Annotated in this window: 200 protein-coding genes, 1 tRNA gene, 1 pseudogene and 1 other annotated feature (2 of these 203 cut by a window edge); of the genes and pseudogenes, 83 read left to right on the forward strand and 119 right to left on the reverse strand. The window is 40.0% G+C overall.

Annotation, left to right across the window (positions count from 1 at the left end):
* From PSF42_RS01930 to PSF42_RS01940, 3 genes are all read right to left on the reverse strand, one after another.
* Positions 1 to 545: the 5' portion of a DUF2169 family type VI secretion system accessory protein gene (locus PSF42_RS01930; protein ID WP_125892727.1), read on the reverse strand. Its footprint begins 514 nt before the window's first position; 545 of the gene's 1,059 nt are visible here — the first part of the coding sequence; it begins with the start codon at positions 543 to 545; its stop codon lies beyond the left edge, outside the window.
* Positions 546 to 555: 10 nt separating this feature from the next.
* A complete protein-coding gene (locus PSF42_RS01935) occupies positions 556 to 2,697 on the reverse strand; it encodes a type VI secretion system Vgr family protein (RefSeq protein ID WP_272679358.1) in 2,142 nt (713 codons plus the stop codon).
* Between the two features lie 84 nt (positions 2,698 to 2,781).
* Positions 2,782 to 3,300, reverse strand: a complete 519-nt coding sequence (locus tag PSF42_RS01940) for an Hcp family type VI secretion system effector (protein ID WP_004250011.1) — start codon at positions 3,298 to 3,300, stop codon at positions 2,782 to 2,784.
* Between the two features lie 806 nt (positions 3,301 to 4,106).
* Here PSF42_RS01940 and PSF42_RS01945 point away from each other — a divergent pair.
* Positions 4,107 to 4,676: a hypothetical protein gene (locus PSF42_RS01945; RefSeq protein ID WP_272679359.1), complete on the forward strand. Its 570-nt coding sequence runs from the start codon at positions 4,107 to 4,109 to the stop codon at positions 4,674 to 4,676.
* Positions 4,677 to 4,684: 8 nt separating this feature from the next.
* Positions 4,685 to 5,116 carry an FUSC family protein gene (locus tag PSF42_RS01950; protein WP_272679424.1) on the forward strand — a complete coding sequence of 144 codons (432 nt, stop codon included), beginning with the start codon at positions 4,685 to 4,687 and terminating at the stop codon, positions 5,114 to 5,116.
* Between the two features lie 401 nt (positions 5,117 to 5,517).
* On the opposite strand, the gene PSF42_RS01955 is transcribed toward PSF42_RS01950, so the two are convergent.
* The 19 genes from PSF42_RS01955 to PSF42_RS02045 form a co-directional block, all read right to left on the reverse strand.
* Entirely contained in the window at positions 5,518 to 5,895 is a 378-nt protein-coding gene (locus tag PSF42_RS01955; RefSeq protein ID WP_248468036.1) for a CrcB family protein, read from the reverse strand.
* A 12-nt stretch (positions 5,896 to 5,907) separates the two neighbouring features.
* Positions 5,908 to 6,288 carry a fluoride efflux transporter CrcB gene (gene crcB / locus PSF42_RS01960; RefSeq protein ID WP_125892717.1) on the reverse strand — a complete coding sequence of 127 codons (381 nt, stop codon included), beginning with the start codon at positions 6,286 to 6,288 and terminating at the stop codon, positions 5,908 to 5,910.
* Positions 6,289 to 6,437: 149 nt separating this feature from the next.
* A complete protein-coding gene (locus PSF42_RS01965; RefSeq protein ID WP_125892715.1) occupies positions 6,438 to 7,037 on the reverse strand; it encodes an ATP-binding cassette domain-containing protein in 600 nt (199 codons plus the stop codon).
* An 18-nt stretch (positions 7,038 to 7,055) separates the two neighbouring features.
* Positions 7,056 to 8,291: an SLC13 family permease gene (locus tag PSF42_RS01970; RefSeq protein ID WP_125892713.1), complete on the reverse strand. Its 1,236-nt coding sequence runs from the start codon at positions 8,289 to 8,291 to the stop codon at positions 7,056 to 7,058.
* A 100-nt stretch (positions 8,292 to 8,391) separates the two neighbouring features.
* Positions 8,392 to 9,567, reverse strand: a complete 1,176-nt coding sequence (locus PSF42_RS01975; protein WP_125892711.1) for an ion channel — start codon at positions 9,565 to 9,567, stop codon at positions 8,392 to 8,394.
* 30 nt (positions 9,568 to 9,597) lie between these two features.
* On the reverse strand, positions 9,598 to 10,587 hold the full coding sequence (yut, locus tag PSF42_RS01980) for an urea transporter (RefSeq protein ID WP_272679360.1): 990 nt from the start codon (positions 10,585 to 10,587) through the stop codon (positions 9,598 to 9,600).
* 170 nt (positions 10,588 to 10,757) lie between these two features.
* Complete coding sequence (locus PSF42_RS01985) at positions 10,758 to 11,723, reverse strand: urease accessory protein UreD (protein ID WP_248468032.1); 966 nt, start codon at positions 11,721 to 11,723, stop codon at positions 10,758 to 10,760.
* Between the two features lie 2 nt (positions 11,724 to 11,725).
* Positions 11,726 to 12,358, reverse strand: coding sequence for an urease accessory protein UreG (gene ureG / locus PSF42_RS01990; protein ID WP_125892750.1), 633 nt, complete (start codon positions 12,356 to 12,358; stop codon positions 11,726 to 11,728).
* Positions 12,359 to 12,387: 29 nt separating this feature from the next.
* On the reverse strand, positions 12,388 to 13,074 hold the full coding sequence (locus PSF42_RS01995; RefSeq protein ID WP_125892707.1) for an urease accessory protein UreF: 687 nt from the start codon (positions 13,072 to 13,074) through the stop codon (positions 12,388 to 12,390).
* 29 nt (positions 13,075 to 13,103) lie between these two features.
* On the reverse strand, positions 13,104 to 13,760 hold the full coding sequence (gene ureE, locus PSF42_RS02000) for an urease accessory protein UreE (RefSeq protein WP_125892705.1): 657 nt from the start codon (positions 13,758 to 13,760) through the stop codon (positions 13,104 to 13,106).
* 62 nt (positions 13,761 to 13,822) lie between these two features.
* Positions 13,823 to 15,541, reverse strand: coding sequence for an urease subunit alpha (locus PSF42_RS02005; protein ID WP_004256069.1), 1,719 nt, complete (start codon positions 15,539 to 15,541; stop codon positions 13,823 to 13,825).
* Between the two features lie 61 nt (positions 15,542 to 15,602).
* Complete coding sequence (locus PSF42_RS02010; protein ID WP_125892701.1) at positions 15,603 to 16,028, reverse strand: urease subunit beta; 426 nt, start codon at positions 16,026 to 16,028, stop codon at positions 15,603 to 15,605.
* An 18-nt stretch (positions 16,029 to 16,046) separates the two neighbouring features.
* Positions 16,047 to 16,349: an urease subunit gamma gene (locus PSF42_RS02015; protein WP_004256079.1), complete on the reverse strand. Its 303-nt coding sequence runs from the start codon at positions 16,347 to 16,349 to the stop codon at positions 16,047 to 16,049.
* Between the two features lie 219 nt (positions 16,350 to 16,568).
* Positions 16,569 to 17,354 (reverse strand): ATP-binding cassette domain-containing protein, encoded by a 786-nt coding sequence (locus PSF42_RS02020; RefSeq protein ID WP_125892699.1) that lies wholly within the window; start codon positions 17,352 to 17,354, stop codon positions 16,569 to 16,571.
* Positions 17,354 to 18,160 (reverse strand): ABC transporter permease, encoded by an 807-nt coding sequence (locus PSF42_RS02025; RefSeq protein WP_004256081.1) that lies wholly within the window; start codon positions 18,158 to 18,160, stop codon positions 17,354 to 17,356. Before PSF42_RS02025 ends, PSF42_RS02020 begins: the two co-directional genes overlap by 1 nt.
* Positions 18,157 to 19,125, reverse strand: coding sequence for an ABC transporter permease (locus tag PSF42_RS02030; RefSeq protein WP_272679361.1), 969 nt, complete (start codon positions 19,123 to 19,125; stop codon positions 18,157 to 18,159). The genes PSF42_RS02025 and PSF42_RS02030 overlap by 4 nt, the downstream gene beginning before the upstream one ends.
* Positions 19,125 to 20,672, reverse strand: a complete 1,548-nt coding sequence (locus PSF42_RS02035) for an ABC transporter substrate-binding protein (protein WP_272679425.1) — start codon at positions 20,670 to 20,672, stop codon at positions 19,125 to 19,127. Before PSF42_RS02035 ends, PSF42_RS02030 begins: the two co-directional genes overlap by 1 nt.
* A gap of 145 nt (positions 20,673 to 20,817) precedes the next feature.
* Positions 20,818 to 22,062: an ammonium transporter gene (locus PSF42_RS02040; RefSeq protein ID WP_125892694.1), complete on the reverse strand. Its 1,245-nt coding sequence runs from the start codon at positions 22,060 to 22,062 to the stop codon at positions 20,818 to 20,820.
* 1,180 nt (positions 22,063 to 23,242) lie between these two features.
* Positions 23,243 to 23,330: transfer RNA gene (locus tag PSF42_RS02045), tRNA-Ser, on the reverse strand.
* A gap of 183 nt (positions 23,331 to 23,513) precedes the next feature.
* On the opposite strand from PSF42_RS02045, the gene PSF42_RS02050 reads away from it, so the two are divergent.
* Entirely contained in the window at positions 23,514 to 23,843 is a 330-nt protein-coding gene (locus PSF42_RS02050) for a TusE/DsrC/DsvC family sulfur relay protein (protein ID WP_125892692.1), read from the forward strand.
* A 7-nt stretch (positions 23,844 to 23,850) separates the two neighbouring features.
* Here PSF42_RS02050 and PSF42_RS02055 read toward each other — a convergent pair whose 3' ends face one another.
* On the reverse strand, positions 23,851 to 24,129 hold the full coding sequence (locus PSF42_RS02055; RefSeq protein ID WP_185746919.1) for an acylphosphatase: 279 nt from the start codon (positions 24,127 to 24,129) through the stop codon (positions 23,851 to 23,853).
* Between the two features lie 219 nt (positions 24,130 to 24,348).
* On the opposite strand from PSF42_RS02055, the gene hspQ reads away from it, so the two are divergent.
* Entirely contained in the window at positions 24,349 to 24,669 is a 321-nt protein-coding gene (gene hspQ / locus PSF42_RS02060) for a heat shock protein HspQ (RefSeq protein ID WP_004256095.1), read from the forward strand.
* Positions 24,670 to 24,752: 83 nt separating this feature from the next.
* Here hspQ and PSF42_RS02065 read toward each other — a convergent pair whose 3' ends face one another.
* Positions 24,753 to 25,166 (reverse strand): CoA-binding protein, encoded by a 414-nt coding sequence (locus PSF42_RS02065; protein WP_125892689.1) that lies wholly within the window; start codon positions 25,164 to 25,166, stop codon positions 24,753 to 24,755.
* 114 nt (positions 25,167 to 25,280) lie between these two features.
* Here PSF42_RS02065 and PSF42_RS02070 point away from each other — a divergent pair, with 114 nt between their 5' ends.
* The gene (locus tag PSF42_RS02070) at positions 25,281 to 25,739 is read left to right on the forward strand and encodes a methylglyoxal synthase (RefSeq protein WP_125892687.1); all 459 of its coding nucleotides are present in this window, start codon (positions 25,281 to 25,283) and stop codon (positions 25,737 to 25,739) included.
* 70 nt (positions 25,740 to 25,809) lie between these two features.
* Here PSF42_RS02070 and helD read toward each other — a convergent pair whose 3' ends face one another.
* Positions 25,810 to 27,864, reverse strand: a complete 2,055-nt coding sequence (gene helD, locus PSF42_RS02075; RefSeq protein ID WP_272679362.1) for a DNA helicase IV — start codon at positions 27,862 to 27,864, stop codon at positions 25,810 to 25,812.
* Positions 27,865 to 27,987: 123 nt separating this feature from the next.
* On the opposite strand from helD, the gene yccS reads away from it, so the two are divergent.
* The gene (gene yccS / locus PSF42_RS02080) at positions 27,988 to 30,138 is read left to right on the forward strand and encodes a YccS family putative transporter (protein ID WP_272679363.1); all 2,151 of its coding nucleotides are present in this window, start codon (positions 27,988 to 27,990) and stop codon (positions 30,136 to 30,138) included.
* Positions 30,139 to 30,240: 102 nt separating this feature from the next.
* On the opposite strand, the gene PSF42_RS02085 is transcribed toward yccS, so the two are convergent.
* Positions 30,241 to 30,855 carry a TfoX/Sxy family DNA transformation protein gene (locus PSF42_RS02085; RefSeq protein WP_125892681.1) on the reverse strand — a complete coding sequence of 205 codons (615 nt, stop codon included), beginning with the start codon at positions 30,853 to 30,855 and terminating at the stop codon, positions 30,241 to 30,243.
* 231 nt (positions 30,856 to 31,086) lie between these two features.
* Here PSF42_RS02085 and sulA point away from each other — a divergent pair, with 231 nt between their 5' ends.
* Positions 31,087 to 31,608: an SOS-induced cell division inhibitor SulA gene (gene sulA, locus PSF42_RS02090; protein ID WP_125892679.1), complete on the forward strand. Its 522-nt coding sequence runs from the start codon at positions 31,087 to 31,089 to the stop codon at positions 31,606 to 31,608.
* 355 nt (positions 31,609 to 31,963) lie between these two features.
* Positions 31,964 to 33,034, forward strand: a complete 1,071-nt coding sequence (gene ompA / locus PSF42_RS02095) for a porin OmpA (RefSeq protein WP_213914471.1) — start codon at positions 31,964 to 31,966, stop codon at positions 33,032 to 33,034.
* 183 nt (positions 33,035 to 33,217) lie between these two features.
* Here the strand turns inward: ompA and matP are convergent, their stop codons facing one another.
* A complete protein-coding gene (gene matP, locus PSF42_RS02100; RefSeq protein ID WP_125892675.1) occupies positions 33,218 to 33,685 on the reverse strand; it encodes a macrodomain Ter protein MatP in 468 nt (155 codons plus the stop codon).
* Positions 33,686 to 33,858: 173 nt separating this feature from the next.
* Between matP and PSF42_RS02105 the strand changes: the two genes are divergently transcribed.
* From PSF42_RS02105 to fabA, 3 genes are all read left to right on the forward strand, one after another.
* Positions 33,859 to 34,035 (forward strand): GhoT/OrtT family toxin, encoded by a 177-nt coding sequence (locus PSF42_RS02105; RefSeq protein WP_004909646.1) that lies wholly within the window; start codon positions 33,859 to 33,861, stop codon positions 34,033 to 34,035.
* A gap of 208 nt (positions 34,036 to 34,243) precedes the next feature.
* Positions 34,244 to 35,980 (forward strand): AAA family ATPase, encoded by a 1,737-nt coding sequence (locus PSF42_RS02110; protein ID WP_213914472.1) that lies wholly within the window; start codon positions 34,244 to 34,246, stop codon positions 35,978 to 35,980.
* Positions 35,981 to 36,076: 96 nt separating this feature from the next.
* Positions 36,077 to 36,595 carry a bifunctional 3-hydroxydecanoyl-ACP dehydratase/trans-2-decenoyl-ACP isomerase gene (gene fabA, locus PSF42_RS02115; RefSeq protein ID WP_004909641.1) on the forward strand — a complete coding sequence of 173 codons (519 nt, stop codon included), beginning with the start codon at positions 36,077 to 36,079 and terminating at the stop codon, positions 36,593 to 36,595.
* Between the two features lie 130 nt (positions 36,596 to 36,725).
* On the opposite strand, the gene rmf is transcribed toward fabA, so the two are convergent.
* From rmf to rlmKL, 6 genes are all read right to left on the reverse strand, one after another.
* Complete coding sequence (rmf, locus tag PSF42_RS02120; RefSeq protein WP_004256131.1) at positions 36,726 to 36,896, reverse strand: ribosome modulation factor; 171 nt, start codon at positions 36,894 to 36,896, stop codon at positions 36,726 to 36,728.
* A gap of 356 nt (positions 36,897 to 37,252) precedes the next feature.
* Positions 37,253 to 37,807, reverse strand: coding sequence for a membrane integrity-associated transporter subunit PqiC (gene pqiC / locus PSF42_RS02125; RefSeq protein ID WP_125892671.1), 555 nt, complete (start codon positions 37,805 to 37,807; stop codon positions 37,253 to 37,255).
* The gene (gene pqiB, locus PSF42_RS02130) at positions 37,807 to 39,456 is read right to left on the reverse strand and encodes an intermembrane transport protein PqiB (RefSeq protein ID WP_125892669.1); all 1,650 of its coding nucleotides are present in this window, start codon (positions 39,454 to 39,456) and stop codon (positions 37,807 to 37,809) included. The genes pqiC and pqiB overlap by 1 nt, the downstream gene beginning before the upstream one ends.
* Entirely contained in the window at positions 39,453 to 40,727 is a 1,275-nt protein-coding gene (gene pqiA / locus PSF42_RS02135) for a membrane integrity-associated transporter subunit PqiA (protein ID WP_125892667.1), read from the reverse strand. The genes pqiB and pqiA overlap by 4 nt, the downstream gene beginning before the upstream one ends.
* Positions 40,728 to 40,754: 27 nt before the next feature.
* Positions 40,755 to 42,665 carry an ABC transporter ATP-binding protein gene (locus PSF42_RS02140; RefSeq protein ID WP_213914474.1) on the reverse strand — a complete coding sequence of 637 codons (1,911 nt, stop codon included), beginning with the start codon at positions 42,663 to 42,665 and terminating at the stop codon, positions 40,755 to 40,757.
* Positions 42,666 to 42,676: 11 nt separating this feature from the next.
* A complete protein-coding gene (gene rlmKL, locus PSF42_RS02145; RefSeq protein ID WP_125892663.1) occupies positions 42,677 to 44,785 on the reverse strand; it encodes a bifunctional 23S rRNA (guanine(2069)-N(7))-methyltransferase RlmK/23S rRNA (guanine(2445)-N(2))-methyltransferase RlmL in 2,109 nt (702 codons plus the stop codon).
* 98 nt (positions 44,786 to 44,883) lie between these two features.
* On the opposite strand from rlmKL, the gene PSF42_RS02150 reads away from it, so the two are divergent.
* The gene (locus PSF42_RS02150) at positions 44,884 to 45,999 is read left to right on the forward strand and encodes a YcbX family protein (protein ID WP_125892661.1); all 1,116 of its coding nucleotides are present in this window, start codon (positions 44,884 to 44,886) and stop codon (positions 45,997 to 45,999) included.
* Between the two features lie 133 nt (positions 46,000 to 46,132).
* Here the strand turns inward: PSF42_RS02150 and PSF42_RS02155 are convergent, their stop codons facing one another.
* From PSF42_RS02155 to pepN, 3 genes are all read right to left on the reverse strand, one after another.
* Entirely contained in the window at positions 46,133 to 46,678 is a 546-nt protein-coding gene (locus PSF42_RS02155) for a cell division protein ZapC (protein ID WP_102138502.1), read from the reverse strand.
* Between the two features lie 265 nt (positions 46,679 to 46,943).
* On the reverse strand, positions 46,944 to 47,954 hold the full coding sequence (gene pyrD / locus PSF42_RS02160; RefSeq protein ID WP_272679426.1) for a quinone-dependent dihydroorotate dehydrogenase: 1,011 nt from the start codon (positions 47,952 to 47,954) through the stop codon (positions 46,944 to 46,946).
* Between the two features lie 329 nt (positions 47,955 to 48,283).
* On the reverse strand, positions 48,284 to 50,902 hold the full coding sequence (gene pepN / locus PSF42_RS02165) for an aminopeptidase N (RefSeq protein ID WP_272679364.1): 2,619 nt from the start codon (positions 50,900 to 50,902) through the stop codon (positions 48,284 to 48,286).
* 557 nt (positions 50,903 to 51,459) lie between these two features.
* Between pepN and pncB the strand changes: the two genes are divergently transcribed.
* From pncB to PSF42_RS02185, 4 genes are all read left to right on the forward strand, one after another.
* A complete protein-coding gene (gene pncB / locus PSF42_RS02170) occupies positions 51,460 to 52,674 on the forward strand; it encodes a nicotinate phosphoribosyltransferase (RefSeq protein ID WP_213914477.1) in 1,215 nt (404 codons plus the stop codon).
* Between the two features lie 490 nt (positions 52,675 to 53,164).
* On the forward strand, positions 53,165 to 54,565 hold the full coding sequence (asnS, locus tag PSF42_RS02175; protein WP_125892655.1) for an asparagine--tRNA ligase: 1,401 nt from the start codon (positions 53,165 to 53,167) through the stop codon (positions 54,563 to 54,565).
* A 567-nt stretch (positions 54,566 to 55,132) separates the two neighbouring features.
* Positions 55,133 to 56,245 carry a porin OmpC gene (gene ompC, locus PSF42_RS02180; RefSeq protein ID WP_272676865.1) on the forward strand — a complete coding sequence of 371 codons (1,113 nt, stop codon included), beginning with the start codon at positions 55,133 to 55,135 and terminating at the stop codon, positions 56,243 to 56,245.
* A gap of 407 nt (positions 56,246 to 56,652) precedes the next feature.
* Positions 56,653 to 57,843: an amino acid aminotransferase gene (locus PSF42_RS02185; RefSeq protein WP_272679365.1), complete on the forward strand. Its 1,191-nt coding sequence runs from the start codon at positions 56,653 to 56,655 to the stop codon at positions 57,841 to 57,843.
* 84 nt (positions 57,844 to 57,927) lie between these two features.
* On the opposite strand, the gene PSF42_RS02190 is transcribed toward PSF42_RS02185, so the two are convergent.
* The 7 genes from PSF42_RS02190 to cmoM form a co-directional block, all read right to left on the reverse strand.
* On the reverse strand, positions 57,928 to 58,575 hold the full coding sequence (locus PSF42_RS02190; RefSeq protein WP_272679366.1) for an MBL fold metallo-hydrolase: 648 nt from the start codon (positions 58,573 to 58,575) through the stop codon (positions 57,928 to 57,930).
* A 39-nt stretch (positions 58,576 to 58,614) separates the two neighbouring features.
* Positions 58,615 to 59,163: a YcbK family protein gene (locus PSF42_RS02195; RefSeq protein ID WP_102138492.1), complete on the reverse strand. Its 549-nt coding sequence runs from the start codon at positions 59,161 to 59,163 to the stop codon at positions 58,615 to 58,617.
* A gap of 389 nt (positions 59,164 to 59,552) precedes the next feature.
* Positions 59,553 to 61,304 carry a L,D-transpeptidase gene (gene ldtD / locus PSF42_RS02200; protein ID WP_272679367.1) on the reverse strand — a complete coding sequence of 584 codons (1,752 nt, stop codon included), beginning with the start codon at positions 61,302 to 61,304 and terminating at the stop codon, positions 59,553 to 59,555.
* Between the two features lie 316 nt (positions 61,305 to 61,620).
* The gene (gene mukB, locus PSF42_RS02205) at positions 61,621 to 66,063 is read right to left on the reverse strand and encodes a chromosome partition protein MukB (protein WP_272679368.1); all 4,443 of its coding nucleotides are present in this window, start codon (positions 66,061 to 66,063) and stop codon (positions 61,621 to 61,623) included.
* On the reverse strand, positions 66,063 to 66,788 hold the full coding sequence (gene mukE / locus PSF42_RS02210) for a chromosome partition protein MukE (protein WP_272679369.1): 726 nt from the start codon (positions 66,786 to 66,788) through the stop codon (positions 66,063 to 66,065). The genes mukB and mukE overlap by 1 nt, the downstream gene beginning before the upstream one ends.
* Complete coding sequence (mukF, locus tag PSF42_RS02215) at positions 66,769 to 68,094, reverse strand: chromosome partition protein MukF (protein WP_125892643.1); 1,326 nt, start codon at positions 68,092 to 68,094, stop codon at positions 66,769 to 66,771. Before mukF ends, mukE begins: the two co-directional genes overlap by 20 nt.
* Positions 68,091 to 68,879: a tRNA uridine 5-oxyacetic acid(34) methyltransferase CmoM gene (cmoM, locus tag PSF42_RS02220; RefSeq protein ID WP_213914615.1), complete on the reverse strand. Its 789-nt coding sequence runs from the start codon at positions 68,877 to 68,879 to the stop codon at positions 68,091 to 68,093. Before cmoM ends, mukF begins: the two co-directional genes overlap by 4 nt.
* Before the next feature lie 356 nt (positions 68,880 to 69,235).
* Here cmoM and elyC point away from each other — a divergent pair, with 356 nt between their 5' ends.
* Positions 69,236 to 70,063: an envelope biogenesis factor ElyC gene (gene elyC, locus PSF42_RS02225; protein WP_272679370.1), complete on the forward strand. Its 828-nt coding sequence runs from the start codon at positions 69,236 to 69,238 to the stop codon at positions 70,061 to 70,063.
* Between the two features lie 86 nt (positions 70,064 to 70,149).
* On the opposite strand, the gene kdsB is transcribed toward elyC, so the two are convergent.
* The 6 genes from kdsB to PSF42_RS02255 form a co-directional block, all read right to left on the reverse strand.
* On the reverse strand, positions 70,150 to 70,896 hold the full coding sequence (kdsB, locus tag PSF42_RS02230; RefSeq protein WP_272679371.1) for a 3-deoxy-manno-octulosonate cytidylyltransferase: 747 nt from the start codon (positions 70,894 to 70,896) through the stop codon (positions 70,150 to 70,152).
* 5 nt (positions 70,897 to 70,901) lie between these two features.
* Complete coding sequence (locus tag PSF42_RS02235; RefSeq protein WP_004256203.1) at positions 70,902 to 71,081, reverse strand: Trm112 family protein; 180 nt, start codon at positions 71,079 to 71,081, stop codon at positions 70,902 to 70,904.
* 139 nt (positions 71,082 to 71,220) lie between these two features.
* Positions 71,221 to 71,436, reverse strand: coding sequence for a cold-shock protein (locus PSF42_RS02240; RefSeq protein WP_125892635.1), 216 nt, complete (start codon positions 71,434 to 71,436; stop codon positions 71,221 to 71,223).
* 402 nt (positions 71,437 to 71,838) lie between these two features.
* Positions 71,839 to 72,837 (reverse strand): tetraacyldisaccharide 4'-kinase, encoded by a 999-nt coding sequence (gene lpxK / locus PSF42_RS02245; protein ID WP_125892633.1) that lies wholly within the window; start codon positions 72,835 to 72,837, stop codon positions 71,839 to 71,841.
* The gene (gene msbA, locus PSF42_RS02250; protein ID WP_125892631.1) at positions 72,834 to 74,579 is read right to left on the reverse strand and encodes a lipid A ABC transporter ATP-binding protein/permease MsbA; all 1,746 of its coding nucleotides are present in this window, start codon (positions 74,577 to 74,579) and stop codon (positions 72,834 to 72,836) included. Before msbA ends, lpxK begins: the two co-directional genes overlap by 4 nt.
* Positions 74,580 to 74,615: 36 nt before the next feature.
* On the reverse strand, positions 74,616 to 77,009 hold the full coding sequence (locus PSF42_RS02255) for a DNA internalization-related competence protein ComEC/Rec2 (RefSeq protein WP_272679372.1): 2,394 nt from the start codon (positions 77,007 to 77,009) through the stop codon (positions 74,616 to 74,618).
* Between the two features lie 150 nt (positions 77,010 to 77,159).
* Between PSF42_RS02255 and PSF42_RS02260 the strand changes: the two genes are divergently transcribed.
* On the forward strand, positions 77,160 to 77,318 hold the full coding sequence (locus PSF42_RS02260) for a hypothetical protein (protein WP_272679373.1): 159 nt from the start codon (positions 77,160 to 77,162) through the stop codon (positions 77,316 to 77,318).
* A gap of 73 nt (positions 77,319 to 77,391) precedes the next feature.
* Here PSF42_RS02260 and ihfB read toward each other — a convergent pair whose 3' ends face one another.
* The 7 genes from ihfB to seqA form a co-directional block, all read right to left on the reverse strand.
* Positions 77,392 to 77,679 (reverse strand): integration host factor subunit beta, encoded by a 288-nt coding sequence (ihfB, locus tag PSF42_RS02265; RefSeq protein ID WP_004256221.1) that lies wholly within the window; start codon positions 77,677 to 77,679, stop codon positions 77,392 to 77,394.
* Between the two features lie 56 nt (positions 77,680 to 77,735).
* The gene (gene rpsA / locus PSF42_RS02270) at positions 77,736 to 79,409 is read right to left on the reverse strand and encodes a 30S ribosomal protein S1 (protein ID WP_004909559.1); all 1,674 of its coding nucleotides are present in this window, start codon (positions 79,407 to 79,409) and stop codon (positions 77,736 to 77,738) included.
* Positions 79,410 to 79,582: 173 nt separating this feature from the next.
* On the reverse strand, positions 79,583 to 80,266 hold the full coding sequence (cmk, locus tag PSF42_RS02275; RefSeq protein ID WP_272679374.1) for a (d)CMP kinase: 684 nt from the start codon (positions 80,264 to 80,266) through the stop codon (positions 79,583 to 79,585).
* A 186-nt stretch (positions 80,267 to 80,452) separates the two neighbouring features.
* Entirely contained in the window at positions 80,453 to 81,730 is a 1,278-nt protein-coding gene (aroA, locus tag PSF42_RS02280) for a 3-phosphoshikimate 1-carboxyvinyltransferase (RefSeq protein WP_125892625.1), read from the reverse strand.
* 123 nt (positions 81,731 to 81,853) lie between these two features.
* On the reverse strand, positions 81,854 to 82,942 hold the full coding sequence (gene serC / locus PSF42_RS02285) for a 3-phosphoserine/phosphohydroxythreonine transaminase (RefSeq protein WP_125892623.1): 1,089 nt from the start codon (positions 82,940 to 82,942) through the stop codon (positions 81,854 to 81,856).
* A gap of 287 nt (positions 82,943 to 83,229) precedes the next feature.
* The gene (gene pgm, locus PSF42_RS02290) at positions 83,230 to 84,864 is read right to left on the reverse strand and encodes a phosphoglucomutase (alpha-D-glucose-1,6-bisphosphate-dependent) (RefSeq protein ID WP_125892621.1); all 1,635 of its coding nucleotides are present in this window, start codon (positions 84,862 to 84,864) and stop codon (positions 83,230 to 83,232) included.
* Positions 84,865 to 84,919: 55 nt separating this feature from the next.
* Positions 84,920 to 85,465, reverse strand: a complete 546-nt coding sequence (gene seqA, locus PSF42_RS02295; protein ID WP_125892619.1) for a replication initiation negative regulator SeqA — start codon at positions 85,463 to 85,465, stop codon at positions 84,920 to 84,922.
* A gap of 325 nt (positions 85,466 to 85,790) precedes the next feature.
* On the opposite strand from seqA, the gene ybfF reads away from it, so the two are divergent.
* From ybfF to PSF42_RS02335, 8 genes are all read left to right on the forward strand, one after another.
* A complete protein-coding gene (gene ybfF, locus PSF42_RS02300; protein WP_125892617.1) occupies positions 85,791 to 86,567 on the forward strand; it encodes an esterase in 777 nt (258 codons plus the stop codon).
* Positions 86,568 to 86,809: 242 nt separating this feature from the next.
* Positions 86,810 to 88,915, forward strand: a complete 2,106-nt coding sequence (locus PSF42_RS02305) for a peptidase domain-containing ABC transporter (protein ID WP_272679375.1) — start codon at positions 86,810 to 86,812, stop codon at positions 88,913 to 88,915.
* Positions 88,912 to 90,240 (forward strand): HlyD family type I secretion periplasmic adaptor subunit, encoded by a 1,329-nt coding sequence (locus PSF42_RS02310; protein WP_125892614.1) that lies wholly within the window; start codon positions 88,912 to 88,914, stop codon positions 90,238 to 90,240. Before PSF42_RS02305 ends, PSF42_RS02310 begins: the two co-directional genes overlap by 4 nt.
* A 3-nt stretch (positions 90,241 to 90,243) precedes the next feature.
* The gene (locus PSF42_RS02315; RefSeq protein WP_272679376.1) at positions 90,244 to 92,343 is read left to right on the forward strand and encodes a type I secretion system permease/ATPase; all 2,100 of its coding nucleotides are present in this window, start codon (positions 90,244 to 90,246) and stop codon (positions 92,341 to 92,343) included.
* 169 nt (positions 92,344 to 92,512) lie between these two features.
* On the forward strand, positions 92,513 to 92,806 hold the full coding sequence (ybfE, locus tag PSF42_RS02320; protein WP_102138471.1) for a LexA regulated protein: 294 nt from the start codon (positions 92,513 to 92,515) through the stop codon (positions 92,804 to 92,806).
* 154 nt (positions 92,807 to 92,960) lie between these two features.
* Entirely contained in the window at positions 92,961 to 93,488 is a 528-nt protein-coding gene (fldA, locus tag PSF42_RS02325; protein ID WP_004256261.1) for a flavodoxin FldA, read from the forward strand.
* Positions 93,489 to 93,758: 270 nt separating this feature from the next.
* Positions 93,759 to 94,208, forward strand: a complete 450-nt coding sequence (gene fur, locus PSF42_RS02330; protein ID WP_004256285.1) for a ferric iron uptake transcriptional regulator — start codon at positions 93,759 to 93,761, stop codon at positions 94,206 to 94,208.
* A 635-nt stretch (positions 94,209 to 94,843) separates the two neighbouring features.
* The gene (locus tag PSF42_RS02335; RefSeq protein WP_248467887.1) at positions 94,844 to 95,377 is read left to right on the forward strand and encodes a bactofilin family protein; all 534 of its coding nucleotides are present in this window, start codon (positions 94,844 to 94,846) and stop codon (positions 95,375 to 95,377) included.
* Between the two features lie 166 nt (positions 95,378 to 95,543).
* On the opposite strand, the gene chiP is transcribed toward PSF42_RS02335, so the two are convergent.
* Entirely contained in the window at positions 95,544 to 96,941 is a 1,398-nt protein-coding gene (gene chiP / locus PSF42_RS02340; protein WP_125892486.1) for a chitoporin ChiP, read from the reverse strand.
* A gap of 564 nt (positions 96,942 to 97,505) precedes the next feature.
* Here chiP and PSF42_RS02345 point away from each other — a divergent pair.
* Positions 97,506 to 98,300 (forward strand): SDR family NAD(P)-dependent oxidoreductase, encoded by a 795-nt coding sequence (locus PSF42_RS02345; RefSeq protein WP_125892484.1) that lies wholly within the window; start codon positions 97,506 to 97,508, stop codon positions 98,298 to 98,300.
* Positions 98,301 to 98,397: 97 nt separating this feature from the next.
* Here PSF42_RS02345 and ansB read toward each other — a convergent pair whose 3' ends face one another.
* Positions 98,398 to 99,441, reverse strand: coding sequence for an L-asparaginase 2 (ansB, locus tag PSF42_RS02350; protein ID WP_248467886.1), 1,044 nt, complete (start codon positions 99,439 to 99,441; stop codon positions 98,398 to 98,400).
* Positions 99,442 to 99,637: 196 nt separating this feature from the next.
* Here ansB and ycaO point away from each other — a divergent pair, with 196 nt between their 5' ends.
* The gene (gene ycaO, locus PSF42_RS02355; RefSeq protein WP_125892740.1) at positions 99,638 to 101,392 is read left to right on the forward strand and encodes a 30S ribosomal protein S12 methylthiotransferase accessory factor YcaO; all 1,755 of its coding nucleotides are present in this window, start codon (positions 99,638 to 99,640) and stop codon (positions 101,390 to 101,392) included.
* Between the two features lie 67 nt (positions 101,393 to 101,459).
* Here the strand turns inward: ycaO and PSF42_RS20760 are convergent.
* A pseudogene (locus PSF42_RS20760) lies at positions 101,460 to 101,731 on the reverse strand (altronate dehydratase); the annotation flags it as partial.
* Between the two features lie 439 nt (positions 101,732 to 102,170).
* On the opposite strand from PSF42_RS20760, the gene focA reads away from it, so the two are divergent.
* The 4 genes from focA to PSF42_RS02380 all read left to right on the forward strand — a co-directional run bounded on the left by focA (position 102,171) and on the right by PSF42_RS02380 (position 107,496).
* Positions 102,171 to 103,028 (forward strand): formate transporter FocA, encoded by an 858-nt coding sequence (focA, locus tag PSF42_RS02365; protein WP_004256299.1) that lies wholly within the window; start codon positions 102,171 to 102,173, stop codon positions 103,026 to 103,028.
* Between the two features lie 70 nt (positions 103,029 to 103,098).
* On the forward strand, positions 103,099 to 105,381 hold the full coding sequence (gene pflB / locus PSF42_RS02370) for a formate C-acetyltransferase (protein WP_125892480.1): 2,283 nt from the start codon (positions 103,099 to 103,101) through the stop codon (positions 105,379 to 105,381).
* Between the two features lie 122 nt (positions 105,382 to 105,503).
* Positions 105,504 to 106,292, forward strand: coding sequence for a pyruvate formate lyase 1-activating protein (pflA, locus tag PSF42_RS02375; protein WP_213914554.1), 789 nt, complete (start codon positions 105,504 to 105,506; stop codon positions 106,290 to 106,292).
* Between the two features lie 397 nt (positions 106,293 to 106,689).
* Positions 106,690 to 107,496 (forward strand): BPSS1780 family membrane protein, encoded by an 807-nt coding sequence (locus PSF42_RS02380; protein ID WP_272679377.1) that lies wholly within the window; start codon positions 106,690 to 106,692, stop codon positions 107,494 to 107,496.
* 133 nt (positions 107,497 to 107,629) lie between these two features.
* On the opposite strand, the gene serS is transcribed toward PSF42_RS02380, so the two are convergent.
* The 5 genes from serS to lrp form a co-directional block, all read right to left on the reverse strand.
* On the reverse strand, positions 107,630 to 108,922 hold the full coding sequence (gene serS / locus PSF42_RS02385; protein ID WP_004256329.1) for a serine--tRNA ligase: 1,293 nt from the start codon (positions 108,920 to 108,922) through the stop codon (positions 107,630 to 107,632).
* A gap of 108 nt (positions 108,923 to 109,030) precedes the next feature.
* Entirely contained in the window at positions 109,031 to 110,374 is a 1,344-nt protein-coding gene (locus PSF42_RS02390; RefSeq protein ID WP_125892474.1) for a replication-associated recombination protein A, read from the reverse strand.
* A gap of 86 nt (positions 110,375 to 110,460) precedes the next feature.
* Positions 110,461 to 111,081 (reverse strand): outer membrane lipoprotein chaperone LolA, encoded by a 621-nt coding sequence (gene lolA, locus PSF42_RS02395; RefSeq protein ID WP_125892472.1) that lies wholly within the window; start codon positions 111,079 to 111,081, stop codon positions 110,461 to 110,463.
* Positions 111,082 to 111,170: 89 nt separating this feature from the next.
* Complete coding sequence (locus PSF42_RS02400; protein ID WP_272679378.1) at positions 111,171 to 114,806, reverse strand: DNA translocase FtsK 4TM domain-containing protein; 3,636 nt, start codon at positions 114,804 to 114,806, stop codon at positions 111,171 to 111,173.
* A 425-nt stretch (positions 114,807 to 115,231) separates the two neighbouring features.
* Positions 115,232 to 115,726 (reverse strand): leucine-responsive transcriptional regulator Lrp, encoded by a 495-nt coding sequence (gene lrp / locus PSF42_RS02405; RefSeq protein ID WP_004256338.1) that lies wholly within the window; start codon positions 115,724 to 115,726, stop codon positions 115,232 to 115,234.
* A gap of 526 nt (positions 115,727 to 116,252) precedes the next feature.
* Here lrp and trxB point away from each other — a divergent pair.
* The 5 genes from trxB to infA all read left to right on the forward strand — a co-directional run bounded on the left by trxB (position 116,253) and on the right by infA (position 122,602).
* Positions 116,253 to 117,212, forward strand: coding sequence for a thioredoxin-disulfide reductase (gene trxB, locus PSF42_RS02410; RefSeq protein WP_125893222.1), 960 nt, complete (start codon positions 116,253 to 116,255; stop codon positions 117,210 to 117,212).
* 809 nt (positions 117,213 to 118,021) lie between these two features.
* Entirely contained in the window at positions 118,022 to 119,788 is a 1,767-nt protein-coding gene (cydD, locus tag PSF42_RS02415; protein ID WP_272679379.1) for a heme ABC transporter permease/ATP-binding protein CydD, read from the forward strand.
* A 2-nt stretch (positions 119,789 to 119,790) separates the two neighbouring features.
* Positions 119,791 to 121,533 (forward strand): heme ABC transporter ATP-binding protein/permease CydC, encoded by a 1,743-nt coding sequence (gene cydC / locus PSF42_RS02420; RefSeq protein WP_272679380.1) that lies wholly within the window; start codon positions 119,791 to 119,793, stop codon positions 121,531 to 121,533.
* 7 nt (positions 121,534 to 121,540) lie between these two features.
* The gene (aat, locus tag PSF42_RS02425; protein WP_125893228.1) at positions 121,541 to 122,242 is read left to right on the forward strand and encodes a leucyl/phenylalanyl-tRNA--protein transferase; all 702 of its coding nucleotides are present in this window, start codon (positions 121,541 to 121,543) and stop codon (positions 122,240 to 122,242) included.
* Positions 122,243 to 122,383: 141 nt separating this feature from the next.
* On the forward strand, positions 122,384 to 122,602 hold the full coding sequence (infA, locus tag PSF42_RS02430; protein WP_004244560.1) for a translation initiation factor IF-1: 219 nt from the start codon (positions 122,384 to 122,386) through the stop codon (positions 122,600 to 122,602).
* 60 nt (positions 122,603 to 122,662) lie between these two features.
* Here the strand turns inward: infA and clpA are convergent, their stop codons facing one another.
* Both clpA and clpS read right to left on the reverse strand, forming a co-directional pair.
* Positions 122,663 to 124,945 (reverse strand): ATP-dependent Clp protease ATP-binding subunit ClpA, encoded by a 2,283-nt coding sequence (gene clpA / locus PSF42_RS02435; protein WP_125893230.1) that lies wholly within the window; start codon positions 124,943 to 124,945, stop codon positions 122,663 to 122,665.
* Positions 124,946 to 124,976: 31 nt separating this feature from the next.
* Complete coding sequence (clpS, locus tag PSF42_RS02440) at positions 124,977 to 125,297, reverse strand: ATP-dependent Clp protease adapter ClpS (protein ID WP_125893232.1); 321 nt, start codon at positions 125,295 to 125,297, stop codon at positions 124,977 to 124,979.
* Positions 125,298 to 125,727: 430 nt separating this feature from the next.
* Here clpS and cspD point away from each other — a divergent pair, with 430 nt between their 5' ends.
* The gene (gene cspD / locus PSF42_RS02445; RefSeq protein ID WP_125893234.1) at positions 125,728 to 125,970 is read left to right on the forward strand and encodes a cold shock domain-containing protein CspD; all 243 of its coding nucleotides are present in this window, start codon (positions 125,728 to 125,730) and stop codon (positions 125,968 to 125,970) included.
* Positions 125,971 to 126,052: 82 nt separating this feature from the next.
* On the opposite strand, the gene PSF42_RS02450 is transcribed toward cspD, so the two are convergent.
* The 5 genes from PSF42_RS02450 to PSF42_RS02470 form a co-directional block, all read right to left on the reverse strand.
* Positions 126,053 to 126,991: a DUF1177 domain-containing protein gene (locus PSF42_RS02450; protein WP_272679381.1), complete on the reverse strand. Its 939-nt coding sequence runs from the start codon at positions 126,989 to 126,991 to the stop codon at positions 126,053 to 126,055.
* Between the two features lie 236 nt (positions 126,992 to 127,227).
* Positions 127,228 to 127,986 (reverse strand): IclR family transcriptional regulator, encoded by a 759-nt coding sequence (locus PSF42_RS02455; protein WP_125893237.1) that lies wholly within the window; start codon positions 127,984 to 127,986, stop codon positions 127,228 to 127,230.
* Positions 127,983 to 128,816, reverse strand: coding sequence for a nitrilase-related carbon-nitrogen hydrolase (locus PSF42_RS02460; RefSeq protein WP_213913497.1), 834 nt, complete (start codon positions 128,814 to 128,816; stop codon positions 127,983 to 127,985). The genes PSF42_RS02455 and PSF42_RS02460 overlap by 4 nt, the downstream gene beginning before the upstream one ends.
* 10 nt (positions 128,817 to 128,826) lie before the next feature.
* Entirely contained in the window at positions 128,827 to 130,173 is a 1,347-nt protein-coding gene (locus PSF42_RS02465; protein ID WP_213913496.1) for a purine-cytosine permease family protein, read from the reverse strand.
* Between the two features lie 437 nt (positions 130,174 to 130,610).
* Positions 130,611 to 131,306 (reverse strand): FadR/GntR family transcriptional regulator, encoded by a 696-nt coding sequence (locus tag PSF42_RS02470; RefSeq protein ID WP_125893240.1) that lies wholly within the window; start codon positions 131,304 to 131,306, stop codon positions 130,611 to 130,613.
* Positions 131,307 to 131,507: 201 nt separating this feature from the next.
* On the opposite strand from PSF42_RS02470, the gene PSF42_RS02475 reads away from it, so the two are divergent.
* The 3 genes from PSF42_RS02475 (at position 131,508) to PSF42_RS02485 (ending at position 134,616) form a co-directional block, all read left to right on the forward strand.
* Positions 131,508 to 132,191 carry an RraA family protein gene (locus PSF42_RS02475; RefSeq protein ID WP_272679382.1) on the forward strand — a complete coding sequence of 228 codons (684 nt, stop codon included), beginning with the start codon at positions 131,508 to 131,510 and terminating at the stop codon, positions 132,189 to 132,191.
* 67 nt (positions 132,192 to 132,258) lie between these two features.
* Positions 132,259 to 133,521, forward strand: coding sequence for an MFS transporter (locus PSF42_RS02480; RefSeq protein WP_125893244.1), 1,263 nt, complete (start codon positions 132,259 to 132,261; stop codon positions 133,519 to 133,521).
* Between the two features lie 30 nt (positions 133,522 to 133,551).
* On the forward strand, positions 133,552 to 134,616 hold the full coding sequence (locus PSF42_RS02485) for a mannonate dehydratase (protein WP_125893246.1): 1,065 nt from the start codon (positions 133,552 to 133,554) through the stop codon (positions 134,614 to 134,616).
* Between the two features lie 63 nt (positions 134,617 to 134,679).
* Here PSF42_RS02485 and macB read toward each other — a convergent pair whose 3' ends face one another.
* The 3 genes from macB to PSF42_RS02500 all read right to left on the reverse strand — a co-directional run bounded on the left by macB (position 134,680) and on the right by PSF42_RS02500 (position 139,599).
* The gene (gene macB, locus PSF42_RS02490) at positions 134,680 to 136,623 is read right to left on the reverse strand and encodes a macrolide ABC transporter ATP-binding protein/permease MacB (protein ID WP_248467879.1); all 1,944 of its coding nucleotides are present in this window, start codon (positions 136,621 to 136,623) and stop codon (positions 134,680 to 134,682) included.
* Positions 136,624 to 136,625: 2 nt separating this feature from the next.
* Positions 136,626 to 137,732 (reverse strand): macrolide transporter subunit MacA, encoded by a 1,107-nt coding sequence (macA, locus tag PSF42_RS02495; protein ID WP_272679383.1) that lies wholly within the window; start codon positions 137,730 to 137,732, stop codon positions 136,626 to 136,628.
* A 202-nt stretch (positions 137,733 to 137,934) separates the two neighbouring features.
* Entirely contained in the window at positions 137,935 to 139,599 is a 1,665-nt protein-coding gene (locus PSF42_RS02500; RefSeq protein ID WP_213913494.1) for a DUF2813 domain-containing protein, read from the reverse strand.
* A 405-nt stretch (positions 139,600 to 140,004) separates the two neighbouring features.
* Between PSF42_RS02500 and PSF42_RS02505 the strand changes: the two genes are divergently transcribed.
* The 6 genes from PSF42_RS02505 to artM all read left to right on the forward strand — a co-directional run bounded on the left by PSF42_RS02505 (position 140,005) and on the right by artM (position 145,444).
* Positions 140,005 to 140,904, forward strand: a complete 900-nt coding sequence (locus tag PSF42_RS02505) for a lysine exporter LysO family protein (RefSeq protein WP_213913493.1) — start codon at positions 140,005 to 140,007, stop codon at positions 140,902 to 140,904.
* Between the two features lie 51 nt (positions 140,905 to 140,955).
* On the forward strand, positions 140,956 to 142,437 hold the full coding sequence (locus PSF42_RS02510) for a DUF2867 domain-containing protein (protein WP_248467877.1): 1,482 nt from the start codon (positions 140,956 to 140,958) through the stop codon (positions 142,435 to 142,437).
* Between the two features lie 98 nt (positions 142,438 to 142,535).
* Positions 142,536 to 143,264, forward strand: coding sequence for an arginine ABC transporter ATP-binding protein ArtP (gene artP, locus PSF42_RS02515; protein ID WP_125893258.1), 729 nt, complete (start codon positions 142,536 to 142,538; stop codon positions 143,262 to 143,264).
* An 18-nt stretch (positions 143,265 to 143,282) separates the two neighbouring features.
* Positions 143,283 to 144,026 carry an arginine ABC transporter substrate-binding protein gene (artJ, locus tag PSF42_RS02520; protein ID WP_102138435.1) on the forward strand — a complete coding sequence of 248 codons (744 nt, stop codon included), beginning with the start codon at positions 143,283 to 143,285 and terminating at the stop codon, positions 144,024 to 144,026.
* Between the two features lie 12 nt (positions 144,027 to 144,038).
* On the forward strand, positions 144,039 to 144,779 hold the full coding sequence (artQ, locus tag PSF42_RS02525; protein WP_213913491.1) for an arginine ABC transporter permease ArtQ: 741 nt from the start codon (positions 144,039 to 144,041) through the stop codon (positions 144,777 to 144,779).
* Positions 144,776 to 145,444, forward strand: a complete 669-nt coding sequence (gene artM, locus PSF42_RS02530) for an arginine ABC transporter permease ArtM (protein ID WP_125893262.1) — start codon at positions 144,776 to 144,778, stop codon at positions 145,442 to 145,444. The genes artQ and artM overlap by 4 nt, the downstream gene beginning before the upstream one ends.
* Before the next feature lie 62 nt (positions 145,445 to 145,506).
* On the opposite strand, the gene rlmC is transcribed toward artM, so the two are convergent.
* The 3 genes from rlmC to PSF42_RS02545 form a co-directional block, all read right to left on the reverse strand.
* Positions 145,507 to 146,640, reverse strand: coding sequence for a 23S rRNA (uracil(747)-C(5))-methyltransferase RlmC (gene rlmC / locus PSF42_RS02535; protein ID WP_248467876.1), 1,134 nt, complete (start codon positions 146,638 to 146,640; stop codon positions 145,507 to 145,509).
* A gap of 8 nt (positions 146,641 to 146,648) precedes the next feature.
* Positions 146,649 to 147,164, reverse strand: a complete 516-nt coding sequence (locus tag PSF42_RS02540) for a YbjN domain-containing protein (protein ID WP_125893266.1) — start codon at positions 147,162 to 147,164, stop codon at positions 146,649 to 146,651.
* Positions 147,165 to 147,303: 139 nt separating this feature from the next.
* Positions 147,304 to 147,630: a YbjC family protein gene (locus PSF42_RS02545; protein ID WP_125893268.1), complete on the reverse strand. Its 327-nt coding sequence runs from the start codon at positions 147,628 to 147,630 to the stop codon at positions 147,304 to 147,306.
* A 160-nt stretch (positions 147,631 to 147,790) separates the two neighbouring features.
* Here PSF42_RS02545 and PSF42_RS02550 point away from each other — a divergent pair, with 160 nt between their 5' ends.
* Positions 147,791 to 148,054: a GrxA family glutaredoxin gene (locus PSF42_RS02550; RefSeq protein ID WP_004256424.1), complete on the forward strand. Its 264-nt coding sequence runs from the start codon at positions 147,791 to 147,793 to the stop codon at positions 148,052 to 148,054.
* Positions 148,055 to 148,300: 246 nt separating this feature from the next.
* Here the strand turns inward: PSF42_RS02550 and PSF42_RS02555 are convergent, their stop codons facing one another.
* Positions 148,301 to 148,729, reverse strand: coding sequence for a secondary thiamine-phosphate synthase enzyme YjbQ (locus tag PSF42_RS02555; RefSeq protein ID WP_125893438.1), 429 nt, complete (start codon positions 148,727 to 148,729; stop codon positions 148,301 to 148,303).
* A gap of 196 nt (positions 148,730 to 148,925) precedes the next feature.
* Between PSF42_RS02555 and ybjG the strand changes: the two genes are divergently transcribed.
* From ybjG to PSF42_RS02570, 3 genes are all read left to right on the forward strand, one after another.
* The gene (ybjG, locus tag PSF42_RS02560) at positions 148,926 to 149,534 is read left to right on the forward strand and encodes an undecaprenyl-diphosphate phosphatase (protein WP_272679384.1); all 609 of its coding nucleotides are present in this window, start codon (positions 148,926 to 148,928) and stop codon (positions 149,532 to 149,534) included.
* Between the two features lie 853 nt (positions 149,535 to 150,387).
* Positions 150,388 to 151,704 (forward strand): serine/threonine transporter, encoded by a 1,317-nt coding sequence (locus PSF42_RS02565; RefSeq protein ID WP_004909352.1) that lies wholly within the window; start codon positions 150,388 to 150,390, stop codon positions 151,702 to 151,704.
* Between the two features lie 75 nt (positions 151,705 to 151,779).
* A complete protein-coding gene (locus PSF42_RS02570) occupies positions 151,780 to 153,147 on the forward strand; it encodes an L-serine ammonia-lyase (RefSeq protein WP_248467875.1) in 1,368 nt (455 codons plus the stop codon).
* A gap of 82 nt (positions 153,148 to 153,229) precedes the next feature.
* On the opposite strand, the gene PSF42_RS02575 is transcribed toward PSF42_RS02570, so the two are convergent.
* Positions 153,230 to 154,435: a serine hydrolase gene (locus tag PSF42_RS02575; protein WP_125893276.1), complete on the reverse strand. Its 1,206-nt coding sequence runs from the start codon at positions 154,433 to 154,435 to the stop codon at positions 153,230 to 153,232.
* Between the two features lie 218 nt (positions 154,436 to 154,653).
* Between PSF42_RS02575 and PSF42_RS02580 the strand changes: the two genes are divergently transcribed.
* Positions 154,654 to 155,277 (forward strand): glutathione S-transferase family protein, encoded by a 624-nt coding sequence (locus tag PSF42_RS02580; protein WP_272679385.1) that lies wholly within the window; start codon positions 154,654 to 154,656, stop codon positions 155,275 to 155,277.
* On the opposite strand, the gene PSF42_RS02585 is transcribed toward PSF42_RS02580, so the two are convergent.
* Entirely contained in the window at positions 155,278 to 156,105 is an 828-nt protein-coding gene (locus PSF42_RS02585) for an SDR family oxidoreductase (protein WP_272679386.1), read from the reverse strand.
* Positions 156,106 to 156,373: 268 nt separating this feature from the next.
* Positions 156,374 to 156,501, forward strand: a sequence feature (His leader region).
* 53 nt (positions 156,502 to 156,554) lie between these two features.
* Between PSF42_RS02585 and hisG the strand changes: the two genes are divergently transcribed.
* Genes hisG through hisIE form a run of 8 tightly spaced genes read left to right on the forward strand, consistent with a single transcriptional unit; the run spans position 156,555 to position 163,631 of the window.
* Positions 156,555 to 157,454 (forward strand): ATP phosphoribosyltransferase, encoded by a 900-nt coding sequence (gene hisG / locus PSF42_RS02590; protein WP_004256451.1) that lies wholly within the window; start codon positions 156,555 to 156,557, stop codon positions 157,452 to 157,454.
* A 6-nt stretch (positions 157,455 to 157,460) separates the two neighbouring features.
* Complete coding sequence (gene hisD / locus PSF42_RS02595; RefSeq protein WP_272679387.1) at positions 157,461 to 158,777, forward strand: histidinol dehydrogenase; 1,317 nt, start codon at positions 157,461 to 157,463, stop codon at positions 158,775 to 158,777.
* A gap of 3 nt (positions 158,778 to 158,780) precedes the next feature.
* On the forward strand, positions 158,781 to 159,851 hold the full coding sequence (hisC, locus tag PSF42_RS02600) for a histidinol-phosphate transaminase (RefSeq protein ID WP_213913484.1): 1,071 nt from the start codon (positions 158,781 to 158,783) through the stop codon (positions 159,849 to 159,851).
* 13 nt (positions 159,852 to 159,864) lie between these two features.
* Complete coding sequence (gene hisB, locus PSF42_RS02605) at positions 159,865 to 160,932, forward strand: bifunctional histidinol-phosphatase/imidazoleglycerol-phosphate dehydratase HisB (RefSeq protein WP_125893286.1); 1,068 nt, start codon at positions 159,865 to 159,867, stop codon at positions 160,930 to 160,932.
* Complete coding sequence (gene hisH, locus PSF42_RS02610) at positions 160,932 to 161,525, forward strand: imidazole glycerol phosphate synthase subunit HisH (RefSeq protein WP_125893288.1); 594 nt, start codon at positions 160,932 to 160,934, stop codon at positions 161,523 to 161,525. The genes hisB and hisH overlap by 1 nt, the downstream gene beginning before the upstream one ends.
* A gap of 5 nt (positions 161,526 to 161,530) precedes the next feature.
* A complete protein-coding gene (gene hisA / locus PSF42_RS02615) occupies positions 161,531 to 162,268 on the forward strand; it encodes a 1-(5-phosphoribosyl)-5-[(5-phosphoribosylamino)methylideneamino]imidazole-4-carboxamide isomerase (protein WP_125893290.1) in 738 nt (245 codons plus the stop codon).
* Positions 162,250 to 163,026 (forward strand): imidazole glycerol phosphate synthase subunit HisF, encoded by a 777-nt coding sequence (gene hisF / locus PSF42_RS02620; protein ID WP_125893292.1) that lies wholly within the window; start codon positions 162,250 to 162,252, stop codon positions 163,024 to 163,026. The genes hisA and hisF overlap by 19 nt, the downstream gene beginning before the upstream one ends.
* Complete coding sequence (hisIE, locus tag PSF42_RS02625) at positions 163,020 to 163,631, forward strand: bifunctional phosphoribosyl-AMP cyclohydrolase/phosphoribosyl-ATP diphosphatase HisIE (protein WP_272679388.1); 612 nt, start codon at positions 163,020 to 163,022, stop codon at positions 163,629 to 163,631. The genes hisF and hisIE overlap by 7 nt, the downstream gene beginning before the upstream one ends.
* A gap of 33 nt (positions 163,632 to 163,664) precedes the next feature.
* Here the strand turns inward: hisIE and PSF42_RS02630 are convergent, their stop codons facing one another.
* Together PSF42_RS02630 and PSF42_RS02635 are read right to left on the reverse strand one after the other, a co-directional pair.
* Positions 163,665 to 164,651, reverse strand: coding sequence for an ABC transporter substrate-binding protein (locus PSF42_RS02630; RefSeq protein WP_125893296.1), 987 nt, complete (start codon positions 164,649 to 164,651; stop codon positions 163,665 to 163,667).
* Between the two features lie 62 nt (positions 164,652 to 164,713).
* Positions 164,714 to 166,891 carry a TonB-dependent receptor gene (locus PSF42_RS02635; protein WP_272679389.1) on the reverse strand — a complete coding sequence of 726 codons (2,178 nt, stop codon included), beginning with the start codon at positions 166,889 to 166,891 and terminating at the stop codon, positions 164,714 to 164,716.
* Positions 166,892 to 167,223: 332 nt separating this feature from the next.
* Here PSF42_RS02635 and PSF42_RS02640 point away from each other — a divergent pair, with 332 nt between their 5' ends.
* Positions 167,224 to 167,721 (forward strand): YbaK/prolyl-tRNA synthetase associated domain-containing protein, encoded by a 498-nt coding sequence (locus PSF42_RS02640; RefSeq protein WP_125893300.1) that lies wholly within the window; start codon positions 167,224 to 167,226, stop codon positions 167,719 to 167,721.
* A gap of 58 nt (positions 167,722 to 167,779) precedes the next feature.
* Here the strand turns inward: PSF42_RS02640 and PSF42_RS02645 are convergent, their stop codons facing one another.
* Positions 167,780 to 168,409: a CatB-related O-acetyltransferase gene (locus PSF42_RS02645; RefSeq protein ID WP_272679390.1), complete on the reverse strand. Its 630-nt coding sequence runs from the start codon at positions 168,407 to 168,409 to the stop codon at positions 167,780 to 167,782.
* A 297-nt stretch (positions 168,410 to 168,706) separates the two neighbouring features.
* Between PSF42_RS02645 and PSF42_RS02650 the strand changes: the two genes are divergently transcribed.
* Entirely contained in the window at positions 168,707 to 171,850 is a 3,144-nt protein-coding gene (locus tag PSF42_RS02650) for a M66 family metalloprotease (protein WP_272679391.1), read from the forward strand.
* Positions 171,851 to 171,938: 88 nt separating this feature from the next.
* Here the strand turns inward: PSF42_RS02650 and PSF42_RS02655 are convergent, their stop codons facing one another.
* Together PSF42_RS02655 and gndA are read right to left on the reverse strand one after the other, a co-directional pair.
* Positions 171,939 to 173,120: a multidrug effflux MFS transporter gene (locus PSF42_RS02655; protein WP_272679392.1), complete on the reverse strand. Its 1,182-nt coding sequence runs from the start codon at positions 173,118 to 173,120 to the stop codon at positions 171,939 to 171,941.
* Between the two features lie 190 nt (positions 173,121 to 173,310).
* Positions 173,311 to 174,717, reverse strand: a complete 1,407-nt coding sequence (gene gndA, locus PSF42_RS02660; protein ID WP_125893308.1) for an NADP-dependent phosphogluconate dehydrogenase — start codon at positions 174,715 to 174,717, stop codon at positions 173,311 to 173,313.
* Between the two features lie 242 nt (positions 174,718 to 174,959).
* Between gndA and PSF42_RS02665 the strand changes: the two genes are divergently transcribed.
* On the forward strand, positions 174,960 to 176,543 hold the full coding sequence (locus tag PSF42_RS02665) for a TerC family protein (protein WP_213913475.1): 1,584 nt from the start codon (positions 174,960 to 174,962) through the stop codon (positions 176,541 to 176,543).
* A gap of 182 nt (positions 176,544 to 176,725) precedes the next feature.
* On the forward strand, positions 176,726 to 177,268 hold the full coding sequence (locus tag PSF42_RS02670; protein WP_272679393.1) for a hypothetical protein: 543 nt from the start codon (positions 176,726 to 176,728) through the stop codon (positions 177,266 to 177,268).
* Positions 177,269 to 177,339: 71 nt separating this feature from the next.
* On the opposite strand, the gene asmA is transcribed toward PSF42_RS02670, so the two are convergent.
* The 6 genes from asmA to apbC all read right to left on the reverse strand — a co-directional run bounded on the left by asmA (position 177,340) and on the right by apbC (position 183,687).
* Positions 177,340 to 179,178: an outer membrane assembly protein AsmA gene (gene asmA / locus PSF42_RS02675; RefSeq protein WP_248467864.1), complete on the reverse strand. Its 1,839-nt coding sequence runs from the start codon at positions 179,176 to 179,178 to the stop codon at positions 177,340 to 177,342.
* Between the two features lie 126 nt (positions 179,179 to 179,304).
* A complete protein-coding gene (dcd, locus tag PSF42_RS02680) occupies positions 179,305 to 179,886 on the reverse strand; it encodes a dCTP deaminase (RefSeq protein ID WP_004909269.1) in 582 nt (193 codons plus the stop codon).
* A gap of 38 nt (positions 179,887 to 179,924) precedes the next feature.
* The gene (gene udk, locus PSF42_RS02685) at positions 179,925 to 180,569 is read right to left on the reverse strand and encodes a uridine kinase (protein ID WP_125893316.1); all 645 of its coding nucleotides are present in this window, start codon (positions 180,567 to 180,569) and stop codon (positions 179,925 to 179,927) included.
* 178 nt (positions 180,570 to 180,747) lie between these two features.
* Complete coding sequence (htpX, locus tag PSF42_RS02690; protein WP_272679394.1) at positions 180,748 to 181,704, reverse strand: zinc metalloprotease HtpX; 957 nt, start codon at positions 181,702 to 181,704, stop codon at positions 180,748 to 180,750.
* Between the two features lie 86 nt (positions 181,705 to 181,790).
* On the reverse strand, positions 181,791 to 182,351 hold the full coding sequence (locus tag PSF42_RS02695; RefSeq protein WP_272679395.1) for a LemA family protein: 561 nt from the start codon (positions 182,349 to 182,351) through the stop codon (positions 181,791 to 181,793).
* 223 nt (positions 182,352 to 182,574) lie between these two features.
* On the reverse strand, positions 182,575 to 183,687 hold the full coding sequence (gene apbC, locus PSF42_RS02700; protein ID WP_102138401.1) for an iron-sulfur cluster carrier protein ApbC: 1,113 nt from the start codon (positions 183,685 to 183,687) through the stop codon (positions 182,575 to 182,577).
* A 259-nt stretch (positions 183,688 to 183,946) separates the two neighbouring features.
* Between apbC and metG the strand changes: the two genes are divergently transcribed.
* The 4 genes from metG to cdd all read left to right on the forward strand — a co-directional run bounded on the left by metG (position 183,947) and on the right by cdd (position 188,374).
* Positions 183,947 to 185,974: a methionine--tRNA ligase gene (gene metG / locus PSF42_RS02705; RefSeq protein WP_272679396.1), complete on the forward strand. Its 2,028-nt coding sequence runs from the start codon at positions 183,947 to 183,949 to the stop codon at positions 185,972 to 185,974.
* A 144-nt stretch (positions 185,975 to 186,118) separates the two neighbouring features.
* Positions 186,119 to 186,586 (forward strand): CidA/LrgA family protein, encoded by a 468-nt coding sequence (locus PSF42_RS02710; RefSeq protein ID WP_125893324.1) that lies wholly within the window; start codon positions 186,119 to 186,121, stop codon positions 186,584 to 186,586.
* Complete coding sequence (locus PSF42_RS02715) at positions 186,586 to 187,281, forward strand: CidB/LrgB family autolysis modulator (protein ID WP_102138398.1); 696 nt, start codon at positions 186,586 to 186,588, stop codon at positions 187,279 to 187,281. The genes PSF42_RS02710 and PSF42_RS02715 overlap by 1 nt, the downstream gene beginning before the upstream one ends.
* A 205-nt stretch (positions 187,282 to 187,486) precedes the next feature.
* Positions 187,487 to 188,374, forward strand: a complete 888-nt coding sequence (gene cdd, locus PSF42_RS02720; protein ID WP_125893326.1) for a cytidine deaminase — start codon at positions 187,487 to 187,489, stop codon at positions 188,372 to 188,374.
* 157 nt (positions 188,375 to 188,531) lie between these two features.
* Here cdd and PSF42_RS02725 read toward each other — a convergent pair whose 3' ends face one another.
* The 9 genes from PSF42_RS02725 to PSF42_RS02765 all read right to left on the reverse strand — a co-directional run bounded on the left by PSF42_RS02725 (position 188,532) and on the right by PSF42_RS02765 (position 196,136).
* Positions 188,532 to 189,179 carry a hypothetical protein gene (locus PSF42_RS02725; RefSeq protein WP_272661730.1) on the reverse strand — a complete coding sequence of 216 codons (648 nt, stop codon included), beginning with the start codon at positions 189,177 to 189,179 and terminating at the stop codon, positions 188,532 to 188,534.
* On the reverse strand, positions 189,166 to 189,834 hold the full coding sequence (locus PSF42_RS02730; protein WP_272679397.1) for a hypothetical protein: 669 nt from the start codon (positions 189,832 to 189,834) through the stop codon (positions 189,166 to 189,168). Before PSF42_RS02730 ends, PSF42_RS02725 begins: the two co-directional genes overlap by 14 nt.
* Before the next feature lie 150 nt (positions 189,835 to 189,984).
* Positions 189,985 to 192,099 carry a hypothetical protein gene (locus tag PSF42_RS02735; protein WP_272679398.1) on the reverse strand — a complete coding sequence of 705 codons (2,115 nt, stop codon included), beginning with the start codon at positions 192,097 to 192,099 and terminating at the stop codon, positions 189,985 to 189,987.
* A gap of 13 nt (positions 192,100 to 192,112) precedes the next feature.
* Positions 192,113 to 192,829: a hypothetical protein gene (locus tag PSF42_RS02740; protein ID WP_272679399.1), complete on the reverse strand. Its 717-nt coding sequence runs from the start codon at positions 192,827 to 192,829 to the stop codon at positions 192,113 to 192,115.
* A gap of 142 nt (positions 192,830 to 192,971) precedes the next feature.
* Complete coding sequence (locus tag PSF42_RS02745; RefSeq protein ID WP_210852897.1) at positions 192,972 to 193,694, reverse strand: hypothetical protein; 723 nt, start codon at positions 193,692 to 193,694, stop codon at positions 192,972 to 192,974.
* A gap of 31 nt (positions 193,695 to 193,725) precedes the next feature.
* A complete protein-coding gene (locus PSF42_RS02750) occupies positions 193,726 to 193,869 on the reverse strand; it encodes a hypothetical protein (RefSeq protein ID WP_213913466.1) in 144 nt (47 codons plus the stop codon).
* Positions 193,862 to 194,611, reverse strand: a complete 750-nt coding sequence (locus tag PSF42_RS02755) for a hypothetical protein (protein ID WP_272679400.1) — start codon at positions 194,609 to 194,611, stop codon at positions 193,862 to 193,864. Before PSF42_RS02755 ends, PSF42_RS02750 begins: the two co-directional genes overlap by 8 nt.
* A 143-nt stretch (positions 194,612 to 194,754) precedes the next feature.
* Positions 194,755 to 195,453: a hypothetical protein gene (locus PSF42_RS02760; protein ID WP_272679401.1), complete on the reverse strand. Its 699-nt coding sequence runs from the start codon at positions 195,451 to 195,453 to the stop codon at positions 194,755 to 194,757.
* A 59-nt stretch (positions 195,454 to 195,512) separates the two neighbouring features.
* A complete protein-coding gene (locus tag PSF42_RS02765; protein WP_272679402.1) occupies positions 195,513 to 196,136 on the reverse strand; it encodes a hypothetical protein in 624 nt (207 codons plus the stop codon).
* Positions 196,137 to 196,564: 428 nt separating this feature from the next.
* On the opposite strand from PSF42_RS02765, the gene PSF42_RS02770 reads away from it, so the two are divergent.
* Both PSF42_RS02770 and PSF42_RS02775 read left to right on the forward strand, forming a co-directional pair.
* Entirely contained in the window at positions 196,565 to 198,262 is a 1,698-nt protein-coding gene (locus tag PSF42_RS02770; RefSeq protein WP_248467851.1) for an NAD-dependent malic enzyme, read from the forward strand.
* A 162-nt stretch (positions 198,263 to 198,424) separates the two neighbouring features.
* A complete protein-coding gene (locus PSF42_RS02775; RefSeq protein WP_102138391.1) occupies positions 198,425 to 199,306 on the forward strand; it encodes a rhomboid family intramembrane serine protease in 882 nt (293 codons plus the stop codon).
* A 66-nt stretch (positions 199,307 to 199,372) separates the two neighbouring features.
* Here PSF42_RS02775 and PSF42_RS02780 read toward each other — a convergent pair whose 3' ends face one another.
* The 5 genes from PSF42_RS02780 to PSF42_RS02800 form a co-directional block, all read right to left on the reverse strand.
* On the reverse strand, positions 199,373 to 200,155 hold the full coding sequence (locus PSF42_RS02780; protein ID WP_213913460.1) for a sulfite exporter TauE/SafE family protein: 783 nt from the start codon (positions 200,153 to 200,155) through the stop codon (positions 199,373 to 199,375).
* On the reverse strand, positions 200,155 to 201,000 hold the full coding sequence (locus tag PSF42_RS02785) for a MurR/RpiR family transcriptional regulator (RefSeq protein WP_125893346.1): 846 nt from the start codon (positions 200,998 to 201,000) through the stop codon (positions 200,155 to 200,157). The genes PSF42_RS02780 and PSF42_RS02785 overlap by 1 nt, the downstream gene beginning before the upstream one ends.
* A 128-nt stretch (positions 201,001 to 201,128) precedes the next feature.
* Complete coding sequence (locus PSF42_RS02790) at positions 201,129 to 202,367, reverse strand: PTS transporter subunit EIIC (protein ID WP_272679404.1); 1,239 nt, start codon at positions 202,365 to 202,367, stop codon at positions 201,129 to 201,131.
* 56 nt (positions 202,368 to 202,423) lie between these two features.
* Positions 202,424 to 203,344 carry an N-acetylmuramic acid 6-phosphate etherase gene (murQ, locus tag PSF42_RS02795; protein WP_272679405.1) on the reverse strand — a complete coding sequence of 307 codons (921 nt, stop codon included), beginning with the start codon at positions 203,342 to 203,344 and terminating at the stop codon, positions 202,424 to 202,426.
* Between the two features lie 166 nt (positions 203,345 to 203,510).
* The gene (locus tag PSF42_RS02800; protein ID WP_213913456.1) at positions 203,511 to 204,206 is read right to left on the reverse strand and encodes a carbohydrate-binding family 9-like protein; all 696 of its coding nucleotides are present in this window, start codon (positions 204,204 to 204,206) and stop codon (positions 203,511 to 203,513) included.
* A gap of 367 nt (positions 204,207 to 204,573) precedes the next feature.
* On the opposite strand from PSF42_RS02800, the gene sanA reads away from it, so the two are divergent.
* A complete protein-coding gene (gene sanA / locus PSF42_RS02805; RefSeq protein WP_125893354.1) occupies positions 204,574 to 205,278 on the forward strand; it encodes an outer membrane permeability protein SanA in 705 nt (234 codons plus the stop codon).
* A gap of 20 nt (positions 205,279 to 205,298) precedes the next feature.
* On the opposite strand, the gene yeiB is transcribed toward sanA, so the two are convergent.
* The gene (yeiB, locus tag PSF42_RS02810) at positions 205,299 to 206,444 is read right to left on the reverse strand and encodes a DUF418 domain-containing protein YeiB (RefSeq protein WP_272679406.1); all 1,146 of its coding nucleotides are present in this window, start codon (positions 206,442 to 206,444) and stop codon (positions 205,299 to 205,301) included.
* Positions 206,445 to 206,447: 3 nt separating this feature from the next.
* Positions 206,448 to 207,107, reverse strand: a complete 660-nt coding sequence (folE, locus tag PSF42_RS02815; protein ID WP_272679407.1) for a GTP cyclohydrolase I FolE — start codon at positions 207,105 to 207,107, stop codon at positions 206,448 to 206,450.
* Between the two features lie 449 nt (positions 207,108 to 207,556).
* On the opposite strand from folE, the gene moeA reads away from it, so the two are divergent.
* The 3 genes from moeA (at position 207,557) to PSF42_RS02830 (ending at position 210,099) form a co-directional block, all read left to right on the forward strand.
* Positions 207,557 to 208,798, forward strand: a complete 1,242-nt coding sequence (moeA, locus tag PSF42_RS02820; RefSeq protein WP_125893358.1) for a molybdopterin molybdotransferase MoeA — start codon at positions 207,557 to 207,559, stop codon at positions 208,796 to 208,798.
* 5 nt (positions 208,799 to 208,803) lie between these two features.
* Positions 208,804 to 209,556, forward strand: a complete 753-nt coding sequence (moeB, locus tag PSF42_RS02825) for a molybdopterin-synthase adenylyltransferase MoeB (RefSeq protein ID WP_213913454.1) — start codon at positions 208,804 to 208,806, stop codon at positions 209,554 to 209,556.
* A 207-nt stretch (positions 209,557 to 209,763) separates the two neighbouring features.
* Entirely contained in the window at positions 209,764 to 210,099 is a 336-nt protein-coding gene (locus PSF42_RS02830; RefSeq protein WP_004909208.1) for a zinc ribbon domain-containing protein YjdM, read from the forward strand.
* Positions 210,100 to 210,165: 66 nt separating this feature from the next.
* Here PSF42_RS02830 and PSF42_RS02835 read toward each other — a convergent pair whose 3' ends face one another.
* The 3 genes from PSF42_RS02835 to PSF42_RS02845 form a co-directional block, all read right to left on the reverse strand.
* On the reverse strand, positions 210,166 to 211,764 hold the full coding sequence (locus PSF42_RS02835; protein WP_125893362.1) for an ABC-F family ATPase: 1,599 nt from the start codon (positions 211,762 to 211,764) through the stop codon (positions 210,166 to 210,168).
* Positions 211,765 to 211,998: 234 nt separating this feature from the next.
* Entirely contained in the window at positions 211,999 to 212,457 is a 459-nt protein-coding gene (locus tag PSF42_RS02840; RefSeq protein ID WP_272679428.1) for a GNAT family N-acetyltransferase, read from the reverse strand.
* Positions 212,458 to 212,490: 33 nt separating this feature from the next.
* On the reverse strand, positions 212,491 to 213,066 hold the full coding sequence (locus PSF42_RS02845; RefSeq protein WP_125893364.1) for a TIGR00730 family Rossman fold protein: 576 nt from the start codon (positions 213,064 to 213,066) through the stop codon (positions 212,491 to 212,493).
* A gap of 323 nt (positions 213,067 to 213,389) precedes the next feature.
* Between PSF42_RS02845 and rhtA the strand changes: the two genes are divergently transcribed.
* Both rhtA and dps read left to right on the forward strand, forming a co-directional pair.
* Positions 213,390 to 214,277 (forward strand): threonine/homoserine exporter RhtA, encoded by an 888-nt coding sequence (rhtA, locus tag PSF42_RS02850; RefSeq protein WP_125893366.1) that lies wholly within the window; start codon positions 213,390 to 213,392, stop codon positions 214,275 to 214,277.
* Between the two features lie 324 nt (positions 214,278 to 214,601).
* On the forward strand, positions 214,602 to 215,105 hold the full coding sequence (dps, locus tag PSF42_RS02855) for a DNA starvation/stationary phase protection protein Dps (protein ID WP_125893368.1): 504 nt from the start codon (positions 214,602 to 214,604) through the stop codon (positions 215,103 to 215,105).
* A 140-nt stretch (positions 215,106 to 215,245) separates the two neighbouring features.
* On the opposite strand, the gene dinG is transcribed toward dps, so the two are convergent.
* Positions 215,246 to 217,354, reverse strand: coding sequence for an ATP-dependent DNA helicase DinG (gene dinG, locus PSF42_RS02860; RefSeq protein ID WP_272679408.1), 2,109 nt, complete (start codon positions 217,352 to 217,354; stop codon positions 215,246 to 215,248).
* A 257-nt stretch (positions 217,355 to 217,611) separates the two neighbouring features.
* On the opposite strand from dinG, the gene PSF42_RS02865 reads away from it, so the two are divergent.
* Together PSF42_RS02865 and sseA are read left to right on the forward strand one after the other, a co-directional pair.
* Positions 217,612 to 217,773 carry a hypothetical protein gene (locus tag PSF42_RS02865; protein WP_004256593.1) on the forward strand — a complete coding sequence of 54 codons (162 nt, stop codon included), beginning with the start codon at positions 217,612 to 217,614 and terminating at the stop codon, positions 217,771 to 217,773.
* A gap of 38 nt (positions 217,774 to 217,811) precedes the next feature.
* Positions 217,812 to 218,651, forward strand: a complete 840-nt coding sequence (gene sseA / locus PSF42_RS02870; RefSeq protein WP_213913452.1) for a 3-mercaptopyruvate sulfurtransferase — start codon at positions 217,812 to 217,814, stop codon at positions 218,649 to 218,651.
* Between the two features lie 80 nt (positions 218,652 to 218,731).
* Here sseA and PSF42_RS02875 read toward each other — a convergent pair whose 3' ends face one another.
* From PSF42_RS02875 to rhlE, 3 genes are all read right to left on the reverse strand, one after another.
* Positions 218,732 to 218,980, reverse strand: a complete 249-nt coding sequence (locus PSF42_RS02875; protein ID WP_125893372.1) for a GlsB/YeaQ/YmgE family stress response membrane protein — start codon at positions 218,978 to 218,980, stop codon at positions 218,732 to 218,734.
* Positions 218,981 to 219,141: 161 nt separating this feature from the next.
* On the reverse strand, positions 219,142 to 220,083 hold the full coding sequence (gene dusC, locus PSF42_RS02880; RefSeq protein ID WP_272679409.1) for a tRNA dihydrouridine(16) synthase DusC: 942 nt from the start codon (positions 220,081 to 220,083) through the stop codon (positions 219,142 to 219,144).
* 167 nt (positions 220,084 to 220,250) lie between these two features.
* The gene (gene rhlE, locus PSF42_RS02885; protein ID WP_125893376.1) at positions 220,251 to 221,591 is read right to left on the reverse strand and encodes an ATP-dependent RNA helicase RhlE; all 1,341 of its coding nucleotides are present in this window, start codon (positions 221,589 to 221,591) and stop codon (positions 220,251 to 220,253) included.
* 282 nt (positions 221,592 to 221,873) lie between these two features.
* On the opposite strand from rhlE, the gene cecR reads away from it, so the two are divergent.
* The 5 genes from cecR to PSF42_RS02910 all read left to right on the forward strand — a co-directional run bounded on the left by cecR (position 221,874) and on the right by PSF42_RS02910 (position 227,721).
* Positions 221,874 to 222,572, forward strand: coding sequence for a transcriptional regulator CecR (gene cecR, locus PSF42_RS02890; RefSeq protein ID WP_125893377.1), 699 nt, complete (start codon positions 221,874 to 221,876; stop codon positions 222,570 to 222,572).
* Positions 222,573 to 222,724: 152 nt separating this feature from the next.
* Positions 222,725 to 223,720, forward strand: coding sequence for a secretion protein HlyD (gene hlyD / locus PSF42_RS02895; RefSeq protein WP_248467839.1), 996 nt, complete (start codon positions 222,725 to 222,727; stop codon positions 223,718 to 223,720).
* A gap of 9 nt (positions 223,721 to 223,729) precedes the next feature.
* The gene (locus PSF42_RS02900; protein WP_272679410.1) at positions 223,730 to 225,469 is read left to right on the forward strand and encodes an ATP-binding cassette domain-containing protein; all 1,740 of its coding nucleotides are present in this window, start codon (positions 223,730 to 223,732) and stop codon (positions 225,467 to 225,469) included.
* Positions 225,466 to 226,605, forward strand: a complete 1,140-nt coding sequence (locus PSF42_RS02905; RefSeq protein WP_272679411.1) for an ABC transporter permease — start codon at positions 225,466 to 225,468, stop codon at positions 226,603 to 226,605. Before PSF42_RS02900 ends, PSF42_RS02905 begins: the two co-directional genes overlap by 4 nt.
* Positions 226,606 to 226,614: 9 nt before the next feature.
* A complete protein-coding gene (locus tag PSF42_RS02910) occupies positions 226,615 to 227,721 on the forward strand; it encodes an ABC transporter permease (RefSeq protein ID WP_125893385.1) in 1,107 nt (368 codons plus the stop codon).
* A 190-nt stretch (positions 227,722 to 227,911) separates the two neighbouring features.
* On the opposite strand, the gene PSF42_RS02915 is transcribed toward PSF42_RS02910, so the two are convergent.
* From PSF42_RS02915 to moaA, 5 genes are all read right to left on the reverse strand, one after another.
* The gene (locus PSF42_RS02915; RefSeq protein ID WP_004256664.1) at positions 227,912 to 228,619 is read right to left on the reverse strand and encodes a Bax inhibitor-1/YccA family protein; all 708 of its coding nucleotides are present in this window, start codon (positions 228,617 to 228,619) and stop codon (positions 227,912 to 227,914) included.
* 133 nt (positions 228,620 to 228,752) lie between these two features.
* Positions 228,753 to 229,205: a molybdopterin synthase catalytic subunit MoaE gene (gene moaE / locus PSF42_RS02920; RefSeq protein ID WP_102138368.1), complete on the reverse strand. Its 453-nt coding sequence runs from the start codon at positions 229,203 to 229,205 to the stop codon at positions 228,753 to 228,755.
* Position 229,206: 1 nt separating this feature from the next.
* A complete protein-coding gene (gene moaD / locus PSF42_RS02925; RefSeq protein WP_102138367.1) occupies positions 229,207 to 229,452 on the reverse strand; it encodes a molybdopterin synthase sulfur carrier subunit in 246 nt (81 codons plus the stop codon).
* Positions 229,452 to 229,928 carry a cyclic pyranopterin monophosphate synthase MoaC gene (gene moaC / locus PSF42_RS02930; protein ID WP_125893387.1) on the reverse strand — a complete coding sequence of 159 codons (477 nt, stop codon included), beginning with the start codon at positions 229,926 to 229,928 and terminating at the stop codon, positions 229,452 to 229,454. Before moaC ends, moaD begins: the two co-directional genes overlap by 1 nt.
* 25 nt (positions 229,929 to 229,953) lie before the next feature.
* A protein-coding gene (moaA, locus tag PSF42_RS02935) for a GTP 3',8-cyclase MoaA (RefSeq protein ID WP_248467834.1) crosses the window boundary here: on the reverse strand, positions 229,954 to 230,686 show its 3' portion. The gene runs 248 nt beyond the window's last position; the window shows 733 of its 981 coding nt (coding positions 249-981); its start codon lies beyond the right edge, outside the window — the gene reads right to left on this strand; it ends in the stop codon at positions 229,954 to 229,956.

A 230,686-nucleotide genomic window follows, 5' to 3' on the forward strand; every position in this document is an offset into this window, starting at 1 on the left:
TATCGCTTAGATTTATCTAATGCGGAAATATCAGGATAGAAACCTATTCCAACCGGATTTGCTGCGTAAGCGTCAGTTTCTCCTTGGGTATTTATCCAACGACCTCCATATGCCATTTCATGACGCAAACTTACTCCGTCAGTCAATAAAGGAGCGGTTAACTGCCAATTATCTTTTTCATGTTGCCAATAGGATGGGCCCGTTAAAGTCCATGTACGAGAAAAATCCTTGACTCTGATTCCCGCTCGCCATTGTTCTGTAGGAATACCATCTTTAGGTTTTGCCACCCCACGAATGTGGATATTGGTACAAGGACGCCCAAGGACTAAATCAGTTTCATCAATAAGGCTGCTGCTTTCCGAAGTATGATAGTAATCATCCGCCATAACGAGTGGAAACTGTGTATTATTTAAATCGGAATAATGCCCCCCAGTTTTAAGTCGAAATGTTTGCCGAAATGCAAGTACATTAAATAACGCACCTTGTTTACCATACTTTTGGTAAAGCAAATGTGGAAATGGCGTATAATTCATCACCTCAAACATCGGTTATTCCTTAATTTATATCCACATCTTTACCCGTAATCTGCACTGGGCCTGATGCATTAAACTTAAATTCCGTTCCATTGATCGTGACATGGCCGCCACTGTCCATACGCAGAACACTTGCGCCACAACGCAGCTCAATCACGTCGCCCACATTGATTGAAAGGGTATTCCCCACCGTGATGCGCTTGTGTTGCCCCACCGTTTCCGTGTTATCTTGATCAATATTTTCAGTTCGATTGCCTTTGACCAACATGGCTTGATTGTTATCAATAACCTCTACATGGTCATGAAGCACATGCGTAGTCCGATTATTCAACACTTTAGTATTCATGTCCTTTTGGGCATGAATAAACACTTCCTGCTTGCCGTTTTCATCCTCAAAGCGCAGTTCGTTAAACCCTTCCCCTTTATGGGTTTTCGTCCGAAACGTGGTGCGGGTTTTATTTTCAGGAAAACTGATTGGAGTCGCATTGCGCCCATCGTAAGTACATCCTGTGATAATCGGCCTATCGATATCACCATTCAGGTAACTGATTTGAACGACCGTCCCAATGCGTGGTACCGCAGAAAAACCATAGCCGCCACCGCTCCAACCCATGGCAACACGCACCCAGCACGAGGCACTGTGGTCAGGCTCTCCACGTCTGTCCCAGTGAAAATGGACTTTCACCGCACCATGTTCATTGACATAGATTTCTTCACCCGGAGGGCCCACGACAGTTGCAACTTCATCCCCATCCGCGGTTGGTTTATAACGATAAGGTGGCCGCCACTCTTGCGTACCAGGGATAAAAGAAACACTGTTCGACAACTGAGTACCTTCTCCGCCACCATTGTCTGCCAGAGGTTGAACGCCATGATGGCTCACGCTGATCACTTGCCAGCTGTCATTCATTGGTAGGTGGGGGTGATTCGATAGCGTAAAAATTTTACCCGGCATTAGGGCAAAGCAGTTTGTTGTGGCATTACCCACTTTGCTCCCATTACGTAGCTGTTCAAAACGAATTTGGGTCAGTGGTTTGCCTTCTTCATCCAATTGGAAGCGGCCGTAACTTTCAAAAACGCTGTGCTGCCCACCTTTTTCCAATTTATTTTCATGTTGAAGTGGGTAAGAAGGACGAATGAAATTATTGTCTTTATGAATGGTTTCATCCACACACAGGTATTCACCGTACTGCCATGTCATAGCGGTGCTATCACTGATATCCGTATCGGCTTGCGGGTTATACGTCAGGTTAATCCCTGCCGTCATCCCCATATGTTCATCACTGTAAAATAATTGGTCCTCTTCAAACCAAAAGTTAATCCCTTCCTCAAAGGCAAGGCGACACCAAAAATCAAACGCAGACTCGCGCTTTTGGGTGGTGTAAATCCGTTGGGGATGTAAATCCTCACGGTAAAATTTGCAGTCCGACTTCACATGCGCTTCATCCAGCAAGGTTTTTAATATCGTCGGGACATTTTGATTTTGAAAAATTCGGCTATCTTGATTAAGGGTCATTACCCACATTTCAGGGCGAATATCAAAGTGATACCACGTCTTTACGCCATCCGTGTTTCCTTGAACGGCCCCCGCTAAAATGCCATTCACTTTACGGATTTGAACACCATCACGCTTGACAGTTAAAGATGAGGCGACTCCAAGGTGTTGCTGAAAATCAATAAACGGTAAGGCACTGACAGCACTAATCGAAAGGGAAAATAACGATGATAGCCCTTCTGTTAAATTAAATTCGGTGACTTGAAAGGTCTCATCCGGTAACCCAGCAATCGAGCAAGTAAACACCAAGCCACTTTCCAGGCTTCCCATACCTAGTGCATCCAATAATGCCCCGTGAGCCGCTTGTAATGCCTGACTTTCTGAATAAGTTTGCCCGCCCCCGAGTTTTAACCCACCACCAAACCCACCGCCGTGAATGAGCGGATTATTGGCTACACTGTTTAATGGGGATGTCGCCTGCGTTGCCATGGATGCTGCTGTTGATACCAAAGCCCCACCTTGCTGTGCCAAGGCCGCCGCTTTTTGTACTTTACTGGACACCCGCTCATTGACTTGAGATTGCACTGTATTTTTAATTTGATTTAAGGCTTCATCTTTTATCATGGAAGCAGGATCAATGGCGGTTTTTTTGGGGTCTTTGCTAAACATCACGAGTCTCCATGACAAAATGGATAAGGAGCGAGGAACGAAATAAAAGCGGTGACGAGCCCAAAAGAGCCCGTCAAAAAGGTATTACGCTTCGAGCGGCGCGCGCCAGTCATCGGCACCCGATGTGCCTGCAACGGTGTGCTCCCAGTCCACTTTACGGTAAGACAGAGACACTTCGATAAGCTGAGTGAAATCCGCTTTCGCTGGGTCTTGGCAGTGAGGCATTTGGCAGTCAATATTGACGATGGTTGCATCGGTCAGTGTGGTGGTGAAGAAATGCTCTTGTTTACCTTCTACTGATGTGCGGTACCATTTCAGTTCCACTTTCGGCAACATTTCACCTGACGCTAACGCGTTATACAGCAGCGGAACGGCTTTGTTTAACGCCACAGTAAAACGGAACGGTTTATGTGCGCGTTGGCCTGAAGGTTGACCAGATTGCGGGTCTGTCGGCACTGTCACAACGTGAGAGAATTCTTGGACTAACATTTGGTCTTCGTGACCTTGTACATAGATGTTGCCCACAGAATCGGCAGTAAATGCGCCCGCGGTGATGTTGCCTTGAGTTTTTCCTTCAATGGAAATATAACATGGAGTTGGCATAGCGATATCCTTTATCTATAATGACAAATTGAGTTAAGTAAATATAATTAACCATTAATTTCCGTCATCTCAGCCTGTGCGCACGGTAAGATTTGCGTTAAGGATAATAAAAGCTTACGGATAGACTGTAAACCTAGCGGCCTTTTTGTATCTCCCTAGGATAAGTGACTTAGCGTAAACTGGTTGAAATATCGCTATATAATTCCAGTAAAACACTAAAAAATGAATCACAACCGAATAATCATCGAACAAAAAATAGACCAAACTGCAATAAGCTCAGTAAGTTCTAATGTACATAGAAATAAACTATGTAACCAAATGTTTCATTCCAAAAAAAATATCATAACTATATGATTTAATACAAATAAAAAAAAAACTCAAATTATCTTCACTACCAATAAAATGACCAGCTTAAACTGGCAGTATAATTATCTGTTAATCTAAAATTAATAGTGATTAGTTTCAATTAAGATATAGCAGATAGTTTTCATCGGTGAGCAGCCAATTTGCAGATGAGGAAAAAGGAATTTTAATCTTATTTATCCTATTCAATATCCTGTGAATTTTATAGCATTCTACTCGCAATCTGTTCTGATTATGAGAAAGATGGCGTTTGATTGTGGCCGGCCCGTCACTTGTTATTCCTCATATTCCTCATATTCCTCAGAGCAAATATTTATAATCTTAAATCCCTGTATTTCATCAAATTCTAAGTATCGTAATATATAAAAAATGCATTAGCCTATGATATAATTCAATTAAAATATGATAAAAAACGACTAAAAAAGACAAAATGAGTGACTTATATGAAAGCTATGAGTAATAAAAATAAATATATCAGTTTTAGAAATAACGGAGTTTTTTTGATTACTGCAATCGTCAATTCAACTGTCTGTTTCTTTTTATTTGGTGTCATTGGTGGAACATTTGGCCTTTTAACAACACTATTTTCTAATATCGTTTATGATACAAAACCTGATAGTAGTAATATTTTTTATGTGTTTTTTTTATTATGCTTGGTCATCGTTGGTGGGGGCATTGGTTTTATACTAAAGCTAACAGTTTATTTTTATATATACTTATTTATCTTATCATATTGCTATTATCTATTTTATAAAAAAGATGATTACTTAGATCGTACATTTCCATTTTTGATTATCTTTTCTTCCATGGGGACAACACTTGGCTCTATTAGCCTTGACCTGCCAATGGCCTATATCTCAGGGATTGCTATTAGTCTAACTATTTTTAGCTTACTAAAACATAAAAACTTTGAAAGTCATGCATTTAAAAATGGATTATTTTCAAAAGAAATATATCATAGTGACGAAAAAATATATATACGCGCTTTTTTGTTCAGTTTTTCCTATTTTTAAGCCTTTCAATACCTGACTACCTAAATTTATATAAACCTTATTGGGCGCCCCTAACATTTATTATGTTACTCCACCCAAAAGAAATGCATATAATAAAGGTTACTTTGCTTAGATTTTTAGGAAGCCTATTGGCGGCTATTTTTGTTATTTCCATGTTTAGCCTAACAAAATCAAAGGAAACTTATATTTACCTAGCAGCTTTAGCTTTTATTGTCTTTTTCATTCCAACACTTTTTCGTTTAAATTATCTACTAAAAACATTTTCTATTACTGTTTTTGTTCTACTTCTTCTTGAAGAAACTCAATTTTTACATGATCCAAGTTACTTACTACCGATATCAAGGGTATACGAGACATTTATCGGTGGTGCTATTGCAATCCTTGCTAGTTTAGTTTTAAACATTTTTAGGGTTATAAAGAAAAAGGAAATTATAGGTTAATAGCAAGGAAAAACAAGGGGCGTCATCTTAATAAACCATGCCCCCTCTTTTTAGACCACAACAAACGCAAGTTATAATAAAAAAGCGAATGTAGTTTTATCAGATTGTCACAAATGCATTATTTATTTTCACGTTTATTACAATACCAATGGCTAAACCAACGTGTAATGTAAATATAAATCAAAATAACTAATGTAACAATAAAAACATCCATATCTAGAGTTTTAGTATCAAATCCAATTATACTTATGAAGATCACGGGTGATAATATTAAAAGTATTATATCAAATAATAATTGTAATCTATAAGGCTTTGAAGTGATCCCATGCCATATTGATTTACCTATTTTCATATCAAAAACCTCTTACTCACTTATAAATTTAAAAATATCAGAATGAGAGCTAACTGTATTGTCTATTACCTACTGAATATCCGATATAAATAGCAACGAATCCAATAACGATACTTAAAACCAAATAACTCATTCCAACCAATAATAACTGCGGAGACTTCATTATTTCTACTACACCGTAAACGAAGCTGGAAAATGTCGATAATCCTCCCATGATCCCCGTAGCCAAAAAGGCATTCATCCCTTGGCTTATTTTATTTCTCATAAGTAAGCCTGCAACAACGCCCAATAATAAGGATGCAACAATATTTGCTACAAATATATCAAGGGGGAAATGATTGTTCATGGTAGGAACAGACACCATCAGTAGTTCTCTGGAAATTGCGCCAATTGCACCACCAATGAAAACTAAGATCATAATATTCATTTTTAGCCCCTGTTAGTTTGCTAACCAAGCACCAATAAATGCCGCAGCTAACCCAAATAAAACCGAAAGTAATAAGTAAAATAGTGCGAGTAATTTTTGTTTAGTTTGAGTCAATTTTAAAGCATCAAGTTGCATACTACTGAATGTCGTATAGCCACCGAGTAGCCCAGTTAAAATAGCTGATTGAAGAAATGTCCCATAACGGTCATCCCAGTCGATCGCAAAATAACGGCTTAAAAAACCAATAACAAATGCGCCAGAAATATTAATAATGAATGTGGATAATGGAAACATCCCATGATAACGTTCTCCCACTAGGCGACCAATCCACCAACGAAGTAGTGAACCAATACCGCCACCTGAGCCAACTAGTAAAATTTCAATAGCTACCATTGCAGCCCTCTTCTATTTAATATCATAAATATAAAAATATCATTTTTAAATAAGTTTAAATTACACACATTAATTGAATATGATTAACCACTAGTCGTTAAATGATAATATTAAATGCCCCGTAATTTTATTTAGCCTTATAAAACGGTTCATTCTGATATGGCTATATTCCAAATCGAGGTACATACCTTTTTCAATAGAAATTTATTATGGCTAAAAACAACCATCGATAATGGTCTTTCTTCAGAAAGTTGAATTAAAAACTGCCATATATCTTTCTGCAAATGCGCATCTAATTGTGCAGTAATTTCATCTGCAATTAAAACTTTTGTTCTTGGGTCTAATGCTCTTAATAAGGCAATTCGAGCAAGTTCCCCCCCTGAAAGTTCACTGGGCCTTCTAACCAACCACTCTGATTTAATAAACAACCGTTCAAGGTAGTATGGATCAGGCTCCCAAGCATCCTTCACGCTGTCACCAACTGTTCGATAAGGGTTAAAACATTTTTCAGGGTGCTGAGGAACTAACTGAATAGGGCAATACCCTTTTTGAGATAATTTTTTTCCATTAAATAGCACATCGCCTTGTGTAGGCATTTGCCATTGGGCTAATACGCGACCTAATGTTGTTTTACCAAAACCACTCGGTGCTGAAATCCCTAGTCGCTCATTGTTATTCAATGAAAATGACACAGAATCCCATAATGTACGGTTATCTTGCTTTATACATAGGTTTTTGACTTCAAGCATACTGAAACTCTCTATAAGCTAATAGATGGATAACCAAACAACAGCAATAAAAATACAAATAGTGGAAATAATACCGCCTGATTTTGTGAACTCTAAAAACGATATTTTAATACCATGAGCTGAGGATTGCTCAACAGCAATAATCCCAGCAATACTGCCAAATATAAATATATTACCTGCAAAACAAGCACCTAAAATTAAAGCGGCACCTAACAAATCAACATTTCCATGGGGGTAAACAAACTGGATTAATAAAATCACCGTGGGTGTTGTCCCTACAAAAATACTCATCACGATGGTGACCAAAAATAACGTAATAGGACTATTTAGATCGATACCTTTACCCAATAAGTAGTGCAATACTTCCTGAGGGATACCTGTATTGGAAAATGCAGTATTAATAATAAATAGGCCCATCATTAGAAGAATTAAGTCACCATTAACATGCTTTAACATGTCACTGGATGCTATTTTTCTGTTTAACAATAAAAAACAGGCTGCCGATAATGCAACAAGCTCACGCGGAAAATCACTAAATAAAAACGCCAAAATAACAGTAAATAAAACCGTAGCAGCTTTTATCGTTTCCCACCAATTGAATTCAATAATCGAAGGCTCAACATGGGGCATTAATGATTTTTTATCTTCAGATAAATACCAATGATTACGATAAAGCAAGGTAATCACACACCATACAATGGGAACTGAAAATAAGACTGGAATGGCTGTAATATTGAGTATTCCAATAAAAGATAAATCCAATCCTTGTGCCACAACCATATTTTTAGGGCTACCAATTAAAGATCCTGCGGCACCGTTATTGGCCGCAAAGCAAAAACCAAGTAAAAATGGAATAGGGTTAAGCCCACGGGATAATGTGATGGAAACCAATAAAGGTGTCATCGCCACCACCACAATATCGTTTGTAAGTACCGAGGCAAGAAGTGCCCCAACAATAATAAAAACGGCCATTAATTTAGGTGGGCTAATGTTTAAGCTTGCCACTTTTTGTGCTGCTTGGTGATAAAAACCTGATACTGTAAATGATGCAGATACTACCATTAAGCCAAATAATAGCCCAATTGCACTATAATCAATTGCATCCCAAGATAATTTTGGTGAGATAATCCCAAACCCTATCATGGCTAATGCACCCGCTACAGATGCACCAGTACGGTCAATTTTAATCCCTGGAAAAGTCCCAAAAGCCATTGCGACATACACTAAAATAAAAATAATAACGGTTAGATCCATAATAAACTCTCTATCTCTTATCTATATTTTTATTTCTTCGTATAAATGATAAAACTGTAGATACTCGAGTAGCAATTTTACCATTGGCCCTCCCAGCATATTACGAATCTAATATGTTGTTTGAAAAAATAATATTCTCCATCACTTGGTTATTAATGTTTTCGCCAAAGATCATTTTAATCAAGACTTCACTTCCTAAAGATGAAAGCGAAATAAGTAAATCTGCATGTAATAGTTGCATATTTTCGTAATTTTTATCATCATTTACAGCAATGACGCTTTTAATATTTCCGCCGACAATTTCTTTCGCAGCTAACATAGAGATGGTGTTTTCCGAATCAGAACCACCAAGAATAAATAAGGCTTTTGCCTGACCTAAGTTAGCACTATTTAATGCATGTTTATTAATTTGTTCCGTGGTAATAACTTGCGCATTATCTGGATAGCTCTTTTTTTGATCTTCATGGCAAAGTACCATAACGTCTAAGTCACGCTTTCTTAATCCGTGGTAGGTGTTTAAAGCTAAGGGGCTTGCGCCAACAATAATATAGTGGTTTTTCATACGGAATAATCTCTTCTTAACAATTTCTTGTGTGCTTTTTGCAAATACCCCTAGAAAATACACAATAGAGGTTGTAAAAATTGTAATACCTAAAATAACAATCGAAATTGTAAACAGTCTTGCCTCAACACTAATCGGAACAATGTCACCAAAGCCTACCGTCGTCATACATACCAAAGCAAAATAGAATGCAGATGAGATGTCAGTAACATGGGGTTGAAATTGCTCGCCTAAATATAAAGTACCAAATACAGAATAACCTAATAGTACGCTTAAGCTCATGAAAGCAACAAAGCCTGCACCAGATAAGCTATGACGATTAAATGCTTTCCAATTTGCAGCGGCAATAATCAATACTATTAGTGAAAAAGTTCCAGTCAGAACATTTTCTCTTGCTAATACCAAGTTAATTAACATGATAATAAACAGCATAAAACAGCTGAATAACCAACCGATGCGTAGACCTAAGTAAATAGGAATAGCTAGAATAATGAGCACAATGCCAATAGCAAATCTTGGAATATCTAATAATTTAACAAGTCCTAATGATTGTAGCCAATCAACAAAACCTAAATGTTGGGGGTATAAATGAAGATCATAAGTTGAGATTATGGGGAGAATAATCAATATCCCATCAGCAAGTATTAATAATGCGAGCACTAAGCGTAGCATTCTCATATTTTGAATATATTTATATATTGCATTTTTTTTCATAATTGAATACCAAAAGTTTTAGTGCAAATATTACTGTCGATGCTTAGGCATAATATCTTGGTTCGGTACTAGAAATAACCATGATGCGAGAACAAATGGCATCGTTAAGGTCGGAATACCAAATGGTTCAAGAATTATGTCGAGTGCCCCTTGAACAAATACGGTAAATATCACACCAACGATGGCATAGACGACCACGCGATAGCTCGGCTTATTAAAGGTAGAACCTAAAGCAATTGCAGTTAATACAGCACTAAACGAATATAACCCAGTATGAATACTCGCAAAGTCACCTTTTAAAAGAGTTGCAACAATAAAGGCAAGAAGAGAACCAAATACAGCAAATATCGCTGCCCATATAGAACTAACCGCTAGGCCAATGACAAAGATGATGCCAACAATCATGCTACTAAGTAAAAAAACTTCAGAAATACCACGGAAAACATCAGCAACCAGATCGCTATGTGGAATTAACCCAATAGGTTCAATAAGTTGTTTAGGTAGTGCAGGAGTCGGTAATGCAACGCCTTCAATACCTAAGAAGTTGTAACTCGCAAGCAAAATAATCCATGATACTAAAACAAAAGGCGCTGTTAGTGCTGCAACTTTCCAATTCTTAAGAAAATCCATTAAAGAGATAGTCGCTATAACCGAAACGATGCTCCCCAATACGATAGTTACCCAAACAAATGGAGCATTCTCTAAGAAAGTCGGTAATACAACCCCCACTAAACAACCATTGTAACCATAAAGCCCCGAGCGCAACGATTCAGTATCTAATTTACTAATATAAGCTGTCAGTGTAGCGACAACCGTACCTAACAAACAGCCTAAAGCGACTTGTGGCATTCCTTCTAAAAACGCACCGATGAAAATCGCAATAAAAAATAGAAGTCCGGTTAGTGCGTTATTTTGAAACATAACTTGAGCACATCCACGCAAGACGACATCAATAAATTGAATCGTCATATTTTCGCTGGCTAACTTATTCCAAGCGTTCTGATTTATTATTTTTTCCATCGTATAATTCCTTAATAGGAATATCAGTAGAGGATTTATAAAAATCACTCTACTGATAATATATTAATAAATTACCTTGATAACCTAGCAGGTTATTTCAGTCATTTTATGACAATCATTACCACGATGTATTAAATGCAATAAAATACATTTAATACATCGAATCATATTTAACGCCATAAAAAAGGCTCTTGTAGCGAAATACCTAATATTTCTTCTCTCGCTATTTGCCAAAAATACCTAACAGCATCCTTTACTTTTGGACTATCAACACCCAATGCTTTAAATATTAATCCACAATCATTCGGTAATTGAGTTGCACCAAAAGCAATTTCATTTTTCGGGTCATATATCGCATCTAGACGTTCTAGAATACGTTCATGGTGAATTTTCGGTGTCAATAAAATCACATTGCCAAAAGTATCGAAGCTATCCATAACAGCAGTAATATTTAGCGGTGATTTTTTTGGCTCTAAAATGTATTTCTCAACAAACAGTTCTTTATTGGACGATGACTCTGCTCGAATATGTGATGAGAAAACATCAAAGCCAAACTGTTCATCAGGATGATGATACTTTCGTCCTGACATCAATATTTCTGAGTAAATCATCGTTGCACTTGGGTGAATATTAATCCGTGTGTCAGTAATAAACCGAGAATTACGGTGAGGAATGATAGGATCGGGTAAATATTCTAAATACCCATCCTCCTCAACAATAATATTTTGGTACTGAGTAGCATAGTTCGCTTCCATCATATGAACTTTGGTCGCAGATTGCGTTGTTACATGAGCACAAGCACCCTTTTCAACTATAATATCAAGAGCTTGTCTATCACCTTGTAATAAGCTACCAGAGGTAGAGATCATAGTGACGCAGGGTAGCTGGGGCATCAATTCATCCCAATACAGCGCTTTTTGCACTAAAGAGGGAACACGACGCTCCATTTCCACCAGCTCACTACGATATTCACCCTGAGCAAACCTTAATTTTAAGTAACCACTTTTACCAACAGCACCACTTTGCATTTGCTTCGGTTCATCTTGATATGCGGCGAGTTCAGGGGCATTGCTACCTAAAATATGAGCTTTAACACGCGCTGGAGTATTTGCTATATCAGCCCTGAAATTCGTCATCTTTACCCCCTTGGAACTTGGTGCGTAAAGAGGAATTTATCCATGATCATATCAACTAGCTCAACAACCCCTTCTCCTGTTTTACAGTTAGTTAGTACGTAAGGACGGTCCCCACGAACGACTTTAGTATCATGCTCCATCACTTCAAGGCTAGCACCAACATACGGCGCTAAGTCAATCTTATTAATAACTAAAATATCAGCTTGTACTAAGCCTGGGCCATTTTTACGTGGAATTTTTTCACCTTCAGCCACATCAATAACATAGATGTAAAAGTCCGCGAGTGCAGGGCTAAAGGTCAATGTTAAATTATCTCCACCGCTTTCAATCATGATCACGTCGCTATCAGGGAAACGTTCTTCCATGTCTTCAACTGCAGCAATGTTCATACTTGGGTCTTCACGTACCGCAGTGTGAGGACATGCCCCAGTTTCAACACCTAAAATTTTCTCTTCATCAAGAATACCTTTCAAGGTGCGTTTTACTTGTTTCGCATCTTCGGTCGTCACAATATCGTTTGTGATGATTAGTGGTTTAATGCCTCTTTCAATAAGGATCGGGGTGATCACCTCAATAATTGCCGTTTTTCCTGAACCAACAGGCCCACCAATTCCAATCCGAGTCATTTTTTTCATCGTTTTTCCCCAAAATTTTTAGTTGTTCGCTAATTCATAAATAAACGAACAAACGATTTAGTGTGTACCGCAGCTAAGACATCAATAACAGGAACATATGAGGACATTTGCTCTATATCACCACAGGCTGCGATGTCACAAAAAGCCTTAATTTCTTCATTTAATTCAAAAAGAATATGCTGTGTTTCATAGTGTGTGATACGCATTAATCGCATCGCAGCACTTAAGATTGTCATGGCAATACCATATTGGTGCATCACAACAACATCTCTTTCGGTGATCCCCTGTACCGCCATAACAATGGCTTGTATGACCGGCTGGGTCCCTGGAACCTCATTGGCTTTAATTTTTGCAAGCCACCCACTCACTTGTGGGTCATCAAAAATATGAACTGAGATTTCAGCGAGTTTTTTTCCCATTCGAGTCGTCATTATTCGCGCTTCTTCATTCAATTTGCGATTATGCACTGCCCAATCAATCTTCGTTAATGCGTCATGATCTTGTGCAAGAATGGCGCGATGTGCCGCCACAATCGCAATGCAATCTGAATGAGCTGCGACCTTCAAAGACGTGTGAACAAAGGATTTCAACGTTTCTTTGTCGTGGACAACACCTTTTTGAATGGCGGATTCAACCCCATTTGAAAATGTGAACGCACCAACTGGTAGCGCTGAATCACCAAATTGCATAATTCTAATTAGGTCAGATGCTTCCATATCACTTTCCTTACTCATGAACACGAACGTTATTTGTGTGTATGAGTGTGGTCATGATGGTGATTATGACTGTGATCGTGCCCATGGCTGTGATCATGACTGTGGTTGTGTCCGTGGATCTGTCCTAACTCCACATGAACATGCGTATCCGTTTCCTCTGCACCACCAAATAATAAGCGTGCTTCAGAGTGGCTCAATTCAGGTAAAATGCTTTCCCCCTTCACAAAGGCAAATGTTTCTTCACCGAACCCATGTGTACGCATCACTGATCCCATCACTTTTTCACTTACCGTTAATGGCACGTAAACAAGATCCCCCTTTAAAACAGCTTTCCAATGTTGGTTTCCTAAAGCATGCCCTAATTCAAAACTAATACGAATATGCTCTTCTGTGCTTAAGTTTTTCAGATGGGATAAATTGACCATCATGACGTCACGTAAAGAGATCTGAACTACCGTCATTGTGTTGGTGGCTTCATCAAATAGCAGAACGTCGCCATCCGATAACAAGACGTTTCTGTCCAGCGCGATACCCAAGTCTTGGCCTTTTTCCGTATTTTTTCGACAGCGGCTTTTCTGTGCTTCTCGTTGATCAAGAATCAACGTATCAACATCGGCATTTTTCTGGCGTGCTTGCCACACTGGGTCTTTTTTAACATTGCCAAGAATATGTTCAATAATGATCATAATATTACCTTTTATGTTAATTCTGCCCACCACTGGCAGGCAGATAATCCAAACATGTACAATTAGCTAAAGAAATAACGTTGATTCATTGCGGCTTCGCTAATCGGCTGGCAAGTTGCATGTTCACCATTCACTTTTACAGCAAAAGTTTCAGGATCAACTTCGATATTTGGTGTTTCACCGTTACGCACTAAATCACGCTTCCCGATTGCTCGGCAGTTATTAACAGCAATCACTTGGCGTTCAAGATCTGCTTTTTCTTTAATGCCATCATCTAATGCGGCTTGTGAAACAAAAGTCACACAAGTGTCATTAACAGTTTTCCCCATCGCACCAAACATTGGGCGATAGAAAACTGGCTGTGGTGTTGGTAAGGAAGCATTTGGGTCACCCATTGCAGCCCAGTTGATCATGCCACCTTTAATAACCAGTTTAGGTTTAGCCCCAAACATACGCGGGTCCCATAATACGAGATCAGCCATTTTCCCAACTTCAATCGAACCTAAGATATGGCTGATACCTTGAGCAATTGCTGGGTTAATAGTGATTTTTGCCACGTAACGTAGAACACGGAAGTTATCATTTCCCGGTGCATCTTCAGGTAGTTTGCCACGAGAAGCTTTCATCGCATTGGCAGTCTGAACAATACGTAACCAGTTTTCACCCACACGTCCCATTGCTTGTGAGTCACTTGAGAACATCGAAATAGCACCCATATCATGTAGTACGTTTTCTGCTGCAATGGTTTCAGGGCGAACACGGCTTTCTGCAAATGAAACATCCGACGGAATATTTGGGTTCAAGTTATGACATACCATAATCATGTCAAATAACTCTGATTGGCTGTTAACACCGAACGGTAATGTTGGGTTTGTTGAGCTTGGTAATACGTTAGGTTGGCTAACAACTTTAATAATATCAGGGGCATGTCCACCACCTGCACCTTCAGTGTGATAAGTGTGGATAGTTCTGCCTTCGAATGCTTCGATGGTATCTTCAACATAACCACCTTCATTCAAACTATCTGTATGCACAGAAATTTGTACATCAAACTCATCAGCAATACGTAGCGCATGGCGGATAGCGTTCCCTGTTGCGCCCCAGTCCTCATGCACTTTCAGACCCGCTGCACCCGCAACCAATTGTTCTATCAATGGTTCGCGCGTATAAGAGTTGCCTTTCCCTAAAATACCCACGTTAATTGGCAAGCCTTCGATTGCACGTAACATAGAACGCATATTCCAAGGACCTGCGGTTACTGTTGTACCGTTAGTTCCATCGGTTGGACCAATACCACCGCCAAAGAAGGTTGTCACACCGTTGGATAACGCCGCATAAGCTTGTTGCGGAGAAATTAAATGGATATGAGTATCAATACCTGCAGCTGTTAAAATTAAGTGTTCACCAGAAATAGCATCTGTTGATACCCCAACAACCATGCCCGGTGTAATGTTATCTTGAATATTTGGGTTACCACTTTTACCAACACCAACGATTTTACCCGCTTTAATCCCCACATCCGCTTTAATCACGCCTAAACGCGCATCAACGATGGTGACATTAGTAATTACTAAATCTAAAACACCATTATCGCTAGTGAAAGTATTATTCGCGCCCATACCATCGCGTAAAGATTTACCACCACCATAAACAGACTCTTCGCCATATCCACGTAAATCTTTTTCGATTTCAATATATAAGTCAGTATCGCCTAAACGAATTTTATCGCCAACTGTTGGCCCGAATAAACCGTTGTATTCTTGTCTAGAAATTTTTGGCATGTTATTTACCTTAATGTGAAGAAGGTGAATTGTTATTTATCATTACTGACATCTAATGCGCTTACTGTTCCTTATGCTTAAAACCACGAGCAATTGCTTTATTTAAGGCGATTGCTTTAGCAGGACGTTCAGTAGCGGCAACGTTATCACCCGCCCAACCATCAACAAGGTTATTAAACCCATATACACTTTGTTTTCCGCCGTAAGGGATCAGTGAAACTTCTACTTCATCACCTGGCTCAAAACGAATTGCCGTTGTAGAGGCAATATTTAAACGCTTACCGTAAGCCGCTGCACGATCGAACTCTAATGCATGGTTAACTTCAAAAAAATGGAAGTGGGAACCAATTTGCACTGGCCTGTCGCCCGTATTACGAACTTTAATTTTTGTTTCAGGTTTACCGACATTGAACTCAATAGGATCATCAGCAAAAATAACACCACCTAAAGGAGTCGGAACTTTAATGTCTACTTTTGAATTACTCATGATTCACCTCTCCTTCATTTATTTAATCGGATTGTGGACTGTCACTAAACGAGTACCATCAGTAAAAATCGCTTCAACCTGCACATTTGGAATTAAGTCTCCTACGCCATCCATTACGTCTTTTTTTGTTAAAACAGTCGCTGCTTCTTTCATTACATCTTCAACAGTTTTACCATCACGAGCCCCTTCAAGGGCAGTGACTGTAATAATGGCAACAGCTTCTGGATAATTTAATTTCACACCACGTGCACGACGTTTTTCAGCCACATCTGCGAGTGTATAAACCATCAATTTTTCAATTTCTCTTGGGGTTAATTGCATAACGCCTCCTCAATTGATAAAACTTAACATTGTTAATATTGATAAATAATCATTTTCCGAGCTAATACTCGCTATATTTATAAAATATAAATTGAATTAAACATCTAATAACGACAAATTTAATAAAACTCTAACCAATCAATATTCCAATTTAATTAATCAAAATAAGACAGGATATATATTGGCTATTCCTAATATTTATTTTTTATTTTTTATTTTTTATTTTTTATTAGTCCAATTCATAAATTGTTGTTCCGGCAAAGAATTCCATAGAGATTGAAACCATTTCCCGCCTCCGCCTTGCTTTAATCTTTCACTACTGAGTACTTCTTCTAAAACACCATTACGTAATAACGCAATGCGATCAGCGAAACGAACAGCCATTGCAAGGTCGTGAGTAACCCACAAAACACCTTTACCATCAAAGCAAAGAGATTTGATATGTCGTAGAAGTTGCATCGCATGTTCATCGTCTAGCCAAGATGAAATTTCATCCGCAAGAATATATTCAGCTTGGGAAAGTGTCGCGCTACAAGCCAGAACTCGTTTTGCCATTCCCCCGGAAAGCTTATTGGGATAACTATGGATTAAATCTGCTTGTAAATTATATTGTTGTAAGTGCAACGCGACGTCATGCATTTGAATATGTTTCCCACTTAAGATAGCGGCACGTTCAAGTTGAGGTCCTATCTTAATGAGAGGGTTTAATGCGCTAACCCCTTGAGGGATATAGCACAATGAATTACCGCGATATTGTTTTTTTGACTTTTCTGTTAACTGACGTCCATTTAGCACAATATCACCACGGCAACGCATATTTTCAGGTAACAAACCTAAACTGCTTTGCAGTAGTAAACTTTTCCCTTCCCCACTTCCTCCTACCAATGCAACCATTTCACCTGGAACCACATCCAATGAAATATCTTGTAAAAGCGGAGACCACTGTTTTTTGCCTAGCCAGCGAAATTTCGCAACATCAATCGTAAGGTTATCAAAACTTAGCATCAATCGCTCCTCAACCATAATTGTTGTACTGCTTTAGCAAATTGATCGAATAACAGCACTAAACCAACTAATGCGATGCCCGGAAACATGGCTAACCACCATGCTCCTGTGCTCAAGTAACGCAATGCATCAGAAAGTAAAATGCCTAACGATGCTTCATGTGGAGACAAACCAAAACCCAAAAAACTCAGTGCTGCACTGTGTAGTATCGCATGTGGGAACATCAATAATGTCCCCACTAACCATTGTGAAAGGATCATCGGTAAATAGTCATATCGGCATCGGTAGAGCGCACTATTTCCAATCCGTTTCGATAACATGATGTAATCTGTCTGCTGCACTCGGAGCAACTCGGAACGTAAAATCAACGTCAACTTTGGCCAGTGTGTCAACGCAACCGCCCAAATTACGCCCACTTTGCCACCACCTAATGTAAAGCAAATCAATATCAGCAATAACAAGTGAGGTAGTGCTAATAACGAATCAATACATCCACGTATAACATAATCCATCGTCTTACTAAATGAGGATAAACTTGCCATCACGAGCGCTATCGCTCCGCTCGATACCGCTGCAATGGTGCCAATTTGTAAGCTGGTCGCTATTCCTTGGAATACTCTGTCCCACAAGTCTCGACCTAAATTATCAGTACCAAATAAATGTATCCACGATGGTGCTTGCCGGCGATCGAGTAAATTCACTTCCACATCAGTTTGGGAAAGCCATGCAGCATAAGCCCCTAAAGCGAATAAGCACAACAAGGAAATAACTAACTTAATTAAAGCCTTATTTGGGTTATAAGTCATGGCTCTCGGAGTACCCCTTTGTTCACGCTCTTGAGCATCATGTCAGAAATGCTGTTACTAAAGAAAATCACTACCGCACATAACATCACGATCCCCATTAATAAAGGGATGTCACCCCGCAAACCCGCATCAATGGTTGCTTGCCCTAAGCCTGGGTAAGCAAACACCTTTTCTGCTAGCAATGCACCACTGAGCAATTCTCCCATTGAAGCGAACTGTAAACATATTGCGGGTGTAATCGCATGCTTTACAACATGAAAGCTAACCATTGGCCACCCTTTATCCCCTTGTGCTTTCGCATAGTGGATAAACTCGCTGTTCATCACCTCAGCAACTTTCGAACGAGTATGCAGAGCTATATTACCAATACCCAACATTCCTAGAGCCACTACAGGTAACACAAGATGATGCACTTTTTGTGACAATGTTGATGTTTGTTCATCTAAGCCTATAGGCCAAGCGCAACAAATTGGCGCCCACTGTAATGAAACGGCAAAAAGTGACAATAAAAGTAAGCCAACCCAAAAAACAGGAATTGAAGCCAATAAATAAGATAGTGTTGAAATGGCTTTATCCGGCCATCTATTTAAATAACGCCCGGCTACCAACCCTAAACCGAAACCCATCACTCCAGAAAATAGCCATGCCGATAATAACAAAGCTAATGAAGGCGCTAACCTATCAGCAATAACTTGTGAAACAGGGGTGTTATAGAGCATGGAGTACCCCATATCACCTTGTAATAACTGAGAAAACCAATGCCAGAACTGCATCCATAATGGCTGATCAAGCCCCCAACGAGCTGCAATCAATGGATATTGCTCGGGGGGAACATGCATTAAATCATTGCCAATGTAGGCTTTAATTGGGTCTATTGGTGAATAGCTTAGGAGAATAAAAACCCCAAATGCCGTCACTAATAATAAACAAATAAACCGCAATAAAAGCCTGATGGTTATCCGCATTATTTACAGGTCCACGCCCAATCATCCACATTATTCAATACTGACCATGAACCATGAATTTCAGGTGCTCCCTTACCTAGCTCAACACAGTTATTCAATAAATAAAGATGTTGTACGTTCATTAACCAAGCCCAAGCGGCGTCACCTTGGATACCTGTTCCTGTTTTGCCATCCCAATCCACTTTCTGCCAAAATGGAATTGCTGCATCTTGGTCTGGCTGACGAAGTGCTTCTTCTATCACCTTATCGACTGCTGGATTTTTGTAGTAACCCGCGTTATAGAACCCCACACCAGCGGCTTTACTGCTGTAGTTATGAACCAGTTCCATCGGGTCAAGACTCCCCCACCCAAACAATGTTGGATTGGCATGCATGTACTTTTCCACGGTTTCCCAGCTGCCTGATTTTAAATCCATCTCAATACCAATTGGCTTTAAGCTAGCCCTTATGGCTTGAGCTAAATCACGACGAGTGCTGTCACCACTGGCGTACCAAAGCGTCAGTTTCGCCACTTTGCCATCTTTTTCTCTTAAGCCGTCTTTATTCAGCTTCCAGCCAGCATCTTCAAGTATCGTTTTCGCTTTTTCGACATCTCCATCTTTGAATGAAGATTGAGGATTATTCCAAGGTAGGCCTTCAACGCCAGTATATGCGGGGATCGCAAAACCTTCTAATACCGCATCTGCTAATAGCTTACGGTCAATGGCGTAGTTGATCGCTTTGCGAATAGCAACATCGGAAGTAATGTCGTTACCAATTGGGTCGCCTGATGCATTTTTTTCTCCCGCAGGTGGAATTGGGAAGGAAATCCCTCGGTTTTCAACACTGTGACGCTCAATCAACCTCATGCTTTTCACATCTTTTGCATTACTCGCCACGGCCGCAGGAATACGAACAATATCTAATTCACCACTTTGAGCGGCAGCAAAAGCACCATCTTCATTCAAGAAAACAAAAACCATTTTATCGAAATCGTTTTTAGGCCCCGCATAAAATGGGTTTCTTTCAACAATTAATTGCTGACCTGGTTGGAAGTTCACTAAGCGATAAGGACCTGCTCCGATAGGATTATGAGCGTATTTTTTCGCATCATATTTATCCGCAGAAACAATCCCTAATGAACCTAATACGTTAATAAAGGTACTTTGTGGAGCAGATAGAGTCATTCTCACAGTAGATGGGTTGATTTCCTCTGCTTTCGCAAAGTTCCCCATATCGACTTTTCCACCACTTTCGGCGGCGTTGTTATAGGTAAAAACAACATCTTTTGCTGTTAATGGGGAGCCATCGGAAAATTTTAGTCCGTCTTTTAATTTTAACGTCCACTCTTTACCGTCATCTGAATGCTCATATTTTTCAAGCATATAGCTGTGCCATGATAAATCAGCTTTTTGTTTTAATAATGGACTATGCAAAAGTAAATAGCTGCCGTGGCTCCAACCTAACATCGGGTCAAACCCTTCAGTTGGCTCAGAGCCAATCGCTAGACGCAAAGTTTGTGGTTGCTGTATATCGGTCGCAGCATTTGCTCCCATCGATAGCCCCATAAAACAAATAGCCTGAATAGCTATTGCTATCTTCTTTTTCATATACCCATCCTAAATTACCAGTTGTATTTAGCTGCTATCCCAATCGATGGTTCAAATAAATCCACCAATTAGGATAAACTGCAAGAAATAATATATTTGATAACTAATCTGCTTTTTCTCGATATGCATCTTCATCAAATTCAACGGTATCTAAATTGTCACCAACAGCACTTTGGTCAACTCTGACTGGCGTAAATTTATTGATTATCCAAAGAATTAAGATTGTAAAGACAAAGGACCAAATACTGGTAAAGACAACGGCCACAGTTTGCTTCACAATTTGCATTCCGTTTCCTTCAATTAACCCTGCTGGCCCTTTCGCATTCCAAACCGTTGATGCAAATACACCGACTAAAATCGAGCCTGTAATACCACCAATACCGTGCACACCGAATACATCTAATGCATCGTCTAAATGGCGTCGGACTAAGAAAACACAGGTATAACAGACGATACTGGCAATAACCCCGATAATTGCCGCAGAACCAATTGAAACATAACCTGAAGCAGGTGTAATCGTGGCTAAACCTGCTACTGCACCTGTTAAAAAGCCGACAAGTTTAGGTTTTCCTGTATGCAAGCGTTCAATAATAAACCAAGTAATTGCTGCAAATGCAGCCGCAATATCGGTAGTAATAAACGCCGAAACGGTTACGGTGTTGACTTGCAGTTCAGATCCAGCGTTAAAACCATACCAACCAAACCACAATAAAGCCGCGCCAAGTGCAATATAAGGAATATTATGAGTACCATCTGACTTAACGACTCTTTTTCCTACATATAACGCTGAAGCTATTGCAGCGAAGCCTGCTGTTGCGTGAACGACAATACCACCCGCAAAATCAACAACTCCCCATTTAGCAAAGATGCCATCAGGGCTCCAAACCATATGAACGAACGGTGCATAGACAAATAATGTCCATAAGGTTAAAAAGATGAGATAAGCAGGGAAATTAACTCTATTTGCGAAAGCTCCTGTAATCAAGGCTGGGGTAATAATCGCAAACATCATTTGATATCCAAAATGAACCAGTATTGGTAAGCCGCCATCATTACCGGTATACATCGTTTGAGGACTTATATTATTCAAGAATGCATAATAAAATGGGTCGCCAACAATCCCATTAATCGAGGGACCGAACGATAATGAATAACCAACCACGAACCAAATAATTGCCACCCACCCCATAGAAAAGAAACTCTGGGACATAATGGTAATAACACTTTTACGAGAAACTAATCCACCATAGAAAAAAGCAAGTCCAGGAGTCATTAGCATAACAAGACTTGTACAAAGCAGCATAAATGCTGTATTTGGGACATCCAATACTGCAAGTATATTATTCATTAATTAATACTCTCCAATGAATGTATTCATATTTAGAATATCGAAATAAGTAATAATTATTTCATATTTATAGCAGTTTAATAATTGTTTTATATATTTAAAGTGAAATTACTTAGTTGTCTATTTTCATAATATAACATTCAGTGAGATAATCAATAGAATTATTAACCATAACAAAAATAATGGGTTATTCATTTTAACGTTTAAATTTTAATATAAGATAGTCAATAATAGATAGTATTAGTAGATTAAACTTTAACACTGACGAAGTGTTAAAGTTTAAATTAGCTATTTAAGACTAAACGTCGTCGAGGTTGAGAGTGGCGCATAGATAAAAATTTTAAACTGGCATATCAAGCAAACACAACGATTTGTTATTAAAGAAAAAATCACCAAAAGAACTCACAACAACCACAGTTTGTCGCTTTATGAAGATCAGCCGCCAAACCGATTACAAACGACAAGATACATCTAATAAAAAGAGAACTCAGAAGATATTATTATCTGTTTAGTGAAATCTAGCACATTTATCATCCTCTATTAAGAGTTCGTAGTTGCACTTTACTTTCAAACAAAACAATTAATTATTGGATATGAACGATTATTTTCTTTATTTAAAAAATATCGATTATTAGTTCCAACTAAACGAAATTATCATATAACAACATTACGTCATCATTATTTTCATCTGCATCCAAATTTAATTAAGCCAGAATTTACTCCCACGCAACCAATACAATCTTGTGTCGCTTATATTACCTATTTATCGACTCATGAAGGCAATATTTATTTAAGTTTAATTACAGATGCTTATTCATAAAAAGTTTGGGATATCATTTAGATGACAACATGAAAATGAAGACGGTGAAGAAATCGTTGCTCTAAGCATTAAAAAAGACATTCAAAAATACCATCGTTCCATCATTACGATCGTTAAAATGAACAGCAGATTCAGTAGAAGATCTAAGCGGCCTCTTTGAGTTCATGATATTTTTTTCTAATGTTAAATAACCAACCTTTGAATGGCATTGATGCCCCCATATGTACCACCTAAAGGGGGTAGTTTTCAATAGACGTTAGTAGACGTTGGAATAATGGGATTTAGTTGAAATACTTGATTGCTTGTTTTTATAACTTTAGGGGATTGGAAGACTTTGGAAGACGTTACTAGAAGTGAAGATGGCGGAGGAGGAGAGATTCGAACTCTCGGATGGTTTCCCATCGGCGGTTTTCAAGACCGCTGCCTTCAGCCGCTCGGCCACCCCTCCGCAATGACGTGCACTATAAACATCCTCTCATTGGATGTAAACCCCTAATTTGGTCGTTCGCTTTAAAAATATACGGCCTTCATACTGTTAGATGAAAATATCGACATTCTAACGACTTTACTTGGGTTACATCCCAATTTTTGCTAAATTTACGTTCTAATTTTATTTGAGTTGAATAAGAGTATGTTGGTTTTTAATAATCAAGAAATAGAAACAGATGCACAAGGCTACCTGCTTGATAGCCAACAATGGAGTGAAGATTTAATCCCTTTACTCGCGCAGCAAGAAGATATTGAAATCACCAATGAACACCTGGAAATTATCCGTTTCGTCAGGAACTTCTACTTGGAATTTAATACCTCACCGGCTATTCGTATGTTGGTTAAAGCAGTTTCTCAACAATTTGGGGAAGAAAAAGGCAATAGCCGCTATTTATACCGGCTATTTCCAAAAGGCCCAGCTAAACAAGCCACTAAACTTGCTGGCCTGCCAAAACCGGTGAAATGTATTTAATTTCTTACTAATAGCGGACACTAAAGTCCGTTATTGGCTCTGCCTTCCAATTTTCGGTGAAAAAATGGTCTATTTTGGCGCCTGGGGGACCACCCGCTTTCAGCCACTCATCAACAAATTCAATATCTTGCTCTGAGCCATAAACGGCTAGCTTAACACTGCCGTCATCCCGGTTACACACAAAGCCTTTTATGCCATTCTGATTAGCCCAATGATAGGTCTGGTAACGAAACCCAACCCCTTGAACACGACCATAAATATAAAAATATCGACCTGATGTAATCATGTGAGCCTCCATTGTCAGAGCATAATGTATTGATACCTTCTTTTAACAGTTGTTTTTTATTCATTGAACAGATAATCTGCTAAATGAGGCACTGCTTTTGATCGTTACGTATAAAGACAGTGTATTGCGTTATTGATAATTGTCTATATCTTAGCTTGAAAACGCGTAGCACTGCCCATATATAGTTTGAAGTATAAGCAAGGCTTTTAGGAGGTCGCTATGATGATCACCAGTAAATATGGAATCGGGCAACAAGTTCGGCACAAACTTCTCGGCTACTTAGGCGTCGTTGTCGATGTAGACGCTGAGTATTCGCTCGAACAACCACATGATGATGATATTGCCGCTAACAGCACACTACGCGATCTACCTTGGTATCATGTTGTTATGGAAGATGACAATGGGGATGCTGTTCATACTTATTTGGCTGAAGCTCAAATTACTTATGAAACCGTAGAAGACCATCCAGAGCAACCCTCAATGGATGAACTAGCGGAATCCATAAGGTCTCAGTTGCAAGCACCTCGCCTTCGCAACTAACCTTCAAATATTGATAGTGTTATTTATGAACGCAACCGTAAAGCAGCTAGCTAGCTGCTTTACTTTTTAGTATTAAAAGCAATTTATTTTTCAAGGCCTAATGCTGGGATTTCTTGTTTTGGACATTTATCCATAACAAACTGTAAACCAGCGCGCAAAGCAATTTGTTGGGCTTCTTCGCTAATCACCCCTTTTTGTAACCACAAAACTTTAGCTTTCACTTCAACTGCTTCTCTGGCTACTCCTACAGCCGCTTCTGCATTACGAAACACATCGACCATATCTATTGGCTCGGGTATATCACTAAGCTTCTCATATACAAGCTGCCCTAATAAGGTTTGACCCGCCAATTTAGGGCTCACAGGAATAACGGTATAGCCTTGATGTAAAAGATATTCCATGACTTCATAACTCGGCCTATTGACCTTATCACTCGCTCCCACTAAAGCAATTGTTCGAACACGCTTTAAAATTTCAGCAATTTCTTGATCTCTCATCAAAATATCTCCCAAAACCTATAAACTATTCATTAGCATTATGATATATGTTGTATATCTTTGCTCATTCAATTTTTAAAGATGTCTATCTCGCATCTTACTTAAGGGAATATAATGGAATCAACAACCCGTAAAATTACAGCCTCAAAAAATATTGCTTTGGTTGCCCATGACCATTGTAAATCTTCACTATTATCTTGGACTAAGACAAATAATGAACGGCTTCAAGCTCACAATTTATACGCAACAGGGACTACAGGCAAATTAATCAGCCAACACACTGGGTTGCCAGTCACGAGTATGCTAAGTGGCCCTATGGGGGGAGACCAGCAAATAGGCTCAATGATCGCTGAACAAAAAATCGACCTCTTGATTTTCTTCTGGGACCCTCTTAATGCTGTACCTCATGACCCTGATGTTAAAGCATTGCTACGTTTGGCTACAGTTTGGAATATTCCTGTCGCAACCAACCCTGCAACTGCTGATTTTTTAATCACGTCACCCTATTTTGATAATACGATAGACGTCGTTATCCCTGATTATCAAAGCTATTTAAATAAACGAACTAACTAATCTATCAATGTGAAGTGCCAGAACGTTCTAGCACTTCATCGCTCCTCATTTCATAGGTCATAATATCGCTTTACGGTTTCTTTTGCTTTGGAACGCCCAATTGTTTCAGTTCATCCGCAAATTCTGACGGTTTTTCTGGGTTATAGAGTAACCAAACTTGCTGCTTAGCCCGTGTTAATGCGACATACAGTAAACGTCTTTCTTCTGCGTGATCAAAATCTTCTGGTTTAGGCAATAAAGCTCGTTCAATGATTGATTCGCGCGCAGGCGCAGGGAAACCATCCTTTCCGCTATTCAGACCACAAATGATGACATGGTCTGCTTGCTGCCCTTTTGAAGCATGAATAGTCATAAACTGAATATTTAATTTTGGCCAACGAGTTTTAGCTTTATCTAAAATATCAGGTTTTAAATAATGATAACGGGCTAGCACTAATACCGTTTCATCATCAAGCACATAGCCGCTCATTTTATCCAATAAACGTTCAAAGGCATCCTCACAAAGAAGAACAACCGATTTTTTATTCCCTTTAGTTAAGCTATTCAATGGCTTATCTAGCTGCATAGGATTTTGTAAAATAAACTGGTTAGCTACCTCACCAATACGTTCATTAAAACGATAAGTGGTATCTAAAGCGCAAAGTTCTCCAATACCAAAGTTATGTTCAAACGATGTTGTTAAGTCTAATTCTGCACCACTAAACCGATAGATAGCCTGCCAATCGTCTCCAACAGCAAATAACGTCGTTTGCTTATTCTGCTGTCGTAGTACCTGTAATAACTTAGCTCTTAGAGGCGAAATATCTTGGAACTCATCGACTAAAATATGTTTCCATGGGCTAATAAAACGCCCTTTTTCTAAAATATTAATGGCCTGATGGATTAATCCAGAAAAATCAATTGCACCTTCATCTTTCAATGCGCTTTTCCACACTTTCAATAACGGCGCCATTAAACGAATACGCTTTTGGAAAAGTCCCCTTATTTCTTCTTCCGCATTGTCAATCATGTCCTTCTGGCTACCCCCATGCATACGCATTAAGCTTAGCCAGCGGTCTAACCTAGTAGCCACTTTATTGCTAATTTTTTCGTCTTTCCAAAACTCACCGTCTGGAATTTCCCACTGCAATTCTTCAGAAAGCCATTCTCGCCAGCCTTTTGCTTGCGCTTTCTTTGCTGAACACTGCTCTCGCCATTCATTTAATAATAGCGTTTGCCGTTTTTGGGTATCAGTTTCTAACTCGCTAATTACTGGCGATTTTTTACTACCCTCACGGATAATGTGTAAAGCAAGCGCATGGAAGGTTTTTGCTTCAATGTCATCTTGTTGTAGTCGTGAATGAATACGCTCATTCATTTCATCTGCCGCTTTGCGACCAAAAGCTAGCAATAGGATTTGTTCTGGCTCTGCCAAGCCTCGCAAGATTAACCAACCAGCCCTAGCCACGAGGACGGATGTTTTACCACTCCCAGCCCCTGCTAGCACTAATACATTATCCTCACCATTAATCACAGATAAGGACTGTGAATAATTGAGTGGTGATGTTTCTACTTGCTGGAAAAAGTCGTGATAACGAACTAAAACAGACTCACACCAGTGATCGTTAATTTGTTTTCGACATTCTTGACCGCTATTCAGCCAATTCAGACACTCGTGATATTGTGCTACACAATTTTCAAATAATGAAAGGCGCGCCAAAGGCATAGGTAGCGATGAGAATTTTTGTGATATTTTATTTTTTATTTCAGTCAATTGGCGCAACGTTAACCAATGGTCGTGTTGCGTCAGTTGTTCAATCGAATGAACTAATTCAGCCAATACGCTAGCACTGACTAGGCTCATTTCAGTGCTCCACTGTTGCCATTTTTCATTTAAATAATGGTAAAAGCGCTGAGTTTGCTTCCATTCAGTACCGTGTAAACGAACAACTTGTTCATTTACTATTTCAAATTCTAACTCCCCCCAAACAATCCCTCTCTTACAACGGATATCAATGAGTTCATTAAATGGGATAAGATATTGGTGGTTTTCACCACTCACTTCAATACCTGCGTTGAGTAAGCGAACCCGATTGTAGGGATGCTGAGCCAGACGCTTTCCAATCTGTGTTGATTTCAGTTCCATACATCCTGCACCTGAGAAAATCAATGACAAAAATACGGTTGGCTTGATTCCAAACGGTTTTTTATTCCTTGCAAACAAGCTATCCTATATAGACTAGGGCTTGTCTTACCTTTGAGGTACTTTGTGTTAACACTGCTTACCAGTTATCGTCGTGTGCTATATAACAGCCATATTTTATATTATATCCGAATCTTTATAGCCCTGACAGGCGCAACCTTAGTGCCATGGTTGTTAAACCAAGAGCCTAAGACCACTATCCCACTTACTTTAGGTGTGGTCGCTGCTGCACTGACTGACTTAGATGATAGGCTAACTGGTAGAATAAAAAATTTAATTATTACACTTTTTTGTTTTTTTATTGCATCCGTTTCAATTGAACTGCTGTTTCCATACCCTTTATTTTTCTTTTTTGGTCTCGCCTTTTCCACATGTGGTTTTATTCTTCTCGGTGCTTTAGGGCAGAGATACGCAACCATCGCATTTGGTGCACTGTTAATTGCTATTTATACCATGCTCGGTGTACCCATATTTGATACTTGGTACCAACAACCTGCATTATTACTCACAGGGGCAATTTGGTATAATATCTTAACTTTGATTGGCCATATTTTATTTCCTGTTAGGCCACTACAAGATGCAATAACCCAATGCTATCAGCAACTTTCAGCTTATTTAGATGCAAAAGCTAACTTATTTGACCCTGACTTAGAAGATGACTACCAACGCTCTGTTTATGATTTAGCGCTAGTAAACAGTCACTTGGTTAGCACCATGAACCAAGCAAAAATTGCATTACTGAGTCGGTTAAAAGGAGACCGAGGACAAAAAGGTACCCGAAATTCACTGCATTATTATTTTGTTGCCCAAGATATTCACGAACGAGCAAGTTCATCTCACATACAATACCAACAACTTAGCCGTACTTTACGTCATTGTGATATTTTATTTCGTTTCCAACGCCTATTAACTATGCAAGCGAGAGCCTGCCAGCAAGTTGCTCAATCTGTTTTATGGCGTAAACAATACCAACATAACCCTCGTTTTGAGCGCACTTTCGCTTACATTGAAAAATCGCTACAGCTTCTAAAGCAGCAATCGCCTGAGCTCCATGAAATTAAAGCGCTGTACAACTTACTTAAAAACTTAAAAGGAATTGATGTTCAACTTAAAGGCCTGAGCCTTGAGCAAAGTGCATGGCAGCAAAATAATAAACAAATAGAACAGTTATCTGACGAATCGTTATCAGGTATTCGTGATATTATTTCACGCGTTAAACACCATTTAACCCCGAAATCTTCTTTATTTCGCCATGCGGTCAGAATGTCAATTCTCCTTTGTACTGGCTATGTCATTATCCAACTATTTGATATGGAAAGAGGATATTGGATATTACTCACTAGCTTATTTGTATGCCAACCTAACTACAGCGCCACTAAACGCCGTTTGGCTCTACGTATAATAGGCACTATTGTTGGTATTCTCATTGGCTTACCTTTGCTGAATTTAATCCCTTCAATGGAAGGCCAGCTCACGCTAATTGTTATTTCTGGTTTACTGTTTTTTATGTTTCGCAGTAGCCAATATGCCCAAGCAACCTTATTTATCACACTACTCGTCTTGTTTTGTTTTAACCTACTCGGAGAAGGGTTTGACGTTGCACTGCCACGGATCATTGACACATTAATTGGTTGTTTTATTGCATTACTTGCCGTCAGCTTTATTTGGCCTGACTGGAAATTCCGCCAACTCCCCCAAGTCATTCAAAAAACTATGGATAGCAATTGCCGTTATTTAGATGCTATTTTACAACAATATTACCAAGGTAAAGACAACCGCCTTGAGTATCGAATTGCACGTAGAGAGGCACATAATAACGATGCTGAATTCGCTTCTATTGTGTCCAATATGGCATCGGATCCGAAGTCTTATCGAATCACTCAAGAACAGGCTTTTCGCCTTCTCTGCTTAAACCACACTTTACTCAGCTATATATCTGCATTAGGCGCGCATCGTGAAAAAATGCAAAATGAAGATAACCTTTCACTACTCAACGATGCTATTTGCTATGTTGAATCCTCGCTACAAATCACCACCATTGACCCGCTCGTCATTGATGAAAAATCAGATAAACTTCGTCACAGTCTATTACAGCGGATAGATAACATTTCAATCAGTGATGACGAAAAAACTTTACTAATCATGGAACAAACTAAATTATTGCTCGAGCTGGTCCCTGAAATAAAACAAATTATGCGAACTATTAGTGCATCATAATTATACCGATGAGCGGGTATTATAATTCTAAATACCCGCTCATTCTTATATTGCATATTATAGTATTAACTATATTAATAATAACCGTGGTTTTGCGCGAGTTTAAGCTGACGTCAATTCAAAACTATTATACCAAGTAATTAGCTCTTGCTTGATATCCTTTGGTAAAACCGCACTATGACACCCTTCTATTGCAGCCGCTAAGCCTATGAGTAACTTAATACTAGGGTTATTCCTACCATGCTTTTTTAGCTTCATAAAACAAGCCTTTGCGCCCATCATACGCAAATCATCAACGTGAGATACACCGATTTTCCCTAGTGCGCGCTCAACTGACATATTCATATTAGGTAAATCTTTTATTCGCATAGTTATTGATTGTTTTTGTTTAAATTCTTCAATGGCTGAACGGTACGCCAACTCAATATATTGGAGAAATAAAGCCTCGTCATGCCAAACTTGTTCCGAAAGTTGATAATAACGCATTTCCAGTGGAATACCCTTTTTACTATAAACTAGCCGGTTAAACCCTAAGGATTCAAAATGGCTTCTCGCAACTAAACAGCCACGCAAATAAAAGCCGCCATCAAGCACTAACCCCACAATTGCATCATCGACTAATAGACAAAACCCACCAAAATGGTTTTTGCGCTTTAATTCGCCAAATTGACTTAACAAACGGGACAAATAAAAAAATTTTTCATCTTTTGACAACATTACTAAACTCCTTTTTAGATATGCTTAATTTTCATCCTTGAGAAAATTAATTTTATAATTTCTTTTTTTACAGATAATTACGCATAACCAATTTTGAGAGCATCCATAAAAAATGCCAAGAAGAATGCAGATAAAAACAACAAAGTTGCGAAGCGCTTTGAAAAAATAGTCTTGATATTGGATGGATATACAGTTACTGTATGTTCATACAGCATTGTAACGAGGTAAATTATGAGCATCTATTCTTGGAACAACTCAACAGAACATTCTCTTAATAATTACGCACAATCAATCCCTGCGACAGGGCTTACTAACAGCTCTATGCAACAAGGTATGGTGAGCGAACTTGTTTACGATGAAAAACACCCTATTATGGATTACATTTTATTACCCATGCTTCGCCAGTTTGGGGTCCAATCACGCTGGTTACTCTGGTTAAGCCCTAATAAAAAACTCAGTAAACACTGGTTAGAACAATCAGGTATACCCACTAATAAAGTTATGCAATTAAATCATATGGAAGATATCACCACGATTGATGCCATGGAAAAAGCCTTAAGAAGTGGGAATTATAGCGTGGTTCTAGGGTGGCTACCGGAAATAAGCGAGCAAGATTTTATTCGTTTGCAATATGCTGCTCAAGAAGGCTGTTCTATTGGCTTAATTATGCGTCCACAGAAAACGTATAATATGGTTAGTACACAAGCAAGACAGCCAAATCACTTAAAAATTCATTCAAATCATTACCACTAGCTAAGATTAAGAATTTTCTTACTAAATTTAACCTTTAGGCATATTTGTCTCTAAAGTTAAATTAAAAGTATTGTAGATCAATCAGATAGATTAAATATAATCATTGTTAAAAATATACATATCTCTCTGATTTATACACTAAAAAAACACTTTTTTTAACGATTTTTGCTCACTCTACTTGTATCTTTTTAAGTTCGTTGTAGACTTTAGCTTGTTCGGCTTATGGCATTATTTTTTTACTTTTCTTATTTTTTTGTAGATAATGTCTGCGAAACCTAGCAAGTAAATTAAACCAATGGCATATAATAAGGCTCAGCGAAGCCAAGCCAATATTGGATGATAACGAGGCGTAAAAATGAAAAAAACAGCTATCGCAGTAGCAGTGGCAGTAGCAGCTTTTGCAACCGTTGCACAAGCAGCTCCAAAAGATAACACTTGGTATACCGGTGCTAAATTAGGTTGGTCTCACTATGAAGACACTAAATTCACTTCACCTGAAACTAATCTTCACGTAGGTAACACTACTGACCGTGATACTCTCGGTGCTGGTGCATTCGCTGGTTACCAATATAACCAATACATGGGCTTCGAGCTTGGTTACGATTGGTTCGGTAAAATGAAATACAAAGGCGCTGGTAACAGCGGTGACCTGAAATCTATGGGTGTTTCATTAACTACTAAATTAAGCTATCCAATCATGGATGACTTAGACGTTTACACTCGTTTAGGTGGTATGGTTTACCGTACAGAAGCTAAAGCTAACCAAACTCAAGGTCGTTTCAAAGAAACTGACACTGGCGTTGCACCTGTATACGCACTGGGTCTTGAGTACGCAATCACTCCAGAGTGGGCTACTCGTTTAGACTACCAATGGGTTAGCAACTTAGGTGATAAAGACAACATCGGTACTCGTCCAGACAACGGCATGCTGAGCGTTGGTGTTGCTTACCGTTTCGGTCAAGCTGATGCTCCAGTTGTTGCGCCAGCTCCAGTTGTTGCTCCAGCTCCAGTTGTTGAAAACAAACGCTTTACTCTGCGTTCAGACGTTCTGTTTAACTTCAACAAAGCAAGCCTGAAACCAGAAGGTCAAGAAGCTCTGAATGAGCTGTACAACGAACTTAGCAGCATCGACCCAACTCAAGGTCGCGTACTGGTAGTTGGTTTCACTGACCGTATCGGTTCACAAAACTACAACTTACCACTGTCACAAAAACGTGCTCAGTCTGTAGTTGACTACTTAGTTGCTAAAGGCGTTCCAGCTAGCGCAATCTCTGCAGAAGGCCGTGGTAAAGAAGATCCAGTAACTGGTAACAAATGTGACGATGTTAAAGGCCGTGCTGCTCTGATCGAGTGTTTAGCGCCAGACCGTCGTGTTGAAATCGAAATCCAAGGTACAACTGAAGTTGTAACTCAACCAGGTGCTTAATTCTTAGCCCTAGTTTGAATTTCGAACTAAACATAAAAAACCCCAATTAATATTGGGGTTTTTTTATCATCAAAAATCACAAAAAATCAGTACAGCTTAAAAATACACTTCAAAAGATTTAATTCTATAATAACGGTATCTTGCTTAGATACTTGCTACAGTGATGATCATCACTGATCTTCTTTAGTTATCCGTTTCCTTTGGTGTCCCAAGGATCGCTTGCAAATCTTGTTTTAATGAGCTCATCTGGCTTTCATATTTATCTTTATGTTCTGCGTCTTCAATTAACTGAATAATAGTTTCAGACAACGTTTTATTACGCTTCACGGCAAGGTTAGACAAACGCTGCCACACCGAAAAGTTTAAATCTATTGATTTCTTACGTGTATGTGGGTGTTCTGCATTAAAATGACGCTTACGCCTCGCCCGAATACTCTGTTTCATTCGGTTATCAAGCTCTGGGTTCATATGCTGAGTGATCCACTTTAGTACATCAACCGGTCTATTTTCCATTTTTAGCAGCAAGTCTATCGCTTCTTTTTCTGCACTTCTTTCTATATAGCGGGTAATTGCTTCGCCACCCCTTGCTTTATTGACGAGGTATTCCCATTTCCAGCCACATTCAAGATTTTCAAGCTGCTGATATTTCATAATTTTTCCTGAAGAAAATTGAACCTATTTTTATATTAGCAAGATTATATACAAAATACTCAAGCAGATATTCGATTTAGTGGAATATTCACTCTTTCAATAAAGAAGATGACCTCCTCTTGTAAAAATAGTGTACAATCCGCCCCTATCTGTTAACAAATTAATAAAACTGCATGTCCACATTTGAATACATACTCGTCATCTATGGGATTGGCGGTGTATGCGCAATGCTATTTACCCTACTCGTAACAAAAGACCCTAACTGCTTTATGCGCTTGCTGAGCGCCATACTTATTGGCTTGACTTGGCCGATGACACTACCCATTGTATTTATGTTTTCGTTATTCTAGTCGATAATTCAACAATTATTGCTGCAAGATTGCCTATCAAAGGCTAATATAGCAAGCTTGCCCATTGGGTAATGAATGAGCCTGAAATTTGTTTATAAAACAAACAATGTTATTTAGCAAATTTATTAAATAAACCTTATTCAGGCATATACGCCCAGCTTATTGGCAGGCATTTTATTTATAACCCTATTAATAGCAGATAATTATAGTGATCAGTCAAGAACTAACATGGCAAGGCCTAATTCCTAACTTATCGTCATTTCAGACGAAATTTGTATCTTCAGAAACGTTGCCCCCTATACTTTTATCAGATATTCAGCCTAGGCTATCTGATGGCATACAACATTTCGTTGATGAATTTGCCCAAACTCGCTTCATGTTTATCAAGTCTGATGACAGTGAGGCGTATCTTAGCCTTTATGCTAATGCAATTACCCCCTTACTGGCAGAGATAAATACCATTGATGGTGATTATCAATTATCTGAAGATAGCCGTCTTTTTCAATGGAAAAGTGGTGTTAAAAGCCGTTTCTCTTCCCATGAAAAAATTGCTTACCGTAGTTGGATAGAACCCGAACAATTATTTGGCTATGTCACCCCTTCATTGAATTTAGTGCCAGGATTACTTCACCAAATTAATGGCGGGATCTTAGTTATCGCAGCTAGCGCATTAATTAGCCAACCTTTAATGTGGGCTCGCCTAAAAAATATGGTTAACCGTCAACAACTTGAATGGTTACCTTATTCTGAGAATCAGCCTTTACCGATTGAAATTGAACCACAACCTTTAGAACTTAAAGTCATTATTGTTGGTGACCGATTAGCTTTAGAAGAGTTTGAATTTACATCACCGGAACTATTTAGCTGCGCAATTTATGGCGAATATGAGCCTATTATGTTCTTCGAAGATGAAGAACAATTGAGCTTATGGATGCGTTATGTTAAATCCATTATTGAATCCAATAAATTACCACATATTTCTGCTGATGGCTGGGTCCCTTTCATCCAACAAGCTGTTCGTTACTGTGAAGATAAATTTAATCTTCCTCTTGATATTCTTTGGTTAGTTCGCTCTCTTGTTGATGCCAGCCACTACCATGTTAACCATTTGCTGACTCAAGAGTCATTTAAGCAAGCAAATGAAAACCGCCAATGGCGCCACAGTTTTCTTGCTGAACGTACTCAGGACGATATTTTGCAAGAACAAATCTTCGTTAAAACTGAAGGCGAAGTTATCGGCCAAGTTAATGGCTTGTCTGTCTTACAATATCCAGGGCACCCTGACGCTATTGGTGAGCCATCCCGTATTACCTGTGTCGCACATTTAGGTGACGGTGAATTCACGGATGTAGAACGTAAAGCAGAGCTGGGTGGGAATATCCACGCCAAAGGCATGATGATCATGCAAGCCTATTTAAATTACGAGCTGAAATTAGAGCAGCCACAGCCTTTCTCCGCCTCTATCGTCTTTGAGCAGTCCTATGGTGAAGTTGATGGTGATAGCGCATCACTCGCAGAGCTGTGCGCTTTAATTAGCGCATTATCACTACAACCTATTGACCAGCAAGTTGCTATCACGGGTGCAGTTGACCAATTTGGCTATGTCCAACCTATTGGCGGGGTGAATGAGAAAATTGAAGGTTTCTTTGATATCTGTGAAAAACGTGGGTTAACTGGCAACCAAGGTGTCATCATCCCGATGGCAAATGTTCGCCATTTATGCACCAAGTCTGCTGTCGTTGAAGCCGTAAAAGAAGGTCAATTCCACATTTGGCCTGTTGAACATGTCGCCCAAGCCATTACTATATTGACTAAGCAACCTTACTTTGAACAACAAGCTGAAGAAGAAAATGTACACCTGTTAGCTTTAATTCAAGAACGGATCAATCAAGCAAACTCACCTGATAAAGCCCGACTTCCTTGGTTCTTAAAATGGATAAGTTAAGTAAAGATTGCGTAAAAAATAGCAGATCGGAGTTGTTCAGCGTACAAGTGTAAGCTATCCTGTAGACCTACACTTAATAAAGGCTATCTTAAGAACATGGTTGAGAAACGCGGATCCTACACAAAAGATGATTTAATTGCTTCTGGTAAAGGTGAGTTATTTGGAGAAAATGGTCCTCCATTGCCATCTGGAAATATGTTGATGATGGATCGTATCGTCAGTATGACTGAAGATGGCGGTACATTTAACAAAGGTTATGTGGAAGCTGAATTGGATATTAATCCAGACCTTTGGTTCTTTGGCTGTCACTTTACAAACGACCCTGTCATGCCTGGTTGTTTAGGCCTCGATGCAATGTGGCAGCTAGTTGGCTTCTACCTTGGCTGGCTCGGCGGTGAAGGTAAAGGGCGCGCTTTAGGTGTTGGCGAAGTTAAATTTACTGGCCAAGTTCTCCCTACCGCGAAAAAAGTTACTTACCGCATCAGCTTTAAACGCGTGATCAACCGTAAACTGATCATGGGGTTAGCAGACGGTGAAGTCTTAGTTGATGGTAAATTAATTTATACTGCAACAGACTTAAAAGTGGGTCTTTTTAAAGACACCAGCGCATTCTAAATATTTGAAATGCAAACCTCCGCAATGGCGGAGGTTTTTAAATGAATGAATACCTTCAGCTTAAAAACCCAAAAATATGCAAGAAAACGAGCTCAGGCTATTTAAGCTAAACGTTCAAAGAATATTGGGGTTACACCACCGCTATGGTTCGATCCTCCATCGCCTTTCGCCAACCACCTAGCCAATGCGACCGAGCATCTACTGCTTGATATGGGCACAACTCTTTAGAGCGCCCTGCTAAACCTGCTTGATAACCTCTTGATAAAGCTCTTTCTAAACGGTCTCGCTTCTGTCTTTTCATGCCTTACTTCCCTCATCATTTAAATGGAAAAGAAAACAGTACCTACTATTTTTAATAGGTACATTATAGAAATAGCGCCCGTTGAAAAAAAAATCAAGTAAAGATTTTCATATATTTGTCATAAATGGCATAAATGTGACTTGTATATGACAATTAACACAACCTATTGATTTGATTTGAAAATAAAAACATTCTTTTATTTATCATAATATTAGCGAACAAAATCAATTATTATTCACTAATATATAAATAAAAAGAATATCTATATTTAATGAAATTAAAAATGCACTTTGAATATATAAACCACATATATTCAAGGTGCATTTAATATAAATTACTTAAGTAATAACCAATGATTAGTATTTATCTATCTCTTTCGCAATACTCTCAGCGACTTGCTGCCACCCCATTGATAACGTGCGAACTAGCTCAGGGTAACCATCTTCATTTTGGTCTAGCTGTACATCAAAATTACGACGGATCACGTTTTTATCATGAGTGTAAGTCCAAAAGCCTTGGATTAATACTTTACCATCATACCGCCCATTAAAGGCCGTCAAAGTAATATCAAGTGTATCCGGTGAGTTTTGTAATGGCTGCAAAGACACGAGTTTTTCAGGTAACGCTGCAGATAATTCACTCACCATCGACTGACCAAGCTGTTGTTCTAAAGGACTCGCCCATAGATGCGTACTTGCATTGGTATAACTGACATCTGTCGTTTGGTAAGTAATCCCATTTGATGTCAGCACATCTGATAACATGATGCGTTGTAACCACACTTGGCCTTTATTCATCACCTCTGCAGATTGTGTCTGAGGAGTTTTCATTGGCAGTTGGTAGTACTTTTTCTCTGGGGTACTGCTACAAGCTGCCAATAATAAAACAAATATTGATAGTAAATATCTCATTATTTTTTCACTCCTTTAGGCTCAACATCCTTCGTTGGCTCAGCTTCGAAAACTAACGCATTACTCTTATTATTCAAAGTACGTAGAAGCGGCTGAACTTCTCTTAATACTTGGTCTAAACGCTGCATGTTATCCACCATTTTATTATAAGCTGGAGAACCAGGCTGGAAACCTTGCATTGCACGGTTCATTTCTTGCAGTGTTTTTTGCAAGTCATGAGGTAAATTTTGGAACTCTTTACTCGCCATAACTTTGTTGAGTTGAGCCAACATCGCATTAGCTTCTTTAACAACTTTCTGCCCTTCTGCCAATGTTTGTGTCGTTTGGTTAAGCATCGGTTCAATTGGCATATTGTTAATTTTATCCAACACCGCAATGACTTTTTGTTGAATTTGCGCTAAACCTGCACTGGTTGTTGGGATAATTTTATAGCCGGCAACCACGGTTGGGCCTTTATAAGGCTCTGCATTTTGCACAAAATCCAGATCAACAAATAACGCGCCCGTTAATAAATTCCCTGATTTCAGTGATGCCCTTAAGCCATCTTTCAAAGCTAAATTTAATTCATTTTTTAAATTAAAGTTCTTACCGACATCCTTAGAAAAACGTTCTGGTTCAATGTGGATCAAAACAGGAATTCTAAAGTCATTATCCAGTGATTGGTCTAAACCTTCGGTATAAAAAGGCACTTGTGCAACAGTACCTAAACGAATACCACGGAACTCTACCGGCGCGCCCGGTTGTAGGCCTCGCACTGAGTCTGAGAAGAATAAGACAAAATCTTGATACTGTGTATACAAGGAATTTTGAATGCTGCTTTGGTTGTCAAACAGTTGGAATTCAGCATTTTCCTTCACATTAGCACCAGGAACCCACCCGGTTGGAACATCAAAACTCACACCACCGGTCAATAATGTCGCAATTGAGCCCATTTCAACATGCACTCCTTGGGATGACATATCAAAAGCTATACCGCTATCTTTCCAAAAACGTACATTTGAACTAATCAATTTGTCATAAGGCGCATTGATAAATAATTGATAACGCATATCGCGTTTATCCATATCAAAGTCGCTCGTTTCAACAGAACCGACCCGGTAACCACGGAATAACACTGGGTCACCTGGATTTAATTGTCCTGCCTTATCGCTCACCAATACAACACGAATTCCCTTAGCATCAGGTGATGCAAGAGGTGGGGTATCCAATAAGGTAAACTCGAAATGCTCTTTTGCCGCTAAGCCCGGTTGAAGCTCAATGTAAGCACCTGAAAGTAATGTACCTAGCCCAGTAACGCCATCACGCCCAATTGTTGGTTTTACAATCCAAAACGCAGAATCAGTACGCAGTAATTCTTTCATTTCATTGTTCAAACGCGCTTTAATGACCACTCGACTAAAATTGTCATCAAGCGTCACACTTTCCACAACGCCAATATCGACGCTACGGCTTTTAATTTTGGTTTTACCTGCTTCTATTCCTTCAGCATTGTAAGTGATTAATGTCACTTCAGGGCCTTGGTTGCTAAAATGGTAAAATAAGACCCAAGCGCCAAGCAAGACTGTCACTATTGGGATCACCCATACAGGCGACCAACTTTTTAACTTACTAATTTTGGCATTGGCCTGTGGTGTTTCTTTATCAGTCACCCGATGACTCCTTCTTGTTCAACAGTATTTACTGCATTTTTTCTTTCACAGCGATCCCAAGTTAATCTGGGGTCAAAGGTCATCGCTGCAAACATTGTGAGAATAACAACCACACCAAAGAAAATAATCCCCATCGCAGGGACAATATTCATCAATTGCCCCATTTGAACCAAAGAGGCTAAAATGGTGATAACAAACACATCTATCATTGACCAACGGCCAACATACTCCACCAGCTCATAAATAAAATGCATACGATGCGGGTCCCGATTACCATACCCTTTGGAATCTAGACAAAGCCATGCAATTCCTATCATTTTCAATGTAGGCACCATAATACTGGCAACAAAAATCACCATAGCAACAGGATATGACCCGTCTTCCCACAGTAAAATGACGCCATCAATAATGGTCGAATTTAATGCTGTACCTAACGTGTTTGTGGTCATCATCGGCAACACATTCGCAGGGATATACAACATAATTGATGTCATTAAAAGAGCCAAAGTCCATTGTAAACTTTGTTTTTTACGTACACTACCATGGGAGTGGCAGCGTGGGCATTTTGATTGTTCAGCCGGTAAAATTGCCGTACACACAAGACATAAGCGTACATCTTGCTTAATCCCCGTCTGGCCGACAATTAACGGCCTATCTAATTTCGGCGCGGCTTCAATTCGGTTCCATAGCCAATGGCGATCTAAGCATTGGAAAGCCCTTACTTGCAGCATGCAATACGCGCAATAAGGTAAAAAGCTTAACCCGATACCAATATCGCCGTAAGCTATCAATTTAACAAAACTGACTAAGACCCCCGCTAGAAAAATCTCAGCCATGCACCACGTTTTCATTTGGAACAAAATACGGGTGATCACCACTTTAATATTTTTAGGAATATGAACCTGCACCCCTAAAAGGATGATTGTGACCATACAAAATGCAGGAATAACCAATGAAAAAAACAGAAAAAATAGCGCCAAACCGCTATAGCGCGTGGTAGCTATAATTTCAATTATTTGGAATAACGATATTTCATTTTCAATCCCTGCGGCGCCCATCTTAACAAAGGGGAATAAGCAGGCAATAAATAGCATAATTAATGCACTAAATGCATATGCTGCTGGCTGCTTATACGGATATCGCCACTTTGAGACCAATGTGGTTTCGCAGCGTGGACACGTTGCTTTGCTCCCTTGTTCCAATTCAGGAACTGCAACCAACATGTCACACTGAGGACAAAGCACATGTTCATGAGACTCATGGTTGCACAAAGTGTATTTGCTCCTTTAATTAAAGCGTCATTCGCCGTTTTTCAGTAATTCAAGCTCTTGCCAACGGTCAAACGCTTGCTCTAATTCAGCTTCTTTTGCAGATAGCTGAGTCAGCGTTTTTTCTGTTACATCATGCGGTTGGTTGAAAAAATCTGCATCGCCAACTTGAGCTTGTAGTGCTTCAATATCACTTTCAAGTTGTTCCAATTTTGCTGGCAACTGTTCCAATTCACGTAATAAATTATAACTGAGCTTATTTGACCGCTTTACCGCTTCTTTCGGTTTCGTTGGTTTATCTTGGCCAGCCACTTTACCTGTTTGTTCTGCTTTCAAACTCACGGTTTGTGCTCTTTGCTGTTGAGCATCGTAATACCCGCCAGCAAAACGGTTAATCACGCCATTACCTTCAAAGATCCAGCATTCCGTCACGCTGTTATCGACAAACTCTCGGTCATGGCTAACCAATAAAACCGTTCCTTGGTAACCATCAACTAATTCTTCAAGTAACTCTAAAGTTTCGACATCAAGGTCGTTAGTCGGTTCATCGAGGATCAATAAGTTACTTGGTTTTAGGAATAAACGCGCAAGCAATAACCGATTACGCTCACCTCCAGAAAGTGCCCTAACCGGTGTCATTGCACGTTTTGGCGGGAACATAAAGTCTTGCAAATAGCCGAGAACATGGCGTGGCTTACCATTCACCATGACTTCTTGTTTACCTTCCGCTAAATTATCCATCACGGTTTTATCTGGGTCCAATGCTGCGCGGTGCTGGTCGAAATAAGCAACTTCCAACTTAGTCCCACAATGCACTCGTCCGCTATCTGCTTGCAAATCCCCCAACATCAAACGCAATAATGTTGTTTTACCACAACCGTTTGGCCCAACTAGCGCGATTTTATCGCCACGTAATACTTGAGCTGAAAAATCTTTTACCAGTACTTTATTATCAATCTGGTAATTCACATTTTCCATTTCAAATACAATTTTGCCAGAACGGGCAGCTTCACCCACTTGCATTTTCGCTGTGCCCATCACTTCACGACGCTGTGAACGCTCTACCCGTAGGGCTTTTAACGCACGAACACGCCCTTCGTTACGAGTACGTCGCGCTTTAATACCTTGGCGGATCCACGTCTCTTCTTGGGCTAATTTGCGGTCAAATTCCGCATTTTGCATCTCTTCAACACGCAAAGCTTCTTCTTTATTCACCAAGTAGTCATCATAATTACCCGGCCAAGATGCTAATTTCCCACGGTCTAAATCAATAATACGGGTTGCCATATTACGGATAAATGAACGGTCATGGGAAATAAATACGATGCTACCTTGGAAATCTTTTAGGAAATTTTCCAGCCAAAGAATTGTTTCTATATCTAAGTGGTTGGTTGGCTCATCTAAAAAGAGTACTCGCGGGTTACTCACTAACGCACGGCCCAAAGCCGCTTTACGTAGCCAACCACCTGATAATGAAGACAGTTCTGCATCTGCAGGTAAACCGAGTTTTTTCAGCACATCACTGATACGAGAATCTAATAACCATAAATTACGGTTATCTAACACCTCTTGCAATTCAGCCAATTTATTTAGATTTTTTTCACTCGGGTCGGTTTCGACCTCTTTCGCAACATGGTGATAATCTTTGAGGTACTGAGCTTGTTCTGCAACACCTTCAGCCACAAAATCAAAAATAGTGCCTTCAATATTACGCGGAGGGTCTTGCTGCAAGCGTGCAACAACTAAATCTTGCTCATAAACCAATTGGCCATCATCTAACGGCTGTTCTTTCGTTAACACACGCATTAACGTTGATTTACCTGCACCATTGCGGCCAACCAAACATACACGTTCGTTATCTTCGATATGAATTTCGGTATTATCCAGTAATGGGGCATCACTAAACGAAAGGTATGCACCCGACAAATTAATTAAAGCCATTGATTCTATCCTTACTCTGCGTGGCTAATTAGCCAGCAGTTATGTATTTGACGGTTACGAGCAAAATCTTCTGACAGTGTTTTCGCTGTGATTTCTTGCGCTTGTAAACCTAATTCTTTAATTGCTTCAAGATCCATTTTGAAACCACGTTTGTTATTAGAAAACATTACGGTTCCACCACGGCGTAATAACCGCTTTAGGTGGGTAATCAATTGGATATGATCCCGTTGCACATCAAACGTACCATCCATGCGTTTTGAATTTGAGAATGTTGGGGGATCAATAAAGATCACATCAAATTGTTCCCGGCTATTCGCTAGCCAACTCAAGCAGTCCGCTTGAATTAAACGGTGCTGGCGACCTGTAAGTCCGTTCGCTTGTAGATTTTTTTCAGCCCACTCAAGATAAGTACGTGACATATCAACGGAAGTGGTACTTTTCGCGCCACCAAGCCCCGCATGTACAGTCGCGGTACCGGTGTAACAGAACAAATTTAAGAAATCTGCATCTTTACTCATCTGGCCTAACATTTTACGGGCAATACGATGGTCAAGAAATAACCCCGTATCCAGATAGTCCGTCAAATTCACCAACATTTTCGCATTGTATTCTTGCACTAAAAAGAAATCGTCTTTTTGCGCTAATTTCTCATACTGCTGCTTGCCTTTTTGGCGCTGACGCGTTTTTAACACTAGCTGATTCGATGTCAGTTCTAGCACATTCATTGTTGCAGTGATCACATCAAACAGGCGTTGACGAGCTTTGCGTTCATCAACGGTTTTTGGCGGTGCATATTCTTGGATCACCACCTTATCGCCATAAATATCAACCGCAACATTGTATTCAGGTAGGTCGGCATCATAAACACGGTAGCAATCGATCCCTTGCTGCTTTGCCCATTTACTTAATTTCTTGATATTTTTACGTAAGCGATTTGCAAAATCAGGTGAAATTTCCGCGATGGTCTCTGACGGTGTAGCCGCTAATTGATAATTCTTTTGAACGCAATCTAAAGGGCCGTTTTTGGCTTTAAACTCACGCTCTGAACGCAGTTGCAAGCAGCTGAGTAGCTCGGGAGAAGCACTAAAAATCGATAAACGCCAACCAGGGAAGCGGGCCTTCACGATCCGCCCTAACTGACTATGTAGCGCAATTAAAGCAGGCTCACTTTCTAAACGCTCACCATACGGGGGGTTGCTAATGATTGTGCCTAACGTATCGACCTTAACTGGGTTTTCCAATGCAGCGGCATCACCTTGCTTAAAGGTGATTAAATCTTGTAACCCTGCCCGGCGTGCGTTCGCACGAGCCATTTCAAGTACACGCTTATCGATATCAAAACCATAAAAGCGCGATGTCGTCTCTTTCAAACCTTGGCGGAAACGCACTTGCGCTTCCGTGGTTAATTCACGCCAAAGTTCCGCGTTAAATTTAGACCATGCATAAAACCCCCAATGAGTACGGTGTAAGCCGGGGGCTTTATCCGTTGCCATCATTGCGGCTTCAATTAACAATGTTCCTGAACCACACATCGGGTCGACCAAAGGAGTTCCTTGCTGCCAACCTGAACGGTTAATAATTGCTGCTGCCAGTGTCTCTTTTAAGGGGGCTTGGCCTGCCAAATCGCGGTAGCCACGAATATGTAATGAATCACCACTCAAATCGAGAGCCACACTGGCTTTCTCTTTATTCAGATAGACGTTAATACGAATATCCGCTTGCTGGCGAGCCACATCAGGCCGCTGGTCAAGCTTGCGTACAAAGCTGTCTACGATAGCATCTTTCACTTTCAATGCGCCGTATTGGCTATTGCGAATTTCTTCGTTAGTCCCCGTAAAATGAACAACAAAGGTATCATTGACTGAAAAAATCTCACTCCAGTCGATAGCTTGTACACCGAGGTACAAATCTAGGTCACTGTAGACATCAAAATCATTCAGTGGCAATAAAATACGCGATGCCAGCCGACTCCACAGTAGGCTTTGATACATCACACGTTCGTCGGCCTGAAAATAGACACCCCCTTGGGCCACTTTGCATTGGCTAGCGCCAAGCGATTCTAATTCCGTTTTCAGTAGTTCTTCAAGGCCGCGAGCTGTGCTGGCAAACAGAGAATTCATAGTATTTATTACCAATTTGGATGAAAAATTGTTGCGCATTATAGCTAATCTTATGCAGTTGTCATAAAGTTGCTACGCACAATTATAAGGATTAAAAAATGATAACGCTTTCGCGCCTTTACACACACCCAGTTAAATCTATGCGAGGAGTTCGTTTATCCCACGCCTTCGCTGATATTAGCGGTTTGACTTTTGATCGTAATTTTATGGTAACCACGCTGGAAGGTAAGTTTATTACGGCGAGAAAATATCCACAAATGTTACTTTTTACACCGGTAATGCTCAATAATGGTCTTCACTTGCGAGCACCAAATGGCGAAAGTGCAACGGTATTGTATCAGGACTTTAACGAGAAGCAGAGCCCTACTGAAGTTTGGGGTAATCATTTTCATGCACTTATTGCACCTGAAGCGATAAATAGTTGGTTAAGTACCTTTTTTGATGAGCCCGTACAACTACGCTGGCTGAGCCCACAGCTTTCTCGCCGTGTCAAAGAACACCAAGATGTGCCGATGTCTTTTGCTGATGGCTACCCTTTCTTACTGATCAACGAAGCTTCAGTCCAAGAACTACAGCGCCGTTGCCCTGCGAGTATTAAATTAGAGCAGTTTCGTGGCAATTTAATCATTACAGGTGCCAAGCCTTTTGAAGAAGACACATGGAAAACCATTCAAATTGGTGATGTCGTTTTTACATTAGATAGGCCATGTAGCCGGTGCATTTTAACGACCGTTAGCCCAGAAAAAGGAATTAAACATCCCCACAGTGAGCCACTTGCGACACTGCAAACCTTCCGTTCAGATGAAACTGGTGATGTCGATTTCGGACAAAATGTGATTATTAAAAATACGGGGGTTATTCGTGTTGGTGATACCCTGACGGTACTAGAAACTAAACCAGCAAAACAATATTTAGTTCAAGAACGTGAAAGTGACCTAGCAGCTAATAGCTTGAAGACCCAAGCCAATAATGTCAGTTTAGTTTTTGAAGAAACAGAATATGAAGGTGATAACCAAAATGTGATCCTTGAGCAATTAGAATCCAATGGTTTAACTATCCCTTATTCATGTCGTGCTGGTATCTGCGGCCGCTGTAAAATCAAACTGATTTCAGGAGAAGTCACCCCCTTAAAACAAAGTGCCATTAAAGAAAACGGTTATATACTCGCCTGTAGTTGTATCCCGAAAACATCTGTTAAATTAGCGTTTAACTAAGCACTGGTTTTATTTTTAACACCATCAAGGGTTCAATTCTATGATGGTGTTAAACACGCAAACTGGGATTCATTAAATTAGCAAAAAGCCTATTTATTTAGTTATTCTTTTTTCCACGATCTTAAGTGATCACCTAAATAGCATTACCATATAGTTGACGTTTCACTTTAGATGAATACTCAAGCATGCGATCGTTCATGATCTTAATAGGATCGCAAAACCGTAAAGTTCGATCGGGTAATTCTAATATTGGTTCAGCTAATAAACATAAACTCGCAGATGGACCAGCTTCCGCAATAATAAATGTGAAGTAACGGTTCGTATTTTCTAAACACACTTGAATTATTTGCCCTTGCTTAGGCTCACGAATATAGTGAAATGAAGAAAAATACCAACTCTTTGGCATCTGTGGTTTTAAAAAACGAAAAGCAACTAAGCTATTTAAGACTAATTCAGCTCTTTCTTCATGAGTAATATTTAATCTTTTAGCCTGTTCATCGAATAAATAATATTCACCTGCATCTTCGATGCTAAATGGCATCTCATTACGAGCAAAAACCGTTAGCATCTTAGCAGGAAAACATGAACGAAATATCATGCCGTTGGCGAGATCTAACATCACCCTATTATGGTCATGATCAAAATACCAACGCCAATGATCATCAGGTTTAATATTCATAAACGATCCTTTAGCGATTTACCGGTAAATATAACAGAAAGGATCGATATCATGATCTTTTCTAAATTTACTCTAAAGTGTATTTTTATGCGCTAAATTAACTGCTAAATAAATTACTTTATAAATAGTCGGATAATGTCGTTATCTAAATAGCAAACTAGCTGCAAATTGGTATCAATTTGATATAAAAATAGCCACTATTAGCAATATAGTTTAAAAGGGGGCATAAATAAACCCCCTTGATACGTAAATTTACAATTTATTACTAGATATGATTAACAATATCTTTAATTAATTTTGGCCCATGGTAAATAAAACCAGAATAAATTTGAATTAAAGAGGCACCCGCTTCCATTTTTTCACGTGCAGCCGTAAGAGAATCAATTCCACCGACGCCAATTATTGGCAGTTTTCCATTTAACTCACGTGAAATAAGTTTAATAACTTGCGTACTTTTTAATTGCACAGGACGACCACTTAATCCCCCCGTTTCATTACAATGACTAATCCCTTGAACCAAAGAGCGGTCTAACGTGGTATTCGTCGCAATAACGCCATCGATATTATGTCTAACTAGGCTATCTGAAACTTGGATAATTTCCTCTTCAGATAAATCAGGCGCAACTTTTACAGCAACAGGCACATATTTTTGGTGCTGTAATTGTAATTCCAGTTGCTTTGCTTTTATGCTACTTAATAAATCATCCAGTGCTTCACCATATTGTAATGTTCGTAGCCCAGGCGTATTTGGTGAGGAAATATTAATAGCAATATAACCAGCATGTGCATAGACCTTATCCATGCAAATTAAATAGTCATCTTTACCTTGTTCGACTGGCGTATCTTTATTTTTACCAATATTGATACCAATGATCCCGCCATAATTCGATTTTTTAACATTCTCTACAAGGTTATCGACACCTTTATTATTAAACCCCATCCGGTTAATTAAACCTTCAGCTTCTACAAGTCGAAATAACCGCGGTTTGTCATTACCTGACTGAGGACGAGGGGTTACCGTACCAATTTCTATAAACCCAAACCCCATGGCACCAAATGCATCAATACATTCACCATCTTTATCTAAACCCGCGGCGAGCCCTAGTGGGTTTTTGAAGGAAAGCCCCATGCATTGAACGGGTTTAGTGGCAACAGATTGGCGAATAAGACATTGGAAAGGGGAATGATTCAAACGTTGAAGCTGGCGAAAAGTCAATTCATGTGCTTTTTCAGGGTCGAGCTGGAACAGTGCCTTGCGGGCAAGGTGATATAGCATATCCAATAACCTATTTTTACTAGTACGTTTCAATAGAGTAGACATCATATCGCACGCTAAAACCCCGCCAAATACAATTTGCCGAGCTTTCATTCATACATGCGGTTTTTTCGTCGGATAAAACGCGCTATAGATTACCCTATCTCACCATCCTTTTACTATGAAAAAATCAATAAAAATGCATTTGCCTGGGTTTTCGAGGGAAAACAAGCATTTTATGAGAGTTATCTCTCATTTAATATTCCACTTTTGTCATAAACAATAATAAGCCGCTAAATGAAATTTTTTAGCGGCTTATTAAAACCAACAACTAGCTAGCTATATATAAACTAGCTTTCTAACGCTTTGGTTATTTTTTCAAATAGATCACCAGACAGGTTATCAAGTGCTTTTAATTGCTCAAGCACTTTACGCATCTGTGCTTGGCGCTTTTCGTCGTAACGTTTTAAACGGATCAACGGCTCAATCAATCTTGAAGCCACTTGCGGGTTGCGCGTATTGAGATCAACTAAAATTTCATACAAAAATTGGTAACCACTGCTATCTTCTGCATGGAAATTAACAGGATTCCCCGCAGTGAAAGCCCCAACAAGTGAGCGAACACGGTTAGGGTTACCCATGCTAAATGAGCGGTGATCCAATAATTCACGTACATTAGCAAGCGCTTCTTTTGCAGGGTTCGCCCCTTGTAATGTAAACCACTTATCCATGACTAACCCGTCATGATGCCAGCGCTCATCAAAATCTGACATTAACTGGGCTTTACAAGGTAACTGTGATTCGTTTGCTGCGGTCAATGCGGCCAATGAATCCGTCATGTTATCCGCTGATTCGTATTGTTCCAACACTAGTTTGTTCGCCAGCTCGCTATCATCACCCGCTGCTAAGTATTGCAGGCAAATGTTACGCAATGAGCGTTTAGCAATATCTTGGTGATCAACACGATAACCATCAATATGTATGGATCGATAAACCGAGAGAAGTTCATCATGCATTTCTACCGCTAAATGATGATGAATAAAGTTCACAACTTCGTGGATCGCAACAGGGTCGATAACCGTAAATAATTCTGCTAGCTCGTTTTCGGAAGGTAACGTTAAGATCAATGCGACTAATGCAGGATCAATCGAATCACTTAATAATACACCCCGAAAAGCATCTACCACTGGCTCAGGTAAAACTAATGCTTCACCTTTTTGATAATGAGCCACATTAATTTTTACATAATTATTAATGAGTTGTTGAGCCGCATCCCAACGAGAGAATTCATTACTTGCGTGCTGCATCAAGAAAGCCAGTTGCTCATCTGTGTAGTTGTAATCTAATTTTACAGGGGCTGAAAACTCACGTAATAAAGATGGAACTGGGCGGCTTGTCACCTCATCAAAAACAAACGTTTGAGTTTCTTGCGTAATGTTTAGCACCGAATTCACGACGCTCCCCTCACGTTTTAGCGTGATAATTCCACCTTGCTCATCATAGAGCTCAATATCCAATGGGATATGCAATGGTTGCTTCTCTGCTTGATCTGCCGTCGGTGGCGTCATTTGGCTAACATGTAGCGTATATTGCTGTTTTTCTGGTGAATATTCATCACGCACAGTTAAAACGGGTGTCCCTGACTGGCTATACCAACGACGAAATAGTGATAAATCAACATTTGACGCATCTTCCATCGCCTGCACAAAATCGTCACAGGTTGCTGCACTGCCATCATGGCGATGAACATAAAGTTGTATACCTGCTTGGAACATCTCCTCACCCAACAGAGTGTGGATCATGCGAATAACTTCCGACCCTTTTTCATACACAGTCAAAGTATAGAAGTTGTTCATTTCAATGACTTTATCTGGGCGAATTGGGTGCGCCATTGGGCTTGCATCCTCAGCAAACTGGGCTGAACGCATTACTTTGACATTGTTGATACGGTTAACAGAGCGAGAACCTAAATCTGAACTAAATTCTTGATCGCGGAAAACGGTTAGCCCTTCTTTAAGGCTCAATTGGAACCAATCACGACAAGTAATGCGGTTTCCTGTCCAATTATGGAAATACTCGTGGCCAATCACGGATTCGATATTCAGATAGTCTTTATCTGTCGCGGTTTCGCTTTTGGCTAAAACATATTTCGAGTTAAAGACATTCAACCCTTTATTTTCCATTGCTCCCATGTTGAAGAAATCAACAGCAACAATCATATAGATATCAAGGTCATACTCTAAACCAAAGCGTTCTTCATCCCATTTCATGGCATTTTTAAGGGACTGCATTGCCCAAGGAGCACGGTCTAAATTGCCTTTATCAACAAAGAGCTCTAACGCAACTTCACGACCACTGCGAGTGACAAAGGTGTCTTTTAAAACGTCAAAATCACCTGCGACTAAGGCAAATAAATAACTTGGTTTCGGGAATGGGTCTTCCCACTTAACCCAATGGCGGCCGTCTTCTAACTCACCTTCTGCGATACGGTTCCCATTTGAAAGTAAATAAGGATAACGTGATTTATCCGCTGTAATTGTGGTGGTATAGCGAGCTAATACATCTGGTCGGTCTTGGTAATAGGTAATATGGCGGAAACCTTCTGCTTCACATTGTGTGCATAACGCCTCACCTGAAACATATAACCCTTCTAGCGCAGTATTTTTCTCAGGGCTAATTTCATTCACAATCCGTAGTGTGAAAGATTCAGGCAATGATTCAATAATTAATTTACCTTCGGATTCTTTATAGTTTTGCCACGCTTTGCCATCGACTTCTAGGCTGACTAACGATAAATCTTCGCCATTGAGCTCAAGCGTTGAAGATTGCGGATTAAGGCGTTTTACCTTACTTACTGCGGTAACAATCGTTTTCACTGGGTCAAGATTAAAATCGAGGTCAATCTCTGTAATTGTGTAATCAGGTGCTTGATAATCCTGACGATATTTCGCTTGTCTTAACTGGGTCATAAGTAACCTTTTAATTCGTTATATTCAATATCGTACTACTTTATTACTTATACAATACTATAAGCCACAATAATGTGAATGGATTTGAGAAACATTTTCATCAAAAAATGTTATCTATTTTTATAGCCATGTTAGTTTTATATAACACACCGTACTTAACTTTGTTAAAAATTCGTTTGCTTGTTGGTGCTATTGCACTATTAAATATTTTATGGCGTGTTAGTATCTTTTGGTGATTAATGCTTTTATCTGTTTCTATGAGGCACAATACGAATAAAGCGTATTTATTTGATTCCATAGTAATACAGAAAATAGTCATACAAAAAAGCAATACGCGAATTTAGATTGCCGTGCTCCTTGAAAGCAAGAGGTAGAATAACACTTCTATCTTTTGCTAAAGTGGGTATACTTTTGCAACTTTAACGATTTAGCTAACAACTATTGCAACTTTTATCTCATTGTGACTTTTTGAAAATCAAACAGCTTTCAAGGGAAACAAGAGTAAAAATTAACAGCATTAGTGGTAAAGATAAGCTCCGCGAGGATGTCTGCGTTCCATGAATCTAGACGCTACACCAATTATTACATCACTGCTTGATACCGATGCTTACAAGCTTCATATGCAGCAGGCCGTTTTCCACCGTTACTATCAGGTACCGGTTGTCGCTGAATTTCGCTGTCGTAGCAGTGAAATCTTAGGTGCTTACGCCGATGAAATTAGGCAACAAATTCAGTTAATGGCTAAATTGTCACTTTCTGATGATGAACTGGGTTTTCTCCGCCGCTTACCTTTTTTCCAAGAAGACTACCTTATGTGGTTAAGGTCATTCCGCTTTAACCCAGAACAAGTCGTTGTCAGTACCACCGACGAAGGCCAATTGGCTATTCGCATTAGTGGGCCTTGGCGTGAAGTGATCATGTGGGAGGTACCACTCCTTGCATTAGTCAGTGAAATCATCCAAAAAGATAGGCATCCAAACATTCATCCTGACGATGCTGTTCAGCAACTCAAAAAGCTGCTAAATGTTTTCTATCAACAAGCCGATGAACACCAGCTTGATTTGTCTCACTTTAAGCTCATGGACTTTGGTACACGCCGCCGTTTCTCCTACGACGTACAATCCGCCATTGTTTCAATGCTTAAACAAGAATTTCCTTATCTTGTTGGGACAAGCAATTACAAACTTGCACACGAATTAGATTTATCCCCTGTTGGCACACAAGCCCATGAATGGTTCCAAGCCCACCAGCAAATCAGCCCTGAATTAGCAAATAGCCAACGCGAAGCATTACAAAGTTGGCTAGATGAATATCCTAATCACTTGGGTGTCGCATTAACTGACTGTATCACCATGGATGCTTTTTTGCGTGATTTTGATGTTAACTTTGCGAACCGCTACCAAGGATTGCGCCATGATTCAGGGGACCCGATCGAATGGGGTGAAAAAGCCATTGCTCATTACCAAAAATTGGGGATTGACCCTATGAGCAAAACGCTAGTGTTCTCAGACAGTTTAGACTTACAGAAAGCACTTGAATTATATCGTTATTTTCATCAGCGGATTAACCTTGTTTTTGGTATCGGCACGCGTCTAACCTGCAATATTCCAAATGTAACCCCGTTGAATATTGTGATTAAACTCGTAGAGTGCAATGGTAAACCTGTCGCTAAGCTATCTGATAGCCCAGGAAAAACCATTTGTGAAGATGATGAGTTCGTCAATCAACTCAGAAAAGCGTTCGACCTACCTAAAATGGAAAAAGCCTGTTAACTAAGTCGCTTTTCCCCAGCTCTGAGTAAGAATTTGCACTTTTCTTGCCCAGAGCTTCAAAACCCTCTTTTTCTTTTATTCACTTACTATTACTATAGCTTTTAAGCTCAATACCCACGCTTCGCTTCAACAGAAATGTTTTATCGCGATTTTTTACTTGTTTCCTAATAAATGGCAAGTAACATAGAGCTTTGGCCCCTGAAAAATGGGATTTCGTTAATATCCCTACTTTAACTATTTTAATCGCCATAAGCCGATGACATTTTTTGAATAATATTCATAGATATAAGCGGTCGAATGGATTTAAAACAATTTGAATTACATCCTAAATAATTCGAGTTGTAGGAAGGCGGCAAACAAAGTGAGCCCTAGGAGCATACATAAGTATGTGACTAGGGTCGGTTTGTGAAGCCAACGCATCTACGGCTCGAAGTATGACGGATTGAGATAGTCGAAGTAGATATCGTTAAATATGAAGAGAGTGAATTATATGATAGTAGCGCCTGTAGTCGACGTACTGCAAGGCCGAGTGGCGGTAGGCACAGAAGTCACCGTTCAAGGCTGGGTACGTACAAGGAGAGATTCAAATGCTGGTTTTTCTTTCCTCGCCGTTTATGACGGTTCTTGCTTTAATCCGTTACAGGCTATCATTAATAATAATATATCTAATTATAATGACGAAGTCCTGCACCTCACAACGGGTTGTTCAGTTGAAGTTACGGGTACCGTAAAAGAATCCCCAGGCCAAGGTCAATCATTTGAACTTGAAGCCACTGCTGTAAAAGTCGTTGGCTGGGTTGAAGACCCTGACACCTACCCAATGGCAGCAAAACGCCACAGTGTTGAGTTTTTACGTGAAGCAGCGCACTTGCGCCCGCGCACTAACTTAATTGGTGCTGTTGCACGTGTGCGCCACACTTTAGCGCAAGCAATCCACCGTTTCTTTGATGAACAAGGCTACTTCTGGGTTTCTACGCCAATCATTACCGCTTCCGATACCGAAGGCGCAGGTGAGATGTTCCGTGTTTCCACACTGGACTACAACAACCTGCCACGTAATGACAAAGGTGAAGTGGACTTCAGCGAAGACTTCTTTGGTCGCGAAGCGTTCTTAACTGTATCAGGCCAACTGAATGGTGAAGCTTACGCAACCGCAATTAGCAAAGTCTATACTTTCGGCCCAACCTTCCGTGCTGAAAACTCAAATACTAGCCGTCACTTAGCTGAGTTCTGGATGGTCGAACCTGAAGTGGCTTTTGCCTCTTTAGACGATGTCGCAGGTCTGGCAGAAAAAATGTTGAAATTCGCCTTCAAAGCTGCTCTTGAAGAACGCCGCGACGACTTAGAGTTCTTTGCACAACGTGTTGATAAAGACGTTATCAACCGCTTAGAAAGCTTTGTTAACTCAGACTTTGCACAAGTTGATTACACGGATGCCATTAAAATCCTTGAAACTTGTGGTCAAAAATTCGAAAACCCAGTTTATTGGGGCGTCGATATGTCGTCTGAACATGAGCGCTACTTAGCAGAACAACACTTTAAAGCGCCTGTTGTTGTGAAAAACTACCCGAAAGACATCAAAGCTTTCTATATGCGTCTCAATGAAGATGGCAAAACGGTTGCCGCGATGGACGTATTAGCACCGGGTATTGGTGAGATCATCGGTGGCTCACAGCGTGAAGAACGTCTTGATATGCTAGATGCCCGCCTTGAAGAAATGGGTATGAATAAAGAAGATTACTGGTGGTACCGTGATCTGCGTCGTTATGGCACCGTTCCTCACTCAGGTTTCGGCCTTGGTTTTGAGCGTTTAGTAGCTTATGTCACTGGTGTCGGTAACGTGCGTGAAGTCATTCCATTCCCACGTACCCCAAGAAATGCTGCGTTCTAATAACCGCTTTTCTGTATTAACCCCCTAAATAACGGGTCAACTAATGTTGACCCGTTATTTTTCACTCTAATATATTTTTAACTACGGACTATTTCAGTCCATTACATAAAATTGCAGCCACATGATAACCCGATCACAATTTTTACGTTATCACCTTATAATTCACCCCAAAATGGCACCAATCTGCTACCGCTAAGAATAATCTGCTTTTTAATCTCACGATCCTCTTTTTACTGGTGATAAATAACCACTTTACATTCGCTAAACTGCTCAAAAAAAAACCAATTTGTCTTTTGAAAAAGTTCCCTAATTTTTGTAATATTTTTTAAACTGGTACGATGAGCGGTTATTTATTGGTCTATTTTTTACATTTTGAAACACCTTGTTACCATTTGTTTCAGAATCTTTGATTTTGTAGCACTTTGAGGGTGGATAATTTTATTTAGCAATGGAACACTGGTCGCCGACATAGACGACACTAATCTCTCACAAATAGTTCCAATTATTTTTTGCGAATTATTTTTGGCAGTGGCAGGTGTCCGAATAACACCAATGAGGGTAATAATAATGATGAAACGCAATATTCTTGCAATGGTTATCCCAGCTCTGTTAGCTGCTGGTGCAGCAAACGCAGCTGAAGTATACAACAAAGACGGCAACAAATTAGACGTTTACGGTAAAGTTGACGTTCGTCACTACTTTGCAGATGGCAAAGGTAGCAATGGAAAAAGTGAAGATGGTGATGATTCACGCGTTCGTTTAGGCCTGAAAGGTGATACTCAAATCACTGATCAACTGACTGGTTTTGGTCGTTTCGAGTGGGAAACTAAAACCAATAAAGGCGAAGACGATAATACCAACAAAAACCGTTTAGCGTATGCGGGTCTGAAATTTGCTGATTTCGGTTCAATCGACTACGGCCGTAACTACGGTGTGGTATATGATACAGCTGCATGGACCGACGTTCTGCCATTATGGGGCGGCGACTCTATGGCTCAGACTGATACTTACATGACTGGTCGTAACCGTAACCTGTTAACTTACCGCAACAGCGACATGTTCGGTTATGTTGATGGCTTAAGCTTCGCGCTGCAATACCAAGGTAAAAATACCGAAACTAACAAATCTGGTGTTTCTGAAGTTTACAAAAACAACGGCGATGGTTATGGTTTCTCAACAGCTTATGACTTAGGCTGGGGTGTAACACTGGGTGGTGGTTATTCTAACTCTGCTCGTACTAAAAACCAGAAAACATCAGAAGCTACTGGTGACCGTGCTCAAGCATGGAACGTTGGTGCTAAATTCGACGCTAACAACGTTTACTTAGCAGCGATGTATGGTCAAACTCTGAACATGACTCACTACGGTAAATATGATTTAGTTGCTAACAAAACTGAAAACATTGAGTTAGTAGGTCAATATCTGTTTGATTTCGGTTTAAAACCATCTGTTGCTTATGTACAGTCTAAAGGTAAGAGCCTGAACAGCCGTGCTGGTGTTAGCTATGGTAATGAAGACGTCCTGAAATATATTTCTGTTGGTTCTTACTACTACTTCAACAAAAACATGTCTGCAGTTGTTGACTATAAAATCAACCTGTTAGATGACAACAGCTTCACTAAAGCTGCTGGTATCAACACTGACAACGTAGTTGGTTTAGGTTTAGTTTACCAATTCTAATTATCAGTTAACTGATAAGTTAGAAAACAGTAACATGTTTTTGTAAGCAGCGCTTCGGCGCTGCTTTTTTATTTTTTCCTCTCCCTCAAACTTCCCCCCTAGAAACACTCAAATTATCGGTAAGACAGACTGATTCACCACCTTTATAGATATTTATGGTTAGATTACATGCAATTCCTACCTAGCTCACAAGATCTCGCCAATTTTTGGTAAAACGGTTGGCAAAAAGCCTTTATCACGTTACCCTGAGAACTCGACTCGTTCGACTAAACCCGTTTTCAGCTATATCCATCAATTTTAATTGTATGGGCTGTTTACAAGCAAGGATAGCCAAAAGCATTCTCACTTACGCCTTCATACACTGTAAATTGTCTTGGGTACCACTACAGAGCTTTGGAATCGACAACATGTTTGAAAAAATTACTTCTGCCCCTGCTGACCCAATCTTAGGTCTTGCTGATAGTTTCCGTGCTGATCCCCGCGATAATAAAATCAACTTAGGTATTGGCGTCTATAAAGACGAATCAGGGAAAACCCCTGTGCTTGATACCGTTAAAAAAGCAGAAAAATTCCTGCTGGATAACGAAAACACCAAAAACTATCTTGCGATTAGCGGAATGCCAGAATTTGGCCGTGTAACACAAGAACTGTTATTCGGTGCACAACATGAAATTGTCACCTCAAAACGTGCACGTACAGCGCAAGCACCGGGTGGTACTGGCGCACTGCGTATCGCTGCAGATTTTATTGCTAAACAAACCAACGCAAAGCGTGTTTGGATCAGCAACCCAACTTGGCCTAACCACAAAAATATCTTTGAAGCAGCTGGTTTAGAAGTTTTAACTTACAACTACTATGACGCTGCAAAACATGGTATGGATTTCGACGGTATGTTTAACAGCCTGTCATCTGCTGTGGCCGGTGATGTGATTGTTCTACACGGCTGCTGCCATAACCCAACGGGTATTGACCCAACGGCTGAGCAATGGACAAAACTAGCCGCATTATGTGCAGACAAAGGCTTATTACCGGTTTTTGACTTTGCCTACCAAGGTTTCGCAAAAGGCTTAGATGAAGATGCCGAAGGCCTGCGTATTTTCACCAAAAACAACCCTGAAATGATTGTTGCGAGCTCATTCTCTAAAAACTTCGGTTTATACAATGAGCGTGTCGGTGCTTGTACCATCATTGCTAAAGACAGTGACAACGCAGAGCGTGCATTTAGCCAAGCGAAAGCGGTTATTCGTGCAAACTACTCAAACCCACCAGCACACGGTGCGGCAGTGGTGACAACTATCCTTTCTGATGACGTGTTAAAAGCGGAATGGATCCAAGAATTAACCGCAATGCGTGAGCGTATTAAACGCATGCGCCAACTGTTAGTGAAAACATTGGAAGAAAAAGGCGCTAAACAGGACTTCAGCTTCATTATCAACCAAAACGGTATGTTCTCCTTCAGTGGCCTAACAAAAGAGCAGGTAGAGCGTCTACGTAGCGAATTTGGTATCTATGCCGTTAGCTCTGGCCGTATTAACGTGGCGGGCTTAACTTTAGAGAACATGGTTCCGCTGTGTGATGCTATCGTTAAAGTGCTGTAATCATTACTTAGCACATGCTATCTAATACAAAAGGCACCTAACTAGGTGCCTTTTACATCAAACTATTAAGCTCTTCAAAATCAATCACCAAACAGGTTGTTCATCTTGCAAGAAAGGGTTTGTTTTACGCTCAAAACCTAAGTTTGACATGGGGCCATGCCCTGGAATGAACTGAAAATCATCACCTAGAGGTAATACTTTGTTTTTTATAGAGGAAATTAGGTCTTGATGATTACCGCGTGGAAAATCACTTCGGCCGACTCCCCCTTTAAAAAGGACATCACCCATTGAAATTAATTTATCGGCGTGATTCACAAAAATAATGTGGCCGGGTGTATGACCAGGGCAATGCAGTACATCAAATGCCATATTGCCGCAAGTCACTTTGTCCCCTTCTTCTAACCAGTAATCCGGCGTAAAGTCAGGGCATTCACCAATATAAAACATCGCATTTTGTTCTGCGAGGTTTTCAATCCAAAAAGCGTCTTCTTTTTGCGGGCCATAGATAGGCACTGAAAAATGCTTAGAAAGAATAGCTGATGCACCGATATGGTCAGAATGACCATGTGTTAACAGAATTTTAGTTAACTTCAGCCCAAGGTTTTCAATAGCAGAAATTAATTTTTCTGCTTCACCGCCGGGGTCAACAACAACCGCATCTAACGTATTTTCATCCCAAATAACGTGGCAATTTTGCATAAATGGTGTTACTGGGATAATAGTATATTTCATCGAGCAATTACTCCGTAATCTGTGTCACCTATGCACAGATTACCACGTTCTTGCAGGTCCTGTATCAATATGTATAAAATTGCTTCGAGGATAGTAACCAACACCACCCGCTTTCATTTTTAGCGCAGCTTTGCGGATATTGCTCAGTTGTAACCCTTCGATATGGAAATCCATCGCTTGCCCACGGGTATGGTAACTTTTCTTTGCCACGCCAGAGCTTTTACTGCGCAATTTATTGTTAGTCTCTAAAGAACGATAACCAGAGATCAGTTGGACAGGTTTGTTTGTTCCCATCATCATTTGTAATAAATAGATTTGGTCAAACAGTTTTGGGTCAATAGTTTTTACTTTGTCGCAACGGTAATCACGGAAAAAATGATTTAAACGCGCTAATTCAGACTTATTATAACGGCGCCCGTCAAAAAACTCAGTTTTTAGCGATTCGCCTGTATTAATGTTTTGAAAACGCAAAATACGTGGTCTAGGGGTCGTCATCGCAGCAAATACATGGCTTGGTAATAAACTAAGGCCAACTGTTGCGGCCCCAATACCTAACCACTTTCTGCGGGATTGATCAATTATATCCATAGGTGATAGCTCAGATTCTAATATTTTCAGTATTAATCGATAAAATTTTGGCAACCTATTGAGTCTAGCAAATCACGCTTATCTTTAATGTATAATTATGTAAAGATATGCATACTTCGCAGAAATTTTATTGCATTTTTCGTCAAAAAGAGAGTTTTATCACTAGAACTGCTCGAAACATGCAATTTAAGACACAAAATATGCTGCCTTTATCAAAGGTAAGCAAAATAGTAATGATTGAGCAACCATAAAACAACGGAATAAATAAGATAAAAACGGATCCTAGAGGTAAGGTCACAGAATGGAAATGTGTAAAAAACTGCGCTCAAGCAATTAACTCTTAAAATAATTAAGGGGAGAAAATCCCCCCTTTAAATTAAAAACTACAATTAGTGTAAAATCTTTTTCAATATTGGCAAATATTTATCTGCATTATTAATCGAATTATCATATTGATAAATATCGGCTCGATATTGTGGTTGCTGGTCTTTATCTACCCATGCGGTTTGGTAATACAGAAAAACGGGGATCCTATCGGGTATATTGACATACCGTGTTGACCCTTCTTTCAACGCACCATCAATGCGTTTTTTTTCCCAACCTGCGTCACCTAATAAAATACTCGCTAGCTCACTTGCTTTATTCACTCGTACACATCCAGAGCTTATTGCACGTGCATTACGATTAAATAAACTATGGTTTGGTGTATCGTGTAAATAAATCGCATCTGAACTCGGCATATTAAACTTATAGCGTCCTAATGAGTTAGTTGGGCCTGGTGCCTGCCGAATACGGTATGGGAAATTTGCGGGGGTGATATTTTCCCAATCTATCGCATAAGGATCAATTTCATAAGAATCTGAGCCCCACCCTGAATAAACCGTATATCCTTTACGACTAAAATAACTTGGGTCTTGTTTTCCTCTTGGAGCGATATCTTTACGTGCCATACTGGTCGGCACACTCCAAGGTGGGTTAATAACTACATTGTTTAGCGCACTGCTCATGATTGGTGTTTTGCGATCAGCACGACCAACAATCACTTTAGAGTCTAAAATCACTTCGTCATTTAAATAGAAATCTAAAGAGTAGCCAGGAATATTCACTAAAATCCCTGTCCCACTACTTGCAGGTATAATACGTAAGCGTTGAATATTGAGTGCCATTAAACCTGCTTTCTGCTTAGGCTGCATGTTTAACCAAACACGCGTGCCTTTTCCAACAACACCGTCTGCTTCTAAGCCATATTGCAATTGGAATTTTTTTACCGCATCGACGAGCTCTTGATCATAGACTTTCGACACAGAGCTCGCAGGTGCATCAAGTGTTCCTGTCGATTCAGTGGCTTGTTCAGTTGCCAGTTCTGCTACTTGAGCCATGGTCTCAGGAGGCGCGATGTCTTCGGTTACATTTCCGCCTTCAAGTAACCCTTCACGTTGCAAGATTTGACGCAAAATAACTACATCATCGCTAGACTGCCCTGGCTTTAATGTTTTCGTTCCCACAATTTCCAGGTTATCTTCAGGGATCGCTAATAATTTCAACATTTCTTTGCGCATTGGCAAATACATTGGGTGACTCGGGGCTTGCGATTTAACCCAATCACCTAAGTTATTAGACTCGATGGCATCTATCCATGGTTTCATTTGAGCGGCCGTTGGAGCCATAATTTTATAAGGTCGATTAGTGTATAACCAATATTGCCCATTCGCTTCTATCGACGATAAATACTGTAAATAACCAAGCATGGCATCAGATAAAACAACGTCACGGCCTAGCTCGTTTAACTGATTATTTTCCAGTATCGCTAACCACTCCCCAAATTGAGGCTGAACGCCAGAAAGGGATAGTTCTGCCAATTGTTGCTGAAATTGGCTAATTGCCGCTTCATCTTGCCACAATAGCTGCATTTGCCTATCAGCGTATAATTTTGCTAATTGCGTAGAAAAGATAGGTTTCACATCCGCAGGAAGCGACTGTGTTATTTTGACTAAACTTTCTGCTGGTGTCACCGAAGCTATCGTTTGAACTTCAGAAACACTTTGCTGCGTATTTTCTTCATTTGAGAATGCGGGAAACTGTAACGCCATCAACCCGCATATTACCGAGACTTGCAGAGCTCTCACTCTTCTCTTTGCCATACATCCACCTTAATTTACAACATGGATAATAATATTTTTATTATAATTACAATTTTATTCTATTTAATTTTAGCAGTAATGTTATAGGAATAGGCTAATTTTCCTTTTTTCAGATTATGTACTGCTAAGTTAACAATTAATGAGAAAAAGAATTATTTTCATCATAGGGAATTCAACAGTGTATTCGTGGTTTAAACATAGATGAATTTTATTTTAATTAAAAGTTTACCTAACGCTTTCTTTGCCACTTAATTACCATATAAAAAAACCGATATTTATTTCTAAATACCGGCCTTCATTTCACTCACAAAAACTATTACTGCAATGTTGGGGCTTGTACAGTCGGGGGTTCTTGCCCGAAGCCTTTTAAGCCAACTACATGCACATGTTCATGATTACCAACCACTTTACGAACTAGTTTATAAGTTGTGCCCTTCTCAGGACTAATATTCTCTGGCGCTGCAATAATTAGCTGCATTTCTAATCTGTCACACAGTTCAAATAAGGTTGCAATTGATTTAGCATCTAATCGCGCAGCTTCATCTAAGAATAATAAACGGCAAGGAATAATATCTTTCGCACGCAAACGGCGGGACTCTTCTTCCCAGCTTTGTACTACCATCACTAAGATGGACATCCCCGTACCAATAGCCTCACCCGTGGATAACGCACCACTTTCCGCTTTTAACCAGCCATCTGAACCTCTATTAACCTCAACTTCTAACTCTAAGTAGTTACGGTAATCGAGTAATTCTTCACCGATAGTTTGCGGCAACCGCTGCCCAACATCCACTTGAGGGTTGAGGCGTTGGTATAACTTAGCCATTGCTTCAGAGAATGTTAACCGTTGGCTGGTGAATAAGTCTTGATGCATTTCGCTCTCTTCAGAGAGCACACTCAGTAACAATGCATGACTTTCTCGAATATTCACATTGAGGCGAACCCCTTTAACCTGACCAAACGCCACCGCTTGCAGCCCTTGGTTTAGCATACGAATTCGATTTTGTTCGCGCTGAATGGTTTTGCGAATAATATTCGCCACACTTTTTGAACTGATCGCCAATTTTTGCTCACGTGCGGTTAGTTCTTCCGTTAAGCGCGCCAGCTCAATTTCCATTTGCTCGATTGCATCAATCGGGTCATCAGTACGAATAATATCTTGGCGAATACGTTCACGTAGGTGTTGATATACCGCAATAAAGAATTTTATCTTCCGCTCTGGGTGTTTTGGATCCTCAGACAAACGCAGTACATCCCGCAAATGTTCGTTATCTGCAACTGCTAAGCGCAACGCACCTAAGGCTTTATCCGACATCGAACGTAAGCTGTCACCGTCAGTATAAGCCAGTTCACGGCGGTGTAGACGACGTTCAACGCCATTGTCTTTCACCAAGCACATTACCGCACACCAACCTGCTTTTGCCGTCACGACCTGCTCACGCAGCATATAGTAGTCTTTTTCTAACTTACGAAGGCGCTTCTGTAAGTTATCCATTTCGGCTTCACATAATGTCAGCTGTTTTTCTAACTGGTTAATACGGCTACGATTTTCCATGACACGCTGGTGCAACTCATCGCGTCGGATACGAGCGCGCTCTTGGGCGTCAGGGTCGGCTTTTACGCCAATCTCTTGCATCTCGACTTCGAGCTCTTTCAACATCTCTTGTTTGGTATCGAAAGAACTGCGTAACGAGGCAAGAACCTGATGGAACTGCGCACTTTGTGCTTGGTGCTGGCGTAATTGCTCGCGAGCACGTGTACGTTCGGTTTCTGCCTGCTCTAAACGCTGACGTAGTTTTTCATTTAGGTCCGCGTTTTCATTCACCATTCCGGTTGAATCACTGTAACTAAAGTGAGCACGGCGCTGAACAACCTCTACTAATGCAAAAGCTTGCTGTTTCGCATTTTGCTGGCTATGTTTTGCTGACTCATAATCTTTGCGTAATTGCTCGTGTTGTTCAGGATCACTGAGTAACACCGTCACAATCGGCTCTAATTTATCTAACGCATCGCCATGTTTATTCAGGAAATGTGCCGCTTCTTCTGCTTCCGTTAGCTCTTCGTTTATCTCTTCAACTCTGTCCGTCAATGTTTCATCGAGTAATAACCCCATTTGAGGCAATAAACGATTAAGAGCCGCAAGGCTTTCTTTACCTTGGGCAAATTGTTGACGTTGTTGCTGAGTTTGCTCTTCAAATTGAGCTAAAGCACGTTCAATCTCCGAACGTTTTTGGTTGAGTGTACGAATTTCAGCTTCTGGATCATCCTCAAAAGCCACCGAAATGTGTTGGCCTATAAACCGGCTGAATGCTTGGTGTGAACGCTGAATTTTCTGTACGTCAAATGACAGATTCGCATAGCGCTCTGCCAGCTCATCACGTTCAGCCGTTAACGACTCTAAATGGCTTTCACGTGCGGCACGACCAAATAAAGGCAATTCAGGATAACGAGAGTAACGCCATTGACGCTCAGACGAACGGACTAATACCGCATTTTCAAACTCTTGCGCATCAAAAACGCTATCATCGAAAGAAGATGGATCTCCCTCGATAAAATACACATCATCTGGGCAATCTTGTAACGAATCCAATTGATTACGAACTACATCAAGGTCTTGCACCACAATTCCGTGACGTGCAGGACCATATAGCGCGGAGAAATAAGCCGCGTCTTCGATGGTAATATCATCATAAATTTCAGATAACAACACACCATTAAAACGTTCTGCCAACGCTAACATGCGGCTATCTTCCGCACCACTTGGCTGGCTTAGTCGCTCAATTTGTTTTTCGAGATCTTTCCGTTGCGCAGCAACTTCATCTCGTTCAACCGTTATTTCCCGTTCTTGTTCGAGGAGTTGCTGCATAAACTCAGTCACAGCAGTACTTGACTCAAACGTTTCATGGGACTGCTCATTAAGCTGCGTTAGCGCTTCTTGAGCCATAATCCATGCAGGGGCTTTAGATGAAAGTTGGCTAATACGTTGGCGGATCTGCTCCAATTCTTGGCGCATTTGCATCCGTCTCTCGCCGCTCTCATTCACACCAATACTCAGTTCTTCTTGCTGTGCTTCCAGCTCAGCCATTAATGCATCAAGCTCATCGGGCTCATAGCTTTGGCCATGACGCTTACAAAACTCTGCCAATAAGCGTTCAGCATTTTGCTGGCTATTCAGACGTTGTTGCAATTCAGATAACTGCATACGCAACGGCTGCACGCGATCTGCTAAATGTTGTTGTGATGACCAATCACGCAGTAATGTACGCGCTTGCTGGTATGCATCACTGCGGCTAACTTCCCCTACCATACTTCTAACTAATTGATAGGCTTGCTCAAATTGGCTATGTGCGGCATCTGCCACACTCATTTTTTGCTCAAGCGCTAATAACGCTTGGGTTGCTTGCTGTTCGCGTGCCTCGAAGGTATCTAACCATTCATCCGCGTTATCAATGGATAATTCAGGAAGCTGGCACAATTCACGAGCACGCGTTAAGGCGTGCAAGGCTTGCTGGTACTGAATAGCGCGTGTTTGTTGTACATCCAGAGCCTGTTGGTAATCGGCGAGTTGATTTTTTAATTCGTCAACTTCAATTTCCGCAGCTTCAGCTCGTGCTTCATATTCTTCTTGAGTTTCAGTTGCTTCAGCAACGACTTCACTTTGTTCTTCAAGACGATAGGTCAGTTCTTCGATATCCGCTTGATAGCGGTCAATTTTCTCTTGCTGACGCAGCGCGGCTTGCACTAAATTTAAATGGTCACTGGCCGCTTGGTAGTCTGCTTCTAATTCTGTAGAAGCCCCATTCTGCTCATTCAACTCACGCGCCATTTCGACGCTTCGAACCTGTTCAACACGCAATTGTTTACGGCTGGCTAATAGCTCATTGCGTGCAGCCAGTGCTGCATCAAGGTGAATACGTCTTTCATTGGAATGGCGCATATAATCCGCAGAAACGTAATCAGTCGCTTGGCTAATCAAATGCTTGAATAAGTCACGGTCTGATTGCGTTACACGAATGGCTTCTAATGTTAAACGGTTTTCACGCAAAGCCGCTTCCATATCTTGGAATGCTTTACGTACCCCACTGTTTTCAGGTAACAAATAATCACGTAATGAGCGAGTAATGGCACTAGAAATACCACCATATAGTGACGCTTCAATCAGGCGATAATATTTGCTTCGGTCACTCGCGGAACGTAAACGTTTAGGTAAAACCCCTAATTCAAACAGAGTCGAATGGTAGTCAGTTATTGAGTTAAACTGCTTAAACAAAACGCCTTCCTGTTCTTCAAGACGTTCTTTTAACTCGTTGAGTGGAATGACTTTGGCTTGACGACCATCAATAACCTCCGTCAATATTTCCGTTGGCACCGTCGCCAATGGAATGCCTTGGACCATAAACGGCTTAATATCCACTTTTTTATCGCGCCCGGCGACTTGTTGTAAACGCACACCCACCATGACACGCTGATGCTTCGAATTTAACACATCTAAAATTGCGTAACAGACGCCTGGACGTAACTTACCATGTAAGCCTTTATCACGAGAGCCAGAGGTTGCGCCCGCTTCCGTTGTGTTACGGAAGTGAAGCAAGGTTAAATCTGGGATCATCGCGGTAATAAATGCCGCCATGGTTGTTGATTTACCCGCACCATTACCACCCGATAATGTGGTCACTAATTCATCAAGGTCAAAAGTTCGGGCAAAAAAACCGTTCCAATTCACCAGCGTCAGTGAGCGAAATTTTCCGCGTTCAATCATTATTCTTCATCCTCATCACTTTCTGCTGGTTCTTGACTCTCTTCACCACCCTCTTCATCACTATCTTTTAGTGATAATTCACCGTCAAGAGAGATAGCTTCACCATCACGGATCATCCGTAACTGGGCATCTTGTGGGTTATCGCCACTGCGCACATCGGCACCAAAACGGAAGACAGATTCGCTAATAATAAATTTACTCGGATCATTTTGCAGAAAGTGCACCATTCCCAAGCGACGTAAACGGTTGAGTGATGTTCTGAGTTTTTCCTGCAGTTTTTGTTTATCTAAATCAGAACCTGTCGAACGTTGATTAACAAATTTAAGTAATTTGCTTTCATCCGCTAATGATAATAACTCTTCAAATAACTCTTGTGAGGTAAAAATACCTTGGTTACTCAAGCGTTCGGGGCTGAGATAGAGATAACAAAGAATTTTCCCAACCATCATATCTAATTCAGATAACACAGAGCGAGGTATTAAGGTTGTTGAGCGCGGACGTAAATAGAAGAACCCCTCAGGGGCACGAATTAATTCTACGTTATATCGTGCATAAAATTGTTCTAATGCTTCCTGAAAATCCATCAAAAATGCGTGGTTATCAAGGTCATCAACACTAATATGGCGACCTGAACGCAATTGGCTGTCTAGCTCTGGAAAAATCGGGTTAGCTAATGCTTGAGCCAGCTTAACTGGCATAAATTGTTCAATATTTGTCGATGACATGTGCCTGTACCTTGGCTCCGTGATCATTAATAGCTTGCCATTCTGCCGGTAACCCCGCCAAATCAGCCTCTGCGATACCTAATTTAACAGCTTGGTCGATAATAATTCGAGCTACATCAAAATGACGTTTTTGTGGATATTGCAGTAAATAGTCATGCAACACACGGCCAACATCGAGCGGCCGTTGCTCTGCTTTATAAATGGCTAACTCAACTTCCATTAGCTCAGCAAGCTTATCATTTAATTCACTAAACTCTTCAAATTCAAGCTCTGGTGGTAATTCACCCATCACTTCTTCATCATGCAACGCGAGCTCTTCATCACGCATATCGAATAACCGATCCGCATTGGCGTAAGTGAGTGCCCAAGGGCTATCAAGGTAGTGCTGAACGGATTGACGTAACCGCTGAGAAAATATTCTATTTTTATCCATATCGATAGCTGTACGGATAAACTTATGAACATGACGATCATAGCCAATCCATAAATCGATAGATTGTTGACCCCAGCTAACAATACGGTCTAGTTTATTTTGCAGGTCAAAAACCAGCCTATCTACTATGTCAGAGAACACTGGCGCATTCATATTGGCTTCTTGAATACGTAATAAATTCGCTTGCAGTTTGTCCCCTGCGGCTTCTAATGTGTCTTGCAATTCACGCAATGTACCTGATGTTTCTGACAGTAATTGCTCACAATTAGCAATAGCTGCCTGCCAGTCTTGATTTAATAATGCCGCAATATCTTCTTTTACTGAATTTTGTTGTTCATCCATAATGCGTTGCGATAAATCAATACTGTCAAAAATTTCAGCAACTGAATATTTTAGTGGGGCAAATACATAACGATGCCAATAAAATTCATCGCCCCCTTCCTCTGCGGCTTCAGCGGCACGTTGCAGCTCTCCTGCAACAATAGAAAGCTGCATAGAAAGTCTTAATGTTGAGAACTCTCGCTGACGAATATAATAATCGCTGATACCGATCCCCAGAGGGGTTAAGCGGTAAATGGCATTACCTTCAACAATGTCACTGGCAAAACGGTTAAATATCTTCTGGCGAACCATATCATTGATGGCATTATTGGCTCTTACCGCCAAAGATTCTGTGGTCTGTTCAAACCCTTTGCAAACCTCACGAAAGGCATCAACCAGCTCCACTTCACTCATTTCACCATTGACTCTTTCACTATTTAATACCGCCACCGCAAGCAAAAATGCCAAACGTTCAGCGGGAAGTGAAATCGAAAAATCATTTTTTCGTGCCCAAGACACAAGTTCAGGGACGGTCTGGGAAAAATCACTCATAAATCGTCCTTTTGTATTTGTTTGCGTGCCATGACATGAATATAACGCCCCATACTAATATAGGGTTCTTCACGGCAATACTGCTGCTCTAATGCCAACAATGCTGGAAAATCTTTTTGCTGTAACTGCCGACTTTGTAAATAGTCATGAAATACCCTAACACCACTTTTACCGATAATCTGCATATTACACTCACTCAACCAAGCATCAACTTGATGAGGAAAAAGTGGTTTTTGCGGTGATAACGAGCGTTTGCGACGACGTTGGATATGTGGCGTTGCAAGATGAAAATTTCCCAAAATTGCGTTACGCATCACCAGACCATTTGCATTATAGAACATGACAGAAAATACGCCTTCTGGTCTAATTATATCTACCAGTTGTTCAATTGCATATTTTTGATCGCTAATCCATTCAAGTACCGCATGAAACAGAACAAGGTCAACAGGTTCATCAATGTATTGTGCAACATCTTGCACCGCACAATGTACAAAACGCATGTTATCGCTAATACCTTGTTCCTTGGCAAGTTCCCTGCCTCGTTCCAACATCTCTTCAGATAAATCGCAAAGTATCACCTGATGCCCCATTTCGGCGAGTTTGCGTGAAAAATGCCCTTCACCACCACCTGCATCAAGTATTTTTAGGGTTTTCCCCTCAAATTGGCTGTGCAATAATTGAGTCAAATCTTGCCAGACTACCGCTTCTCGTATTTTTCCTTTTGTCGTTCCGTAGATATTTTTTGCAAATTTATCGACAATATCATCAAAGTTGCGGTCTGCCATGTGCTATCCGGTTACCTATCATCTATTATTTAAAGCGGTTTATGAGCCAATTTGTCGCGAAAAAACGTAAAATGGTTGATTACATCTTGATTATGGAGAAAATCAACGCTAACCAGAAATATTCTCACATTACATTGCACTTATCACATACAATGCGAGGCGACTGTTAAAACAGGAATTATAACAGATAATAGCTATATTTTTGCATAGTACTTTATTGTGCCCAGCAAATTTCATTTTGGCGCTATTAAACACCATGTTGTTATTTTTCCTCTAGTTTAGCCGTTTTATTACGTATTTTTTCTGCAGATACCACCGCAATGGTGGCTCTATACCCCATAAGAATAGGCTTAGTTATGTTATTTATCTTAAAAAAATATATTGGCTCTCTATTGATGCCATTACCATTATTGCTCATTGTCGGGTTTATCGGGCTGCTTTTGCTCTGGTTCACACGCTGGCAGCGTTGTGGGAAGACGTTGACTACTCTAAGTTTAGTTTTCATAACCCTGTTGGGGTTACAGCCTATTTCAGATACTTTACTTGCCCCTGCAGAAAAGCAATTTAATAAACGCTATGAACTGATTACAGAAACACCCCCTCAAGATGTACGTTACATTGTTGTGCTAGGGGGCGGCTTTACATACAACCCAGATTGGAGCCCAAGCTCTAACCTATTGAATAATAGCTTACCTAGAGTGACTGAAGGTGTTCGCCTTTATCTTAAACACCCTGGTAGTAAACTTATTTTCACCGGCGGTAAAGCGAGTAGTACCATCAGCAGTGCCGAAGTTGCCGCACAAGTAGCGCAATCCTTAGGTGTTCCTGCACAAGATATAATTCCCCTCACTGAACCCAAAGATACACAAGAAGAAGCTTATGAAGTTGAAAAAATTATTGGAAAATCACCTTTTTTATTAGTCACTTCAGCTAATCACCTGCCTCGTGCGATGACCATGTTTACTCAACGAGGAATGAATCCTTTCCCTGCACCCGCAAACCAGTTAGTTATCACGAGTGAAATTAATCCATGGGAGAAATACATTCCTTCCTCATATTATTTTGGTCATAGTGAGCGTGCTTGGTATGAATTTCTTGGTACCATTTGGTGGCATTTAAAACCCAATAATACACAGGCATTAGACGATCAACTTGCTACACCTGAAGCTATTGCTGCTGAATAACAACAAAAAAGGTGTAACCTATTGAGATTACACCTTTATTTAGCTAAATCGCATATTGGCCATTTTGACCATTAAGAAAATACTGACTACTGGATAAATTGCTTTCTAACAAGTTCAAGGTCTTCAGGGGTATCAACACCAGCGCCTGGCGTAGTTTTCGCGACATCCACATGAATTTTTTCTCCGTACCAAAGCACCCTAAGTTGCTCTAGCATTTCGATTTTTTCTAATGGACTTGCTTCCCACTTAATGTAGCGACGAATAAACCCTGCGCGATAAGCGTATATCCCGATATGGCGTAAAAAGGTATCGCCTATTACATCATGGCTTTTGGCAAAGTTGTCCCTATCCCAAGGAATAGTTGCTCGAGAAAAATACAGTGCATAACCTTCGTGATCAGTAACAACCTTGACTGCATTTGGATTAAACGCTTCATGAGCATCATTAATAGGTACAGCCAGTGTCCCCATCTCAGCTTTGCTCCCCTGAAGGTTATGAGCCACTTGACTAATAATCTCAGGTGGAATTAAAGGTTCATCACCTTGCACATTCACGATGATTTCATTGTCAGAAAAAGCATAAGTATCAATAACCTCAGCTAATCTTTCTGTTCCAGACTGATGATTTGGGTCTGTCATACAGGCTTCACCGCCCGCTTCAATCACCGCTTTAGCAACATCAGAGTGATCTGTCGCAACTATCACCCGGCTAGCCCCCGACTTAATGGCTTGCTCCATCACCCGAACAACCATTGTCTTACCATGGATATCAGCCAAAGGCTTACCTGGTAAACGTGTTGATGCATAACGAGCAGGAATAATAACCGTAAACATGATGATTACTGGCCTTCATCTAATGAAACAGGGCGCGCTTCATTTTCTAGCAATACAGGGATGCCATCACGAATGGGATAGGCTAAGTGATCAAACTTACAAATAAGTTCGAGGTTTTCTTTGTTATAACTTAATTTGCCGTGGCATACAGGACAGGCAACGATTTCAAGTAAACGGTGATCCATGTTTTCTCCCGAATGGATTTTAACTCACTTGGAGTCAGGATATCACATGCAGATATCACCGTTAACTTTAATCTTCCTGAATAAGATCTCCTGCGAGAGATGAGAGGATAAAGGCAGGAGAAATTGTTCTGTTTATTATCTAATAAGCGATAACGTCAGCTGCCGTTATGCCATCCGAATTACGAGTAACAGAGAACTCAACGCTTTGACCTTCGAATAATGATTTGATTTTTTTATTAGCAATTGACTTTGTTGTCACAAATACATCATCACCACCATTGAATGGGGAAATAAAACCGTAACCTTCTTTTGCGTCAAACCATTTAACTCGACCCATATGTAATTGAAAATTCATATTAAAACTCCTTTTGTTCTGAGAACAATATTTTTTTTATCTTTGTATCATTACTCTTTCTTGCTTCCCATTTATAAACTGCCGATCTATTAATACATCAAAGAGTAATTAAACTTTACCAATTCATGCGCACAAATCATTGTGCATATTTTATAACGCTCATATATGTAAATTTCAGACACCGCAAATCTACTGTGAAGTTAACAGTCTATTTTGACATTATGATGACAAAACACGGTGACAGCGACTTTACAGTATAGATTATGCGAGGATATGAAGACTAACTAAAGAACGGAGCGTGAAATTTAAGCTAGTATAAAATCCAATTATCAATGTATTGCATCTAGATACATAATAAGTAGATCTATATCACATTGATGATATTATTATCACAGAGGAACGTTATAGACAAGTTTTTTTGTTATTTGTGATAAGTTTTTTTATTCCGCTTAAGATTTTTTCAGCGTCTGGAGCTTGTAAATGTGCTTGGACTGGAAGAAACCACCAATTTGGTTGTGCGAAAGCACGGCATTTTACAGCATCTTTTTCGGTCATTAATAAGTTTTGTTCATTTTTAACTAACCGTGAAAGCTGTTTTAATTCATATGACTGATGATCAGCAAAAGCATGGGTACTAATGACCTCGACCCCTTTATTTTCTAATGAGGCAAAAAAACGAGGAGGATGACCAATACCTGCCATTGCGATAACTGCAGGCAATTGTGTAACCGCTTGTTTTTCACCACTAACAAGGTTACAAGCAACATCGCCTTCAAGAGCCATTAAAGCTTCATTTTCTTGTGGCTCACCACCATTAACAATGACAGCATTAACACGCTTTAAACGCCCAGCCCTTTCACGCATTGGCCCTGCTGGTAGCCACCAACCATTACCAAAACGGCGTTGGCCATCAATAACGACAATTTCGTAGTCACGTTGCAGCGCATAGTGTTGCAACCCATCATCAGTAATAATCACATCTAACGGAAATTTTTCGAGTAAGGCTTTAACGGCATCACTTCGCTTGGGCGCGACTGCTACAGGGGATTTTGTACGATGAAAAATTAATACAGGTTCATCCCCTGCAACTTCGGTTGTGGTCGCTTCATCAAGTATCAGCGGATATTTTTCAGCTTTACCGCCATACCCTCGAGAAACAACCCCCACGCGGTAGCCTTCTTTGGTGAGTGACTCCACTAACCAGATAACAACAGGGGTTTTACCATTTCCCCCCGCTGTCAGGTTTCCCACCACTACCACTGGAATTGGCGCTTTCCATGAACGTTTCAGCCCGATTTTATAAGCCATATCTCTAATTACCGTTACCAATCCATAAAGGAAAGACAACGGCAGTAATAAAAGATACAGCCATGATTTACCAGACCAAATACGTTCTATCATTGTTTAAACTGAATGCTGTGTAACTGTGAATATGCGCCATCTTGAGCTAATAGAGATGCATGGTTGCCACGCTCAATGATCCGTCCATCTTGTACTACTAATATTTCATCCGCATTTTCTATTGTCGATAGCCGGTGAGCAATGACTAAGGATGTTCTATTTTTCTGTAACTCATCAAGAGCAGCTTGAATAGCACGTTCAGACTCTGTATCTAGTGCAGATGTTGCCTCATCAAGAATAAGAATTGGCGCGTCGCGTAGAAGTGCACGAGCAATTGCTATTCTTTGACGTTGTCCGCCAGAAAGCATAACGCCATTTTCGCCAATAACCGTATCCAAGCCTTTTTCAAGTTTAGCAATGAAATCCATTGCATAGGCCATTTCTGCTGCTTTCTCTATTTGTTCGCGGCTATAGCTACCATCTGTTGCATAAGCAATATTATTCGCTATCGTATCGTTAAATAGATAAACATGTTGAGAAACTAACGCGACTTGGCTACGTAATGAGGATAATGTGTATTCACGAATATCATGACCATCAATTTGAATAGAGCCTTCATCAATGTCATAAAAACGTGTAATCAAATTTGCAATAGTAGACTTACCTGAACCTGATCGCCCAACGAGAGCAACTGATTTTCCAGCAGGCAAAGTAAACGAAACATCGTCTAACGCAGGATGTTCTTTGGTTGCATAGGTAAAAGTGACATGTTCAAATTTAATGTCCCCTTTAACCTCTTTTAGTACTTTAGTTCCGTTATCTTTTTCTTGTTCCGAATCTAAGATTGCAAATAACGTTTGGCAAGCCGCCATACCACGTTGGAATTGTGAGTTAACGTTAGTTAATGATTTTAATGGACGCATCAACGCGAACATTGATGAGAAAACAACGGCAATGGTTCCTGATGTTAATTCATCACGAATTTCGGGAAAACTCGCAGCATAAAGAACAAATGCTAATGCAAATGATGCAATTAACTGAACAATAGGGTCAGAGATTGCTGAAGCGGTTACCATTTTCATATTTTGGCGGCGCATGTTGTTACTGACTTTATTAAAACGTTCAGTTTCAACTTTCTGCCCACCAAAAATTAATACTTCTTTATGACCCTTTAACATCTGTTCGGCACTTGCCGTCACATGCCCCATACCCGTTTGCATATTTTTACTAATCTTACGGAAACGCTTAGAGACGATGCGAATAGTGATTGATACAATAGGGGCTATCACGATTAAAATAAGAGAAAGTTGCCAGCTATAATAAAACATCATAGCAAATAACCCGATGATATAAGCACTTTCACGAATAATTGTAATTAATGCGCCAGAAGAAGAAGATGCAACTTGTTCTGAGTCATAGGTAATTCTAGATAATAGTGTTCCTGTTGATTGCTGATCAAAAAAACTAACGGGCATTCCCATCATATGACCAAACAGCTTACGTCGCATGTTCATCACGACTTTACCTGCTACCCACGAAACACAATAGGTTGAAACAAAGCTAGACCCACCACGAACAACCATTAACCCTAACACCGCAAGCGGAAGCCATTTTAAAACGTCATTATCTGCTTTATCAAAGCCTTCATCCAATAAAGGTTTTAATAAAGAAATCATAAATGCATCACCTGCTGCGTTTATGATAAGTGCTATTGCTGCAACGATTAAACCCGCTTTAAAAGGCGCAATTATCGGCCACAAGCGACGAAAAGTTTGTTTTGTCGAAAGGTCTTTATCATTCATACTTTTAATTACCAGACTTAATGTAAGCGCACTATTCTACTCGGGAAATAGCGGTAAGCCAAACCACAGATGATACCAGCGAGGCTGAATTTCATAGCGATAACGTGAGATTTTAATTTTTTCCTTTTTAAACCATAAAGTTAACTGACCATCTTCTGCTGTATTTAACCATTTAATATTACTATTTTTATATCTAAAATAGACTTTTTGCGACGGAATTTTCCATGCACTATACCTTGCAGATGAGACTACCACCATTGAAGGTTGAACATTTCTTAACAATAAATCAGTTGATGAAGTGCTACTTCCATGATGAGGGGCGAAAAGAAGACTCGAACGTAACCGGTTCTTGTACATTGCGACAAGTGATTTTTCCCCTTGTTTTTCGATATCTCCTGTTAATAAAATTTTATGAAACCCATCTGTCAATTGAATGACACAAGAATCATCATTATGCGATATTGGTGCTAACTTCTCAGGCCATAATACTTCAAAAGTTAATATTCCCCACTGCCATTTTTGGCCTTTAAAACAGGGAAGATGCTTCATTTTTTTTATATTATTATTTTTTTTCTTGTATACCAAAGTGTTCTGGGGCCCAAAACTACTTCTTACACTTAACCATGGGTATTGTTGAATTAAATAATTCACTCCCCCGGTATGATCTAAATGATCATGGCTTAAAATTACCCCGATGGGGGTTATATCATGGTATTTAAGAAAAGGAACAATTTGACGCTGTGCATTACTCCCCCCTTTCCACGCATTTCCAGTATCATAGAGTAATGCCAAGTTATTTTGCTCTATCACAACGGCTAAACCATGCCCGATATCCAATACCGTCATTTTCCAGCCTTCTTTGTGCTGTTTACTACTTCCTCTTTCAAGGAAAATTGAGATAATCACACAGCCAATCAGCCCAAAATAACGTTTGTACCATTTAAATAAAATGATAATGACACTTAGCCAACATATTAAAAATAAATAATAAGGTACATTAATAAACTCTGACCAAAAAGCACTGAAGTAAGGTAATGGCTTTAGCCCTATATCTATCACCCTGTCTACTACATATAAAAGAGACTGCTGAACCACCTCTATTGGCACTAAAAACACGACCAAAATAACAGGAACAACACACCAAGAAATTAACGGAACAAACCAAACGTTAGCCACTAACCCCATTATGTTAATACCATTAAATATAATAAGTTGCATTGGAATTAGTAAGATGAGTAAGCCTATTTGTAAATGTACTAACCCTATAATTTTACCTTTCACCCCTTTAGCTAAATGGTAGGTTAATGGAAATATCGATAACCAATACAGAATAGCGAGTACAGCGAAGCTAGATAACCAAAAACTATCCGACAAAATAGCTAATGGATCTAACAGTAATATTCCCGCTATGCTCCAAAGTGCCCATTGCCAAGCAAAGTACCTTGCAGGCTTATTTCTAATATATACCCATAATAGTAAGGCAAACAGTGCCCGTGTTGCAGGGATAGCAAACCCCGAGATCCACGCATAAAAAATAGCTAGCCCTATACCTATTACTACTGGGAGTATTTCATTAATATATTTTATTGGTAAAAAATATTGAACTCCTCGAGTAATAAGAAAGCCAAACAAGTAAGCTAAGCCAATATGTAAGCCCGAGATAGCCATTAAATGTGTCAAATTTGTTTTCTGCAGTAAATAGGTTTGATCTGCGGGCAATAAACTTCTATCGCCAAACATTAACCCATAAATAATTCCTTTATTAGATAATGAATCAATTAGTTCCATATAGTTATAAATGATTTTTTGCCTTACAGAACACGCCTTTTCTAATGGCTTTTCTTTTTGGCTTTTCAAAACTCCTATGATCCTATTAGCTAAATAATAACGTTGTAGGTTAAATCCGCCTTCATTTAGTGAACTGTGAAGTGGCTTTATTTTGCCATTGATCCGCCAAGACTGCCCAGCACAAACCGTTTCCTTCGTTTTCCATGTAGCATATAGCGGAGGAAAAACAATGCGATTGTTAATTTTATCAATACGTACTTTGATTTTTTGCTCTTTGTTATTCAAAGGAATACCAACAATAACCACATCAATATCATTATTTTTTTCAGATAGATAATTAATATGATTAATTATATTAATTCCATGCCAATTAGCCCATAGAAAAAACATAATAATTAGTGCTAAAAATTTGCCTGATTTACCAAATATAAAGAATATTATTAATACCGATACAAACAAAAAAACAAATAATAATTCACTCAGTATTAAAATTTTAGGTATAAATAAAAGTGGTAATGTACCTAAAATCAAAGCAATAGAAGCCATTGTCATCGAAACAGGTAATTCCCTATTAAAGATTAAATTATATTTTTTGAGTGAGTTATTTAGCCATCTTATTATGTAGATGATATTTTTTATCAACTTTTGTATCCCTACATAGCGTTTATTTACTTTAGTTTATTTATTCCTATGCATTTTTTAAGTCTCATTTTTTTATTTTACGTAACGCTTCCCAATCTGTTTTTTGCTAACAAGAAGATACATATTAGTTTGCGAAGCGCTTCGCAAAACATGTCTATATCTCTAAAGCTGATTTTGGATTTATTTTATTGTTTTATAGGCATTAAAAGTGTTGGTGTTGGTGTTGGTGTTGGTGTTGGTGTTGGTGTTGGTGTTGGTGTTGGTGTTGGTGTTGGTGTTGGTGTTGGTGTTGGTGTTGGTGTTGGCTAGATATAAAAAACAGTGCCGTATAAAATACAAGCACTGTTTTGATGTAATAATTAAGATTTACAGCCTGATTATATTATTGGCCGTAAATATTTACACGATCACGTAATTCTTTACCTGGTTTAAAATGAGGAACATATTTACCTTCTAGTTCCACTTTATCACCAGTTTTTGGGTTACGGCCAACGCGTGGAGCACGGTAGTGAAGAGAAAAACTGCCGAAACCACGGACTTCAATACGCTCACCGTTAGCTAACGTATCCGCCATATGCTCAAGAATTTCCTTTACAGCTTCCTCAACGGTTTTTGCTGAAAGATGAGACTGCTGGCTAGCCAGTCTTTCAATTAATTCAGACTTGGTCATAGTACCTCCCTAAACTACCGTTACAAAGGGGCAACGCTACTGTTGCCCCCACTTAATTATTCGCCTTTAGCTGCTTTGAAAGCTTCAGCCATAGCATTGTTGCCGAATGCTGTATCTTCTTGTTTGTTCACAGCTGCAACAGCGTCTTTCTCATCAGCTTCGTCTTTAGCGCGAACAGACAGGTTAATTACACGGTTCTTACGATCAACACCAGTGTATTTAGCTTCAACATCATCACCAACGTTCAGAACCAGTGTTGCATCTTCAACACGGTCACGTGAAGCTTCTGATGCACGCAGGTAACCTTCAACGCCCAGTGTCAGCTCAACAGTTGCACCTTTAGCATCAACTGCAATTACTTTACCAGTTACGATTGCGCCTTTCTTAGTTGCTGCTAAGTAGTTATTGAATGGATCTTCAGCTAACTGTTTAACACCTAAAGAAATACGCTCACGCTCTGCGTCGACTTGCAGAACAACAGCTGCGATTTCATCACCTTTTTTGTATTCACGAACTGCTTCTTCGCCTGCAACGTTCCAGGAGATGTCAGACAGGTGAACCAGGCCATCGATGCCGCCGTCCAGACCGATGAAGATACCGAAGTCAGTGATAGACTTGATTTTACCTTCAACGCGGTCGCCTTTGTTGTGAGTTTCTGCAAATTGCTGCCATGGGTTAGATTTGCACTGTTTCAGGCCCAGTGAGATACGACGACGTTCTTCATCGATATCCAGAACCATAACTTCAACAACATCACCAACGTTAACAACTTTAGATGGGTGGATGTTTTTGTTAGTCCAATCCATTTCTGAAACGTGAACCAGACCTTCAACGCCTTCTTCGATTTCTACGAAGCAGCCGTAGTCAGTCAGGTTAGTAACGCGACCAGTCAGTTTAGTACCTTCTGGGTAACGTTTAGCGATTGCGACCCAAGGATCTTCGCCCAGTTGTTTCAGACCCAGAGAAACACGAGTGCGTTCACGGTCGAATTTCAGAACTTTAACATTGATTTCATCACCAACGTTGACGATTTCGCTTGGGTGTTTAACACGTTTCCAAGCCATGTCAGTGATATGCAGCAGGCCGTCAACACCGCCCAGATCAACGAATGCACCGTAGTCAGTAAGGTTCTTAACGATACCTTTAACTTCCATGCCTTCTTGCAGATTTTCCAGCAGTTGATCGCGCTCAGCGCTGCTTTCAGATTCAATTACAGCACGACGAGAAACAACAACGTTGTTGCGTTTCTGATCCAGCTTGATTACTTTGAACTCAAGCTCTTTGCCTTCCAAGTGAGTAGTATCACGAACTGGACGTACATCAACCAGTGAACCTGGTAAGAACGCACGAATACCGTTCAGTTCAACAGTGAAACCACCTTTAACTTTACCGTTGATAACACCAGTTACAGTTTCAGCTTCTTCGTAAGCTTTTTCCAGCATCAGCCATGCTTCATGACGTTTAGCTTTCTCACGAGACAGGATAGTTTCACCGAAACCATCTTCTACTGCATCCAGAGCTACATCGATTTCGTCGCCAACTTGGATTTCTAGCTCACCCTGAGCATTTTTGAACTGTTCTACTGGGATAGCAGATTCTGATTTAAGACCTGCGTCAACAAGGACTACGTCTTTATCGATGGCAACAACAGTACCACGGACGATAGAACCAGGACGAGTTTCAATATTCTGCAGGGATTCTTCAAAGAGTTGAGCAAAAGATTCAGTCATATTAATGATCTTCAAGAGTTTTTATTTAACGTCCACTTAGCTTCCCGCCAAATGGGGTTGTTTCACATACCCCACAACATTCCATGTCGCAAGGTTGATGCTATGCTAATAATATAATCACATAGCGGTAATTGCGTATCTTATCTAATTATAAGCTAAAATAAAGCCTATTATCACGATAATTGTAGAATTTTTTTTGCATAGGCGTGTGCTTTTTCAATAACTTCCTCAATAGACATACTTGTGGAATCCAGCACTAATGCGTCTTTCGCGGCAATGAGAGGCGCTACAGAGCGATTACGATCACGAAAATCACGCTCTTCAATTTCGCTTAAAAGACGTTCAAAATTAACATCAAAACCTTTTTCTTGCAACTGCTTCATCCGCCGATGAGCACGTTCCTCTGCGGAGGCATCAAGAAAAATTTTGACTGGGGCATCTGGGAAAACTACCGTTCCCATATCACGGCCATCAGCAATAAGCCCGGGTAAGGTTCTAAATGCACGTTGGCGTCGAAGTAACGCTTCACGTACGCGAGGAAAAGTTGCTGTTTGGGATGCTGTATTCCCTACTGTTTCGGTTCTAATTTGATTCGAAACATCTTCCCCTTCCAGAATCACTTTCAGGACATTATTTTCAGGAACAAATTTCACATCTAAATTTGCAGCCAAAGGAACTAACGCATCTTCGGATTGGATATCAACATGGTGATGCAACGCCGCTAACGCTAATACACGATAAATTGCACCAGAGTCTAAAAGCTGCCATCCAAATTCGTTTGCTAATGCTTGGCAAAGTGTACCTTTACCTGCTCCGCTTGGTCCATCAACGGTGATTACAGGGGCTATCGCCACCATATAAAAATCTCCTTTTCTGCAAATAGCCTAGCTACCCGCAATTAAAATCTGTGAAAGTATTATACCAATTCAGTAGATTTGTGAAATAAGCAGGTTCTGATGATTGCTAAAAAATAAGAAAAATTGATGTTTGAACAATAAAAATCAGGTTGATATCAAAAAAGCAATACCAACCTAACCAGTAGATTAGTGACTCAATCGCGCCAATTGTTCAAAGTAATCTGGGAAAGTCTTTGCAGTACAGCCGGGATCCAAAATTGTTACTGGTGTATCCGATAATGCAACTAACGAAAAACACATCGCGATACGATGGTCATTATACGTTTCAATTTCAGCATGTTGTAATTTTTTCGGTGGAACGACACGAATATAATCATGTCCTTCTTCCACTTCAGCGCCAACTTTTCGTAGCTCTGTCGCCATCGCATATAACCGGTCGGTTTCTTTGACTCGCCAGTTATAAATATTACGAATAACCGTTTCGCCTTCAGCAAACAGAGCAACCGTTCCAATGGTCATTGCCGCATCAGGGATCGCATTCATATCCATGTCAATGCCCGTCAATGTGCCGCGTTCACATTCAACGAAGTCGTCACCCCAACGAATAGTTGCTCCCATTTTTTCTAAAACGTTGGCAAATTTCGTATCACCTTGCAAACTATTACGCCCAATTCCTGTTACCCGCACTACGCCTCCCTTAATGGCAGCCGCTGCGAGGAAATAAGATGCGGATGAGGCATCACCCTCAACCAAATATTCACCTGGTGACTGATATTGCTGCTGACCTTTGATAACGAAATGTTCATATTGATGATTTTCGACATTAACACCAAATGTTTTCATTAATGCTAACGTGATATCAATATAAGGTTTGGAAACTAACTCGCCAATAATTGTAATTGTTGTGTCTTGTTCTGCACGGGGCGCTGCCATTAATAACGCAGTTAAAAATTGGCTGGAAACAGACCCATCAACTGAAATTTGACCACCGATGAAACCACCTTTTAAGCGTAGTGGCGGGTAGTTTTCCTGCTCTAAATATTCAATTTCTGCGCCACCTTCCCTTAATGCATCGACCAAATGCCCAATTGGGCGCTCTTTCATGCGAGGCTCACCCGTCAAAATAATATTATTGTGACTTAGTGATAATGCAGCAGCCAATGGGCGCATTGCCGTTCCGGCATTGCCTAAAAATATCTCTAGATCATTTGGATGAGATAAGTTTCCGCCTATCCCTTCCACACGACAACGTGTTTTGTCCTCAGATAGTTGATATTTCACACCTAACTGGCTTAATGCATTCAGCATATGGCGAATATCATCACTGTCTAATAAGTTAGTGAGTGTGGTCGTTCCTTTAGCCATCGCGGCTAATAACAGTGCGCGGTTTGAAACACTTTTAGACCCTGGCAAATTAATCGTGCCGTTAATTGAAGAGATAGGTTGTAATGTCAGGGATTGCATAGAAAGCAGGTTCTCCAGTGAAGTTTGCAAATAAAAATAACCGAGCTCTTTTTTCTTTTTAATTAACTATAAAAGAGCCCGAAAACTGGCAAAACGTCCTATTTTACCAGCTTACTCAATATGTTAAGCATTATGGCGTTCAAAGTTTGCCATAAAGTCAACCAAAGCCTGTACACCTGCTAATGGCATCGCATTGTAGATTGATGCACGCATACCACCAGCCACTTTATGGCCTTTTAGCGAAAGTAAGCCTTGCTCTTTGGCTTCTTCGATAAATTTTGCATCAAGAGCCGGATTTTGCATTTGGAACGGTATATTCATCCAAGAGCGATTTTCAACTGCAACACGGTTAATATAGAACTGGCTATCATCAATTGCATTGTAAAGTAATTGTGATTTCTCATAATTACGCTTAGCCATTTCTTGCAAACCGCCTTGCTCTTTTAACCATTTGAAGACCATCCCTGCAAGATACCAAGCGAAAGTCGGTGGAGTATTAAACATTGAATCGTGTTTTGCTAATACCGTGTAATCAAATACCGATGGGGTCTGAGGTGAAGCTTTACCGAGTAGGTCTTCTCGGATAATAACGATGGTAAGCCCAGCTGGCCCAATATTTTTTTGAGCCCCTGCATAAATCACACCATAGCGACTAACATCAATCGGTTTAGATAAGATAGAAGAGGAGTAGTCAGCAACAATAATTTTATCTTCAGGGAAGTCAGGTTCCTCATGAATGGCTAAGCCGCCAATGGTTTCATTTGGACAATAATGGACATAAGCGGCATCATCACTTAATGGCCAATCTTTCATAGGTTTTAAACTTACAACACCGTCTTTTTCTTCGGTAATTTGAATCACATTAGGTGTGCAGTATTTTTCAGCTTCTTTTGCTGCAGACTCTGACCAATAGCCGCTTACGATATAGTCTGCGGTCGTTTTATCACCTAATAAATTCATGGGTAACGTTGCAAAATGGGCTCGAGCCCCACCGTGACAAAATAAAACTTTATAGTTATCAGGGATATTTAATAAATCACGTAGATTTTGCTCTGCTTCCGTTGCCACTTCGATAAAGTCTTTTCCGCGATGGCTAACTTCCATCACAGAAACACCTAAACCTTTCCAGTTACAAAATTCTTGTTCAGCACGACGCATGACTTCAACAGGTAGCATAGCTGGGCCTGCACTGAAATTATAAACCTGACTCATTGACCTCACCCTATCCATCTTCAATTATGGTTAATAAAATTCACTCAGATACATAAAGTTGTACCACTCCAAGCCTTTAGCTGCAACGGTTATTGTCAGCAAGCCAAAAAAAGAAAAGGGCGTTATTTTTTGATAATGAGGAAAAGAATTTTGTTAATCTCGTCACACTCTCGACAAGCATCATTTTATGGAGAAATTAACAATAAATAAGCGATAATATCCCGAATTACATCATAGCGCTGTATTCGGGATATTTATTGAAATGTCTTTTATGAAGGATTAAAAAATTAGCGAATAACTTTACTAACGATCTCAATCGCTTCTTTTTCTATTTGGCGTAAATGCGCTTCTCCGCGGAAGCTTTCACAATAAATTTTATACGCTTCTTCCGTGCCTGATGGTCTTGCTGCGAACCAGCCATAATCAGTCATGATTTTTAAACCACCAATTGGCGCATTATTACCGGGGGCAGCGGTTAAACGCTGTGTAATTTTATCTCCCGCCAATGTGTCTGCTGCAACCATTTCCGGCGATAATTTACTTAATTTCGCTTTTTCTTCATGGCTGGCTTTCGCTTGTATACGATTATAAATCGGAGCCCCAAATTTTTTCGCTAAATTATTGTAACGTTGTTGTGGGTTCTCACCGGTAACAGCTGTAATTTCCGCTGCAAGTAAGCAAAGGATGATACCGTCTTTGTCTGTTGACCAAGGGGTGCCATCGAACTTTAAGAACGATGCCCCAGCACTTTCCTCACCGCCAAAACCTAGCTGGCCGCTGAATAACCCATCAACAAACCATTTAAACCCAACAGGCACTTCAACGAGTTCACGCCCTATATCGTTTACAACACGGTCAATCATTGCACTTGAGACTAGTGTTTTCCCTACAGCAACGTCTTTCCCCCACTGAGGACGATGTTGGAATAGGTAGTCGATTGCCACTGCGAGATAGTGGTTGGGATTCATTAAACCAGCTGGTGTAACAATACCATGACGGTCATAGTCAGGGTCATTAGCGAAAGCTAAATCAAATTTTTCTTTCATCCCAAGCAAACCTGCCATTGCCCAACTTGATGAGCAGTCCATACGGATGACACCATCATGGTCTAAAGGCATAAAACGGAATGTTTGGTCTAGTTGGTCGTTTACGATTTCAATATCTAATTGATAATATTCAGCAATTTTTTTCCAATATTCAATACCAGAGCCGCCCAAAGGGTCTACGCCAATTTTTAAACCAGATTTAGCAATTGCTTGCATATCAACAACTTCGCCTAATGCAGAGACATAAGGCATAACCAAATCTTGCTGAATGACGTATTCACTCGCCATCGCGCTATCAAAGTTGGTTCTATTAACCCCTTCAAGGTGATTGGCTAGTAATTGGTTAGCATTTTTCTCAATGACAGACGTTAAATCGGTATCTGCAGGCCCACCATTCGCAGGATTATATTTAATACCGCCATCTTCAGGTGGGTTATGTGATGGGGTAATAACAATACCATCCGCAACATCCTGATGTGATTGGTTATAACTCAAAATAGCATGAGAAACGGCAGGCGTTGGGGTAAACCCATTATTTTCCTGAACAATAACATGAACTTGATTTGCCGCTAAGACTTCAACCACCGTGATAAATGCCGCTTCTGATAACGCATGGGTGTCTTTCCCCACAAAACAAGGGCCTGTTACGCCTTGCTTTTTACGTAAATCAGCAATCGCTTGTGCAATAGCTAATATATGGTTTTCATTAAAGTTTTTACGCAATGAACTACCACGATGCCCTGATGTGCCAAACTTAACAGCTTGAGATGCATTTCCAGGTTGCGGTTGCTGTGTATAATATTGAGCGGTTAATTGAGCGACATTGATCAAGTCACTTTGAAACGGAAGCTGCCCTGCACGTTCATGTATTGTCACTTGTTTTCTCCCAAAGCACTGATGCTTTGCTATCAACATCAGTGGCCTTTCAGTTTTAAATAGTATTACAAACTTTTTCAATCACATTGGCTGGAAATTGCATTTCCTGCATGATCGCATCCACCATACTACGCTTACGATTCGTATTCGTGTTCGTGATCACCCAATAGGGTGTTCCTGGGATATGACGCGGTTTAGACTGTTTACCAGCTGCAAGTAATGTTTGTTCATCACCAGCAAAATAAATACGAGTTCGGCCATGCATTAGCTCTGTCGCACTCGCAAAACGATTTGCATCTAAACTATATAAAGTAGATAAAATCAACATAAAGCGGTCAATCGCTTTACTTTTTTCTGCGTAAGCATCAGATAGCAGAAGCTCTCTCATGACTCTAACAGGATTTAATGCAACAGCAGGTATACTCATCGCAGGTTCAGCTTTAATAACAGCATGTTCCTGGCCCATTTCTTTTGCTTGTACTGGCTGCCCGGATTTGAAATTTAACATACGGCGCAAAATATCCGATGCACTTTCACCGATATGCTGTGTATGGCTCGCAATATAGCGGTAAAGCTCTTCATCAACTTCTATCGTTTTCATTTTTTCCCAGTACTTATTTAACTAAAATTTGCGGTGTGATTATAAGACAGATTTAAAAAAAACAAAACAATTAAAATTTCAATGACTTAAAGTAAACATTATTCTAATGTTCAAAGATAATTCAGTGGGTTATCACGCCATTACTTTCAATATTTCACCTCAGTGACCCAATTCAATTTTTTGAAATTTACTGGCGGCGATCCCCTTAGTTATCCCCCCATTAATTTACCGCAGCCAAGATTGCCGTTTATTTGACCATTTGGATTTTACTCAGAGCCGTGACATGATAAGGCGCATGTACCGCTGACGAATTGATCAAACAAATATGACTGTATTACTTAACCATACTATTCATAAACCTGAAAATCCAATCTCAAATAGCCCTATAGTACTCATCCATGGGTTATTTGGTGACCTTAATAACTTAGGTGTTTTAGGACGTAATTTACAACAATATTTCGATACGATCCAAATTGATGTTCGTAATCATGGCGACTCATTTCGTGATGAGCAAATGAGCTACCAGCAAATGGCTCAAGATGTTATTACGTTAGTCAAATCTTTAGGTTACAAAAATGCTATTTTAATTGGCCACTCAATGGGGGGGAAAATTGCCATGGCAGCAACCGCAATCGCCCCTAATTTTATTGATAGTATCGTGGCGATTGATATGGCGCCCGTTGCTTACCAAGTCCGTCGTCATGATAAAATATTTGCGGCTCTTGATGCAGTCACAGCAAAAAATGCAAAAACTCGCCAAGAAGCTACCGTGATTATGCGTGATTACATTAACGAAGATGGCGTAATCCAATTTCTGCTTAAATCTTTTAAACAAGGTGAGTGGAAATTTAATTTACCTGCTCTCAAAACTAATTATGAAAGCATTATTGGTTGGGAAACAGTACCTGCCTGGGACAAACCCGTATTGTTAATCCCCGGTGGAAACTCCCCCTATGTACAAGCTGAATATAAAGACCAAATCGCACAACAGTTTCCGCAAGCCAAAGCATGGGTTGTCGCTGATACAGGCCACTGGGTTCATGCAGAAAAGCCAGACCATGTTTTAAGAGCTATCCATCGGTTTTTATCTATCCCCGAATAATTAATTACATTTAAATATAGATATTGAAGAGATATACAACTTTTCAATATCTTTAAATATATTTGCGGTTAAATATAATTTCTTCATTAATTACATAATGAGACTAACTTCAATACACAGCGAATTACAAACCCTGTATTATCCAAATTCCACCCTATTTTATTATTACCTACTGTATATTTTATTAATACAGGTTTTAATTATAAAATTAAAATAACTTAAGGAATTTATTAATATAGAAAATGGATAGTCTCAAATCAAAATCGACATTATACTTTATTAGTGTTATTGCTAAGTTATCAGGGGGGATAAACCCTAAAGAACTGGAAAAAACACTCAATGAACCTATTAGTTACAATGAAAAACTTAACCTTATTAAATCGAAATACTCCATTCGCTGTAGGAATAAATATCAGAAAAATAAAAATCTAACTAAAATAGTTTGCCCTGCTATTTTATATAATACCAAGGGAGAGGCTTTCCTATTAGCTAACCGCAACCAAGAACAAGTGCTCATTCAGCAATTTGGGAATACGCCGCCAGAGATATGGAGTATTGATGAGCTGAATCAACAATGGAATGGTCATTGGTTAGAAGTAAACCTTAAGCAGGGTCAATTTGACATTACCTGGTTCCAAGTTGAATTTATGAAATACAAACCTATTATTTTGTGGGTTTTATTCTTTTCATTTATATTACAAATACTCGCATTAGTTTCCCCTATTGTTATGCAAGTTATTATGGATAAAGTGCTCGTTCATAATAGCTTAGTCACATTGGACGTTTTAATTTTTGGGTTAATTATTGCGGCGTTAATAGAAGTGACATTGAAAGGGTTACGTGAGTATATTTATCACCATACCGTTAACCGCATTGACATGACACTCGGCTTAAAGCTGGTTGATCATTTACTTAGGCTGCCTATCCCCTTTTTTAAAAGTAGGCAAATAGGCGCAATTGTCACCCGAGTGAAAGAGCTCGAAACTATTCGTGAATTTTTAACCAGTAGTTTTTTCACTCTATGTGTCGATGTGCTATTTTTATTTGTATTTATTTTTGTGATGAATTTAATCTCTACAACACTCACAATAATATTTCTGTGTTCTATTCCATTTTATCTTTTATTAGCTTGGTGGTTAACACCTAAAATTGAATCTGCAGCACAACAACAGTTCACCAATATCGCCATCAATACCTCTTTTTTGACCGAAAGCATTAATGGAATCGAAACTGCGAAAAGCTTATCCGTAGAACCAAATTTTACTCGTCGCTGGGACGGTCAAACCGCTGATATGAGCCAAACTAACTTTGTATCAGGGCAAATAAGCTCACGTTCTGAACATCTGGTTATGGCTATTGAAAAAATCACCAGTGCCATTGTATTGTGGGTTGGTGCCTCTGAAGTTTTAGCATTGCAGATGACAATTGGCCAGCTTATTGCTTTTCACATGATGGTTAATCATGCTAACCAGCCTCTCATCAAACTCACTAAACTGTGGGGGGATTACATTCGAACCCGTGTCGCTATCGAAAAACTTTCCCAAATTATCAACTTACCTATTGAACAGTCTCAGCAAGAAAATAAATTGCCTCTTCAAGGGCACTTAAATTTAAAGAATATCTCGTTCCGCTACCAACCTAACATGCCATTTGTTCTAAAAAACTTTAATTTAAATATTAAAGCGGGTGAAACTATTGGTATTGTTGGTACTTCCGGGTCAGGTAAAAGTACCCTTGCTAAATTGTTACTACGGCTCTATACCCCAGAGAGTGGCACCATTTTCGTGGATCACACGCCCATATCCGCGATTAACTTACACTCCCTTCGTCAACAAATTGGCATTGTGCTGCAAGAGAATTTTTTATTCAGCCAATCCGTTTTTCACAATATTGCTCAAACCTCACCGGATGCTTCCATGGACGAAGTCGTTCATGCGGCCAAAATGGCGGGAGCACATGATTTTATTTTGAAATTACCAAAAGGTTACGACACCGTTCTTGCCGAGGGAGGAACATCCCTTTCTGGCGGTCAACGCCAACGTATTGCAATTGCTCGGACACTACTCTCAAACCCGAGAGTAATTATATTTGATGAGGCGACTAGCGCATTAGATGACGAGTCCCAAGCCGTTATTCAAGAAAATATGCATATCATTGCAAAAGGAAGAACCATCATCACTATCGCTCATCGCTTATCAACTATTCGCCATCACCAGCGGATCATTGTGATGAAAAATGGGGAAATCATTGAGCAAGGTAGCCACCAGCAACTTATTGAACAAGGTAATTTTTATAAACACTTGTGGACTCTACAGCAGTCTCTGAAATCAGACATGGACGTAAAATGAAACATCGATTAGACAAAAACCGTTATAACAGCTTTTTGCCTTCACACTTAGCGATATTAAAGACACCTCCGTCTTATTTGGCTCTCTATGTCGCTATTTCTATTGGTATCGGCGTTTTTCTTGCTGTAACTTGGTCATTTTTTGGCAAGTTGGATATTCAAGCAACAACTCAGGGCAAACTAATTGTTTCGGGACGAACACAGTTAATTCAAGCGTTTGAATTAAGTCGTTTAGAACACATTCATGTTACTGATGGGCAAATCGTGAAACAAGGGGATCCTTTAATCACTGTCAATGTGCTCGGCGTTGACCAAGATATTCTAAGTTTAAATTATCAGCATAATTTCCATGTATCTGAAATATTAATTTATCAATCATTGATTTCACAACAGCCCCTTGAGCAGTTGCCTTTATTTAGTCAATTAACTGAAACAGAACAGAACAATACACGGGCTAGCTATCAAACACAAAAAATAGAATTTGATTCATTAATTAATGAACTTAACAATGAAATTCAACTAAATACCGTCAATCAACAAGCTAGAAATGAGGAATTGCTTACCATCAATTCCCTCATCGTAAACATCAAAAAGCGCCTTGATGCACACCATTCGTTAACAGAAAAGCAGTTAATCAGCCAAAAAGAGTTTTTAGAGCAAGAGCGGGAGCTATTAATCGCCAAAAAAGAAAAAGTCACCAAGTTATCTGAGCTATCAATTCTAAAAAGCCAGTATCACGCCTTAAATGAAAAAATAGACAGAATAAAAGCACAAAAAAACCAAGAGTGGGATGAAAAATACAAACAAGCCGACTTTAAGCGAGTTTCTCTTGAACAAGAATTATTAAAAAATAAAGAAAGAAACCAATTAGAAATCATACGGGCTCCCGTTGATGGCACCATTCAACAGCTTGCTACACACACTTTAGGTGCAGTGCTACAACCCGCACAGCAGTTAATGGCCGTCGTACCTAACAATGATGTTCAATTAGCTGAAATTAAAATTTTGAATAAAGATATTGGGTTCATCCATGAAGGACAAAGAGCGGAGGTAAAAATAGATGCGTTTCCTTACACTCGTTATGGCACGGTTGAAGGTGAAGTGATTTCCATTTCCCGGGACAGTACTCTCGATGAAAATCTTGGATTAATATTCTTAGGGCAAATAGGACTTAACCAGAAAGAACTATTTGTTGATGGCGAATCTATTGAATTGACTCCCGGTTTATCCATTGTGGCTGAAATAAAAACGGATAAACGTCGCATTATTGATTACTTACTTAGTCCTATCAATGAATACACCTCAAACGCGATGAGGGAGAAATAATCGATGGAACAGTTAAATAATCATGGCTTGGATGCCTTAGTTTGGGTGGCTAAATATTACCAAAACAATGTTTCATCTGATCAACTCAGGCATGCAATTGGTATGCAAACTTTATCCCCTACTGAGTGGGAAATTAGAGGATGTGCTCATACATTAGGGTATGAAACCGAGCTTATTACCGCGCAATATGCACAATTAAGCACGTTGCCTTTGCCTGCTTTAATCTATATAGCCGGTTTTTGGCAAGTTATTAGCCAAGAAAATGAATTGGTACTCATAAACCCTATTAATGACAAACGGGAACCCATTCATAACTCTGGTGCGCTTCCAGATACTGAAATTGACGTATTACTCATTAAAGAACAACTAGAGCCCGAGCAAAAAAAAGCCTTTGGCTTTAGTTGGTTTATCCCCTCTATTTTTCGGCAACATGTTAAATTACGAAATATTTTTATTCTCTCTGCCATTATTCAGCTTTTCGCCTTAATTAGTCCTTTATTATTTCAAAACTTAATCGACAAAGTGTTGGTTGGACGCAGCCTTTCAAATTTACATGTTATTGCGTTGGCGATTTTTGCCATTGCGGTTGCAGAGCCGATATATGGCTTTATTCGTAATAAAATTTTTAGTCATAGTAGTAGCCAGATCGGTGCTGAATTATCAGGCAAAATTTATCGCCATTTAATGGCCTTACCTTTAAATTATTTTAAACTAAGGCCAACAGGTAAAATTATCGCAAGGATCCGTGAATTAGCCCATATAAGGCAATTTTTAACGGGTTCAACACTCATGCTATTTATAGACTTTATCTTTGTCATTCTTTTTGTCGCTGTTTTATTTTCCTACAGTAGTTTGATGGCGTGGATTTTATTAGGCTCTATGGGGGTATTTTTTGTTTTATGGATGATCCTAGGCCCAATTATTCGCCAGCAAACTGAAAAATCCTATCAAGCCGATGAAAATGGTCTCACATTTCTCACTGAAAGTATTACGGGGATTGAAACCATAAAAACGACCGCGACAGAAAAATACTTTAATCAACGTTGGAAAAAAATATTTAGCAAACAGCTGACTCAAAGCTTTAAAGTTTCAATGCGCAGTGAAGTGGCCTCCCAATTAATGACATTCGTGAGCAAAATAACTACCGCAATTCTTTTATGGGTGGGTGTCAAAGAGGTATTAAATGGCGGGATTTCGCCTGGTGAATTAGTGGCATTTAATATGCTAAGTGCGCATGTTACACAACCCGTATTGCGGTTTGCCCAAGTTTGGCAGGACTTCCAACACACCATCATTTCCCTACGTCGAGTGGGAGATATTCTTGATGAACCTATAGAAAATGAACGCAAGGGGATTGCAAATACGTCAAATATTCACGGAAAAATCGAGTTTCAAAATATCCGTTTTCGTTATCAACCTGATACGCCTGAAGTTCTCAATAATTTGTCATTAACGGTTAATGCAGGTGAGTTTATCGGTATTACCGGCCCCTCCGGTTCGGGGAAAAGTACCCTAACAAAATTATTACAACGGCTTTATGTACCACAACATGGGCAAGTTATTGTTGATGGTATGGATCTCGCAGTCGCAGATACCGTTTCATTACGCCGAAAAATGAGCGTCGTATTACAAGAAAGTACCTTATTCGTCGGGTCTATCGCTGATAATATTCGATTAAGTCATCCACAAGCGACTGACGAACAAGTTATTCACGCTGCAAAATTAGCTGGTGCTTATGAATTTATCATGACATTGACTGATAATTTTAATTATCCCTTATCAGAAAAAGGATCGAATCTTTCCGGTGGTCAACGTCAACGAATTGCACTTGCGCGTGCTTTGCTCACCGAACCCGATATTTTAATTCTCGATGAAGCGACTTCCGCGCTCGATTATGAGTCAGAAGCCGCCATTATGGAGAATATGCCATTAATTACTCAAGGAAGAACCGTCATTAGCATTGCTCATCGGCTAAATACGATTATGCACGCTGATAGGATATGTGTGATTTGCCAAGGAGAAGTACACGAGATGGATACTCACGAAAACTTACTCAAATCAAATGGCTTATACGCCAATTTATGGTACCAACAAACGCAATAACATGGATAAAAAAGCATCACGTCTATGGCAAGTGGTGCTTTTTTACTAAAAGTGCTCATTTTACAACCAATTAAACCAAATCATGATAGATGAAGCTATAGCACAAGGGAATTAGCTAGGGTATCATGGCGCGCTGAATTACTGGCACACCCTTTTAGCAGTTATAAACATGGCAAAAGAACAAACAGACCGAACTACGCTAGATTTGTTCGCTGAGGAACGAAGGCCTGGGCGACCTAAAACAAGCCCGCTATCACGGGATGAACAATTAAGGATCAACAAACGCAACCAACTGAAACGAGATAAAGTGAAAGGATTGCGCAGAGTTGAATTGAAACTGAACGAAGAAGCTGTCGCGGTATTGAATCAGTTAGCTGAAGATAAAAATATAAGCCGTAGTGAATTGATCGAAGAAATTTTAATGTCACAACTTGAGCATGTTGATACATCAATACTCAAATAGCGTTATCTTGGTAAATCACACAAATTTGACAGACTTAGCAACATTTTTTCGCCAAAATAAGGCGTAATATTCTATCTATTTTCGTTCTAAATGGGCTCTAGAAGGCGAGTTATCACCTCTAGCTCTCTTAGAAAAACAAGAGGTTAATCACTTTATGGCAGTCATAGGCATTTTCTTCGGAAGTGACACAGGTAACACAGAAAATATTGCCAAAATGATCCAAGAAAGATTAGGCAAAGATGTAGCAGAAGTTCACGATATCGCAAAATGTAGCAAAGAAGATATTGAAGCTTTTGACATTCTACTTCTCGGTATTCCAACTTGGTATTATGGTGAAGCCCAATGTGATTGGGATGATTTCTTCCCTACTCTCGAAGAAATTGATTTCGAAGGTAAACTTGTCGCCTTATTTGGTTGCGGAGACCAAGAAGACTACGCTGAATATTTCTGTGATGCAATGGGTACGATCCGCGATATTATCGAACCTCGTGGTGCAGTTATTGTTGGTCATTGGCCAACTGAAGGTTATCACTTTGAAGTATCCAAAGGCATGGCAGATGACAACCACTTTATTGGTTTAGCGATTGATGAAGATCGTCAACCTGAGCTAACTGATGAACGTGTTGATGCATGGGTAAAACAAATCTCTGAAGAAATGTCTTTAGCTGAAATTTTAGGCTAATAGGTCATGTAAAGAACCCTTACCCATAGGTTACGCCACTGTTTTGCACAAAATGAATCATCTAAGCCAGTGGCATAATCTAAAATAACCGATAAGGTATCCTAATAGGATAGGTTCTCACGAGATTATCAAAATAATGAGACAATGCATGGTTTCTATTTTTATTTTCCATGCCTATAATTGTAAATCAGTTTAGAAGACAACTGTATTGATGTTAAAAATGTCTCATTATTGTTAAATTTATGATTTAAGATACAGGACAAAACCCGCATGACAGACAACAATAAAGCATTGAAAAATGCTGGACTCAAAGTCACTCTTCCAAGATTAAAAATTTTGGAAGTACTTCAAGAGCCTGAGTGCCACCACGTCAGTGCGGAAGATCTCTATAAAAAGCTGATCGATATGGGTGAAGAGATCGGGTTAGCAACCGTATACCGTGTATTGAACCAATTTGATGATGCCGGTATCGTTACCCGTCACAACTTCGAGGGTGGTAAATCTGTATTCGAATTAACCCAGCAACATCACCATGACCATTTAATCTGTTTAGATTGTGGAAAAGTGATTGAGTTTACTGACGAATCCATTGAAACCCGCCAAAAAAATATCGCTGCTCGCCATGGCATTAAACTATCTAACCATAGTTTATATCTATATGGTCATTGCGCAGATGGCGATTGCCGTGACAATGCTGACGCACACGAAGCCAAAGAGTAACAGTATTCAACCATCGTTGATGAAACGTAATGGTTAAAAATGCCAAAACCCTGATAAAACAATTTTATCGGGGTTTTTTATTTTAAGTATTGATACTCTTACACTCTATTAGTGATAATTCCTAGTGAATAACCTAAACATAACTATTTACCACTAGATCTCGCCGATAATACGAATTTTATTAAAAACCTTAATAGTTGCAATTCAAATCAAAATCTTTATATTATTTCACGGATAATTATAATTTGTTATCTAGAATTATGCTTTACCAATCAATGTGGTATATAAATAACATCATAGATGATTTCTATCATTTCATACTATTTAAAATTATTTAATTACCTTACTATAATTTTAACTCTAAATTAGAGAGTTAGTGATTCAAATGTAGTCATAAAGTTAACGTACAATTTAAATGTGTAATTGCATTTATTGGCTAAACTTATTGAGTACTTTAGCAATTTGTAAGAGATTAACTGATGAAAAAAACATATCTTTTTCTCAATACAAGTTTTTTCTTCTGGTTTCTTACTTTAATAGGGTGGTTCTTTAGTTATTTAACTAGCGCCTTATTTTCGTTTGCATTATCAATACTGTTCTTGATCGTACACTTCAATCAAAAAAAGGTAAGTAAAATGTTCACCAAAAGACAAAACAAGCCCGCGCCTACAGCGACTCCCCCTTCGGTAAGTCATGAGCCTGAAGTGACTGTAAAGATAGAAGAACAAGTCACACTATCAACCCCAACGATTAGTGAAGAAAAAACGAATACAATTATCTCTAGGGACGTTGTTTTTGAAGGAAATATAACCTCTAATGAGCAAGTGCATATCTATGGAAAGGTCATTGGGAATATAACCGGAAAAGATAATACGGTTAAAGTCATGTTAAACGGCCAAGTGACAGGAAATATCACCTGCAAAGAACTGGTGGTAAATGGGCGTATTGAAGGTGAATGCCACTCTGATACTATCAGTATTGAAAATAATGGAGAAATCCACGGTACTATCCATTACAGCAGTTTATCGATTAAAAAAGGTGGGATTTTATCTGGTCAAGCACAAGTTAAAAATCCAGCTCATCATTCAGAAAAAGTTACCGTATTAAAAGATAAACTAAAACAAGACGCTTTGATACTCAATGAAAGTGTAAATAATGCATCTTTATAATCACAATAAAAATAAGGTGAAAATACTCACCTTATTTTTAAGCTTTAATATAGGCATTTATCCTTACGCTAATATCCCATTCATTATTAAAAATATAAGGTAATACCTTTTAATGACTGCCATGGTTTCCCCTATAGCAGTCATTGTGACTAAAATATTTTATACTTTAAAATACAGTAAATGGCATCATCACCATAAACTTAATATCTTTTTCATCTTGGAAGATATTTCCGTAACCACCGCCATAGCTCGGAATATCTGTATGATTATCATACTTGGTAAAATGCAGCTTAAATAGTGTATCTTTTGCTCTACCTGACTGCACGGTATATAAAATATCAAAGTTCCATGCACTTTCTTTTAAGCGTACATCTTGAGCATATTGGCTATTCGTACTTGGTTTAGCGTCCCATCCATAAATATATGAGGTTCCAACCTTCCATCCAGCTAAATCCCAATTTTTTAAATCATACATAACACCCGCCATAACGGCTTTTTCATTATTAGCATTCCAGTCTGAACGGCCATCCCACCAGATATCCATGCGGCCATTTGATGTTGCCCAACCAGGGGTCATACGCTGTAGGAAATAACCTTGATTACCTTTAGCTTTTACATAGGTTCCCTCAACTTTAAAATCAAACTCATCGTAAGTGTAACCTAATGTCATCGCTTGCAACCAAGCTAAGCCGTCATAAACATCGTTAACTCCGCCGTCTGAAACCTTGTCTTTTGCTCCATAAAATTGATAAGACATACGTAAATCACGACCTACAACAGGAGCCGCATAAGAAACTTTGGCAAAATATTGATCCATATAACTTTTAGCTTGCCCATATGCACCTTCAAGAACTAGATTGTTTTTAAAGTCATATTTAAAGCCAATTGAGTATAAATAGCTGATCCCAGTTTTACCATCCGCTTCACGAAAGTCATACATACTACGGTACCAAGGCGCTTTATAGCGGTCGGTCCACATATAGGACATGCTCAGCTCGCCATTTTGCTCAAAATCAAACACCCCACCTACCTCTAACCCGCGGTATGTCCCAGGCATGTAGCTCCAGTGGGAAGCTAATAGAGTTTGTCCCGTTGGTTGAATATAGCCTCCTCTCCCCCAGAAAGGTCCATATTTTAGTTTTGCAGCGGCCTTATAGAAAGTCACACCACTGCGATCCCCGGTCCATTTTTCATCCCAACGTGATTTTGCATCACTAAATCCGATTTCATTTGGCGCAGCAGGCCCACTATTTGATAACTCAATGGCAGTAAAACCGGCTAAATCAAGCCCGATGATGTCTTGGAAATAACCAGATGAAAAATCGAGACTCGCATTAAATGTTGAGTGCTTAAGATTATCTGCATATTTTTTATATTTATCGCTATTTGGGTCTAAATCTTTACGTGAACGATCTCGCTGCCAGTAATAAAGACCACCAGTAAGTTTTGAATCTTCAAGAAATTGTTCTGCATGCATGATAGGCTGATAACCGATAGGAAGCATCGCAATCGCAATTTTTAAGACGAGCAATTTCCTGCCAGTATTGACATTTTTATTAACCATTCTTGTATTCCTCTAATATTTTTTAATTTTATTTTTCGGCCGAAATACGATTTAACTTTCCATTTAAATCTAAATATTCACAATGAGTTATGCCTCTTGCGATGTATTTAGCCTATTTTTTGCAACGCGAATTATCAACACAGATACAGGCTTTGTTGCCAAAATATGATCAACGGCACATTAATTTTAATTAATGGTCATTATCACCGGTGATGACCTTACTAAAAATGAAATTTAATATATTGATAAATATGAAAAATAATGAATAGAAACCCATTAGGTGGGGCTTAAGATAAAATCAGTAAATTGACTTTTTGGACCTTAATTTTTGCTATTTGATAAGAATTCTCTAAGTTCTATCACCACATTGACCTAATTGTCTTAAAAAAAATCAGATATTGAGTGGAATAATGCGGTTAAATGTTGTTATGCTGAAAAATAACATACATATATATATAAAATTTACCAATAAATAATAAAATAAAATTAACAGCATTAATAAGAAAAGCCTCGTATTGGTATTTGATATTATAAACTCTCCTTTTCAACATAAAGAGTTCATCTATGAAAATAGACTTAACAGGTAAACGTGCATTAGTCAGCGCATCAACAGCTGGAATTGGCTATGCTATCGCTAAAGGTCTCGCTAATTGTGGCGCAGAAGTTTTGATTAATGGGCGCAATGAAGGGCGCGTTAATGATGCAGTTTCTCGCTTGAAAAAAGAGTTACCAAACGCCAAGGTATTTCCAGCTATCGCGGATGTCAGTGATGCAAAAAGCGTTGATAAGCTACTCAGCGAAATTAATGAAATTGATATTTTGGTTAATAATGCGGGTATTTATGGGCCAGAAGATTTCTATACAATGGATGATGCTAACTGGGATAATTACTGGCAAACAAATGTGATGTCCTCGGTGCGTTTATCCAGAGCCTTACTTCCTGCAATGGTAAAAAAAGGCTGGGGCCGTGTGGTATTTATCTCATCGGAATCGGCGCGCAATATCCCTGCGGATATGATCCACTATGGTGTGACTAAAACGGCTATGCTCTCCCTTTCTCGAGGGCTAGCAAAATATGTCGCCGGTAGTGGTGTTACCGTAAATAGTGTCTTACCGGGGCCAACACTGTCTGATGGTTTTGCCAATATGATGGAAGATGAAGCTGCGAGAACGGGGAAATCGCTTGAAACCCTCTCAAAAGAGTTTGTGATGGCTCACCGCCCAAGCTCAGTGATCCAACGCGCAGCGACTGTCGAAGAAGTTGCTAATATGGTGGTTTATACCTGCTCTGAGCAAGCGTCAGCCACTTCCGGTGCGGCCTTACGTGTTGATGGTGGAGTTATCGATGATATTGTGTAATTCGTGGATTCAATAATATTACATTAATGTCACAGCAAAATTAACGGGGTACAGGCTACTGCACCCCGCTGTATTAAATTAACACTTATTTTAATAATTAGTATTTCTCAAATAATGCCTGAATTTGCTGAGGATCCTTAGTCTGGGTTAATGCTAATTGTAGCAACACACGCGCTTTTTGCGGGTTTAACCTTTCTGAAGCAACAAATCCATATAAGTTATCATCCACTTCGGCATTTCTTGTTGTATAACCTGTTGGTACACGGCTTGAACGAACGACAACTACGTCTTCTTTCGCTGCTTTTGCTAAAGCATCAAATACCGCTTTATACATATTACCGTTACCCACACCAGCGCTTACAATTCCTTCAACCCCTTCTTCTCTCAAGGCTTTCACAGGAGCGGCTGAAGCATTAGCATAATTGTAAACAATACCTACTGCAGGAAGCTTTTCGAGCTTACTGACATCGAATGCTGCTCTATCACCACGTGGTTGCGGTGCTTGGAAATAGGTAACTTTACCATCATGAATAAAGCCTTCTGCCCCACCATTAACGGCATCAAATGCCTGTACTTCAGTGGTGCTCATTTTCATCACATTACGGCCTTGCACAACTTTATCGTTCATTGCCATCAAAACACCACGCTCTGCGGCAGACTTATCTGTCGCTAAAACCACCGCGTTATATAAGTTCAGAGGGCCGTCCGCTCCCAAAGCCGTTGAAGGGCGCATTGCACCAACCAAAACAATAGGCTTTTTACATTGCGTAGTTAAATCAAGAAAAAATGCTGTTTCTTCTAAAGTATCAGTACCATGTGTGATTACAAAACCATCCGTTTTATCACAGTCCTGGTTAATTTTTTTAGCCAGTGTCAGCCAGACTTGGTCATTCATGTCTTGTGAACCAATATTCACCAATTGCTCACCGCTTAAATTGGCAATTTTTTTGGTTTCAGGCACCGCATTGATTAAGGCATCAATCCCGACTTTACCCGCTTGATAACTTGAGGAAGTCGCTGAATCCCCCCCACCTGCTATCGTTCCCCCTGTCGCCAATACCGTAATATTGGGTTGAGCGATAGCAGATGCGGCAAACAATGCAACGAGTGTCGCTAAAAGCGCTTTATTTCTGTTTTTCATCCTATTTTCCTTCAATAAATAAACTTCAGTTATTATGTGGATTTATACTGAATTTTATGTGACCTATATAATTATTTTAGGATAAATAATGAATCTTAAGATGATTTATCTATGAATGAATAAAAAGCGTGAGGCTTACTGCAAAAATCCGTATCATAGCCCGCTTGAAACACTCTATTCACAAGTGACTGACAATATGAGCCAAACATTTATTCCCGGCAAAGATGCCGCTCTTGAAGATTCCATCGATGCATTTCAAACCAAATTAAAGAAATTAGGGTTTGATATTGAAGAAGCCTCCTGGTTAAACCCCGTACCCAACGTTTGGTCTGTACATATCCGCGATAAAGCGTGCCCACTGTGCTTTACTAATGGTAAAGGGGCGAGCAAAAAAGCCGCATTAGCCTCAGCGCTTGGTGAGTATTTTGAGCGTTTATCAACGAATTACTTCTTTGCGGACTTTTACCTTGGTAAATCTATCGCTGAAGGGGATTTTGTTCATTATCCTAATGAAAAATGGTTCCCATTAACCGAAGATGATAGTTTACCTGAAGGGTTATTAGACAATCGTTTGATTAAGTTTTATGACCCCGACAACGCCTTAGCCGCTAGCCAATTAATTGACTTACAATCCGGCAATGAAGAACGTGGTATCTGCGCCCTGCCATTTACCCGCCAATCAGACAACCAAACCGTGTATATTCCAATGAATATTGTCGGTAATTTGTATGTCTCTAACGGTATGTCTGCGGGAAATACAGCCAATGAAGCTCGTGTACAAGGTCTTTCCGAAGTCTTTGAACGTTTTGTGAAAAATAAAATCATCGCTGAAAGTATTAGCCTGCCAGCTATCCCAGAAGATGTTATGGCGCGCTACCCTGCAGTCGTTGAAGCGGTTGAAACCTTAGAGAAAGAAGGTTTTCCAATTTTCTGTTATGACGCATCACTAGGCGGTCAATACCCTGTAATTTGTGTAGTGTTGTTCAATCCACAGAACGGGACTTGCTTTGCCTCATTTGGTGCTCATCCTGACTTTGGTGTGGCCCTTGAGCGTACTGTCACAGAATTGCTGCAAGGCCGTGGCTTAAAAGACCTCGATGTGTTTAATGCACCAACCTTTGATGACGAAGAAGTAGCAGAGCACACGAATCTTGAAACTCACTTTATTGACTCAAGCGGTTTAATTAGCTGGGATCTGTTTAAAGATAATGCCGATTATGCCTTTGCAGATTGGAGTTTTAAAGGCACAACTCAAGAAGAATTTGCAACACTTATCAGTATTTTCAATACATTAGATGCTGAAGTCTATATTGCAGATTATAACCATTTGGGTGTCTACGCTTGCCGTATTTTAGTCCCAGGTATGTCTGATATTTACCCAGTAGAAGACTTACATATTGCCAATAACGCGATGGGCGCTTATTTACGTGACACCATTATCAACCTACCTGATAGCCAATGGGAAAAACAAGATTATCTTGCCCTTATCGAGCAATTAGATGATGACGGCTTAGATGATTTTACACGTGTTCGTGAATTACTTGGTCTGGCTGTAGGTAAAGACAATGGGTGGAGTAACCTACGTATTGGCGAACTAAAATCCATGTTAGCACTGGCTGGTGGTGACCTCGAGCAAGCACTTGCTTGGGTTGAATGGACACAAGATTTCAATAGCTCGGTATTTACTGCTGAGCGTGCGAATTATTATCGTTGCCTGCAAACCCTATTGTTGTTATCCCAAGAAGAAGAGCGTGATCCTGCGCAATACTACAACGCCTTTGTACGGATGTATGGGCAAGAAGCAGTAGATGCGGCATCAGCCGCTATCGCTGGGGAATCATGCTTCTATGGATTGTGGTCTATTGACGAAGAACTTAAAGCACTTCCTGCGCATCAAGCCTTACTGGCCGCTTATGAAAAGCTGCAAAAAGCAAAGCGTGATAATGCATAATGTGAATTAAATCGTTGACGGGGAACTTGCCCCGTCAACATTTTTGCATTTTATTGGTTTATATTAATTATAAATCCAATGAACGTTTCCATAATTTCCATAATAAGAAATCAAACTGTTCTAGCCTATCCGCTTGGGCCTGATAGTCACCACTTGCCGTTTCAATCACCCGTTCAAATAACCCTTTACTTATTGTCGGTAATGGACCCCATCAATAATTGGTCCGCAATCATAATCAATTATGTCTGACAAACGTGTTGCAATTGCGCTATTGGTCGATATTTTTAAAACTGGTACAATTGGATTCTCGGTGTAAGTTCCAGCAAAAAAACTGATTATTTAATTAAGATATATCGCTTTAGTTCATAGTTTTATTTATATGAATCTTTTATTATTTGCATAATTGTTAGATAAATATTGCAAAAATACGATTTGGCTAAGAAATATATATCGGGATCCCCCCTAATTAAATAGGGCATTATGCAAACATAAGTTAAATTATATGCCAAAAGGATCATATTCATCTTAAATAGTTAACATTTACACGTATATTTTTACTTATTTTGATGCTCAAAACTGACTTTATAAAAATTTTTAATAAATTTTAAAAAATATTTAAACCTTATATATCAACATGATAGAATCAGATATAACAATTTATTAACCATTTTCACCACTCTCTCTAGCGAGTTCATGATCCACATCAAATTTCCCATTTATCCCCTTTGTTACTATTATTGCGTGCTATAATTAATCAACTTTGTAAGAGAGTGTTGGTATGAAAGCTGACAACCCTTTTAATTTATTGCCACCAGCTGTAATGGCGCAAGTCGCAGATGATGCCTCTTTTTATAAGGCAAATAAACATCCTGCAATTACTTACTTGTCAGCATTCACTGCCGGTATTTTTATCTCTATTGCGTTTGTATTCTATATCACAGCAACAACTGGGGCAGCTGAAGCGCCTTATGGTTTCACTAAACTTATTGGCGGGATCTGTTTCTCCTTAGGTCTGATGTTAGTGGTTGTATGTGGCGCAGACCTTTTCACTTCCACCGTACTCACTATCGTCTCAAAAGCCACAGGTAGAATTACTTGGGGGCAAATGTTCCGCAACTGGTTTAATGTCTATATTGGTAACTTAATTGGTGCGTTATTCTTTGTTGCACTAATTTGGTTTGCAGGGCAATACACCGCAGCCAATGGCCAATGGGGGTTAAATGTATTACAAACCACCAGCCATAAATTACACCATACCTTTATTGAAGCGGTTACATTAGGAATTTTAGCAAACTTAATGGTTTGCCTTGCGGTTTGGATGAGTTACTCAGGTCGTAGCTTAACGGATAAACTGGTCGTTTTAGTTTTACCTGTCGCGATGTTTGTGGCGAGCGGCTTTGAACATAGTATCGCAAACATGTTCATGATCCCGTTAGGCATTATGATTAAAGAGTTTGCACCCGCTGAATATTGGTCTCAAATCAATATGTCTCCTGACCAATTTTCACACCTAACAGTCGGTAACTTTATTACAGATAACTTAATTCCAGTTACTATCGGAAATATTATTGGCGGCGCGATTTTAGTCGGCCTCATTTATTGGTTTATGCATTTACGTAGTGGCCAAAAACATTAATAGCCACTGACACACACGAAAAGATTTATTAAGATCCCTAAAAGATCCATTGTTAAAAGGTAAAAGTATCATGTCCGAGTTAAATGAAAAATTCGCTTTAGCATGGCAAGGTTTTAACCAAGGTGACTGGCAGAATAACGTCAACGTACGTGACTTCATCCAGAAAAACTATACTCCATATGAAGGTGATGAATCTTTCTTAGCAGGCTCTACTCCAGCAACTGACACGTTGTGGGATAAAGTCATGGAAGGGATCAAAATCGAGAACCGCACCCATGCGCCTGTTGATTTTGACACAGATGTCGCTTCAACCATCACTTCCCATGATGCAGGTTACATTACTAAAGAATTAGAAAAAATTGTTGGTTTACAAACTGACGCACCTTTGAAACGTGGTCTTATCCCGTTCGGTGGTATCAAAATGGTTGAAGGCTCATGCAAAGCATACGACCGTACTTTAGATCCAACAATCAAAAAAATCTTCACTGAATACCGTAAAACTCACAACCAAGGTGTTTTCGACGTTTATACGCCAGACATCTTAAAATGCCGTAAATCAGGTATCTTAACAGGTCTGCCTGATGCATATGGTCGTGGTCGTATCATCGGTGACTACCGTCGTGTTGCACTGTACGGTATTGATTACCTGATGAAAGACAAATTTAACCAATTCACCTCTTTGCAAGAAAGATTAGAAAAAGGTGAAGACCTGCAAATGACTATCCAACTGCGCGAAGAAATTGCTGAACAGCACCGTGCATTGGGTCAAATGAAAGAAATGGCTGCAAAATACGGTTATGATATTTCTGCACCAGCAACAAATGCACAAGAAGCAGTACAGTGGACTTACTTCGGCTACTTAGCCGCAGTTAAATCACAAAACGGTGCTGCAATGTCATTTGGTCGTGTTTCTACCTTCTTAGACGTGTATATCCAACGTGACTTAGAAGCAGGTAAAATCACCGAACAACAAGCGCAAGAGTTAATTGACCACTTGGTCATGAAACTGCGTATGGTACGTTTCTTACGTACACCTGAATACGATGAGCTGTTCTCTGGTGACCCAATCTGGGCAACTGAATCATTAGCAGGTATGGGCCTTGATGGCCGTACTCTAGTAACGAAAAGCACATTCCGTTTCCTGAACACACTGTATACCATGGGCCCATCTCCTGAGCCAAACATGACTATCCTGTGGTCAGAAAAACTGCCAATGAATTTCAAAAAATTCGCGGCAAAAGTGTCTATCGATACCTCATCAGTTCAGTATGAAAACGATGACTTGATGCGTCCAGACTTCGATAACGATGATTATGCAATCGCATGTTGCGTTAGCCCAATGATTGTTGGTAAACAAATGCAGTTCTTCGGTGCTCGCGCAAACTTAGCGAAAACCATGCTGTATACCATCAACGGTGGTGTTGATGAAAAACTGAAAATGCAAGTAGGTCCTAAACATGCGCCAATCATGGACGAAGTCTTAGATTTCGATACTGTGATGAACCAAATGGACCACTTCATGGATTGGTTAGCAACTCAGTATGTCACTGCACTGAACTGCATCCACTTTATGCATGATAAATACAGCTATGAAGCTTCTCTGATGGCACTGCATGACCGTGATGTTTATCGCACCATGGCTTGTGGTATTGCGGGTCTATCTGTTGCTGCTGACTCACTGTCTGCAATCAAATATGCGAAAGTTAAACCAATTCGTGATGAAGACGGTATCGCTATCGACTTCGAAATCGAAGGTGAATATCCACAATTTGGTAACAACGATTCACGTGTAGATGATATCGCGTGCGACTTAGTTGAACGTTTCATGAAGAAAATTCAGAAACTGCCTACTTACCGTAACGCGGTACCAACTCAGTCAATCCTGACCATCACATCTAACGTTGTGTATGGTAAGAAAACAGGTAATACACCAGATGGTCGTCGTGCAGGTGCGCCATTCGGACCAGGTGCAAACCCAATGCACGGTCGTGACCAAAAAGGTGCAGTAGCTTCACTGACTTCGGTTGCTAAACTGCCGTTTGCTTACGCGAAAGATGGTATTTCTTATACTTTCTCTATCGTACCAAATGCGTTAGGTAAAGATGATGATGTTCGTAAAACTAACTTAGCAGGTCTGATGGATGGTTACTTCCACCACGAAGCGTCTATCGAAGGCGGCCAGCACCTGAACGTTAACGTTATGAACCGTGAAATGCTGCTAGATGCAATGGAAAACCCAGAAAAATACCCACAATTGACTATCCGTGTATCGGGTTATGCTGTACGTTTCAACTCACTGACGAAAGAACAACAGCAAGACGTTATTACTCGTACTTTCACCAGTACAATGTAATAATTAGCTCATTAAAATAAAGTAAATTAAAGACCCCGCTTTACGGGGTCTTTTTATCTATACCAGCAACGATATTTTTGCTCTACAGTTTGCGGTATGACGGATATTTTGGAGTACCTGCTATGTCTGCCAATACAATTACAACAACTGATATCACTAAAACTGAAGTGCCTGCAACCCTCGGCCGTATTCATTCATTTGAATCATGCGGAACGGTCGATGGTCCTGGGATCCGTTTCATTGTATTTTTCCAAGGTTGTTTAATGCGCTGCCTCTATTGCCATAATCGCGATACTTGGGACACTCACGGTGGCAACATCGTTACCGTCGAAGAATTAATGAAAGAGGCCGTTACCTATCGCCATTTTATGAATGCTACAGGTGGTGGTGTTACCGCCTCAGGCGGAGAAGCTATCTTACAAGCTGAATTTGTACGTGACTGGTTCCGTGCCTGTAAAAAAGAAAATATTCATACTTGCCTTGATACCAATGGATTCGTGCGCCGCTACGACCCAGTGATTGATGAACTGATGGATGTCACTGACTTAGTGATGTTAGATTTAAAGCAAATCGATGATGAAATTCATCAAAAATTAGTGGGTGTTTCTAACCATCGTACTTTGGAATTTGCTCGTTACCTTGCCAAACGCAACCAGAAAACTTGGGTACGCTATGTTGTCGTGCCGGGTTGGAGTGATGACGACCATTCGGTACATTTACTGGGCGAATTTACCAAAGATATGAGCAATATCGAAAAAATCGAATTACTGCCCTACCACGAACTCGGTAAACACAAATGGGAAACCATGGGTGAAGAATACAAACTAGATGGCGTTAGACCACCATCAAAAGAAGTGATGGAACGAGTTAAAAGTATTCTAGAAAGTTATGGTCATAAAGTGATGTACTAACCAATCTGAGGCTCTTTATAGAGCCTCAGCTTTATTTGAACAGTGCTAAATAGCCAATTATCTGAGTAACTGCCTTTTTATATCCTACCAGCCCAATACCAGCTAACTGAATATTTTTATATTTATGTTCTAATAATTCTTGCTGATATTAATTATATGTACAGCAAGATTGAGCAAGCAAACTAAAAAGTATATAGATAATTGTCTTATCACGATAAAAATATTTTATACAAGAAAATTTTAATCAAAAATACCTTACCAGAATAGTCTGCTTTATAATAAGCTAACTTATCTGCATACTACCGCCGATAAGTTACAAGAATGAGTATAAGCTCAAAAAACTTATTAATAATAATTAATCGCTAATTCACTACGACTAACAGGTTCCTTTTTTATTATGAATAATGAAAACTTCAGTGCAGATAACAACCCTGCACCTACAATTAATGCGCAAACTCAAGCTGATACATTTGTTTTTCACGCAGAACCGCGTGCAGTAGATGCAGGCGAAGGTGTTAACTGGATCAGCCAATCATGGTCTCTCGTTAAAGAAAAACTGGGAATGTGGATCTTGATTAACATTGTTCTGTTTGCTGTGATCTTTATCATTTCAATGATCCCATTCTTAAATTTATTAATTACATTTATTACACCTATTTTTATCGGTGGTATTATTGCTATCAGTGAAAATCAACGTAAAACAGGCCAAGCAGAAATCGGCTTATTATTTGCGGGCTTCCAAAATAAATTTGGTACCCTATTTGCCGTTGGAGCCATCAACTTTGCTGCTAACTTAGTAGGAATGATCATCGCATTTATTATCGGTGGTTCTGCAATGTTCGGTTTACTGATGGAAAGCAACCAATATGGTTCACCATCTGATGCAGCTATCCTTGCCTCTTCAGGTACATTCTTCTTTGCAATCATCATAATGGCCGTTGCAGCATTAGTGGGTACAGCCTTAACTTGGTTTGCTCCTGCATTAGTGATGAACCATGATTTCACTGTTGGCGCTGCAATTTCTGCAAGCTTACAAGCCGTTAAGAAAAACATCCTGCCAGGTATTCTGTTCTTTATCGTTATCTCTATCTTAATGATAATTTCAGTTATTCCATTAGGTTTAGGTTTATTAGTTTCTATGCCAATTATGTATGTTTGCTATTACAGCAGCTACCGTAGCCTGTTTTTCTCACAAGTAAAATAGGTTCGAATAACGCTGTTATTCTGTCATTCTCAAAGGGAAAGCAAATGCTTTCCTTTTTTTATTACGTTATTTAATAAGTTAAAAAAAACCGCAGCTATCACTAGCCGCGGTCTATATTTAGGTTAATGAGTAATTAACCGATAAACTCTAACCCTTTCATGTATGGGCGCAATACTTCTGGAACTTCAATACGGCCATCAGCTAATTGGTAGTTTTCTAAAATCGCCACCAATGTACGACCAACGGCTAAACCAGAACCATTCAGAGTATGAACAAGTTGTGTTTTCTTATCACTCTTACCGCGGAAGCGTGCTTGCATACGTCGTGCTTGGAAATCCCACATGTTTGAACAAGATGAAATTTCACGATATGTATTTTGCGCTGGTAACCACACTTCTAAGTCATAAGTTTTACGTGAACCAAAGCCAATATCACCGGTGCATAAAATGACTTTACGATAAGGTAAGTTCAGTAATTGCAACACTTTTTCAGCATGGCCTGTTAGCTCTTCCAGTGCATCCATAGATTTTTCTGGATGAACAATTTGCACTAACTCAACTTTGTCAAATTGATGCATACGGATCAAACCGCGTGTATCACGACCATAAGATCCCGCTTCAGAACGGAAGCAAGGCGTATGTGCCGTCATTTTCAGAGGAAGTGAATCTTCATCTAAAATTTCATCACGAACCAAGTTAGTCACAGGTACTTCAGCGGTTGGGATCAACGCATAAGTACTGCTGTCAGCTTCTTCTTCCAGTGGTTTAGTATGAAATAAATCTTCACCAAACTTTGGTAATTGGCCAGTTCCGTACAGCGTGTCATGGTTGACTAAATACGGAACATACAACTCTTGGTAACCATGTTGTTCAGTATGCAAATCAAGCATGAATTGTGCCAATGCACGGTGCATGCGAGCAATTTGCCCTTTCATAACAACAAAACGTGCACCTGTCAGTTTTACCGCAGCTGGAAAGTCTAAGCCACCAGATAATTCGCCAAGACTGACATGGTCTTTAACTTCGAAATCATACTGACGAGGTTCACCCCAACGTGCAACCTCAACGTTGTCAGAATCATCTTTACCATCAGGCACTTGGTCATCAGGAATATTCGGGATACTTAAAGCAATATCACGGATTTCTTGTTGCAGCTTATCTAACTCCGCTTTTGCAGAATCCAATTTTTCGCCTAATTGGTTAACTTCCAGACGTAATGGTTCGATATCTTCACCACGTGCCTTCGCCGCACCAATGGTTTTCGATCGCGAGTTACGGTCTGCTTGCAGGGTTTCAGTTTCAACTTGTAAAACTTTGCGGCGTTCTTCTAATTCACGCAGCTTTTCCACATCAAGGGTAAAACCCCTGCGAGCCAGTTTTTCAGCAACCGCGTCTAGCTCCGTACGCAGTAAATTGGGATCGAGCATGCTTATCCTGTGATTATTGTGAGTAATTAATGATACTTTTTGAGGTGCATTCCAGCACGACAAATAAAATAAAGTATTTCGCTATATAACCTTACCGCATTGCCCAGTTTAGCGATAGCGTTTTGTGGTGCTAATTTGATCCTGTTGGGCTAACCAGTCTAGTTTTTCAGCAAACTTGCTTTCTTGACCCCGTTTTGTCGGGTAATAATAACGTGTTGTTTGCATCGCTTCAGGGAAATAGTTTTCCCCTGCCGCATAAGCGTTGGGTTCATCATGCGCATAGCGATATTCTTTCCCTGCCCCCATCTCTTTTAATAGTTTAGTTGGGGCATTTCGAAGATGTTCCGGCACATCGTAATCTGGCTGCATTTGTGCATCTTTAATCGCTGCTTTATAGGCGGTATACACAGCGTTACTTTTCGGCGCACAAGCTAAATAAACAATGGCTTGAGCAATCGCCCTCTCGCCCTCCGCGGGCCCTACTCGCGTAAAACAATCCCACGCTGAAATAGCCACTTGCATCGCCCGGGGATCTGCATTCCCCACATCTTCTGATGCAATGGCAAGCAATCGGCGAGCAACATACAGTGGGTCCCCCCCCGCAGTGATGATCCTTGCAAACCAGTACAGTGCGGCATCTGGTGCTGAGCCCCTAATAGACTTATGCAAAGCAGAAATTAAGTCGTAATAGCGGTCGCCTTTGTTATCAAACCGAGCTGTACGCTCACCACTAACCTCTTTTAATAAATCCGTGGTTAAAACGCGCTGCCCTTGAGTGTCGGCTTCGGCCATATCCGCCATCATTTCCAGCAGATTTAATGAACGCCTAGCATCCCCATTAACCAACTGAGCGACCATTTTACGTGTGCTATCGGGTAGAACAATATTTTGCCCACCAAGGCCACGAGAGGCGTCAGCCAGTGCTTGCAACAATACCTGTTCAATATCATTCTCTTCAAGAGATTTAAGCAAATACACCCTAGCACGTGATAACAATGCAGAGTTTAATTCAAATGATGGGTTTTCTGTTGTCGCACCTATAAAGGTGATCGTGCCATCTTCTATATGCGGTAAAAATGCATCTTGCTGGCTTTTATTAAAACGATGAACCTCATCCACAAATAAAATGGTTCTTCGCCCTGCACTACGATTTTGCCGAGCTTTTTCAATAGATTCTCGAATCTCTTTAATACCAGAGGTGACTGCTGAAATACGTTCAATATCGGCTTGTGCATAATGACCAATAATTTCAGCAAGCGTTGTTTTACCTGTTCCTGGCGGTCCCCATAAAATCATGGAGTGCAGATGACCCGCTTTAATCGCACGTGGCAACGGTTTCCCCTCTGCCAATAAATGCTTTTGCCCAATATATTGCTCAAGGGTTTCAGGCCGCATTCTTGCTGCTAAAGGTTGAAATTCATTCTGCGAAAAATCAAGAGACAGGTTACCCACTATATCCTCTTTTTTACCACTTAAAATATCTTATTTATTAGCCAGCAAGCACGACTGTTACTGGCTAATATTTTCTCTAATCAAGCTTATTTTGCGTTTGAGCGCTGGTCATCTAAAGTGACGCCTTTTGGTACTGTAAATTTGAATTTACTTGCATCAACGCGACCATTTTTCTGCTCTTTTAATTGGTAAGCACTCGTTTGGCCATCTTGCTCAACTGCTGAAAATTGCTCAATCGTCCCTTCGGGAGAAACCGTAATCGAAAAACGCTTTAAAGTTCCACTAGTTTGCTTTGGTTTCAAATCAAACGTATTTCCCTGCTGAATGATTGAGTACTGTTTCCAATCTTTCGGGTCGTTACGCGTAATCAGTAAAAATGGCGTATCCTGCGTGGCATCCGCTAAGTTAGTCACGGTCACTTGTTCTACGAACGGGTTATAAAACCACAAGTTTTTTCCATCTGACACAAGTACACTTTCATCCGGTGATGTCATGTTCCAATTAAATAAATTTGGCCGCTCAAGCCATAAATCCCCAACACCTTCTTGAATCAAATCACCTTCAGGGCTTGTCACCTTTTGTGAGAAGCTAGCTTGAAAGCTATTGACCTTATTTAAACGTTCTTGAAGGTCTTGGCTTGCGTCCGCAAATACTTGGCCAATATGTAAACTCAGGGCTAACGCACCCAATAACATCATTTTTTTCATCGATGAAAGACCTTAAAATTATTACCATAAGAGGTGTTACGTCTTTATACACCCCTTAAATTAAACCAGCAATTAGCACACTAAAATTATTAATGTCCCATTGACGGAGGTGCAAGAACTTCACGGTTACCATTGTGCCCTTGCTCACTGACAATACCTTGGATTTCCATTTGCTCAACAATTCTTGCAGCTCGGTTATAGCCTATCCTGAATTGACGTTGGACCCCAGAAATGGAAACGCGTTGTTTCTCAACAACAAATTCAACTGCTTGGTCGAATAGTGGGTCGAGCTCTTCGCCGCCACTATCGTAACCACCACCTTCGCTATCATCGCTACAGGTGGTAATGCTATCAATATATTGTGGTTTACCGCGAGCTTTCCAATCATTCACAACCGCATGAACCTCTTGGTCACGAACAAAAGCACCGTGTACCCGCACAGGTATTGAAGAGTTAGGTGGCAAATACAGCATATCCCCCATACCAAGTAAAGACTCCGCGCCGCCTTGGTCAAGGATCGTGCGTGAGTCAATCTTACTGGATACCGTAAAAGCAATTCGCGTTGGAATATTTGCTTTGATTAACCCTGTAATAATATCAACCGATGGCCGTTGAGTTGCCAATACCAAGTGAATACCTGCTGCACGCGCTTTTTGTGCTAATCGTGCAATTAACTCTTCCACTTTTTTACCCGCTGTCATCATCAAATCAGCGAACTCATCGACCATGACGACAATGTAAGGTTCTTTTTTCAACATTGGATGTTCGACATCCATGCTATCTCCGGGTTTCCAATGTGGATCAGGGATTGGCCGCCCCATTTCTTCTGCCGCTTTGATGCGCTCGTTATAACCCGCGAGGTTACGTACCCCTAACGCAGACATCAATTTATAACGACGTTCCATTTCATTCACACACCAACGCAAGGCATTTGCTGCGTCTTTCATGTCAGTAACCACTTCCGTCAATAGATGTGGGATACCTTCATAAATGGATAATTCGAGCATTTTTGGGTCAATCATGATAAAGCGGACATCTTCAGGTTTCGCTTTATACAAGATACTGAGGATCATCGCATTCACCCCAACAGACTTACCAGAGCCTGTTGTCCCCGCAACGAGTAAATGTGGCATTTTCGCTAAATCAGCAACGACGGGGTCGCCTTCAATATCTTTGCCTAGCACGATTGTCAGTGGAGACGAATTTTTACGGAAGTCATCGCAATCTAAAACTTCACTTAAATAAACGGTTTGCCGTTTCTCATTAGGGAGTTCAAGACCCACATATGGTTTACCTGGTATCACCTCGACAACGCGTACTGCTACGGTTGATAATGAACGAGCAAGGTCACGTGACAATGTGGATATCCGCGCTGCTTTTACTCCTGGTGCTAAATCAAGTTCAAACCGAGTAATGACAGGGCCTGGAGAGAACCCAACGACTTCAGCTTTAACACGATAATCATTTAGCCTTGCTTCAATCAGCCTTGCTGTTTGTTCTAGTTTGAACATATCCACTGGCTCTTCTTGCGCTGGTGGACTAGCCAGTAAATCAAGAGATGGCATTGGCGTTGTAGGTTTTGGTAATGGTTGATCATTACGCACTAAGAACGGGTGGAATAAGCTATCTTGTTGTGGCTGCTGTGGCTGCTGTGGCTGCTGTGGCTGCTGTGGCTGCTGTGGCTGCTGTGGCTGCTGTGGCTGCTGTGGCTGCTGTGGCTGCTGTGGCTGCACAAAAGTTTGCGCCACGGATGGTGAGCTGCCAAGCCCTTCTGCAATATTATTTTGTGAAACCTCCGGTGGAACGGAAGTCGCACTAAATGACGGCATAAATAATGGGTCAGCAGGCTCATTGTCAACCAAATCATCAACAGGGGTAAAGCTATCCAGTACAGAGAACTCTTTGCTTAAATCAATCTTAGGCTCAAAGTCGTCTTGTTCTTGGGAAGAATGTGCTTGTGTAAACTGCGGCTGATAGCCGTTATCCACAGTTGTTGGGGCTTCTTCAGGCTCTGGAATAGTATGAATATTATTGGATAATGGTGACGTCGACGCCCAGCGATGTTCAATCGCTGGCTGCGTAAATGCACTGGCTTTATTTTCTGCCATTGGCTCATTTTGCCATTGGTTTTCATTAGAATGTCCGCTATTTAACGGTGCCTCATAATCAGTTTCATCAACGTCACCATAACGTTCGCGTTGCTGTTCTAAAAACTGCGCTCGTAGTAATTCGTCTTGTTGCGCTTCATCATCAATTGCAGGTTCGTCAACTTCACTCGTAGACCACTGCTGATATACCTGCTCACGTTTAGAGGCCTCTTCTTCACGCCGTTGTAGTTCTGCATCACGTAACGAAGGAATGCGAATGCCATATAATTCACGACGCGTCGGTAAGCGAACAGGATTAGGTCGCGGAAGCTCTGGCTCCATATTTTGTTTAACTTGGGCATGGCGCTCCAGTGCCGCGACTGAAATACCCGCAGCCGCTAATGCTGCAGGATTAGAAACCCTTTCAGTAACAGATGACGGAATAATGTTTTGCGTGATATTTGAAGGATCAAGTGATGGCACTGATGTCGCCTGTGGTTCAAACGCCGCTTGATTAACAGATGTTACCTGATTATTCGAATACTTTGGAGAAGCGATGTTATCCTGTTTTTGAGGCTCTGTTTGTTGATTATGATGAACACCAAACATCGATTCTTCTGGTGCAACATACGCAGACGATTGAACTAACGGCTCATTCGCTGTTTCTGATATTGCGTCAAAACCAGCGCTGAGCTTAGGTTGGTAATCTTCTGGTACTTCAAAATGATATGTACTCGGTTCATCCACTGTCGAGAAAGTGGGTACTGGATCTTGTTCTAATTCATTTTGATTGACCGAAGGGATCGGACTTTCTGGCGCTGTAATCGCTTCGCTCGTCACTTTTTCCGTGGTTGGGTCGACTTCTGTGACTAATTCAGTCACTGTGGGGGCGGAAAATAAAACATCATCTACATCAAGATGTTCTAGATCATCATTGGCTCTGTGTTCCGCTTCTTGCGCACGCTGTAAAGCCCCTTCAGTTTCTTCAACATCGTAATCATAAGCATCTAAATCGTCTCCCCTTGCTCGATTTGTTAGCAACGTGATCGGGAGAAGAACGGCAGCACCAATTTTTTCTGCAATGGTAAGCCATGACCACCCAGTAAACAGCGTAAAGCTTATCGCCCATAAAAACAGTAATGCTAAAGTGGCACCTAATGAATTGAACCACGGCATAATTGCACTACTAAATACGCTGCCAATCACACCGCCAGAGGCGAAGTTAGGCAAGTCGTCAAAATTGAGAGCCGCGAGACCACAAGAGGATAAAATAAGTGCTAGCCCACCAATTAATCTTAATGATAAAGAGAAAAAGTCAATATATCGGCGTTGACTTTCATATTGGAAAATCGCCCAACACCCTAAAAGCAATAATGGAGGGATTGCAAATGCAAGAATACCAAAAGCAGAGAAAAGGATATCTGCACTCCATGAACCAACACTCCCTCCTAGATTCTGTACAGGGGCATTCCAAGTCGTTTGTGACCAGCTTGGATCTGAAGGGCTGAAGCTCAATAAAGCCACCATTAAGAAGAGAGCGCTCAAGCATATTGCGAGCAAAATAACCTCTAATAGCCGTCTTCCGCTACTTAGTTTTTTAAATTTGATATGTTTATCTTCTGTATATTCTTGGCTCATTATTGTTTCTTTGCTAACTGATGTTCTTGACTAACTTAGATTTATTCTACCATTAAACCCCTGACTCTGCCTGCTTTACAACGACTAAGGGAAATCAGGGCCTCACCAAAGCACTAAGATGCAGTATTCCATCTAATGTATGATGATTCAATTTCTATTTCTCGTCAAAAATCCTAAATATTTATAGCTTTAGAATCAATAAATTGGAAATAAAATTTATCAATTGCTAAGTAATTGACGTAAAACACAATAGAAAGTTTTAGATAGCAACCAATTGAAGCTATTAAACAACAAAATACGGCGTTTTGATAAAGCAACAGATGAGGTGAGAAAAACGGAACAACGCTGAGTAAACTCAGCGTTGAAACTGCAGTGCGGCAACAAAGCTGAAATGCTGTGCTGAATTGAGGTTAAAAAAGCAATAATTAGCGAGTTTTGATCACTAAACGATTGCTTTGTTTAACTTCTTCCATAACGACATAGGTGCGAGTATCGTTCACGCCTGGTAAACGTAACAGAGTTTCACCTAAAAGTTTACGATATGCGGACATATCAGGCACACGCGTTTTCAACAAGTAGTCAAAGTCACCAGAAACTAAGTGACATTCTTGAATTTCTTCCAGTTTTTGAACTGCAGTGTTGAATTGCTCAAACACATCTGCAGCGCCACGGTTGAGTGTAATCTCAACAAATACAAGCAAAGATGCATCTAAGTAGTGTGGGTTTAATAACGCCGTATAGCCAGAGATAAATCCTTGTCTCTCAAGACGACGTACACGCTCTAAACAAGGTGTTGGGGATAGACCCACTCGTTTAGATAATTCTACGTTAGAAATTCGCCCGTCTTTTTGTAGCTCGTTTAATATATTCCTGTCGATACGGTCAAGGTCTTTGCCAGGACGCTTTTTATTGTCAATCATCTCTTTATCTCTCTTTCTCTAATTGTTATTTTCTACATCTTAAAATAAGCACCTTAGCCACCACCTTTATTCATTTAGGAATTTGTGTTCAGGAGCAAATTTTATTCATAATGCTGAAGTTAGTGTGAATGTAAGTATCACCCACAATTTTTACTTGTCTTTTAAATTTGTAAGTAGTGTAAAGTTAATCTTCCAATAAGAACAAAAATGCGCCATTTCCATTTATCCGCTAGATAATTAACTCTTACACTGATGTTTTCGCAAATGCGCAGCCGATTGTCAAAGCAAATGAATAAAAATCAGTACAAGATTTCGCTTTTTTTTCCAGTAAAACGTTTCGCAGCCTTAATTCAAGATAATTCCTAAAAATTGTGATGCGTGACACAAGTAACTTTTTGTTACATTTTATCGGCATTACCTATTGATAAAATAAGCTAAATAAAACTAACTTATACTTAAACCACTTTTGTTAGTCTCTTATTTCTCCTACAATCTTGTAAATGCTTTTTAGATTAAAGAGGAATTCATGAGCACAACAACACATCGCAAGTTAATCATTCTTGGTTCTGGCCCTGCGGGCTATACTGCAGCAGTTTATGCCGCACGTGCAAACTTAAACCCAGCTTTGATTACTGGGGTGGAAAAAGGCGGTCAATTGACCACCACAACTGACGTTGAAAACTGGCCTGGTGACCCAGAAGGTTTAACTGGTCCAGGGCTTATGGAACGCATGCATGAGCACGCAGCAAAATTTGAAACCGAAATCATTTCTGACCATATCCAAAAAGTGGACTTAAAACAACGTCCTTTCCGTTTAATTGGCGATGAAAATGAATATACCTGTGACGCTTTAATTATTGCAACAGGGGCTTCCGCGCGTTATATCGGTCTGCCTTCAGAAGAAGCGTTCAAAGGCCGTGGCGTTTCAGCTTGTGCAACCTGTGATGGTTTTTTCTATCGTAACCAAAAAGTCGCTGTCGTTGGCGGTGGAAACACAGCGGTAGAAGAAGCATTGTATCTTTCTAATATCGCTTCAGAAGTGCATCTCATTCATCGTCGTGATAGTTTCCGTGCAGAAAAAATCCTTATCAATCGTTTAATGGATAAAGTTGAAAACGGTAATATTATTCTGCATACAGACCGTACATTAAATGAAGTATTAGGTGATGATATGGGCGTAACCGGTGTGCGTTTAGAGTGTACTAAAACACATACAACTGAAGATATCCCTGTCATGGGGGCATTTATTGCCATCGGCCACAGCCCAAATACAGGCATCTTTGCAGGGCAACTAGATTTAGATAACGGTTATATTAAAGTACAATCTGGCACCCAAGGTAATGCAACTCAAACCTCTGTTGAAGGTGTGTTTGCTGCAGGTGATGTCATGGACCATATATACCGCCAAGCAATTACGTCTGCGGGCACAGGTTGTATGGCAGCCTTAGATGCCGAACGTTATCTAGATGGTTTAGCATCTAAATAACCATTAATGGCTATGATTTAAATAGGCTTCAAATTTTAATCATTTGAAGCCTATTTTATTATTTTAAATACCAATCTTAACTATTAGTTTTACATATATTTTTAAGAGCAAAGTTATACTGAACTTCTTTAATACTGCCTATACTGTTTTTGCATAACATTAATTAATACAATGTATGGGCAACACATAGAACGTGATGCCATAGCGGTTATTTTTCTTTTATTACTGTCTTACTTTCCGCGATCCAAGACATCGTCCTCGCAGCCAATTAAGCACCGCCATATACCTCACTATTTTACTCACAATTTTTGTTCCTTATGCAATAAGCGACCTAATTACTCATGTAAGATCCGCCATTTTTTCTCAACATTATGGTTAATAATAGAGCCTGTTCTTAATTCTAATTAAAAATGCTGGCAGCTTAACATTCTTTGTTAAGCCGTCTTTTCATTAAGTAAAAATACAGTAACATCCCAATATTATTACATATCAATCTCGACTGAAATATTAAATTTACCTTTACAAAACAATTTGATAACAAAACACAAATCACTTTAAATAACCCACTTTTATTATGCAACATATGGTGACGAAGCTGTTATGATGTAGCCTAATACTCGAATTTATGGGTAAGATCAAAAACGCAGATTTCCTTATAATTACCCAATGCGTGACTCGATCAAAAAGTTATCGTTCTCATGCAGTTTAAAACAGCCCAGCTGAATTAACGCATGGTAAAAGCAACGTTAGGTTGGTACTTCCTAACTATACTCAATGACATTAAAACTACACCTGCTAACTAAATCATTATGGATAAATCAAGACAGACTGAATTGGTACGTTGGTTAAAACAACACAGTGCCCCTGCCAAGCGCTGGTTGCGGATCTCTATGTTACTAGGCATTTTGAGCGGATTACTGATTATTGCTCAAGCCTGGTTCTTAGCTGTTATCTTACAAGCATTGATTATGGATAACGTTCCTCGAGAACAGCTATTAACCCCTTTTATGCTTTTGATCTGCGTTTTCGTCTTACGCGCAATTGTCACTTATATACGAGAACGTGTTGGCTTTCGTTGTGGCCAAGTTGTACGCCAAGAAATACGCACCATGGTACTCGATAAACTTCAAGAACTTGGCCCTGTGTGGGTAAAAGGTAAGCCTGCGGGGAGTTGGGCTACGATTATTCTTGAACAAATTGAAGACATGCAAGATTACTATTCACGCTATCTTCCCCAAATGTATTTAGCTGGGATCATCCCCATTATGATCCTGATTGCTATTTTCCCATTTAACTGGGCGGCCGCCCTTATTTTATTTGTCACTGCCCCGCTGATCCCGATTTTTATGGCATTAGTCGGCTTAGGTGCGGCAGACGCTAACCGTCGTAATTTTATTGCATTAGGCCGTTTAAGTGGCAGTTTTCTTGATAGGTTACGAGGCCTAGATACCTTACGGTTATTTTTTCGTGAAAAAGCAGAAATTAAGCAAATTCGCGAGTCAACAGAGGATTTTCGTTCCAGAACGATGGAAGTACTCAGAATGGCATTTCTGTCTTCAGGCGTACTTGAGTTTTTTGCGTCGATTTCGATTGCTGTTGTTGCCGTCTATTTTGGATTTTCCTACCTTGGCGAAATGAACTTTGGTAGCTATGGTTTGCCTGTCACACTGTTTGCTGGTTTTCTTGCACTGATACTTTCGCCAGAGTTTTTCCAACCATTGCGTGATCTTGGTACGTACTACCACGCCAAAGCACAAGCTGTTGGTGCCGCTGAAACACTCGAAACATTGTTAAACAGTGATGGGGAACAAAACACTCAACAAGGAACCCAAACACTAAGCGATGATGCTATCTATATTCAGGCTAAACAATTAGAAATTTTATCCCATGATGGAGTGCGCCTTGCTGGGCCGTTAGATTTCAATATTGAACCACAACAGCGTATTGCCATTGTGGGTCAAAGTGGCGCAGGAAAAAGCTCATTACTGAATTTATTGTTAGGTTTTTTACCTTATCGCGGCTCTATCACCGTAAATGGTATTGAACTTCGTGAATTATGCCCTGATAAATGGCGTGAATTACTGGGTTGGGTTGGGCAAAACCCCCACCTGCCAGAACAAACATTGGTTGAAAATATCTGTTTAGGTAGACCAAATGCGTCAGAAATAGAAATTCAACAGGCTATTGATAATGCCTATGTTTCCGAATTCTTAGGGCATTTACCTGATGGCCTAAATACCAAACTCGGTGACTATGCTGCCCGTCTTTCAGTCGGCCAAGCTCAGCGAGTTGCCGTTGCTCGAACCCTGTTGAAACCCTCTCGTATGCTACTTTTAGATGAGCCCGCCGCAAGCTTAGACTCCCACAGTGAGCAACGTGTCATGCAGACACTTAACCAGCTATCAAGCCAGCAAACGACCCTCTTAGTCACCCATTTACTGGAAGAAACCCTTGATTACGACCAAATTTGGGTAATGGCTAATGGGCAAATCATTCAACAAGGTAATTACACACAATTGAGTCAGTCAGAAGGCACTTTTGCCCAGTTACTTGCCCACCGCAGTGAGGAGCTTTGATAATGAAAATTTTATTACCTTTCTTAGCCCTTTACCGCCGCCATTGGTTTTTAATTACGTTAGGCATCATATTAGCAATTGTGACCTTACTGGCGAGTATTGGTTTACTTACCCTTTCCGGTTGGTTTTTAGCTGGAACCGCAATTGCGGGGTTTCCGGGTCTTTACTATTTTAATTACATGTTACCCGCGGCGGGTGTCCGTGGTGCTGCGATTTTTCGTACCGCAGGCCGTTATGGAGAACGCTTAGTTAGCCACGATGCGACCTTTAAGGTACTTGCTCATTTACGGGTTTTTGCTTTTAGTAAAGTATTACCCCTTTCACCGGGAGGTATCAGCCGTTTCCGTCAAGGGGAGTTACTCAATCGCCTCGTCGCTGACGTAGAAACTCTAGATCACCTCTATTTACGTGTTTTATCGCCGATCATTACTGCATTTTTTGTTACCTTTGTCCTTATTTTTGGTTTAAGTTACCTCGACCCTCGTCTTGCGTGGACTCTTGGTGGCATCATGCTGTTTTTACTGTTTACCATGCCATTTATATTTTATCGTGCTGGCAAACCCATCGGCCGTGAACTAACCGAATTACGTGGAAGTTATCGCACTATTTTAACCTCGGCACTGCAAGGACAAGCTGAGTTAACATTATTTAGTGCCACAGAACGTTTTCGCCAAAATTTGCTTAACATTGAAAAAAAATGGCAAGTACGCCAACAGCAGCAAGCGGCACTCACTGGGTTATCTCAAGCCATTATTTTGTTTGCCTCTGGGATCACTGCAACACTGCTCCTTTGGATGGCAGCTGAACATGTAGGGGGCGATACTAAACCGGGGGCACTGATTGCTTTATTTGTGTTCTGTGCGCTAGCGGCTTTCGAAGCATTAGGCCCTGTTGCTGTTGCCTTCCAACATATGGGGCAAGTGATTGCGTCTGCGACCCGCGTTTCTCAGTTAATGACCGCGAAACCTGAGGTGACCTTCCCAAGTGAAAGTCCATCAATCGCAACATTAGAAAAACTGACTGTCGATAATATTTCATTTACCTACCCAGAACAGCCATTTGCTGTTCTTCACAATGTGTCTTTAACGTTAAATAAAGGCCAACACCTTGCTTTATTAGGTAAAACGGGCTGCGGTAAATCAACGCTACTCCAATTATTAACCCGTGCTTGGGATGTCGATAGCGGCAGTATTTACTTAAATGACACGCCTATTAACGAATTTAGCGAAAAATCGTTACGTAATATGATGTCTGTTGTGCCACAACGGGTTCATGTCTTTAGTGATACATTACGCAATAATTTATTACTCGCCAATGAACAAGCGTCTGATGTCGAATTAAACGAAGTATTACAGCAAGTTGGCTTAGGTAATTTATTAGAAAACGAATTAAAGCTTAATGCGTGGATGGGTGAAGGCGGTAGACAACTTTCTGGAGGGGAACAACGCCGCTTAGGCATTGCTCGTGCGCTGTTACATAACACACCATTAATTCTAATGGATGAACCAACAGAAGGGCTTGATGCACAAACTGAACAACAGATTTTAGCGCTACTCAAAGAAAAATGTGCTGATAAGACATTAATTGTCATTACTCACCGTATGCAGGGCTTAGAGGAAATGGATAACATTTGTGTGATGGATAATGGTAAAATCATCGAACAAGGTACCCATAAAGCGCTGTTAGCTATGCAAGGCCAATATTATCAGTTCCGCCAGCGCCACTGGGCACAGCAACCGCTCTGAGGCATATATGTACCAATTAGATGATGACTCCTATTTATTCCCTCCTGTGTCTGAAGCGATGCGGGAGCCCAATGGCTTATTAGCGATTGGCGGAGATCTTTCATCAAAAAGGCTGCAAGCTGCTTATTATGATGGTATCTTTCCTTGGTTTAATCCTGGAGAGATGCCTTTATGGTGGTCTCCAGACCCTAGAGCCGTACTCATGGTTGGTGAACTCCATATTAGCCGGTCAATGAAGAAAGTTTTAAAAAAGCAGACTTATCGCATTACTGTTAACCATGCATTCAAGCAAGTTATTGCAGCTTGTTCTATACGCCAAGAAGGCACATGGATTTTACCCGAAGTTCAAGATGGGTATTTAGCACTACACCAAGCAGGTATGGCGCATTCCATTGAAGCTTGGTATGGCGATAAACTCGTTGGAGGCCTGTATGGCGTGAACATGGGGCACCTGTTTTGTGGGGAATCTATGTTTAGCAGAATGAATGATGCATCTAAATTTGCTTTTATTACATTCTATTTTCATTTTTTGCGCTATAATGGGCAGCTTTTTGATTGTCAGGTACTTAACCACCATACTGCCTCGATGGGCGCGAAAGAGATATCCCGTAGGGATTTTTTACATATTCTTTACCGGTGGCGTGACAAAGCGATTGACCCCGCCTGCTGGTTACCGCAATCGATTGAAATACCGCCAATTTTCGAGTAACGAATATTGGTTTTATAGTAAATTTATACCCTCATGTAAAAATAAAGCTCGCGTTAAAATGCGACATTTCTTTACTTAGTGTGGGTTTTTGGGCATTATCTTGCCCGTTAAAAATCACGGTTATTAAACTTAGAGGATTAGATGGCCAAAGAAGACAATATTGAAATGCAGGGCACAGTTTTAGATACCCTGCCAAACACAATGTTCCGTGTTGAACTGGAAAACGGTCACGTGGTGACTGCTCATATTTCTGGAAAAATGCGTAAAAACTATATCCGCATCCTGACAGGCGACAAGGTAACTGTAGAGTTAACACCTTATGACCTGAGCAAAGGCCGAATCATTTTCCGTAGCCGTTGATATTCTCTTCAGGCAAGGCCTGACAACCACAGGTGCATTGATACACCTGTGGTCTATTCGTCAGAATACCGCATCCTCCGGAGAGGCCTTGTGCACGCTACTGAAGTTGTATGTCAGTGTGTTACTTTTTTCATCAAGCCCGATACTTACAGAGCCACCATTCGTTAATGAACCAAATAGCAGCTCGTTTGCTAATGGTTTTTTCAGGTTGTCCTGAATGGTGCGAGCCATAGGTCGGGCACCCATTGCTTTATCATAGCCTTTTTCACACAACCAGCGGCGAGCCGCGGCGCTAACTTCAATTGATACACCCTTTTCATCAAGTTGTACTTGTAATTCCACTATAAATTTATCAACGACCTGCGTAATAATTTCTGGGGTTAATGCGTTAAACCAAATGATGCCATCTAGACGGTTACGAAACTCTGGTGAGAACGCCTTTTTGATCTCAGACATCGCATCAGTGCTATTATCTTGCTCTGCAAAGCCAATAGAACGACGCTGAGTTTCTTGTACCCCTGCATTGGTTGTCATTACCACAACAACATTACGGAAATCCGCCTTACGGCCGTTGTTATCCGTTAAAGTACCGTGATCCATGACCTGCAATAGGATATTAAACACATCAGGATGGGCTTTTTCGATTTCATCCAGCAATACCACTGAATGCGGGTGTTTAATAACGGCATCCGTCAGTAAGCCACCCTGATCAAACCCAACATAGCCAGGAGGCGCGCCAATTAAGCGGCTAACCGTGTGACGCTCCATATATTCAGACATATCAAATCGCAGCAATTTGATATCCAACGCTTTCGCTAACTGGACGGTCACTTCGGTTTTACCTACCCCCGTCGGCCCAGCAAATAAGAAAGAGCCCACCGGTTTATTTTCTAACCCTAGACCTGCCCGATTCATTTTGATAGCTTCAGACAACGAATCTATCGCTTTGTCTTGCCCAAAAACTAACATTTTCAAACGTGAATCAAGTGTCTTGAGCTTGTCTTTATCGCTGGAAGATACGGTTTTTTCAGGGATGCGAGCGATACGTGCCACGACAGTTTCAATTTCAGGCACGCCAATGGTTTTTTTACGCTTACTCGGTGCAACCAGTCGCGTTCGTGCCCCTGCTTCATCAATCACGTCAATGGCTTTATCTGGCAAATGCCTATCAGTGATATATTTAATAGATAAATCTACCGCTGCTTGAATTGCTTTTGCGGTATAACGCACATCATGGTGCGCTTCATACTTAGGTTTTAACCCATTGATGATACGAATTGTTTCTTCTGGTGTTGGCTCTACAATATCAATTTTCTGGAAACGACGCGCCAGCGCTCTGTCTTTCTCAAAAATACTGCCGAATTCTTGGTATGTTGTTGAACCAATAACACGAATGCGCCCGCTTGATAGTAATGGCTTAATTAAGTTAGCCGCGTCAACTTGCCCACCAGATGCTGCTCCTGCACCGATGATCGTGTGTATTTCATCAATAAATAAAATGCTTTTTGGATCTTTTTCCAACATTTTCAATAAGGCTTTGAAGCGTTTTTCAAAATCACCACGGTATTTGGTTCCAGCTAATAATGAGCCAATATCTAATGAATAAATTGTGCAGCCTTTCATGACGTCAGGTACGTCATCTTGCTCAATACGCCACGCTAACCCTTCGGCAATAGCCGTTTTACCAACACCTGATTCACCAACTAATAATGGGTTATTTTTACGACGGCGACACAGTACTTGAATCGTACGCTCTAATTCGGCCTGACGCCCTACCAGCGGGTCGATATTCCCCTTCTTGGCCTGTTGGTTCAGGTTAGTCGTAAAGTTGTCCATATGGTCTTCAGAGACCGGCTGTTCTTCGTTTTGCACGCTATTAGAGGAGATATCTTGTTCTGGTGACGACTCTTCGCCTTTTATCGTGCCATGAGAAATATAATTAACCACATCTAAGCGGCTGACATCATGTTTCCGTAATAAGTACGCAGCTTGGGACTCTTGCTCACTAAAAATCGCCACTAATACATTTGCACCGCTGACTTCGTTGCGCCCAGAGGATTGCACATGAAAAACAGCGCGCTGTAATACACGCTGAAAACTCAACGTAGGCTGGGTGTCTCTGCTATCATTTTCGGGTAACAAAGGTGTAGTTTGCGCGATGAAGTGTTCAAGTTCTTGACGTAATGCAACAAGATCAACCTTACAAGCATCTAAAGCTTCGCGCGCAGAGATATTACTCAGTAACGCCAGCAATAGGTGCTCTACAGTCATAAACTCATGGCGACTGTCTTTCGCTTTCGTAAAAGCTACGTTTAAACTAAGCTCTAGTTCTTGATTGAGCATAAGCACCTCCCAAAATTGATATTAAGCCAAGTTAGACTTTCTCTATAGTGCAAAGCAAAGGGTACTCATGTTCACGAGCAAAAATATTGACTTGCGCCGCTTTAGTTTCAGCAACCTCTGCAGTAAAAATTCCACAAACTCCCTTTCCTTGAATATGGACATCTAACATTATCTGTGTAGCGCGTTCTTCATCAAAAGAAAAGTATTTTTGTAACACTTCAACAACAAAATCCATCGGCGTGTAATCGTCATTATTTAATAGCACCTTATACATCGATGGCGGCTGTAAGGTTTGCTCTATTTCATCTTTAAAAACGACGTCAGTTTTAAATGTGCCTAGAAAATCACTCATTACTTTCTTGCTCAGTATTTAACTTCAATTTAAGCATAGTCTTTATTATCAACGATTTCTATCAATCATATTGATAGCGTCATAAAACTATACCATTTAGTAACTATGATATTTTTTGTTTATATTGCATCAAATGACAGTGTAGCATGGGAATCATCTTTGCTTCCATGATTAGCAATCTGTGAGCCATATCAAATATTACAAAAAATGAGCGTTATTGATTAGAGAATTCTTAACACTTTACACTAATTCCTGAACCTCACCTCTTGACCTTAGAAGGCAATTTATTACAGTATGTTTTACGAACAAACGATACAGTATTTATACTTATCTCTCGTATGTTTTTTTATATATTATTCTAAACGCAAACATAGTTCTAAACGCAGACATAGTTCTAAACGCAAATATTGGTAAATTTGAAGGATGAAATATGGAGACAGGTATCGTTAAGTGGTTCAATAACGCAAAAGGCTTTGGCTTTATTTGCCCAGCTGATGGCGGAGAAGATATTTTTGCACATTATTCCTGCATCCAAATGGACGGTTACAGGACACTAAAAGCAGGCCAAAAAGTTCAGTTCAGTTTAACTATTGGGCCCAAAGGCAACCACGCTGAGCTTATTATCCCTATTGGAGTTGAAGACAATTCCGCTAATAGCAGCGAATCGAGCTAAGCTTATACTCAATAGAGCACAGTTAATTATTTCAATTACATTGATTAGTACAATAATTAACTGTGGCTATTCTCTGCAATGACTAAGTACGATTACCCGCGGTTTGTAGGTGACGCATATCACCATACAGTGCCGTTAATAATGTATATTGTTCAACATCATAAAATGCACACTGATTCGCGGTAAACTCTTTCGCAACTTCTATCATAAATTTCACAGTACTCGCAATATCAACCTCATGACTAGCCCCTGTAGAGCAACCTGGCACCACGGTCTCTGAACAGATAGCGACACCAACCACGGGTGCAGACGTAGATACTGCAGGTTGTAATATACTGTTGATGTGATGTAGGCCATTACCATATGGCGTGATATCTTGAATTGATAGTGGGAATGTCACTGCTTTTTGACCACTACTCCACTCCATCAAGCGAATTAAATCCTCTGATACCGGTAAAATATAACCATTTTTCACCGTTGGCGATAGCGCATACCCTTTATGATTAAGTAAACGATTTCCCTTCGTGGTATCTACTGACAAAATAGCATCCGCTTCTGGGATCGCCTCATGTTGATTCATCGTGGCATCATCAAGAGGTGAATCCATGAAATCAACAGGCGTGTGCGGGCGTGTTGGCGCATTTGGGCAGATATGGGTCGTGATCACCACATCACCGAGTAATCGGTCACCCTTTTCATGCATTTGTGCCAATTTAAGCGCTGTTGCAAGTGCGGCAATCGCACCATCTGCATCAGAAACAACACCAATACGAGAAGGCCTGGCGCCTATTCCACCTAAGCGCCCAATGATCCCGAGTGTCGGAGCTTCTTTATGTTGTGATTTACCTTGTGTTCCTGGAATAAGGATGCGAACAAAATCACTTTGCCCTTTATGATCCTTAACCGTTTTAGATATAACTTCAATGTGTGGGAAATCTTGGAACAATGCAACAATGTCTTCACCTTTAACACTAGCGCAATCGATTAGCTCATATACGCAAAGAGTTTGTTTTAGACTCATTGTACTTCCTTTAATTTTTTTTATGGGAGTGAAGAGCTACTCAGGGGTTAACTCGCCTAAAATAGCGAGTTAACCCCATTTCGCTCTAGATGAAACCTCACGTAATCGAGGCCCCATTTTTCCTGATGAAGGCGTATTCACGCACTTAAAATACTCATAATATAAATATTTATAATTTACTGCTTACTTCTACTACCTACTTCTTACTACTGTTTACTTTTATGAACAAAATCAGCTTATGACTTATTTATGCTTTTTTGCAACCAATATGGGTCACCCACCATACAACCAAGATAGGCGGCTTTATGGCAAAGACTTATAGATAACTGTGCTTTGACCTCATCATTCATTTGTGTTGCAGGTAAACTTAAGCACAAGGCATACAACGTATTTTGCGCTGGGTCGAAAACCGTGCTTGATATTGACGCGACGCCAGCAACAGATTCATCCGTCGAAAATTCCCAGCCACGCTCAGCCACGAGGTCCAAACGCTCAACTAATTTAACTCGTGCTTTCTCTTCTTTTAGTTCACGTTCAATAATTTTTGACCGTTCATTTGGCGATAACCTTGCTAATAACGCACGCCCTGTTGAAGTCCCCAATATGGGTAACCGCGTACCCGGCTGAGTGATCACTTGCAGCATGCTATTACCAAAACGTGCATGAACAACACGAACCATATCATCATCAAGTGCTGAGACATAACTGGTAAACCCGCTATCTTTCGCAAGTTCATCAAGTGCTTCAAGCATCATATCGATTAATGGATTCATTCCTCTGGCCCGATGCGCTAATTCCATAATCAGCAAACCCGGGCGATATATCGGTGCATTGTTTTTCTTTTCAAGTAACCCAAGCTCAGCCATTTGCTTTAATAGACGAGAAGCAGAACTTTTAGGCATACCTAACTCATTAACTAATGTTGTTACCGTCAGCTCATTCCCTGAACGCAGGAATAATTGGTAAACATCAACAACGCTAGATAAAATACTCATGACCCTAAACCTTGGGTTAATACACGATAACTTTGTGGCTTTCTGTCTCGCAGATAAGGCACATTTAAGCGCGTATGGGCTTGGTTTAAAAAATCAACCTCGCCGATTAATAGCTCCTCACCTTCACAGCCCGCTTCACAAAGTACTTGGCCGCGAGGACCTAAAAGCTTGCTACCACCAAATAAATGCAGGTCTTCTTCATAACCCCAACGGTTCACTGCAAGTAAGTGGGTTCCATTTTCTAATGCTCGACAGGCGCTGTTAATATCCCAGACATCTCGGTCTTGAACACACCAAGCTGAAGGCGCTAATAATAATTCCGCGCCTTGTAATGTTAAAATTCGTGCGACTTCAGGAAAACCCATGTCATAACAAATCATGACACCGATTTTACCAATGGGGGTTTCAAACACCGGAAAACTATCACCTCGTCCAAACCACTGTTTCTCTATACCAAAGGCATGAACTTTACGAAAAACGCCACTAATACCATCACACCCAGGGTTCCAAACACCGACAGAGTTATAGATATCACCTAAATATTCACCGCGTTCAACAAAACCGCTAACAATGGTGATATTTAAACGAGTAGCAAGTTCGCTAAATAACGTATAAGTTTCACTTCCGATGGAATCGCTTAAATCCCACAACTTGGTAGTCAATAAGTCGCCACGGTAACCCGTTGTCGCCAGTTCAGGGAAACAAATCAATTTTGCCCCTGAATCCGCAGCTTGCTGGCACAACTGTGCCATACGTTGCAAATTATTTGTTTTATTGCCAAGTTCTGAATCAAACTGAGCCAGAGCAACTTTAACTTTTGTACCTGACATGGTTTAATCCTTAATCTAAATGAGACACTTTGCGAAAGTGTACCGTTTCAACACCTTTGGCTTTCGCCTGCCAGCGCATTCCTATCCAATAAGCGACCGCGCCAGTAATTAAAGAGTTAAGTGCAGGAATGCCATAGTCAGCGTGCAGTGGACCTAACTCTGATGTCCCCCACCCAACCAGCACTGCAATGACCCACACGATTAGTGTTACAGGGTTATATGCTTCACAGCTTGGCGGTAATATGCCTTGCTCTCGAGTGAGATCTAACTCTTTACGGTCACGTTTTAACAGATAATAGTCAACAACCATAATCCCTGCGACAGGTGGGATCGCTATTCCTAAATAGATCAAGAATCCGATAAAGTTATCTAAGATCCCTAACATTGAAGCGATAGTCCCAAAAATGCCAATCACCCAAGTTAAATAACGACGATCAAAACGCTTATTAAAGATGGCATTTAACAGTGTTGAAAAACCTAACGACGATGAATACAGATTGATATCATTCATTTTTATTGTCGAAAAGATAACAATCGATGCGCCTAATAGGCCCGTCAGTGCCATCATTAAATCAAATACTTGACTCGTCCGTAATGATAACGCCATCAATACAGCTATCATATTGACCAATAACTCACCAAAAAATGTGCCAATGAGCGTCATCCAAAACACATCTTTAGGCCCTTTCATAAAGCGGCTGATATCGGGTGTTGTGACGGCTGCAATAATAAAACCGCCAGCAACCATTGTAATGGCCGCAGGCATAGTCATTAATGGCCCGGCGGGTTCAGTGTCATTGATAAGCGTACCAATATCTTGACCTGATAATAAGTTATATGTCGCCCAGCCTAACGCGAATAAAAATAGCGGCGTTGAGATATTGGCAGTAATAGATAAAAATCGATACCCATATACTGTTATAACCGTCACCGCAATACCTGTAATAAGTGACCAAGTCCCTGGTGTTAGCACATTAGTCGCTTTATACATTCCATCCGCAAAGAAACCATTTTGTACGCCAAACCAGCCCATTAAGGAGATAGCAATCGCGCCACCAATGAGAGCTGAGCCTAACTTACCAAAACCCGCCCACCGAGATAGTAGGCTGATCGACATTCCTTCACGGCATGCAGCCGCTCCAAGCCCCCAGCTGACAACCTGTAAAATTACAGAGCCAAGCATTGTTGCCCAAAACGCCTGCCAAAAAGTTAACCCATAACCAAGAGCCGCACCTAGCATAACTTGTGAAACACAAGCTAGTGCACCTATTCGTAGAATTAACACTTCATAAAACGGCCTACGAGCACTTTGGGGCACCCGAGCCAAAGAATAATCTTCACCTGCTTTATTCGCCATATTGCACCTACTGTGTGGTTGTCTTTGCTTAGTTTTTTTACTGGCTTTATTATGAGTTCCATTATATGGAACTAGGTTTCATTTATTCTACGAGGCAAATCATATCCATGATCGATACCAATTCGCAAGCAGAATTTATCTTTTCAGACAGTTTTTTATTATGAAATATTTTAAGAAACGAGGGAATATATAGATTAAAAAAAATATTATTAGAAAATTAAGGAGTTAAAAATAACGCATTTAATTAGCAGAATTTAATTGAGGAACTCAGTTCCAATAAATGGGACTGACCCTAAATTAAATTATTTACAAGCAGATGATTCACATATTGATAATTGACCTTAAAACTGGGTTACACAGAAAGTAGAGCGAAGGAATTTAACTTATCCTTCGCCACTCAAAAATCTCACTAAGAAAAATTATTATGGGTGGCTGAGCTAAAAACTATCCATGGTTAACTTAAAGTGAGTATCCATCTTTAACCCAGTTGCCACAAAGTCTTGTTTTTCAATTGACTCTAAAATATCAAAATGAATATCAATGATCTTTTTATGTTCATCATGGTTGTTTTGGTTTAACAAACCAGCTGAAATAGAACCACCTAATGCGCCTCTTAAAGCTTTTAGCATCAATGCATATAACGGATTTTGTGACATTTCAGCTAATGTTAAGTGAAAATCAATATCACTTTCGATGAACAAATCCCAATCATTAGAACTCAACAAGGACTTCCTCATTTTATCTGCAATTTTTCTTAACTTGATATAATCATTTTTATTTCCATGCATTGCAGCCAACACTGCAGAATCAACTTCAATCGCACGTCGAAGGCCTAAGATTTGCTGATAATTAACCTGCTGAGTCACAATGGCATGGTTAAAAATAGTTTCTAACGGGTTTGAGCTAATCTTTTGTATTTTAGGCTTTTTGCCACTACTAATATCTAAAATACCTAATATAGAAAGGCTTTGGAAAGCCTCTCTAACCACTCCCCTGCTCACCCCTAAACGTTCAATAATCTCTTTTTCACTTGGTATTTCATCACCTGGATTTAGATTTGATTGAGATATTAAAGATAGAACATAGCTTCTAACTTGTTCTGAAAGTGTTTGTTTTTCAATTAAAGGATGCAATCTAACCCCCAAAATTAGCAATATCCATTTGATTTAAAATCAGAAAAATAATCTTCCTGTGATTAAAACAACAATAAAACTAGAGTCGTATCACAAAACCTATATTAACCCTCTTTTAATATTAAGGCTAGACTGTTAGCCTGTATGACAGGTTGACAGCCAAACAGGAAAATCAGAACCTTAGATACATAGGAATATGAAATGAATAAAGATAATGATTTGTTTGACAAGATTAAAAAGGAATTACCCGTAGCTCTTCTAGGGGATATTTTAGATGAAATAGGATTACACCATCAGTTCTTACCTCCTATACTCAAACCTTTATCTGAGGATATGAAGATTGTAGGTCGAGCAATGCCTGTACTAGAAGCTGATTACATGTTACCGCCTGACATTAAATCTAATGGGCCACTAGGAAATAAAGATTTCGGTATTATGTTTGAAGCACTAGATAGCTTAAAGGAAGGTGAAGTTTATATCGCTTCCGGTTCTTCGCATAATTACGCCCTGTGGGGTGGATTAATGTCGACGAGAGCTAAAAAACTTAACGCTGCGGGCGCTATTATTTATGGCTATTCAAGAGATAAGAGAGAAATACTAGAACTTAATTTCCCTGTATTTTCATTAGGTAGCTATGCTCAAGATCAAAAAATAAGAGGTAAAGTATTAGATTATCGAGTTCCAATCAAAATCAATAATATTTTAATTGAACCAGGTGATTTAATTGTTGCCGATGAAGAAGGCGTATTAATTATTCCTAAAAATGTAGAGTCTTACGTTATTGCAAATGCATTTGAAAAACAAAAAATGGAGAATAAAGTACAAAAAGAAATAGAAAATGGAATGGGTGCTGTAGAAGCATATAATAAATTTGGCGTCATGTGATAAACATAAAAATAGATATGTCTTATTAAACTTAATAATAAACATATCATTATATCAAAGGTGATTTATGTTTAAAAAAATAAGATGGAATTTAGTTTTATTTATTTCTCTTGGAGGAATGATAAACTATATGGATCGCTCTGCATTTGCTATTGCAGCTCCTGTTTTTTCTAAAGATTTAAACTTAACACCAAGTGAAATGGGCATACTTTTCAGTAGTTTTTCTATTGGATATGCTTTATTTAATTTCATTGGCGGATACGCATCAGATAAATATGGTCCCAAAAAGGTTTTTGCCGTAAGTATGGCTCTTTGGTCTATCTTTTGCGGCATGATTGGGGTAACTGTTGGTTTTATCTCTATGCTTATTATCCGAACTTTGTTTGGTGCAGCTGAAGGCCCCTTTGCAGCAACACTCAATAAAATGGTTAATAACTGGTTCCCTAAGAAAGAAGTTGCTACTGCTATAGGTGTAGCAACTGCCGGTAATCCAATAGGTGGAGCTATTGCTGGCCCTATAATGGGAATATTAATAATTACAACTGGTTGGCGTGTTGCATTTTTTATACTTGCTGCAATAGGCTTTATATGGCTAATTGGGTGGTTAAAAATTGCCAAAGATAAACCGGAACAACATAAAAAAATATCAAAAGAAGAATTAGAATATATTTTATCTGACGATAATAATGTAGAATCAAAAACCACAAATACTATATCTAAACCATTATCTTTTTATATAAAGAGTCCGACTATATTAGCAACAACTCTTGCATTTTTCAGTTTGAATTATATTTTATTTTTCTTTTTATCATGGTTTCCAAGTTACTTATCTAATGTTCAAAATCTCAGTATAAAAGATATGAGTATAGTAAGTATTATACCTTGGCTATTAGGTGCTATTGGAATGGCTTTAGGGGGAATACTTTGTGACTTTGTTTTAAAGAAAACAAATAAACCTTTATTCTCCAGAAAAATCGTGTTGGTTAGTTGTCTAGGAGTATCGGCAATCCTTGTCTTTCTTGTCGGTAATGTTACTCGTGTTGAAAGTGCCGTAGCACTCATGGCATTCGGAATATTTTTCTTATATTTATCTGCTACAACCTATTGGGCAATTCTACAAGATACCGTTGCAAAAAATAATATTGGTGCGGTTGGTGGATTTGTACACGCAATGGCAAATGTTGCTGGAATTTTAGGCCCTATTATTACAGGCTATATTATTGAATGGTCTGGAATGTATAGCATCGCATTTTTTGTGGCGGGAGGAATCGGTATTGTTGGCGCAATCAGTGTCGCATTATATGTAAAACCACTAAATCTCACTAACTAAGAAATTTTCAAATTAAAAAGGTTAATAATTATGAAACTAGGATTTGGTTTATATCGACATATGCTTAATGATGAACATTATGCTTTTGCAAAACAATGTGGAGCAACTCATATCGTTGTTCATATGGTCGACTACTTTAACAGTAATGAACGATTTTCACGTAGCGACCAGCCAATTGGCGATAATGATGGCTGGGGAACGGCTGTTGGTGATGTCTGGACAGTAGATGAACTAATAAAAATCCGTGACCGGATGCAAGAGTTTGGCTTAACATTTTATGCAATTGAAAATTTCGACCCTTGCCACTGGGATGACATTTTGTTTGACGGTCCTAAAAAATTAGAACAGCTTGAAGTCGTCAAAAATATTATTAGAAATGTAGGGAAAGCAGGTATTCCTGTCTTTGGATATAATTTCAGCCTGGCAGGAGTCGCAGGGCGAGTTATCGAAAACAAAGCACGAGGAGGTGCTCAAACTGTTGGTTTATCTGGCATCAACGAAGACATTCTAGAGCCAATGCCGGATAATATGGCATGGAATATGAAAATCAATAACCATAGTGTTGGTTATCGTCCTGAAACAACAACAGAGCAACTCTGGGAAAGGTTAACCTGGTTCTTAAACCATATTATACCTGTCGCTGAAGAAGTAGGCGTTCGCCTAGCTGCTCATCCAGACGATCCTCCACTAGAGTTTGTCAGAGGTCAGCCAAGGCTCGTCAATCAACCTCACTTATATCAAAAATTACTAGATATAAAACCAAGTAAATCAAATGCGCTAGAGTTTTGTCTTGGAACCATCGCCGAAATGTCTGAGGGCAACGTTTACGAAGCTGTGCAACAATATGCAAGTCAAGATGCGATGGCATACGTCCATTTTAGGAACGTTAAAGGTAAAGTACCACACTATCATGAAACCTTCATTGATGAGGGCGATATTGACATGTTGAAGGTATTAACAATATTAAAAGAAAATAATTATACAGGTGTATTAATCCCTGACCATACGCCACAAATGTCATGTGATGCGCCATGGCACGCAGGTATGGCCTATGCGATGGGATATATGCAAGCATTACTTAAAGTACTGAAATAATATATAAATAATGCTCCATGCACTATTTTGATAAATGTGCATGGAGAGCTTTATACGAACAATTTATTCCCTCGCCAACGCATCAATTGGGTTTAAGCGAGCCGCATTTCGAGCAGGTAAAAAACCAAAAATAATACCAATGGCCGTTGAACACACAAAAGCACTGACTAACGCCACGGGATCAAAAGAAAATGTCCAGCCCGGTAACGCCATTTGAGCCAATAAGCTAATCCCATACGATAGTCCAATACCCATTAGCCCTCCTATCAAACAGACTAGTACGGCTTCGATAAGAAATTGCTGCATCACATCGCTAGTTCTAGCGCCTACCGCCATTCGAATACCAATTTCTCGCGTTCTTTCAGTAACGGAAACTAACATAATATTCATCACACCAATTCCTCCGACCACTAATGAAATAACCGCCACTAGTGTGAGAAATAACTGCATTGTTTGGGTTGTTTTCTCTGCCGTTTTAATAAAGGTATCGAGGTTATAGGTGAAAATATCCTTTTTACCATGGCGCAACGTGAGTAAGCGGGTCAGTTGCTGTTCTACCGTTTTCGCATCGTAACCGTCTTTCACCCTAACAACAAAGCTCTCATAGTATGGACGGTTCAGAATTTTACTATTTACTGTGGTATCCGGTAACCAAACCGATAGTGACTTACTCGAACCAAAAGTCGATTTTTTCTCTTCAAGCACACCGATAATCGTTACAGGCATATTACCAATGAGCAAAGTTTCGCCAATAACATGTTCTTGTTTAGGGAAAAAGCGCCGCTTAGTATTGGCATCAATAACCACCACTTGTGCGCGCTTATCCACCATATCTTGCGTGAAACTCATACCTTCTGAAAATTTAGAGGCATAAACATTAAAATAATCCCGCCCAACACCGGTGAGCTGTGCCGAAGCGTCAACATTCCCTTTTCTTAAGCGTGTTGAGTGGTTGAGTTCGCCAGAAATCGCGTGCACATAAGGCTGTTTTGCTAATGCATCAATATCTGCGGCTCTCAAGGACTGACGATTTTTTGCATCATCGTACCCAAAGTCTTCCCCTGGATAAATTGAAATGGTATTCGTCCCGATTGATTTTATATCATTAAGGACCATACCTTGCGCGGCATCACCGATCACCATTATGGATACCACCGACGCAATACCAATGATAATCCCAAGCATCGTCAGTAATGTGCGCATTTTATTGACAACCATGGCACGCCAAGCCATTAACAAAGCCTCGCTAAACCGACCATACATTTGGTTTAATGTCAGTTTTCTTGCAGGGGCTTTTGGTAATGAATTTGTTCGTGTTGTGGTTTTGCTACCTGAATCATTCAAAATCTCGCCATCTTTAATTTCTACGATACGTTCTGCTTGCTGAGCTATTTCAGGGTCATGCGTGACAATGATCACTGTATGTCCTTGGGCACAAAGGTCTTTTAAAATATTCATGACCTCTTCTCCCGAATGGCTATCCAGCGCTCCTGTTGGCTCATCCGCGAGAATTATCTGCCCACCATTCATAAGAGCGCGAGCAATACTCACGCGCTGTTGTTGCCCACCAGACAACTGACTTGGACGATAATCCACGCGCTCCCCTAGCCCTAGACGCTGTAATAACTGGGCTGCTCGCTCACGACGTTGGTTCTTACCCGCCCCTGCATATACCGCAGGTACCTCAACATTTTGTTCCGCACTTAAATGACTCAGTAAATGGTAACGTTGAAAAATAAAGCCAAAATGTTCTCGGCGCAGTTCTGCCAATTGATCGTTATCTAACGTTGCGACGCTTTGGCCATCAATGCAATAATTCCCTTCTGTTGGTTTATCTAGGCACCCAATAATATTCATGAGTGTGGATTTACCTGAGCCCGAAGCGCCAATAATCGCCACCATCTCACCTGCATTAATTTGTAGTGAGACACTTTTTAAGACTGTAACTTGGTTTTCACCTTCCCCATAGCGGCGAGTGATCCCTTGAAGATCAATTAACGCAGACATAGTTAGTATTCCGTCTCGCTGTGCCCAATGACCACTTTATCGCCTTCATTAAGGCCTTTGGTAATTTCCACATACACATCGTTTCGACCACCGATTTTAACTTGTTTTTTCTCGACTTTATTCTCTTGCAGAATATCCACTTCATAGGTTTGTGGTGAAATTTCATTGCCTAATGCAGATAGCGGCAGTAACAGCACATTTTTACGTGAGTCTAATTCAATGGTGACCTGTGCAGTCATTTGTAATTTCAATAAATGTTGCGGGTTGGGCACCTCAAAACGCGCATAATAGAAAATGGCATCATTAATTTTTTCAGGTGTCGGTAAAATATCCTTTAATTGCCCAGCAAATTTTTTATCTGGAGCCCCTAGAACAGTAAAAGAAGCATCTTGACCCGGTTCCAAATAAATTACATCGGCCTCAGAAACTTCAGCTTTGACGAGCATCGTGTCCAAATCCGCAAGGGTTAAAATTGTTGGAGCTTCCTGAGCAGCGATAACCGTCTGCCCCTGTAGTGTTTTAATAAAGGTGACAATACCATCCATTGGTGCCGTAATTTGCGTATATTTTAGATTTGTTTTTGCTGAATCTAGGGTGGCTTGGTTACGCTTAATTTGAGCTTGATAAGTGGCGACTTGCGCTTTTTTTACTTCTACATCGGTTTTCGCTTTATCAAGTTCTTGTTGAGAAACGGCTTGCTGTTTTGCTAGGCTTAAATGACGCTGATAAGTCACTTGAGCAAGGCGAAGCTCGGCTTGAGCTAATGATAAATTCGCTTCGAGTTCACGTGCTGTTGCCTCTGACTCAATAACATCATTTTGGGCTTTTTTCGGGTCAATAACCGCTAATAAGTCACCTTTTTTAACATAATCGCCCTCTTTAACATACAGTGTTTGTAACTGCCCACTAACCTGAGCCCCTACATCGACTTTACGTACTGCATCGAGTTTTCCCGTTGCCAGTACTTGTTTGTCTAAATCGCCCTGTATGACATCTACAGTTTGGAAAACCGCTTCTTTTTCTCTATTAAAAAGAAACCCAGCGGTGACTAGGGCAAAAATAATGATTACCAAGTAAATCGGCCACTTTTTTTTAGGCTTTGCCTTCATGTTTACCTACTTCCTATGAACAAAAAGAGGGCATAGCCCTCTAAAATTGCTAACAACCTGTAAAAGGAGCGAGTTTCCAATTTGTTGCCAGCTAAAAACTAATGCCCCAATTATATATCACTTAAGTTATCAATTGATTCAACATGAAATAGCCATTCTTCAACGATCAATCAACAACAAGTAAAATTTATCAATATTACCATTAATTTGCTTTTCCCCTTGCCAGCCATGCCACACGAGAAAACATACTTTTCAATTGCAGCGGAATACTATCAGGGCCTAATTCTGCAGCTCTATTCACCGTGGCTAGCGCTAAATCTGGTTTCGATGTGCGAGAAATTGCTTTAAGAATCACCCGCCTTGTTGAAACCTTTGCATTATCTGGGATATCCGCAATTTCATGATAAAGACTTTTAAACCCTTCGCGATATAGAAAATGTTCCATATCTGGTGCAGGTAGCATCGTTAGCCTATCCCTATTTGAGGAATTAATTTTGTGAGCGTAATGTGTCGCGGTTGCCGCATATTTACGCCCAGCCTCGTCACCATCGGTTAAAACATGCCATTCAATTCCCATCTTATTGGCAAACTTCAGCAAAGGTTTCAAGCCACTTTGTGCAAATGCAATAACTTTTATTCCTTCAGTTTCAAAGTAATAGTTACACTGGCGCGAAAACTCATTCATCAACCAAATTTCTGTTTCTCCTTCAACTAATAACCAACAACGAGCAAATAAGGCTGATGGACGATTAAAACGAATATGGAAAGAAATTTTACGTAACTCTTCAGCGCTTAGATCATTTTCATTCAAACGATAAGCTGAAACTTTATTGGTATTGCGAACCAAACGACACAAATCTTCCAGAGGCGCTAATGAGAGTAACTCTCCTGAGTTCGTCGTCGTAATCCGCTGTAGAGAAAATAAACTAAATAAGCCCCATGCGATGGAGAGCATAATCGGATGTAAACGCGTTTCTGGATCTTCAACAATAATCAATGGCCGCGCATGTTTATCTAAGTGAATATTACCTTTTGATTGTAATAATGAAGAAAACATTCCTAAAATAATTAATCGAATATTGCGTTGATTTGGCTTTGCAATTAAACGACTAATGTTATCAAGCGCTTTCCAGCCACGCTTACGTGGCTCTATTTTAACAATTGAATTATCTGACCGAATAATATGGGAGCTTTGCCCAGAAAAATAATGGCTAAGCAACTGTTGCATAGCATCAATTCCATCACCAAGGTCTTCATCACTTAAACGCTCAGGGTTGTTGACCAATGCACTGGTTAGCTCCTTAATACGGGCATTAAATAAGTCACGCACCTCTTTTTGCCCTGAAACTATCGTTTCTGGGTTAAGCGAGTGTAAAAATCGGGCATCTCGTAGGCGAATAACTGGGTACAACCGAATAATTTCTTTGATATATTTACCTACATTATCCAAAGAAAGCTTATTGCCGCCTGCATTTAAAAAGGTTTTATCGACGGCTATCGAGCCATCATCTCTAAGCTCTGCACTAACACGATAGAAAATATGTTTAAGGCCATCTCCGTTATCGACCCATACAGAGCTAAGATTATGAAAACGATATGATTGATGACGCCCTTTTCGCCGCTCACCAAATTTTAGAACAATCTGTAATGAGCGGTAACGCGATTCATCATTACCTGTTGGATGGTGAAAATCATGAAGACTGAATTGGTAATCTGTGTGTTCAGGAGAAAGAAGAAGATCAAGTGCATCAAGTAAACTCGATTTCCCCCAGGAATTCTCACCGACTAAAACCGTACTATTATTTAGTTCTAAAGAAAGCCGGTTAATCCCTCTAAATCCGTATATTTCCACACGTTCCAGATACATATTACTCTCTCCTTGAAGTATTTATATTCCCCCTTCTATTTCATCAGTTGCCATTACGTACTGAATGATTATGCCAAGTGAAAATATAAAAGAATAATAACCAAAGCTTACCGATTAACCACATTCATTACTATCACAATATATGCTAAATAAAAATTATTCATAACAAAACAGAGAACTATATTGAGCATCTAATAGCAGTGTTATAAAATAGTAAAACTTTCATTTTTAGTGTTTTTGACCTATTTTTCATTGAGACGCCAATAAAAAAATTTTATCACGAAAAATTCTTTTCTTACTCGGCGCTATATCAGGTTTATGCTTCGATAACCTAAATAAAAAAGATAAGCATAACTCTTTGTTTATAGTTACCTAGTCTATGGGTTAACCTTTAAGGATCCGGCCATGTATTCAGGACTTTTGATTATACTGCTACCATTAACACTTGGTTACCTTATTACTATTAGAAATAAACAAATTCTTCATCGGGTTCACCAATCACTTAACTCAATGGTCTATGTTATTTTATTTCTAATGGGAATCACTCTCGCACTGCTTGAAAACTTAAGTATTCACTTAATTTCTATTTTAATTTATGCCATTACCTTTTTTGGCTGCATATTTTCATTAAATGTTATCTCATTGTTATTACTTGATAAATTTGACCCTTGGAAAATTCCACAACACAAACAAGAAAAGCCGCCATCTAGGATCAAAATGGTTTTAGAGTCTCTGCAGCTTTGCGGGGTGTTATTGCTGGGTTTTATTGTCGGGTTAACGGGTTTTAATTTCTTACACTATGCCGATAAAGGCAGCCAGGTTGCACTAATGTTGCTGTTGCTACTTGTTGGCATTCAATTACGCAATAGTGGAATGAGTATTAAACAAATCTTAATCAATCGACGTGGAACAACTATTGCGTTTGTCATGGGGGTCAGCGCACTCGCGGGCGGTGCATTAGCCGCGTTTTTACTCGGTCTTCCAGTAAAAATGGGGTTAGCAGTCGCCTCAGGCTTTGGCTGGTACTCATTAACAGGAATTGTAATCACCGATGCTTATGGCCCAGTCATGGGAAGCGCGGCTTTTTTCAATGACTTAGCAAGGGAACTTGCTGCAATCATGCTCATTCCAATTATTATTAATCGTTATCGTTCAACCGCTCTTGGCATTTGTGGTTCAACGTCAATGGATTTTACACTGCCTGTTTTACAACGTAGCGGTGGGGTTTCAATTGTCCCAGCCGCCATTGTTCATGGCTTTGTGCTTAGTCTTATTACGCCAATTCTCATGGCCTTCTTTACATAGGTAAAATTTCAGTCACAATAGCTGTTAATTTGCGTGAAACAGGAAATTAACATGACAGATAAACAACGTGTTTTAGTGTTGGGCGCTAGTGGTTATATTGGTCAGAATCTGATCCCTAAACTTATTGAGCAAGGATATGACGTAACAGCTGGTGCACGCCGTGTTGATTGGATGTTATCCCAAGGCTGGCAAGATACCCAATGCATTTATGTGGATCTTCACGATCCTGAAACATTAAAAGATGTCATGCAAGACATCGATATTGTTTATTTCCTTGTTCATAGCATGGCCGACCAAGCTAATTTAGTCGAACGTGAACGCACAGCCGCTCGTAATGTGCAACAAGTCCTTGAAGGCTCAAGCGTTAAACATGTTATTTATCTTAGCGCATTACAGCATGGGCATACCTATTCACCGCATTTAATTGCACGACGTTTAACCGGCGATATTTTACGTGAAAGCCAAATCCCTGTTACCGAAATCCGTTCATCTATTATCGTTGGCTCTGGTTCTGCCGCATTCGAAATTATGCGCGATATGGTTTACAACTTAGCTATTTTAACTCCGCCACGTTGGGTCCGTTCTAAATCATCCCCCATCGCTCTGTCGAATATTTTGTATTATTTAACGCAACTGGCGAAAATACCAACAACCGAAAACCGAATTTTCGATGCAGGCGGCCCTGAGTATATTAGCTATCAAGAGCTATTTAAGCGCTTTATTAAGGTCAGTGGTAAACGTCGTTTACTTATTCCTATCCCGATCCCGATTAGTATGATCTCCGTGCATTTCATCAGTTTGATCACCTCCGTCCCCCCATCTATTGCTAAGGAGTTAATCCAAGGCTTGCAGCACGATCTCCCTGCAGATGATAAAGCGCTACGAGAGCTGATCCCTCAAACCTTAATCTCTTTTGATGATGCCGTTAGAGCGACTTTAGCAGAAGAAGCCGATGCTATTGATAACGCAGATTGGGGCTATGACCCAGAGGTCAGAAAACGCTGGCGCCCCGGTTATGGCTATTACCCAAAACAAGCGGGAGCAACCCTTGGAACAACAGCCAGTTCGGAATCGCTCTGGTATACAGTGCAACAAATCGGTGGAAAAAACGGCTATTTCTATGCCAATGGCCTGTGGAAAACCCGCGCCATCATGGACGATATGATGCTGAATAAAGTAAAGTACGGCCGCCCCGACCGTGAAGAACTCCAACTCGGTGATGAAATTGATGGCTGGCGCGTGATTAATCTTGAACCGAATAAACAACTTAGCTTGTTATTTGGTATGAAAGCGCCAGGCCTTGGCCGCTTAACTTTTACTATTCATGATAGCGGGAACCGCCGTTCTATTGATGTTCGCGCATGGTGGCACCCAGCTGGCTTTTGCGGCCTACTCTATTGGTTTGCCATGATGCCTGCCCATTTATTTATTTTTAAAGGTATGGCAAAACGCATCAGCGAACTGGCCTATGAGCGGGATAAACAACTCGCAAAAGAACAGCAAGCAGAGCAACTGACCGTTAAATCAGATTAATTTTAGCGTAAAAACCAAATTTTTATGCATAAATTATTGCATAAATATGCTCATAGGATTAATATCGCAGATAGTGAAAAAAGATATTATTGGTACACATGAGCATTCAATTAAAAAACATCAACTGTTTCTATGGTTCCCATCAGGCACTCTTTGATATCAATCTAGAGTGTTCTGCTGGTGAGACTATGGTATTACTCGGGCCAAGCGGAGCAGGTAAAAGCTCGTTATTACGTGTCCTCAATTTATTAGAAATGCCACGTTCAGGCCACTTAAACATTGTGGGTCAGCAATTTGACTTTACTTCTGCACCAGATGCGAAAGCGATCCGTGAGCTGCGTCAAAATGTGGGAATGGTATTTCAACAATATAATCTGTGGCCTCATCTGAGTGTCATGGACAACTTAATTGAAGCACCTTGTCGCGTGTTAAAATTGTCAAAGCAAGAAGCGCAAGCAAAAGCCTCTAAGCTATTAGAACGCTTACGGTTGTCGCAATTTGCTGAGCGCTACCCATTACACTTATCTGGTGGGCAGCAACAGCGTGTTGCGATTGCAAGAGCACTAATGATGGAACCAAAAGTTTTATTATTTGATGAACCAACGGCTGCACTTGACCCAGAAATTACCGCACAAGTAGTTGATATCATACGTGAACTATCAGCAACTGGAATTACACAAGTGATCGTCACTCACGAAGTGGAAATTGCGCGCAAAACCGCTAGCCGTGTCGTGTATATGGAAAACGGCCATATAGTAGAACAAGGGGATGCAAGCCATTTCACTGCACCTCAAACAGAAGCATTTGCAAATTATCTGTCACACTAATAGATATAGGATTAAGCAATGAAAAAAATTATATTAGCTGCACTGCTGGGCGCTGTAACCCTATCTGCAACTGCTGCGGAAAAAGAAACTATTCGTTTTGCAACAGAAGCGACTTACGCGCCTTTTGAAATGTTCGATAAAAATAACCAAATCGTTGGCTTTGACGTTGATTTAGCCAATGCAATGTGTGAAAAAATGAATGCAACCTGTACATTTACTCACCAATCTTTCGACAGCTTAATTCCTAGCTTAAAATTCCGTCGCTTTGAAGCATTAATGGCAGGTATCGATATTACCCCTGAGCGCCAACAGCAAGTCGATTTCACTGAGACTTACTACCCTAACTCAGCGGAATTTATTGCCGTTAAAGAAAAAATCAGCTCAATAGACCAATTAAAAGATAAAAAAATTGGCGTGCAAAACGGAACCACTCACCAAAAATACATCATGGAACAACATAAAGGGATGACAACCGTTCCTTATGATAACTACCAATCAGCTATTTTAGACTTACAAAATGGCCGTATCGATGCCGTTTTCGGTGATACCGCAGTCGCTGACGAGTGGTTAAAAGGGAAAGGTAATGAAAACTTGGGGGCAGTTGGCGAAAAAGTCACTGATCCACAATACTTCGGTATTGGTTTAGGTATTGCCGTTCGTAAAGGAAATAAAGAGCTGCTGGATAAAATGAATAAAGCCTTAGCAGAAGTTAAAGCAGACGGCACTTATGATGCTATCCACAAAAAATGGTTTCAACAGTAATCGATATAATTAATGAGCAACTTTCTATTTTTAACAAGTGCCGCCGGTATCACCGTCGGCCTTGCTGTTTCTGCGCTGATTTTGGGTTTGGTTCTGGCCATGCTGTTTACCGCATGGGAGTCCGTCCGTTTTAAACCTATCGCCTTTCTAGGAACTTGCTGGGTTACCTTGATCCGCGGCCTCCCTGAATTACTGGTTGTGTTGTTTGTCTACTTCGGTACCCTACAACTGATCAATATGTTTGGTGACGGTTTTGATATAAACCTTGGTTTTTGGCAAACCACCATCCAAATCGACCCAAGTATTTTCTTTGCTAATAGCGGCGAGTTTGACTATACCCCATTTGTTTGTGGCGTTATTGCCCTCGCCTTATTATATTCATCCTATGCATCTCAAACGCTTAGGGGCGCATTAAAAGCCGTCCCTTATGGTCAGTGGGAAGCCGGCTTTGCGTTGGGTTTAAACAAACGCACTATTTTCTTTCGGTTCATTATGCCGCAAATGTGGCGCCATGCTCTACCAGGGTTAGGCAACCAGTGGCTGGTGTTATTGAAGGACACCGCGTTAGTTTCACTCATCAGTGTTAATGATTTGATGTTACAGACTAAAACCATTGTAAACCGTACTCAGGAACCGTTTACGTGGTATGCCATTGTCGGTTTGATTTACCTTGCAATTACGCTAATCAGCCAACTAGTACTAAAGCGTATTGAGCTACGGACCACCCGCTTTGAGCGAGGTGAATCGAAATGATAGATTTAATATTAAAAATATTACCGGGACTTCCAACCAGTTTATCTCTGACGTTTAGCGCACTCATTGTGGCTTTTCTGTTAGCCATATTATTCACCTTAATTTTGTCGCTAAAAACGCCAGTGATCTCTCAAGCAGTGAAGGTCTACATTACACTGTTTACGGGTACGCCGTTATTGGTGCAATTCTTCTTAATTTATAATGGCCCAAGCCAATTTAAATCTTTGCAAGATTACCCTATGCTGTGGGAGATTATTTCCACACCCTGGGTCTGTGCAATGGTCGCTTTAGCCTTAAATAGCGCAGCTTACTCCACGTTGTTATTCCACGGCGCAGTTAAAGCCATTCCATCAGGCCAATGGCAATCGTGCCAAGCCCTTGGGATGAGCAAAATGCAAACCATGCGGATCATTTTACCTTATGCCTTCAAACGCTCATTATCGTCCTATTCCAACGAAGTGGTATTAATTTTCAAAAGTACCTCACTGGCCAGTACCATTACCATGCTAGATGTCATGGGATACAGCCAGCTTATCTTTGGTCAAACATGGGATGTGACAGCATTTGTTGCGGCAGGGATTATTTATTTAGTGGTCAATGCAATCTTAACTATTTTAATGCGTTTAATTGAACGCAAAGCGTTGGAATTTGAGCACAGAGGCTAACTTTTTTCTCGCCTAAACGTAAAAAAGCTTGGTATAAAAACCAAGCTTTTTTATGCAATTGACTAATTAGTTATCCGTTTTAATAAGGTCAACACCTCATAATGCGACGTATGAGGGAACAAATCAAACAACTGCACCTTACATACGTGATACCCCGTCAACCGCTGTAAATCTTGCGCCATTGTTTGCGCATTACAGCTGGAATACAGGATATATTCAGGCTGCATACGAGAAAGGTAATCGCATAATTCTTTACCTATTCCTCGGCGTGGCGGATTGACTAAAATAAGCTGCGGGATATCCTGATGTGCCGTGGCAAAACCCGTTGAATCCAGTGCGTTAAACTCAACATGCTTTAATCCAAGTTCATTCGCTGATTGCTGTGCGCTGGCAATCGCTGGAGCACTGATTTCGATCCCGGTTAAGCGAGTGTTTTTTTCAGCACAGTGCAACCCAAAACCGCCAACACCACAAAATAAATCCCATAAGCTATCGATATGTAGCTCTTTCACCCATTCTCTTGCTGTTTGGTATAATTTTGCAGCCACGATAGGGTTCGTTTGGAAAAAACCTTGCGGGCGAATAAACAAGGGGACTTGGTTAAACTCTTCACGTAGCGTGCGTTGCTCCGTTAAGAAAATTTCATCTTCACCCTCGAGTATTGCCATATGCACTGGCTGAATATTTGCAGTAATCACCCCAAGCTGTGGTAACTGTTCCTGTAACCACGGGAGTGCATTTTTTAGCTGTTCAATTTTTTTCTCTGAGCGCAAAACAAAGCGCAGCATGAATTTCCCAGAGTAATGACTTTGGGTTAATAATAGGTATTTTAATTCACCGCGTTTGCGCTCAATGTTATAAGGTGTCAGGCCAGCCTTTGCGATAAAAGGAATTAAAGATGCAAATACGTCAGAAAACTCAGCTGGGTATAAAGGACAGTTAGTCAAGTCAACGCCCTGTCCATCTCGCCCAACAATACCCAAAACAGGTTTTTCAACACTACCACTGACCACCATTTTGGCTTTATTGCGAAAAGCCGTTTGCGGCCCTGTCACTGGAGGCTGAAATAGAGAAATATCAATAGCCGGCAAAAGAGCCTGTAGTTGGCTCTGCTTTTCGGTAATTTGCTGTTCAGGCGTTAATGTTAGCCATTGGCATGAATGGCACTGCCCTGTGGCATATTTTTCACAATGCATAGAAAAACTTAGTGGAGAATGACTGAAGGTTTGTCGTCAAGGGAATGTTCAGAGTCTTCATCAACATTGTCATCATCTTCGCTGAAATCATCCTGATTGGCATACAGCAAATTATTGCTAAAGATTTCAAATACAATGGCTGAAATTTGATCTTCTGCTTGCTGTAAAAAATGGCCGAATTGACGATACGTCATCCCTGCTTCTAATGAAAATGATTGGCTGACAATCAATTTAGGCAAGTTTTCATTATTTATTTCAAGGAAAACTTTTGCCGTTAATGAGCTGGCATTGATTTGGCTGATATTCGCCACTAACGTCACAATCGCTGTCGGTTTAAGCTCAGCTAATGCAGATAACACCAAAACATTATTTAAAATATCGAGCTTTGCATCAAAAATACCGTCTATATTTTGCATATGGGGTAAATGTAACGCAGAGCAGGAATCACACTCGAAATAAGAGGTTTTGAGTTGGTCTAGCCATTCACGTAACTTAGTGATGTCAGGGTAACAAATAGAATCCATGGGTAGTAACCTTCTTCAACTCAAAATAGTCGTGCAATATCGATTTGTTAGGGTTTTGGCACATTTTCCCCTAACGAAAAAAACGAATAATTCTCACATATTGTAGGGCGAAACACCAGTAAAACTGCGCTTAATCTACTTACTCATCAGGTTTATTATCTGCAGAGTCTGATTTTTTAGATGCACTCTTTTCTGGCTGTTTATGATCAATACCCAAAAAACTCAGACCATGAATTGCTCGCCAGACAATATTGATCATTGCAGGCACCAAACAACCAATACCGACCATAATCATGCTCACGACCACCCCTGACTGCATTAAAGGCTCTGGCAGTGTAATATAGTCATTGAGTGCTAACAAAACAATGATAAGCAGAATGATGCCCACACCTTCTAACACGATAATGGGCTTTGGCATATCTGCCAATGAACGCATTGTCCCTTTAGATTGAGGTTTATGACCCATTCTTTTTCTCCTCTCATTATTGAGACTCTTTATCAAACTGTGAATTATATGACATACCTATAGGTATAACAGGAAAATTCGACTTTTATTTCATAATTTATGTAGGCATAGTATTGAGCATTGCAATTAGAATCTGAGCTCAAGATAAAAAGGAGATACTATGTATACTGTTATTTTTGGTCGTCCTGGCTGCCCATACTGTGTTCGTGCAAAAGAACTCGCTGAAAAATTGAAAAATGAGCGTGAAGATTTTGACTACCGTTATGTTGATATTCAAGCGGAAGGTATTTCTAAAGAAGATTTATCTAAAACTGTCGGTAAACCTGTTGAAACCGTTCCACAAATATTCATTGATGAGCAACACATCGGTGGATGCACAGATTTCGAAGCTTACGCTAAAGAAAATTTGAATTTATACAAGTAGTTAGTCACATCCATTTTACATCCCAACAAGCAAAGTTGTTCACTTATTTATAAGTGTTAACGCTCTGCTTGTTCTTTTTGTGCTATTTAAGCCAAATTTAATAAAAATATTGCACTTTTTTCATCTAAGTAAGAACTTTCTTTTTTAGACGAGGTCTTAATTAATGCCACTGCTTTTCTTTGATGTCCCCATATTGAGGAGCCCGATAGCCAACTGTTTATTTTCATGCTATCGGGTTTTTTGTTTCTAACGACTGGGTTCGCCTTGCAATGTAATGACCAATCTACGCTTTCCACCATAGTTTCGGTGCTCACATAAATAAATCCCTTGCCACGTTCCCAAATTTAAACGCCCTTTCGTAATCGGAATAGTCAAACTTACACCCAATAAACTGCTTTTTAGGTGCGCGGGCATATCATCGCTGCCTTCATAATCATGCTTATAATAAGGCTCATTTTCAGGAACTGCATGATTAAAAAAACTCTCGAAGTCTTCTCTGACAGTGTAATCTGCATTTTCATTGATCGTTAAAGATGCCGATGTATGTTGAATAAAAATATTGGCTAAACCAACCTTAATTAAGCTAAGTTCAGGAAGCTGTCTGAGAATTTCTTCTGTCACTAAATGAAATCCTCTCGCTTTTGCGTTAAGTTGTATCTCTTTTTGCCACCACATCACTTTCTCTCCCTTTTACTTATCTAAATCTGTTACTGCACTCAATAATTATTGAGTAATAGTTAAACCGCAAGTAAATTTGTCGCACAAAGCTTTCAATAATAAGACAAAGGGACTTTACCTGCTCATTAAGACACTTTAATCTTCCTTTTATATCTATTCTGTCTTACTAACTATCTGTCCGAGGTACTAAACTGTGCTGGAACAACTTAACCTTGATCTATTCAACTTGATCAATGCTACTCCAGAAACCGCAAGTGGAACCATTGCTGTAGCAAACGTAATTGCGAAACGCTTAATCCTATTATTTCCACTATTTACTGTTGCTTGTTGGTTTTGGGGCGCCCAGCCAAATATGACTCGCCAACGTACCTTTGCCTGTAAAGCAGCCATTGCCATCGTCATTGGCTTAACAATTTCATGGTTAGTGGGCTATTTTGCACCTCATGACCGCCCATTTGTCATGGGAATTGGCACTAATTTCTCCGAGCATGAAGCCACGCCTTCATTCCCGAGCAACCATGGTACGATTGTCTTTACATTCGCTTTCGCATTCCTGTTCTGGCTAAGGACTTGGGTAGGGCTTGTCATGATGATCCCCGCTATTGTCATTGCTTGGTCGCGTATTTACCTCGGCGTTCACTGGCCTCTAGATATGGCTGGCGCCTTTATACTTGCGATTGTCGCATGTGGTTTAGCTCAAATCCTCTGGTCTGTTGGTGCGTATAAAATTCAATTACCTACCACTCGGCTATATAGTTTTATTTTTGCCTCTCTTATTCGTAAAGGTTGGTTTCAACCATAATAATGTATATTCAAATACTGGCATTAATTAATGCCAGTATTTTTGGCATTATAAAAATTGCGCTAAATCAAAGTTTATGTTTATTTCCACTCTCATGATTAAAACTTTTTTGAAGTTATCAATGAAATTATTAAAACAATCAGTTAACAAATATCTTGTTACCTATTTTAATTATTTTTTTCGTTGCAAAAAAAGTGGCAAATATAAGCACAAAAAAAACGTAAAATAATTAATATATAGTTATCTTTCCTCTAGTTTTTAAACTAATTAGTCACGCAATGAATCAATCTGAAAAATAAAAATATTTCATTTATTATCAATTAGTTATAATTAAACCTTAACGTTTCATTTGTACTATGATTACAGTAAAGCTCAATATTTATATTGATATGGATGATGTTTTAACCAGCTCAATTTCAATCATTAATATAATAATATTTTTTCAGCAGAATTTAATTCTGTTGAAAACCAAGAAAATTCAAACTTATTTACCTTGTATCTTACTTATAAAAAAAGCAAACCTAACACAAATTTTATTAACAATTTTATAAAATATGATTATCTATCGCAATCTAAGGAGATATTTCTCTTTTGAGATGATGATCACGGCATTTTATTCTGGTAAACTATACATTCACATCCTCAAAATCCACGTTTAAAATTTTATGATAAAAATGCAAAACTGATTGAAAATAAATTTAGACCTAATATGAGTTTTATTTTCAATCAGTTTGTTACGCAAAAGAAAACAATGGTTATTGGATAATTGTTCGTACCAAAAGATTAAAGTTCGTAATGCATTTGTCGTTACGCTAAATGATTTTTTTTTTGACTTATATTTTCGGAGACTATTATGGATGCAACAAAAGTTGGTTCCATCGACAAAACAGCCTCGCAAACAGTAACGAGTAATGCTTGGCGCAAAACTGACACAGTATGGATGCTGGGTTTATATGGTACAGCTATCGGTGCTGGTGTGTTATTTTTGCCCATCAACGCAGGTATGAGTGGTTTATTACCTGTTTTACTGATGCTGGTATTAGCCTTCCCAATGACATTTTTTGCTCACCGCGGGTTAACACGCTTCGTTCTGTCTGGTTCAAAACCAGACGGTGATATTACAGAGGTCGTAGAAGAACATTTTGGTCGCACAGCAGGTAACTGGATCACGCTGCTCTACTTCTTTGCTATTTATCCTATCCTTCTTGTTTATGGTGTTTCCATTACCAATAACGTCAATAAATTTTTAACCGAATTATTGGGCGTTGGCGCGCCACCACGCTGGTTACTTGCCTTGATCCTTGTAGGCGGAGTAATGGCGATTGTGGCATTCGGCGAAAAATACATCGTCAAAGTCATGAGCATGTTAGTGTTTCCATTTATCGCCGTATTGGTTGCATTCTCACTGTATATGATCCCACATTGGTCTGGTGATGTACTGAATACTTTAACTTGGGAAGGAATCACTGAAGCAACAAAAAATACGGGTGGACAAAGCATCTGGGTCACTATTTGGCTGACAATCCCTGTGATGGTATTCGCATTTAACCACTCGCCAATTATTTCTGCTTTCTCCGTTGCAAAACGTGAAGAATACGGTGATGCAGCTGAACAAAAATGTTCACGGATCCTTGCTTCTGCACACATTCTGATGGTGCTGACAGTTATGTTCTTCGTGATAAGCTGTGTATTTACCTTATCTTCAGCAGATCTTGCACAAGCTAAAGCACAAAATATCAGTATTCTTGACTACCTGTCTGGCTATTTTGACCAGCCATTCATTAAGTATGCCGCTGCAATCATTGCTTTTATTGCAATTATTAAATCCTTCCTTGGTCACTATTTAGGTGCTCGCGAAGGTTTCAATGGCTTGGTTGAGCGTGCTTACCGTGCAAAAGGTAAAACAATTGATGTTCGCAAGTTAAACCGTGGTACTGCTATCTTCATGTTAGTCACAACTTGGTTAGTGGCAACATTGAATCCAGGTGTGCTGGATATTATTGAAAGCCTCGGTGGCCCAGTTATCGCTATCTTACTGTTCTTGATGCCAATGTATGCAATTAGCAAGGTACCTGCAATGCGTAAATACTCAGGTAAAATCAGTAATGTATTTATCGTAATTATGGGTCTAGTCGCTATCTCTGCGGCAACATATAAGTTATTCTTCTAATTGAAGCCACTAGGTAGCGACCAACAACGGAAGCTACCTAATTTCAATGACTTTCTACAAAAGGAAGCACTGAATATGATTAGTGTATTTGATATCTTCAAAATTGGCATCGGCCCTTCAAGTTCCCATACCGTCGGCCCAATGAAAGCGGGCAAACAGTTTGTTGACGACCTTATCCAGCAAAAATTACTCTCTCGCACAACACGAATTGCAGTTGATGTATATGGTTCGCTCTCTTTAACGGGTAAAGGCCATGCAACGGATATGGCGATTATTATGGGCCTTGCAGGTAACTTACCGGACACCATTGATATTGACGCTATTCCTGCTTTTATGCGTAATGTTGAGCAAACTGAAAGGCTCTCCCTTGCACATGGGCAACATGAAGTTGATTTCCCTACTGAAGGGGGGATGAATTTTCATACGACCAATCTCCCTCTCCATGAAAATGGAATGAGTATTACGGCATTTAGTGGTGATGATGTTATTTACACCAAAAATTATTATTCTATCGGTGGTGGTTTTATCGTCGATGAAGAACACTTTGGCCAGTCTGACGAAAGTGTCGTTCAAGTCCCTTACCCATTTAAATATGCGGCTGACCTGCAAAAACACTGTAAAGAAACCGGTTTATCGCTTTCCGCTCTCGTGATGCAAAATGAATTAGCGCTGCGTAGTAAAGAAGAAATTCATCAATATCTCTCATCCGTATGGGATGTCATGAAGTCTGGTATTGAACGTGGGGTGACAACCGAAGGTTTACTACCGGGCCCATTACGTGTGCCACGTAGAGCTGCTGCGTTACGTCGTCAACTCGTAACAACCGATAACACCAACATGGACCCAATGGCAGTGATTGATTGGATCAATATGTACGCCCTTGCCGTTAACGAAGAAAATGCAGCGGGTGGTCGTGTTGTGACAGCGCCAACGAATGGAGCTTGCGGTATTATTCCTGCGGTATTAGCTTACTATGATAAATTCATTCGCCCGGTGAATGAAAACTCCTATACCCGTTACTTTTTGGTGTCCGGTGTAATTGGTGCGCTGTATAAGATGAATGCCTCAATTTCCGGTGCAGAAGTAGGCTGCCAAGGGGAAGTCGGTGTAGCTTGTTCGATGGCCGCTGCGGGATTAGCCGAGCTAATGGGGGGCAGCCCTGAGCAAGTGTGTATCGCAGCAGAAATTGCTATGGAACATAACTTAGGCTTAACCTGTGACCCTGTTGGTGGGCAAGTACAGGTCCCTTGTATTGAACGCAACGCCATTGCCTCTGTCAAAGCCGTCAATGCAGCCCGTATGGCACTTCGACGTGTCAGTGACCCACGGGTTTGCCTCGATAAAGTCATTGAAACCATGTATGAAACAGGCAAAGACATCAACGCTAAATACCGTGAAACCTCCCAAGGCGGCTTAGCAATTAAATTGGCTCACTGTGAATAGTCTTGTTTATCAATGAGCTGCTATAAAAATGCCTGCATTAGCAGGCATTTTTGTGTTCACATCATTTTCAATTTAATCATTATTAACCGAAAATAGCACTCCACCAGCCGCTAATGGTTTTCATGATGTAATCCCAAATTCGACCAAAAAACCCGGCTTCCTCAACGGCACTTTTTGCGACTAAAGGATGCTGCTCGATAACTTCATCATTAAGAATAAAGTTAATCGTCCCTACCGCTTGGTTCTTAGCTAATGGTGCTTCAAGTGAATCATTAGCTAGTTGAATATCCACTTTTAAGTTTTGTAACTGCCCTTTAGGGATCGTGATAGAAACATCATCGGTAACACCTAAATCAACTTCTGAAGTATCACCAAACCAGACACGCTGCTTTTTCAATGTGGCATCAGCCTTAATTGGCGTGACAGTTTCAAAGAAGCGGAAACCCCATGTGAGTAATTTTTCGCTTTCAGAAAAACGCACGCGGTCACTTGGTGCCCCCAACACGACGGAAATCAAACGCATATCACCTTCTGTTGCAGAGGCGACTAAATTATGACCAGCACCACTCGTGTGCCCAGTTTTTACGCCATCCACTTTCAGGTTTTGGTTCCATAACAAACGGTTACGGTTTGGTTGACGAATTTTATTAAAGGTAAATTCTTTTTCCTTGTGCAGCGCGTATTCATCAGGCACATCGCGGATCATGGCTTGCGTTAACAATGCCATATCCCGCGCTGTACTGTATTGCCCTTCTGAATCTAGGCCATGAACCGTTTTAAAATGGGTGTTTTTCAAACCAATCTTTTGCACGTATTGGTTCATTAGACTCACAAATGAGTCTTGGCTCCCTGCAACATAATCAGCAAGGGCAATACTGGCATCATTCCCTGACTGGATCACAATCCCTTTATTTAAATCCAACACAGAAACACGGTCTTTTGGCTTTAGAAACATCAAAGAGGAGCCTTTAAGAACAGGGTTACCCGTCGCCCACGCATCTTCCCCTACTGTGACCATGTCTTGTGGCGTGATTTTCCCTGCATTGACGGCCTGGCCAATCACATAACTGGTCATAATTTTTGTTAAACTGGCGGGATCTAAGCGCTCATCAGGATTCCCTGAAGCTAAAATTTTACCGCTATTATAATCCATCAGAACAAACGCTTTTGCATCGACTTGAGGAGCAACCGGTGTCTGCGCCGCATAAGCACTGGTAGTTACGGCAACCAAAAGACTCAACCCAATACCAGCTCGACGGGTTTTTAAAGACAACATTTTCTTACTCATCGGTTATTCCTTCACTTAATTCTACACATTTAAATTACTGTCATTGACTCAACATCACTAAACGAGAACCCATCGCTGTGACAAAATTCGATAACTAGACCTAATATAAGACTTTAATTTCATAGAGGCCACCAGTAACAAATAAACATTTGCCTATAAGTGGATTTAATCTATCTTAACCGTGTCCGATGCCAAAAAAATCAATTTAGGAGACTGCCATGTTAACTGTTTGGGGACGCGTCAACTCTTCCAATGTCAAAAAAGTACTTTGGTGCTTAGAAGAATTAAATATCGCTTACAATCAAAAAGATGTGGGTGGCCCATTTGGTGGGCTAGATACACCTGAATATATAAAAATGAATCCAAACAGCACAATTCCAACTCTACAGGATGATGACTTTGCACTGTGGGAATCGAATGCGATTTTACGTTACCTTACGGAAAAATTTGATCATTCTCACTTATTACTCGCACAAGACCTACAAGAACGAGCGGCCGCTGATAAATGGATGGATTGGAGTAGTGCTAATTTATTCGACCACATTAAACAGATGATGAACAAAATTGTTCGTGTCCCAGAAGCGGATAGAGACCCAGAACAAGCAAACATCATTTATAGTAATATCAATCGGTTACTAACCATTGCTGATAATGCATTAGCTAACCAAGCTTATTTTAGTGGTGATAAATTTGGTATCGCAGACATTGCCATCGCGCCACTATTTTACCCTTGGCATGAAATTGTCACGCAGCGCCCTGAATTTAACAATTTGGAGCGCTGGTACCAGCAACTAACCACCCGCCCTGCGTTCCAAAAAATTGTTATGATCCCAATTAAATAATCACAGGGTCATATTCATCAAACTTGGGTTTGGGTACTGGTATTCAAATCCAAGTTCTTGGCAAATTTTATTACCGTTAATAATTTTCCCCACTAACGCATTTTCCTCATCGATAAATTGAGGGGGGACTAAACCAATAGATTGCGCTGCATGAGTATAAAATTCGGCTCGTGTTGGGTGGATTGGCGCGCAGAGGTTATAAATATGCTCCCCTTGCCGCTGCTGGAGCAATAATAAAATGGCATCAATCACATCATCTTGATGTACCATATTGACAGGCTGGTTTGCCCCTTTCACCCCGGTTTTCCCCGCTAAAAAACGCCCTGCATGTCGTTTTTCACCAACTAATCCCGCTAACCGCAGAATATCCACCGATATGTTCGGTAACTGATGCAACCACTGCTCTGTCGCCACCAAGGCTTTAGCGGATCCCGTCACGCCATCCAATGGGCTATTCTCAGTCATTTCGCCATTTTGTTCCCCATAAACTGCCGTAGATGATGTGAAAATAACTTTAGGCACTTGAAATGCTATTGCGCTATTCACCAGAGCTTCAACTGCGGTCACATAGTATTCAGTATTAATTTTAGAGGGTGGAAGCAAAATGACGATAGCATCACTTTGTTCCATCAATTGTGATAAATCATCGTCATCACATTCAAGTTCTGGGGTTAATTTCAATGCATAACACTCTATTCCTACCGCTTGAGCGGCTTCAATACCATCTGCTGTTGTTTTAGTTCCAACCACATGAATGCCTTGAGACAATAAGGCCTGAGCAAGGGGGAGCCCAACCCACCCTAACCCGATGATAGTGACTTTCTTCATATGATAACTCCCCAATCGTTCAACTGACTGAAATTAACCACAGAGTAGCTGAAAACCATAAAACTTCCGAATACAATTTCTGAGGGATTTATCACTATAAAAAGTGAACAACTAATTATTATTGGTTATTTTTAAAAAAAAGGTTGCATTCATAGTGGGAAATCGGATAGGTTGGATAGCAATGAGTATTTAGTTAGCACAATGAATGTTTAGTCATTCACTTAAATAACAGAACGGAAGACATTATGAATCGTATTTCACGCAACCATCATCACCACCATCATCCTGACTAGTCTTTCGGGCGATGTGTGCTGGAAGACGTTCAACGAATCTTCCGGTGGCTGAAATGCGAATTGAGAGAACCCTCGGAAGATAATCTTCCGAGGGTTTTTTTATTCTTGAACAAAGAGTTATTAAACAAAAAATTTTAAAGGGATAAGGGTAAAGTCATGTTGGATAAATCACGTTTACGTATTGCAATACAAAAATCAGGTCGTCTAAGTGAAGAATCAAGAGAATTACTTTCTCGCTGTGGAATCAAAATTAATTTACAACAACAACGTTTGATTGCTTATGCAGAAAATATGCCTATTGATTTACTTCGTGTTCGTGATGACGATATCCCTGGTCTGGTCATGGACGGTGTCGTTGACTTAGGGATCATCGGTGAAAACGTTCTTGAAGAAGAGTTATTGAATCGCCGTGCTCAAGGTGAAAATCCTCAATACAAAACACTACGCCGCCTCGATTTCGGTGGATGCCGCCTATCATTAGCCGCACCATTAGATTTTAACTACACAGGCGCAGAATGCCTAAATGGCTCACGTGTTGCAACTTCCTATCCTCACTTGTTAAAACGCTATTTCGACCAGAAAGGCATTCAATTTAAATCATGTCTGTTAAATGGCTCAGTCGAAGTCGCTCCGCGCGCTGGTCTTTCCGACGCCATCTGTGACCTCGTCTCTACAGGGGCAACTCTTGAAGCAAACGGCCTAAAAGAAGTGGAAGTCATTTACCGCTCTAAAGCCTGTTTAATTCAACGTGATGGCGAAATGTCACCGGAAAAACAACAACTTATTGACCGTATGATGACCCGCATCCAAGGTGTTATCCAAGCGCGCGAATCTAAATACATTATGTTACACGCACCAAGTGAAACACTGGAAGAGATCATTGCCTTGCTGCCGGGCGCTGAACGCCCAACCATTTTACCGCTAGCGGGTGAACAAAGCCGTGTCGCTATGCACATGGTGAGCTCCGAGACGCTGTTCTGGGAAACCATGGAAAAATTAAAAGCGCTAGGTGCAAGCTCGATTCTTGTTCTACCAATCGAAAAAATGATGGAGTAAGCTGCCATGAAAATGGGATTTAACCAACCTGTTCGCTGGTCGGCTTGTAACCAAGAGCAACAAAGTGCTTTACTGATGCGCCCTGCGATTGCAGCCTCTGGCAGCATTAGTACTGCGGTAAGCCAAATTATTGACCAAGTCCGTAACGAGGGCGACACCGCCCTCAAAGCACTGAGCCGTCGTTTCGATAAAGCTGAAATCGAAACGGTGCGTATTCCTGCAAATGCGGTTGACGCAGCAGAGACTCGTCTTGGTGATGAAATCAAAACTGCAATGAAAACAGCGATTAGCAACATTCGTCGTTTTCACGAGGCTCAAAAGCCCACTCCGATTACAGTGGAAACACAGGCAGGCGTCGTGTGCCAACAAGTCACGCGCCCAATAGATGCAGTCGGTTTGTATATTCCGGGAGGGTCTGCCCCCCTGTTATCAACGGTCATGATGTTGGGAACCCCAGCGAATATCGCAGGCTGTCGCAAAATTATTTTGTGTTCGCCCCCACCTATTGCCGATGAAATTTTGTATGCAGCGAAACTGTGTGGCATCAGCGATATTTTCCAAGTAGGCGGTGCGCAAGCGATTGCTGCAATGGCATTTGGTACCCAAAGTATTCCTGCGGTTGATAAAATTTTTGGCCCTGGTAATGCCTATGTCACTGAAGCAAAACGCCAAGTGAGCCAAAGCCATGATGGAGCCGCCATTGATATGCCGGCAGGGCCTTCTGAAGTGTTAGTGATCGCAGATAGCGGAGCAAACCCCGCGTTTACGGCCTCTGATTTACTCTCTCAAGCAGAACATGGTCCTGATTCGCAAGTCATTTTATTAACTGACGATGAAAACTTTGCCCAACGCGTGATCGAAGAAACAGAAAAACAATTAGCGCAACTTTCACGTGCAGAAATTGCTCGAGAAGCATTGAGCGCCAGCCGTGTCATCATCGCTGATTCCATCTCTCAATGCGTTGAAATTAGCAACCGTTATGGCCCTGAGCACTTAATACTGCAAACACGCAATGCAGATGATTTAGTAGATGCAATTACTAGCGCGGGCTCGGTGTTTGTTGGCGACTGGTCGCCAGAGTCGGCTGGCGACTATGCATCAGGCACCAACCACGTATTGCCGACTTATGGATATACCGCAACCTATTCAAGCCTTGGGCTCGCGGATTTTATGAAGCGAATGACAGTCCAAAAACTGTCAAAACAAGGCTTATTAGGCTTAGCCGACACCATCGAAACGTTAGCTCAAGCAGAGCAACTCACGGCTCACAAAAATGCCGTTACTTTACGCGTTAACGAACTAAAAAAACAAAATCAGGAGTAAGTCATGAGCCAACTATTTAATGCCGCCAGTCTTGCACGTGAAAATGTTAAAACCATGACGCCTTATATGTCTGCGCGACGTTTAGGGGGAAATGGGGACGTTTGGCTCAATGCCAATGAATATCCGCTTGCACCTGATTACCAATTCAGTGAACGTAACCTTAACCGTTACCCTGAATGCCAACCGGTTGCAGTGATCAATAACTACGCGGCTTACGCCAAAGTTAAACCCGAGCAAGTACTCGTTTGCCGTGGAGCCGATGAGTCCATCGAGTTGTTAATCCGCGCATTTTGTGAACCAGGCAAAGATGCGGTGATGTTTTGCCCGCCAACCTATGGCATGTATAGCGTCAGTGCAGAAACCTTTGGCGTTGAACAAAAGAAAATCATGGCGTTGCCAGACTGGGCATTAAACGTTAACGCGATCCGTGAAAATCTATCCAATACCAAACTAATTTATATTTGCAGCCCGAATAACCCAACAGGCAATATCATCGACAATAAAGATTTACGCGAAGTGCTAGATATGGCTGCGGGCCGTGCATTAGTCGTTGTCGATGAAGCTTATATTGAATTCTGCCCAGAATACAGTGTGGCAAGCTGGTTAGCGCAATACCCTAACCTCGTTATTTTAAGAACCTTATCCAAAGCCTTTGCATTAGCCGGTTTACGCTGTGGTTTTACCTTAGCGTCCCCTGAAGTAATTGAAGTGCTATTGAAGGTTATAGCCCCTTACCCTTTATCAACCCCTGTTGCGATGATTGCCGCTCAAGCTCTTGAACCTCAAGGCATTGAGACGATGAAAAACCGCGTAACAACGATAACAGAAGACCGCATTGCACTTTGTGAGGCTTTGCGCGACTTATCGGTGGTTGAACACGTTTATCCAAGTGAAACTAACTATATTTTGGTACGTTTTATCGATGGTAATAAAGTGTTTAAAGCCCTGTGGGACCAAGGCATTATTTTACGTGACCAGAGCAAACAACCCGGTCTCATTAATTGCCTGCGTATTACTGTTGGGACAGAAATAGAAAATACCCGTGTTATTGAAGCTATTGCAGCACTTTGCTAATTAGGAATGACTCATGAGCCAGAAAATTTTATTTATCGACCGTGATGGAACATTAATTACCGAGCCGCCAACCGACTTCCAAGTTGATAGCTTAAGTAAACTCGCCTTTGAAAAGGCGGTCATTCCTAGCTTACTTGCCCTGCAAAAAGCGAATTACCGCTTAGTGATGATAACCAATCAAGATGGCCTAGGCACCGATAGCTTTCCAACTGCAGATTTCGAGCCACCGCATAATTTAATGATGCAGGTATTTGAATCACAAGGCGTTAAATTTGATGAAGTATTAATTTGCCCACATAAGCCTGAAGATAACTGCGCTTGCCGTAAACCTAAACTTCAGTTGGTTGAGCGCTATTTAGATAGCAATGTCCTTGATAGCGAAAATAGCTATGTGATTGGTGACCGTGAAACCGACATTCAACTCGCTAAAAATATGGGTATCAAAGGGTTACGTTATAACCCAACTGAACTTGACTGGGAAACCATCACTGCCCAATTAACAAAACGCAACCGCCATGCACTGGTCAAACGCGTCACAAAAGAGACCAATATCCAAGTCGAAGTGTGGTTAGACCAAGAAGGTGGCAGCAAAATTAGCACTGGCGTGGGCTTCTTTGACCACATGTTAGACCAAATCGCCACTCACGGCGGTTTCCGGTTAAACATTGAGGTCAATGGTGACTTGTTTATCGATGACCACCACACCGTGGAAGACACCGGCCTTGCACTAGGTGAAGCACTGAAAGTGGCACTTGGCGATAAACGCGGTATCGCACGTTTTGGTTTCGTGCTGCCAATGGATGAATGCCAAGCGCGCTGCGCGCTGGATATTTCTGGCCGCCCACACCTTGAATACAAAGCCGAATTTAAATACCAACGCGTCGGTGACTTAAGCACAGAAATGATTGAGCACTTCTTTAGCTCGCTTTCCTATGCAATGGGCTGTACGTTACACCTGAAAACCAAAGGGAAAAACGATCACCACAAAGCAGAAAGCTTGTTTAAAGTGTTCGGCCGCACACTGCGCCAAGCAATTCGTGTTGAAGGGGATACGTTACCTAGTTCGAAAGGGGTTCTGTAATGAACGTTGTCATCCTTGATACCGGCTGCGCAAATTTAGCCTCCGTAACCTATGCGGTGAAACGCCTAGGCTATAACCCTGTAGTGAGTCGCGATACCAACACCATTTTACAAGCCGACAAAGTCTTTTTACCCGGTGTCGGTACGGCTAGCGCAGCCATGGAAAAGCTCACTGAACGTGAATTAGTTCCGTTAATCAAAGCACTTACCCAACCGGTGTTAGGTATCTGTTTAGGTATGCAATTACTCGGTTCCTTTAGTGAAGAAGGCCAATCTACGGTGCCATTACTGGGGTTAATTGATAGCCCTGTACAAAAAATGGATGCCAATGGGCTTCCAGTTCCACATAGCGGTTGGAACCAAGTCAAAGCGCTAGCAGGAAACCCACTGTTTCGCGATATCCCAGATAACGCCTATTTCTATTTTGTACACAGTTATTCGATGCCAATTTCCAGTCATACCATTGCGCAAACCCAGTATGGCAACCCGTTTAGCAGCGCGGTGAATTGCGATAACTTCTATGGTGTCCAATTTCACCCAGAACGTTCTGGCACCGCGGGTTCACGCTTGATTCAAAACTTTTTGGAGATGTAATTACCATGATCATTCCTGCATTAGATTTAATTGATGGCACGGTGGTGCGATTGCACCAAGGGGATTACGCCAAGCAAACTGATTATGGCAATGACCCGCTCCCACGTTTGCAGCAATATGAAAAAGAAGGGGCAAAATTATTGCACCTCGTAGATTTAACGGGTGCGAAAGACCCGCAAAAACGCCAAATTCCACTGCTCAAAAAATTATTAGCGGGCGTCAGTGTTCCTGTACAAGTTGGTGGTGGCATTCGCACTGAAGAAGATGTTAAAGCCTTACTCGAAGCCGGAGCGACTCGTGTCGTCATTGGTTCAACGGCGGTCACTCAGCCTGATCTGGTCAAAACCTGGTTTGAAACCTATGGTGGCGAAGCCATTGTCCTTGCCTTAGACGTACGTATTAATGATAAAGGCGTAAAAGAAATCGCCATTAGCGGTTGGCAAGAGAACTCAAATTTAACGTTAGAACAAGCCATTGAAATATATCGCCCTTATGGCTTAAAACATGTCCTTTGTACGGATATTTCCAAAGATGGAACATTGGCGGGTTCTAATGTGAATTTATACCAAGAAATTAGCCAAAAATTCCCTGATATTGCTTTTCAAGCATCGGGCGGTATTGGGGATTTAGACGATATCGCGGCTATCCCGCCATCTGGTGCAGCTGGCGTGATTGTGGGTCGTGCATTATTAGAAGGTAAATTCACCGTTGCGGAGGCAATCAAATGTTGGCAAAACGCATAATTCCTTGTTTGGACGTTCGCGACGGTCAAGTGGTTAAAGGTGTCCAATTTCGTAACCACGAAATCATCGGTGATATTGTTCCATTAGCACAACGCTACGCCCAAGAAGGCGCTGACGAACTGGTGTTTTATGATATTACCGCCTCGTCTGATGGCCGAGTGGTAGATAAAAGCTGGGTTGCTAAAGTCGCTGAAGTGATTGATATTCCTTTTTGCGTCGCAGGGGGGATTAAAAGTGTTGATGATGCTGCACAAATTCTCTCTTTTGGCGCTGACAAAATTTCCATCAACTCCCCTGCATTATCTGACCCAACATTGATCAGCCGCTTAGCTGAACGCTTTGGCGTACAATGTATCGTCGTCGGTATTGACACTTGGTTCGATGAAAGCACAGGCGAATATCTCGTTTACCAATTTACAGGAGATGAAAAACGCACCACACAAACCCCGTGGAAAACTCTTGATTGGGTAAAAGAAGTGCAACAACGTGGTGCGGGTGAAATTGTGTTAAATATGATGAACCAAGATGGTGTACGCCAAGGGTATGATCTACAACAACTCAAGAAAGTCCGAGAAGTCTGCCAAGTGCCATTAATTGCCTCTGGCGGTGCAGGTGAAAAAGTGCATTTCCTTGATGCCTTCTCTGACGCAGGTGTTGATGGCGCGCTTGCCGCTTCTGTATTTCATAAACAAATTATTAATATCGGTGACTTAAAACAATACCTAGCCGAAAATGGAGTTCAAATTAGAGTATGTTAACCACAGAACAATGTAGCCAACTGGCATGGCAAAAAGTCGATAATCTGATGCCTGTTATCGTACAGCACGCGGTTTCAGGTGATGTGCTAATGCTTGGGTATATGACCCCTGAAGCACTAAAAGTCACTTTAGACAGCCGTAAAATCACCTTTTTCTCTCGCACAAAACAACGTTTATGGACGAAAGGCGAAACCTCCAATAATTTTTTAAATTTAGTGGATATCTACCCTGACTGTGACAGCGATACCCTGCTGGCTCTCGCACTGCCCGATGGCCCTACTTGCCATAACGGCACACAAAGCTGCTTCGCGCCTGCACAGAGTGACTGGGGCTTTTTGTTTGAGTTAGAAACCTTACTCAAAGAGCGTAAAACCGCTTCCCCTGAAAGCTCTTATACCGCGCGTTTATATGCGAGCGGTACTAAACGTATTGCGCAAAAAGTGGGTGAAGAAGGGGTTGAAACCGCATTGGCGGCAACCGTTAATGACCGCGCAGAACTGACCAATGAAGCCGCTGATTTGATGTACCATTTAATGGTATTACTGCAAGACCAAGAACTTGATTTAAGCACGATAATCAAACGCTTAAAAGAGCGCCATCAGTAATCGATAAACTGCCAGCCTCGCTGGCAGTTTATTTTATGGGTGCAAAATAGCCTCGATTTGCGCATCACTCAGTGAAATTCCAAAAAATTTCAGGTAAAAATCGGCAGTCTCTTGTTTTATATCGATATCCGCAAAGCGCTCAGGATAAAGCGTTTGTGCTAACCATAAAAATTGCAATGCTTCTTCTGAGGTTTCACGGCACCACCAAAACATCCCTTTTGGGTTGACATACACCCGTTGATTTTTTACCGCGCTAATGGCTTTCCATTGGGAAGACGTTCGGATGATATTGGCATCTTCTTTATTCATTGCGACAATTACATCGGGATTGGCTGCAATAATCGTTTCCAGTAATACCTCACCTGAGTTATTTTTTTTATCCGAAAACCAAGTTTCAGCCACATTTTTGGCTCCCGCTAGATCCATCCAATCTTGATTTAACGAAGGGCGCCCCGAGGTAAATAATGTATTTCCCATACTATGATACACACTGCGTTTTTCTGCTTCTGTTAACCCGACTAAGCGTTCATTTACCAACCTGATATTACGGTCAAAATAGCGTTGATATTCAATCGCTTTATTTTGTGCATCTGGTCCTAATTCTTTTGCTGTGGCTTGCACCCTTTCTTGTAACGATTTTAATGAATTTGCAGGGTACTCCACAACTTTTACCCCTGCACTTTCCAGTATATCCCGTTGAGGGACTTCCATACCTTTCGCCACAAACAATAATTCCGTACGTAATGAAATTATTTGCTCTGGATTTAATTGATTACTAATACTGATAACTGGAACATTATCAATATTGGGTAACATTTGACGAAATAGTGGAATTTTTTTCGCTATCATTGATGTACCAACGATTTGCTCACCATAACCCAACATCATAATAATGGTGTTCTGTGCAGGCCATGGTGTTGCAATACGCAACTCGGGGTTATCCGTTTTTGCATTTAATAAGCTACTGACGAGTAGCCCGGCAAGCAAAATCACGGATTGTAAGAACGTTATTTTTCTCATCTTAATGCCCCTTCTTTACTTCATCATAAAGAAGGGTGCTCCTTACAGTTATTGTTCGGCTATTAAAAATCAAATGTGACAGTTGCGCGAACTTCACGGCCAGAGCCTAAGAATGCGCTATTACCGCCACCTTGGCCGTTATTGCCTGATGGGAAAATAGACGCCCAATAACGTTCGTCTGTGACATTATCGACCGAGAGGCGAATAGTGGTGGGGACTTGGCTAATTTTCGTACTATAGCGAGTTCCTAAGTCTAACGTTGTGTAGCTACCAATCCAACTTGAGTTAGTATCATTTGCTGCTCGTTTACCGGTGTAATGCACATTTGCGCTGTAAACCAACTCAGGCATAGCTGGCAGCGCATATTCAACTAGCATATTCGCTTGGACTTTTGGAACTCCAACCACGCGTTTGCCCCGAGTGGTTGGAGAGCCTGTGTCTTTCAGTTTAGGGTCTAAAAATGTTATGCCGCTATAAACATTTAACCCCTGCCACACATGACCTGTGGCGGTTAACTCAAGCCCTCTATTCACTTGCTTGCCTTGCTCACGAAACACACTATCGCTATCCACATAAGCAAATGGCCGCTCTAAATGGAACAGTGCCGCACCAAGGTTTAAATCAGCCACATAGGCTTTAACCCCCACTTCATATTGCTTACTACGATATGGGTCTAAAGTCTGCCCTTCATTTCTAACGCCTTGTCCTATCAGAGCCGTATCCCCTTCCTCCAATGAGTCTGCATAACTTACATAAGTCATCAATTGTGGAGTAATTTTGTACATCACGGCAGCATTTGGGCTTAACCCCTTGGCGTTAGTTTGGCTGGTTTTATGGTTCTGTTTGTCAAAATTACGACTTTCTATCCAACTTTGGCTGAGATAAAACATCGCTGACCATTGTGGGTCAAATGTAACGGTATCGCCGATAGTGATACTTTGTTGACTATTTTCCGCAGATTTATAGCGTGAACCGCCCGTGTAAATTTTACCATTTGCAGGTTCTATCAATGACGATGGGTGGTACATATTCGTTGAGCCAAGGTCATAGGCCGTAGCTGCCCCCTTTGCACTATAAATAGACCAAATATAGCCATTCGTCGCGAATGATAAATCGTGTCCGATAGCCCCCGTGTCTACATGTCCATTAAGTGTCGCTGAGTTACTAAGTACACGAAAACGCCCAGAAGCCGGAGAGTCACGGAGTGAACGCTTAATGTCTCCTTTATCGTTGACCACCATACTGGTCACCGTGCGCATCGCTCTATCTGCTTGTTGATATCCGACTGCGGCATTCAATGTCCAATCTTCATTAAAATCATGAAGTAAGCGAGTACTCACTGTATCTGTGGTTAAATCATTCCCCGCGGTGTGCATAGCTAAGTTTTTATCTTGCGGATCCGGTGCTTTTGGTAAATTAATTTTAGGGCCATAGCTGAAGCTCCCCACATACCCTTTTTGTACAAAGTTATAGTGGCTAGCATTGAGCTGTAACTGTGTCCCCGGTTGAATGTTCCAATCAAAGGCAACAGAAGCCAACTTACGACGTAGAGTGCTATCCTTTAAATTTCCCGTTCCTTCTTCATCCATTAAGTTTAAACGATAACCAAAGCGCTTATCTGTATCAAAATATCCCCCAAGATCAACATGGCCGCTATAGGCATTGCGACTTTGATAACCTAAAGATAAGCGCTGAATATCTTCAGGGCGTTTTGCCGTGAAATTGAATTGACCCGCAGGGCTAGAAGGACCGTACAAAGACCCCGTAAGGCTATTAATAATGTCCACCCTATCCAACATTTCAACCGGAAATGCCGTTGTAGAGACGACATACAAGCCATCTAATCGACTATTCGCTACGACACTTCCTTGCATCCCACGGCTTTGTGGGCGTCCCACATCCATTCCTCCACGTGCTTGCATTTGAGTACTCGGGGCATATTTAAGTAATTCACTGATACTTTTCGCTTGCTGATTATCAATCATTTCACGACTGATTGTTGTTGTGGAATAGGGAGTATCAATCCAATCCAAATCCCCTAACGGGCCTAAATCAATTTGAGAGGTAAAGAAGCCCGCGCCGGCTTGAGCTTCTGTTGTGACATCCCCTGAAGCCGCTGTCACCAACATTTTGTCTTGCTTGGAACTCGTAGGTTGCTCAGAGGATTGTGCTGCAACAAATGATGGGGCGATCCCTGCAATAAGAGGCATTAGAACATATAAATTTATTTTACGTTTCATGTTATCTATTTTCGTTATATAAAACTTTATATTACCGAGAATAAAATGCACCGTAAATGATCAAACTCAATTCTTAACAATATGTATTCTCATTACCCCATTGAAATATTGTTTTATAATCATTTGAATTTATTAAAAATAAAATAACAGGCAGGATATCCAATAGAAAAAAGCAGCATTAAGATAGCAATACAGATAAAAACAGCATCTGATATGCAATTTAAAAAATTTCCCAACAGTATGATTTTAGATTCATTTCTTTTTACGATTGTATCTCTCAATGAACTTGATATCATTCCCTGCTATTGATGTGGTTTTAAAGGGAAAAAACGGTGTCTGAAAATTCTATTTTTTTGCAACTCACACAATTACTTGATAAAAATAATGCCAAATATCGGGTGATGGAGCATCCCACTGCAGGTAAATCAGAAGAAGTGGCGAAAATACGTGGTACGCAACTTGGTCAAGGTGCTAAAGGTTTAGTCTGTCATGTAAAAGGAAATGGGATCCGCCAACACGTACTGGCAATTTTACCTGCCGATAAACAAGCTGACTTAAATAAGGTTGCCACCGCGATTGGCGGGACTCGCGCATCCCTAGCAAGCCCAAAGGAAGTTGATGAGCTCACTCAGTGTGTATTCGGGGCAATCCCCCCTTTTAGTTTTCACCCCAATTTAAAATTAATTGCGGACCCACTACTTTTTGAACGCTTTGAAGAGCTCGCCTTTAATGCAGGTACATTAGAGCGCTCTATTATTTTAAATACAGAAGATTATCAAAGAATAGCTGCACCGACTTTAGTTGAGTTTATTCGCACAGAAGAAAATTAGTTTTGTATTAAAAAAGGGTATTCCACAGAATACCCTTCAATAAAAACTAACTAATCAATCACTGATCATATTCCTGACTGGCATTTTTTAATGCCACAAAATCGGAAGCACAAATAAACCGCTTTAGTGCGGTAAACTTCTCTTCCGGCCAATCATAAATTTTCAATGCGAGTAATTCAGTAATAATATCTGGCGAAAAACGATGTTTTATTACCTTTGCGGGGTTTCCGCCAACGATGCAATAGGGCTCCACATCTTTAACTACCACGCTATTCGTTGCAATAACCGCGCCTTCACCAATTTTCACACCTGGCATAATAAAGGCACGCATACCTATCCATACACCATCAGAAATTACCGTATCCCCTTTCCCAATATAAGCTTCCTCGATATATTCAAGAAATGGATACAAACAAAACCAATCCATGCGATGTGTATGGTTTCCCCCCATTAAAATAACAGCTTCGCTACCAATACAAACGTAGTCACCAATATAGAGTTGCTCCACATCCCACGCTAATTGCCAATCTCGACTTTGTTCGTCTCCCTGTAGATAGCGCACAACTGAATTTTCAAACCCACCATCCCAGCAGTCGCTATAGTAGCTATGTTGGCCTTTAACATGAATGTTAGGATTTTGTACGACTTCGTGTAGTAGTTGATATTTTGACCAATGCTTTTGATTCATGGTAATAAAACCCTTAATTTGTTTATCGTTACCATAGAACGCTTTCTATGGTGATGTATCCGCGTTCAAAACACATCACACTGAGTAATCATTGGTTTTTTTAGTCGTGGATTATTCAATTTAACCTCACTAATTCAAATAAAATTAGTTCCCTCACTCATAGTACGCTTTCTAATACTGAGGGCATCATTTAGGAGTAACTATTAAAGATTTCATCTTTTTTTTAAAGATATTTTATTTTACCATCAATTACAACTTCTCGTTGCTCCCAAGAAACAATAGATAAGATGATATTTTATGCCAAATAAACAGTTAAGCCCTTCCTCTCCTTTATTATTCATTAATAGCGTAAATAACTACGCACCGTCAATTAAAAAAAATTATTCATTTCTGGATACTAAAAGTGAATTTAATTCTATTATCGATTACTTTCACTTGATATCTGAAATTAACAAATCCTTCGATAACACCTCATTCTTTCAAAATGAAAATTATAAAAACTTTTTCAATAATAACCGACACACGAGTGATGTAAAGGGGGAGTTAAAAGGAAATGTATTTTTCGCTCAAGCTAATATTATCCCATCTAAACTCCATATAGATGGAGATAGCAAGCCTAAATTAGTTAAAGAGCGAAAAACATTAATTATGTTTAAACCTCATGCACATATCCCTGAATTCAATGAGATTCAATTAAATATTTATGATAAGAATGATGAGCTAATAATAAACAAGCTACTATCCCCTCCATCTAAACTCCCAAAAATAGCCAATAACAGCCTAAAAGAAACTAATTTATCGCCTCATGATTTTAAATCGCCAGTAAAATTCGACCTTATCATTAGGTCTAACAGTGAATTAATCGAAATATCCCAAAATCAAAACCACTTACATGAAACAATATTAAATAATGATAGAATAAACTTAAAGCTTAATCATGTAGAAAAACCGTTTATTCTACATAATAGCATCAACTATAGCGGTAAAACGGTAACCCTACACAACACTAATAATAATGAAATTGAAGTTAACTATGGTAATAACACCGTCACTCTACCATCAAAATCAGCGACTCGATTTATATGCGATGAAAATGGGTATTGGCTAACAAAGAACGACGTTAAACAAATAAAATATTACAGCCCACCTAAAAAAACACATCCAAACACGCTTCCAATTATCGATTATGAAATTGGTAATCTACCAGATATAGATGGAGAAAAAATAGATGCCGAGTTCTTCGAAGATATTCTAGAAAAAAATGGCACCATAAAAATAACTAAAATGGATTATGATAGAGTCAAAAAACTCACACTCATGCAGAACAAAAAATTCGCCTCTAAAAAAATTATATTTACATCAGAATCCGAAGAGCCCACCTTTATCCAAACTAAAAATAAAGTTTACGAACTAAAAAAAGACGGTTTATTACTATTCCATTGTAATTCTAATGGAATATGGAAAAATATTTTAGTTCCTGATAACAAATCAAAAATTAACGATTCACATCCGAGTAAATTCGATATTACTGTTGATAATAATAAAGCGATTAGCGAAATTTCCAAAAAGCAAAAGCACTTCAATCAATTAATAAAAAACAATAATTCGATTAAAATATCCACAAGTGATGGTAATTGGAGTCGTGACTTCACTCTTGATAAAAATGATGCATTTCATAATAAAAAAATACTATTTAGTTCGAATGCATCATATAGTAGCCAAATTCATTATGGAAAAAATACCTTGAAGCTACAAACGGGTGAAAGTATCCTTTTTACCTATGATTTAGATAAAAAATGGGTTCCTATTAATCAAAATAATAAAGAAAACTTTATTAACAACTTCGAATATATCGAGAACACATGGTCTACGACAATCCCAAAAGAATATATCCATCCTGAGATAAAACTTGAATTTATTTATCAAGGTCAGAAAAGCATGTTATCTCATATTGATGTAGGTGCACCAAATGAGTTACTCATTAATACTTTTGATATTGGATTGCTGACACCACCAAGAGACACGCTTCTTTTTCTAGATAAATTTGAACTAAATCGTCAGTATTATCAAACGCTCCCAGTCAAAAAACTCATCGTTTCTCGCTACGAACCCATCCATTTATTAAAAGTGGTTATGCCTGATGGTCGAGTTTTTACAGACAAAGCCCCCGATGAAGGAGGCGGCCATAGTGGTAGCATGAGAGAGTGGATCACGAAAGACTTTTACGCCAACGGCGTTAATATGGCAAATTATGGTGTCAATAGTTCGGCTCCTGATGCTGATTCTTTTGTTCCAACCTCCCAGATAACGGCTTATAACTCGGTTGGACTGTATCAAAATGGTAGAGTCGTCCACGGCTGGTCTGGTGGTGGAGGTAAAGCAACCTTAAATAGGACAGATAGTAACGAACTTAGTCATGAATTTGGCCACAATTTTGGCTTAAGTGATTATTATGGGGGAGATGAAGGCGGCTCCCATGCAACCGCAAATAAAAAAAATTCAACTTGGCTGTGGGATTCAGATAATAACTATTTTATTCCAAATACATATCAAGATGGTACATTAAACCATGATGCAATGAGTGGAGGTGAAGCTTATGATACTCGTTACAACGCTTATACGGCTTATACGCCTAGCTCTTTCATTGCAATTCAAAATAGATTGGAAAATAGCTATGTATTTAGTCCTGAATCAAAAACAGGATACAAAAAATGGGATCCAGAAATAAAGGAAATGGTAGATGCATACTTAGACCTTTCCCCATTTAATACCATCGAGTTTACTGCAATAAATGGTTCAGATATTACAGTTAATGACTTAAACTCACTATTAGAAAAAAGCAATAATGTTATTATTTATAATAAAAATGGTTATCACGCCCCTAAAATTAATATTCCACTCGCAGATAAAAATAATAAAAATGCTATTTTAAGAATACAATCATCTGCAGATTGGGATAGTGAAATTCATATTAACAACCAGATTGAACCAATCAAAAAAAATGATTTAATTTGCTATATTTCAGATGGTTACAATTGGAAGAGAAAAGATAATAATGAAACAGTTCTCTATAAAGTTCCCTATAAACAAGGAGTACCTGTTGTGACCTTAATGGGGTTCTATGACCCTAAAGATGTAATCGATAGCTATATCTACCCTTCTTTATATGGGTCTTATGGCATGGTTTATAGCCATGATAAAAAAACAAACACTCAAATGCCATATTTAGAGGTTATTTTTGAAGATGGAACAATAAGCCACTACCAACTTAATAACTTCCGTTCAAATGAAGAGATGATGAATAAGTTTCATATTAATATTGAACGAAGTTTAAATCCTATAAAAGCTAATCTTTATATTGATAATAAAATTGTTCATTCTAGAGAAATTGAAATCAAAAAGAATAAGCTCCTAACAACGATTAATGGTGATATTGCATAATATTATCTAAGTTATCACTAATTACCTAAATTAATTAGTGATAACTATATACGACATAACGAAAAATAAAATCTTCAAACGGCCTACTCTATATTGATTTAACAAGAGATAAACTCTTTTTTCTTGCAAGCAATCCAAACAAACAGCCTACCAACATAACTAATGCCAATGACATTTTTGGCGCGATAGGCAAACCGATTGCACAAAGTCCGAGAGTTGCTCCCCCTGCCATTTGAACAAATCCCACTAAGGCAGATGCGGTGCCTGCTTCATTACCAAAGGGTTCTAAAGCATAACTTGTCGCCGTTCCCATCATAAAAGCTAGCCCTGTACAAGCACAAGCGACAGGTAACATATAAACAAGCCAATGACTTTGTATTTCTATCGGCAATACGATAAAACCTAGCAATAATCCTAAGCAGCCAAGTGCCATCATTAAACTACCCACTAATAAACAGGTTGGTCGCCCTATTTTATGAATAAAGTAATTAGCGATATAACTGGCAAACATGATCCAAAAACCATTAACACCAAATACTATAGAAAACTCAAGCGGGGTTAATTCGGCATCCCCCATCAGCACAGTTGGTGCAAGTGACACATATGTTAATGCCATACCCATCGTGCCTGCGTTCACTAAAGCAAAAATAATAAATTGATGATTTCCCAAAATTCGCCAATAGGTTTTCAGCGGAATAACTTTGGCTTTAGGTAAATTAACTGGACGTGTCTCCGGTAACAAAAACACAATTAGCGCTAATATGACCAATGCATACAAAGCAAGAAACCAAAACGGTGCCCGCCAGCCCCATGCTTCTGCCAGCAGACCTCCTAGTAGTGGCGCTAACGCGGGAACAATATTTAATGTCCCATTTAAGAAACCAAAAGCGCGGGCCGCTTCTGTGCCATTCATTCGGTCACGAACACAACTAAATGCCACCACCGAAGTACAACAAACGGCAACCCCTTGTAATAAACGCGAGGCAATAAATATTGTGGGTGTTGTTGCCACAATAGCAACACCAGCACCAATGATGTACAACACGATGCCCAAAATCGCGATAGGTTTTCGACCATATCTATCAACTAATGGGCCCGAAATTAGCTGCCCTAATCCCAAAACCAAAATAAACAAGGCAATCGTAGACTGAATCACTGACTCACTACTTCCCAAATCCCTCGCAATATCAGGTATTGTTGGCAAATATAAATCAATCCCTAATGGACCAAGTAATACTAATAAAAGTAATAAGATAAGAAAATTACGCATAAACCATGCCTAGACTCAATAAATGTAGTTCAGAAAACATGCGATATAATCAATGATAATAAATCAAAAATTACCACAAAATTAATAAGTTACTTATAATTATAAATTAAACATTTTACTGCTCTTCAAAGTCAAAAAAGGCGCTAAACCTAGCGCCTTTTGTGTTATCAAAAATAAATGATAACGAATTTTATTCCATCCACTCAGTATGGAAAACACCGTCTTTATCGGTACGCTTATAAGTGTGAGCACCAAAGTAGTCACGCTGCGCTTGGATTAAGTTTGCAGGCAATACTGCTGAACGGTAGCTATCATAATAAGAAATAGCGGCGGAGAATGTTGGTGTTGGGATACCATTTTGTACGCCATAGCAAACAACATCACGCAGTGCTTGCTGGTATTCGTCAGCGATTTGCTTGAAATATGGAGCTAACAGCAAGTTGGCAATTTTCGCATCTTGGTTATAGGCGTCCGTAATTTTTTGCAGGAACTGCGCACGAATAATACAACCAGCACGGAAGATTTTTGCGATTTCACCGTAGTTTAAATCCCAATTATACTCTTCTGATGCCGCTTTTAGTTGTTGGAAGCCTTGTGCATAAGACACAATTTTACCTAAATACAGCGCACGGCGAACTTTTTCAATAAAGTCTTTTTTATCACCTTCAACCGCTTTTAGGACTGGACCTGTTAATACTTTAGATGCCGCAACACGTTGATCTTTTAAGAAAGAAATATAACGCGCAAAGACAGACTCAGTAATTAAAGTCAGAGGGATGCCTAAATCCAGCGCACTTTGGCTAGTCCATTTACCAGTACCTTTATTAGCGGCTTCATCGAGGATCACATCAACGAGATATTTACCCTCTTCATCTTTTTTCTTGAAGATATCAGCTGTAATTTCAATTAAGTAGCTGCTCAGTTCACCTTTGTTCCACTCAGCAAAGATACCTGCTAATTCTTCGTTACTGAGGTTCAGTGAACCTTTTAATAATGAATAGGCTTCTGCAATTAACTGCATATCACCATATTCGATACCATTGTGAACCATTTTCACATAGTGGCCCGCACCATCTGCACCAATATAGGTCACGCAAGGTTCGCCTTCGGCTTGTGCTGCGATTTCTTTTAAGATTGGCGCAACTAATTCATAAGCTTCTTTTTGGCCACCAGGCATAATTGAAGGACCTTTAAGTGCACCTTCTTCACCACCTGAAACACCAGTACCGATGAAATTAAAGCCTTGCTCGGATAATTCACGATTACGACGGATAGTATCAGTGAATAAGGTATTACCACCGTCAATTAAGATATCCCCTTTGTCCAGATGAGGAGTCAGCGAGGCAATGGTTTTGTCCGTTGCTTCACCCGCTTTTACCATCAACAAGATGCGGCGAGGTTTTTCCAGAGAGTCAACAAACTCTTCAATCGTATAGTTGGGAACTAATTTTTTCCCTGGATTTTCGGCAATCACTTCGTCTGTTTTATCTTTAGAACGATTAAAGATAGACACTGAGTAACCACGGCTTTCAATATTGAGCGCAAGGTTACGCCCCATGACTGCCATTCCGACAACACCAATCTGCTGCTTTGACATGAACAACTCCTGTCTGATTAGGACTAAGTCAGCCTCGACCGTGCTGACATTCTGTTAACGGGATCACATATTAACCTAGGATTGTGTTGCATGGTAGTTATTGATGCAATCGATGACGTATACAGGGCCATTTTTGTCAATATTTGTCCAACTAATGTGATTTTTTATTGATATTTCGTTCAACAAACCGCATTATTCACTCGTCGGTATAAGCCGTCATATCAGAAGGTAAAACAAACTGTATGGAATGGATCGCAGATCCTTCGATTTGGGCGGGCCTCGCTACCCTTATCGTTCTAGAAATCGTTCTTGGTATTGATAACCTCGTCTTCATCGCCATTCTGGCCGATAAGCTCCCGCCAAAGCTGCGTGATAGAGCCCGTGTAACTGGACTTTTATTAGCCCTGATTATGCGTGTTGCGCTTCTATTTAGCCTGTCATGGCTCATTACCCTCACGAAACCGATATTAACTCTCTTTGATCACGCCTTTAGTGCCCGAGACTTAATTATGTTAGTGGGTGGTCTATTCCTCTTGTTTAAAGCCACAATGGAGCTAAACGAGCGGTTGGAGGGGAAAGACGAACATGCCAATACCCAAAGAAAGACATCGAATTTCTGGGCTGTTGTTGCACAAATTATTGTTCTTGATGCCGTATTCTCATTGGACTCGGTGATCACCGCTGTCGGTATGGTTGACCATATCGGTGTAATGATTGCTGCTGTAACCATTGCGATGGTATTAATGATTTGGGCAAGTAAGCCGCTAACAAGCTTTGTTAACCAGCACCCAACCATTGTCATACTGTGTTTAAGCTTCTTATTAATGATTGGTTTCAGCTTAGTTGCCGAAGGTTTTGGTTATGCCATTCCTAAAGGTTATCTATATGCTGCAATTGGCTTCTCTATCATGATTGAAGTCCTAAACCAATTTGCCCAATTTAACCGTCGTAAGTTCCTAACAGGCTCTCGCCCATTACGTGAGCGTACGGCAGAAGCTGTATTACGTATTCTTAGCGGTAATAGTGAGCGTGGGGAATTAGACCCCCATACTTCTGACCTTATCGCTGATAATCAGTCGGTTTTTGATCCCCAAGAACGTTTGATGATTGCTCGCGTACTTGGCATGGCTCAGCGCAACGTTGAAAGCATCATGACTTCACGCCATGATGTGGACTATCTCGACATTAGTAAATCTTCTGCAGATTTACTGCAATTAATGGAGAAGAACCCACACTCACGTTTAGTTGTCATTGATGAAACTATCAGCGATGAACCTGTCGGTGTTGTACATGTGATGGATTTGGTTAAACAGCAATTAAAAGGCCAGCCATTAAACTTGCGTGCGCTGATTACCCAGCCGTTGATCTTCCCTGAAGGGTTATCACTGTTAAAGGCGCTTGAGCAATTCCGTAAAGCCCATACTCACTTTGCTTTTGTGGTGGATGAGTTCGGCTCTATCGAAGGTATCGTCACATTGACCGACGTAATGGAAACAATCGCGGGTAATTTGCCAGTGGGTGATGAAGAAAATGACTCACGCCATGACATTCAAAAACTGGATGATGGCACCTGGATAGCCAACGGCTTTATGCCACTTGAAGACCTCATCATGTTTATACCGATGGAATTGGATGATAAACGTGAGTACGAAACGATTGCTGGTCTTTTAATGGAACACTTACAACGCGTTCCAGAAGTGGGGGAGCAGATCACCATCAATGGTTGTATCTTCCAACCATTAGAAGTAAATAGCCACCGCGTCAATAAAGTATTAATCACTCCGCCAGCTCCTGAAGGGGATGGTTATGAGTATGAAGATGACTAATTAGTTTTATTTCTTTACTACAATACCGGCCTATAGAGCCGGTATTTTTTTGTCTAAAAACCGCAGATATTATCCCTTTACCCGTTAATAATAAAAACAGTAGCGTTTTATTAAAGAAATGAGCATTGAAACCCTTAATAATTCAGCCAATCAAATACAATTAACTTTATAAAGGTCATGTTATGAAAATTACAGTTCATCAACAAAATACAAACATTCAGGGTACAAATAGAAAAACAGGTAACTCATCGAAAGGTATAAGTGGACGCACTAACAACGTTAGTAACAATAATCAAGAATGTCCTGTGACTACATCAGAAAAAACCGTTCATAAAAAAGACATTACAAAACTGAATAATAACGTTACAGCTGGATTAAGTAAGATTAAATCAAAACTGGACGCAATTCTAAGCGACAAAATATCTGCTCCTTTCCAAAATAATGTAATCAATGAATTAAAGGTAGAACTAAAGGCGCTAACGACATCAGTCAATAACTATCAAAATAAGTTAAATAGCTCTTCATACGCACATAATAGTTCAAAGCAGAAAACAATCACTACGCTAGAAACTAAATTATCAACAGTGATTGGAAAGATGAGTAAGGCAGAAAGAAACAATCAGTTTAATGTTGTTAGAGATAAGCAAGTTCTTCTTGATAATACACAAAAAGCATCTGACTTAAGGCAGGGGAAAAAAAACCCATCCAAATTTGATGACCAGTAAATAAACACGACAAAGTAAGCCACCTATGTTAGGTGGCTACATGATGACATGTACCAAAGATACATCGATCATTACAATACGTTCAATAGATCATTCAGACCTTTATTTTCTTCTTTCTTTAAGAAATTACCAATGGCTTCTTTAGCTTGGGTCCGTAACTCATCACGCAGTAATTTTTCCACATCTAATTGGTATTTTAAATTATTCCAACCACCATAAATTCGCAGTGGAATAGTCATTGCTTGCAATTGCTGGACTAAACGTGAATCCCCACCCCAGCCATTAGCAATATTCACCCCTAAATTGACATTAATGGTTTCATTAGGAATATTTATCCGACCTTGCCCGCTAATATTAACTAAAGCTGAGGTTGCATTCATGGAGGAAATATTCAAATTACCTTTATTCAATTTACCGGCCACAGTGAATAAATCAACTTCCGTGAAATTTCCAGAATTGACTGGTGCATTAATCTTGCTGGTTACTCTAGAAACGGATTGCTGAATTAATAGCGGGATATTCAGTCCCTGTAATTTTGCATTTCTTAACTCAAAATTAACAGGCCCTTGCCACTGGTTTTTCACTGCATTGTCATCATAACCCACACCTGATAACGCCGCATTTAACGAAATAACCCCACTCAATTTTTGTGGCATATTGAAGGCATTTAATAACGGTGTTAGGTCGATATTTTTTAAATCTGGTTTTGCTGAAACATAGGCAGGCGTTGAGCTGTAATTAAATGTCACGGGTAATGAAAATTCACCACCAAAGGCTTTACCTTGCAATTTTGAAACAGTTAAACGCGGGGTTTGGTTCTGCGCTTCAAAAATGACGTCATTTACTGTCATTCCACGATAAATCAAATGATTTATTCCTAAGCGAATATTCGCGGTAAAAGCCTTTAACCCTGATAAGTCATACTGTTGAGGATTAGAGCCTGAAATAACAGGTTTAACACCTACACGGTTATTATTCGTTTCTGTTTCTGAACCAACATTTACCGAAGTCGTGCCTAATAAGTTATCTAAATCCAGTTTATCTGCGGCTAGTTCAATCACAATTTGCGGTGTATCGGTTAATTGGATACTGACATCCCCTGATAAAGCGCTTTGATTGGCCGTTATTGCCAGCTTGCTTAAACTCGCACTTTCCACCTTCCCTTTGGTGTATAGAAAATCACTGGTTATTTGCCCTTCAATACCACTTTCTGGCAAATCGACACCACTCAGTTTATAGTCAAACTGTGTTAACTCTCCGCTAATCTTTTGATTAATATCTGATAAATCGATATCCGCACGTAAATTAAACGCAAACTCTTGCTGGTTTTTATTTAGATTTCCACTGAATTTAACAGCGACCTGATTTTTATCACTTTTCTTCAGTGATAAATCAATGTTCCGCAGGTTAAATTCATCTTTAGATGTTTGCCAAATAACTAAACTATTAGAAATATTAATTTTTTCTATATCTAATAACCAGCTATTTTTTTCTTGTGAAGCCGTTGATGCCGGTGCTCCGCCAGGTGCTACAGGAGCGTTATGGTGAGTTTGGATTTCGCTATCTGGCGTTTTGCGGATAACAGCGCCATCGATAACAATTTGCTCAACAGAAAGCTTATGGGAAATGAGTGGCCATAACTCAACATCTAAACGCATATTATCGGCACTTAGAATAGGCTTAGCGGCATTCGGTGCGGTAAGGGAAATAGGCCCAGTAATAATGCTTAAAGTTGGCCATACATGCCAACGCATATCACCGTTGAATTCAAGTTGATAACCACTTTTGTTCTCTACTTGTTCAACAATATAATGACGAAAATCGTTCGGGTTCACTAGCATTACAAGTGTTGTTAGCCCGGCTACAATCACCACAAGTAAAATAATCAGTGTCGTCAAAAAACGTTTCATCCTTCCCTCTCTTAAATTCCGCTTGCGCTCGCCACAAAATGAACTCAAACCTATCCTTGAAAATGGGCGGAAATTACCTGTTTAATATCCATTAAACGTAACAATTTCCGCAAAGTTCACCGATTATCAGTCTTCGCTGATACGGCTACCAACAGCACCTTGTTGGTTTTTATATTTAGCATCTTGTCGACTATTATAAGGTCGATCCGCACTGCCGGATAACGGCTCAAAGCTTAATGCGCCAATCACCATACCAGGACGCAACGCTAACGGCAATTTACCTGAATTGTAGAATTCTAGCACGATTTGCCCATGCCAACCGGGATCAATTCGGTGTGCAGTGACATGCACCATCAAACCTAACCTCGCTAATGAAGAGCGCCCATCTAACCAGCCTACAAGGTTATCAGGGAGCGTAACAGACTCTAGCGTCACTGCAAGTGCTAATTCCCCTGGATGCAGGAAAAACGGCTCATCTTCATCAAGAACAATTTCATCACTCATGACGCGATCTAATGCGGCATTAACTTCATCTTTAGGGCCACTCAGGTCAATAAATGCGGCCGTGTGTCCTCGAAAAACGCGGAATTGATTCCCCAAACGAACATCTGCAGTTGCACCATTGATTCGTTCAACTGGTGGGCGTGGACTAATCACTAACTTACCATCATCCATCCATTGAATAATATCGCGGTCACAAAGACGCATGGTTGTTTCCCCCTTCATTATTTTAATTTCTGCGCGGTTTAATCTTGACAGAATTCGCCAATTTTCGCTTTCAAGATATCAATCGCAACACGGTTTTTCCCACCGCGAGGTACAATGATATCGGCATATTGCTTTGATGGCTCAATAAACTGCAAAAACATTGGGCGAACCGTTTTATTATATTGGTCAATAACGGAATCAAGCGTTCTGCCCCTTTCATTAACATCACGTTTAATACGGCGCATCAAACAAATATCGAGCGGTGTATCAACAAAAATAGAAAAATCCATTTCACCACGTAAACGTTTATCTGTTAATAATAAAATACCTTCAATGATAATGACTTTTTTTGGTTTAAACGTGATGGTTTTTTGTTTGCGTGTATGAGCGACATAGTCGTATTGTGGAATTTCTACTGCTTTGCCACTTTTCAGTGATTTGAGATGTTCATAAAGCAAACTGTGATCCATCGAGTTAGGATGGTCATAATTTACCTTAAGGCGTTCTTCCATTGGGATATCGGTTTGGTCTTTGTAATAACAATCTTCTGGAATAACACCGATATTATGATCACCGACCTGTTCCCTTAACTCACGGTATAACGTGCTTGCAATTAAGCTTTTGCCAGATGCAGAGGCTCCCGATATACCTACAATGGTACAGTGATGCGCTATGTCAGTCATAAAATGATAACCTGGTTGAATATTAGAAATGAAAATACACAACAGTAAAATGTCATGTTGGCGGAATTATAGGGGGTAATGGCGTGTTGTTCCAGCATACCTCAACAAAGTTCGCTAAAAAAACACCCATTTGAGAGGAAATGCCGTAAATCGAAGCGGACAAAATGTCATTTATACTCTAAAACTGTTTTTTTCCTTCTAATACTGCAATGCGATTTTCAATCGAGGGATGAGTTGAAAACACAGAATCCCCTTTATTAAAAATATAAGCGGCTTTTCGGTAAGCTTGTCCAGTCGTGCTGTCATCATATTCATGGGTTTCATGGTTACCTGAGATTTTTTTCAACGCACTTATCATGGCTTGGTTATCTGAGGTCAAATCCACCGCTGCAGCATCCGCCATATATTCACGGGTACGAGATAAATAAAAATAGAGGATTTGAGTTATCCACGGTAAAACAAAATTCAGAACTAATAGGATCATTTGCGCTTTGTTCGCCGCATTATTGCGACTGCGCCCTTCTGTTCGAATAAAAATCTGACTAAATAAATTGGTCACAGTTAAAATTACGTTGGCCAGAATGCCAACATACAAGGTTAATTTCGAATCACCATGAATAATATGGCCAACTTCATGAGCAAGAACCGCTTGAACCTCTTGCCGATTAAGTGTCTGTAATAAGCCTCTTGTCACCCCCACAAGGGCATTACGATTATTCCACCCTGCGGCGAAAGCATTCGGTTCATCCGTTTCTAAAATATATAAACGGGGAATGTAGCCTAAACTGGCACTTAAACTTAATTCTTCAATAATATTGAAAAGTTGCTTTTCTTGGGGGCTGCTCGCACTTTCTTGAGTAATTTCGCTGGCATTCATCCCTGCTAACATCATTTTATGACCTCTAAAATGAATATAAATTAGCCCAAGGAAAGTTAAGCCTAAAACAATCAATGTGGCGATAGGTAATTCATGAAATGTCACAAACATCATTGCATTATCGACTAAATCCAATTGTTCATTTGGATGCGTTGCAACATCCGTCAGTAAGCCAATAATTAGCATTAAAAAAATATAGCTCGCCACCACCAAACGTGTGCGAATATTATTTTTACGAATGACGTTTCTAAAATCCATAATATGACCTGTTATCTACCGCTCATAAAATATCGGAACACCATAAGGCATTCCGATGATTTATCACTTCAAAGGCTAAGCGATTTTTAATCGAAATTAATACGACGTGATTCCTCAGTCTTAATGGTTTCTTCATCAAGACGCCAATATTCCTTTGTAATTTTTAAGCTAGGAATCATGCCAACAATTAGCGCTGCGGGCATAGAAGCAATATACGCATTATAAGTTTCTAATGAACGGTTATAACCACGTTTAGCAAATGACAATTTATTTTCTGAAGAAACGATTTCTTCTTGTAAATTTGCCATAATGGCATCTGATTTTAGCTCAGGATAAGCTTCAACTGCGACATTAATTGCCCCACTTGTCACCATTTTTGAAAGCGCATCTTCGGCTTCACGGGCTTTATCCCCTGTCGCATTTTGTGCTTGTGTTCGTAGCTCAGTAATTTTACTGAACACTTCGGTTTCATGGCTTAAATATTTTTTAACTGTTGCTAATAAGCTATCAAATACTTTCCCGCGACGATCTAATTGAACTGAAATCTCTGTTTCACTCGAAATAACAGCTTCTCGCAATGCAACGATACGGTTATAAAAATAAATAACGATCAGCACCACGACAACAATAAAAATTAAAAATTTCATAGTCACCTTTTCGGGTTACCCGTAGAAAGAAAACTGATTAAATAAAAGATGTGGCTATTCTACGCGAACATGACTCAATAAAGAAATGTTCCGCGAACAATTCAGAAAAATAGAAGGTTAAAGTCAACGTGTTTAGTAAAGAAAAGTATCAATAATAAATAAGGCTATCTAGTAGTAAAACTAAATAGCCTTTTTGCTTTATAACGGATTAAACTGCAATCGGTTAAACTGCACGGAAAGAAATTTCTGTTGGGATCTTGTCCCCTTCCCAATACATCAAGGCTGAAATACCTGAAGCAATTTCACGGTAGATATCTGCAAATTCACCTTCTGGATCACGCATGACAGTAGGCTGGCCACGGTCAAGGTCTTCACGTAAAGAGATATGCAGAGGCACCTGCCCCAATAATTTAGTATGATATTTTTCGGCTAATTTCTCAGCACCACCGGTACCGAAAATTGGCTCAACATGGCCACAATTACTGCAAATATGCGCGCTCATGTTTTCAACGACACCCAGTACAGGGACATTGACCTTCTTAAACATCACGATACCTTTCATGGCATCAACCAAGGCGATATCTTGTGGTGTTGTCACCACCACTGCCCCTGTAACAGGGATGTTTTGGGAAAGTGTTAATTGGATGTCACCTGTTCCTGGTGGCATATCGATAACTAAGTAATCCAAATCAGGCCATAACGTGTCCTGTAGCATTTGCATTAATGCTTTACTTGCCATTGGGCCACGCCAAACCATGGCGTTGTCATCGGTTACTAAGTAACCAATGGAGTTTGTTGCTAAGCCATAGGCCATAATTGGCGCCATGTGCTGACCATCTGGGGAAGTTGGGCGTTCTAATGTTGTGCCTAACATGTTTGGAATTGATGGGCCGTAAATATCCGCATCCAAGATACCGACTTTTGCCCCTTCTTGTGCCAGTGCGAGCGCTAAGTTTACAGAAGTACTGGATTTACCAACACCACCTTTACCCGAACTGACGGCTAAGATATTACGAACACCATTAATACCCGGCAAATCATTTGCACGTTTTAATGTGGTGATATCGTGGCGCAGTTTCCATTCAACAGCGTGAGCCCCTGTTTGTTGCTTTAATTCAGCGGTTTTTTCACTAATTAAAGTTTGAAACGGCCCTTTCCAAACGAATGGCATAACTAATTCGACATGCAGCACGTTGTCCAACATTGCACAATGATGTAACGCTTTGATAGAAACCAAATTACGTTGCAGTGTTGGGTGTGTAAATGAAGCCAAAACTTTGGAGACTTGTTCAGTCAGCAGTTCTGGTTTGTTCTGCTCGGGGGATTTATCGTTCATCCCGGCTCCTTTATTTATATTTTTGAACTATGTATATCCTAGAATAAGTTACAGAAAATTGGGCGGATATACTTTGACTGAGATTAATCATAACAGAGAACAGGGAGAAAGTTATTATATCGAGATAGGAAAAGCCACGAAGAGGTAAAAATTCTTTTTCAAACAAATTTCCAATTAATATTTTATACCCCTAGCAGCGATGGTTTTGATCGGTTAACATCAAAGACCCTTTTCAAATAATGGAAGTAAGAAAGTTACTATGTCTCAAGTCGCGAATAAATTACTGGTAACCTGTGCGTTACCCTATGCTAACGGTTCAATCCATCTTGGTCATATCCTGGAACACATTCAGGCTGATATTTGGGTCCGTTATCAGCGAATGCGCGGCAAAGAGGTTCACTTTATCTGTGCCGATGACGCGCACGGAACTCCAATCATGCTTAAAGCTCAACAGCTTGGCGTAACGCCAGAAGAGATGATTGCGGCAGTGAACCAAGAGCATCAGAACGATTTTGCTGGTTTCGCCATTAGTTATGATAACTACCACTCCACACACAGTGAAGAAAACAAAGTTTTATCAGAGCTGATTTATGGGAAACTGAAAAATAACGGTTTTATTAAAAACCGCACTATTTCACAGCTTTTCGACCCAGAAAAAGGCATGTTTTTACCGGATCGCTTCGTTAAAGGCACTTGTCCAAAATGTAAAGCCGAAGACCAATACGGTGATAACTGTGAAGTCTGTAGTGCAACCTATAGCCCAACAGAACTGATTAACCCACGTTCAGTGATTTCTGGCGCCACACCTGTCATGCGTGATTCAGAACACTTTTTCTTTGATCTTCCTGCATTTAGCGACATGCTTCAAGCGTGGACTCGCTCAGGCGCGCTACAAGAGCAAGTCGCTAATAAAATGCAAGAATGGTTCGAATCAGGCCTACAACAATGGGATATCACCCGTGATGCACCTTATTTCGGTTTTGAAATTCCTGATGCGCCGGGTAAATATTTCTATGTTTGGTTAGATGCGCCTATCGGTTACATGGGCTCCTTTAAAAACCTGTGTGACAAACGTGGCGACCTTGATTTCGATGAATTCTGGAATAAAGACTCGAAAACAGACCTTTACCACTTTATCGGTAAAGATATCGTGTACTTCCATAGCCTGTTCTGGCCTGCAATGTTAGAAGGTAGCCAGTACCGTAAACCAACAAACCTATTTGTGCATGGTTATGTCACCGTTAACGGTGCAAAAATGTCTAAATCTCGCGGAACATTCATCACCGCGCGTTCATATTTAGATCATTTAGATGCCGACTGCTTGCGCTATTACTACGCAGCAAAACTGTCTTCGCGTATTGATGACATCGATTTCAATTTGGAAGATTTCGTCCAGCGCGTCAACAGCGACATCGTCAATAAAGTGGTTAACTTGGCATCACGTAATGCGGGCTTTATTGCTAAACGCTTCGATGGCAAATTATCGGCAAATCTGGCTGAGCCTGAGCTATACCAACAATTTATTGATGCAGCTAAAGTTATCGGTGAGGATTATAACAACCGTGAATATAACAAAGCGATCCGTGAAATCATGGCATTAGCCGATATCGCAAACCGCTATGTTGATGAAAAAGCCCCTTGGGTTGTGGCAAAACAAGAAGGTAAAGATCAAGAACTGCAAGACATTTGCTCGATGGGCATCAACTTGTTCCGCGTTCTGATGACTTACCTGAAGCCGGTTTTACCCGGCCTCACTGAGCGTGCTGAAGCCTTCTTAAATAGTGAACTGTCATGGGATGCGATTAATACCCCGTTATTGAACCACAGCGTCGCTGCGTTCAAAGCGCTGTTTAACCGCATTGAAATGGCAAAAGTGGATGCGATGGTTGAAGCCTCAAAAGAGAGCATCAAACCCGTACAGCAACTTACAGGGCCACTTGCCGATGACCCAATTCAAGAAACCATCACTTTTGATGATTTTGCGAAAATTGACCTGCGAATTGCATTAATCAAGCAAGCTGATTTTGTTGAAGGTTCAGACAAACTGCTGAAATTACAATTAGATATCGGTGGTGAAACGCGCCAAGTATTTTCTGGTATTCGCTCCGCTTATCCAGACCCTAAAGCATTAGAAGGTCGTTTGACGGTGATGGTTGCCAACCTCGCACCTCGTAAAATGCGTTTTGGTATTTCTGAAGGTATGGTAATGGCTGCTGGCCCTGGCGGTAAAGATATCTTCTTACTCAGCCCTGACAGTGGCGCACAACCCGGTATGCAAGTTAAATAACCCATACTTGCTTTAGTCTGTTATTCATCAAAAGTGGGAAGCTAAATACTTCCCACTTTTTTTATTGGCTTTTTATTGTGATCGGTAGCACAATAATAAAGTTAATTGTATGATGAATAGATATTACATTACAGGACCAGTCTCATGTCATTTAAACAGGTACTGATAACGGGATGGCAGTATTTGCGAGCTTTCGCAATACTCTACCTTTGCCTGATTATTGGAAACCTTATCTCAACACTACTTCCATTCTCCATTCCCGGCAGCATTGTCGGCATGTTAATTTTATTCATATTGCTTGCGTTACAAATTATCCCCGCGAAGTGGGCACAACCCGGTTGCAGCATTTTGTTGAAAAACATGACCATCCTGTTTGTTCCTATTGGTGTTGGCATAATGAATTACTATGAATTAATTAGCCAACAAATGGTTCCTATTATCGTTTCCTGTGTGGTTAGTACCTTAATCGTTATGGTCGTTGTCGCCATCAGTTCCAACTATATTCATAAGGAACGCCCTGTCGTTGGGGCTCAACCTGATGACGTTCCTTTACCCCCCGAAGAGCCAATTTCTTCGGTCATTAATAATGATAAAACTAAGGGGAATGAATAATGTTAGAACATATTTGGTGGTCATTGCCGCTGACTATTGTGGTGTTTTATTTGGCTCGTAAGTTGTCGACCACATTTAAGTTACCGATTTTAAACCCACTATTAATTACTATTGCGGTATTGATTGCACTATTGGTCGTCACAAATACTTCTTATGAGCACTATTTTGCAGGTAGCAAAATACTCAATGATTTACTACAACCCGCAGTCGTTGCGCTCGCTTTTCCACTTTACGAACAAATGCACCAAATTCGAGCCCAGTGGAAATCTTTATTAAGCATTTGTTTTGCAGGTAGTTTAGTGGCCATGTTCAGCGGTGCTGCCATCGCATTATGGTTGGGGGCAACCCCGGATATCGCGGGTTCTATTTTACCTAAATCGGTAACTACCCCTATTGCGATGGCTGTCGCTGATTCTGTTGGTGGGATCCCTGCGATTAGTGCCGCTTGCGTGTTGTTTGTTGGGATCTTAGGCGCCATGTTTGGCCATAGCTTATTTGATGTACTGCGTGTACGAACCCACGCCTCAAGAGGGCTCGCGATGGGAACTGCTTCCCACGCCCTAGGCACTGCCCGCTGTGCCGAAGTGAATTACATTGAAGGTGCTTATAGTTCCCTTGCATTAATGACCTGTGGGGTTATCACCTCACTTATTGCCCCGTTTATATTCCCTGTCATTTTACATCTTTTTAGCTAAGCTTAATTCACTGAGCCAAAAATCAAGCATATGAGTAAGAGGAGTCCATTAGCCTCTTACTCATTCACACACTGATAAAACATGAGATATATCTCACAACAAAAGAATATGTTTCATATATTTCATTTAAAATAGTGATAGTGATCACATATAGTTCTACGTGTTATTGAATAGAATAAAAACAATTAAATAGGGAGAGTAACTCATGCATTCACGATTTAAGGCCGCTTGGGCCGAGCTTCCAGAAAAGTTACAGTCAGTACTTAGACCTATCATTGATAAATCTGATTTTCAAGGCATGTTAACAGCGGAACAAGTTGAACAAATTAAAGCTGAAACAAGTGTAGACGACGCTGAGTTAGCCTTTGCATTATTGCCTTTCGCTGCTGCCTATGCCATTACGCCTATTTCCCATTTTAACGTGGGTGCAATCGCTCGTGGGGCAAGTGGTAACTTGTATTTTGGTGCCAATATGGAATTTAGCCATGTATCAATGGGCCAAGTGATCCATGCAGAACAGTGTGCAGTGACACACTCTTGGATGAAAGGTGAAACGCAGATTACCTCAATTACTGTGAATTACACACCTTGTGGCCACTGCCGCCAATTTATGAATGAATTACGTGAAGGTGGTAAAATTATGGTGAATTTACCAGGCCGCACACCCGCAGTACTACACCACTATTTACCCGACTCATTTGGGCCGTCTGACTTAAACATTACTACTTTACTACTGGACCCTGTTGACCATGGCTATAAAAACCAAAGCCGTGACCGGTTATTAAGTGCCGCAATTGAGGCTGCAAACCAATCTCATGCACCTTATAGTCAATCTCATTCAGGTATTGCGTTACAGTTAAAAGATGGCTCACTGTTTACAGGCCGCTACGCAGAAAATGCCGCATTCAACCCAAGTTTACCGCCACTGCAAGCCGCTTTAATTATGATTAACCTTGCAGGTAAAGATATTCACGCCATCGACCAAGCTAAGTTTGTTGAAAAGCAAGATGCAATTATCAAACATTGGTATGTTACCGAAAATACATTACAGGCACTGGGTTGCCAAAATATTGAATTAGCTTATTTGGATTAATTTTATATTTATTTAAATATAACGGTTATTGCTGGGAGCTTGAATAAATAGCAATAACCGTATAGTTGTTATTAGAACTTTAATCTTGTTCACAAAACCATTTACCTGCAAAGTGGCCATCCATAATAGAACTCACTAGTTTTGATTAATATATGCCCTAGTAAGTGAATTCATTAAACAATTTTTCTGTTTCATTTATCGTCTCTTCTAATGTAATAACTAAAGGGATCTTTCGCATTTTTTCTAGCCAAGCTTGGCTTTGTTGCTGTTTTATCGATGCAGATTGCGCGGCTTCTTCTTTCATGTCTAGCCAAATGCTAGCAAATAACGCTGATTCACCATTAAGTGATTTATTAGAAAAGCTATTTAATAGTTTCCCTATAATTTTATTCTGTTTATCTATAGATAATACTTCAAATACATCTTTAAATAACCAACCTTCATAAGGAATTCCTGAATTTAACATCGCTTCTTTTTTTATTTTAATAAATTCTTGATGTGTAATATCACCAATTGGGATGTTATCACTTTCTTTGCGATTTTTCATAATTCGTCCGTATGCTAATTTGACTTCTTTTTGATACCGACTCCGTTTTTCACTGGTGAATGATTCACCCTGTGCCTTCATATGATTATTTAAAAACTCTTTTTCTAGATAAATAAAAATACTGAAATATTTATCACTTGAATCATTTACCTTTTGAGGGTTATATTTTTCATTAAAAGAGTAACCTTTATTTATGAGAATTAAACATGATAAAATTATAAAAATTAATTTAGGAATAATAGATTTAGAAACCATCATTAGAACTCCTTTTATTCTTATTAAAATTCATTGAATCATTAATCATTTCTTCAAACATAAAGTCTAATTCTTTTTCTATATTTTTAACTAAAGTAATCCGCCTCATCTTCTCCAGCCATCTTTTGCTTTTAATTTGCTTGTCTGATGGTAGTTTGGAAGCCTCCCTTACCATTGCATACCAAAGCATTATGAATAATTTAGCTTCCTTCGCAGGATCGTTGTTATTCATCACAAAAACGAACTGTTGCCATAGTGCCTCTCGGTTTCTCTCATTAATAACATCTAAAACATCTGCTAAAATCCAAGCATGATAAGACATTCCCATTTCATTTAAATTCTCACGATAAAAATCCATTGCCTGTTCATGGCTTAATTTTTTAATAAATGCTTCTTTTGGATACTTTAAAAATGCTAACATTGGGTTATTATCTTTTTCACCCTTAAAAATGACTAATTTTTTTCTATCAAATATTAAATCCTTAGATTCAGAAAAGTATAACATCTGTAGCATAAAGAAAAGACGTGGCGTTTTAACACCTTTTGTTTCACAAAAACTAATTATATTCTTTTTATTATATTTTACATTATTTCCTTGAGGATTTTGGCAAGCACTGAGAAGAAAAACTGAAAGCAAAAATATTAATTTATAATTCATATACATCCTTGTCATTCATAAAGTTAGAAACCAATAATCTTAAAAACAATTATGTAAAAAAAATATTTCCAACATACAAACATCAGCAATCACCATTCGATTACTAGTAATTAAAATAATTTATTTTATTATAAGCGGACTTTTTAAATATTAATTAAAACTAAAAGATCCTCCAGAAGAATAACCACTATAACTAAATTCAGGTATACTTGGCATTGAGGGTATTGAGTATTTATCATCAAATGAGTCCATTGAATTGTTCATTGATGACATATTGTCTCTTAACTGGCCAATCATATCTTCAAAATGATGGTTATTTCTTATGCTATCTGTAAGGAAGTCTTTAAATCCGGAAGTTCCCGGAAGAACAACACTCGGGCGTTCTAGATAATAATTTGTTGGTGTTTCATTATCCTTAAACCTATCAAGTAGGTTTGTTGTACGAGGTGCTAATTGTCTATTCGGTTCGGATTTTGGATAAGTGCTTTCCAATATCGATTTATCTACCATATTGTGTGGATACTTAATTGGAGGTGTTGATGGCGCTCCTTGATTGATAGGCTGGGTTTTGGTTTGCGATATTTTGCTCTCAACCCCATAAATATCTAAATCGCTTTTAGGGATAACTTTTTTTAATTCGTTCACGTAAGCTGCTATATCTTCCTTGAGTGTTATTCCACTTTCTACAAAATAATCACCAAAAACAGTCCCCGCTTCTTTTATATTACCCACTGTGGATACGGTATTAACCCAATCAAGAAATAAATCAATTTTTTCTTTAGATGGGTTTCTTATTATCTCAGTCAGCATCTCATCGGTTAAATAAAGCCCAAACTCAACCTGTTGTTTATTACTTCCTGAATTTGATATCATTTCATCATAAATTTCATTATGTTTTTCAATAGGGATAATCTGTAGTGGAATTGATAATGTCCAGGCATCTTTAGGTAAATTAAAATCAGAAAGTGAATCATCATGTATTTTTTTAACTTCAATAATATTCATTCTTTCATTCAAAACTTTAGTATTATTATACTCGAATTTATCAAGTAATAGATCACAAGTTTTAATTGCTATTTTAAGCTGTATGTTTTTCAAATCAGTGTAATTTAATATAACTCCATGTTCTCTTGCTTTTTCAACTAAGAAATTTGTTGCCATTTTTCCTGCAGACGAGTCACCTCTAACAAGTCCATTGGGGATCACACCATACCGTTCATTATTTGCTTCTAAATAGTTATATAAAATTTGAGGATCTTTTTTATCCTCTAATTTTTTACATACATCCTGCACATCCTTTAAATGCAACTCAAATTTATCCTGTTCATTCACATCAAATAAGGCAGCGCGTTTCTTCCTGCGATTATGCCTATTTACACTGATTTCATTAATTAAAAATTTTAACTTTTCTTCTTTGCTTTCCCAAAATAAGATACCTACCTCACTTTTTATTGATGAAATGGCATCTTGAGTTAATACTTCATCAGCATCAACTTCATGAAATACCCACGGAACGACATCACCTAGCATTTTTTCGTTTGTTTTTATGCGACCAATCACATCCATCATTAAAGTAGATAATTCTGATTCAGAGCTTCTTATCTTATCAAGCTCATTATTTTGTGAATCACTTAATTCCTTATACATTGAAATATAAAAATTATTCGTTAGCCATGACTTTAACATCTCTTTTTCAGAACCATTACTTGAGATATATTTTTTAATCATCATATCAAATGCCTTATAATGATGATTTATTTGCTCCTTGAACTCTGTACTAGAGTTTAATCTATGAGTCCAGAAACCTTGCCTTTCCTTTGGTGAGAGTGATTCAAATACTGCATGTAAATACCAGTTATCAATGCTGAACCTACTTTTAGAGCAAGCTTTAGTATTAATTAAAATCAATTCTTCATGATTAATGTCCAATATTTCAACAATTTCACCACCTGATTCATTGAGTTTACTTTCCAGTAATTTTAAATATTCATCAGCTAGTCTAAAATTTATATTTCTAAATTCCTCTGATTTTATTTTCTCATTATTTAACAATAGTTCTTCACTCGGAGTGTATAACGTATATTTCCCCCAAAAACCTGATTCACTACCACTCACTCCAGCAAATAAAGCATACCGATCACCTTTATTCGCTAGATACTGATACATTTCCTTAGGATTTTTATCTTTCCTTAATAATTTTTTTATCATAGTAAGATCATTTTTTGTAAACACCCTACTCGCACTGTATTTTGTATTATTTGACATTGAAACTCCTTTTCTATTTAAGTTGAGTTATTACAAACCCTTTTGATTTTAACAAAATTTTTTCCCACTGATGAATCTTATTCCAATTGATATCTATTTGAAAATAAGCATCAATTTCTGGGATACGCCCATTTATATCACATCGATGATAACCTCCTTTTAAAGTCAGCCAGTGACATTTAATTACACTTATTACTTCATTTTTATTTTCAGACCAATACACTCGAGTTTTATCTTGATAATTTTTCCCTTTATACGTTATTGCATTTTCCCTTAAGTACTCAACAAAGTAGAGATCAAGTTCATCATCATAATAAACATCACTTCTTGTACCAAAATAACCACTGTTTATTGCATTATCCCTAAATTTATTCATTGTTGTCATATTATCTGTCATTGGTTTTACTGCTATTTTTATTTCCTCTATATTTTTGTCTAACCCCATTCTATCGACGGGTTTCATTTCCGGCCATGTCATTCTTAAAGGTAATACAGTGAAGTTAGCATTGCACCCTGTTTTATTGTTAACTGCTCTACGGTCAAAATAACTATACCCCTCATACTCAGCGATAAAGTCAATATATTCTAGAGGTACTTCTACAATATTCCCATTAAACTGCCCACAGACAAAACCGGGACGATTATCAGCGTAACTATTTATTGCGCTTAATAGCATAAGACAATTAACTGTAATTTTAATTAGATAACTAATTATTAGTTCAAATCTCATACTTACACCTATTAAAATAAACTAATCATACATAAGCTCTGGATTTTTACTAACTATTAAAATTCGGGTAACATTAGATAAATCTATTGATATTAATTCTAAGTCTCCCTGCCTACGATCACGACCATTCATATTTTAGTTCCTAATTTTTAACATGGTCGAGTAAAAAAATTCGTATTTTTTCCCTCATTATATTGCTATTAGATAATTCTTTAGCATCAAAATAAAATTTAACCTTAGTTCCTATTTCTGGAATCAAAAAATATTGAAAACACTTATGATACTTCTCATCAATTGGTAACCATTCACACTCAATTAAAAAAATCACTTCATTATTAATTTCCTTCCAATAATATCCTTTTTTATTAAAATACATATCATCTTTATGACCAATACTTCTTCGTATTGTTACAGTCACTTCAGTAAAATAAAGATCCAACTCTTCATCATAATATAACTCCCCCTTTCTTTTGAGGTACCCCATATCTAAATACACGTGTTTTCTATAACTCAAATATTTTTCAGGGTTTCCTTTTAATGGTTCAGCATAAACCTCTATAATTTTAACATCATTACTTACCTCATTAGATGGTTTCAAATCAGACCAAGACATTCGCATTGGCAGCACTCTAAAATTAGCCTCACACCCTTTTTTATTTTCAATAAACCTTGGGTCAAAATAGCTATACCCTTCATATTCAGCAAATGGAAAAACATACTCGCCAGGAACTTCTATAATATTCTTATTAAACTGCCCACAGACAAAACCGGGGCGATTATCAGCGAAACTATTTATGGAAATCAATAAAACAAGACAATTAACTGTAAATTTAATTAGATAATTAATTATCATTTCAAATTTCATACTTGCACCTGTTTAAATAAATCAATATATTTTAAATTATAAAAATATCCTCACTAGGTATACTTGAAACATTTTCTTCGCCCATAGAATTTGCAAATTTACTTTCTAATAAAATAACATTTAAACTTGCGATATCATTATAATTAATTGAAAAACTAGCCATACCTTTACTCATAATATTCATCCTTAATAAAACCGAAGACAAAAACCTTAACTTCATTCATTATATCCCTCCATTGATTATACTTATCAAAACCAAATCTAATCTCTGCAAGTATACCTTTTTCTAATATTGAAAAACTCATATTACAACTTGAATATTTATTTTCCAATGGTAGCCATAAGCATTCTAAGATAGCAATAACTTCATTTTCTTTTTCGAACCAAAAAAAAGATCTTTTCTTTTGAGTTTTTTTTCCACTATATAACCTTTCAGATACGTTATAATCATCAAAATATTCAACATATTGAAGGTCAGAATCATCGTCATATAATATATGACTTCTCTTTCCTAAATATGATGCATTTAAATAATTACTCATTTTTTGTGTCAATGAGTAATCTTTCTTTCCAATTGGCCTCAATATAATTTTTATTGTTTTTTCATCTATTTCAAGATGAATTTTTTTTTGGGGATCAACACTTGTCATATAAGGCCAATGCGTTATTAATGTTAATTCTCTAAAATTAGCATCACATCCTTCTTTATTTTCAATAAACCTTGGATCAAAATAGCTATACCCTTCATATTCAGCAAATGAAAAAGCATACTTTTCAGGAACTTCTATAACCGTGCCGTTAAACTGACCACAGACAAAACCTGGACGATTATCAGCGTAACTATTTATTGCGCTTAATAGCATAAGACAATTAACTGTAAATTTAATTATATAACTAATTATTAGTTCAAATCTCATACTTACACCTATTAAAATAAACTAACCATACATAAGCTCTGGATTTTTACTAACTATTAAAATTCGGGCAACATTAGATAAATCTATTGATATTAATTCTAAGTCTCCCTGCCTACGATCACGACCATTCATATTTTTAGTTCCTAATTTTTAATATATTCAGATAAAAATAGTCTGACCTTGTCTTGAATAGCGTCCCAATTAACAAGATTTGAAAACTCAAATGAAACACTATATTTAAGACCAAACTCAGGCATTAATGATAATAATTTACAACGCCGATAACTATCATCTAACTGTCTCCATGAACACTCCATTAAAACATTGACTTCACCATTATCTTCATCCCAATAGTAACCATACTTTATTATATTGACATCCACTTTATTACCATTAATATGTTTAAACTCAATAGAAACCTCATTAAAATAAAGTTCTAATTCCTCATCATAATATAGTTCACCCTTTCTTTTAAGCCTCCCCATATTTAGGTATATATTTTTTTTATGACTGAAATATTTTTCAGGGTCACTATTTAATGGCTCAACATAGACTTCTATCATTTTAACATCATGGCTGACTTCACTAAATGGCTTTAAATCTGGCCATGACATCCTCATTGGCAGAATTCTAAAATTAGCCTCACACCCTTTTTTATTTTCAATAAACCTTGGGTCAAAATAACTATACCCTTCATATTCAGCAAATAAAAAAACATACTCGCTAGGAATTTCTATAATATTCTTATTAAACTGCCCACAAACAAAACCGGAGCGGTTCTCGCCATTAACAATGCAGGAGAATAACAATAATGGTAGAATCAAACAAAAATATAATTTCATAATAATTGGCACCTTGATACTTATATAACATTTAATTATAAAAACCATTTAAATGAAAACTATGATTTAGCAGAAGCCAATATTTTACTCATACGTTCATACCATTTATTAATAATAACTTTTTGTTTCTTAGTCGCCTTCTTTTCCTTTTCTAACATCACTTTCATCAAGCTGTATATTACCGATAATTCATGGCCACGGTCTCCGGAAGCTGCCATAATTTTTTGCCAATAATGTTCTTTTTCTTTTTTATCTAATACAGAAAATGCCACACCTAAAACCCAAGCTTCTTCCGGTATTTTATTACGCAACATAACCAGATAGTGTATTTCATCGGCTTCTTTATAAGTCATATCATGAGAGACTTTTTCACCTGTACTCTGTTTCTTCGCTTTTCGCTTCAATACTTGAAGCATTTCTAATGCATGGTCATAATTTATTTTGTCTATCAATGTTTTATTGATTGTTTTGTTTTTTTCTTTCATCACCAAATAAAAATAATCTGTTATAACTCGACCAAAAATTGATGAACCATATTTGTTTTCATAAAAATAGCCATCAATATTCCTTAGTGTTTCGATTGGGTTATAGTCTGCTCTTGAATGATTCATTCCTCCTAGAAATGCCATAATAAGTAATATATAAATACGCTTATCTCTTAACGTGCCATTAATTAGCCACATAATATTCCTTAATAAACATTGAAATATAAAAATAAGTTTTTAACCTATATAAATTTAAAAGTTGCAGCAATATATGATATTTGAAAATATAATTTAACTTACAGTGAATCCGTTTTTTCTCTTTGTAACTAGCTAAAAATAAGAAAAAAACATGAAAAAATTGAACCTGCTACAAAGCTAAACTAACGTTTGAAAACGTAAAAATAGCGATGAGACATTCGTCATTTGACTAAGCGTGATCTACCTACCGTAATGCGTATGCCGTTATCGGCTTTCATTTCCTTTCGCGCTTAAACTCCTTATCATATGCACAATATTTTTCAGTAAATTTTTTAACGCTTTTTTATCATTATTTACTGTACATATTTGCTGTTTAGCTTAGGATCTACCCTGACTTTGTTGATTAATCGTCCGAAGAGTGATATTTCATGGAACATGAGTACGAAACAAAACGCCCTCTCTATATACCCTACGCTGGCCCAATTTTGCTTGAATTCCCTTTGCTGAATAAAGGAAGCGCCTTCACCGAAGAAGAGCGTGCAAATTTTAACTTGCATGGTTTACTTCCTGAACAAGTAGAAACCATCGAAGAACAAGTTGAACGTGCCTACCGCCAATTAATTGATTTTAAATCAGATATTGATAAACATATTTATTTGCGAAATATTCAAGATACCAACGAAACCTTATTTTATCGCCTTATAGATGCCCACCTGACAGAAGTAATGCCAATTATCTATACCCCAACCGTGGGTGAAGCTTGTGAGCATTTCTCTGACATTTATCGTCGTGCACGTGGTTTATTTATTTCTTATCCAAACCGTGAATATATCGACGACATGCTACAAAACGCCACCAAACAAAATGTGAAAGTGATTGTTGTTACCGATGGCGAACGTATTTTAGGCCTTGGTGACCAAGGTATCGGCGGTATGGGTATCCCAATTGGGAAACTCTCTCTCTATACCGCTTGTGGGGGTATCAGCCCTGCTTATACTTTGCCTATTGTTATTGATGTAGGAACCAACAACCCACAGCGTCTGAATGACCCTCTGTATATGGGATGGCGTCACCCACGTATTACGGGTGATGAATACAACGAGTTCATTGATGAATTTGTTCAGGCAGTTAAACGCCGCTGGCCAAACGTATTATTACAATTTGAAGATTTCGCTCAGAAAAATGCGATGCCTTTATTAACCCGTTACCGTGATGAGCTATGCTGTTTCAATGATGATATTCAAGGCACCGCATCGGTTGCATTAGGTAGTTTAATTGCCGCCAGCCATGCCGCAGGCAGTAAGCTAAGTGACCAACGCGTGACTTTCTTGGGTGCCGGTTCCGCAGGTTGCGGTATTGCAGAACAAATCATCGCCCAGATGAAATCTGAAGGTTTGAGCGACGAAGAAGCGCGTTCACGCATTTATATGGTTGACCGCTTTGGTTTATTAACCGATAAACTGCCTAATTTACTCGACTTCCAAGCTAAGTTAACCCAAAACAGTGAGAATTTAGCTAGCTGGGATGTTAACAGTGACTCAATTTCACTATTAGATGTGGTTCGTAATGCCAAACCAACCATATTAATTGGTGTGTCTGGCCAAGCTGGGTTATTCACAGAAGAAATCATTAAAGAGATGCATAAACACTGTGAACGCCCTATCGTGATGCCGTTATCTAACCCAACGTCACGTGTTGAAGCTCGCCCTGAAGATATTATCAATTGGACTGATGGCAAAGCATTGGTCGCAACAGGCAGTCCATTTAGCCCAGTATCTTACAAAGACCAAGTGTTCCCAATTGCACAATGTAACAACTCCTATATCTTCCCGGGTATCGGTCTTGGTGTGATCGCCTCTGGTGCTAAACGCGTTACTGATGGCATGTTAATGGCCGCCAGCCGCGCTCTCGCCAGCTGTTCACCTCTTGCTAAAAATGGTGAAGGTGCGCTATTGCCTCTGCTATCTGATATCCAAGATGTTTCTCGCATTATTGCTAAACAAGTTGCCAAAGAAGCACAAGTTCAAGGTGTGGCAACCGTCACATCGGATAGCGCTCTTGATGAAGCCATTGAACGTAATTTCTGGAAGCCTGAGTACCGTACTTATAAACGGACTTCGTTTTAATCACACGTGATTCCATCGAAAGGGGCTCTTTAGAGCTCCTTTTTTGTTTTTTTATGTTCCCCCCCCGACAGAATGATATCTGCATTCTCAGATAATGATAAATTGCGCTAAACAAATCACTTATTTAAGATAACGACCATGACTGATTAATAGGATATTGACATGACTGGCGACCTCAATGCTGCTATTCCACAGAAACCTAAGTTTTCCCTATGGGCAATAGCTCTAACACTTTTTATTGCAGCGCTGAATATTGTTGTTTATTTTTACCAGCTCAATTATGCCGCCCCACTCGATTCCCAAGAAAATAACTTATTGTTATTTGGTGCCAATGTTTACCAACTTTCATTAACGGGGGATTGGTGGCGCTATCCAGTCAGTATGGTATTGCACTCAGGTGGTATGCACCTTGCTTTGAATACGTTGGCTTTGTTTGTTATTGGGATTGAATGCGAACGTACCTATGGAAAATTTAGGATGCTCGCGATATACCTATTTTCAGGTATTGGCGCGGCATTTTTTAGTGCTTATTGGCAATACAGTGAAGCCATTAATGCAGTAGCGAACCGAGCATCAATGAATGCGTGGAATAGTTTATATTTACCTGATAACACGGTATATATTACCGTGGGTATTGGCGCATCTGGCGCTATTATGGGGTTAGCTGCCGCTTCTGTAATTGATTTATTAAAAAGAATTAATAACCCGAGTCTCTCTCTTGAAGAACGCAACCAATTAAAACGCCCGCTATATAATATTATTGGGATGATTGCACTAACTCTCATCAATGGTTTGCAGTCAGGTATTGATAACGCTGCTCATATTGGTGGCGCTGTACTTGGTGCGGTTATTAGCGGTGCTTTTGTGCTTGCGCCACAAGCAACATTTCGGGCAAAACTGCTTTCTAGTGGCTTAATTGTACTTATAGCTGCCACCTTACTGGCCATGACACTCAGCCAGTTTTCTTCCTTACAAGACGAAGACCTAAACTATGAGCGCCAGTTTATTTACCAAGAAATGGCAAAAGAACTTAATCAGCGATAAAAAATACCGTTTTTTGGTAAGAGAGCAGTCCTATTATTGATACCGCCAATAATAGGACGCGTAAATCTAGAAAGTGAATAAATTCATTGTCATCATTACCGCACTGCAGGTGATTAATAACAATGTAATGTATTGAAAGGTGCGTTCAGATAAACGGATCAGTAAATATTTAGCTAATGGCATCACAATCAATGCCCCCGCACACAGTATCAGCGCCAATTTTAAATCGGTATAACCGTCTTGCGCATAGGCCAAAGCAGAAGAGCCAGACAACACAGTTGTTACAAAAATCGATGTGCCAATTGCTTGTTTAATATTCAGTTGCATATAGCGCAGCAACATAGGGAGAACAACCACCCCACCACCAACTCCAGTTGCACCAAGTACAACACCCGCTAGAACAGCTGGCACAGCCATGGATTTTAGCTGATCTCCTTTTGCCGCTTCTTGTTTGATGATCGAAACAAAAAACATTCGCTGAACAAATAAATAGAGCGAAAATATAATGGCAGCAGCCACTAACAGGTTAATACCCCACTCGACTTGTTTTTCGTACCCCGGTAATCCCCCCAGCCATGTCACAAACAGACTTGAGAGAAAGGTGCTCGGCAACATAATCGCTAATACAATGAGCGCTCCTTTAAAGGGGATATTGCCTAAGCGAAAATGCATATAAGAAGAAGAAACCTTCATTAGCATCGAAAGGAAATTGGCCGTGGCGACTGCTGCTAGTGCATTTAGCCCAAAAAAATAGGTCAGTATCGGTAATACAATCACACCACCACCGACACCCGTTGTGCTAATAATCAGCCCAATAAGTGCACCTATCGCTAACTCCGTTACAATCATTAACTCTTGCCTTGTATCAGTGCGCGTCGCCCTTTTTGTAATGCTTCATTTGCATCACTATCTGCTAACGTGAGGTATTTAAAAAATAATGTATCGAAAGTAATCATCTGTAATACTTGTGGGGTGATGATGCCTAATTGGGAATGTTGCTCATCATAAAAATAAGGCAAGGCGAAGTCCGCTAACTTTATCGCTTCATCTTGACCAAACCGCGTCAGTGCGACTGTCGAGCAACCTGTTTCTTTTGCAGCTCGAAGCATACTATTGATTTCTTGAGTATTTCCACGCGCTGTTACCGCAATTGCAAGGTCTTCCGGCCCCAAATTTGCCGAATAACTGAGCTGAACATGCAAATCATAACTAAACAGTGCGTGTTTATTAATGCGAACTAATTTATGGAAAATATCGCTGGCGACAATGGCTGAAGACCCGACACCAAACAGCACGATACGTTTGGCCTGAAACATTTTTTGCGCGATGGTATCTACGACAGAGGGCTCAAGTAAATCCAGTGATTTTTCAATAGCCGAAATAAACATTTGCCCTGTTTTGGCGATAATCTGAGAAGTATCATCGTGACGACTCAGATTACCGTATAAACTTTCTGCTTTGTGTTGCTTCTCATCCGACAAATAATCGACTTTAAATTCAGGATAGCCACGGTACCCCATTTGGCGTGAAAAGCGGATAACAGATGCACTACTGACCCCAGCCGCCTGTGCCAATTCCGCTGCATTCATCGCGATAAGGCTTTCGCGATTATCCAGCAAAAATGTGGCAATACGTTGTTCTGTGCCTTTACCGCGTGTCTGCATGCTTTCCAGTTTTACCGTCAGTGTCGACATGGCTTTTCCTTCTAATTATTTTTCTGGATCAGTGAAGCCTATTATCATACTGGCAATGAACCCGACAATCCATGCACCCGCAACTGCAATTAAGAAATCCAAGATTTGGCCATCACCCACTAATGGAATTAATGATAACCCAGCAGTACCAAAAGGAATGATGATCCCGACATGGAAGATGCCCCGCCAGCCGCGCCACCAATACAACCTGCAATGAATGGTTTTCCTAATGGTAATGACACACCGAATAATAACGGTTCGCCGACACCAAAAATACCCACAGGTAACGCACCGACTAAGGTTTTCTTCAAACGTTGGTTTTTGGTTTTTAAATAAACCCAGAAACATGAACCCACTTGCCCCATTCCACCCATAGCTAAAATTGGGAACAAGTAATTCAGGCCAAAGGTTTGTAAAATTTCAGCATGAATTGGGATCAAGCCTTGGTGTAAACCCGTTAATAATAAGAATAAGAAACTACCGCCTAAAATACCGCCCGTCGCCACGGCGGCACCACCGCTGTTTAACAGTGCAACAGAAACCCCTTGCGCTAAAATTTGGTTTAAGTAATGCCCCGCAGGTTGGAACACCACAATTGCGACCATCGCAGAGACTAAAATGGTCACAAATGGCGTCACGATAAGATCTAGGCTTTCTTTAATGATACTTCTAAACCACACTTCAAATTTAGAAGAGAAAACGACTACCATCAGTACCGCAAAAATCCCCCCACTACCTGGGACTAATTTCGAACCAAATAAGGTGATATCCGCCAGACCTGGCATCGAAAGTAGCCCAGCCATGACCGCACCAATTGAGGTGGAAGCACCAAGCTCTTTCGCGGTATTCACCCCAATCATAATTGAAAGATAAACAAAGACTGCACTACCAATCAATTTTAATAACTTAAATAACTCAGGGAATTGGTCGACAACCCCCGGAGCAACCAAGCGGACGATATTGATTAACCCCATAATCAAACCACAACCAATCAAAGCTGGAATGGTTGGGACAAATATAGCCGCTAACGTATTTAAAGTACGACGAATTGAAAACGCTTTTTTCTCTGCCTGTGCTACGCTCTCTGTTGCCGTAGAGGTGCTACCTTGCATTCGTTTGTTCATCAGCGAAAAGACTTTCGCTGCCGTGCCCATCCCAACAATCACTTGTTGTTGTTCACCATTGAAAATCACGCCTTTTACGCCTTCAATTTGCTTCAAGGCCTCAGCATCGAATTTGCTATTATCTTTTAAAACTAAACGGATACGCGTCATACAATGCGTTAATGTTGCCACGTTATCAAAGCCGCCCGCATATTTTTCTATTTCTCTGGCGAGTACATCCAGATGTTCTATCTTATTAGCCATATTATTCCCCCGGTGTTGACTGAGCCAATAAACCCGCTCTTCAACATGCTATCCCATTACTTAACGGTAATTGCTAACATGCTATCCAAGGTGGTATTTGGATGTTGTTGAACGATATCCGTCGCTTGCTGTGCATTAATTTGTAGCTCATGCATTAAAATTGCGCGTCGTGGATGATAATCCACTTGTGCCAATAACCCTGCTGCGGTGTGTTCATCAATACCGCAGACCTCACTTACAATCCGTTCTGCGCGGCGCAGTAATTTGATATTACTCGCAACAACATCAACCATTAAATTAGTATGAATACGACCTAATCTCCCCATCACACAAGTACTTAGCATGCCTAAAATCATTTTTTGCGCAGTACCGCTTTTCATGCGAGTCGAACCTGATAACACTTCAGGGCCAACATCGGGGGCAATCGCCAATTTAGCTACTTCGCTGACTAGCCCTCGGCCTCGCGTAGTAATCGCCACCGTTAACGCACCGATTTCATTGGCATATTCAATACCTGCTAAGGTAAATGGTGTGCGTCCGCTGGCTGCAATACCCACCACGACATCTTTGGCACAGAGTTGGCGTTTTTTTAGCTCTTCAATCGCTGACTCTACTGAATCCTCAATATTTTCAACCGCGTTTAGCATGGCATCTTGGCCACCCGCAATAATCGATTGCACCATTTCAGGTGAAGTGCCAAATGTGGGTGGGCATTCTGCACTATCTAATACGGCTAACCTACCGCTAGTACCCGCGCCAATGTAAAACAAGCGTCCACCTTGCTTTAAGCACTCAGCAACAGCGTCAACCACTTGAGCAATCGCAGGTAGCACAGCCTGAATGGCACCTGCAACCGTGCTATCAGCTTGGTTAATGACGTTCACCATCGATAGCGTATCCAAACGTGAAAACTGCTGCGTTTCCTGATTGAATTCATTGTGTAGACAGTCACTCAGAGTATTTTTGGCTAGAGACATTCAACCCCCTAATGAAATTTAATTTCACTAAAAAATACATTAAATGAATTTTTATTTCAATTTAAATCACTGCAATTTTGTACAACTTAATTGCGGGTTATGATCTTTCTCACAATAATAGGTTTGTATTGAAAAATACCGGTGACAAAAGCCACCGGCGATAATGCTATTTTACGAACTTACAGGTTCCGAAGGCGGATGGGATGTGAAAATCAGGTTTAACGGAATCAGGTTTGATCCAGCTAATCCATTTACGCACTTGCTTAGGTTCACCCGCGCTGAACTCTCCACGCAAAATGGCACACATTAGTGTCTGCTTGTCCGCGTCTTGCCATAAATTGAGTTTGGTAAATTCATCCAAATCAATTTTTCCCGTTAATACATAACCATTTGGCGTTATTTCACCCACGGTTTGTAATGTCTCCCAGTTCCAACTTGGATCAACTTCACGGTAATAATTAGCTTTTGCATCGAAAGTACGCCCTTTCGGGTCCATTTCAGCCGTGTAATAAGGCTTTAATTCAGGGCTAGTCGCAAAAAAGAGTTCGACTCGGTCAGAATCTAACACCGCTTGGTCTTTATCTGGGTTATCACCTAACTGAATATCTTTATCGTCTGCAATAAAGCGGAAATATAATGCGTCATCACTCCATAAAGCGCGAAAATCTGTTTTAGGAGCTGCTTCCTTTTCCCATGGGTAAGTAAAATCGGTTAATACCTCTGCTTTTTCCCAAACTTCCGTACTTTTAGTCGCATCATCGAGTGATTTTAACTGAGCGGTATGATTGATTTGGTACTCTTTCGCCGCCACACCCGCGGTAACAAATACAGCGCTCACGGCTAATAATGTCGTTAGTTTCATACTTTCCTCACCTATCTAATTAAAGATCTGCTATCCACAAAAATCCGCCAAAGAAACAATATTTCACTTCAAAATAAAAATATAGAATTAAAATTTCATAATATATAGCTTCATTCCATAAAAACTACCATGATGTGAAGCGACTCACTCTTTGATGAGAACGTGATTTATCTTTTTCATCCAATGTCTGATTAATTTTGACTCAATTATTAGGCTTAATATTAGTCAACTTTGATTAGTGTGTAGACATTGACATGACTTTACGTTACGCGACTTGCGTCACTAATTTAAGTCAAGTAGCCTAGAGACACAGGTCTACTGAGGCTAACAATTTCGGATTATGACTCTTTATTATCAAGGCTAGGACATGAGGAAACGTCTGTTTTTTGGTCTTATTATTCTTGCAGGGATCGCATTTACGACCATAATGTTGCTTGATCGCTGGATAAGCTGGGATACCGCCCCCTATATCTATGAAGATGTAGAAAAATTGCCTGCGCGCGATGTCGGGATGGTACTTGGTACATCCAAATATTATGCCTCTGGAGTTAATAACCTCTATTATACCTATCGCATTAAAGGTGCGGCTGAGGCATACCACAGTGGAAAAGTGAAATATTTGCTCCTCAGTGGTGATAATGGGGCTCATAATTACAATGAGCCAATCAACATGCGCAAAGATTTAATTAAAGAAGGGGTTCCAGCCTCTAAAATTGTGCTCGATTTTGCTGGCTTTAGGACATTAGACTCCGTAGTACGCACGAAAAAAGTGTTTGATACCGATAATTTTACGATTATTACCCAGCGTTTTCATTGTGAACGAGCGGTCTTTATCGCCAAACATAAAGGCATTGATGCACAATGTTTAGCGGTTCCGACACCTTCTGGGATGTATAAAGTGAGAGTGCGTGAAGTGTTTGCACGGCTAGGCGCTTTAGCAGATTTATATATCTTAAAACGGGAACCTAAATTTTTAGGTGAACAAGAATCAATCCCAGCCCCGATTAAAATGCCTGCTGGAATTAAAGGCTATCCGGCGGTTTCACCGGATGAAGTCAATAAATTGAAGTAGATATATAGGTGGATGAATACTCATCTACCTATTAACTTCACTGTTAATTTGCGCCAACACCATTCAAGTGGGCCTTGCCTGAAAAATATCAACCAATAATAAGAAAACAATATATTTATTCCCCAAATAATGGGAACCAAAACAATTAATTCAAGCCGTGTAAATTGACTAAAATAGCCTAATTGGTAAAACAGTGTGGTGCAAATTAGCGTTTGCAAAATATAATTACTCAGCGCCATCCGCCCCACATATTGCAGTCCATGGATTACCTTGCTATTTGTGATTTTTTCCCAAAAACCATATACCAAAGCGATATATCCTAAAGATTGGAATGGAATAACTAGTTCATTAATAATGTAACCAATGATCGACGTTGAAAAATAACTCCAATTAAATTGGCTTTGCATGTATAGCGAAAATATTTGGACTAATATCGATGGCAAGATAAATATGTAGGCTGTTTTACGATAGTGTTGAGCGCTAAATTGCCCTTGCAACCAACCACTTTTCATTAATAGTGCGCCAATAATCATCAATGCCGCTAATTGCCAGCCATATTGGATAACCAACATTTCAACCATTTTTAGCATCTCTGACGCACGATAAAGCATGCCATCCATTCCCCCCGAGGTATGCATCGCATATTCAAATGCCAGTTGCTCATCCGAGGCTTGCCAAAAACCGGAAGGGTCCACGCTACTCCCCAACATGAGCAAGATAGCTAACCCAATCAAATAGATTGATAGTGCTATTTTCAATAAAAAACCATCATCATATTGATTAAGCAAATAGGTTACCAACAAGCCGGTTAATGCATAAGCCAACAGAATATCACCATCCCAAAATCCAACCCCATGGATCACCCCGAATAGGGCTAAAACAGATAAACGGCACCGGTTCCAACGAAGAGAGCGAGACTGTAATAAAGCAAGTGTTGCTCCAAATAGGATTGAAAAAATCGCGAGAACTTTACCTTGAAAAAGGACATTGAAAACACCCCAGAGATAGGCCTCTGAATCGGATGTTGTATTGGTATAATAAGGGTTTAAATACGCTGTTTGTGGTAAAGCAAAAGCAAAAATATTCATTAAAAGAATACCTAAAATTGCTATACCACGAACAGCGTCAAGTTGGTCAATGCGGCTTGACGGTGTCGTTGCTGTCATAAATTATAAGTGACGAACTGCACGCAAAAATTCTTGCCGTGTATTTTGGCTTGATTTAAATAACCCACCAAGTGACGTTGTTGTTGTTGCACTTGTCGCGTCGCGAATACCACGTGCTTTCACGCAATAATGCACCGCATCTATACAAATTGCCACATTTGTTGTTCCTAATAATGTTTGCAAAGCAACCAAAATTTGTTGCGTTAAGCGTTCTTGCACTTGTGGGCGCTGTGAGAAAAATTGCACAATGCGATTAATTTTCGATAAACCAATCACTTTGTCTTTTGGAATATAGGCAACCGTAGCCTTTCCATCAATCGTAACAAAATGGTGTTCACAGGTACTTGTTAGCGTAATATCACGCACAGTGACCATTTCATCCACTTTCATTTTATTTTCAATTAAAGTGATTTTTGGAAAGTTTGCGTAATCAAGTCCTGAAAAAATTTCATCAACATACATTTTTGCGATACGACGAGGGGTATCAGCTAAACTGTCATCGGTTAAATCCAAATTTAGCAGCGTCATGATCTCTGTCATGTGCCCTTCAATCAGTTTCTTACGTTCGTCGCCTGACTTTGGCTGGATACGTAAAGGCGTTTCTAAGCCTCTAGCCTCCAGCGCGGCATGAACTAATTCGGCCTCTTTACTCAGAGATGACATGTGATCCTCCACAAATGGTATAACTATTTTTATAAAATGCAGGTGTGCGGTACTCTAAAACAGCAGGTACAGATAATCCAGCACAACATAGATAATTGCCGTGAAATAATTGCATTTAACCCTGCGATTCATTCACTCAATGAATACTTTCTTTAAACGGTTTTACACCTTATATAACGTGATTTGTAGCACATTTTTTATCAATCCTTTAACCTTGAATGGTGAGAAACCAATAACCCGCCAATAAGTAACACAATAAATAACCTAAGCATTAACCATTCTGTGCATAATTTTGCCTGTAATAATGCCACCTTCTTGGTTAAATCTGACCAAAAGCTATCTGTAATCAATTTCTATTCATTCACCCATTAATGGATTTCTGCCATAATATGCATTACGAACACATTTTAAAGCCTCAAGGCAGATAACAATAATGAGGGTCATTATTTATGGATCAGTGTCATACTAACGATTTGATTTCTCTAGATGTTGCATTGGAAAAATTACTATCTCAAACGAAAACCGTCACAGATACCGAAATCATTCCACTGACCTCCTCTGCACAGCGCATCATTGCGACAGACCTAATTTCCCCTATCAATGTTCCGCCATTTGATAATTCTGCGATGGATGGTTATGGCTTACGTTTTGCCGACTGGGATGGTAAAACACCAATGCCTGTAGCGGGTAAATCTTTTGCGGGCAACCCAATGGAAGGCGAACTCAAAGCAGGTTGCTGCGTGCGTATTATGACAGGCGCACCCATTCCTCAAGGTGTGGACACCGTTGTGATGCAAGAGTCTACAGAGCAAACTGAACAAGGTATTGTATTCACCCAGCCCATTAAACAAGGCAGTAATATTCGTAAAGCAGGAGAAGATATTGCCCAAGGTAGTGCGGTATTCTCTACTGGCACTTTATTAACGACCGCTCAGTTGCCTTTAATTGCTTCACTAGGTATTGCAGATGTCACCGTATATCGTCGCCTTAAAGTTGCCGTTTTTTCAACGGGTGATGAACTGCAAGCGGTCGGCCTTCCTTTAGCAGATGGGCAAATTTATGATACTAACCGCTTTACTGTCCGTCTGATGCTGGAAAAACTTAACTGCGAAGTACTCGATTTAGGTGTGATACCGGACTCGCCAGAAAAACTCAAACAAACCTTTATCGAAGCTAACCAACACGCTGATTTAGTGATCAGTAGTGGTGGCGTTTCCGTGGGTGAAGCCGACTATACCAAACAAATTTTGGATGAATTAGGCACCATTGGTTTTTGGAAGTTAGCTATAAAACCAGGAAAACCCTTTGCATTTGGCAAGCTGAGTGACGCTTGGTTTTGTGGTCTACCGGGGAACCCCGTTTCCGCGGCGCTCACCTTCTACCAATTGGTTCAACCGCTGATTGCTCGCCTTTCAGGGCACAGCCAATGGCGCGCTCCGTTACGCTTTAAGGTTCCAGTTACTACTGCGTTGAAGAAAAGCCCAGGACGTTTAGATTTTCAACGTGGCATTCTAAGTACCAATGAACAAGGGCAGTTGCAAGTCGCCACAACGGGCCACCAAGGCTCACACGTGTTTAGTTCATTTAGTTTAGCTAACTGCTTTATTGTCCTTGAACGAGAGCGTGGGCGTGTTGAAGCCGGTGAAATGGTTGAAGTCGAAATGTTTAACTATTTATTAAAAAGTGAATAATAACTGTGCAAGAGCTTAGCGATCTGGAAATGTTGCGGTATAACCGTCAAATCATCCTCCGTGGGTTTGATTTCGATGGGCAAGAAAAACTTAAAGCTGGTAAAGTGCTGGTTATTGGCCTCGGCGGTTTAGGCTGCGCAGCAACGCAATACCTTGCCGCTGCGGGTGTCGGTCACCTGACATTGGTGGATTTCGACACCGTGTCATTATCTAACTTGCAACGGCAAGTGTTGCATCGTGATGCAACCATTGATATACCAAAAGTTGATTCTGCGAAAACACAACTTGCTGCCATTAACCCACACATTCAAATTGACACCGTCAATGCACAGCTAGATGATGTGCAACTTGATGAATTAATCGCACATCATGATGTGATCTTAGACTGCACCGATAACGTCGCCATTCGTGAACAGCTCAATCGCTTATGTTTACCACGGAAAAAACCATTGGTTTCAGGTGCAGCCATCCGTATGGAAGGGCAATTATCTGTTTTCACTTATGAAGAAAGCACCCCTTGTTATCACTGTTTAAGCCGTTTATTTGGTGAAAATAACTTAACTTGTGTGGAAGCAGGGGTTATGTCCCCTTTAGTCGGTACGATTGGTACGCTAGAAGCGATGGAAACCATTAAATTATTAGCTAATTATGGGAAAGTTAACTCAGGAAAAGTATTGTTATTTGATGCAATGACCATGGATTTTCGCCAATTTAAACTTAGCAAAGACCCCCATTGTGAAGTCTGTGCTAAAGGCTAACGGCTAAATTTTCGAGCAAGTTGACTTTTTCATCATTCAGGCGAGGTTTTCTCGCCTTTTACCTATTTTCACCATATCAAAATTAAGAATAATCCGAAAAAATAATTTAATTGTCCTTTCACCTTATACTATCTCTCTTTTGTGGTGCTTGATGGTTTAAATATCACCACTGTTTATTCTTTTGATAAAGTTACTGAGAGTATGAATATGCAATTCCCTCCTTGCCCGAAATGCCAGTCTGAATACACCTATACTGATAACGATATGTATATCTGCCCTGAGTGCGCGCATGAATGGAATGATGCCGAGCCTGTAGCTGATATTGATGAATTGATTGTAAAAGATGCCAATGGCAACCTGCTAGCTGATGGCGATACCATCACCGTGATTAAAGATCTCAAAGTCAAAGGTAGCTCTTCAATGCTAAAAATCGGTACCCGCGTTAAAGGTATCCGTTTGGTCGAGGGCGACCACAATATCGACTGTAAGATTGATGGTTTCGGTCAAATGAAATTGAAATCTGAGTTTGTGAAGAAAAACTAAGTTTACTTCGCCCATTAAAAAGCCCTCAAAATTGAGGGCTTTTTGTTTTTCATCCAAAAACCAGATTTAAAGAACGACACCTTGGCTTGTCAGGTATTCATCATAACTACCTTTGAAATCAATTACTTTATCTTCTTTGATTTCTAAAATACGGCTCGCTAACGAGCTAACAAACTCACGGTCATGGGAAACGAAAATTAACGTTCCTTTGTATAATTCGAGGGCTAAGTTTAATGACTCGATGGATTCCATATCCAAGTGGTTGGTTGGTTCATCCATAATCAAAATATTTGGCTGTTGCATCATTAACTTGCCAAATAACATACGCCCTTGTTCACCACCGGATAACACTTTAACTTTCTTTTTAATGTCATCTTGAGAAAACAGTAAACGGCCTAAAATACTGCGCACCGCTTGCTCGTCATCCCCTTCATTTTTCCACTGACTCATCCAGTCAAACACGGTTAAATCTGTTTCAAAATCTTCTGCGTGGTCTTGGGCATAGTAACCAATGTTACTGTTTTCTGACCATTTAACCATTCCGCTCGTTGCAGGCTGCTCGCCCACCAACGTTTTTAAGAATGTCGTTTTACCGATACCATTAGCACCAATAACCGCCATTTTTTCGCCAACTTCCAGTAATAAATTGACGTTTTTGAATAATGGCCCTTGATCATAACCATTGGTCACTGCTTCTAATTCAAGTGCATTTCGGAACAATTTTTTCTCTTGTTCAAAACGAATGAATGGGTTTTGACGGCTAGACGCTTTCACCTCATCCAATTGAATTTTATCAATTTGACGTGCACGAGAAGTCGCTTGTTTCGACTTAGAGGCATTCGCGCTAAAGCGGCTAACGAAAGACTGTAACTCAGCAATTTGCGCTTTTTTCTTCGCGTTATCCGATAATAGGCGCTCACGCGCTTGGGTTGCCGCAATCATATATTCATCATAGTTACCTGTGAACAAACGCAATTCACCGTAATCTAGGTCAGCCATGTGCGTACATACGGTATTCAAAAAGTGCCTATCATGGGAAATAATGATCATAGTGCAGTTACGATCGTTCAGCACTTGCTCTAACCAACGAATCGTATCGATATCCAAGTTGTTCGTCGGCTCATCGAGTAATAAAATATCTGGATCAGAAAATAGGGCCTGTGCCAACAGTACACGCAGTTTCCAGCCAGGTGCAACTTCACTCATCGGCCCATAGTGTTGTTCGACAGGAATACCTACACCCAACAATAATTCACCGGCACGAGCTTCCGCGCTATAACCGTCCATTTCACCATAAGCGACCTCGAGATCAGCCACTCGGTAGCCGTCTTCTTCGCTCATTTCAGGTAAGGCGTAGATTCTATCGCGCTCTTGTTTGACGTCCCACAGCTCGCTATGACCCATAATCACGGTATCAAGTACGGTAAATTCTTCAAATGCGAACTGATCTTGGCGAAGTTTACCAATACGCTCATTTGGATCAGTCGTGCTCACATTTCCAGCTGTAGGGGTTAAATCTCCCCCTAAGATCTTCATAAATGTGGATTTACCCGCGCCATTTGCGCCGATCAAACCATAACGGTTGCCTGTGCCAAATTTAACTGAAATGTTTTCAAACAGTGGCTTACTGCCAAACTGCATAGTGATATTGTTCGTTGTTAACACTGCTATGCCTTAAATTAAACGGTGTAAAATAGCCTGCGATGATTAGAGGCCCATGACTGCGGCGTGCAAAACAACCCAAAATAGTGATTTGAGCAGCGAAATACATTCCATGCATGGTCATTAGAGTACGACAGGTATAAATAGCGGCGCATTATGCCATATTACGCCGCTTAGATCTTGTGCTCTTTTCAGCAAATTGATTAACACGGAAGGAAAGGCTGACTAAATGCCTAACTAAAGCGTGATCCCCATAGTACGGCTGATTTCTGTTAGCCCTTCTCGTTCATAAAACTTAATGGCTTTACGATTTTGCGCTAATACCGACAGCTCCAAGTGGCTAAACTGCCTACTCTTCGCCCATGCTTTCATGCCATCGAGTAATTTTTGCCCTGCTTTTTCACCACGGAAATTGGGGTCAACCACTAAGTCAAAAATATAACCAAAATTTCGAGGAACAATGCAGTTATAAGGATCTGAAACTTGTTGTTGCGCGATGCAAAAACCTTTAATCTCACCGTTAAATTCAGCAACTAACAAATAAAATTTATCATCGATAATCGCATTTTCAATAAATTCCCCAGCCTGCTCTGCAGGTTGTAAGCGCTCAGGGTCAAGCAGTGCCATTTCCGAAAACAAAATTTGGTAAAGCGATAAAATGGATTCTACATCACTTTTAATAGCTTCCCTTATCAGCATGCATTCCTCTCTGTGATTTTGATATTAACGCTAGTCGTAGGTTTTAATTGGTGGGGCAACATAAGATTCAAAACTTTCTAATAACTCAGCGGAAGAATCATTCACAATCGCCATATGACGATATTTCTCATGTAAGAAACCTTCATCCGCCATTTTATTTGTCATATCTATCAATGGTTGCCAATAATTATTAATATTAAACAACGCACATGGCTTAGTATGTAAACCAATTTGGCTCCAAGTAAAGACTTCTGCATACTCTTCAAGCGTGCCATAACCGCCAGGCAAAGCGACAAAAGCATCGGCAAGTTCAATCATTTTACTTTTACGCTGATGCATCGTTTCAACTTTATACAGTTCAGTTAAATTCTTATGAGAAATTTCACGTTCTTCTAGCAATGATGGGATCACTCCAATCGCCTTACCACCTAATGACAATACGGTATCAGCAACCATTCCCATAATCCCCACACTCGCTCCACCATAGACTAACGTGATATCACGTTTAACCATTTCTTTAGCAAACTCAATGGCTTTTTGTTGATAGACCTTATTTTTTCCCATACTGGAACCACAATACACTGCAATACTTTTAATTTTTCCCATTTGTTCCTCATTTTCTATTTTTATTGTGACTTTTTAGTTAGAGCACTGAATTATACGAGCCTAATACAGAAGCTCAAGCTTCGCTCTTCGCCATAATAAAATGAGACTAATTCATGTTTATAGCACTGCTATTCACCTAAACCAACATGTTGGCAACCAATAGAGCACATTTACCCCCTTATTCTCTATAGCTAAACCATAAACAAATATAAAGCCGTGCTGTTTTATGAGATAATCTTTAAGAAATTATTTTTCATCACTGAATAATTATTTTCTAAATATTTATTATCAATTAAGTTACGTTTTCCGAGGTTTACTTATTTATGTCTGCCGACACTAAAAAGAGCGCGTTTCCGCTATTACCTATAGGGTTATTACTGCTTGCTATGACCTCTATTCAAAGCGGAGCTTCTTTAGCTAAAACTTTATTTCCTGTTATCGGCGCTCCCGGTGTTACTGGTTTACGTTTATTGCTTGCTACGATTATATTATTTGTTATTTTTAAACCTTGGCGTTTAAAATTCAGAAGAAGCTCGTTAGTTCCACTGCTAGCCTACGGCTTATCCCTAGGTACGATGAATTATTTATTTTACCTTTCCCTTGAGCGCATTCCATTAGGAATAGCCGTTGCACTAGAGTTCACTGGCCCTTTAGCTGTTGCAATGTTCTCCTCCCGCCGCCCAATTGATTTTTTGTGGATAGCCCTTGTTATCGTTGGGTTACTATTTTTGCTCCCAATTGGCGATAATATTGAGTCCATTGATACACTCGGTGCCATCTATGCTCTCGGAGCTGGTGTCTGTTGGGGATTGTATATTATATTTGGTCAACGAGCGGGAGCCGGCTATGGTGCGGCCACCGTGGCTATCGGTTCATTTATTTCTGCGATGATTTTCTTCCCGATCGGCTTAATGCAAACCGGGGTAGAAGTGATGTTTGATCCCTCAATTTTACCCATTGCACTAGCAGTCGCGATTTTATCAACCGCATTTCCTTATACATTAGAAATGATCGCGCTAACGCGTTTGCCTGCCCGAACTTTTGGTACATTGATGAGCCTTGAACCTTGTATGGGCGCATTTTTAGGAATTGTTTTCCTAAATGAGCACTTAACGATGACTCAATGGTTAGCATTATTATGTATTGTTTGTGCTTCTATTGGTTCCACCTCTACAGCGGTGCCAAAGTCAAAAATCGAAAAAGTGACCTAGCCACGAAATCTATAACAAAGAAGACCGATTAGGTTAATAAATTCGACATGTTGATATTTATTAACCTTTTTTCGTGTAAAGATTTATTCATCAATTTTAAATAATCATTTTTTATTTTTATTTTATTATCTAATTTTGGTTATAGCACTTATTGCTAAAAACAATCAGTATTCAAGATCCACAATAAAACAACAGTTAATAAAATATATCGAATAGACCTATTATACTAATCGTTTATTACATTATGACAAAGTCGTTAGATTGTTTTATATTTATTCACAGATGAGGTTACTAGACAAATTCATATTTAAGAGAGGATGAATCATGAGCACAGCTAAATTATTTAAAGCATCTTCAACTGAACTTTTATATACCCGTAATGATATGGAAGACAGTGTAAAATTGGAAACCATTGGAATTCTTAATGTTATGGTGGTCCATTTTACCGATCTCTCTCTAATGACTAAACAAGCCCACTGGAATATGCGCGGCCGCAATTTTATCGCTGTACATGAAATGTTAGATGGCTTTAGGACTACGTTAGTAGAACACTTAGATGAATTCGCTGAACGTGCTGTTCAATTGGGTGGTGTTGCTATTGGTACAACCCAAGAGGTTAACCGCTTCACATCATTAGAAGCTTACCCAATTAATATTCACAGTGTACAAGACCATTTGAAAGCATTAGCAGACCGTTATGCGGTTGTCGCGAATGATATCCGTAGAGCCATCGATGAAGTAGAAGACGAAGACACTGCAGATATGTTTACTGCGGCTTCCCGCGATATGGATAAATTCCTCTGGTTTTTAGAAGCGAATATTGAGTAATGTCGTAAATAGAGTCAATTATAATTGACCAGTGGCCACTGAAAAGTGGCCATTTTATTTTATGATAATTAACAATAAATCAAACCTTTATTGCAATTAAGTCACTTAAAAATAAAACACGTTAACTTAATGATTATTATTTACTGTTTTTTAGGTATTTCGGGTTGTTCTATCGGAAATACAGGTAATGCATTTAATAGCCTTTTACCATAATTTTTAGTTAGCAAACGTTTATCATAAATAATAATTTCACCATAACACTCATGACTACGTATTAGCCTGCCAGCTTGCTGTATTAAATTAAATGAAGCGCTTGGTAAACTTTGTACTTCAAATGGGTATCTCTTCAACGATTTCAACCAATCCCCTTCGGTGATGATTACCGGGTTTGTTACTGGTGGAAATGCAATTTTATGAATATGGACCTGAGTTAAATATTCCCCTTTTAGGTCTAACCCCTCTGCAAACGATTGTAAACCAATTAAGGCACTAGCTTGCCCTTGGTTAATTCTTTCACAATGAGTTTCAACTAATCGGTAACGAGGTTGATCTCCTTGAACTAAAAGCTGTAAACGTAAATCTTTTACGTGCTCAAGAAAACCTTCCATCGCTCTTTGGCTACTAAATAAAACCAGTACTCCGCGGTGAGTATTTTGAGTGAATTGCTCGCGGAAAAATACCGCCATTTCTGCTAAGTGTTCAGCTTCATTATTAATAGTTGGCTCATATTCCATTTTAGGAATAATAATTTTTCCTTGCTCAACATGGTTAAAAGGAGAAGACAATGTCACAAAGCGGTCATCACTTTTTTCGGATAACCCAGTAAGTTCCATAAAACGTGAATAACTGTTCAACGATCTCAGTGTTGCCGAGGTAATGACAATATGAGGCACGTTACGCCATAACAAATGTTGTAACTGTTCACTTACTCGGATCCCTGCGCAATGCATAAAGAAACGCGATTGGTTTTTCTCATAACGCCGACTTAACCATTTTGACACAGGAGCACCTGAACTTTGCTCTAATGCCGCCAACCGCCAAAGTTTCGACATGTTTTCAAAGTACCCCATTGCCCTACTAGTCACAATAATGGAGCGATGTAAGCGAACGATATCTTGTTTCGCAGTTTGTTCCGTTAAATCATTTAAGATAGCTTCTGCCAGTCCTTGTAACGCATCCGTCTGCTTAAACAACACCTGACAGCTTAATTGCATTGCTTCAGGTAACACGCCTAGTGGAAATAAATATTCAGTTTCTTTTGATGTATCTGGTAATAATGCATTCGCTAATAATGAAAAATCGCGAAATGTTTCACGCAATTTTTCTGCGTGCTGCTGTAACCGCTCAGGATTAGCTAGCTTTGGTGGCTTCACTGGACGAAATTGCCCCATATATTGCCCAACATGCTGAATAAAGCTATCAAGCTGTGCCGTTAATTGCACTAACGTAATCTCGCCTTCCACTTCAAGGGCATCCCTCGCAACGTCTGGGACATGGTGGCCTTCATCAAGCACTAATAATAAATTTTTTGGGTCCGGCAAAACCGACTCACTCTCCATTGCTGCCATAACCAATGCATGGTTAGCAACCACCACATCGGCATCTTCGATTTCCCGCCTAGCAATAAAAAATGGACACCGCTGATAAAATTGGCAATTACGACCCAGACAATTCATTTTATCAGTACTAACTTTACGCCATAAACTATCACTAAATGCACGTTTGTGGTGATCCCTTAACCCGTCCCATGCAAAGCTCTGAAAATCATGCCTCAGTTGCTGACAAATTGCCCGCTCTTCACTATTCGCTATTTCTGTTTTATCTTCCACCAATAACATTAAATCAATTTGTTCGCCTTCTGCTGCACAAATAGCTTCTAAATTGCGCGGACAAACATAACGAGCACGCCCAAATGCCCCCGTATATTTTAGATCAGGAATAATTTTGCTTAATAACGGTAAATCTTTACTATAAATTTGGTCTTGTAGCGCCACATTTGCCGTACTGACTACTAAGGTTTTGCCTTCTTCCCTACCAACGGCAATCCCCGGTATTAAATAAGATAGCGTTTTCCCCACCCCTGTAGGGGCCTCTATGACCAAATGGCGACCATCATCATCAGCTAGATTTTTTGCGACTTGCGCGATCATCTCCCGCTGTGGGGCTCGGGAAACAAACCCATCAATTTGTACGGACAACCCTTTATACCACTGAGTTATTTGTTCTTTAGTTTTCTTTGACAGGGACATAAATTGTGCAGGTGACCAAAGTTAAGATGAAAAATAACGAAGCCGACAACAGAACGAAATATGAAAAAGACGCTTTTGCCAACCGCTTCGCAAAACTACTGTATTAATACCCATTATACATAAAAATTGGGAAGCTTTTTGCAAAACGCCCATTATGCAACAGAAAAAATAGCTTTTAACTTGTTTGCAACACTCATCCGGTTATACTTTGAGTTCATATACTATTTGGGTTTTTATCACTAGGCAGGCTATAAAAAATGAAAAAGGTTGTTATCGCACTTTGCGCATTATGTGCTTTTGGTTCTGTAGGCGGTATTGTTTTAGCGGGTATGAACATTTATACACGTTCAACAACTCCCCTTGAACAAGGGCAGCCGCAATCCCCTTCAGCACTGCCAGCACCCAATCAAATTCAGTAATTTTAAAATAATTTATCAACCCAGGATGGAGATAGCTTATGTACAACGATTATTTCGTCACCCCACAATGGTTAAATTCACATCTATTTGATGACAATATCATTGTACTTGATGCTTCGTCTCCCCCACCGACAGCACCTTATGATTGCCGCCAACAATATTTAGCAGAGCATATTCCTAATGCTCAGTTCTTTCATCAAGATGAAATTGCAGACAAAAGCTGTGATTTGCCCCATATGCTGCCAAGTGCTAATGTTTTTAGCCAAGCAGTTAGTGCTATGGGTATTGGCAATGACACCCAAGTTATTATTTATTCGCAAAATAATTTATTTTCATCTCCAAGGGCATGGTGGACATTTACCACTATGGGCTGCAAAAACGTTAAAATTCTAGCTGGTGGCATCGATGCTTGGAAAGCGGCAGGCTTTGATGTTCAGTCTGGGGAAGTCACTCCACCGGCTCCGAAGCAATTCCATGCAACACGTAAAGACGCGAACGCGCTGAATCAAGAACAAGTTCTTGATATTGTTAATCAAGGCAAGGTTCAAATTATTGATGCTCGTGCTGAGCCACGCTTTCTCGCCCAAGCGCCAGAACCTCGTCCGGGATTGCGTATGGGGCATATTCCTGGGAGCAAAAATGTCCCATGGGATCTTCTTGTGGAAAAAGGTGAATTCAAATCACCAGAACAACTTAAAGCTATCTTTACTAAGCAAGGTGTGGATATCCATGCTCCTTCTGTAACGACCTGTGGTTCAGGAATGACCGCTGCGGTGGTATTAATGGCATTAACATTATTAGGTAACCAAAACGTACGTTTGTATGATGGTTCATGGGCCCAATGGGGGCAAGATAACGGCCTGCCAATTGAGTCGTAACCTACCTTTGCCATAAAAATATAAGCCACTTGAGATTCAAGTGGCTTATAGAATAAAGATTTATCAAGTAGAGAAAATAGCTATTTGCCAAATAGCCCAGCTAAGAACAGCACGACTATGGCTCCGATAACCGCGACAACAAAGCTCCCAAAGTTGAAACCATCAACTTTTCCTTTACCAAAGAAAGTGCTGATGTAACCACCCACAACAGCACCAACAATTCCCAACACGGTGGTCATAATGAACCCCATGTGGTAAGTACCTGGCATCAGCCATTTAGCTAAAACACCGGCAATTAGACCAAAAATAATCCAAGCAATTACGCCCATCTTACGCCTCCCAGACTAGGTAATTTCACTATGTACATCAAAATATTCTCAGACAACAGTATAAGCTTTAAATAAATTAAATCGTTCTTACACCAATTAAGTAAAGACCCTATAAGTTAATTTCGCAACTATAAAATTTGGCTTATTAACATTATTCATAATCAATTGTTCACTATTTCAGTTATCACTTGCGAAATCTGTTGGGCATTTTTTAATGATCTAACATGAGAAAAGAGTTCATCTGCCTGATAATATTCTTTGCGTAAATAACCTAGCCATTGCTTGATTCGAGCAGCATGGTAATGACCAGTATCTCCTTGTTTTTCAAGTTCTGTATATTTTAATAACAGCCTACCAACTTGCTCCCAAGGCATTTTAGATTCATTACATTTAACCACTCGGCTAAGGTTTGGCGTATTTAATGCGCCACGGCCAATCATCACGGCATCACATCCTGTAATTTCAAGGCAGCGCAGTGCGCTCGCATAGTCCCAAATTTCCCCATTAGCAATCACTGGAATCGATAATTTACGGCGGATCTCTCCAATAGCGGACCAATTAATACATTCTGCTTTATAACCGTCTTCTTTCGTTCTACCGTGAACAGTGAGTTCTGTTGCCCCTGCCTGTTGAACCGCATCTGCAATTTCATAAGCAAATTCAGAGCTATCCCACCCTAAACGGACTTTAACCGAAATAGGTAATTCTTTTGGAACCGCTTCACGCATTGATTTAGCAGCTCGATAAATCAAATCAGGTTGTTTCAATAACGTCGCACCACCACCATGGCCATTGACTGTTTTTGATGGACAACCACAATTTAAATCAACCCCCCAAGAGCCTAATTCGACCGCTCGGTTTGCATTTTCTGCTAACCACTGAGGATGCTGCCCTAACAACTGTACACGGACTAATGTCCCTGAAGGAGTACGGCTCCCATGTTTTAGCTCAGGGCATAAACGGTAAAATGTTTTTGCGGGTAAAAGGGTATCAACCACACGAACAAACTCTGTTATGCACAGGTCATAGTCATTAACTTCACTTAGTAAACAACGAACTAGAGGATCTAAAACCCCCTCCATAGGAGCTAATAAAACGCGCATAAGTGACTCACAAAAAACGTAATAATTCCTGCTTATCATACCGTTTATTTAATTGATAAGCAGGAAAAATTCTAAGGTAGGAGTGACAAGAGACTAGCTTGAAATGATCTTCAAGTTAGTCTAGTCAATGCTATTAACATTAAAAAGAGCGACAAGATTATGGGAGGTTAACTGTCACTACGTCCTTGTTTGACTTTTTTCTGGGCGTTTTTCCATGGAGAACTTGCCCCTTTCACTGAACTCGACTTTGACGATGGGGCACTGCTACGACGAGGCGCTTTGCCTTGATTCCTATCACCAGCAGAACCGCCTGAACGACGTTCATTCCGTTGTGGTGTTTTTTGAATAGGCTCCGCTTTGATGGATGGGTCGGGCTCATAGCCTTCAATCGCCATCAATGGGATCGTTTTTTTCAATAATTTCTCAATATCCTTGAGTAACTTAGCCTCATCGATACATACTAAGGAAACGGCCATCCCAGTTGATTCTGCACGGCCTGTACGGCCAATACGGTGAACATAATCTTCTGCTACATTAGGTAGCTCAAAATTCACCACATAAGGAAGCTGTTCAATATCAAGACCACGAGCTGCAATATCCGTTGCCACTAAAACACGAATATCTCCAGATTTAAAATCAGCTAGTGCACGAGTACGTGCCCCTTGGCTCTTGTTGCCATGAATAGCCGCAGCTTTAACGCCATCTTTATTTAAATGCTCAGCAAGACGGTTTGCGCCATGTTTTGTACGTGTAAAGACGAGGACTTGTTGCCAATTTTCACGGCCAATCATAAACGAAAGTAACTCTGCTTTTCGTTTTTTATCAACCAGATGTACATACTGGGTGATTTGCTCAGAGGCTGAGTTTCGCGGAGCAACTTCAATAGTCACTGGGTTATTAAGTAATTTATTCGCCAGTTGTTTGATTTCGTCAGAAAATGTTGCTGAGAATAATAAGTTTTGGCGCTTTTTGGGTAACTTATTAATCACTCTACGAATATCATGAATGAACCCCATATCTAACATACGGTCAGCTTCATCAAGTACGAAAACTTCGACTTGAGAAAGATCTACCGCATTTTGGTGCGCTAAATCTAATAAGCGCCCCGGAGTTGCAATTAAGATATCAACGCCACCACGTAACTTCATCATCTGTGGATTAATACTTACCCCACCAAAGACGACAAAAGAACGAATACGTAAATGACGGCTATATTCTTTTACATTTTCAGCAACTTGCGCTGCAAGTTCCCTAGTTGGCGTCAAAATTAACGCACGAATAGGCTTGCGATCCTTCCCTGCTCGAGGAGTTGTAATAAGCTTTTGTAAAATTGGCAATGTAAAACCCGCTGTTTTACCCGTACCCGTTTGGGCGCTAGCTAGAAGGTCATTTCCTGCAAGCACAGCTGGAATAGCTTGTTGTTGAATAGGCGTAGGGCTTTCATAGCCTAATTCATTAATGGCAAGCAAGATTTCCTCGTTTAACGCGAGGTCTGAAAATGTAGTCAAATTAATTACTCCGGGCTTCACCGCTTCAAATTGAATGTGGCAGTTATGGGGAAGTGAGTCAGAAGAAAAGCGCAAACTGCCGTGCGACACTGTGTAAAATTCTAACATTATTTGCTGATGATAAATATATTAATTTAGTTTGGTTAATAAATTAATATAAAATCTCATTCGTATAGTATATATACTTACATGATACTATGAGATGTCGTTTTTTACTTTTTATAAACACGAAAAGCCATTAAGAGCTAATTAGATGTTATTTAATTCTGAATTTTTAAAGGAATGGTTATGAATACAAGTTCATCGTCAACATTACGTGGAGAAAATGCGAAAATGCAATTGCTTCTCACTGCTGCTGATGTATATGGAGAACAAGGGCTTGATGGCGCTACCACACGCAAAATCGCACAGGCATCAGGGCAAAACATTGCCGCAATTTCTTATTACTTTGGCTCAAAAGAAGGACTTTACTTAGCTGTAGCTCAGCTTATAACAAAAACAATCCGGGACGATTTCTATGATGTTTTTCAAGAAATTGACAACTTTCTAAATCAACCTTTATCAGTTCAAGTCACTGATGATGCACTTGATTTACTCCAAAAAACAGTCATTGCCTATAATCACTTTCAGTTGGAAAAGAAAAATTTAAGTTTTTCTCGCATCTTAGCCCGCGAACAACTCAACCCAACCGAAGCCTACACCATCATCCACGAGCAGGCTTTAGGCCCAATACATTCGCGTCTAAACCGTTTGATTGCCATTTACATTGGTGCGGATCCCAACCATTTAACAACACTGATTCACACACACGCGATCCTTGGCGAAACACTTTCATTTCGTATTGCTCGGGAAACATTATTACGTCAAACCGGCTGGAAACATATTAATGAAAATGAATTTAAAATTATTAATCAAGTTCTTATTGAACATACAAATATATTATTAGCGGGCTTGCGCCATCGCAAACAATATGAAAAGTGATATGATAAAATAATTAAAGTGATTCATTCACATTGATAATAACTAGAGGTTGGTGATTTTATTGCAGCTGGTGCCACACTTCTCCATTAAAAACAGCAGCCTCTAACAACAAATTTGTTTTCATCTCGTGGATTCTTTAAGTAAGGTTAGCTATGAGCAATAAAAACCGTTCTGTTGTTGTTTTCATTATTCTCATATTAATCGGTGCTGCAATTGGCGGTTATTACTACTATCAATCACAGCAGGACAAGACATTAACACTCTACGGCAATGTTGATGTGCGCACGGTAAATCTCGGTTTTCGAGTGTCAGGTAAGCTCAAATCCCTAAGTGTTGATGAAGGTGCAAAAATTATTGCAGGCGAGCAACTTGGTCAACTGGATGACGCTCCCTACATTAACGCATTAAATAAAGCCAAAGGGGTGCGCGACACAGCCAAAGCACAACTTGCTTTAAAAGAAAGTGGTTACCGTACTCAAGAGGTTGCGCAAGTTGAAGCTGAAGTGGCTCAAAAACAAGCGGCTTGGCAATATGCCGACAACTTCTATAAACGTCAGCAAGGGCTGGCTGCCTCCCGCGTTATTTCAGCTAATGATTTAGATAACGCAAAGAACAATAGAAACCAAGCATTTGCAGCCCTTCAAGCAGCAAAAGATAAGCTGAATCAATACCAAAGCGGCTTTCGTCAAGAAGAGATAGCTGCCGCTCGAGGCGAATGGTTACAAGCCGAAGCGGCTGTCGCTCAAGCTGAACTAGACTTACAAGACACCGTTTTAATTGCGCCTTCCTCTGGGACTATTTTAACCCGAGCAATAGAACCGGGCACAATCATCGGTACAGGTAATACCGTATTTAGCGTCACGTTAACAAACCCCGTTTGGGTTCGAGCCTATGTTAGCGAGCCACACCTTGGTGATGCCATCCCCGGTAGAGAAGTCTTACTGTATACAGATAGCCGTCCAAATCAGCCCTACCATGGTACCATCGGGTTTGTTTCCCCTACCGCCGAATTTACGCCTAAAAGCGTACAAACACCGGATTTACGAACCGATTTAGTCTATCGATTACGTATCGTCGTCAATGATGCAGATGATGCGTTACGCCAAGGTATGCCTGTGACTATTCAGTTCACTGATAATAAACAGTAAGAGTTTGCTATGAGTGATGATTACAGTATTCACCTATCCAACGTTGAAAAAACTTTTGCGGGCTTGGATACACCTGCCGTTGAAAGCTTAACAATCGATATTCATGGGGGATCTGTAACTGGCCTTGTCGGCCCTGATGGCGCAGGAAAAACAACCTTAATGCGCATGATTGCAGGTCTATTAAAGCCAGATGCAGGAAAAATTAGCGTGATGGGGCTCGACCCCATCGACGACAGTATTGCTATGCGAGCTAGTCTTGGCTATATGCCCCAAAAATTTGGTTTATATGAAGATCTGACCGTACAAGAAAATTTAAATTTGTACGCAGATTTGCGTGGGGTACTCGGCGAAGAACGCCAAAAAACCTATCAGCAATTGCTTTCATTCACCAGCCTAGCCCCTTTTACCGATAGACTAGCTGGTAAATTATCGGGAGGAATGAAGCAAAAACTCGGATTGGCCTGTACATTATTAGGAAAACCCAAGGTTCTTTTACTCGACGAACCCGGTGTCGGTGTTGACCCCATCGCTCGACGCGAACTATGGCAAATGGTTCATACTCTTGCTGATGATGGAATGCTAATTCTTTGGAGTACTTCCTATTTAGATGAAGCTCAGCAATGTAAAAATGTGCTGCTATTAAATAAAGGTAAACAGCTTTATGCAGGCAAACCCGAGTTATTAACTGAAAAAATGGCGGGACGCTCGTTTTTACTTGATGTACCAGCCACACAAAAACGCACTATATTACAAAACGCACTCGTATTACCAGAAACCACCGATGGTGTGATCCAAGGCCGATATATTCGTTTAATTTTGAAGCCGAATGCATCACAGACAAATTTGTTAACCGCATTAAATATGGCAGATGGGAAACTCATTGAGGCGCAGCCTCGTTTCGAAGATGCATTTATTGACTTATTAGGTGGGGGTCCATCTCACCGTTCGGAATTAGCCGCTATCGTACCGCAAATTCCACCTAATCCTGAAGAAACCGTCATAGAAGCGCGTAATTTAACCAAAAAATTTGGCCAATTTGCGGCAACTGATACCGTAAATTTCCAAGTTAAACGTGGAGAAATTTTTGGTTTATTGGGGCCAAATGGTGCAGGGAAATCGACGACTTTTAAAATGATGTGTGCGCTAATGAAACCCACTGATGGGCAAGCACTCGTTCTTGGGATGGATTTAAAAACGAGTTCAAACAAAGTCAGACAGCACCTTGGTTATATGGCACAAAAATTCTCGCTGTACGGCAACCTGAAGGTGGGACAAAACCTGAAATTCTTTTCAGGTGTTTATGGGTTACACCATCAGCAACAAGCCCAAAAAATCCACGAAATGGTTGAGGCTTTTAATTTCAAACCGATTATCAATCAGGTTACTGAATCCCTTCCTCTGGGTTATAAACAACGTTTAGCCCTCGCCTGCTCGTTGATGCATGAGCCTGATATCTTATTTTTAGATGAACCAACCTCAGGCGTTGACCCACTAACTCGTCGGGAATTTTGGCTACATATCAACGGAATGGTTGATAAAGGCGTTACCGTTATGGTCACGACTCACTTTATGGATGAGGCAGAATATTGTGACCGTATCGGGCTGGTTTACCATGGAAAAATTATTGCGGCGGGAACTCCTGATGAACTGAAACAGCAAGTTGCAAGTGCTGAAAACCCTGACCCATCCATGGAAGATGCATTTATTGAGCTCATCATGAATTATGATAAGCAACAGGAGGCACAATGACTCACACCGCTTCTTATTTTTCATGGCGTAGGCTTAAAGCACTCTGCTGGAAAGAAAGTAAACAAATTGTGCGGGATCCTAGCAGCGCTCTTATCGCTGTACTTATTCCATTGATGTTATTATTTATTTTTGGTTATGGTATCAATTTAGACTCAAGTAAATTGCGTGTCGGTATTTTACTTGAGCAACAAAGTTCGCAAGCTCGTGAATTAGTTGATACCTTCACGGGTTCGCCATTTATCGATGCAACTATTAGTAATAACCGCCATTTATTAATCGATAAAATGCAAGCGGGTGAAATTCGCGGTATTGTCGTCATTCCTGTCAATTTTTCAGCCCAATTGCTGCAAAAACAAGGTCATGCCGCAATTCAAGTCATTACTGATGGCAGCGAACCGAATACAGCCAACTTTGTGCAAGCTTATACCCAAGGTGTGTGGCAAACGTGGCTGGTGCAGCAAGGGGAAAATCAAGGCTATCCAACGGACCCATTAATCGAGCTCAATATGCGCTATTGGTTTAATGAAGCTGCAATTAGTCAGCATTTTATTATTCCAGGGGCAATTAGTATCATTATTACTGTAGTTGGTGCTATTTTGACCTCTTTGGTTATCGCAAGAGAATGGGAACGTGGCACGATGGAAGCATTGCTTTCAACCCAAATCACTAAAACTGAATTATTACTTTCAAAATTATTGCCTTACCAAGTGCTTGGGTCTTTTGTGATGGTGTTATGCATGTTTGTCACCACTTTTGTCTTAGGAGTACCTTATCGCGGCTCTCTATTAGTATTATTTGTCATTACTAGCCTTTATTTGGCAACGGCATTGGGGATGGGGTTATTAATTTCAACAATTACTCGTAACCAATTTAATGCAGCGATGGTTGCTCTGAATGCCGCCTTCTTACCTGCCATTATGCTATCTGGGTTTATTTTTGAAATTGATAGTATGCCAGCCATTATTCAAGCTGTGACTTATTTTATCCCTGCCCGCTACTTTGTCAGCAGCTTACAAACTCTCTTTCTTGCGGGTGATATCTATATTGTTTTATTGATAGATTTCCTGTTACTAATCGCTTCTGCAATACTATTTATTGGACTGACGGCACTAAAAACTCGCAGTCGTTTGGATTGAGGTGAAGTTATGTTTTATCGCCTATACACCTTAATTATGAAAGAGCTTCAGTCATTGCTTCAAGAACCACAAACACGGGCTATTTTGATTTTACCCGTGATATTTCAGATGATTTTATTTCCCCTAGCAGCCACGCTTGAGGTCACTAACACCACCATTGCAATTTTTGACCAAGACAGCGGTGAGCATTCTATCGAGTTGACTCAACGTCTCGCCAAAGCCAGTGCGTTTTCTCAGGTGTTATTATTGAAGAATGAACATGAAATTCGTGAAACGCTGGATAATCGCAAGGCTCTGCTGGTTGTCCGTTTTGGGCAAAACTTTAGTGCTGATATTGCCAGCCACCATAACGCTAATATGCTGTTACTCCTTGATGGACGTAATTCAAATAGTGCGCAAATTGCCGCAAACTATGTGGCACAAATTGTCACTCAGTACCAACACGAGCTAATACAATCACAGACTCTGCCAAACAACAGTGAATTAATCGTTCGTAATTGGTACAACCCAAATTTAGATTATAAATGGTTTATTGTGCCCTCATTGGTCGCTTTAATAACCACAATCGGGGTATTGATTGTGACGTCCCTTTCTATCGCGAGGGAAAGAGAACAAGGCACCCTGGACCAATTGCTGGTTTCTCCCCTGACCACTTGGCAAATATTTATTGGTAAGGCGGTGCCTGCATTGATAGTAGCGACTGCACAGGCAAGTTTGGTTCTCGTTATTGGGATCTTTTGCTATCAAATTCCTTTTGCGGGCTCCCTACTCCTCTTTTATGCCACCATGTTATTCTATGGATTGTCCTTGGTGGGGTTTGGGTTACTCATTTCAGCGTTGTGCTCAACTCAGCAACAAGCGTTCATTGGAGTATTTGTATTTATGATGCCAGCGGTGCTGTTATCGGGGTACATTTCCCCCGTCGAGAATATGCCAGTTTGGCTGCAACAAATTACTTGGATTAACCCAATTCGCCATTTCACTGAAATCACCAAACAGATTTACTTAAAAAATGCCGATTTTTCAGTTATCTTCCACAGTTTATGGCCATTATTTATCATTACGATAATAACCAGCTCAGTGGCTTATTATTTGTTTAGGAAGAAAATAGCGTGATAAAAAGAAATCATATTCCGCTTTGGAAGTATAATTAATGCTTTGAATAGCAAGCAATCTACTAATATCCAAATCATATTTTAGGGTAGCATTTAGATCAAAAGACCCTTGTTACCAAAGTAACAAGGGTCTTCATTTTTAACGGCTTCTATCCCCTCATTTCATCGCGTTATGAGGAGAGTCACTGAATTTAGCGACGGTCACCGAAAATACGCAGTAACATTAAGAACAGGTTAATGAAGTCTAAATACAGAGACAGTGCCCCCATAATAGAGTATTTACGCATTGTTTCTCTGTCGTCTTCATCAATTTGTGAACCCATTTCTTTCAGTTTTTGAGTGTCATAAGCGGTTAAAGCAGCAAACAGTAAAACACCACCGTAAGTGATCACCCAATACATCATGGTGCTTTGCAGCCAGATGTTAACCAAAGAAGCGACAACAATACCAATCAGTGCCATAAACAGGAAGTTACCCATACCTGTTAAGCTACGCTTAGTGGTATAGCCGTAAAAACTTAATGCACCAAACATCACCGCGGTAATGACAAATGTGCCCGCAACGGACTCACCAGTATACGCAGCAAGAATAACTGAAATTGTTAAGCCGGTGAGCAATGAATAGAGCATAAACATGCCCGTTGCCGCCATGCCACTAATTTTTTGCAGCAAAAATGAAATCCCCATCACTAAACCAAGTTCAGCAATAATCATTCCAAAAAAGAGGATTTTATTGGTTGCAATGGTGTAGTACAAACCACTGCTAACTGAATACCATGCAACAAAAGCTGTCAGCAGTAGACCGACTGTCATCCAGCCGTATACTTGCGACATAAATGCCTGAACGCCAGTATTGGCACCCTGGACAAGAGAATCATTACGTTGATCAAACTGACCCATGATGGTTACCCTTTCGCTAAAAGAAAAATCGACGCAGTAAAAATACTGCAATCGGAGAAATTAACCAAAGTCTAACACATTCTTTTGACAATACCATTCAGCAAATTCGTATTTTTTAGCGGAAAAAATGCGATTACCAGCGGTTTGCAGACGCTTCGTCAGTTTCTTTCGCCTCCACCCAACGTTCATTTTCAGGTAAGGTTTCTTTTTTCCAAAATGGAGCTTTAGTCTTTAAATAATCCATAATAAATTCAGCCGCTTGAAATGCAGCATTACGATGGGCACTCGTGACCCCAACAAAAACAATTTCTTCACCTGGTTGTAAGGTACCAATGCGGTGGATCACACTGACTCGCTGCAATGGCCAACGTTCTTTTGCTTCTACGACTATATTTGCTAAGGCTTTTTCGGTCATTCCTGGGTAGTGCTCGAGCGTTAATGCCGCAACACTGTCCCCTAAATTATGGTTGCGCACTTTCCCTGTGAAAGTCACAACAGCGCCATCACTATCACACTGTGCAAGCCATTGATATTGTTCACCAACACTAAAATTTTCTGTTTGTACTGCAATATGAGTGTTTTCCATATTACCCCCCTGTGACCGGAGGGAAAAAGGCCACTTCATCCCCTTCTGAGAGTGGGTGGTCTAGTGAAACAAATGATTGATTAACAGCGGCAAGTAATTTGCCATCTTCAAGTGCCAACGCCCAGCGATCGCCTTTTTGTGAAAGGGCTTGACGTAAATCTTCCACTTTTTGGTAAGTCTCTGTAAGTTCTAAGCGATCCGTTCCAACTAGCTCACGGACTTGAGCAAAAAATAATACTGTGATCATTATTCCACCTTAAAATGTCCAGACTTACCGCCTGTCTTTTCTAACAAACGAACAGGGCCAATCACCATATCTTTTTGTACCGCTTTACACATGTCATAAATCGTCAAAGCAGCAACAGATGCAGCGGTTAACGCTTCCATTTCGACCCCTGTCTTTCCTGTTAGCCGGCAACACGTTTCAATACGAACACGGTGATGTTCAGGTTCCGCTTTCAGGATCACTTCAACTTTAGTTAACAATAGTGGGTGACATAATGGGATAAGCTGCCAGGTGTTTTTTGCCGCTTGAATACCCGCAATACGCGCTGTGGCGAACACATCCCCTTTATGGTGGCTACCGTCAACGATCATCGTTAGGGTTGCTGGGTTCATAGTGACATAAGCTTCTGCGCGAGCTTCACGGACAGTTTCAGCTTTGGCTGAAACATCAACCATATGCGCCTCGCCCGACGCATTGAGGTGAGTCAGTTGGGACATATTTTCTCCTGAAATCAAAAAAGGATTAGCCGCCTATTACGGATAAATTTGGTGTAATTCCGCTATCACCCATATGCAGAAAATGGGTTTCTCGTTTATGGTGCAAGCCTCGCTGAATACGGGCTTTTAACGCTTCGTTTTGGTCATCTGCGCCCAATAAATCACGAAGCGGAATGCCATTTTCACCAAATAAACATAAATGCAGATTTCCTAATGAGGAAACGCGTAAACGGTTACAACTTTGGCAAAAATCTTTTTCATACGGCATGATCAGCCCGATTTCGCCTTGGTAATCTGGATGACTAAAGACTTGCGCTGGCCCATCACTACGAGAACGAGGAAGCATGTACCAACCATCTTCAATTAGACGTTCGCGAATAGTTTCGCCTGAAATATGAAAACGTTGGAAGATATCACTACCATCACCAGTTTCCATGAGTTCAATAAAACGTAATTGAATTGGACGATGTTTGATCCAATTTAGGAATGACTTCAACGCAATGTCATTGACATTTTTCATGAGCACGGCATTGACTTTTACTTTCTCAAAGCCAGCTTCAAAAGCAGCATCAATGCCTTTCATCACCTGAAAGAATTTGTCTTGCCCTGTGATGGCGGCAAATTGACGTGGATCTAAGCTATCAACACTCACATTAATCGCGCTCAGCCCTGCTGCTTTCCATTCTTGCACGTCTCTCGCCATACGATAGCCGTTAGTTGTCACGGCTATTTTTTTGATTGATTCATTTTCATTGATG

This window comes from Providencia sp. PROV032 (assembly GCF_028484875.1).
GTDB lineage: Bacteria > Pseudomonadota > Gammaproteobacteria > Enterobacterales > Enterobacteriaceae > Providencia > Providencia rettgeri_E.

What these genes read in the sequence shown, in the direction of transcription:
- serS (WP_004256329.1), bottom strand. Translation starts at nt 108,922, where the DNA reads ATGCTCGATCCCAATTTACTGCGTACGGAGCTAGACGCGGTTGCTGAA.
- PSF42_RS02745 (WP_210852897.1), bottom strand. Translation starts at nt 193,694, where the DNA reads ATGAAATTTGAAATGATAATTAATTATCTAATTAAATTTACAGTTAAT.
- rlmC (WP_248467876.1), bottom strand. Translation starts at nt 146,640, where the DNA reads ATGCATTGTGAAAAATATGCCACAGGGCAGTGCCATTCATGCCAATGG.
- hisC (WP_213913484.1), top strand. Translation starts at nt 158,781, where the DNA reads ATGAGCCAACTATTTAATGCCGCCAGTCTTGCACGTGAAAATGTTAAA.
- PSF42_RS02770 (WP_248467851.1), top strand. Translation starts at nt 196,565, where the DNA reads ATGGAACATGAGTACGAAACAAAACGCCCTCTCTATATACCCTACGCT.
- PSF42_RS02450 (WP_272679381.1), bottom strand. Translation starts at nt 126,991, where the DNA reads ATGAGTCTAAAACAAACTCTTTGCGTATATGAGCTAATCGATTGCGCT.
- PSF42_RS02185 (WP_272679365.1), top strand. Translation starts at nt 56,653, where the DNA reads ATGTTTGAAAAAATTACTTCTGCCCCTGCTGACCCAATCTTAGGTCTT.
- hspQ (WP_004256095.1), top strand. Translation starts at nt 24,349, where the DNA reads ATGATGATCACCAGTAAATATGGAATCGGGCAACAAGTTCGGCACAAA.
- pflB (WP_125892480.1), top strand. Translation starts at nt 103,099, where the DNA reads ATGTCCGAGTTAAATGAAAAATTCGCTTTAGCATGGCAAGGTTTTAAC.
- artQ (WP_213913491.1), top strand. Translation starts at nt 144,039, where the DNA reads ATGAGCAACTTTCTATTTTTAACAAGTGCCGCCGGTATCACCGTCGGC.
- PSF42_RS02730 (WP_272679397.1), bottom strand. Translation starts at nt 189,834, where the DNA reads ATGAATTATAAATTAATATTTTTGCTTTCAGTTTTTCTTCTCAGTGCT.
- sseA (WP_213913452.1), top strand. Translation starts at nt 217,812, where the DNA reads ATGTACAACGATTATTTCGTCACCCCACAATGGTTAAATTCACATCTA.
- udk (WP_125893316.1), bottom strand. Translation starts at nt 180,569, where the DNA reads ATGACTGACATAGCGCATCACTGTACCATTGTAGGTATATCGGGAGCC.
- pncB (WP_213914477.1), top strand. Translation starts at nt 51,460, where the DNA reads ATGAATCTAGACGCTACACCAATTATTACATCACTGCTTGATACCGAT.
- PSF42_RS02740 (WP_272679399.1), bottom strand. Translation starts at nt 192,829, where the DNA reads ATGAGATTTGAACTAATAATTAGTTATCTAATTAAAATTACAGTTAAT.
- htpX (WP_272679394.1), bottom strand. Translation starts at nt 181,704, where the DNA reads ATGGATTTTAGAAACGTCATTCGTAAAAATAATATTCGCACACGTTTG.
- ybfF (WP_125892617.1), top strand. Translation starts at nt 85,791, where the DNA reads ATGACTGTATTACTTAACCATACTATTCATAAACCTGAAAATCCAATC.
- cydC (WP_272679380.1), top strand. Translation starts at nt 119,791, where the DNA reads ATGAAAATTTTATTACCTTTCTTAGCCCTTTACCGCCGCCATTGGTTT.
- matP (WP_125892675.1), bottom strand. Translation starts at nt 33,685, where the DNA reads ATGAAATATCAGCAGCTTGAAAATCTTGAATGTGGCTGGAAATGGGAA.
- gndA (WP_125893308.1), bottom strand. Translation starts at nt 174,717, where the DNA reads ATGTCAAAGCAGCAGATTGGTGTTGTCGGAATGGCAGTCATGGGGCGT.
- PSF42_RS02235 (WP_004256203.1), bottom strand. Translation starts at nt 71,081, where the DNA reads ATGGATCACCGTTTACTTGAAATCGTTGCCTGTCCTGTATGCCACGGC.
- aroA (WP_125892625.1), bottom strand. Translation starts at nt 81,730, where the DNA reads ATGCAATCCCTGACATTACAACCTATCTCTTCAATTAACGGCACGATT.
- PSF42_RS02475 (WP_272679382.1), top strand. Translation starts at nt 131,508, where the DNA reads ATGAATAAAGATAATGATTTGTTTGACAAGATTAAAAAGGAATTACCC.
- msbA (WP_125892631.1), bottom strand. Translation starts at nt 74,579, where the DNA reads ATGAATGATAAAGACCTTTCGACAAAACAAACTTTTCGTCGCTTGTGG.
- cdd (WP_125893326.1), top strand. Translation starts at nt 187,487, where the DNA reads ATGCATTCACGATTTAAGGCCGCTTGGGCCGAGCTTCCAGAAAAGTTA.
- artJ (WP_102138435.1), top strand. Translation starts at nt 143,283, where the DNA reads ATGAAAAAAATTATATTAGCTGCACTGCTGGGCGCTGTAACCCTATCT.
- sanA (WP_125893354.1), top strand. Translation starts at nt 204,574, where the DNA reads ATGAGGAAACGTCTGTTTTTTGGTCTTATTATTCTTGCAGGGATCGCA.
- PSF42_RS02105 (WP_004909646.1), top strand. Translation starts at nt 33,859, where the DNA reads ATGTCCACATTTGAATACATACTCGTCATCTATGGGATTGGCGGTGTA.
- hisA (WP_125893290.1), top strand. Translation starts at nt 161,531, where the DNA reads ATGATCATTCCTGCATTAGATTTAATTGATGGCACGGTGGTGCGATTG.
- hisD (WP_272679387.1), top strand. Translation starts at nt 157,461, where the DNA reads ATGAAAATGGGATTTAACCAACCTGTTCGCTGGTCGGCTTGTAACCAA.
- fabA (WP_004909641.1), top strand. Translation starts at nt 36,077, where the DNA reads ATGGTTGAGAAACGCGGATCCTACACAAAAGATGATTTAATTGCTTCT.
- chiP (WP_125892486.1), bottom strand. Translation starts at nt 96,941, where the DNA reads ATGGTTAATAAAAATGTCAATACTGGCAGGAAATTGCTCGTCTTAAAA.
- kdsB (WP_272679371.1), bottom strand. Translation starts at nt 70,896, where the DNA reads ATGTTTACGGTTATTATTCCTGCTCGTTATGCATCAACACGTTTACCA.
- dusC (WP_272679409.1), bottom strand. Translation starts at nt 220,083, where the DNA reads ATGCGCGTTTTATTAGCTCCTATGGAGGGGGTTTTAGATCCTCTAGTT.
- rlmKL (WP_125892663.1), bottom strand. Translation starts at nt 44,785, where the DNA reads ATGAATTCTCTGTTTGCCAGCACAGCTCGCGGCCTTGAAGAACTACTG.
- PSF42_RS02545 (WP_125893268.1), bottom strand. Translation starts at nt 147,630, where the DNA reads ATGGGTCATAAACCTCAATCTAAAGGGACAATGCGTTCATTGGCAGAT.
- pepN (WP_272679364.1), bottom strand. Translation starts at nt 50,902, where the DNA reads ATGACCCAGTTAAGACAAGCGAAATATCGTCAGGATTATCAAGCACCT.
- PSF42_RS02315 (WP_272679376.1), top strand. Translation starts at nt 90,244, where the DNA reads ATGGAACAGTTAAATAATCATGGCTTGGATGCCTTAGTTTGGGTGGCT.
- PSF42_RS02780 (WP_213913460.1), bottom strand. Translation starts at nt 200,155, where the DNA reads ATGATTGTAACGGAGTTAGCGATAGGTGCACTTATTGGGCTGATTATT.
- PSF42_RS02650 (WP_272679391.1), top strand. Translation starts at nt 168,707, where the DNA reads ATGCCAAATAAACAGTTAAGCCCTTCCTCTCCTTTATTATTCATTAAT.
- aat (WP_125893228.1), top strand. Translation starts at nt 121,541, where the DNA reads ATGTACCAATTAGATGATGACTCCTATTTATTCCCTCCTGTGTCTGAA.
- PSF42_RS02195 (WP_102138492.1), bottom strand. Translation starts at nt 59,163, where the DNA reads ATGGATATAATTGATCAATCCCGCAGAAAGTGGTTAGGTATTGGGGCC.
- PSF42_RS02070 (WP_125892687.1), top strand. Translation starts at nt 25,281, where the DNA reads ATGGAATCAACAACCCGTAAAATTACAGCCTCAAAAAATATTGCTTTG.
- PSF42_RS02550 (WP_004256424.1), top strand. Translation starts at nt 147,791, where the DNA reads ATGTATACTGTTATTTTTGGTCGTCCTGGCTGCCCATACTGTGTTCGT.
- PSF42_RS02785 (WP_125893346.1), bottom strand. Translation starts at nt 201,000, where the DNA reads ATGTCGACACTGACGGTAAAACTGGAAAGCATGCAGACACGCGGTAAA.
- rhtA (WP_125893366.1), top strand. Translation starts at nt 213,390, where the DNA reads ATGTCTGCCGACACTAAAAAGAGCGCGTTTCCGCTATTACCTATAGGG.
- yeiB (WP_272679406.1), bottom strand. Translation starts at nt 206,444, where the DNA reads ATGACAGCAACGACACCGTCAAGCCGCATTGACCAACTTGACGCTGTT.
- PSF42_RS02500 (WP_213913494.1), bottom strand. Translation starts at nt 139,599, where the DNA reads ATGTATCTGGAACGTGTGGAAATATACGGATTTAGAGGGATTAACCGG.
- fldA (WP_004256261.1), top strand. Translation starts at nt 92,961, where the DNA reads ATGGCAGTCATAGGCATTTTCTTCGGAAGTGACACAGGTAACACAGAA.
- cspD (WP_125893234.1), top strand. Translation starts at nt 125,728, where the DNA reads ATGGAGACAGGTATCGTTAAGTGGTTCAATAACGCAAAAGGCTTTGGC.
- PSF42_RS02460 (WP_213913497.1), bottom strand. Translation starts at nt 128,816, where the DNA reads ATGTCAGGTACAAAAGTTAAAGTTGCTCTGGCTCAGTTTGATTCAGAA.
- PSF42_RS02010 (WP_125892701.1), bottom strand. Translation starts at nt 16,028, where the DNA reads ATGAGTAATTCAAAAGTAGACATTAAAGTTCCGACTCCTTTAGGTGGT.
- PSF42_RS02775 (WP_102138391.1), top strand. Translation starts at nt 198,425, where the DNA reads ATGACTGGCGACCTCAATGCTGCTATTCCACAGAAACCTAAGTTTTCC.
- clpS (WP_125893232.1), bottom strand. Translation starts at nt 125,297, where the DNA reads ATGAGTGATTTTCTAGGCACATTTAAAACTGACGTCGTTTTTAAAGAT.
- PSF42_RS02670 (WP_272679393.1), top strand. Translation starts at nt 176,726, where the DNA reads ATGAAAATTACAGTTCATCAACAAAATACAAACATTCAGGGTACAAAT.
- lrp (WP_004256338.1), bottom strand. Translation starts at nt 115,726, where the DNA reads ATGATTGACAATAAAAAGCGTCCTGGCAAAGACCTTGACCGTATCGAC.
- PSF42_RS01965 (WP_125892715.1), bottom strand. Translation starts at nt 7,037, where the DNA reads ATGCTTGAAGTCAAAAACCTATGTATAAAGCAAGATAACCGTACATTA.
- clpA (WP_125893230.1), bottom strand. Translation starts at nt 124,945, where the DNA reads ATGCTCAATCAAGAACTAGAGCTTAGTTTAAACGTAGCTTTTACGAAA.
- hlyD (WP_248467839.1), top strand. Translation starts at nt 222,725, where the DNA reads ATGAGCAATAAAAACCGTTCTGTTGTTGTTTTCATTATTCTCATATTA.
- PSF42_RS02750 (WP_213913466.1), bottom strand. Translation starts at nt 193,869, where the DNA reads ATGAGTAAAGGTATGGCTAGTTTTTCAATTAATTATAATGATATCGCA.
- PSF42_RS02465 (WP_213913496.1), bottom strand. Translation starts at nt 130,173, where the DNA reads ATGGCGAATAAAGCAGGTGAAGATTATTCTTTGGCTCGGGTGCCCCAA.
- seqA (WP_125892619.1), bottom strand. Translation starts at nt 85,465, where the DNA reads ATGAAAACGATAGAAGTTGATGAAGAGCTTTACCGCTATATTGCGAGC.
- PSF42_RS02030 (WP_272679361.1), bottom strand. Translation starts at nt 19,125, where the DNA reads ATGCGGATAACCATCAGGCTTTTATTGCGGTTTATTTGTTTATTATTA.
- dcd (WP_004909269.1), bottom strand. Translation starts at nt 179,886, where the DNA reads ATGCGTCTTTGTGACCGCGATATTATTCAATGGATGGATGATGGTAAG.
- PSF42_RS02310 (WP_125892614.1), top strand. Translation starts at nt 88,912, where the DNA reads ATGAAACATCGATTAGACAAAAACCGTTATAACAGCTTTTTGCCTTCA.
- PSF42_RS01945 (WP_272679359.1), top strand. Translation starts at nt 4,107, where the DNA reads ATGAAAGCTATGAGTAATAAAAATAAATATATCAGTTTTAGAAATAAC.
- PSF42_RS02565 (WP_004909352.1), top strand. Translation starts at nt 150,388, where the DNA reads ATGGATGCAACAAAAGTTGGTTCCATCGACAAAACAGCCTCGCAAACA.
- mukE (WP_272679369.1), bottom strand. Translation starts at nt 66,788, where the DNA reads ATGTCATCGACAAATATTGAACAATTTATGCCAGTTAAGCTGGCTCAA.
- PSF42_RS02760 (WP_272679401.1), bottom strand. Translation starts at nt 195,453, where the DNA reads ATGAAATTATATTTTTGTTTGATTCTACCATTATTGTTATTCTCCTGC.
- PSF42_RS02065 (WP_125892689.1), bottom strand. Translation starts at nt 25,166, where the DNA reads ATGAGAGATCAAGAAATTGCTGAAATTTTAAAGCGTGTTCGAACAATT.
- PSF42_RS01935 (WP_272679358.1), bottom strand. Translation starts at nt 2,697, where the DNA reads ATGTTTAGCAAAGACCCCAAAAAAACCGCCATTGATCCTGCTTCCATG.
- PSF42_RS02765 (WP_272679402.1), bottom strand. Translation starts at nt 196,136, where the DNA reads ATGTGGCTAATTAATGGCACGTTAAGAGATAAGCGTATTTATATATTA.
- PSF42_RS02485 (WP_125893246.1), top strand. Translation starts at nt 133,552, where the DNA reads ATGAAACTAGGATTTGGTTTATATCGACATATGCTTAATGATGAACAT.
- yut (WP_272679360.1), bottom strand. Translation starts at nt 10,587, where the DNA reads ATGGAAAAAATAATAAATCAGAACGCTTGGAATAAGTTAGCCAGCGAA.
- lpxK (WP_125892633.1), bottom strand. Translation starts at nt 72,837, where the DNA reads ATGATAGAACGTATTTGGTCTGGTAAATCATGGCTGTATCTTTTATTA.
- infA (WP_004244560.1), top strand. Translation starts at nt 122,384, where the DNA reads ATGGCCAAAGAAGACAATATTGAAATGCAGGGCACAGTTTTAGATACC.
- PSF42_RS02510 (WP_248467877.1), top strand. Translation starts at nt 140,956, where the DNA reads ATGACAGATAAACAACGTGTTTTAGTGTTGGGCGCTAGTGGTTATATT.
- ycaO (WP_125892740.1), top strand. Translation starts at nt 99,638, where the DNA reads ATGAGCCAAACATTTATTCCCGGCAAAGATGCCGCTCTTGAAGATTCC.
- PSF42_RS02015 (WP_004256079.1), bottom strand. Translation starts at nt 16,349, where the DNA reads ATGCAATTAACCCCAAGAGAAATTGAAAAATTGATGGTTTATACACTC.
- PSF42_RS02830 (WP_004909208.1), top strand. Translation starts at nt 209,764, where the DNA reads ATGCAATTCCCTCCTTGCCCGAAATGCCAGTCTGAATACACCTATACT.
- PSF42_RS02555 (WP_125893438.1), bottom strand. Translation starts at nt 148,729, where the DNA reads ATGTGGTGGCAAAAAGAGATACAACTTAACGCAAAAGCGAGAGGATTT.
- PSF42_RS02580 (WP_272679385.1), top strand. Translation starts at nt 154,654, where the DNA reads ATGTTAACTGTTTGGGGACGCGTCAACTCTTCCAATGTCAAAAAAGTA.
- hisB (WP_125893286.1), top strand. Translation starts at nt 159,865, where the DNA reads ATGAGCCAGAAAATTTTATTTATCGACCGTGATGGAACATTAATTACC.
- cmk (WP_272679374.1), bottom strand. Translation starts at nt 80,266, where the DNA reads ATGGTGGCGATAGCCCCTGTAATCACCGTTGATGGACCAAGCGGAGCA.
- hisH (WP_125893288.1), top strand. Translation starts at nt 160,932, where the DNA reads ATGAACGTTGTCATCCTTGATACCGGCTGCGCAAATTTAGCCTCCGTA.
- PSF42_RS02570 (WP_248467875.1), top strand. Translation starts at nt 151,780, where the DNA reads ATGATTAGTGTATTTGATATCTTCAAAATTGGCATCGGCCCTTCAAGT.
- sulA (WP_125892679.1), top strand. Translation starts at nt 31,087, where the DNA reads ATGAGCATCTATTCTTGGAACAACTCAACAGAACATTCTCTTAATAAT.
- PSF42_RS02655 (WP_272679392.1), bottom strand. Translation starts at nt 173,120, where the DNA reads ATGCGTAATTTTCTTATCTTATTACTTTTATTAGTATTACTTGGTCCA.
- hisG (WP_004256451.1), top strand. Translation starts at nt 156,555, where the DNA reads ATGTTGGATAAATCACGTTTACGTATTGCAATACAAAAATCAGGTCGT.
- PSF42_RS02910 (WP_125893385.1), top strand. Translation starts at nt 226,615, where the DNA reads ATGTTTTATCGCCTATACACCTTAATTATGAAAGAGCTTCAGTCATTG.
- pqiC (WP_125892671.1), bottom strand. Translation starts at nt 37,807, where the DNA reads ATGAGATATTTACTATCAATATTTGTTTTATTATTGGCAGCTTGTAGC.
- PSF42_RS02645 (WP_272679390.1), bottom strand. Translation starts at nt 168,409, where the DNA reads ATGAATCAAAAGCATTGGTCAAAATATCAACTACTACACGAAGTCGTA.
- PSF42_RS02305 (WP_272679375.1), top strand. Translation starts at nt 86,810, where the DNA reads ATGGATAGTCTCAAATCAAAATCGACATTATACTTTATTAGTGTTATT.
- PSF42_RS02155 (WP_102138502.1), bottom strand. Translation starts at nt 46,678, where the DNA reads ATGAATATTAAACCTGATGATCATTGGCGTTGGTATTTTGATCATGAC.
- PSF42_RS01975 (WP_125892711.1), bottom strand. Translation starts at nt 9,567, where the DNA reads ATGAAAAAAAATGCAATATATAAATATATTCAAAATATGAGAATGCTA.
- PSF42_RS02845 (WP_125893364.1), bottom strand. Translation starts at nt 213,066, where the DNA reads ATGGGAAAAATTAAAAGTATTGCAGTGTATTGTGGTTCCAGTATGGGA.
- helD (WP_272679362.1), bottom strand. Translation starts at nt 27,864, where the DNA reads ATGGAACTGAAATCAACACAGATTGGAAAGCGTCTGGCTCAGCATCCC.
- dps (WP_125893368.1), top strand. Translation starts at nt 214,602, where the DNA reads ATGAGCACAGCTAAATTATTTAAAGCATCTTCAACTGAACTTTTATAT.
- pyrD (WP_272679426.1), bottom strand. Translation starts at nt 47,954, where the DNA reads ATGCTATATCACCTTGCCCGCAAGGCACTGTTCCAGCTCGACCCTGAA.
- trxB (WP_125893222.1), top strand. Translation starts at nt 116,253, where the DNA reads ATGAGCACAACAACACATCGCAAGTTAATCATTCTTGGTTCTGGCCCT.
- metG (WP_272679396.1), top strand. Translation starts at nt 183,947, where the DNA reads ATGTCTCAAGTCGCGAATAAATTACTGGTAACCTGTGCGTTACCCTAT.
- moaD (WP_102138367.1), bottom strand. Translation starts at nt 229,452, where the DNA reads ATGATCACAGTATTATTTTTTGCTCAAGTCCGTGAGCTAGTTGGAACG.
- PSF42_RS02005 (WP_004256069.1), bottom strand. Translation starts at nt 15,541, where the DNA reads ATGCCAAAAATTTCTAGACAAGAATACAACGGTTTATTCGGGCCAACA.
- PSF42_RS02240 (WP_125892635.1), bottom strand. Translation starts at nt 71,436, where the DNA reads ATGAATTTTCAATTACATATGGGTCGAGTTAAATGGTTTGACGCAAAA.
- PSF42_RS02400 (WP_272679378.1), bottom strand. Translation starts at nt 114,806, where the DNA reads ATGAGCCAAGAATATACAGAAGATAAACATATCAAATTTAAAAAACTA.
- macB (WP_248467879.1), bottom strand. Translation starts at nt 136,623, where the DNA reads ATGTCTGCGTTAATTGATCTTCAAGGGATCACTCGCCGCTATGGGGAA.
- PSF42_RS02020 (WP_125892699.1), bottom strand. Translation starts at nt 17,354, where the DNA reads ATGCTAAGTTTTGATAACCTTACGATTGATGTTGCGAAATTTCGCTGG.
- ihfB (WP_004256221.1), bottom strand. Translation starts at nt 77,679, where the DNA reads ATGACCAAGTCTGAATTAATTGAAAGACTGGCTAGCCAGCAGTCTCAT.
- macA (WP_272679383.1), bottom strand. Translation starts at nt 137,732, where the DNA reads ATGAAGGCAAAGCCTAAAAAAAAGTGGCCGATTTACTTGGTAATCATT.
- PSF42_RS01985 (WP_248468032.1), bottom strand. Translation starts at nt 11,723, where the DNA reads ATGACGAATTTCAGGGCTGATATAGCAAATACTCCAGCGCGTGTTAAA.
- PSF42_RS02630 (WP_125893296.1), bottom strand. Translation starts at nt 164,651, where the DNA reads ATGAGAAAAATAACGTTCTTACAATCCGTGATTTTGCTTGCCGGGCTA.
- PSF42_RS02050 (WP_125892692.1), top strand. Translation starts at nt 23,514, where the DNA reads ATGTTGGTTTTTAATAATCAAGAAATAGAAACAGATGCACAAGGCTAC.
- ldtD (WP_272679367.1), bottom strand. Translation starts at nt 61,304, where the DNA reads ATGGCAAAGAGAAGAGTGAGAGCTCTGCAAGTCTCGGTAATATGCGGG.
- PSF42_RS02380 (WP_272679377.1), top strand. Translation starts at nt 106,690, where the DNA reads ATGAATAATGAAAACTTCAGTGCAGATAACAACCCTGCACCTACAATT.
- focA (WP_004256299.1), top strand. Translation starts at nt 102,171, where the DNA reads ATGAAAGCTGACAACCCTTTTAATTTATTGCCACCAGCTGTAATGGCG.
- PSF42_RS02905 (WP_272679411.1), top strand. Translation starts at nt 225,466, where the DNA reads ATGACTCACACCGCTTCTTATTTTTCATGGCGTAGGCTTAAAGCACTC.
- PSF42_RS02035 (WP_272679425.1), bottom strand. Translation starts at nt 20,672, where the DNA reads ATGGGGCTATCGATGGGAGCAAATGCTGCGACCGATATACAGCAACCA.
- PSF42_RS01970 (WP_125892713.1), bottom strand. Translation starts at nt 8,291, where the DNA reads ATGGATCTAACCGTTATTATTTTTATTTTAGTGTATGTCGCAATGGCT.
- moaE (WP_102138368.1), bottom strand. Translation starts at nt 229,205, where the DNA reads ATGGAAAACACTCATATTGCAGTACAAACAGAAAATTTTAGTGTTGGT.
- artM (WP_125893262.1), top strand. Translation starts at nt 144,776, where the DNA reads ATGATAGATTTAATATTAAAAATATTACCGGGACTTCCAACCAGTTTA.
- PSF42_RS02345 (WP_125892484.1), top strand. Translation starts at nt 97,506, where the DNA reads ATGAAAATAGACTTAACAGGTAAACGTGCATTAGTCAGCGCATCAACA.
- PSF42_RS02575 (WP_125893276.1), bottom strand. Translation starts at nt 154,435, where the DNA reads ATGAGTAAGAAAATGTTGTCTTTAAAAACCCGTCGAGCTGGTATTGGG.
- PSF42_RS02755 (WP_272679400.1), bottom strand. Translation starts at nt 194,611, where the DNA reads ATGAGATTTGAACTAATAATTAGTTATATAATTAAATTTACAGTTAAT.
- PSF42_RS02665 (WP_213913475.1), top strand. Translation starts at nt 174,960, where the DNA reads ATGGAATGGATCGCAGATCCTTCGATTTGGGCGGGCCTCGCTACCCTT.
- ompC (WP_272676865.1), top strand. Translation starts at nt 55,133, where the DNA reads ATGATGAAACGCAATATTCTTGCAATGGTTATCCCAGCTCTGTTAGCT.
- PSF42_RS02790 (WP_272679404.1), bottom strand. Translation starts at nt 202,367, where the DNA reads ATGGCTAATAAGATAGAACATCTGGATGTACTCGCCAGAGAAATAGAA.
- pflA (WP_213914554.1), top strand. Translation starts at nt 105,504, where the DNA reads ATGTCTGCCAATACAATTACAACAACTGATATCACTAAAACTGAAGTG.
- PSF42_RS02260 (WP_272679373.1), top strand. Translation starts at nt 77,160, where the DNA reads ATGTCTATATCTCTAAAGCTGATTTTGGATTTATTTTATTGTTTTATA.
- PSF42_RS02710 (WP_125893324.1), top strand. Translation starts at nt 186,119, where the DNA reads ATGTCATTTAAACAGGTACTGATAACGGGATGGCAGTATTTGCGAGCT.
- folE (WP_272679407.1), bottom strand. Translation starts at nt 207,107, where the DNA reads ATGTCATCTCTGAGTAAAGAGGCCGAATTAGTTCATGCCGCGCTGGAG.
- PSF42_RS02735 (WP_272679398.1), bottom strand. Translation starts at nt 192,099, where the DNA reads ATGTCAAATAATACAAAATACAGTGCGAGTAGGGTGTTTACAAAAAAT.
- PSF42_RS01940 (WP_004250011.1), bottom strand. Translation starts at nt 3,300, where the DNA reads ATGCCAACTCCATGTTATATTTCCATTGAAGGAAAAACTCAAGGCAAC.
- artP (WP_125893258.1), top strand. Translation starts at nt 142,536, where the DNA reads ATGAGCATTCAATTAAAAAACATCAACTGTTTCTATGGTTCCCATCAG.
- mukF (WP_125892643.1), bottom strand. Translation starts at nt 68,094, where the DNA reads ATGAGTGATTTTTCCCAGACCGTCCCTGAACTTGTGTCTTGGGCACGA.
- mukB (WP_272679368.1), bottom strand. Translation starts at nt 66,063, where the DNA reads ATGATTGAACGCGGAAAATTTCGCTCACTGACGCTGGTGAATTGGAAC.
- fur (WP_004256285.1), top strand. Translation starts at nt 93,759, where the DNA reads ATGACAGACAACAATAAAGCATTGAAAAATGCTGGACTCAAAGTCACT.
- PSF42_RS02540 (WP_125893266.1), bottom strand. Translation starts at nt 147,164, where the DNA reads ATGGATTCTATTTGTTACCCTGACATCACTAAGTTACGTGAATGGCTA.
- PSF42_RS02455 (WP_125893237.1), bottom strand. Translation starts at nt 127,986, where the DNA reads ATGAGTATTTTATCTAGCGTTGTTGATGTTTACCAATTATTCCTGCGT.
- PSF42_RS02040 (WP_125892694.1), bottom strand. Translation starts at nt 22,062, where the DNA reads ATGAATAATATACTTGCAGTATTGGATGTCCCAAATACAGCATTTATG.
- PSF42_RS02055 (WP_185746919.1), bottom strand. Translation starts at nt 24,129, where the DNA reads ATGATTACATCAGGTCGATATTTTTATATTTATGGTCGTGTTCAAGGG.
- PSF42_RS02585 (WP_272679386.1), bottom strand. Translation starts at nt 156,105, where the DNA reads ATGAAGAAAGTCACTATCATCGGGTTAGGGTGGGTTGGGCTCCCCCTT.
- PSF42_RS02505 (WP_213913493.1), top strand. Translation starts at nt 140,005, where the DNA reads ATGTATTCAGGACTTTTGATTATACTGCTACCATTAACACTTGGTTAC.
- ureG (WP_125892750.1), bottom strand. Translation starts at nt 12,358, where the DNA reads ATGAAAAAAATGACTCGGATTGGAATTGGTGGGCCTGTTGGTTCAGGA.
- PSF42_RS02140 (WP_213914474.1), bottom strand. Translation starts at nt 42,665, where the DNA reads ATGGCTTTAATTAATTTGTCGGGTGCATACCTTTCGTTTAGTGATGCC.
- PSF42_RS02085 (WP_125892681.1), bottom strand. Translation starts at nt 30,855, where the DNA reads ATGTTGTCAAAAGATGAAAAATTTTTTTATTTGTCCCGTTTGTTAAGT.
- PSF42_RS02715 (WP_102138398.1), top strand. Translation starts at nt 186,586, where the DNA reads ATGTTAGAACATATTTGGTGGTCATTGCCGCTGACTATTGTGGTGTTT.
- asmA (WP_248467864.1), bottom strand. Translation starts at nt 179,178, where the DNA reads ATGAAACGTTTTTTGACGACACTGATTATTTTACTTGTGGTGATTGTA.
- rmf (WP_004256131.1), bottom strand. Translation starts at nt 36,896, where the DNA reads ATGAAAAGACAGAAGCGAGACCGTTTAGAAAGAGCTTTATCAAGAGGT.
- ansB (WP_248467886.1), bottom strand. Translation starts at nt 99,441, where the DNA reads ATGAAAAACAGAAATAAAGCGCTTTTAGCGACACTCGTTGCATTGTTT.
- PSF42_RS02025 (WP_004256081.1), bottom strand. Translation starts at nt 18,160, where the DNA reads ATGACTTATAACCCAAATAAGGCTTTAATTAAGTTAGTTATTTCCTTG.
- hisIE (WP_272679388.1), top strand. Translation starts at nt 163,020, where the DNA reads ATGTTAACCACAGAACAATGTAGCCAACTGGCATGGCAAAAAGTCGAT.
- PSF42_RS02915 (WP_004256664.1), bottom strand. Translation starts at nt 228,619, where the DNA reads ATGGGTCAGTTTGATCAACGTAATGATTCTCTTGTCCAGGGTGCCAAT.
- cecR (WP_125893377.1), top strand. Translation starts at nt 221,874, where the DNA reads ATGGTTATGAATACAAGTTCATCGTCAACATTACGTGGAGAAAATGCG.
- PSF42_RS01955 (WP_248468036.1), bottom strand. Translation starts at nt 5,895, where the DNA reads ATGAATATTATGATCTTAGTTTTCATTGGTGGTGCAATTGGCGCAATT.
- PSF42_RS02150 (WP_125892661.1), top strand. Translation starts at nt 44,884, where the DNA reads ATGATAACGCTTTCGCGCCTTTACACACACCCAGTTAAATCTATGCGA.
- PSF42_RS02875 (WP_125893372.1), bottom strand. Translation starts at nt 218,980, where the DNA reads ATGGGCGTAATTGCTTGGATTATTTTTGGTCTAATTGCCGGTGTTTTA.
- PSF42_RS02725 (WP_272661730.1), bottom strand. Translation starts at nt 189,179, where the DNA reads ATGATGGTTTCTAAATCTATTATTCCTAAATTAATTTTTATAATTTTA.
- lolA (WP_125892472.1), bottom strand. Translation starts at nt 111,081, where the DNA reads ATGAAAAAAATGATGTTATTGGGTGCGTTAGCCCTGAGTTTACATATT.
- ybfE (WP_102138471.1), top strand. Translation starts at nt 92,513, where the DNA reads ATGGCAAAAGAACAAACAGACCGAACTACGCTAGATTTGTTCGCTGAG.
- moeA (WP_125893358.1), top strand. Translation starts at nt 207,557, where the DNA reads ATGGATCAGTGTCATACTAACGATTTGATTTCTCTAGATGTTGCATTG.
- ompA (WP_213914471.1), top strand. Translation starts at nt 31,964, where the DNA reads ATGAAAAAAACAGCTATCGCAGTAGCAGTGGCAGTAGCAGCTTTTGCA.
- serC (WP_125892623.1), bottom strand. Translation starts at nt 82,942, where the DNA reads ATGAGTCAGGTTTATAATTTCAGTGCAGGCCCAGCTATGCTACCTGTT.
- ureE (WP_125892705.1), bottom strand. Translation starts at nt 13,760, where the DNA reads ATGATCATTATTGAACATATTCTTGGCAATGTTAAAAAAGACCCAGTG.
- cydD (WP_272679379.1), top strand. Translation starts at nt 118,022, where the DNA reads ATGGATAAATCAAGACAGACTGAATTGGTACGTTGGTTAAAACAACAC.
- PSF42_RS02695 (WP_272679395.1), bottom strand. Translation starts at nt 182,351, where the DNA reads ATGAAATTTTTAATTTTTATTGTTGTCGTGGTGCTGATCGTTATTTAT.
- elyC (WP_272679370.1), top strand. Translation starts at nt 69,236, where the DNA reads ATGTTATTTATCTTAAAAAAATATATTGGCTCTCTATTGATGCCATTA.
- PSF42_RS02190 (WP_272679366.1), bottom strand. Translation starts at nt 58,575, where the DNA reads ATGAAATATACTATTATCCCAGTAACACCATTTATGCAAAATTGCCAC.
- PSF42_RS02635 (WP_272679389.1), bottom strand. Translation starts at nt 166,891, where the DNA reads ATGAAACGTAAAATAAATTTATATGTTCTAATGCCTCTTATTGCAGGG.
- dinG (WP_272679408.1), bottom strand. Translation starts at nt 217,354, where the DNA reads ATGTCCCTGTCAAAGAAAACTAAAGAACAAATAACTCAGTGGTATAAA.
- cmoM (WP_213914615.1), bottom strand. Translation starts at nt 68,879, where the DNA reads ATGGCAGACCGCAACTTTGATGATATTGTCGATAAATTTGCAAAAAAT.
- PSF42_RS02480 (WP_125893244.1), top strand. Translation starts at nt 132,259, where the DNA reads ATGTTTAAAAAAATAAGATGGAATTTAGTTTTATTTATTTCTCTTGGA.
- PSF42_RS02900 (WP_272679410.1), top strand. Translation starts at nt 223,730, where the DNA reads ATGAGTGATGATTACAGTATTCACCTATCCAACGTTGAAAAAACTTTT.
- PSF42_RS01995 (WP_125892707.1), bottom strand. Translation starts at nt 13,074, where the DNA reads ATGGAAGCATCTGACCTAATTAGAATTATGCAATTTGGTGATTCAGCG.
- crcB (WP_125892717.1), bottom strand. Translation starts at nt 6,288, where the DNA reads ATGGTAGCTATTGAAATTTTACTAGTTGGCTCAGGTGGCGGTATTGGT.
- murQ (WP_272679405.1), bottom strand. Translation starts at nt 203,344, where the DNA reads ATGTCTCTAGCCAAAAATACTCTGAGTGACTGTCTACACAATGAATTC.
- hisF (WP_125893292.1), top strand. Translation starts at nt 162,250, where the DNA reads ATGTTGGCAAAACGCATAATTCCTTGTTTGGACGTTCGCGACGGTCAA.
- apbC (WP_102138401.1), bottom strand. Translation starts at nt 183,687, where the DNA reads ATGAACGATAAATCCCCCGAGCAGAACAAACCAGAACTGCTGACTGAA.
- asnS (WP_125892655.1), top strand. Translation starts at nt 53,165, where the DNA reads ATGATAGTAGCGCCTGTAGTCGACGTACTGCAAGGCCGAGTGGCGGTA.
- PSF42_RS02800 (WP_213913456.1), bottom strand. Translation starts at nt 204,206, where the DNA reads ATGAAACTAACGACATTATTAGCCGTGAGCGCTGTATTTGTTACCGCG.
- PSF42_RS02335 (WP_248467887.1), top strand. Translation starts at nt 94,844, where the DNA reads ATGTTCACCAAAAGACAAAACAAGCCCGCGCCTACAGCGACTCCCCCT.
- PSF42_RS02865 (WP_004256593.1), top strand. Translation starts at nt 217,612, where the DNA reads ATGAAAAAGGTTGTTATCGCACTTTGCGCATTATGTGCTTTTGGTTCT.
- moaC (WP_125893387.1), bottom strand. Translation starts at nt 229,928, where the DNA reads ATGTCCCAACTGACTCACCTCAATGCGTCGGGCGAGGCGCATATGGTT.
- rpsA (WP_004909559.1), bottom strand. Translation starts at nt 79,409, where the DNA reads ATGACTGAATCTTTTGCTCAACTCTTTGAAGAATCCCTGCAGAATATT.